The organism is Modestobacter marinus (genome assembly GCF_011758655.1).
In the GTDB taxonomy this organism is placed as follows: Bacteria; Actinomycetota; Actinomycetes; order Mycobacteriales; family Geodermatophilaceae; genus Modestobacter; species Modestobacter marinus.
In genome coordinates, this window is sequence record NZ_JAAMPA010000002.1 from 397,087 (window position 1) to 627,168 (window position 230,082).

A 230,082-nucleotide genomic window follows, 5' to 3' on the forward strand; every position below is an offset into this window, starting at 1 on the left:
CCGCCGTCCGGTGGACGACGCTCACGCGCCGGTCCACTGCCCCCGGGACACCAGCAGGTCGCGCAGCATCCCCGGCCGGTCGGTCATCACGCCGTCGACGCCCAGGTCGAGCATCTCGGTGGCCTCCGCCTCGCTGTCGACCGTCCAGACGTGCACCTGGAGGCTGCGGGCGTGCGCTGCGGCGATGAACCGCTCGTCGACCAGTGGCCGACCGCCCAGGGCCAGCGGCACCTGCGCGCACCCGGCCTGGATCCGCACCAGCCCCGCGGCGCGCGGCGAGTAGGAGGACAGCCGGAGCGCGGCGACGCCCTTGGGGCCCAGGGAGGTGCAGACGTCCGGGCCGAACAGGCGCCGCGCCGCGGCGATGCGGGCGTCGGAGAAGGAACCGAGGCAGATCCGGTCCTCGGCCTTGAGCCGCCGGATGGTGTGCACCAGCGGCGCCAGCACCCCGGCGGCCTTGATGTCGAGGTTGAACCGGACGTCGGGCCAGGACCCCAGCAGGTCCTCCAGTCGCATGATCGGCTCGCGGCCGCCGATCAGCGCCGTGCGCACTTCCCGCCAGGGCAGGCTGTCCACCCGGCCGGTGCGGTCGGTGACCCGGTCCAGCGTGGGGTCGTGGAAGACGACGAGCTCGCCGTCGTAGGTGACCCGGACGTCGGTCTCGAGGTACCGGTAGCCCATGGCCACACACGCCTCGAAGGCCGGCTGCGTGTTCTCCAGGTGCTCGATGGCCCCACCGCGGTGGGGCATCGCCACCGGGGTCGGCCCGTCGAGGAAGGCGTAGCGCGAGCCCGGCACACCCCCAACGCTAGTGCGCTGACCTCAGGGGTGTCGGAGGTGGTCCAGGTGCTGGGACGGGTGATCACCGGGACACGGGCTCGGGCGTGTCCGCGGCGGGCGACCGGACCGGGCGTCTACCGTCCCTGCCGTGGCGGTAGAGCAGGGCGTCGAGGCCCGTCCGGCCTCTCGGACACGGCGCACCGAGGGTGCAGAGCGACGGTGTGGCTGGTGCCGCACCGTCCTGCCGGCGCAGGAGTCGGTGGGACGGCCCCGGCTCTACTGCGGCCAGGCGTGCCGGCAGCGGGCGTACGAGCAGCGGTCGGCGACGGCCAAGGCCGGGCTGTCCGCGGACGTCGTCCTGGTGACCCGGGCGGAGCTGGACGGCCTCCAGGACCGGCTGTACCAACTGCGCTGCGCCATCGAGGACGTCCAGACGCTGCTCACCGAGAAGCCGACCAAGGCCGAGCTCGAGCGCTCCCTGGCCGACCTGGTGCGGTCGACCGGTCGGCTGGACCGGCTCTGGCTGAACGGCAAGTCCGCCGGCTGAGCCGTGCGGCGGCTGACCACGGAGTCGGCCGCCTTTGCGTCACTGTGACGTTAATCACCCGCGCCCAGGTGGTCTCGGGGGGAGTGGTGTCGGGGGCTCGTCTGCGTCACGCCCGACTCGACTCGACCCGACAGGAGGTGTCCGGCCGACGACGGGGGCGCGACCGTGCCGGGTCGGCCGACGACTCCCGTCCGCGGCGTCACGTCGGTGACGACCATGTGCCACGCGCCCCTCAGGGAGCCGCCATTGCGTCAGAGTGACGTTTTGTGGTCTGGCTGGCTGGTCCAGGGGAGTCGGGCATGGAGAGCCGAGGTCGCCGACGGTCGAGGTCGACGACGAACTCGGCACGATCATCAGACTGAGGCCGGTTCGGGTGATCGACCAGTCCAGTGGTCGGATCGTCGACGTCCGCAGACCAACGACGCCGAGGCAGCGCAGCACGCGGCACAAGCCGAACCGAGGACGCCAGACGCCGGATCGCCGGATCGCCGGATCGCCGGATCGCGTCGCGGCCGGCGATCATGGCGAGACGAGACACGCGACGTCCGGACCGGCCGGCGCGCCCCAGCGAACCCCTCTCACCAGCCTGTTCCCGTGCGCCGATAATCAACATTATGTCAAGTAGTGGAGAGACGACCCGCTCCCCGCGGCTGTTCCCACCGTCTGAGTAGCGTTCGAGTTCGTGAGCACAGCGTCTGCCTCGCAGGACCTCGACCACGTCATCGCCGTCGCGACCCGCTACATCGAGCAGCATCTCGGGGAAGATCCGCTGCAGTGGAGCGAGGTCATCGATCACCTCAAGGCTCGCGGCTACACCGATGAGGCCACCTTGGCCGTCACCCGCGCCGTCCTGGACCTCGAACGCACCGACCTGATGTTCTACGCCCGCGAGGGCATGCGCCGCCCCCGCCTCGGCGACGCCGCCCCCGCGCCCCTCCATGAGGTCGCGGCCGCCGTCCTGGCTCTGCCGTGGCCGTGCACCCGCAACGACCGACCGGGCGGCAGCCGGTCCATCTGGGAGTCGTTCGACGAGCTCGGCGGCCGCTACCGGCACTGCGACGTCTACGAGGCCATGCACACCCTGCTGAAGGGTCACGAACTCAAGAGCAGCCGGGTCTACTGGCAGCGGACGGTCCTGCCGTCACGTTTCGACACAGCCGGCCGCTTCGCCCAGCGGGCCGAGGCCGTCGCCGCTCAGCCACCGGCTTCACCCGCCCGCCAGCAGCTCGAAGCGGACCTCGTCGCCGCGTATGTCGCGACACTCCGGCACCGCTACCTGCGAGAACACCCCATCGGTGAGCTGCGAGCCGACGTGTACGAGCCGACGGTCCGGCGCGTCGTAGAGGCCAAGGCCGCCGCCGATGTCGTCACCGTCGCTCACGCGTGGGCTCAGGCAGCCGCCTACCGGTACGCAGCCAACACCCTCGACGACCGGACCACCGTCGACTCCATCGCGGTACTGCTCCCGGTCGCACCCGCCGGGACCGCCCGCAGCTTCCTCGAGCACGTCGCCGCGGACTGCTTCGAGGTCGAGCTCATCTACCCCGACGGCGAGACGTTCCGGCACGAGCAACTCACCTGACCTGAGCGCGGACATCGGTCACATCGGCTACCCGAGCAGGTCACTCCCCCGCAGGCAGTTCAGCCGGTGAACGCCACCTCCTTCGTCTCCACCACGGCGGCCGTACGACCGGGCGCCGACTGGAACTGCCAGTACAAGTTCGTGTGCGCGATGACCTGCTCCGCCGGCGGCGCACCCCAGGCGCTCTTGTCGCCGGCGGTGTGCGCGTCGCCGACGAGCGTCACGTCGTAGCCCCGGGTGAAGGCCCCGTGGATCGTCGACCGGATGCAGGCATCGGACTCCGCCCCGGCCACGACCAGGCGGCCCACCGCGAGGTCGGCCAGCACGTCCTCGAGGTCGGTGCCCTCGAACGAGTCCCCGTAGGACTTGTGCACCAGCGGCTCGGACTGCGCCCGCACCAGCTCGGGGACCAACTGCCACTCGTCACTCCCCTGCACCAGCTCCTCGTCGGAGTGCTGCACCCAGACGACCGGCACCCCGTCAGCCCGCGCCTTCTCGACCAGGGCGTCGATGTTGCCGACGACCTCGTCGCGGCGGGGCGCCTCGGCCACCACCCCCTGCTGGACGTCGATGACGACGAGGGCGGTGTTCGGTCGGTCAGGCAGCGTGCTCATGGCGGTCTCCCTGCTGGTCAGCGGTCCGTGCGACGGGGCCGAGGCTAGAGGTCGCCACCGACGGGAAGCAGCCTCCGGCCATGGGCCCGGCGGCCGGGTGGGATGGGACACCCGGGGATTGATGCACGCAGCAACCAGGTAGGGACACCAGCATGGAGCTCCTGGCGACCTTCGGTGTCGTGCTCGCGCTGGCCGCCCTGCTCTCGGGGCTGGCAGCCCGCACCCCGCTGTCCACGTCCCTGCTGGTGCTCGTCGCCGGCGCCGTGCTGGGACCGGGGGCGCTGGGCGTGGTCGACATCCACGCCGACAACCCGCTCGTCTCCACGCTCGCCTCGATCGCACTGGTCACCGTGCTGTTCACCGACGGTCAGCACCTCTCCGTCGCAGAGGTGCGCAGCACCGCGCGGCTGGCCGGGCGGGCACTGCTGCTGGCCATGCCGCTGACGGCGCTGGGCCTGGCCGCCCTCACCGTGCTCGTCACCGACCTCGGCTGGCTCCCGGCGCTGCTGATCGGGGCGGTCCTCTCCCCCACCGACCCGGTGTTCGCCGCCGCCATCGTGCAGCGCGACGAGATCCCCCAGCGGCTCCGCCGGCTGCTCAACGTGGAGAGCGGCATCAACGACGGCCTGGCCCTGCCGGTGGTGCTGATCCTGCTGGCGCAGAGCGGGACGCCGCAGGGCTCCACCGAGCCGCTCGTCCTCATCGGCGAGCTGGTGGGCGGCGTGGCGCTGGGCATCGCCGTCCCCTTCGCGATCAAGGGCCTGACCAGGCTGCCCGGCTTCAACGCCACAGCAGCGCCGGCGCTGCTCGTGCTGGCCGCCGGCCTGACCCTGTTCGGCGTGGCCGAACTGACCCACACCAACCCCTACCTGGCCGCCTTCGTCGGCGGGGTCACCTTTGCGACGATCCTCCCGGAGGTCCGGAAGGGGTTCGCGGAGCTGGGCGAGCAGCTGTCCGAGGCGGCCAAGCTGCTGGCCCTGCTCGTCTTCGGCGGCCTGCTCACCCCGGCGCTGCTGGGCAGCGTGCCGATCGGCGGCTGGGTGCTGGCCGCACTCTCCCTGGTGCTCGTCCGGCCGGCGGCCCTGCTCGCCTCCCTCACCACGTCGCGACTGCCGATGAACCAGCGGGTGGTGGCGGCGTGGTTCGGACCGAAGGGCTTCGCCTCGGTGGTCTACGGGCTGCTGGTGCTGGAGAGCGGCGCACCCGAGGCGCAGGAGGAGTTCGCCATCATCGCCGCCGTGGTCGCCGTGTCGATCGTCGTGCACAGCTCCACCGACGTGCCGGTCGCCCGGTGGCTGCGCAAGCGCACCAGCGGCCAGGACAACGTCCCCGACGACGACCCGGACGACGGACCGGTCAGCCGGGACCGAGCCACCTCACGAGCCGCCCCGACGCCGACCGACCGCCGCTGAGGTCTGCGGCGGCACCGGGTGTGGACCGCCGCGGCTCCGCGGCGGTCCACAGGTCTCAGCGCCTCCCCCGTTGTTGCTGCTGTTCTCGCTCGTCGAGCGCAATGTCCGGCGGTGAGTTGGGGATAACGGTCATACCAGTGGCTGCGCGGGGTTTGCCGGACGGAGCAGGTCGGTAGGGGGCGCTGGGCGCCTTCTTCGTGCCATGTCCTCGTGTCATGGCCGCGGCGCAGCCCCCGCCGACCCACTCGAGAGGAACTGCCCGTGCCCAGCAGGATCGAAGACTACGGACTGATCGGGGACCTGCAGACCGCCGCGCTGGTCGGCAAGGACGGCTCGATCGACTGGCTGTGCCTGCCGTCCTTCGACTCCGCTGCCTGCTTCGCCGCCCTGCTGGGCGACGAGCGCAACGGCCGGTGGCAGCTCGCACCGGCCGACGGGGGCAGCTGCACCAGCCGGCGTTACCGGGGCGACTCCCTGGTGCTGGAGACCGAGTGGGAGACCCCGACCGGCACCGTCCGGGTGGTCGACTTCATGCCGCCCCGGGGCGAGCGCCCGGACGTCGTCCGGATCGTGGAGGGCGTGTCCGGCCGGGTGTCGATGCGGCTGGACCTGGTCCTCCGGTTCGACTACGGCCACCTGGTGCCCTGGGTGCGTTCGGTGGACGGCGACCTGGTCGCCGTCGCCGGCCCGGACGCGATCTCCCTGGCCACGCCGGTGCAGCTGCACGGGGAGGACCACACCACCTCCGCCGAGTTCGAGGTCACCGCCGGTGAGCGCGTCCCGTTCGTGCTCACCCACCACGCCTCGCACCTGCCGCGACCCGAGCCGGTCGAGGCCGAGGCGGCGCTGAAGAGCGCCGAGGAGTTCTGGGCGGAGTGGATCAGCCGGTGCAGCTACGACGGCGACTGGGGGCCGGCGGTCCGCCGTTCCCTGATCACCCTCAAGGCGCTGACCTACCGCCCCACCGGCGGGATCGTCGCTGCCGCCACCACCTCCCTGCCGGAGGAGCTGGGCGGCAGCCGCAACTGGGACTACCGGTACTGCTGGGTGCGGGACGCGACGTTCACGCTGCAGGCGCTGCTCGGCACCGGCTACCTGGAGGAGGCGGAGGCCTGGCGGGAGTGGCTGCTGCGTGCGGTCGCCGGCGACCCGGCCGACCTGCGGATCATGTACGCGCTGGACGGGTCCCGGCGGATCCCGGAGTACGAGCTCCCCTGGCTGCCGGGCTACGAGGGGTCGCTGCCGGTGCGGGTCGGCAACGCCGCCGCGGGCCAGTTCCAGCTCGACGTCTGGGGCGAGCTGCTCGAGGGGCTGCACCTGGCCCGCGAGGCGGGCCTGTGCCCGACCGAGGACGCGTGGGCGGTGCAGCGGGAGCTGATGGAGTTCCTGGAGACCGCCTGGGACCGCCCCGACGCCAGCCTGTGGGAGGTCCGCGGCGCGGACCGGCACTTCGTGCACTCGAAGGTGCTGGCCTGGGCCGGGGTGAACAGCGCCGTCGAGGCGGTGGAGCGGCACGGGCTCGACGGGCCGGTCGAGCGCTGGCGGGAGCTGCGCCAGCGGATCCACGACGACGTCTGCGCCCGGGGCTACGACGCCGAGCGCCGGACGTTCACCCAGTTCTACGGCTCCGAGGGGCTGGACGCCGCGCTGCTGCTCATCCCCACGGTCGGTTTCCTGCCCTGGGACGACGAGCGGGTGGTGGGCACCGTGGAGGCGGTCCAGCGCGAGCTCACCTCCGACGGCTTCTTGCTCCGGTACGACACCACCGCCGACGGCCGGGTCGACGGGCTGCCGGGTGAGGAGGCGCCCTTCCTGCTGTGCAGCTTCTGGCTCGCCGACGCGCTCAACGGCATCGGCCGCACGGCCGAGGCCCGGGAGCTGTTCGAGCGGCTCCTGGGCCTGGGCAACGACCTCGGCCTGATGAGCGAGGAGTACGACCCCCGGACCGGCCGGCACCTGGGGAACACCCCGCAGGCGTTCAGCCACGTCGGCCTGGTGAACACCGCCCGGCACCTCAGCGGTCAGGTGCGGATGCCCGGCGAGCACGCCTGACCGGTCGGCGGCGGGGCGACCCCCGCCGCCGACCGCCGGCTCAGGCGATCTCCGACCGCTGGATGCGCAGCCAGCCGATCGCCATGGGCAGCAGGACCCACAGCCCGACCGAGGTGCCGAACTGCAGCCAGCCCTGGGCGTCCAGGCCGTCCTGGAACAGCGGCATCGAGGTGGTCGACAGGTCCAGCCAGTCCTGCACCCAGTCCAGTGCGGCCACCAGGCTGACCAGGATGGTGAACACCGTCGGCAGGACGAAGTACAGGACGATCGCCAGGGGCGAGCTGAGCAGCAGCATGCCGAACGCGACACCGGCCAGCACGGTCACCACCTGGACGACGAGCACCTGACCCACCAGGGCCCCGGTGATGCCCCAGTCCTGCTCCGCGTCGGAGAAGACCGGGGTGAGCACCGTCGCGACCACGGACGCCAGGGCCGCGACGACCACGCCGAGCACCGCCAGCAGCGCGGCCGCGAGCACCTTGGCGACGAGCACCCGGGACCGCCGGGGCACCAGGGTGAACGTGGTCATCGCCGTGCGCTGGGACCACTCACTGGTGACCAGCAGGATGCCGAGCACCGGCAGCAGGATGCTGATCGGCAGCTGGGTGAAGCCGAAGTGGTCGGAGAACGTCTTGGGCACGTCCTCGACGAACAGGGAGATCGCGACGACGGCGAGCACGGCCAGGCCGATGACGATCAGCAGCCAGCGCCCGGCGCGCGTGTCGTGGGACTTGCGCAGCTCCACCCGCACCAGCGTGGCCAAGGACGGCGCGATGCGCGCAGCCCCGGTGACAGGCCGGTCGGCGTCCAGGGTCGCGGTGCTCATGCCAGCACCTCCTGGACCTGCTGGCCGCTGCCGGTGAGCGAGCGGAAGAGGTCCTCCAGCCCCGCTCCCCCGGCCGGCCGCAGCTCGGTGAGGACGACGCCCGCCGCCGCCACCGCCTGCCCCACGGCGAGGGGCTCTGCGTCGGCCACCAGGGCGTCGTCCGGGCCGGCCGTGACGCCGATGCCCGCCACCTCCAGGGCTCGGCCCAGCAGCGCCCGGTCCGGCCCGCGCACCAGCGTGCCGCCGGTGCCGGCCAGCAGCTCGGACTTGCTGCCCTGCGCCGCGATCCGGCCGCCGGAGATCACCACCAGCTGGTCGGCGACCGCCTCGACCTCGTGCAGCAGGTGGGAGGAGAGCAGCACCGTGCCGCCGCGGTCGGCGAAGCCGCGCAGCAGGCCACGCATCCAGAAGATGCCCTCGGGGTCCAGCCCGTTGGCCGGCTCGTCGAGCACCAGCACCTGCGGGTCACCGAGCAGCGCCGTCGCCAGGCCCAGCCGCTGCCGCATGCCGAGGGAGTAGTTCCCCAGCCGCTTGCCCGCCGGGCGGCCGGCGAGGCCCACCCGGTCGAGCACCTCGTCGACCCGGTCCCGGCCGACGCCGAGGACCATGGCCGCCAGGGTGAGCGCCTCCCGGCCGGTGCGGCCGGCGTGCTGCGCACCGGCGTCCAGCAGCACCCCGACCTCGCGGCCGGCGTTCGGCAGTTCGCGGTAGTGCCTGCCGGCGATCGTCGCCGTGCCGCTGGTGGGCTCGGCCAGCCCGACCAGGGTGCGCATCGTGGTCGACTTGCCGGCGCCGTTGGGCCCGAGGAAGCCGGTGACGGTGCCCGGCGCGCAGGAGAAGGAGACGTCGGAGACGGCGACCTGCGCGCCGTACCTCTTCGTCAGGTGCTCGATCGTGATCATGGTGCAGAGCCTGCTCCGGCCGGCCGGTCGTGCGCATCAGCCGGAAGTAGGTGATCAAGCGCCGCACCCCGCTCCCGACCGCGCAGGCCTAGACCTTGGTCGGTACCGCGGACCGGCCCCGGGTCCGTAGCCTCCCCCTGTGACCGTGGCGATGGGAGCGGGTCCCGCCCCGGGTGTGGAGCACCCCTCCCTGGTGCCGGCCCAGCTGCTGGCCGACCCCGGTGCCGCCCCCGAGCGGAGCCCGGACAGCACGTCCGGCACCGGCCGGCGCCGCCGGGTCCGGCGTTCGGTCCGCGACTGGGCGGTCGACGTCGCGGCGTTCCTGTTCGCGCTCGCCTTCGGCATGGTCGTCGTGGGCATCACGCTGAGCGAGCCGGGTCCGCACCCGGATGCGCTGATCCTCGCCGACGTCGTGGCCGGGACGGTCGGCTGCCTGCTGCTGTGGTGGCGGCGCCGGTGGCCGGTCGGGGTGGCCGTGGTGCTGGCCCTGATCGGCAGCTTCTCCGACATGAGCGGCGCAGCGGTGCTGATCGCGCTGTTCACGGTCGCCGTGCACCGCCGGCTCCCGCCCGTGCTCGCCCTGGCCGGGCTGAACCTCGCGGCCTTCGTCGCCTACTGCCTGCTGCGCCCCATCGAGGGCATGCCGCTGCCGCTGTTCCTCGGGTTCGGCGTCGTGCTCATCGCGGCCGTCGTGGCCTGGGGCATGTTCGTCCGGGCCCGCCGCCAGCTGGTGGTGTCGCTGCGGGAACGGGCGGTCCGCGCGGAGGACGAGCAGCAGCTGCGGGTCGAGCAGGCCCGCCATCTGGAACGCACCCGGATCGCCCGGGAGATGCACGACGTGCTCGCCCACCGGCTGTCCCTGCTCAGCATGCACGCCGGCGCGCTGGAGTTCCGCCCCGACGCCCCTGCCGCGGAGGTCGCCCAGGCCGCCGGCGTGGTCCGGGCCAGCGCCCGGCAGGCGCTGGAGGACCTCCGGGAGGTGATCGGGGTGCTCCGCGACGGCGGGGACGGCGACCCGAGCACCCGCCCCCAGCCCACCCTGGCCGACCTGCCCGCGCTGATCGAGGAGTGCCGGCGCGCCGGGGTGCGGGTGCGGGCGGAGTACCGGGTGCCCGAGCTCGGCTCGGCCCCGACGGCCACCGGCCGCAACGCCTACCGCGTCGTCCAGGAGGGGCTGACCAACGTGCGCAAGCACGCGCCGGGCACCGTGGCGGCCGTGCTGGTCTCCGGTGGCCCGGGCACGGGCCTGACGGTGGAGGTGCGCAACCCGACGCCGGCCGGCGGTGAGCACGCCGTCCCGCTGCCCAGCGCCGGCACGGGCCTCGTGGGCCTGCTGGAGCGGGTCAGCCTGGGCGGCGGGCACCTGGAGCACGGCTGGACCACCGACGGGGAGTTCCGGCTGCGCGCCGACCTGCCCTGGCCGGAGACGGCGTGAGCGGACCGGTCCGGGTCCTCGTCGTGGACGACGACCCGCTCGTGCGCGCTGCCCTGGCCATGGTGCTCGGCGGGGCGGTGGACCTGGCGCTCGTCGGCGAGGCCACCGACGGCGACGAGGTGCCGGCCGCCGTGGCGGCCAGCTCACCGGACGTCGTCCTGATGGACATCCGGATGCCGCGCACCGACGGGCTGACGGCGACCGAGCTGCTGCAGGCCCGGCCGGACGCCCCCGAGGTCATCGTGCTCACCACCTTCGACGCCGACGACCAGGTGCTCCGCGCGCTGCGGGCGGGAGCCAGCGGGTTCCTGCTCAAGGACACCCCGCCGGTGGCGATCCTGGAGGCCGTGCGCCGGGTGGCGGCCGGCGAGCCGATGCTCTCCCCCACCGTGACCCGGCAGCTGATCGCCCACGTCTCGGCGGTGCGCCCCGCCGGCCCGGTCGAGGACCGGCAGACCCGCGCCCGGACCCGGCTGGACCTGCTCAGCGACCGGGAGCGGGAGGTCGCACTCGCCGTCGGGCGCGGGCTGTCGAACGCCCAGATCGGCGCGGAGCTGTACCTCAGCGTGGCCACCGTGAAGGCGCACGTCTCCCGGCTGCTGGTCAAGCTGGAGGTCGCCAACCGGGTGCAGATCGCGCTGCTCACCCACGACGCCGACCTGGTGTGACCCCGGTCAGCGGTCGCGCCAGCGCCGGCCCTGGAGCCACCACCCCAGCCGCCGGGTCACCCAGGGCAGCAGCAGGTAGGTCATCACCGGGGTGAGGGTCAGCGTCATCGCCGCCACCCGGACGACGACGTGCGCCTCGGCCAGCAGGGCGCCCAGGGTCACCGTGGCCAGCAGGTTGAGCGGGAAGAAGACCAGCCAGATGGTGACCGCCTGCTTCCACCGCGGCGGGGCGGCGGCCACGGGCAGCTCCGTCGACGCGTCGGCCGGCACGTCGAACCAGCCCTCGATGCCGGTCCGCCGTTCGGTGCGGGTGACCTCGGCCAGCCCCTGCGCCGAGCCCAGCCACCAGCGGCGCTCCGGGCTGGCCTCCCACGCCGTCAGCGTGGCCGGTGAGTCGAAGCGGCACAGCATGTGCCACTCCTCCGCACCGTGGCGTGGGCGGACCCAGCCACCGCCGAGGAACCCGGGGAAGGCCTCGGCCATCGTCAGTCCCGCCCGGATCCAGGCGGTCATCTCCACCGCGTGGGCCGGGTCGGCCCGCCGGGTGAAGGAGACGGTCACCGGCAGCTGCGGGGTCTCCGCGGGCGCCGGCACCGGGACAGTGCGCTCCATGGCCCCAGGATCCCTGCCGCGGATGACGCCGGGATGTCGGGTCGGTCACCGGGCCCCCGCGGCGTGGCGCTGACCCCGCGCACAGGTCCGCTGGCGACGATGCCCCGGTGGACGTTCTCAGCTCCCTCTGGGCACAGGTCTCCGCGACCTCTCCCCCGCTGCCGGGCTGGCTGCTCGTCCTGACCGCGGCGCTCGCCGCCGCCGTCGTCCTCTCCCCCACCCTGTGGCGGCGGGCCCGGCACTCGGTGACGATCGCGCACGAGGGGGCGCACGGCCTGGCCGCGCTGGTCACCGGGCGCCGGCTGGCCGGCATCCGGCTGCACTCGGACACCTCCGGGGTCACCGTCTCGGCCGGCCGGCCCCGCGGCCCGGGCATGGTGCTCACCGCAGCCGCCGGCTACACCGGTCCGGGCCTGTTCGGGCTGGGGGCGGCGGCGCTGCTGGCGGCCGGGTACGCCATCGGCCTGCTGTGGGCGCTGTTGCTGCTGCTGGCCCTGCTGCTGGTGCAGATCCGCAACTGGTACGGCCTGTGGTCGGTGTTCGTCACCGGCGCCCTGGTCTTCGCCGCCACCTGGTGGCTGCCCGCGGTGGGACAGGCGGCCTTCGCCTCCGGCGTCACCTGGTTCCTGCTGCTCGCGGCACCGAAGACCGTCCTGGAGCTGCAGGCCAAGCGCCGCTCGGGCACGGCGCGGGACTCCGACGCCGACCAGCTGGCCCGGCTCACCGGGGTGCCGGGGATCGCGTGGGTCGCGGTGTTCCTGCTCGTCGACGGCGGCGCCCTGCTGCTCGGCGGCTGGTGGCTGCTCCGCGACGCCGCCCTCCTCTGACCCGCCCCACCGGGACGCGTGGCTGGTGGCGTGACGGCCCCCTCGCCGGGGCCCGGGCCGAGCGCGCGAGGCCTGAGAGGCGAGGGCCAGGCCCCGTCCCGAGGCCCGGCCCGAGTGTGCGAGGGGTGAGGAGGACGGTCGGGCCCCCTCGCCGGGCGGCGAGGGGGCCCTTCCTCAGTCCGAGGTCGGGCGGTTGCGGCGGCGGGGCGCGGCGTGCGGCGGCTGGCGCACCGGTTCGACGTCCGGGGCCGGCGGGATCTCCCGCTCCACCGTCTCGGCGGTCACCACGATCGGCTCCCCGTGGTGCGCGGTCTCCAGCGGTCCGTCGCCGTAGACCAGCCGGTAGCTGGCCTTCTCCGGGGTCACCGTGACCGACAGGCAGTTGCCCTGGAAGACCACCCGGAAGCGCAGCCGGCGGATCCGGCTGGGCAGCCGCGGCGCGAAGGTCAGGCGGCCGCCGTGGTCCCGCATCCCGCCGAACCCGGCGACCGCCACGGTCCAGCCCCCGGCCAGCGAGGCGATGTGCAGCCCGTGCCCGCTGTTGCCGTGCAGGTTCTGCAGGTCGGTGAGCGCCGCCTCACCCCAGTAGTCGTGCGCCAGGTCCAGGTGCCCGGTCTCGGCGGCCATCACCGCCTGCACCGCAGCCGACAGGGAGGAGTCCCGGACCGTCCGCGCCTCGTAGTAGGCGAAGTCGGCGATCTTCTCCTCGAGCGTGAAGGCGTCCCCCCGCAGGTGCAGGGCCATCACCAGGTCGGCCTGCTTCACGACCTGCTTGCGGTAGATGTCGAAGTAGGGGAAGTGCAGCAGCAGCGGGTACTGGTCGGGCCGGGTGGCCTCGTAGTCCCACTCCTCGTGGTGGGTGAACCCCTCGGACTGCTCGTGCACCCCGAGGTCGGCGTTGAACGGCACCCGCATGGCGTCCGCGGCGCGGGCCCACAGCTCCAGCTCGTCCTCGCCCACCTGCAGCCGGGCCGCGGTGTCGGGCTGGCGGCGGGCGGCCGCGACCGCCTCGCGCAGGTTCCGCTGCGCCATCAGGTTCGTGTAGACGTTGTTGTCCACGACGGCGGTGTACTCGTCGGGCCCGGTGACGCCGTCGATCCGGAAGCCCCGGCCGTCGTCGAAGTGCCCGAGGGAGGCCCACAGCCGGGCCGTCTCGACCAGCAGCTCGGTGCCGTGGTCGCGGTCAAACTCCTCGTCCAGGGTGGCCGCGGTGTAGCGGGCGACGGCGTCGGCGATGTCGGCGTTGATGTGGAACGCCGCCGTCCCGGCCGGCCAGTAGCCCGACGTCTCCTCCCCGCGGATGGTCCGCCACGGGAAGGCCGCGCCGGTGTGGCCGAGCACGCGGGCCCGCTCGCGGGCCAGGTCCAGGGTCGAGTGCCGCCACAGCAGCGCGTCGCGCACCGCGCCAGGCGCGGTGTAGGTGAGCACCGGCAGCACGTAGGTCTCGGTGTCCCAGAAGGTGTGGCCGTCGTAGCCGTCACCGGTCAGCCCCTTGGCCGGGATCGGCTGCCGCTCGGCGCGCAGGCCCGCCTGCAGGACGTGGAACATGCCCACGCGCACCGCCTGCTGGAGCTCGTCGTCGCCCTCGACCTCGACGTCGGCCTCGTCCCAGTGCCGGTCCAGCAGCTCCCGCTGCTCCCGCACCAGGCGGTTCCAGCCGGCGAGCTTCGCCGTGGCCAGCGCCCCCTCCACCTGGTCCCGGACCGCGGCCGACGAGCGGCGGCTGGACCAGCCGTAGGCCAGGTACTTGACCAGCCGCAGCTTCGAGCCGGCCGGCAGCCGGGCGGCCAGCGTGTAGCGGGCGAGGTCCGGGGAGACCTCGAGTTCCTCCGTGGCCGAGTCCGGGGTGTCGACCTCGTGGTCCATCCCGGCGGCCATCCGCAGCCGGCTGCGGGCGGTCTGGTGCACCAGGACGGCGTGCCGGCCACGGCCCACGTGCAGCTCCGACTGCAGCGGCCGGGTCATCGCCGCGGCGGCCCGGGGGTCGCCGGACTGCGTGGTGGTCATGAACTCGTTGGCCAGCAGGTCCGACTGCAGCGCGATGTAGAGGTCGCCCTGGTCGTCGGTGCACTCGACGGTGTACTCGACGGCGGCGATCGACCGCCGGGTCAGCGAGACCAGCCGGGTGCTGGTGACCCGGACCTGGCGCCCGCTGGGCCCGCGCCACTCGGTGGTGCGGCGCAGCAGGCCGTTGCGGAGGTCCAGGGTCCGGCGGTGGTCGATGACGTCGCCGTACTGCAGGTCCAGCGGGGTGTCCCCGACCAGCAGCCGGATCAGCTTGCCATCGGTCACGTTGACCACGGTCTGGCCCTGCTCCGGGAACCCGTAGCCGGCCTCGGCATAGGGCATCGGCCGCTCCTCGAAGAAGCCGTTGAGGTAGGTGCCGGGGACGACGACCGGCTCCCCCTCGTCGAGCGTGCCGCGCATGCCGATGTGCCCGTTGGCCAGGGCGAACACCGACTCGTTGACCGCCAGGGAGGCCAGGTCGACCCCGACCTCGGTCAGCGACCAGGGCTCGACCAGGAAGTGCGCGCGCCCCTCCGTCACGGGGTCTCCCCCAGCAGCTGGTCCAGGTCGGTGACGACGACGTCCGCGCCGCGCTCGCGCAGCCCGTCGGCCTGGCCCACTCGGTCGACCCCCACCACGTAGCCGAACGCACCGGCCCGGCCGGCGGCGACCCCGGACAGGGCGTCCTCGAACACCGCGGCCTGCGCCGGCTCCACGCCGAGGGCCCGGGCAGCGGCCAGGAAGGTGTCCGGTTCCGGCTTGCCGCGCAGCCCCTCGGCGGCGGCGACCACCCCGTCGACCCGGGTGTCGATGAGGTCGGCGAACCCGGCGACCGCGACCACGTGCTCGCCGTTGGCCGATGCGGTGACGACGGCGGTGGCCAGCCCGGCGTCCCGGACCGCCCGCAGGTACCGCATCGATCCGTCGTAGACCTGCACGCCGTGCTCGTCGAGCTCGGCCAGGATCAGCTGGTTCTTCCGGGTCGCGACGCCGGCCACGGTGAGCGCGTCGGCGAGGTCCGTGTCGCTGCCCTCGGGCAGGGTGATCCCCCGGCTGGTGAGGAAGTCCCGGACGCCGTCCTTGCGCGGCTTCCCGTCGACGTACTGGTTGTAGTCCTCGGCGCTGAACTCCGCGGCCCCCGGGTCGCGGTTGCGCAGGAACTCGTCGAAGGTCCGTTTCCAGGCGGCCTGGTGGACCTTGGCCGTCTGCGTCAGGACCCCGTCGAGGTCGAACAGGCAGGCCCGGATGTCGTCAGGGAGTCCCAGCACGCCCGACACGCTACGGCGAGACGTTCGACCCGACCTCCCGGGCGGAGTTCCTGCCGTTGTGGATCCGCGCCCGGAGGGCGCGCCGGCTCGGTCCCCACCGGCGGGATCGGCGCCGGTGTTGGGGATAACGGTCAACTGTGTGGGTCGCCGGGTCCGCCCGGCGGCGGTGGGCGGAGCTGCTTAGGGTCGGCGGCGGGCACCGCGCCCCTGCTCGCCGGCGGGACCGCCGGCGAGCCCGACGACCCGAGGAGGACCCGGCATGGCCGGTCGACCGACCCCGCCCGACCCCTACGAGTTCCTGCCCCCCGTGCCCGCCTTCCAGGTCACCAGCGCCGACCTGACCGACGGCGAGCCGATGCCCCAGCCGCACGTCAGCGGGAAGATGGGCGTGCCCGGGGGTGAGGACCGGTCACCGCAGCTGAGCTGGTCCGGGTTCCCGGCCGAGACCCGCGGCTTCGCGGTCACCGTCTACGACCCGGACGCCCCCACCGCCAGCGGCTTCTGGCACTGGGCGGTCGCCGGCCTCCCGGCCTCGGTGACCGAGCTGCCCAGCGGGGCCGCGGACGGCGGGCTGCCCGACGGCGCGGTGCAGCTGCGCAACGACGCGGGGTTCGCCGGCTACGTCGGGGCCGCCCCGCCGGCCGGGCACGGTCGGCACCGGTACTTCGTCGTGGTCCACGCCCTCGACACCGACGACCTGGGCGTACCGGCCGAGGCGACCCCGGCCTACCTGGGGTTCAACCTGTTCAGCCACACCCTCGCCCGGGCCACCCTGGTCGCCACCTTCGAGGTGGAGTGACCCGTCGTCCGGCCGGGGCGGTGGTCCCCCGGCCGCCCCAGCCGGACGACGGCTCCGCCCAGCCGGACGACGGCTCCGCCCAGCCGGACGACGGCTCCGCCCAGCCGGACGACGGCTCCGCCCAGCCGGACGACGTTTCTGCCCAGCCGGACGACGGCTCCGCCCAGCCGGACGACGGCTCCGCCCAGCCGGACGACGTTTCTGCCCAGCCGGACGACGGTTTCATGCGCCGGCCAGGTCACTGACCCGGCCGGTCCGTGCCTCGGCCGGTCCGTGCCTCGGCCGGGGATCGCCCGGCGTCCTCGGTCCCGACCCGCCCCGCGCCTCAGCTGGACGGTCGCTCCGCGACGCAGCTGGTGGCCACCCGGGCGAAGCCCGCCCGCTCGTAGACCCGGGCGACGTCGTCGTCGCCGGCGGAGAGGAAGACCAGGTCGGCCGTCTGCCGGGCGTGCTCGACGAGGGCCGAGGTCAGCCCGGCCCCCAGGCCGCGACCACGGAAGCGGGGCAGGGTCGCGACGCCGACGACCTCGCTGATCTCGGTGCCGTCGACCTCCACCGGCTGGTGGGAACCGATGGCGACCGGCTCGCCGTCCTCGACGGCCACCATCATCACGGTCGCGCCCGAGGCGACCCGGTCGCGCAGCACCTCGGTCGGCGGCACCGCCGCGGGACCGGGGTCGTCCCGGGCCACCTCCGGGGTGTCCTGGGACGCGTCCTCCCCCGCGCCGTCCTGCCCCGCGCCGCCGGGCGAGGCGAACGCCAGCGCCGCCAGCCGCTGGTACAGGCCCAGGCGGGGGTCGTCGGCGCCCACCAGGTAGAGCCGCACCTCGCTGGGCAGGAGCACCTCGACCGGGTCGTCGGCGACCAGCAGCGGCAGCTCGTCCACCACCAGCCCCGCCGCCCGCGCCACGGTGGCCAGGCCGCGGCAGCGGTCGCCGAGCCACTCCAGCGCCGCCGGCAGGCCGGCCCCCTCCTGCAGGGCGATCGCGGCCCGGACGTCGTCCACCGTGATCTCCCCCTCGGAGCCGGGGAGCGGTCTGGCCGGGTACGGCCACTCCTGCGGGCCGATCGGCACCTGCAGCGCACCGACCGAGTGCACCCGGGCGTCCGCCAGGGCGGCGAGGGCGAAGTAGCGCTCGATCCGGTCGAGCAGCCCGGGCGACGACACGCCCCGGACCCTATCCGGCCGCCGGAGCAGGACGGGCCGGCAGCCGTCCTGGACCCACCCGGTCGGGGGGCGCCCGGCAGGCAGACGGCACCATGGGCGCCGTGACGGCCGGAACGCGTGCGCAGGTCTCCCCCTTCACCGCGTTCGACCGGCAGTCGTGGCGGGCGCTGGCCGCAGGTGGTGAGCTCCCGCTGGACGACGCCGACGTCCGGCAGCTGGCCACCCTCGGCGACCGGATCGACCTCGACGAGGTCTCCACCGTCTACCTGCCGCTGGCCCGGCTGCTGCACCTGCACGTCACCGCCAGCCGCCGGCTGTGGGCCGCGCAGACCCAGTTCCTCGGTGCGCGCACCGAGAAGGTGCCGTTCGTGATCGCCGTGGCCGGCAGCGTCGCCGTCGGCAAGAGCACCACCGCCCGGCTGCTGCAGGCGCTGCTGGCCGCCGCCCCGGACACCCCGCGGGTCGACCTCGTCACCACCGACGGCTTCCTGCTGCCCAACGCCGTCCTGGAGTCCCGCGGCCTGCTCGGCCGCAAGGGCTTCCCGGAGAGCTACGACCGGCGGGCGCTGCTGCGCTTCCTGGCCGACGTGAAGTCCGGCAAGCCGGCGGTCAGCGCGCCGCTGTACTCCCACCAGTCCTACGACGTGCTGCCCGACGAGCGCCAGGTCGTCGACTCCCCCGACGTGCTGGTGCTCGAGGGGCTCAACGTGCTGCAGGCCGGTGCACGCAACGACGGCCGGGTGCCCGAGGTCTTCCTCTCCGACTTCTTCGACTTCTCCGTCTACGTCGACGCCACCGAGCACGACATCTCCCAGTGGTACGTGGAGCGCTTCCTCGCCCTGCGCCGCACCGCCTTCCAGGACTCCGGCGCGTACTTCCACCGTTTCGCCGACCTCACCGACGAGCAGGCCACGACGACGGCCCGCGGCATCTGGGACGCGGTCAACGAGCCGAACCTGCGGCTCAACATCGCCCCCACCCGGTCCCGCGCCCGGCTGGTGCTGCAGAAGGCCGCCGACCACTCCGTGCGACGGGTGCTGCTGCGCAAGCTCTGACCCACCGCGCTGTCAGGAAGTGCCGAGCAGGCCGACCGACCTGGTGAGGTCGCGCCCCGGTCGGGCGTGAGCGACGCGGCGCACACTCGGCTCCCGCGCAGCGTCGCGGCCGCGCCCTCTCGACCTCCCCCTGGAGTGGACCCCGATGTGCTCGCACCCCTCGACCTGTCCCCCGGCCGCCGCGGACGACCGTGTGCTGGCGGTCCCGGTCAGCCGGCGTCCCGAGCAGGGCTGGACGCTGCTGTGCAACGGCGTGGTCGTGTTCGACGACGACGGCGAGCTGCTCCCGGACGGTGCGGTCGTGCTGACCCGCCCCTGGTCCCTGGCCAGCGCCGGCGGCTGACCCGGGGCCCGCTGGGTCGTTGACGTCCCGGCTACACGACCGACATGTGATGCACAGCTGAGTGGTGCACCCTCGATCCCATGGCCCAGGCCCGCCGCACGCCCAGCCGTGTGCTCCGTTGCGGCCTGCCCGGGCTGGTGGCCGCGGTGGCGGTCACCGTCGGCTGCTCGACGGGGGACGACGCCGGCCTCGCCTCCGCGGCGGACACCGCGGCGTCCAGCACCACCGCGCCCACCATGACCACGGAGGCGCCCCCGACGCGGCCGCCCCCCGATCGGACTCGACCGCCGCCTGATGCGGACCCGCCCTCCCCCGACGCGATCGAAACACCCTCGGAGACGGACCCGGCGGCCCCCGGCGCGATGGGGACGCCCCGCACGCCCCCCGGCACGGACCCTGCCTCCCCCGACACGGACCCTGCCTCCCCCAACACGGCCGGCGACCCGACGGAGGACCTCGCGAGGGCCGCACCGCAGACCACGTCGAGCGAGCCGCCGGCGGACCCCACCGCGGACCGCACCGACGCAGCCGCTGCCGACTCCTCGGCACCTCCTCCCGCCGTCGACAGTCCCGCGGTGCTGGCCACCCTGGACGCCGCCGCGTCGCTCGCCGGCGGCACGATCGCGGCCGTCGTGCTGGACGGCGCCGGAGCCGACCTGGTCGTGACCCCGGACGCCGACGAACCCCGGTATACGGCGTCGCTGGTCAAGCTGCTCGTCGTCCAGCAACTGCTCGCCCGGGACGCCGCCGGGGCGATCAGCCTGACCGGGGACGACACAGACCGGATGCGGCGGGCGCTCACCGTCTCCGACGACCGCGCCATGAGCCTGCTGTGGGACCGCTGGGGCGGGGCGGAGCTGGTGACCACCGCCGCCGCCCAGTTCGGGCTGACCGGCACCCGGCTCCCCAGCGAGCGCGGCCAGTGGGGCGAGGTGGTCACGACCGCCCGGGACCAGGCGACCTTCCTCACCGGCCTGCCGGCACAGCTGGACCCGGAGCAGCTGGCCGCGATGACCTCCTGGCTCCAGGGGGCCACCGACCGTGCCGCGGACGGCTTCGCCCAGGACTTCGGGTTTCTGTCCCCCAGCGCCGGGACAGCGGAGCCGGTCGCTGCCAAGCAGGGCTGGATGTGCTGCGTGGACTCCCGGCGCCAGCTGCACTCGGTCGGGGTCCTGGCCGACGGCCGGGTGGCGGTGCTGCTCGGCGACTTCCCGAGCAGCACGAGCTGGGACCGCGCCCGGACGGCGCTGGACACCGCGGCACAGGCGGTCGTCGCCAGCTCCTGACCGGCGGGTCGGCTGGCTCCCGGACCGACGGGTCGAGTGGCTCCCTCAGCCGAGGCCGGCTGCGTCGGCGGCCTGGGTCAGCAGGTCGGCGAAGGCCGCCTGGTCCAGCGCGGCGCCGTCGTCGCCGGTCTGGGACAGCATCACGGCGCGCGGGCCGTCGGTGACGACGCCGACCAGCATCGGGACGGTGCCGGCCGGGTGCGTCATCGTGACCGCCAGCCCGGCCGCGGAGTCACCGCGCTCGGGCACGTCCAGCGCCGACACGTCGAAGCTCATCCCCATGCCCCACGGCGCGTCGACCGAGGCATCGGCGCAGGCCGCGACGAGCTCGTCCACCGGCAGCTGCACGCCTTCCACGGCCGGGCCCTCGGCGACCACCTGGAACGTGCGCAGCTGATCGGTGGCGGCCACCTGGGCCGCGACCGCCGGCATCTCCTCGTCTTCGAGCGCCGGCAGGGCGGCCAGTGCGTCGGCGCACGCGGCCGGCTCGACCGCCGGCTCCGTCGCCGTGCCGTCGTCCTCGGTGCCGTCGTCCTCGGTCGCGTCGTCGTCGGCCCACCAGTGGCCACCCCACCCGTGGTGGCCGCCCCACCCGCGGTGCCCGGCCCAGCTGTCGTGGTCACCCCACGACCACGGTCCCGCCCAGGGGCCCATCCACTCCGACGGCAGCTGGTGGACGGTGGCGTCGGCCCCGAACGCGGACTCCGGCAGCAGTGCTGCGGCCAGCTCCTCCGCTGCGGCCTCGTCCACGGCCGGCTCGGCGCCGTCCGTGGCGGCCGCCTCGCTCACCGCGGTCGGACCGGCCGCGCCCGGCTGGCCCGCGCAGGAGCTCAGCACGGCGGTGCCGACGAGCGCTAGCACACCGACCGACGAACGACGCACCAGGGTCCCCATGGACCGAGGGTGCACCTCCCGGCCTGCGCCGTCGACCCCTGCCCGGCGTGTCAGGACTGCGCGCCCACCACGTCCTTCGTCGTCCCCAGGTCGTCGGGTGCGCCCTGGGCGCGGCTCGGCTCGGTCGCGACCGGCGGGTGCGGCACGGCAGGCTCCTCGAACGCCTCCGGCGACGGGCAGGAGCAGACCAGGTTGCGATCGCCGTAGGCACCGTCGATGCGCCGCACCGGCGCCAGGTAGCCGCGCCCGACCAGCCCGGGGACGGGGTACACGGCCGCCTCACGCGGATAGGGCCGGTCCCACTCCCCCGCCAGCATCTTCAGCGTGTGCGGGGCGTTGCGCAGAGGGTTGTCGTCGCGGTCGTACTCGCCGGTGGCGACCTTCTCGATCTCGCCGCGGATGTGCACCATCGCCTCGACGAACCGGTCCAGCTCGGCCCTGTCCTCGCTCTCGGTCGGCTCGACCATCAGCGTGCCGGCCACCGGGAAGCTCATCGTCGGCGCGTGGAACCCCAGGTCGATCAGCCGCTTGGCGATGTCGTCGTTGGTCACGCCGGTGGCCTTGGTGAGCGGCCGGATGTCCAGGATGCACTCGTGCGCCACCAGGCCCGTCGCACCGGTGTAGAGCACCGGGTAGTGCGGGCGCAGCCGCTCGGCGACGTAGTTGGCCGCCAGGATCGCCTGCTCGGTGGCCTGGAGCAGCCCGTCGGGGCCCATCAGCCGCAGGTAGGCCCAGGAGATCGGCAGGATGCCCGCCGACCCCCACGGCGCACCGGACACCGGCGCACCCGTCCCGCCGGTCTCCACCAGCGGGTGGCCGGGCAGGAAGGGCACCAGGTGCTCCCGGACGCCGATCGGCCCGACGCCGGGCCCACCGCCACCGTGCGGGATGCAGAAGGTCTTGTGCAGGTTGAGGTGGCTGACGTCGGAGCCGAACCGGCCCGGCTTGGCCAGCCCGACCAGCGCGTTGAGGTTCGCGCCGTCCACGTAGACCTGACCGCCGGCGTCGTGCACCGCCGCGCAGATCTCCTGCACCTCCACCTCGAAGACCCCGTGGGTCGAGGGGTAGGTGATCATGATCGCGGCGAGCCGCTCGGCGTGCGTGTCGACCTTGGTCCGCAGGTCGGCGAGGTCGACGTTGCCGGCCTCGTCGCAGGCGACCACGACCACCCGCATCCCGGCCATGACGGCGCTGGCCGCGTTCGTGCCGTGCGCCGAGGACGGGATGAGGCAGACGTCGCGGTGCACGTCGCCCCGGCTGTGGTGGTAGGCGCGGATGGCCATCAGGCCGGCGAACTCGCCCTGCGAGCCGGCGTTGGGCTGCACGCTCACCGCGGCATACCCGGTGATCTCGGCCAGCCCGTCGCAGAGCTCGCCGATCAGCTGGGCGTAGCCGCGGGTCTGCTCGACCGGGGCGAACGGGTGCAGGCCGGCGAACTCCGGCCAGGTGATCGCGGCCATCTCGGTGGCGGCGTTGAGCTTCATCGTGCACGAGCCCAGCGGGATCATCGTGCGGTCCAGTGCCAGGTCCTTGTCCGACAGCCGGCGCAGGTAGCGCAGCATCGCCGTCTCCGAGCGGTGCTCGGAGAAGACCGGGTGCGTGAGGAAGGCGGTGGACCGGCGCAGCCCGGCCGGGAGCGCGTCGGCCCCGGCGTCATCCAACGCAGCGTCGTCCGGGGTCACGCCGAAGGCCTCGGCGACCAGCCGCAGGACGGCGGGCGTCGTCGTCTCGTCGCAGGCGATCGCGACGGCGTCCTCGTCGACCCGGCGCAGGTTCACCCGGCGGGCGGCCGCGGCGGCCACCACCTCGGCGGCCCGGCCGGGCACCGAGACGACCACGGTGTCGAAGAAGTGCTCGTGCACCACGGGGAGGCCACCGGCGCGCAGCCAGCCGGCCAGCACCTGGGCGGTGCGGTGCACCCGGGCGGCGATCGCGGTCAGCCCCTCCGGCCCGTGGTAGACGGCGTAGGCACCGGCCATGACGGCGAGCAGCACCTGGGCGGTGCAGATGTTGCTGGTGGCCTTCTCCCGGCGGATGTGCTGCTCCCGGGTCTGCAGCGCCAGCCGGTAGGCGACGTCGCCGTCGGCGTCGACCGAGACGCCCACCAGCCGGCCGGGGAGCTGGCGAGCCAGCCCCTCGCGCACCGACAGGTAGCCCGCGTGCGGGCCGCCGTACCCCATCGGGACGCCGAAGCGCTGGGTCGTGCCGCAGGCGACGTCGGCGCCCCACTCCCCCGGCGCCTCCAGCAGGGTCAGCGCGAGCAGGTCGGCGGCGACGACGACGGCGGCACCGGCCGTGTGCGCGGCCTCGGTCAGCCGGCGGTGGTCGCGGACCGCCCCGCTGGCGCCCGGGTAGGCCAGCAGCACGCCGAAGGCGCCCGCCTCGGGGAGGTCGGTGGGCCAGCCGGCGGAGAGGTCGGCGACGTGCAGGCCGATGCCCAGCGGCTCGGCGCGGGTGCGCAGCACGGCCAGGGTCTGCGGCAGCGTGTCGGCGTCGACGACGAAGACGGCGTCGGCCTTGGCCCGCCCGGCCCGGCGCACCAGCGTCATCGCCTCCGCCGCGGCGGTGGCCTCGTCCAGCATCGAGGCCCCAGCGACCGGCAGCCCGGTGAGGTCGGCGACCATCGTCTGGAAGTTGATCAGCGCCTCCAGGCGACCCTGGCTGATCTCCGGCTGGTAGGGCGTGTAGGCGGTGTACCAGGCGGGGTTCTCCAGGATGTTCCGCTGGATCACCGCCGGGGTGATCGTGTCGCTGTAGCCCAGCCCGATCATCGAGGTGAAGACCTCGTTGGCCGCGGCCCGCTCCCGCAGCTGGGCCAGCACGGTCGCCTCGTCGGCGGCCGCCGGGAGGTCCAGCGGGGTGCGGTCGCGCACCCCCTCGGGCACGCAGGCGTCGGCCAGCGAGGCGAGCGAGTCGTGGCCGAGGACGGCCAGCATCGCGGCGGTGTCCGCCGGGCGGGGGCCGATGTGCCGGGCCGCGAACGACCCGCCCGTCGACAGCGCGGAGAGCGCGGGGAGCGACCCGGTCAGGGGTGCGGGATCAGAACCAGGAGTCCGGTCGGCCACTGCTGGGACGGTACCAGCGCCGTCCGGGACTCAGCCGTTGATCAGGTGACCTGATCAACGACTGTCCTCCCTCACCAGCGTTGGTGCGGTGGGCCAGACGGTGATCAGGTGACCTGATCACCGTCCAGACGACGGCTCCGTGCTCGCGCGGGCCCGACGGTGGGGCGGAAGGTCCGGCGGTGGTGGAGGGTCAGGCGGAGGCGGCGCGACGGCGGCGGCGGGCGGACAGCTCGTCGTCGGCGACGGAGCCGCCCCCGTCCAGCCGCTCGGCCGGCAGTTCGGCGAGCTCGCCGGAGAGCTCCCGGAGGGCGCCGGAGACCGCGATGCCGAAGACGCCCTGCCCGCCGGCGAGCAGGTCGACGACCTCCTCGGCGGAGGTGCACTCGTACACCGTGGCGCCGTCGGAGAGCAGCGTGATGTTGGCGAGGTCCTTGACCCCGCGGGTGCGCAGGTGGTCGACGGCCTTGCGGATGTTCTGCAGGGACACGCCGGTGTCCAGCAGCCGCTTCACGACCTTGAGCACGAGGATGTCGCGGAAGGAGTAGAGCCGCTGGGTGCCCGACCCGGTGGCGGTCCGCACGGACGGCGCGACCAGCCCGGTGCGCGCCCAGTAGTCCAGCTGCCGGTAGGTGATGCCGGCGGCGGCGCAGGCCGTCGGGCCGCGGTAGCCGACGACGTCGGTGTCGACCTCGTCGTAGGAGGGGACCCCCACCGCCGCGTCGCTGAACAGCTGACCCTGCGAACCGTCGGCCTGGTCGCTCACGGGCACTCCTCGCTGGCGCTCGTCCGCCGCGGTCGCGGCGCTGCCGGGTTCGTGCCGTCGATCGCGGGCCCGCTCACTCCAGCGCCTCCTCGACTCGGCACCCAGCACCTGGGCCGTCCCCCGTGCTGTCGCCGGGGACGGTCACGGGCGCGACCCAGGGGCCTCGACGCACGTGATTGGCTGACCGTAGGCCGGGGCCGGGACAGGGTCAACCGAGGGAGGCGGCGTGTCGCCTCCCTCACCCCTGCGGGTGGCCCCAGGGACGCGGGGGCTGGCGGTTCAGCTGCCGGCGGAGCCCGAGCCGGCGCCGAAGTCCTCGGGGCTGATGTTGTCCAGGAACTCGCGGAACTTCTCGACCTCGTCTTCCTGCTCGTCGGGGATCTCGATCCCGACCTCGTCGAGCAGGGCCTCGGCACCGTAGATGGGAGCGCCGGTGCGGACGGCGAGGGCGACCGCGTCGGACGGGCGCGCGCTCACCGTGCGCTCGTCACCGAACAGGAGCTCGGCGAGGTAGATGCCGTCCCGCATCTCGGTGATGTGCACCGCCTCGAGCGTCGCACCCAGGGCCGTCACGACCTCGCGCAGCAGGTCGTGGGTCATCGGCCGGGCCGGCCGGACGCCCTGCTGCTCGAAGGCGATCGCCGCGGCCTCGGTCGCACCGATCCAGATCGGCAGGTACCGCTCCCCCTGGGTCTCCTTGAGCAGCAGGATGGGCTGGTTGCCGGGCAGCTCCACCCGGACGCCGACGACTCTGAGCTCCTGCACGCCTGCCTCCCCTCCGCTTGCTTCCCCGTGGTCACCCCACCGGTCCCGGACGATCCGCCGCGTGGCAGCCGCCCCGGGGCACCGGGGGTGCCCGCACCCCCGCAACGGTACGCCAGTGATCAGCCGCCGAGGACCTCGCGCAGGCGTGACTCCAGCAGCCCGCTGTGCAGCTGCGAGGACAGCGTGGCCAGCTCCTGGAGCTGCTCCCCGGCCCGGCTCCGGGCCTCCTCGGAGCGGGCCAGCAGCACCGGGGCCACCAGCTGCTCCAGCAGGGCGGCCTCCCGCTCCACCGCCGTCCGGTACACCCGCAGGTGCCGCGGTTCGATCCCGTGCCGGGCGAGGCCGGCGACCGCTCGGCCCACGGGCAGGTCGGCGACGCGATGACGCCCCTGGGAGTCGGCGCTGAGCAGCCCGAACTGGACGCAGTCGGCCAGCTGGTCCGCCGACAGACCGGCGGCCGCGGCGAACTCGGGACCGGGCAGGGGCGCCGTCCCGACCGGCTGCCCCGCCACCCCGCCGGCGGACCCGCTGCCGGAGACCGGCTCGCCCCGGTCGAGGGCGTCCAGGTGCTCCTTGATGACCCGCAACGGCAGGTACTGGTCCCGCTGGGCGGCCAGCACGTACCGCAGCCGGCCGACGTCGGCGACGGAGAACTTCCGGTAGCCCGACGGGGTGCGCTGCGGGTGGACCAGCTCCTCGGACTCGAGGTAGCGGATCTTGCTGATCGTCACGTCCGGGAAGTCGCCGCGCAGGGCCGACAGCACCTCGCCGATGGTGAACCGGGGACGGGTGTCCGGTGTGTCCAGGGCGTCGTCGTCAGCGGCGCCCCGGGCGGCGGCGGTGTCCCGGTCAGCGCTGGGGCTGGGCTGGGGCACCGCCGTCATGACCGGCGTCCGCTCTCGGCCCGCTGCTCGGTGCACGACGGGGCGGTCATGCGCCGGCCGGCTCGCCCGTCCGCGGCCCGGTCAGGTAGACCAGGCGGAACTTGCCGATCTGGACCTCGTCGCCGCCGGCGAGGGAGGCCACGTCGACCGGCTCGCGGTTGACGTAGGTGCCGTTGAGGCTGCCCACGTCGTGGACGGTGAAGCCGCCGCCCTCGCGGTGGAACTCCACGTGCCGGCGGCTGACCGTCACGTCGTCGAGGAAGATGTCGCTGTCCGGGTGCCGGCCGGCGGTGGTGACCTCCTGGTCGAGCAGGAAGCGGCTGCCCGCGTTGGGGCCACGCTTCACCACCAGCAGCGCGGACCCGGCCGGCAGCGACTCGACGGCGCCGGCGTGCGCGTCCGCGGTCGACTCGGAGACCTCGGCCTGCTCGCCGGAGTCCTCCCCGCCGACCTTGGGGATGATGCTGGTCGACTCACCGACCCGCTCGGGGCTCAGCGCCGCCCCGCACTGCGCGCAGAAGCGGCTGCCCTCTGGGTTCTGGTGGCCACATCGAGTGCAGAGCACGTCGGTCTCCTCCGGTGCAGGCGGCACCGCCGCGGGCCTGGTGGTACGGGCCGCGGTCGGCCGGCGGACGACGGACCGGTCGGCCCGTCGTAGGTCGGCCGCCGCAGGTTCACGGTCGGGCCGGGGGTCATGGAACCAGCGGCCGACCCGAGGGTCAACCGCACGTACAGGGTGAGGGTCGGACGCCGTCGTGGAGCTCACGGCCCGACCGTCGCAGTGATGATAGTGATCGCCGACCACCCCGACAGGACGGTGGGGTGGCCGGCGCCGGGACCCGGCGACCGGGCCGGCCCGGTCGGGTCCGGGTCAGGACGACTGGACGACCGCCTGGTACGCCGCGGCGTCCAGCAGGGCCGCGGTGGGGTCGCCGTCCTGCCCGGTCACCTGGACCTCGACCAGCCAGCCGGCACCGTAGGGGTCGCTGTTGACCGTCTCCGGCGCGTCGGCCAGGGCCTCGTTCACCGCCGACACCACGCCGGCCACCGGCGAGTAGACGTCGGAGACGGACTTGGTCGACTCCACCTCGCCGATCGGGTTGCCGGGGGCCACCTCCGCACCCACCTCGGGCAGCTGGACGAACACGATGTCCCCCAGCGCGTCCTGGGCGTGGTCGGTGATCCCGACCCGGACCACCGTCGCGGCACCCTCGGTGCCCTGGACCAGCGCCCACTCGTGCTGGTCGGTGTAACGGCGGTCATCGGGGGTGGTCATGCGGCATCTCCCAGGGGTCGCGGAACAGTTCTCTCGGCCCCCGTGCAGGGCCCCGGGCCGAGCGTGAGCGAGGTGTGGGGGGCACGGGGGTCCTTCTTCAGTCCCCGTCGGCCGGCTCAGCGTATTGAGGCGTGTCCAGTGGCCGCAACGCGTCCACGACGACGTCCTGGGAGGGGCGGATGTCGACGCTGCCGCGGCGCTGGTTGACCATCGCGGAGACCCCGCCCGGGATGCTGAGCGCGGTGGCCATGTCCTCGGGCGAGCCGATGACCCGGATCGTGTACGGCGCCTCCACCGGTTCGCCGTCGATCTCCAGGGCGCCCGGGTCCCCGGTGATGGCACTGCTCACGCCGATCCGGACGCCGTCGATCTGCATCGTCTCCGCACCGGCGCCGCGCAGCTCCTGGATGGCGTTGAGCACCACGCCGGCGGTGACCCGGTCGGCGGGGTCGCTGATGACCACCTCGAGCCCGGGGCCGTGGGCGGCGACGGTGCCGTTGAGGATCCCGAGCGCCTCCGCCCGCTGCTCGGCCTCGGCGAGCGCGGCGGCCGCGGCGCTGTCGGAGCTGCCCAGCTGGGCCAGCGCCGCCCGCTGGTCGCTGATCTCCTGACGCAGCCGGTCCTCCCGGGCGGAGAGGTCGTCGAGGATCCGCACGAGGTCCTCCTCGCGCAGGCCGGCCAGCTGCGCGTCGGTGTCGGTGCTGCGCACCTGCACGGCGAAGGCGAAGCCCAGCAGCAGGGTGAGCACGCCGATGAGGACGGCGGCCAGCGGATCGCGACGCCGTCGTCCGGTGGCCGGCTCGCTCCCGGCGCCGTCCGGTGGCTCGGTCCCGGCGTCGTCCGGCGGCTCGGTCCCGGCGCCGTCCGGCGGCTCGCTCCCGGCGCCGTCCGGCGGCGCGGCCGCCTCCTGCTCCCCCACACCGTCGGCACCGTCGGCGCCTGCCCCCGACGTGTCCGCCGCGGACGAGCCCGTCGCCGGGGCGCCGGCCTCAGGAGGGGCTGCCTCCGGCGCGGCGGGCTCGTGGGGCGCGGGCTCGCGCGGCTCGGCGTCGGACCGACGACCGGGGGTCGGCTCCTCGGTCATGCGCGGAACAGGTGCCGGCGGATCGCTGCGGCGTTGCCGAAGATGCGGATGCCGAGCACGACGACCACGGCGGTCGACAGCTGCGCACCGACCCCGAGCTGGTCACCGAGGAAGACGATCAGCGCCGCGACGACGACGTTGGAGACGAAGGAGACGACGAAGACCTTCGCGTCGAAGATCCGGTCGAAGCGCGCCCGCACCCCACCGAAGACGGCGTCCAGGGCCGCCACCACCGCGATCGGCAGGTAGGGCTGCAGCCAGAGCGGGACGCTGGGGTCGAGCAGCAGCCCCAGCACCACGCCGACTGCGAGTCCGAGGATCGGGATCACGCGTCAGCCTCCGTCGGTGGGCGGGTCGGGGGTGGCGGGCGCGAGCGCCTCGCCCTGTTCCTCGGCTGCGACGAGCGGTTCGGCGAACACCAGCTCCGCGCTGCTGCCGGCCGGCAGCTCGAGGTCGTCGGACCGGGCGAAGTCGAAGACGATCCCGAAGTCCTTGGTCAGCGTGGCCAGTTCGTTGGCCTCGGGGGTGGCCAGGAAAGCGCGCGCCAGGTCGTCGGGCTCGCCGACCGCGGAGATCTCGTAGGGGTCCATCACCGGCCGGAAGTCGACCAGGATGGCGTCGCCGGCCTGGCGGATGGCGGTGGTCGGGCCCACCCGCTGGCCGTTGATGCTGACCGCCTCGGCTCCGGAGGCCCACAGCGCGTTCACCGCCAGCTGCAGGTCGCCGTCCTGGACCCGGCCGGCCAGGGCGATCTGGTCGGACCCGCCGACCGGGTCGCTGTCCGCCGCCGGCGGGGCGTTGCCGACCGTCACCAGGAGCCCGGGCCCGGAGACCGCCACGGCGGCGGCGCCCTGCTGGGCCTCCGCGAGCTCGCTCAGCGCGCGCTGCCCGACCACGCTGGTGTCCAGCGCCTGCTGCCGGGTCTGCGCGACCTCTGCGGTGAGCTGCTGCAGCTGGGCGGCGAGGTCGTCGCCGACCGCGGACTCCTGGACGATGTCCTCCCGCAGCGCCTCACGGGCCGCCTCGCGGCCCTGCGCGCCGGCCGCCGCCTGCCGGTAGGTCACCGCGGCCAGCAGCCCGGCCAGCAGCAGTGCCGCGGCGACGAGCAGCTGCCCCCGGTTGCGCTGCAGCCAGGAGGGGCGGGGGGCCGGGCCGGGGTCCGCCGTCGCCCCGTCCGCCTGCCGGGCGGCCTCGGCCGCGCGGGCCGCGGCGACCTGGGCGTAGGCCGGGTCCAGGGTGTCGGCCAGCACCTGGTCCAGCAGCGAGGCGCCCAGCGAGCGCGGCCGCCCAGGTGCCGGCGCGCTCACGCCTCCACCCCGGCCGGGCTGCGCCCGGACAGCAGCTGGGCGGCCTGGACGACGTAGAAGACGCCCGCGAGCAGGTACAGCGCCGCCCCCCAGACGGTGAGCGCGTACGCGACCGGCTGGACCAGCCCGGCCACCGGGCCCGCACCGTCGGCCAGGAGGAGGAGGGGGAAGGCGTAGAGCAGCAGGAAGGTCGCGGCCTTCCCGAGGTAGTGCACCTGCAGCGGCGGCCAGCCCGCGCGCCGCAGCACCAGCAGGGTCACCGCCAGCACGGCCTCCCGCACCAGCAGCACGACGACCACCCACAGCGGCACGACGTCGCGGATGACGAAGGCGATCAGCGTCGCGACGATGTAGAGGCGGTCGGCGGCCGGGTCCAGCAGTGCGCCGAGCCGGCTGGCCTGTCCCAGCGCGCGGGCGAGCTTCCCGTCCAGCCAGTCGGTGGCGCCGGAGACGGCGAGGACGACGATGGCCCAGCCGTCGGCGTGCGGGCCCAGCAGCAGCCACAGGAACAGCGGCACGCCCAGCAGCCGGACGACGGACAGCAGGTTGGGCAGGGTGAGCACCCGGTCACCCAGTTCGTCCCGGTTCCGCGGCACCACCCGCCGACGGTTCGCCGGACCGTCGGCCGGGACGTCGGCCGCCCGGTCGCCCGCCGTCGTCATCGCAGCTCCACCTCGCCGTCCACCGCAGGTCAGGCTAGTGCCCGACCTCCATGGTGCCCCCGCCGACCGGCCGGTCGCCCGGGCACCCTCGGCGCCCGACCCCGGCGTCCGGATCCCGGCCGGCGGCCCCTTGACGACCGGTGCCCCGGTGCCGTCAGGTTCTCCGGTGACCACCGGACCCCTCGCCGGGCTGCGCGTCGTGGAGCTCACCGGCCTCGGCCCGGCCCCGTTCGCGGCGATGCTGCTGGCCGACCTGGGCGCCGACGTGCTGCGGATCGACCGTCCCGGCGCGCGGCCGCCCACGCCGTCCGCCGCGCACGACCTGCTGGCCCGGGGGCGGCGGTCGGTGGCCGTTGACCTCAAGGACCCGGACGGCGCGGAGCTGGTCCGGCGCCTCGCCGAGCGGGCGGACGTGCTGCTCGAGGGGTTCCGGCCCGGGGTCACCGAGCGGCTGGGCATCGGGCCGGCCGACTGCCTGGCCCGCAACCCGCGCCTGGTCTACGGCCGGATGACCGGCTGGGGTCAGGACGGCCCGCTGGCGACGACGGCCGGGCACGACATCGGCTACATCGCGGTCACCGGCGTCCTGCACGCCATCGGGCGGGCGGGCGGGCCGCCGCAGGTGCCGCTGAACCTGGTCGGCGACTTCGGCGGCGGGGCGATGTACCTGGTGGTGGGGGTGCTCGCCGCGCTGCTGGAGGCCCGCGGCAGCGGCCGGGGCCAGGTGGTGGACGCCGCGATCGTCGACGGCACCGCGCACCTGGCGACGATGGTCCTCGGCATGCTGGCCGGCGGGGTCTGGCAGGACACCCGGGGCGTCAACCTGCTGGACTCCGGCGTGCCCTGGTACGACGTCTACGAGACCGCCGACGGCCGGCACCTCGCGGTCGGGGCGCTGGAGCCGCAGTTCCACGCCGAGCTGCTCGACCGGCTGGGCCTGGCCGACCGGGTGCCCGACCGGGCCGGCGTGGACCGCGAGGCGCTGCGCGGGCTGCTGGCCGAGACGATCCGCATGCGCACCCGCGACGAGTGGGCCGAGGTGTTCGCCGGCAGCGACGCCTGCGTGGCCCCGGTGCTCACCTTCGCCGAGGCCCGCGACCACCCGCAGCTGGCGGCGCGGCAGACCTACGTCGAGCGGGACGGCGTCGTCCAGCCGGCACCCGCCCCGCGGTTCTCCCGCACCCCGGCCGCCCTGGACCGGCCGCCGTCCCGTGCCGGCGAGCACACCCGGACGGCACTGGCGGACTGGGGCATCACCGACGTCGACGCGCTGCTCGCCGCCGGCACGGTGGTCCAGGCCGCGGACCACCGGGCCGGCTGACGGTCAGCGGGCGGCGAGGCTCCCGGCGAGGTCCGCCGCCAGCGCCCGCAACGTCGCCGCCGGGAGCATCGCCGCCCGGGCCATGCCCAGCAGCCCCATGTTCGGCGGGATGGTCAGCAGCTCGGTCTGGGTCAGCTCGGGGGCGTGACGTTCGACCACCGCCCGTGCCCGGTCGTCCTGGAGCAGCCGGAGCAGCGGCTCGGTGAGCAGGTCGACCGCGGGCAGCTCGGCCAGCGGCGGGAGGGGCTCTGCCGTCGCCGCCGCCCGGTCGGCCTGCCGGCGCACCAGCAGGTGCTCGACGCCGGCCTCCTCGTCGAACGGGATGCCCAGCCGCTGGAACTGGCTGGCCGGGGCGTCGTTGTCGTGCATCAGCCGGGCCAGCAGGCGCAGCATCCGGAGCTCGACGTCGTCGTCGGCGAGCGGGTGCTCCTGGCCGGGGTCCGTGGCCAGGTCGAACAGCAGCGTGCCGTGCACCCAGGGGTTGCTCCGGGCCCCGGCGGCCGGCACCCGCATGGTGCGCAGCCCCTTGGTGAAGGAGAACGGCTCGGCGGGCTCCCAGGAGGTGAGCTCGTCGACCCCGAACCGGCTGCGCATGTGGGTGGGCATGAGGGTGTGCTCATCGAGCGGGGCGTTGGCCGCCTCGGCCGGTGCCCGCATGTACACGTGGCGACCGTCGGTGACGTTGACGTGCCCGCCGTGCGCGCCGAACAGCGCGCCCTCGCGCAGCGACCGGGCCGCGGCCTGCACCTCGGCCAGGTCGTGGCCCTGCACGTCCGCGGTCGGCTCGAGGCCGAAGAAGCGGAGCAGCGTCGGCGCGATGTCGATGGTCTGGGCCAGTGCGCCGCAGCGGGTGCCACGCTCGCCCGTGCGGGGGTCCCACATGAAGAACGGCAGCCGCACGAGCTCGTTGAACCAGGGCATCACCGCCTTGGCCCACCAGCCCCGCTCGCCCAGCAGGAACCCGTGGTCGGTGTTGACGATCAGCATCGTGTCGGCCCACATGTCGTGGCCGTCCATGAAGTCCAGCAGCCGGCCCAGTGACGCGTCGCACATCGAGACCAGGGCTGCGTACTCGTAGCGGGCGTGTTCCACCTGCGCCGCGGGCTCGGTCACCTTCTGGTAGCCGGGCCAGTCGAACTCCGGGCCGTCGTATTCGTGCGCGTAGCGCTTCTTGTGCTCCTCGTGGGTGAAGAACGGCTCGTGCGGGTCGAACAGCTCCAGCTGCAGCAGCCAGTTGTCCGCGTCGGCGTTGGTCTCCAGGAAGTGGATCCCGGCGTCGACCGTGCGGGTCTGGTTGTGGTCGGCCTCGGTCGGCATGTAGCTGCGGTTGATCACGTCCTGCCGGCGCATCGCCTGGTAGAACGGCGGTCCGGGGTGGCTGACGACCGGGTCGGTGGGCCGCGGCACGACCCCCTTCCACGGGTCGCCCTCCTGGCCGCGGAAGAACTCCCAGGTGGAGTAGCGGGTGTGGTAGTCGCCGCCGCCGTCCTCGAAGTAGTGCTGGTGGTCGGTGGCCAGGTGGGTGTGCACCCCGGCCTGCTTCAGCTGCTCGGGCATCGAGTCGTCGAAGGGCTCGAGCGGACCCCAGCTGCGGTGCAGGAAGTTGTACCGGCCGGTGTGCATCTCCCGGCGGGCCGGCAGGCAGGGCATGGATCCGGCGTAGAAGTCGTCGAAGGTGACGGTCCGCTCCGCCAGCCGGGCGAAGTTGGGTGCGTCGACGAAGGTGTCCCCGTAGGGCGGCAGCATGTGCCGGTTGAGGCTGTCGAACATCAGGACGATGGCGCGCACGGAGTTCCTCCTGGAGGTGGCGGTCGGTCAGTCGTCGGAGAGCGGGAGGGCGGCGCGCACGTCGCCCAGGCCGCGGGCGAGCAGCAGCTCGCCGGTCACCGGGAGCTGCGCCCAGGCAGCTGTCGCGACGTCCCAGCGCCGCCACATCCGCGGGTCGGTCGGCACCTCGACCGCCCGGCTCTCCCCCGGCGCCAGGGTCACCGCCTGCCAGCCGGCCAGCCGGACGGGCTGCTCCGGATCGGCCGGCCGCAGGTAGACCTGCACCACCTCGCGGCTGGGCCGGAGGCCGGTGTTGGTCACCGTGACCGCCGCACCGGGACGCTCGGGCCCGGTGACCAGGCGGGCGTCGGTGTACTGCCAGCGGCCGTAGCCCAGGCCGTGCCCGAACCAGAAGGCGGGTGCCGGCGCCCGGCCGGCCGCGTGCCCGCGGTGACCGAGGAAGGCGCCCTCGGCGTAGGGCAGGCGGCCGTCGACCGGGGTCACCGACCAGGCGGGGGCCGCGCCGTCGGCGACCGGCCAGGTGGTGACCAGACGGCCGGCGGGCTCCCGGTCCCCCAGCAGCACCGCGGCGACGGCGTGACCGGCCTCCTGCCCGGGGAGCCCGGCGACCAGCACGGCGTCCACCTCCTCGAGCCACGGCATGAGCACCGGGGTCGCTGCGTTGACGACGACCACGGTGCGCCGGGCCGCGGCGGCGACGGTGCGCACCAGGGCGTCCTGGTCACCGGGCAGCGCGAGGGTGGCCTTGTCGACCGACTCGGTCTCCTCCTCCTCGGTGAGCCCGACGACGACGACGGCGACGTCGGCGTCCCGCGCGGCGGCGGCCGCCTCGCCGAGCACCAGCTCCGGGTCCCGCGGTGCCGGGCCGGCGACCAGGCCGAAGAGCCCGGCGCCCGCCATCCGACCCGGACGCCCCAGGCCGCTGGCCGAGCGCAGGTCCACGGTGGCCTCGACCAGCGCCCCGTCGGGCACCTCGGCCAGGACGGTGCCCGACGGCGGCCGGAGGATCGCCTCGCCGGCGTCGTCGGACGACAGTCGCAGCTCGATGCGGCCCACCTCGGCCCCGGCCACGGCGAACCGCCAGCTGCCCACCCCGAGCGCCCCGAGCTGCAGCTCGCCGCCCCGCGGCACCACCGCACGGAACCGGGCCTCGGTCACCGGCGCCGGCAGGTCGTCGTCGACGCCGATCATGCTGCTGGCCGTCCGCTCGTGCCGTTCCTCGATCACCTCGCCGTCGGCGCCGAGCAGCACCACGTGGACGCCGCCCTCCCCCGTCACCGGGTCGAGCACCGTGCCCGCGCGGGCGGCCACGGCCCGGCTGCGCACCTCGACGCCGTCCACCACCCGGACCGCCGAACCGAGCAGCGCGGTCAGCCCCTCCTCGACGCTCACCTGGTGGACCGCGCGCACCTGCGCCGACCCGCCCCCCATGCAGATGGTGTCGATCGCGTGCCGCCCGACCAGGGCCACGGTCGTCCCGCGCTCCAGCGGCAGCGTGGCCCGCTCGTTCCGGACCAGGGTCATGCCCTGGGCCGCCAGCTTGGTCAGCTGCTCCCGGCGCACCCGGCCGTCCGGCCGGGGCAACCCGGCGGGCGCGGGCCGGGGGGCGCCGAGCGCCCCGACCCGCTCGGCGAGCAGCAGGAGCCGGTGCAGGTGGTCGTCGACCACCGCCTCGTCCACCTCACCGGCGGAGACGGCGGCGACCAGGGCGTCGCCCCACGGCCCGACCGGCCCGGGCATGACCAGGTCCAGGCCGCCGTTGGCCGACTGGGCGGTGCTCCGGGTGGCGAACCAGTCCGAGACCACCACCCCGTCGTAGGCCCACTCCCCCTTGACGACGCCGTTCAGCAGCCCGTCGTGCTCGGTCGCGGGCACCCCGTTGACCCGGTTGTAGGCGGCCATGACCGACCACGGCTGCGCGTCGGCGACGGCCATCTCGAACGGGAGCAGGTAGACCTCGCGCAGCGTGGCCTCGTCGACCACGCTGTCCACCGAGTGCCGGTCGGTCTCGGACTCGTTGGCGACGACGTGCTTCAGGCAGGCCCCGACGCCCTGCTCCTGCAGCCCGTGCACGTAGGCGGTGGCCAGCCGGCCGGAGAGGTAGGGGTCCTCGGAGAACGCCTCGAACAGGCGCCCACCCAGCAGGCTGCGGTGCAGGTTGATCGTGGGGCCCAGGACGACGTGGACGTCCTGCGCCTGCGCCTCCTCCGCGAGCAGCCGCCCGGTCTCGTGCAGCACCTCGTCGCTCCAGGTCGAGGCCAGCAAGGAGGCGTTCGGGAACAGCGTCACCGGCGGCCCGCTGGTGAACGTCAGGCCGCGCACCCCGGTCGGTCCGTCGGAGAGGTGGATCTCGGCGAGACCGATGTCCTCCTCGGCGTGCAGGCCGTACATCGTCCCGCCGGTGAGCAGGCGGACCTTGGCCTTGAGGTCCAGGCGGGCGATCAGGGCGGGCAGGTCCGGGCGGGTCTGGTCCGGGCGGTGCATGGGGGTGCCTCTCCCTGCGTTCGGGGCGTGGGTCACGGGATCGCTCAGTCGAGCTCGTCGTCGCGCTGGGCGAACAGCGCGGCCATGCGGGCGCGGCGCTGCGGTGTCCAGGACTGCTCGGAGGCGTGCCAGGAGACCGGGGTGGCGCCGACGGCGGTGGACAGCTGCCGCTCGAGGTCCTCGGCCAGGTGCGCTCGACCGGTCGCGCGGAGGTGCTCGGCGTACATGACCGGGTCGTTGTAGTAGGTCGGCCCCACCTGCAGCGTGGTCTGCATGGGGTCGGGCAGCGCCCCGGGCCGGCCGGCGTAGGTGTGCCACCACTCGGCCAGGTGGGTGCGCATCGTCCCCGCCAGCTCGGGCTGCTCCTCGACCAGGTTCCGGGTCAGGTGCGGGTCGGCGGTGACGTCGTAGAGCTGCTCCCACTCGACCTTCATGACACCCGGGTGGTACGTGCGGATGTACATGTGGTCCCGGGTGCGCACCGCCCGCTGGTAGGTGTGCGCGCCCTGGCTCAGCACCAGGTAGTCACGCGAGCCGATCTCCTCCCCGCGGACGGCGTCGGCGAAGGACGCCCCCTGCCACCCCGACGGGATCGGGACGTCCAGCAGGTCACAGAGGGTGGGTGCGAGGTCGATGTTGTAGAGCAGGCTGTCGCAGTGCCGGGCCGACTCGGGCAGGTCGTCGGTGACGCCGGGCCAGTAGACGACCAGCGGCAGCCGCAGCACCGCCTCGTTGGCGTGCCCGTGCTCGCCGTAGGACCCGTTCTCGCCGAAGGACTCCCCGTGGTCGGCGCTGACGATGATCGCCGTCTCCTCGGCGATGCCGAGCTCGTCCAGCGTCGCCAGCAGCTCACCGAACAGCTGGTCCCAGTACATGATCGTGCCGTCGAAGCCGTTGATCAGGTGCTCGAAGTCCGCCCGGGTGCGGATCTGGTCCGGCGCGTTGTGCGGCGTGGGCGACGTCCGCGGCACGACGCTGTAGTGCAGGTCGACGGCGCTGCGCGGGCCGTACACCTCCTGGTGCCCGTCGATGGCGGCCTGGTCCGGCCAGGCCGGCGGCGGGCCGGACGCGGCGGCCTTCTCCGTCCACCCCGGCTCGGTCAGGTACGGGGTGTGCGGCTCCCAGTAGGTCAGGTGCAGGTACCAGTCGTCCTCCTCGGCGTGCCGGCGGATCCAGTCCAACCCGACCCGGTTGATCGCGCTGCCGTCCTCGTCGTTGATCTCGTTGGTCGCCCGGATCGACTCCCGGAAGTTGCCCAGGAAGTGGTAGGCCCGGTGCCGCTCGGCGAACATCGAGACGGCGGCGGTGTACCAGCCGTGGTCACCCAGCCGCTGGCCCAGCAGCGGGCGCTCCGGATGCGGCTGGTGACCGGAGTCCAACCGGTACCGGGCCGCCTCGCCGAAGTGCCCGATCACCCCGTTGCTGATCCCGAACGCGCCGCTGGTCAGCGCCGTGCGCGAGGGCAGGCACGGGGAGTCCGAGCAGTAGTAGCGGTCGAAGGTGACGCCGCGGTCGGCCAGCGCCTGCAGGTTGGGCGTGGTGGGCCGGGCGTACCCGTACGGGGTGGTGTGGTCGGCGCGCAGCGTGTCGACGTCGATGTAGATGATGCGCATGGCGGTCTCCAGGGGTGGGGAGTCGATGAGGCCGGTCCGGTGGCGGGGAGGCCACGCCACCGGACCCGCGGTCAGGAGGGGTCAGTCGGCGTCGCGGGCGCAGCGGAACCCGGTGTTCCCGCCGGCGCTGCCCATCTCGTTGCGGGTGCGGGCAGCCACCCGGTAGCGGTTGCAGTACGAGTCGTGGCAGAGGTACGAGCCCCCGCGCATGACCTTGCCGGGGCCGGCCGCGGGCCCGGCCGGGTCGCGGACCAGGCCGGTCGGGTGGTCAGTCCCCCACCAGTCGGCGCACCACTCCCACACGTTGCCGGCCATCTGGTGCAGCCCGAAGTCGTTGGGCGGGAAGGCATCGACCGGTGCGGTGCCCGCGAAGCCGTCCTCGCGGGTGTTCTTCACCGGGAAGCGGCCCTGCCAGATGTTGGCCCGGTGCTCGCCGCCCGGGGTGAGCTCGTCGCCCCAGGGGTAGCGCCGCTGGTCGAGCCCACCGCGGGCGGCGTGCTCCCACTCCGCCTCGGTCGGCAGCCGCTTGCCCGCCCAGGTGGCGTAGCTGACGGCGTCGTCCCAGGAGACGTGGACGACCGGGTGGTCGCCCCGGTCCGTGATCGAGCTGCCCGGTCCCTCGGGCCGGCGCCAGTCGGCGCCGGTGACCGCCGCCCACCACGGCGTGACGTCCGGACGCGGGGAGATCCGGCGCAGCTCGCCCGGCAGGAAGCCGGCGAACACGTAGGACCAGGAGAACCGCTCGGCCTCGGTGACGTACCCCGTGGCCGCGACGAAGGCGGCGAACTCGTCGTTGCGGACGGCGTACCGGTCGATCAGGAAGGGCGACAGCTCGACCTCGCGCACCGGGCCCTCGCCGTCGGAGGAGAAGCCGTCGGTGTCGGTCGTCCCCATCCGGAAGGTGCCGCCGGGCAGCTCGACCATGGCGTCCAGGCCCACCACCGGGCCGGCCGGTGGCACCCGGGGCACCGGGCCCGGCGCGCGCCGGCCGGGGGGCGCGGAGTCCGCCCCCCGGGCCGGCGCGCAGCAGGAGCCGGTCACGACTGCGCCCCCGCGGGGGACAGCTCCCCCGCGAAGTGGCACGCGGCCAGCTGACCGGTGGCGGTCGGCTCCAGCGCCGGGGCCTGCTCGATGCAGATCGTGCGGTCCGGGTGCGCGAGCGGACCGATCGGGCAGCGGGTGCGGAACCGGCAGCCCGACGGCGGGTTCTTCGGGCTGGGCAGGTCACCGCCCAGCACGATCCGCTCCCGGTCCTTCTCGGCGGTGTCCGGGACGGGCGAGGAGGCGAGCAGCGCCGCCGTGTAGGGGTGCTGCGGGTTCCCGTAGACCGACTCGACGTCCCCGACCTCGACGAAGGAGCCCAGGTACATCACGACCACCCGGTCGGAGAGGTGGCGGACCACCGACAGGTCGTGGGCGATGAACAGGTACCCGAGGTCGAACTCGTCGCGCAGCGATTCCAGCAGGTTGATGATCTGCGCCTGGATGGAGACGTCGAGGGCGGACACCGGCTCGTCGAGGATGAGCAGCTTCGGCCGCGCCGCCAGGGCCCGGGCGATGCCGACGCGCTGGCGCTGGCCGCCGGAGAACGCGTGCGGGTACCGGTCCAGGTGCCGTGCGTGCAGCCCGACCCGCTCGACCAGGCTGCGGGCCTCGGCGTCCCGCTCGGCGGCGGGCACACCCCGCACCGCGAGCGCCTCCTCCAGCGACTGGCGGATCGTGCGCCGGGGGTTGAGCGAGGCGTAGGGGTCCTGGAAGACGTACTGGACCGTCTCCCGCAGCGCCTTGGACCCGGCGGCCTCCTTCGACCCGACGACGTGGTCCCCGACCGTGATCGACCCGGACGCGGCGGGGTTGATCCCGACGATGGTGCGGGCGAGCGTGGACTTCCCGCAGCCGGACTCGCCGACCAGCCCGAGCGTCTCGCCGCTGGACACGGTGAGGCTGACCCCGGCCACCGCGTAGACCGGCTCGTGCTTGCGGAACAGGCTGCGCTTGTCGCCGGCGACGTCGACCTTGAGGTCCTCGATCTGCAACAGCGGCCGCGACTCGCTGGTGCGGGCCGATCCGGTTGCCTCGTCCGCCCGCAGCGGCGGGATCTCCACCCCGCGCTGGGTGACGTGGCAGGCGGCCAGGTGGTGCGCCCCCTCCCGCGGCAGCAGCTCGGGGACCCGCTCGGCGCACTCGTCCTCGGCCAGCCGGCAGCGCGGCTGGAAGGGACACCCCGGCGGCAGGTGCGCGGGGTCCGGCGGCGAACCGGGGATCGCCGGCAGCCGGCGGCCGGCGGACTGCTCGTCGATGCGGGGCATCGCGGCGAGCAGGTCGGCGGTGTAGGGCAGCTGCGGACGGCGGAAGATCGTCTCGACCGGCCCGCGCTCCATCACCCGGCCGCCGTACATGACCACGACGTCGTCGCACATCTCGGCGACCACGCCCATGTCGTGGGTGATCATGATGACGGCGATGCCGAGCTCGTCGCGCAGCTGCCCGAGCAGCCGCAGGATCTGCGCCTGGATGGTGACGTCCAGCGCGGTGGTCGGCTCGTCGGCGATGAGCAGCGAGGGCTTGCTGGCCAGGGCGACGGCGATGACCACCCGCTGGCGCATGCCGCCGGAGAACTGGTGCGGGTACTCGTCCAGCCGCCGGTCGACGTCGGGGATGCCGACCTGCCCGAGCAGCTCCCGGGCGCGGGCCCGGGCCGCCTTCTTGTCGGTGCCGTGCACGATCAGCGCCTCGGCGATCTGGTCGCCGACCGTCATCACCGGGTTCAGCGCCGACTGCGGGTCCTGGAAGACCATGGCGATCTCCTCGCCGCGCAGCTCCCGCATCGCCTTGTCGTCCAGGGTCAGCAGGTCGGTGCCGCGGTAGTGCACCTGGCCGGCGGTGATCTGCCCCGGCGCCCGGACCATCCGCAGGATCGACCGGGCGGTGACCGACTTCCCGGAGCCGGACTCCCCGACGATGCCGAGGACCTGGCCGGGGCGCACCGTGAAGCTCACGTCGTTGACCGCCCGGACCACCCCCTCGGCGGTGCGGAACTCGGTGCGCAGACCGCGCACGTCGAGCAGGACGTCGGAGCTGGGGGCCTGGACGGCGGTGGCGTCCACCGCGGTCGCACCCGAGTGCTGGGAGGAGAGGGTCATCGCCGGTTCGCCACCTGGTTGAGAGCGTCGGACAGGAGGGTGAAGGCCAGCGCCAGCAGCAGCAGCATGACGCCGGGGCCGATGACGTAGCTCGGCAGCGTCTGCACGTACCGGGCGCCGACGTTGAGCATCGCGCCCAGCGAGGGGTTGGGCGGGTTGATGCCCAGGCCGACGATGGACAGGCCGGCCTCGATGAAGATCGCGACCACCATGAACACCGACGCCTGGACCAGCAGCGGGTCGACCACGTTCGGGAGGATGTGCCGGGTCATGACCGTGGAGCGCTTGACGCCGAGCACCCGGGCGGCCATCACGTACTCCCGCTGCTCCTCGCTGAGCAGCCCGGCGCGGGCCATCCGGCCGAAGCCGGGCAGCCCGGCGACCACGATGGCCAGGAACAGCGCCAGCCACCCGGTGCCGATCACCAGCACGATCATGATCCCGAGGATCAGCCCCGGGAAGCCGAGGATGATGTCCAGGATCCGCTGGGTCACCGACCCGAGCGTCTTGGACAGGTACCCGGACAGGCCCAGCGCGGTGCCGATCACCATGCTCACCGGCACCGCGGTGAGGATCAGCGAGAGGTCGGTCCGGAGGCCGTAGATCGTCCGGGTGAAGATGTCCCGGCCGAACTCGTCGGTGCCCAGCCAGTGGGCGCCCGACGGCCCGGCCAGCGCGCCCCGGCCCTGCTGGTCGTACCCGCCGGGGAAGAGGACCGGCGCCAGCAGCGCCACCCCCACCAGCAGCAGGAGCAGGACGGCGGCGGCGATGCCCTTAGGCGTGCGGAGCGCGCTGGCGTACCGCGACCACGCACCACCACCGGTGCGGCGCCGACGGCGCGCGGCGGGTGCGGCGGGGACCGGTCCGGAGCCGGGGTCCCCGGAGACGTCCCCGGGGCCGTTGTCGGTCGTGTCGATTGCCTTGGTCATGTCGATCAGCCCAATCGGACGCGGGGGTCGAGGGCGGCCAGCACGACTTCGGTGAGCAGCTGGCCGACGACGGCGATGAAGACGGCGAAGACGATGAGCACCTGGACGACGGTGTAGTCGGCGCTCTGCGCTCCCGAGACGGCCAGCTGGCCCAGGCCGTTGCGGGCGAAGATGGCCTCGATGACGACCGCACCGGCGAGCAGGTCGCCGAAGCGGATCCCGATCGCCACCACGGCCGGGCCGAGGCTGTTGCGCAGCACGTGGCGCAGGCTGATCCGCCGCGGCGGCACCCCCTTGCTCACCGCCAGGTCGATGAACTCCTCCTGGCGGATCGCCAGCATCCGGGTCTGCACCAGCCGGGCCACGCCCGCCGACATCGGCAGCGCCAGGGCCAGCGCAGGCAGCACCAGGTACTGGATCCCGATCGAGGGGTCCTCCAGCACCGACACCTCACCGCTGGTGGGCAGCACCCGGAACGCCACCCCGAACAGCAGGATGAACAGCAGCCCGACCAGGAAGGGCGGGGCGGCGAGCAGGCCTGTGTTGGTGCCCTCCACCAGCACCCGGGCCCAGCGGGCACGAGCCGAGCCGGCCAGCACGCCGAGGCCGATGCCGAAGACCACGAGGAACAGGCCCGCCAGCAGCGCGAGTTCCAGCGTGCTCACCACCCGGTCACCGATCAGCTCCGACACCGGGCGGTTGAACCGGAGGGACTGGCCCAGGTCGCCGGTGAACAGCCCACCGATCCAGTCGAAGTACTGGCTGATCAGCGGCCGGTCGAGCCCCAGCTCGGTCCGGATCGCCGCGATCGTCTCGGCCGAGGCGTCCGGGCCGGCCACGACCGCAGCCGGGTCGCCCGGTACCAGCCGGGGCAGCAGGAACGCGATCACGCTGGTGGCGACCAGCACCAGCGCCACCGAGGGGATCCGCCGGATCAGGAAGCGGGTCATGTCAGCGGACCTGACCCGGACCGGAGCGCGGGGCGGCGGCGATGGGGGTCGCCGGCCGTTCGGCCCGGATCGCCCGGTGCCGGCCGGATCCGTCCGCCACCCACACTGGTGACGGCTGCGGGCTTGCTCACGAATGCACTCCTCGGGGGGATCGGCGATGTCCGGCCGCAGCGCGGCTGGTCCTGTCCGGGTGCGTGCCGTCGGTGGGTGTCACCGGCAGCCCGCAGTGGCCGGGAGCGGTCTCGTGGACGACCGCTCCCGGCCGGTGCTCACTCGACGTAGCAGGTGGTGGCGGGGACCCAGCCGCCGAGCACCACGTCGACGTCCTGCAGGTCGGTGCTCTGCACGCTCGTGCCCGGGACGGTGACCAGCGGGTGCAGGAACGCCTGGTCGTTCATGTACTCGGTGAGCTCGTGGACGGCCTCCGCGCTCTCCTCGGCCGTCGTCGCCCCGATCACCGCGGTGGCCAGCTCGGTGTACTCCGGGCTGGTGAACTGCCGGTGCGCCCCCTCCAACCGCAGGTCGGCGTTGGTCTGCAGCAGGAACGACGGCGAGCCGTTCAGACCACGGAGGGAGAGGTAGTTCCCGCCCGTGCCCGCCGACAGCCGCTGCTGGTAGTCCGGCGGCGCCAGCGCGGTGAGCGTCGGGGTGAGCCCGACCTCGGTGAGGTTGTTGGCGATGATCTCGTACTCGGCGGCGATGACCGGCAGGTTGATGATGGTGATCGGCACCTCCGTGCCGGCGGCCCCGGCCTCCTCGATCAGCTGCCGTGCCTGCTCCGGGTCGTACTCGTAGGCACCGGTGAGGTCCTCCGGGTAGTTCGCGGACGCGGCGGCCCAGTAGAGGCCATCGGTCGTCCCCCGCCCACCGAAGACCTGCTCGTTGATCCGGTCCCTGTCGATGGCGTGGCCGATGGCCTGGCGGACCCGCTGGTCCTCGACGGCGTCCAGGATGATCGGGTAGGTCCCGTTGATGGTGCTCAGCAGCTCGAACTGCGGGTTGCCCTCGGTGACCGAGAGGGCGTCCTGGACCGTCAGGCCGTTGGACAGCTGGGCCCGGCCGGACCGCAGCGACGACACCTGCGCGGTGGAGTCGGGGATCGTCGTGCTCTCGATGCGGTCCAGGTACGGGAGCCCGTCCTGCCAGTAGTCGTCGTTCTTGGTCAGCACGATGTCGGCGCCGGGCGAGTAGCTCTCCACGGTGAACGGTCCGGTCCCGATGATCTGCGAACCGTCGGCGAGCCCCGCGTAGGTCTCCGAGTCGACGATCGGGGTGAGCGCCAGCGTGCTGGCCAGCGTGTCGGTCAGCGGGGTCTGCGACGTGATGGTCACCTCGTGCTCACCGGTGGCCTCCACCTCCCAGCCGGCCACGATCGCCTTGACGTCGGAGACGGTGGCCGGGTCGAGAGCCTGCTGCATGGTGAAGACGACGTCGTCCGCGGTGAACGCCCGGCCGGTGTGGAAGGCGACGCCCTCGCGGAGCTGCAGCACGGCGCTGAGGCCGTCGTCGCTGATCTCCCACTCGGTGGCCAGTGCCGGCTGGGGGTCGTCCAGGTCGACGGTCGAGACGTTGATCAGCGGCTCGAAGACGGCGCGCGCCCACATCAGGTTGGTCGCGCTCTGCGCCAGGACCCGGCTGACCTCGGGAGCCGACGAGTTCGCGGCGACCACGGTCCCACCCTGCTGGCACTCCCCGCTGCCGCCCTCGGCCGCGGCCTCGTCGGCCTGGTTGACCGCCGAGCTGCAGCCGGCGGCCAGCAGCGACGTCAGGGCGACGGCGGCGAGACCCGCTCGGCGCCGCCGGATTCCGGTGGACTTCCGCATGGACAGACTCCTCACTGAGTTCTGGGGCCGGGGGCAACCAGCGGAGCCCTCGGTTTGCACGGTCGCGCCGGTTCGCTGTGATGCGGACCACGTGATGCAGCTAACTTACCGAGCATTCGGTAAGGGGCAAGCCCTCTCGCCGGCGAGATGCCGATGTGACCGAACCGTTACCTGCCGAGGCGGGTCGGTCCCGCCGCTCAACGCAGGCGGACGGCGACGTCCTCGCTGGGCTCGTGACCGAGACGCCACGCGCGGAACCAGACCTGCTCGGCGGTCGGGGGGTCCACCGGGCCGCTGTAGAGCCTCCAGTGCCGGCCGTCCTGCTCCGGCGACCCGATGGCGCCGGCGAGGAAGCCCGCAGGGACCGTCTCCCCTGCCGGATCGGTGGTCCAGCCGAGGGAGGCGCCGGGCGTGCTGCAGGTCGCGACCAGCCGGCCGTCCTCGACCGCCACCTGCGGCGCATCGGTGGGGCGCAGGCGCCCGCTGGGCCGCCACTGCTCGATCAGCTCGTCCTCCGGGAGCTGTCCCAGGTCACCGACCTCCTCGATCCAGCCGTCCAGCGCGCGCCGCAGCCGGTCGAGCACCTCCGCGTGCGCCGGGTCGGTGGCGAGATCAGTCGTCTCGTGCGGGTCCGCGTGCAGGTCGTACAGCTCCTCGGCGGGCTTGCTGGCCGCCACCACCGATCGCTGCAACGGGGTGAGCACGTCGCGCACCTGCCCGGCGGCGAGCTGGTTGCCCTCCAGCGAGTGCAGCCGCCGGAGCTCCGCCCACGTGGCGAGGTGGTCGGGGTACTCGCAGTGCTGCATGCCCGAGCGGTCGGGGTGCAGGTTGCGGATGTAGCGGTACCGCTCGTCCCGCACGGTGCGGCAAGTGTCCTCCTGCACGTCCATCCGGTCCCGCCCGCCGAAGGCGTACTCGTTCTGCACCAGGAACTCGCCGTCCCGGTCGAGGAACGGCTTGGCCTGCATGTGCTCGGGCACCGGGATGCCGCAGACCTCGAGCATGGTCGGGGCGAGGTCCATCAGCTGGACGATCTCCGTGCGCCGTTGCCCGGGGGCGAGGACGCCCGGCCAGCGCACGATCAGTGGCTCGCGCAGCCCGCTCTCGTAGGACCACCGCTTGCCCCGCGGCATGCCCAGCCCGTGCTCGCTCCAGAACACGACGATGGTGTCCTCCGCGAGCCCGTCCTCCTCCAGCTGGTCGAGGAACTCCCCCGCCCAGTGGTCCATCTCGGTGATCAGGTCGGCGTACCGCGCCCAGGCCTGCCGGAACACCGGGGTGTCCGGGTGGTACGGCGGCAGCGGCGCCTCCGCCGGGTCGTGCCGTTCCTCCGGCAGCAGCCGTGCGGTGCGCGCCGCGAAGGCCTCGTCGTCCAGGTAGATCTGCGACTCGTGGGTGATCATGCCCTGGAAGGTGGCGAAGAACGGGGTGTCGTCGGTCGGCCGGTTGCGCCAGTGCGCCGTCTCGCTGCAGTCGTCGAACGCGGTGCCGGGCGTCTGCACCTGGAAGTCGGTGAACCAGTTGTTCGTCGTGTACCAGCCGGCCGCCCGGAAGTACTCGGTGAACAGCGTCACCTCCGGCGGGGGCACCGCCTTGGTGCGCATGTGCATGGTCCCGATCGAGATCGGGTGACAGCCGGTGTAGATGGCCGACCGGGACGGCGCGCACACCGGGGCGCTGGCGAAGGCGTTGTCGTAGACGACCCCCTCGGCGGCGAGCTGGTCCAGCCGGGGGGTGACGGCGTACTCGGCACCCGGGTACACGCCCTGGTAGCACCCGAGGTGGGGGTTGATGTCGTGGGTGCTGATCCAGAGCACGTTCGGTCGCCGCACTGCGATCGCCTTCTTCCTGGTCGGGTCGCCCGCCGAGGACGGCTCGGGCGTGGCGGAGGTGACGCAGGTAACTTACCGACCACTCGGTAAGGACACCAGGGGTCTCGGCGGGTCAGTCGCCGAGGACGAAGGCGAGGGCCAGGAGGCCGACCAGCACACCGGAACAGGCGAGCGCCGCGATGGGCACGCCGGCCTGGCGGACACCGGTGAGGTCGCCCCGGGTCGTGAGCGACTGGTGCACGACCCGGTAGCGACGGCGGGCCGCCACGGCGACCAGCGCCGCCTGGGCCAGCCCGGCCACGGCGGCGACCAGCGCGAGGGCGCCGAGGACCGGCACGGCCAGCCGGCCGGCACCGACGGCACCGACCGCCATGGCCAACGCGGTGCGCCGCCAGGCCAGCGCGGTGCGCTCGGCCTGGAGTCCGGTGTCGAACACCCGGCCGGACGGTGGGCTCACCGCAGGAGGAGCCCGATCAGCACGAGCAGGCCTGCCGCGGTGACCCCGACGGCGGTCAGCAGCCCCAGCCGCGGCGAGGGCAGCGGTCGGGACTGCCGCATGGCCCGCTCGGTCGCCACCCAGCCCGCCCACGCCTGCACGGGGGCGAGCAGGCCGAGGACGATGAAGACGAGCGCGCTCGCCAGCCGGACGCCCTCCGCGATGGGGAGGTCGAGCGCCTCCAGCGCCACGCCGGCGGCCAGCAGGGCGAGGGAGGTGCGCATCCAGGCCAGGAAGGTGCGTTCGTTGGCCAGGCTGAACCGGGGGTCCGGCTCCTCCCCCGTCCCGTAGACGCGCTGCGGGAACCGGCGGTCCGCACGTCGACCCGTCGTCGCGCCCTCAGCCATCCCGGCGAGCACCGCCCTGCCGGACCGCCCCCACCGCGCCGTCGGGGCCCGCCGCGAGCCGTTGCAGCGACGCCTCCAGCAGTCGGCACATGTCGACGGGGGGCTGCATGAGCCACTGCAGCTGCAGCCCGTCCATCAGGGCGATCAGCTCCGACGCCAGGCCCTCGGGGTCGACCGTCGGGGCGAAGCGGCCCTTCTCCTGGTCCAGCACGATCCGGCGCGCGATGACCCCCCGGATGCGCTGGTACCTGTTCTGGAAATACTCGTGCGCCGGGTGGGCCGGGTCCAGGCTCTCGGCCGCCGTCACGGTGTACAGGCGCACGAGTTCGGGCTGCTCGACGTTGCGCGCGCACAGCGCCGTCAGCCAGTCGACCACGCTCGGGTCCTGGCCACGGAAGAGCTCGTCGAGGTAGTGGGTCTGCACCTCGTCGCGCTCCTCGAGCACGGCCAGGATCAGCGCCTGCTTGTTCGGGTAGTGGTGCAGCAGGCCGGGCTGGGAGACCCCGACCCGGGTCGCGACGTCGGCCAGGCTGGTGCCGTGGAACCCGGTCTCGGCGAAGGCCTGCGCGGCCGCGGCCAGGATCTGCTGCCGACGCTGCGTCCGGGGCAGGCGCAGCCCCTCGATGCGTTCAGCCACCAGGACAGGTCCCCTTGTCATCGACGGACGGATGCGTGGGCACTGAGCCCCGTGACGAGGATCATGCCACGAGGTATGTCACTTACCGAACGGTTGGTAAGCCACCCGCCCGACCCGGTGGTGATCCGGCTCCCCACCCGCGACCACGGAGCGGCCCACCGGCGAGCCGGGGGCCGCCGCGGGAGACCGCCCGGCTAGCGTTCGGGCGTGCCGAAGGCCGCCGGTGTGCCGCCCTACCGTGTCGAGGCGGTCGACAAGGCCCTGCAACTCCTCCTCCTGCTGCAGCGCCAGGACTCCGTGGGGGTCACCGAGGCCGCCGCGCACCTGGGCGTGGCGCGGTCCACCGCGCACGGTCTCCTCGCGACCCTCCGGCACCGTGACTTCGCCGTGCAGTCCGGGGACCGGCGGTACCGGGCCGGCCCCGCCCTGCGTCGCGCCCGCCCCGGCGGGCAGCACTCCCCCGGGCTGCTGGCCGAGCTCGCCGGGCCGCTGGTCGCCAGGTTGCGCGACGAGCTCGACGAGACCGTGCACCTGATCGTCCTCGCCGGCAGCCAGGCCGTCTTCCTGATCAGCGAGGAGGGCCGGCAACCGCTCCGGATCGGCTCCCGGGCCGGCACCCGGCTCCCGGCGCAGCACACCTCCGGCGGCAAGGTCCTGCTGGCGGCGCTGCCCCCGGAGGAACTGGCCCGGCGGTTCCCCGACGACGAGCTGGCCGAGGTGGAAGCCTCCCTGGCCCGGGTCCGTCGGACGTGGCTGGGCGTGAACCGCGGGGAGACCGAGCCGGGGATCGGCGCGGTCGCGGTCCCGGTGCGGGACGACGCCGGCACGCCGATCGCGGCGCTGGCCGTGTCGCTGCCCCTCATGCGGCTGACCCGGCAGCGGCTCCCTGAGCTCACCGACGCCCTGCACCGGTCGGCTGCCGCGATCAGCGCGCTGGCCGGCTGAGGTCGCCGATCACCGCCGCCTCCGTGCTGGACGGCGCGACCGCGGCGGACCGGCCGGTGACCCGGGAACCGACCGCCGCGAGCGGTCCCCGGGTCAGGGCCGGCCCGCCCCCACCGCCGCCCGTCGGCGTCGACCGGGACGTGCCGGACCGTGCCTCGCCGGCGCGTCAGCGGGCCAGCAGCTCGGCCGGGGCGGTCACGGACGCTGCTCGGCCACGCAGGTGTTCCGGCACTCCCCCAGCCCGGCGATGGCGGTGGTCAGCACCGAACCGGGGGTCAGGTACCGGGGAGGCGTGCGGGCGTGACCGACGCCGCCGGGGGTGCCCAGGGCGAGCACGTCGCCGGGGTGCAGTGTGAGCACCGTGGAGACGTAGGCGATGGTGGCGACCGCGCCGAAGACCAGGTCCGCGGTGTTCGCCGACTGCACGACCTGACCGTCGACCGCGCAGGTCAGGTCCAGCGCGGACCCGGCCTCGTCGGGGGTGACGAGCTCCGGGCCGAACGGGGTGGTCGCCTCGAAGGTCTTCCCCTGCAGCCACTGCAGGGTGCGGTACTGCCAGTCCCGGGCGGTGACGTCGTTGAGCACGCTGTACCCCGCGATGGCCGCGGCCGCGGTCTGCTCGTCGGCGTGCCGGACCGTCGTCCCGATCACGACCGCCAGCTCGGCCTCCCAGTCGACGGCGCCGGAGGCGGCGGGCAGGACCACGTCGTCGCGGGCGCCGACCAGCGCCTCGGGGTACTTGGCGAACAGGGTCGGATGTGCCGGGGTCTCCCGCCCCATCTCGGCGATGTGTGCGCCGTAGTTGACGCCCACGCAGATGATCTTGCCCGGGCGTGGGACGACCGGGGCGTGGTCGAGTCCGGACGGCTCGTGCGCCGGGCCGTCGGCGGCCTCGGCCAGCGACCGCCAGCCCGGCTCGGCCAGCAGCGCGCCGACGTCGGCGTGACCGGTCTCGACGGCTCGGTCGGCGTCGACCCGCACCGCTCGGGTGCCGGCCGGGGTGCGGATGGTCGCGAGCCTCACGCCGACACCGCCGTCCGCAGCAGCGACAGCTTCTCGAAGATCGGCGCGTCGCTGAAGGTGAACAGGTCCAGACCGGCCTCGGACCGCAGGCCGAACTCGGTCCAGGCGGGGACGGCGACCACGTCGCCGTGCTGCAGGTCCTGCTCCTGGCCGTCCAGGACGACGGTGCCGCCGCCGGAGAAGACCTGCCACACCGAGGACGCCGAGGTGCGGGTGCGCCGAGTCGTCGTCCCGGCGGCGAGCCGGTGCATCTCGGTGCGCATCGTGGTGAGCGCGTCCCCGCCGGTCGTCGGGTTGGTGAACCGCACCGCGGCGTGCCCGGGCTCGACCAGCGTGCCGGCCACCCCCTCGGCCGCCAGCTCCAGCTGGGCGGTGAGCGCGGCGTCGGTGTGCACCCAGCGGTAGGCCATCAGCGGCGAGCACGGGCGCGCGCCCAGCGCGCCCACCGGGGTGAGGCCGGGTCCGCCCCACAGCCGCTCGTTGTCCGACCGCTCCGGGGTCCGCCTGTCCCGCACCTCCTCCGGCCCGAACTCGAAGAAGCCCTGGTCGGTCTGTGCGACGAAGGGGATGTCCAGGCCGTCGAGCCAGGCCATCGGGGTGTCGGAGACGTTCTGGTGGCCGTGGAAGTGCCAGCCCGGGGTCAGCAGCAGGTCACCCCGGCGCATGGCGACCGGGTCACCGTCCACGACGGTCCACACGCCCTCGCCCTCCAGCACGAACCGGAAGGCCGACTGCGAGTGCCGGTGCTCGGGAGCGTGCTCGCGCGGGCCGAGGTACTGGATGGCAGCCCACAGCGTCGGGGTGGTGTACGGATCGCCGGGCAGCCCCGGGTTGCCCAGGCTGATCGCCCGCCGCTCCCCGCCCCGTCCGACCGGCACGAGCTCTGCACTGCGCGCCGCCAGCGGGTACAGCTCGGCCCACCGCCAGCGGTGCGGGACCGCCGTCGGCCGCGGGGTGGAGGGCATGAGCCCCTCCCTCGTCGTCCACAGCGGGGTCATCCCCACGGCGTCGAGGTCCCGGTACAGCTCGGCGAGCCGGGCCTGGTGCGCGGGGCTGTCGAAGTCCGGCGGTGCAGCGGCCGGGTGGTCCAGTGCGGTCACAACGGGTCTCCTCCGGGGGTCTGCCCGAGCGAGGGGCGGGCACCGGGCCGCGTGGCCGGGCCCGTCACCAGGGGCGAACGGGACGCTAGGACGACGTTCGGGGCTGCTCAACGAACGGCCGACACCGTTCGGCTCTGCCGAACGCCGCCATCGGGCCGAGGAACGTCCCGCCCGCGGCCGAACTCATACCTACCGAATGCTCGGTAAGGCGCTAGGGTGGGCCAGGTCACTCCCTCCCTCCGCACCAGCGCCCGCGCCGGCGCCGGCTCGACCGAACGGATCCCATGACGCACACCCCGGCCCGCGCCCACCTGGACCTCGCCGACGCGCTGGCGGCGCTGACCCTCGAGGAGAAGGTGCAGCTGCTCACCGGCCGCGACTTCTGGACCACCTGGCCCATCGAGCGGATCGGACTGCGTCGCATCCTGGTCTCCGACGGCCCCTCCGGGGTCCGCGGCGAGGTCTGGGACGAGCGCGACCCGTCGCTGAACCTGCCGTCGGCCACCGCGCTGGCCGCTTCCTGGGACCCCGACATCGCCCGCCGCTACGGCGCCGCCGCCGCGGTCGAGGCCCGGCGCAAGGGCGTCGACGTCGTGCTCGGCCCGACGATCAACCTGCACCGCTCCCCCGTCGGCGGCCGGCACTTCGAGGCCTTCAGCGAGGACCCGGTGCTCACCGGCGAGCTCGCCGCCGCCTACGTCACCGGCGTGCAGGACAACGGGGTCGGCGCGACGCCGAAGCACTACGTGGCCAACGACTTCGAGACCGACCGCTTCACCGCCGACGTCCGGGCCGACGAGCGCACGCTGCGCGAGCTGTACCTGCTGGCGTTCGAGAAGTCGGTCACCGAGGCCCACGCCTGGGTGGTGATGAGCGCCTACAACTCCGTCAACGGCGCCACGGTCACCGAGAACGAGCTGCTGGAGACCCCGCTGAACAGCGAGTGGGGGTTCGACGGCGTGGTGATCAGCGACTGGACGGCGGTCCGCAGCCTGGCGTCCGCGACGGCGTCGCAGGACCTGGTGATGCCCGGCCCGGACGGGCCGTGGGGCGATGCGCTGGTCGCCGCGGTCCGCGCCGGGGAGATCGCCGAGGACGTCGTCGACCGCAAGGTGCTGCGCATCCTGACCCTGGCCCAGCGGGTCGGGGCGCTGGGCGACTCGTCCCCCGCGGAGCCGGTCTGGGTGGAGGACGGCATCGCGTTCACCCGCGAGGCGGCCGTCGAGGGCACCGTGCTGCTGGAGAACCGGGGCGACCTGCCCTGGGACGCCGCTGCGCTGCGCTCGGTCGCGGTCATCGGCAACAACGCGGCGGCCGCCCGCACCCAGGGCGGCGGCAGCGCCACCGTCGTCCCCGAGTCCACGGTCTCCCCGCTGGACGGCCTGCGGGCCGCGCTCCCCGGCGTGGACGTCGGCTACTCCCTCGGCGCGGTCGTGCAGAACGGGGTCGTCGAGCTGCCGCTGGGCCAGCTGACCAACCCGGTCAGCGGCACACCGGGGCTGCGCGCCCGGTTCCTGGCCGCCGACGGCACCGAGCTGTTCGGCGAGGACCGCCGGGCGAGCGACCTCGTGTACTTCGGCGGCGACGCGCCCATCGAGGCAGCCGCCAGCTACGAGCTGACCACCCGCTGGACCCCCACCGAGTCGGGCACGGTGCGGCTCGGGTGCGCCCTGGTGGGCCGGGCGCAGGTCCACGTCGACGGCGAGCTGCTGCTCGACGAGACCCTCATCCCGGTCGGCACCGACCTCGGCGCGGCGTTCCTGAGCCCGCCGACCGCGTCGACAGAGGTGCGGCTGACCGCCGGCACCCCCCTGGACGTCCGGCTGGTCCTCGACCTCGGCGACCGCGTCGGCTTCAACTCCCGCGCGATGTCCCTGCGGCTGGGCACCGAGCCCGCCGACGCCGACCCCGACGCCCTGATCGCCGAGGCCGCCCGCGCCGCGGCCGCCGCCGACGTGGCGCTGGTGGTCGTCGGCACGAACTCGGTGGTGGAGTCCGAGGGCTACGACCGGGAGTCCCTGGCCCTGCCGGGCCGGCAGGACGACCTCGTCCGCGCCGTCGTCGCGGCCAACCCGCGCACCGTCGTGCTGGTCAACGCCGGGGCCCCGGTGCTGATGCCCTGGCGGGAGGAGGTCGCTGCCCTGCTGGTCGGCTGGTTCGGCGGGCAGGAGTTCGGGAACGCGGTCGCCGACGTCCTGCTGGGGCTGGCCGAGCCGGGCGGGCGACTGCCGACCACCTGGCCGGCGTCCGAGGCCGACGTGCCGGTGCTCGACTGCACGCCGGTCGACGGGGTCGTCGAGTACGCCGAGGGGGTCCACATCGGATACCGCGCCTGGCTGCGCGCCGGCGCCGCACCGGCGTACTGGTTCGGCAGCGGGCGGGGCTACACGACCTTCGAGCTGACCGGTGGCGACGCCCCGACCGTGGCCGCGCCCGGCGAGACGGTGACCGTGACGGTCGAGGTGACCAACACCGGCGAGCACGACGGCAAGGAGGTGGTGCAGGTCTACGCCGAGCGGCCGGACTCCGTCGTGGACCGTCCGGTGCGGTGGCTGGTCGGTTCGGCCGCCGTGCGCGTCCCCGCCGGGCAGGCCGCGCGGGTCGACGTCGCGGTGGACACCCGGTACCTGGCGCACTGGGCCGACGGCTGGCAGTACGAGTCCGGGCCCTTCCGCCTCCGCGCCGGCACCTCGGCCGTGATGCTGCCCTGCGAGTGGACCGTGCAGCTGCACGGCTGACCGGGAGGACCCGGCTGCTCCCCTCCGGGAGCAGCCGGGCGCCGCGCCGCCACGTCCCACCTCGGCTCAGGAGCGCACGATCCGCCCGGGGCTGTTCAGTGGGCGCTGGTCGCGTGGCGCCGCACCCGGCGGTCGAAGCGGTCCCGCCGGCCACCCAGCGGCCGGCCGAGGTAGCGGCCCAGCACGACCCCGGCGGCCAGCGCCAGGCCGATCGCCGCCGCCCCCACGAGCGCGTTCACCCCACTCCCCACGTCGCCCTCCACGACCACCGCGAAGAGCCCCCGGTAGATCGCCAGCCCGGGCAGCAGCGGGACGATGCCGCAGACCGCGACGAGCAGCGGCGGGATGCGCAGCCGATCGGTGAGCGTCTCACCACAGAAGCCGACCACGACGGCCGCCGCCGCGCTCGCCACCGCCTCACCGGCACCGGACGCGGCCGCCACCGACGACGTCGTCCACGCCAGCGCGCCGGCCACCGTGGCCACCGCGATCGCGACCGGGCGGGCGTGCGAGGCCAGCGCCCAGGACGCGGCCATCCCGGCCGCCGCGACCAGCGCCACGACGGAGGGCACGGTCGACGTCCCGGGGTCCAGCACCCGCAGCGGCACCTCCGCCCGCTGCGCCAGGTCCAGCACGGCGGCGATGCCGACGACGATGCCGGTGGTCAACGTGAGCACCTCGAAGGCCCGGGCCGCGGCGGTGACCGGGAACCCGCTGATCGCGTCCTCCGCGGCGCCCACGAAGGAGAGGCCGGCCAGGAGGACCACGATCCCGGCGGCGACGACCAGCGAGGTGCGCACCTCGACCTCGCCGACGACGAGGAGGACGGCGGCCCCGGTGGCCACCGCCGCGCCGGCGACCTGCTGGAAGAACATCGGGAGCCCGCGCCGGTCGAGCGCCCGGATGGTCAGCTCGATGGCGGCCGTCGTGACCGCCGCGACCAGGGCCACCAGCCAGCCGCCACCGAGCAGGACGGCGACGCACGCCGCCACACCCGACCAGCCCAGTGCGTGGATCGGCCGACGGTAGGGGTGCGGCGCGGACAGGACGTCGTCCAGCTGGCGGTGCGCCTCCTCCAGGCCCAGGCCTGCCGTCTTGAGCTCCGCCGCCAGGTCGGTGATGCCCTGGAGCCGGGTGTAGTCCAGACCCCGCGGCCGCACGATGCGCATCAGCATGATCGGCGGGACGTCGTCCGGGTCGTAGCTGATCGTCAGCGAGGTGAACGTGATGTCGACCTGGCAGTCGGTGAGCCCGTAGCCCGCCGCCACGCGCAGCACCGTTGCGGTGACGTCGGCGGCCGAGGCACCGACCGCCATCATCGACTCCCCGATGCGCAGGGCCAGGCCGAGCGCCGAGCGCGCGGTGCCCGCGTCGACCCGGCTGGGCTGGGCCCGGAGGGCCAGCGGTGCCGTCGGCGGACCGGACCCGGAGATCGCCTTCCGCGCCCGGTCCGGCAGGCGCGCGAACCGCCGGCTGCGGTCCTGGGTCACGGGGTTCATCACGGTCAGGTTACGGAGCGGCGCGGCAGGCGGGCCGCTCCCCGACCACGGTCGGGCCGTGGCCTTCCCCACAGCGCGCCCGCACCCCGCAGGCGCGGTGCCCCGAGGCGGGGTGCATGGCCCATCGCGTGGCCGGAACCGGTGCCGGACACGCGCTCGGCGCCCCTCGATCCGCCCCGGACGGCGTGCCGTCGGCGGCACGCCGAGGACGTGACGATCGTCACGGAGACAGCCCACCTGCCCGTCCATAACGTTCCGGTCACGCCGACATCGTGGGCGTGGCGCCGGTCCGCTCAACCCTGCCTGCCGGCCGCCATCCAGGACTCTCAGGGCAGGGGTGGGGGACCCACTACACCCGGCGCGCCGACACATCGGTGGGCGCGCCTCGGGGTGAAGCCGGCACCGCCGGCCGGGCACCGATCGCCCGAACCCGACAGCTAACCCCTCCGGCGGTGATCGGAGATCACTCATGCCCAAGCACAGCCCGTCCCGCTTCGTCCGCCTCCCGGTCGTCGCGGGCGCCTCCCTCGTCACGCTCGGCCTCCTCAGCACCCCGGCCCTGGCCCACACCACCCCGGCACCCGAGGCCTCCCCCGCCCAGGTGGACCGGCACACCGCCGAGCAGGGCGACCCGGCCGCGGCGGGGAACCGGCACTCCTGGCGGGAGCTCTACCAGCGCCACATCGCCGCCTTCGGCGGCGGGGACACCGGGGCGCTGACCCCGGGGCAGCTGCGGTTCCTGCTCGGCTCGGAGGACGGTCCTGTCCCGACCGCCCCGGCACCCGAGATCGCCCCGGAGGTCGTCGCGGCACCTGAGGCCACCCCGGCACCGGAGGTCGTCGCGGCACCCGAGGTCGTCGCTCCGGCCCCCGAGGTCATCGCGGTACCCGAGGTCGTCGTCCCGGCACCGGAGGTCGTCGTCCCCGAGGTCGTCGTGCCGGAGGTCGTCGTGCCGGAGGTCGTCGTGCCGGAGGTCGTCGTGCCGGAGGTCGTCGTGGCCCCGGCGCCCGCCCCGGCACCGGTCCCCGCAGTCGTCGTCGCCGCGCCGTCGGGGCAGGCCCAGATCACCAACAGCGCGGGTCCCGTGCAGCCGCGGGCCCAGGCCGCCGCGGACGCCGTCGTGCGCGACGTCCCGGGCGCCGCCGGCATCACCATCGGTGGGACGCGGGCCAGCGCGACCGACCCGAACGGCCACCCCTCCGGCCGGGCACTGGACTACATGGTGATGTCCGACGCCGCGCTCGGGGACGCCATCGTCGCCTACCACATCGCCAACTGGGACACCCTCGGCGTGGAGTACGTCATCTGGCAGCAGCGCATCCTCACCTCGCCGACCGGTTCCTGGAGCCCGATGGCTGACCGCGGGAGCCCGACGGCCAACCACATGGACCACCCGCACGTGAACTACCTGGCGGGCTGAGCCTCCCGGCTCCGCTCCACCGGGAACCCACGGTGCCCCTCTGCCCGCGTGCAGGCAGGGGGGCACCGTGCTGTCCGCCCCCGGAGGGCCGCCGACGGTCTCCGGTCGTCCGCATGGGATGGTCGGGTCAGCGCCCACCGCCACGGAACGGAGCGCCACGGCTCGGCAGCGTCGAGGTCGACGGCGCGGGGCCCGTGGACCCGACGGGGTGGCACGGTGGACGTCGCGGCGATCAGCACCCGGCGCCGGTCGGGGTCGCCCGCCGGTGGGCCCGGCGGAGCTGACGTCACGCCGGTGCCCGGACGACGACGAGGGATCATGTCCACGACCGACTCAGCACCACGCAGCTCCGGGCGTCGCCGCGTGCGGCGGACCGTGGCCCTGACCACCCGGCCGGCGAAGCGGCGGACGAGCGGCTGGCCGCGGCGCCAGCGCAGCGCCCGGGCGGTGGCCCGGGCCTGGCTGGGGCGCATGGTGGAAGGACGGATCCGCCGGAAGGGCATCGACCTCTCCGAGCTGGCCTTCTTCCCGGAGAGCGCCCGGCTCCCCCTGCTGCGGCACGGCGTGGACCCGGTCCCCGAGCTCGCCGCGCTGCGCGCCCGCTGCCCGGTGGAGCGGCTCGACCTGCCGATGGGGCTGACGGCCCACCTGGTGACCGGGTACGAGCAGGCCCGCACCGTCCTGAGCGACCGTGACTCCTACAGCAACGACATCCGGCACCTGTTCGGTGACGCCGGGCCGGGGTCGACGGCCGACGTCGGCGGCCTGGGCTTCACCGACGCGCCGCTGCACACCCGGCTGCGCAAGCTGGTGGCCCCCGAGTTCACACGCCGCCGGCTGGACCGGCTGGAGCCCACGGTCGAGGCGATCGTCACCCGCCGGCTGGACGAGCTCGCCGCCGCCGGGTCACCGGCGGACCTGGCCGAGCACGTCTCCTGGCGGGTCCCCATGGACGTGATCTGCGGGTTGCTGGGGCTGGACGACGCCGACCACGAGGCCTTCGTGCGGCTGGGCACCCAGCGCTTCGACGCGACCGGCGGTGCGGCCGCGGCCCTCGGCGCGGTGTCCGAGCAGAAGCGGATCCTCCTGGACGTGGTGGCCCGGCAGCGGACGGCGCCCGGGGACGGCCTGATCGGGCGCATCCTGCAGGCCGAGGGCGACGGCATCTCCGACGACGACCTCGCCGGTCTGGTCGACGGGATCGTCACCGGCGGCTACGAGACCACCGCCAGCTCCCTCTCCCTGGGCACCATGGTGCTGCTGCGCGACCCCGGGCACGCCGCCCTCCTCCGGAACGGCTCACCGGCCGACGTCGACGGCGTGGTGGAGGAGCTGCTGCGCTACCTGTCGGTGGTCCAGGTGGCCTTCCCGCGGTTCGCGAAGCAGGACCTGGAGCTGTCCGGCTGCCCGGTCCGGCAGGGCGACCTCGTGGCCGTCTCCCTCAGCGGCGCCGACCGCGACCCGGCCTGGGCCGGGCCGGAGCCCGACCGGTTCCAGCCGGGGCGCTCCCCCGCCGGCGGGCACCTGGCCTTCGGTCACGGGGTGCACCGCTGCGTCGGTGCGGAGCTGGCCCGCATGGAGCTGCGCATCGCGCTCCCCGCGCTGTTCCGCCGCTTCCCGGACCTCGCGCTCGCCGTCCCCGAGGAGCAGCTGCGCTGGCGTGGGCTGTCCTTCGTCCACGGCGTGGAGGAGCTCCCGGTCTCCTTCTGACCGGAGCCGCACCTGCGCGGCGGAGGCACGGGACGTCCGGGACGAGGCAGGGGCGGAGCCGGCCGGCGGAGGCGCTCGTCCTCGCGCCGGCCCGGGCCGCTCCCCCGGTGCCGGGCCGACCCGGGCGGGGCGGTCGGGTCAGCGTCCGCGCTGCTGCCGGCGGGCCACGTACACCAGGCCGCCGAGCACCACGGCGAGGGGCAACCAGGGCGGCAGCCCGAACGGGCCGAGGATCAGCCCGGCCACGAACAGCAGCAGCTGGAAGGCCACGAAGAAGCCCACCAGCAGCACGGCGAAGAAGACCACAGGCCGCTCGACCTGCAGACGGCGCAGGTAGTCCATCCCACATCCCCTCGTCGGTGTGCGCCCCGCACGGGCACCGGGTACCTCGACAGGTACATCGGCAGGCAGGGCGCGGGGTCCAGCCGACGCGCACCTGGCCCCGGCTCGAAGTCCCGAAGGTACGGCAGGAGCCGCTGCCCGGGCCGTCGATCCGGGCAGCGTCACGTCCAGGCGCTGAGGGACCGCCGGGGGGTGGACGGTCCCACCCTCGGCGGCCCCGCGCGGGGTGATCGCGGGGTCGGGGTCGGTCAGGCGTTCACGGTGGCCCGCTGCGTGGTCCCGGTCGGCGCCCGGTCCGGCAGCGGGTGCACCACCATGACCGCCCCGGAGGCGTGCATGGCGCAGGCCAGCGCCACCGACCCCAGGAGGAGGCCACGGAGCGCACCGTGCCCGCGGCTGCCCACGACGAGCAGTGCGGCGCCGGCTGCCCACTGGCCGAGGATGTCGGCAGGAGCTCCCTCCGCGACCACGACCCGGGCATCCGGCGACCGACCGCCGGAGCCGGTCCGGTGTTCCTCCAGGACGTCCTCGAGCATCGCCTCGCCGCCCCGTTGCAGGTCCCACCGCACCTCCTCCGCGGTCGGGACGACGACCGTCGACAGGGCCATCCAGTGGTCGGCCATCTGGTACGTGGTCACCGCGACGACGTCGGTCCCCAGCCGGGCCGCCTCGGCCACTCCGGCGAGCAGTGCGGCGCGGGAGGCGGCCGACCCGTCGATGCCGACGATCACCGGGCGCCGGCGCGCGTGGCCGGTCGAGGAGGGGTGGACCACCACGACCGGGCAGCGCGCATGGGTGACGCAGTGCAGCGCGACGGAGCCCAGGACGACGCTGCGCACGGCGCCCCGCCCACGGTTGCCGACCACGACGAGGTCCGCGTCAGCGGATGCGTCGACGAGCTCCTGCGCGGCCGGGCCCACGGAGACCGCCGTGGTCACCCGCACGTCCGCCGCCCCGGGGACCGCGGCGACCGCCGGGTCACCGCGGACCTCGTCGACCATCGCCTGCACGCGCGACTCCATCTCCTCCCGCACGGCGGAGATCGACGGCACGCCCAGGGGGTAGCCACCGACCCACACCGTCTGGACCGACCAGGTCGCCACCACCTCCAGGTCGGCACCCCGTCGCGCGGCGGCCGCCCATGCGTACACCAGCGCTGCTCGCGAGCCCGGGGAGCCGTCGACGCCCACGACGACCCGGGGTGGCCGAGGTGTGTCGGTGGCTCGGTCGTCGGATGTCGGCTCGGACATGGGACCTCCTCGTGCTGACCCGCCCGGTCACGGGGGAACAGGCCTCACGATGGCCGTGTCCCCCTCGGGTGGGCAGGGACCGAGGTCCCTGCCGGCGCCACGCAGGTCCCTGGACCACCGCGGCGAGCACGACCTGACCAACGTCCCCCGGTCCCGGGGCCGCCGGCCCTCGTCACCCCCGACCCGGGGGACGAGGGTCCGCCCATGACCGCTGGACTGCCCGTGCTCGTCGGCTACGCCACCGCAGCCGGTTCCACCCAGGGGGTGGCCGAGCGCATCGCGGGACGTCTGCGCGAGGCCGGCCTGTCCGTGACCTGTGCGCCCGTGGACCCCGGGCTGGACCCCCGGGCCTTCTGTGCCTGGGTGCTCGGCAGCGCCGTCCACGGCATGGCGTGGCTGCCGTCGGCGACCGACTTCCTGAGCCGAGCGGCGGCGACGCCACGGCCGTGCTGGGCCTTCAGCGTGGCCGGGGTGTCGCCGTCCGGCCCGGTGCGGCGCTGGATGACCGACCAGGAGGTCCGGCGAGTCCAACGGGGGTTCCCTCCCGGTCTCGCCCTGGAGGACCACCAGCTCTTCGCCGGCGTCGTGGACACGACCCGGGTCGGCTGGGCCGGCCGCGCGTTCTGGCGGGCCCTCGGCGGCCGGCCCGGTGACCAGCGCGACTGGCCGGCGATCGACCGGTGGGCGGCCCAGGTCGCCGCCCAGCTGTCCGTCGCCGCCACGCCGGCGTCGGGACAGCGCGCACCCCGCAGCGGCTGACGTCCCGGGTCCGGAGGACCTCGTCCCCTGCCCCGTCCCGGCCGCCGACCGCGAGGCTCGGTGGCGTCCGCCCGCCCCCAGCTCCGAGGAGTCCTGGTGCCCACCGTCCCCGTCGATCGTGTCACCGCCCGCGCAGCCATCGCCCTGGCCAACCGCGCGCCGTCGGTGCACAACACCCAGCCGTGGGCGTGGCGGCTGGGAGACCACTCGATCCACCTGTTCGCTGATCCGACGCGCGCGCTGCCGGCCACCGACCCGACCGGCCGGGACCTGCGGATCAGTTGCGGTGCGGCGCTGCACCACCTGCGCGTGGCCCTCCTGGCGGCCGGGTGGTCCACCACCGTCCACCGCCTGCCGGACCCGGGCCGCCCCGATCACCTCGCGGCGATCGAGCTGTGCCCCGGGGAGCCGACCGCCGAGCAGCTGATGCTGGCCGCGGCCATCGAGAAGCGGTGCACCGACCGCCGGGTGATGTCCACCTGGCCGCTCCCCGCGGAGCTCGTGGCGGAACTCGAGCAGGCCGCCGAGCGGGAGGGGGCCGCGTTGCGGGTGGTGTCCCGGGACACCGACCGCCGGCACGTCGCGGCGATGATCGCCCATGCGTCCATCGAGCAGTCGCTCGTCCCCCAGCTGGTGCAGGAGACGGCGGCCTGGTCAGGTCGCGGCCGGGCCGCCCCGGACGGGGTCCCCGCGGCCAACGTGCCGTCGGGTCCCGACGGCACGTTCCCCGTCCGGGCCTTCGCTGCCCGGGGGCAGCAGCAGGAGAGCGTGGGCAGGGACGAGACGGACGGGACCGTCCTCGCCCTGCTGGCGACCCCCGACGGCTCGCCGCGCGCCGAGCTGGCCGCGGGTGAGGCACTGAGCGCGGTGCTGCTCACCGCCACCCGCTGGGGAGCGGCCAGCGACCCGGTCAGCCAGCCACTGGAGGTGCCCTCGACCCGGGCGGACCTGCGTCGGAGACTGCTGGCCGACAGCGGCGAACCGCAGGTGCTGCTCCGGTTGGGCTGGGCGTCCATCAGCACGGAGCCCGTCCCGCGCACCGGGCGACGCCCGGTGGACGAGACGATCCGGCCGCTGGACGCGCCCTGGGGCTGACGGCGCTCCGCTGACCCGCCCGGTCAGCGTCCGAGGTGGTGCTGGCCGAGCACCAGCACGTCGGCGTCCTCCGAGAGTGCGGTGAGCACGGCGGCCACCGGGCCGGTGACGAGCTGCACCTGGGTACGGCCACGGACGCCCGTCTCCTCCACCACGTCCCGTACCCGGGCGACCAGCTCGGCCTCGAGGTCGGCCCGCTCCTGCTCGGGGCCGCCGTCCCAGACGGTCACCGCCAGCACCGTCCCGTCGCGCCGGTCCGCCTCGCGCAGCGCCCAGAGCAACGCACCACGGCTCTCGCTCGTCGGCCCCACCCCGACGACCAGCCAGGGTCGGCGGGCACCGGTCAGGTCCGGAGCGGCTGAGGGAGCGGCGTCGGGGTCCACCGGCCCAGTGCAGCTGCCGGTCCCGGCAGCGACCAGGGCCGCTGGTCCCGCAGATCGGCGACCGGAGCGCCTTGCGTCGGGGTGCCGGCCGGGACACCGTCGCCGGACCCGACCGCGGCGAGCCCGGTGCGGCCGACGACCAGCGGCGGGGACGCGAGCCGCATCCGGCCCCGGCGACCCGGGCGAGAGCGGTAGGGCTCGGCGATCGGGGACCAAAGCCCCCGGACCGGTCACCCTGCCCTCCCGCACGATCGACCTGAGCCGCCGACACCAGGGAGACCCGCCGCATGACCACGATCGAGGCCGGCGCACTGCCGCCGGTCACCGACGCGTACACGCCGGACGAACTGGCGCTCGACCTGCGCTGGTGGGCGGCCGCGAACTACCTCACGGCCGCCCAGATCTACCTGCGGGACAACCCGCTGCTGCGCGAGCCGCTGCGGCCCGAGCACATCAAGCCCCGGCTGCTCGGCCACTGGGGCACCAGCCCGGGGCTGACCATGCTCCACACGCTGCTCAACCGGCTGATCCGCCGCACCGGCAGCCAGGTGCTGATGGTGACCGGCCCGGGTCACGGCGGACCGGCGGTGCTCGCCGGTGCCTACCTGGACGGCACGTACAGCGAGGTCCACCCTGCGGTCTCCCCCGACCTCGCCGGCCTGCACCGTCTCGTCCGGCAGTTCTCCACGCCCGGCGGGGTCAGCAGCCATGCCGGCGTGCACATCCCCGGCAGCATCCACGAGGGCGGTGAGCTCGGCTACGCGCTGCTGCACGCCGCCGGTGCGGCCTTCGACGACCCCGACCTCCTCGTCGCCTGCGTCGTCGGGGACGGCGAGGCCGAGACCGGACCGCTCGCCGCGTCCTGGCGGCTGCCGGCCTTCCTCAGCCCCGAGCGGGACGGCGCCGTGCTGCCGGTCCTGCACCTCAACGGCTACAAGATCTCCGGGCCGACGGTCCTCGGCCGCACCTCCGACGAGGACGTCTGCGCGTTCCTCGCCAGCCAGGGCTGGGCGCCGGTCGTCGTCGCCGGGGACGAGCCGGCCGACGTCTTCCGGCGCCTCGACGCCGCGCTGGCGGAGGCCCAGGCGACCATCTCCGACGTCCAGCGCCGGGCCCGGGCCGGGATGGACGTCCGACCGGTCGCCTGGCCGGCGATCGTGCTGCGCACCCCGAAGGGCTGGACCGGCCCGGAGACCGTGGACGGCGTCCCGGTCGAGGGCACCCAGCGGTCGCACCAGGTGCCGCTGGCCCACGTCCGGGACGACGCCGCGCACCGCGCCCAGTTGTCGGAGTGGCTGCGCTCCTACCGCCCGGACGAGGCGTTCGACGCCGACGGCCGGCTGGTCCCCGAGCTGGCCGCGCTCAGCCCGCGCGGGGACCTGCGGATGTCCGCCTCACCGCGGGCGGGGGGTCCACGCTTCCGGGTGCGGCCGCTCCCACTGCCCGACCTGGCCGACTACGCACTCCCCGTGACCACCCCCGGGGTCCTCCGGCACGAGACCACCCGGCCGCTCGGCGAGCTGCTGCGGGACGTCCTCGTCCGCACCAGCCGGGCCGACGGCGGCGGGGACTTCCGGCTCTTCTCCCCCGACGAGACCGCCAGCAACCGGCTCGGCGCCGTCTTCGAGGCCACCGGCCGGTGCACCCAGCTGCCCGTGCGGCCCGGCGACGACCACCTCGGCCCGCAGGGGCGGGTCCTGGAGGTGCTCAGCGAGCACCTGTGCGAGGGCTGGCTCGAGGGCTACACCCTCACCGGCCGGCACGGGCTCTTCGCCACCTACGAGGCGTTCGCGATGGTCGCCGCGTCGATGGTGGTCCAGCACGCCAAGTGGTTGCAGATGGCCGCCACCGAACCGGGCCGCAGCCCGGTCCCCTCGCTCAACGTGCTGCTGACCAGCACCTGCTGGCGCAACGACCACAACGGCTTCTCCCACCAGGGCCCCGGGCTGATCGACACGGTCGCGCCGCTGGCCCCCGACGTCACCCGCATCTGGTTCCCGCCCGATGCCAACTGCACGCTGGTCGTCGCCGAGCGGTGCCTGTCCGGCCGCGACCAGGTCAACCTGGTCGTCGTCGACAAGCAGCAGCACCTGCAGTACCTGGACCTCGACCAGGCCCGGACCCACGTCGCCGCCGGTGGTTCGGTCTGGGAGTGGGCCGGCACCGAGGACCCCGTCCGGGCCCGGACCGAGGACCCGGACGTCGTGCTGGCCGCGGCCGGCGACGTGCCCACCATGGAGGTGCTCGCCGCGGCGCAGCTGCTCCGGGAGCACGTGCCGCACCTGCGGGTCCGGGTGGTCAACGTCGTCGACCTGATGGGCCTGCTCCCGCCCGGGGAACACCCGGCGGCCTTCACGGCCGAGCGGTTCGCCGACCTGTTCACCGACGACGTCGACGTCGTGTTCGCCTTCCACGGCCACCCGCGGGCGGTCCACCCGCTGCTGCACGGCCGCCCCGACGTCGACCGCTTCCACGTCCGGGGCTTCACCGAGCACGGCAGCACCACCACCCCCTTCGACATGGTGGTGCTCAACCGCATGAGCCGCTACCACCTGGTCCTGGAGGCACTGCGCCGCTCGCGCCGGGTGCCCGAGGGCGGGGACCGGCTCGCCCGGCTCTGCCAGGACCAGCTCGACCGGCACCGGGCCCACGTCGTCGAGGCGCTCGAGGACCTCCCGGAGGTCCGGAGCTGGACCTGGACCGACCGGACCTCCCCCGACCGCCTCCCCTCCCAGGAGAACCGATGACCAGCCACACACCGTCCGTCGTCGCCGGAGTCGACGGTTCCGAACCGGCTGCCGCGGCAGCGCGCGCCGCAGCTCGCGAGGCCGACCGCCGCAGGCTGCCGCTCCGGCTGGTGCGCGCCTTCTCCTGGCCCGCCGGCGAGCTGGCCGGGCTGCCCGACTCCTTCGACGCCTGCGCCGCCTCGCGTCGGTCGGCGAACGCCGACCTGGACCGGCTGCGCCGCAACCTGGCCGGCCTGCTCCCCGAGTGGGCGATCAGTGCCGAGCTGCTCGACGGCCCCGCCGCGACGGTGCTGTGCCGCACCACGCGGGCGGGCGACCTGCTGGTGCTGGGTGCCAGCGGCGCGACCTGGGGCAGCGGCGGCGGCCTGGGCTCGGTCGCCGAGGCGGTCGCCGCCACCGCGTCCTGCCCGGTGCTGGTGCACCGGGACCCCAACCCCCTGCAGCGCTGCCGCGGGGTCGTGGTGGGCCTGGACGGAGCCGCGGGCAGCGCCGAGGTGCTCGCCGCGGCCGCCACCGAGGCGCAGCTGCGGGGCGAGCCGCTCACCGTGGTGCACGCCTGGCGGCAGCTGACCGAGGACGCCGTCCACGCCCTCCACTGGCGGTTGGACGACGCGGCGAGCCGCACGGCCGAGACCGCGGCCGTCGAACCGCTGGTCACCGAACTGCAGAACCGGCGTCCCGACGTGCCGGTCCAGGTGGTGGTGCAGGAGGGCCGTGCCGGACAGGTCCTGGTGCAGGCCGCCCAGAGCGCCGCCCTCGTGGTCGTCGGCCGCCGCGACGTCTCCGCCGGCGGCCCCGGCGCCACGGTCCACTCCGTCCTGCACCGGGTGGGGGTCCCCGTGCTGACGGTGCCGGTCCACACACCGGTCGCGCCGGCCGTGCGCCGGGCCGCGGCGTCGGTCGCGGGGCAACCCGGGAGCTGACCAGGTCCGTCCGCGCCGTGCGCAGGGGGGCGGGTCCGTGCTCCCGGCGGCGTGGTGGGTCCGCGACCGTCACCGGGGCCGCGCCACCGGCGCGGCCCCGTCCGGTCCGGCGGCGTCCCCCCGGAGCACCGCCCGGGCCAGCCGGTCCATCACCGCTTCCTCGTCGACGTGCTCGACCACGACGCGCACACCGCTCGCCGCCAACTGCGCGGCCGGCGGTCCCGGGTGCCCGGCGGCGCCCTGCCGCAGCGACAGCAAACGGGCGCAGACCAGGTCCCGGACGACCGCCGATCCGGCGCCGATGCCGCCGGTGAAGACGACCGCGTCCCAGCGGTCGAGGGCGGTCACCGCAGCGGCGACGGCCATGGCCACGTCCCGGACGAACACCCGCAGCGCCAGGTCGGCGCTCGCATCGGCCGCGCGAAGCAGCTCGCGCACGTCGGTGCGGCCCCCGGACAGCCCGGCCACCCCGGAGCGCTGGTTGAGCGTGCGGCGCACGGCGTCGACGTCCCCACCGGTGGCCTCCAGGAGCTGCAGCACGACCTCGGGGTCCAGGTCCCCGCTGCGGGTGAGCGAGGGGACGCCGCCGGCCGGGCTGATCGCCATCGTGGTGTGCCGGGGACGGCCGTCGGCCACCGCGGTGACGCTGCACCCGCTGCCCAGGTGGACGACGACCGCAGGACCGAGGTCCGGGAGCCGGTCGACGACGCTCTGCACCGCCAGGCCGTGGAAGCCCCACCGCCGGAGACCGGAGGCACGTGCGTCCGGCGGCAGCGGGAGGACCTCGGCCTCGTCCGGCAGCTGCCGGTGGAAGCCGCTGTCCGGGCAGAGCACGATGCGGGCCCCGGGCCAACACCGCCGTGCCCGGTCGACGACGTCGAGCTGGCGGGGCAGGTGCAGCGGCGCCCGGTGGGACTCCGCCCGCAACCGGGCGAGCAGGGCGCCGTCGGCCGGACGCGGGCCCACCAGCAGGTCGCTGCCCAGGACGATCCGGTGGACGACCACGTCCGGCTGCGGTGCCCGGGAGGCCAACGCCCCGGCCAACGCCGGGAGGGCGGAGTCCCAGCCGTCCGGCAGGGCGATCCGCTCCCGCCCCCCACCGGGCCCGTCCAGCGCCAGCTCACCCGCCGCCCGGCTCAGCTCCGCCGCGTGCGCGCGCACCCTCAGCTCCGGGACCCGCAGGGCTGCCCGGAGCGACGACGAGCCCACGTTGAGCGCGAGGACGACCGGCCGGGCGGGTTCCACCACTGCGCTCCTCGCCTGACCACTGGGCACCCCGCGGATCGGCCGCGACGGGGACGACGCGCGCAGTCTGCCCGCGTGCCGGGGCGTGCTGAAGGGTCGAAGGACCCGCCGCCGACGCACGGACCCGTCGGGGCCGGCGCTCGGGCCCTAGGTCCTGCCCGGCGGTGACCCGCGACCCCGGGCGGAGCGGCCGGCGTCGACCGACGCTGGGGGGCACCGAACCGATGGAGGTCCGATGTCGACCCAGACCAGCCGGACGTCGCCCCCCGGAGCGCAGCCCGTCGGGCCGGCTGCTCCCGAGCTCGAGGTGGACGAACGCATGCGGGCCCTCGAGGACGCCGCGGACGCCGCCCTGCTGGCGCCGTCGGTGCACGGCAGCCAGCCCTGGCTGATCGTGCTGCACCGGGACCGGCTGGAGCTGCGCGCGGACCGCACCCGGCAACTGCCGTCGCTGGACCCGAGCGGGCGGGAGCTCCTGCAGAGCCTCGGGGCGGCGCTGTTCAACGTGCGGGTGGCCCTGGCGGCGCGGGGCTGGGCGGTCGAGACCGACCGCCTCCCCCGGCCGGACGACCCTGACGTCGCCGCCGTGGTGCGCCCGGTGCCCGGCGCGCCCGAACCCCGCCTCCCGGTGCTGGCCGACGCTCTCCACCTGCGCCGGACCCACCGTGCGGGCTTCCTCGCCGAGGAGGTGCCCGACGAGCTGCTGCACCACCTCCGCGCGGCCGCCGCCGCGGAGGACGGCGCCCTGGTGACCGTGCGGTCCGAGGAGCGGCGCAGGCTCGTCGCAGAGCTCACCCGGGAGGCCGACGCCGTCCTGGCCGGCGACCCCGGCTGCCGCGCCGACCTGGCGAGGTGGCGGGCACAGGGGCGGGTCCCCCCGCCGGCCGGCCAGGTCGACGGGTCGCGCCGGCGGACGGTCGACAGCGACTCCGGGGAGGACCGGACGTTCGTCCTGCTCACCTCGCGTGCCGACGACCCGATGGCGTGGCTGCGCTCCGGCGAGGCGCTGGAACGGGTGCTCCTGGAGCTCACCCGCCTCGGCTGGGCCGCCAGCCCGCTGACCCAGGCGCTCGAGGTGCCGATGACCCGCGCCCGGCTCCGTTCCGGTGCGACCTGGGAGTCCCACCCGCAGATGCTGCTGCGCATCGGGTTCGCCGAACCACACCCCGACATCAGGCGCAGACACCGGGACGACGTCGTCTCCTCCTGCACGCGGGGCCGGCCGGCCCGGGTCCGCGACCAGGACGGTCGCCTCACGCGGGGGCACGACTCGACGAGGGACCGGGGCGCCCCCGTCCCGGTGTCCGACGGCCGCGGGGGGACGACGTGGACCTGACCGGGCGTTTCCCGCCGGTCGTCGTCGGCGTCGACGGCTCTCCCCTGGCGGAGGTGGCGGCCCGCACCGGGGTCGAGATCGCACGCCGGCGCCTGCTGCCGGTGCGCCTCGTGCGGGCCTTCGACTGGCCGACCCGGACCCCGACCGCACCGGCCGTGTCGCGACCGGCCGGCCGGGAGGCGGCCCGACAGGCGGCATCCGCAGGTCTCGGCCGCCTGCGGGACGTGCTGGCGGGTGAGCACCCCGGAGTGCGGGTCAGCGCGGCCGTCGTCGACGGCCCCGCTGTCACCGTGCTGGTGGCCGAGTCGCTGAGGGCGACCCTGCTGGTGCTCGGTGCCCGCGGGGACGGGCGGCTCGCGGAGGTGCTGGGCCCGGTGCGGGCGGCGGTGTTCCGCCGGTCCGTCAGCCCGGTCCTGTCCGCGGCCGCCACCGTGCGCCGGGACGGCAGCGCCCCCGTGGTCGTGGGCGTTGACAGCGACGATGATGCCGCGACGAGGCACCTGCTCTCCGCGGCGCTGCTGGAGGCGGCCACGCGCAGCAGTGACCTGGTCGTGGCGGACCTGCGTCGGTCCACTCCCGGGGACCGGCCGGCCGGTGTGGACCTGTCGGTGGCCTGCCGCGGACTGCAGAGCACCTGCCCGGCCGTCCGGGTGCGCCTGGAGGAGCGAGCTGCCGACTCCCCCCAGCGGCTGCTCGACGCCGGTCGGGACGCCCAGCTGCTGGTCGTCGGCCGGGGGTCGCGGGACGAGCCGCTGCCCGGGCCGCTGCGCTCCGTGCTGGCCCAGTCCGTCGTCCCGGTGCTGCTGGTGCCGCCGGCCGGCGACGTCCACGAGCGCGGGACCGTTCGCGCCCTCGCGCTGCCCGCCCGGTCCTGACCCGCCACCCGCGGCCGGCGGACCCGCTGCCGCGGGCTGCCGGCGACCAGCCGTCGTCGGCGGTCGGCTCCCGGCCCTGACGACGGGCGCCCGGCACCGGGTGGACCCGGGGACGGGACCCGGGCGGCGCCGCCGGCCCGGGCCGTCGAGGTGGCCCAGATCGCGCGAGTCGGGGGGTGTTCGGCAGCCTGCCCGGCTGGGATCGTGGGTGGCGATGACCACCTCGGACAGGGCATCCGGACTCCCCGGGGGCGACGGCCGCCCCGACGACTCCTCGCCCCTCGCTGCCATGCGGCTCACCGAGCTGCTCGACGAGGTCCAGGAGCGCCTGGCCGCCGTGGCGCGCACCCAGGCGCGGGTGCAGGACCTCCTGGACGCCTTCCTGAGCGTCTCCGCCGGCCTGGACCTCGACACCACGCTGCGCCAGATCGTCGCGGCGGCCGCCCGGCTGGTCGACGCCCGGTACGGAGCGCTGGGCGTCCTGCGGCCCGAGGGAGGTCTCGGCGCCTTCATCACGGTCGGGATCGACGACGAGCTGCGCGCCGCCATGGGCCACCTCCCGGAGGGCAAGGGCCTCCTGGGGCAGCTGATCACCGACCCGAGGCCGCTCCGGCTCGCCGATCTGAGCGAGCACGCTGCCTCCGTCGGCTTCCCGGCCCACCACCCGCCGATGCGGACCTTCCTCGGGGTGCCCGTCCTCGTGCGCGGGACCGTGTTCGGCAACCTGTACATGACGGAGAAGCGGGACGGCGGCCAGTTCACCGCCGAGGACTCGGCGGTGCTCGAGGCCCTGGCCGGGGCCGCCGGCGTCGCCGTGGACAACGCCCGGCTCTACCGGGAGGGCGAGGTCCGCCGCCGCTGGCTCGCGGCCGTGGGAGAGGTCCGGTCCAACGTCCTGAGCGGGATGGCGCCGGCGACGGTCCTCCACCTGGTCGTGGAACGGGTCGCCGAGCTCGTGGACGCCGACGGCGTCTGGCTGATGTCCGGGCCGGACCCGCGGGACGGCACCTACGAGGTGCAGGCGCAGCACGGGGACGGGCTCGTCGACGTCACCGGTCGCCGGCTCGACCCGGTCGACGCCCCGGCGCTGAAGGCGGTGGTCGATGCCGAGACGGCGGTGACCCTCGACATGACCGGCATGGACTACACCGGCCCGAACGCGCACATCGCCTGGGGGCCGGCCATCGGCGTCCCGCTGCGCAGCACCGACGCGCAGGCCGCGGTCATCGTCGCCGCGCGACGGGGTGGCAGCGACGCCTTCGACCGGGCCACGGCCCCGCTGATCAGCGAGTTCGCCGACCAGGTCGCGCTCGCCCTGGACATGGCGGTCCGGCAGCAGGTCGCCCGGCGGCTCGACGTGTACGAGGACCGCGACCGGATCGCCCGGGACATGCACGACCACGTCATCCAGCGCCTGTTCGCCGCCGGCCTGAGCCTGCAGGCGGTCGCCACCCGGGTGCGCGACGAGGCCCTCCAGCAGCGGCTGCGGCTGGTGGTGGACCAGCTCGACGAGACCGTCCGGGACATCCGCACCACGATCTTCGACCTGCACACCACCGACAGCGCCGACCACGCCGGCGGCCTCCGGCGTCAGGTCCTCGACATCGTCACGGCCTCCGCGGGCGACCTGCGCTCCACCGTGCGGATGTCCGGAGCCGTGGACAGCCTGGTCACCGGCGAGCTGGCCGTGGACGTCGCTGCGGTCGTCCGGGAGGGCGTGAGCAACGCCGCGCGGCACTCCGGCGCGCGGCAGGTCACCGTCACCGTCGACGTCACCGACCAGGTCGTCGTCGAGGTCCGGGACGACGGGCGGGGCATCGCGGCCACCGTGGCGCGCAGTGGGCTGCGGAACCTGACCGAGCGCGCGCAGCGGTGGGGTGGCGCCACGACCGTGCGGCCGTTGCCCGAGGGCGGCACGTCGCTGTCCTGGCACGCACCCCTGCCGGTGCACCAGGAGGGCTGACCCGGCGTCCTCCCGGGTCTGTCGTCGTGCTCAGCCGCGGGCCGACGGTGTGCCGGTGCCGCGCAGCTCGGTGGCGAGGATGGCCGCCTGGGTCCGCCGCTCGAGACCGAGCTTGGCGAGCAGGTGGGAGACGTAGTTCTTCACCGTCTTCTCCGCGAGGAACATCCGCTCGCCGATCTGCCGGTTGGTCAGCCCTTCCCCGATCAGCTCGAGGACCGTGCGCTCCTGGTCGCTCAGCTTGGACAGCGGGCCGGCCGGCTCGGTGGGCCGGCGCATCCGCGCCAGCACCGCTGCGGTGGCGGTCGGGTCGAGGAGCGACCCGCCGGCGGCCACCGTCCGGACGGCGCTGACCAGGTCCTGCCCGAGGATCTGCTTGAGCAGGTAGCCGGAGGCGCCGGCCATGATGGCGTCGAAGAGCGCCTCGTCGTCGCTGTAGCTGGTCAGCATCAGGACCTTGAGGTCGGGCATCCTCGAGCGCAGCTCGCGGCAGACGGAGACGCCGTCCCCGTCGGGCAGGCGCACGTCCAGGACGGCGACGTCCGGGCGCAGCGCCGGCACCCGCGCCAGCGCCTCGGCCGCGTTCTTCCCCTCCCCGACGACGCGCACGGCGGGATCGGTCTCCAGGACCTCGGCGACGCCCCGGCGGACGATCTCGTGGTCGTCCAGGAGGAAGACCCGGATCTCCGTCCCTGCGTCCTGGTCGGTGGTGGTCACCGGGGCACCCCGCCTCCCGGCTGCCCCGACGGGCAGCGACGTCGTCGTCCTGCACCGACAGTAGGGGCCGCCCCGCGCCGCCGGATCAGGGTCGAAGGTCCCGATCCCCGCCTGCCCGCGCCGGACCGACGAGGGACGCCGGGCGCGGCCGCGTCCCGGTGGACCGATGACCTAGGGCACCGCCGGCCACGGTCGTCCGACGGGTCGTCCCGGGTCGTTGGGCAGCGGTGCCGGCCGCACCTCCCGGTCAGGGTGGACACGTCGGAACCCGCTCCCCTGTGAGGTGAGACCCATGCGCGCGACCCCCCGCAACATCGCCGCGACCGTGCTCGTCGCGTTGATCGTGGTGCCCTACATCGGCTACCTCGTCGCCGACGAGATGCCGTTCATCCAGGACCCGCGCGGCATGGCCGCCACCGGCCTGGTCCTCGGCCTCGCCGCCGCACTGGTCGCCGGCCGCGACGCGTTCGCGCCCGGACCACGACACCGGGCCGCGCTCGCCGCGGGCGTGGTCGCCCTCGGGCTCGGGATCGCCGCGCTGTGGGCCGAGACCGACGAGACCCTGCTGGCGCTGTTCATGGCAGCCGTCGTGGTGACGTGGGCCCTGGGCGAGCTCGCCGCCCTGCCCACCGGGCACCGCGACCAGCGGCTCGTCGACCGGCACAGCTGACGGGCCGACGATCCCCCTGGGCAGGGCACGTCACCGGACGGCGGACCCGCGTCGCAGGCCACCGGGCTCCGGACGCGGGGCGCCGTCCGCCCCGGTGGCGTGCGGGCCGCCGTCGGGCTCGACGGCCGGCCGTGAAGCCCGGTCGAGCGGGCCCGCCAGGGGCCCGGGACAGGACGGGGACGCCGGGTCGATGGTCCCGGGACCCGCAGCCCTTCGACCGCGTCGGGCGGGCCCACCACGACCGCAGAGTGGACCCCCACCGCCCCGAGCGAGGAGACCGACGTGGACGCCACCAAGACCTGGACCCTCCGGATCGACATCGGGGAACACGACGGGCGCACCCGTGCCGTGGCCCACCTGCGCACCCGGGACACCGACGAGCTGGTCGGCGTGGGCTTCGCCCGGCTGGACCCCGCGGACCCGGACGTCCCGGAGATCGGGGACGAGATCGCCGTCGCGCGTGCCCTCGACGACCTCGGCCGCCGGTTGCTGGCGGTGGCCACCGCGGACCTCGAGCAGGTCACGGGCCAGCCGGCGCACCTGGTGATGTGAGCAGCCGGCGACGGGCACGGTCCGGCACGCCGCACCGTGCCCCCCGGACGACCCCCTGACTGGAGGACGAGCATGACCACGACCTCAGCCGTGGAGCGCAGCGCCTGGCCCGAGCTGACCAACCGGCTCAGCGCCGACCACGCGGGACACGACGTGACCCTCGAGGTGCTGGACGCCGACGGCGGTGACAACCCGGTGGTGGACCGTCTGCCGTTCCACGGCATCACCTACGACCACCGGGACGACGTGCTGGTCATCTCGGTCGGCGGGAGGCCGCCGCACCACCCGGTGGTGATGCGCCATCTGGTCCAGTCGCCGCAGGAGGTGCTCTTCGACCTCCTCCCCCGGGGAGCGGCACTGAAGATCACCGATGCCGCTGGGACGACGACGCTGGTGAGCCTGCTGCGCCGGCCGGAGGGCCAGAGCGGCCGAGGCAGCTGACCGGCGGTGGCGGAGGAGCGCGTGTCCGAGGTGGCCACGTCCCGCCACCGGAACGCGGCGGTGAGCTGGCGCCGGTGGGTCGAACCCGCGCTGCTGGCCCTCACGTCGGGTCTGCTGTCGGCCGGTGGCGTCGCCTGGGTGGCCGGCGGCGGACGCTGGGACGACGTGCTGTGGGCCGCGGCGACCGTGGTCGCCGTCGTGCCGTCGGCGGTGTGGGTGGTGGCCGGCCTCCTGCGCCGCGATCTCGGGGTGGACCTGCTCGCCCTGCTGGCCCTGCTGGGGACGCTGGCGGTCGGCGAGCACCTGGCCGGTGCGTTGATCGCGGTCATGCTGGCGACCGGCCGGGCCCTGGACGCGGCCGCGCAGCGACGGGCCACCCGGGACCTGCGGGCGCTGCTGGAGCGGGCGCCGAGGACGGCGCGCCGCCGGGTCGGCGACGTCCTGTCCGAGGTGCCCGTCGACGAGGTGGTCCGCGGCGACCGCGTGCTGGTGGGGCCGGGTGAGGTCCTCCCGGTCGACGGGACGGTCGAGTCCGGTCACGCGGTGCTGGACGAGTCGGCCCTGACCGGGGAGCCCGAGCTGGCGGAGCGGGCAGCCGGGGACGCCGTCCGCAGCGGCACCGTGAACGCCGGCGGCGCCTTCGAGCTGCGCTGCACGCTGCCGGCGGCCGAGAGCACCTACGCCGGGATCGTGGCCCTGGTCCAGCAGGCCGGCGCCGACAGTGCGCCGGTGGTCCGGCTGGCCGACCGCCTGGCCGCCTGGTTCCTGCCCCTCGCCCTGGCCGTCGCGGGGCTGGCCTGGGCGGTCAGCGGGGCGCCGGAGCGGGCCGTGGCCGTGCTCGTGGTCGCCACCCCGTGCCCGCTGCTGCTCGCTGCCCCCGTGGCGATCGTCTCCGGTCTCTCCCGCACCTCACGGCTGGGCGTCGTGATCCGGAGCGGCGGCGCGCTGGAGGAGCTCGGGCGGGCGAGGACGATCGTGCTGGACAAGACCGGGACGCTGACCGCCGGCCGGCCGGCCGTCACCGAGGTGGTGACCGCGCCGGGCTGGACGGCGCCGGACGTGCTGCGGCTGGCGGCCTCGGCCGACCAGCTCTCCCCGCACGTGCTCGCCGAGGCCGTCGTCGCCGAGGCCGGGGCGCGCGGGCTCGCCCTGACCCTGCCCCGGGACGTGCACGAGGAGCCCGGCCGCGGCGTCACCGCCGCCGTCGGGGGCCGGCGTGTGCGGGTCGGCAAGCGGGAGGACACCCCGGGCGCGGGCTGGGCACGGGCGGCGGTGGGCCGCGCCGCGCTGGACGGCTGCGCCCTCGTCTGGGTCGAGGTCGACGGCGCGCCGGTCGGGGCGGTCCTGCTGTCCGATCCGCTGCGGGCCGACGCCGCCCGGACCATGCGCCGGCTGCGCTCGGCCGGGATCGACCGGCTGGTCATGCTCACCGGGGACCGGCCCGAACCGGCGCAGGAGGTCGGTGCCGTGCTCGGCCTGGACGAGGTGCGTGCCCAGCAGACGCCGCAGAGCAAGGTCGCCGCCGTCCGCGCCGAGCGGGAGCGGGCGGTGACCGTCATGGTCGGCGACGGCCTGAACGACGCCCCGGCGCTGGCCGCGGCCACGGTGGGGGTGGCGATGGGCGCCCGGGGCGCGACGGCGTCCTCGGAGGCCGCCGACGTCGTCCTCACCACCGACCGGATCGACCGGGTCGCCGATGCCATGGAGATCGCCCGGTACGCCCGCCGGGTCGCCGTGCAGAGCGCGGCCGCCGGCATGGGCCTGTCCCTGGTGGCGATGGCGCTGGCCGCCGTGGGCCTGCTGTCGCCTGCCTTCGGGGCCCTGCTGCAGGAGGGGATCGACGTCGCGGTCATCCTCAACGCACTCCGGGCGCTGCGCGGGGGGCAGGTCGGCGGCCGGCCCGTGCCGCCGGCCACCCGCACGCTGCTGCGCCGTTTCGCCACCGAGCAGGACGACCTGCACCAGCTGCTCCCGCTGGTGCGGGAGGCCGCCGACGCGTTGGTCGAGGGCCCGTTCCCCCAGGCCGTCGAGGCGCTGCACCGGGCCCGGACGGGGCTGGTGGAGCGACTGGTGCCCCACGAGGAGGCCGAGGAGACCGAGCTCTACCCGGCCCTGGCCCGCACGCTGGGCTCCGGGGAGGCGGTGGCGCCGATGAGCAGGGCGCACGCCGAGATCGGCCGGCTCACCCGCCGGTTGCAGATCCACCTCGATGCGCTCTCCGGGGCCACCGCCATCGACCCCGAGCGCCGGGAGGACCTCCTGGCCTGCCTCTACGGCCTGCACGCCCTGCTGCAACTGCACTTCCTCCAGGAGGAGGAGAGCTACTTCGCGCTCGCCGCCGAGTAGCCACCCGCCGCCGAGCAGCCACCCGCCCACCGCTGGGGGCCGGGCCGACCGTCGTGGCCGCTCAGCCCGCCGCGCGCGGGGCCAGCACGACGACCGGGCTCCCCACCGGGACGTGCACCCGCGGGAAGGTCCGCTGGTAGGCCACCAGGGCCTCGGGGTACCCGGCATCCGCCGGCGCGAGCCGGCGCGCACTCCGGCGCTGCTCGCCCCCCGCGACGCGCACGAGCACGTCGGTCGGCTCCGGCCCGAAGTTCCGCCACCACGTCTTGCCGTCGGCGCCCGCGGCCACGACGACCAGGTCCTCCCCGGCCGGCGCCGTCATGACCGGGAGCTCGTACCGACGCCCGGTGCGACGACCCGCGTAGGACAGCAGCACCAGGTGCCGGCCGAGCAACCGGTGCGCACGGCCGTGCCCCAGCGCGCGGACGACCGGGTTCACCAGGCGGTTCCTGACCCACATCCTCAGCACTCCCCTGCTCGTCGGGCCGCCGTCCCGGCCGGGTCGGGCCGGCCGTCGGCGGTGACGACCTCGTGCGCGCCGGAGGTGGTCACCGCCGTCCCCCCGCGGACCCGCTGCCGGCGAGCGGGGACCGCCTCCCCCGGCGCGGTCGACGAGGGCACGCAGCGGTGGACGACCTCGACGAGGAGCGCACCGGTCACCCCGACCGCCAGCCCGATGCCCAACGACGGCGCGGTCACCTCGAGCAGGACGAGGGACCGGGCGACGTCCGGGACGGCGACGGAGAGCACCGCCACGGCGGTCATCGCCGTGAGCAGGCCGGCCTTGGCGGTGGTGAGCGGGCGGGCCAGGATGCCCAGCGTCCACAGCGCCACGACCAGGACCACGACGGTCGCCGCCGTCCGTGCACCGGCCGTGCCCGTGTCGGGCACCAGCCAGCGGGTGACCGCGAACCCCGCGTAGGCCGTGCACCCGATGACGGCTCCGGTGGGCAGGGAGAAGGTCAGCACCCGACGGAGGAAGCCCGGCACGTAGCGCCGCCGGTTGGGGGCCAGCGCCAGGACGAAGCCGGGCACACCGATCGTCAGCGTGGAGATCAGGGTGAGCTGGACGGGGGCGAACGGGTAGGCGCCCAGGGTCGCGACGGCGATCAGTGCCAGCACCAGCGAGTACACGTTCTTCACCAGGAACAGGCTGGCCGCGCGCTCGATGTTCGCGATCACCCGCCGTCCCTCGGCGACCGCCTCGGGCAGGTGTGCGAACCGGCCGTCGAGCAGCACCAGCTGCGCCACGGCCCGGGTGGCCGGCGAGCCGTTGCCCATCGCCACCCCGATGTCGGCGTCCTTGAGGGCCAGGGCGTCGTTGACGCCGTCCCCGGTCATCGCCACCACGTGCCCGCGCTCCTGCAGGGCGGCGACCATCGCCCGCTTCTGGTGCGGGGTCACCCGGCCGAACGCGCTGCGGTCCTCCATGACCTGGGCCAGCGCGGCCACGTCCTCGGGCAGGGTGCGGGCATCGACGGCGTCGGCTGCGCCGGTCACCCCCGGGACACCGACCGCGGCGGCCACGGCCCCCACGGTCCGTGGGTTGTCCCCGGAGACCACCTTCAGCGCCACGCCCTGGTCGGTGAAGTACCGGAGGACCTCGGCGGCGTCCTCGCGGAGGTGCTCGACCAGGACCACGAGCGCGACGGGCACCAGGTCCGGCGGCAGCCGGGCCTCCCCGGCGTCCGCGGGCCACGGTGCCGGCGACCGGGCCAGCAGCAGCACCCGGCGTCCCTGGGCCGCCAGGTCGTCGGCCCGGGCCCGCGCTGCCTGCTGGGCGCCCGGGCCCGGGGCGGGCAGCACCATCTCCGGGGCCCCCAGCGCCCAGGTCACCGCATCCGCGGTCCGGACGGCGGACCACTTCCGGGCCGAGGAGAACGGCACGACGTCCAGCGGCCGCGGCCCCGGAGCGGGGAAGGCGGCGGCGAGTGCGGCGGCGGTCGCGTTGGCCGGGTCCGCGGCCACGAGCACGCCCACGGCCGCCGGTGCCTCCTCGGCGGCGGGGTCCAGCGCGATCAGCTCGTCGAAGCGCACGTCACCGTGGGTCAGGGTCCCGGTCTTGTCCAGGCAGACGACGTCCACCCGGGCCAGCCCCTCGACGGCGGGCAGCTCCTGCACCAGCGTCTGGCGGCGGGCCAGGGTCACGGCGCCCACGCCGAAGGCGAGCGTGGTCAGCAGCACCAGGCCCTCGGGGATCATCCCGACCAGCGCCGCGACCGTGCCGGTGACGGCGTCCTGCCAGCTCACGTTGTCCGTCGCACGGAACTGGCTCCACAGCACCGCCGGGCCGACGACCAGCAGGACGAGGGAGATCCAGCGGAGCAACCGGCCGGTCGCGGTGACCAGCTCCGAGTGCGCGGTGGTGAAGCGGCGGGCGTCGGTGGCCAGCCGGGCTGCGTAGGAGTCGTCGCCCACCGCCGTGGCCTGGACGACCCCGTGGCCGGCGACGACGATCGACCCCGACATGGCCGGGTCGCCGACCTGCTTGACCACCGGCTCGGACTCCCCGGTGAGCAGGGACTCGTCGATCGTCAGCCCGGTGCACCGGCGGACGACGCCGTCGGCCGCCAGCTGGTCACCGGCGGTGACGCACAGCAGGTCGTCGAGCACCACGTCGGCCACCGGGACGTCGGACTCGGCCGAGTCGCGCAGCACCCGGGCCCGGGGGGCGTTGAGCACCGCCAGCCGGTCCAGCGTCCGCTTGGCCCGCAGCTCCTGGACGATGCCGATCGCCGCGTTGGCGAGGACCACCCCGCCGAAGAGGCCGTTCTGCCACCGGCCCGTCATGGCGACGAGCACGAAGAGCACGGCGAGCAGCCCGTTGAAGAAGGTGAGGACGTTCGTCCGGACGATCTCGACGACCGTCCGGCTGTTCCGCGCGGTGGTGGCGTTGGTCTGGCCGGCCGCGACCCGGGCGGCGACGTCGGGAGCCGACAGCCCGGCCGGTGGCGTGTCCGGCCGGGTGCACCCGGTCCGCTCCCGCTGCGGTCCCCCGGACGGACGACCGGGGACGTCGCTCACCACCGCCGCCACGGGTCCACGCTCGGGCACCCGCCCGGTGCCGGCCAGGGTCGGACGTCCCGCCCCCGGTCGCGCACTGTCCTTGCCGATACCCCCGGGGGTATCTATGCTGGCATCGCGGGCAGCTCGCCGCCGGTCCCCGGCGCTGAGCGGACCGCGCCGGCCCCGGGACCGGCGTCCGCTGTGGACCGGCCCCCCGACGAACGGTCCCGAGCCGACCCGGCTGTCACCGGCGGGGACCCCCTGCCTCCCGGTGGCAGCCGGCCCGGGCACCGCGACCGGGCGACCTCGCCCGGAGCCCCCCTGACGAAGGAGACCCCATGTGCCGAGCAGTCGCCTGCCGGACCTGCGGCATGACCACCTGGGCAGGCTGCGGCCAGCACGTCGACCAGGTGATGGCCGGTGTGCCGGCCGCCCAGCAGTGCCCCGGGCATCCCCGGCCCGAGCGTCCCGCCGGACGGGTCGGCCGCTGGCTCGGCCGCCGGTGAGCCGGCGCTGACGCTCCCGGCCGTCGGACGGGTGGACCTGCTGGATCAGCGCCTCGCCACCTGCCTCATCCGGAACAGGCTGACCAGGAGGGCGAGGACGCCCAGACAGGCCCCGACCAGCCCGACGACGAAGACCACCCGCAGCACCGTCTCCCAGGTGTCCGAGACGTCGAACGGGAAGACCTGCCAGAGCCGCACCATCGCCGCCAGGCCGACCAGGGTGGTGACCAGCGAGCCGGCCGCGGTCGGCCACGGCGGGTCGCGGAACAGCAGCAGCAGGTTCACCACGATGCCCACGACCAGGGCGGCGTCCACGATGCCGAGCACCGACCGGGTGTCCGCCGTGAGGAAGGTGAACTCCTGCCAGCCCGGCCAGACGTGCAGGACGAGCAGTCCCGCCGCGTTCACCAGCACCACGCCGAGGTAGCCGATCCGGTTCGTCCGTCCCTGCGCCAGCAGTGCCTGTCCTGTCTGGGTCACGGTGCCCTCCCGGGTCGGCTCGTCCGTCGTCGTGCCCCGCCGACGCCAGGAGGCCGGGCCACGCCGCCGACGCTAGGAGGCCGGGCCGCACCGCCGCCCGGGCCGCACGTCCCGCCGCGCGGGGCCGGAGTGCCCGAGCTGTCGCCGACCCGCTGCGCACGTCCGCGCGTCAGCGACCGGCAGCACCGGCTGCCGCCAGCCACCAGCCCAGCTCGGCGTCGACCGCCCCGCTGACGAAGCCGGCATGGCCGTCGGGACGGACCGCGACGACGCCGCGGCCGGGACTGCTGGTCAGCCGGTGCACGTGCAGGAACCGGCCGGTCACCGACGGATCGGGGGCGTCCCGGTCGAGCAGGACGTGCACCCCGGGCCGGGCGAGGAGCTCGTGCAGCCGCACCTCCCGGCCCTGGCAGGTCACCGGCGCGTCGGGCACCCGGTCCCCCGGGTGCGGCCGGCCGGCCCGCGGGGTGCTCCCCTCCCGCGCCAGCGGTCCCCCGGGGTACCCGGTGTCCAGCTGAGCCAGCACCCGGAACCCCCGCGCCACCAGCCGGCGCCGGGCGAGCACCCACGGCAGCAGCGGCGCGGCGAGCGGCGCCAGCGTCCCCCGCAGGGTCGCCGCGACCGGGTCGGTCGCCGACTCGCCCCAGAAGAGCAGCCGGGTGAGCAGCAGCGTCGAGGTCGCGACCGGGCGGCGTTCGGCCGCGTAGGAGGCCAGCAGCTCCTCGGGGGCGCTGCTGGCGGCCGCTGCGGCGAGCCGCCAGCCCAGTGCGGTGGCGTCCTGGACGCCGGTGTTCATCCCCTGCCCACCGGCCGGGGACCAGGCGTGCGCGGCGTCCCCGGCGAGGAACAGCCGGCCGGCGCGGTACGCGGTCGCGAGCCGGTGCTGCAGGGCGATGCGGCTGGACCAGGCCACGTCGGTGACCCGGGCGGGCAGCCCGGCGACGTCGAGCAGCTCCTGCAGCTCGTCCGCGGGGAGCGCGGGCCCGCCGACCCCCGCAGGGAGCCGGTCCGGCGCCGTCCGGGTGGCGACCAACCGCCACGGCGCCCCCTCACCCAGCGCGAAGGCCATCAGCAGACCCCGCCGACCGGCACCGACGTGGGCGGCACCTGCGGTGAGCTCCCCGGCCAGGTCGACGTCCGCCAGCACGACCTCGACGCGGGCCCGGGCACCGGGCCAGCCGATGCCGGCGACCGCCCGCACCGTGCTGCCGACGCCGTCGCACCCGGCGAGCGCAGCGCAGTGCACGACCTCCTCGCCGCCGTTCCGGCGCACCACCGCGGCGACGTCCTCCGGGCCGTCGTCTGCGGCCACGAGCTGCGTCGACCACTCCACCTGCACGCCGCGGTCGGCCAGGGCAGCGGCCAGCACCCGCTCGACGTGCTGCTGGGGCAGGAAGGTCAGGTGCGGGAACGCCGTGTCGGGCACGGCCAGGTCGCCCAGCCGGACCGGCACCGCCGACCGGCCCAGGTGCAGCTCCACGGACGGCGCGGTGTCGGCCTCGGCGAGCAGGTCGGCGGTGACCCCCAGCGGCCGGAGCACCTCCAGGCTGCGGGCGTGCACGATCAGGGCCCGGGACGGCCGGGCGGCCCGGGCGCGGCCGTCCACGACCCGGACCCGGGCGCCGTGCGCCGCCGCCTGCAGCGCGAGGGCCAGCCCGGTCGGCCCGGCACCGACGACCAGCACGTCCAGCGACCGGCTCATCCCGCACCGACGAGCCGCCACCAGTCCGCGCTGCCCCCGCGGTCGGCGGCCACCAGCACCGTCGGGTCGGCCAGCGCCTGTGCCCGGCGCAGCCCCGGGACGACGCGGTGGTGGACCGATCCGGGCACGCTGACCAACGCGAGCACCCGCCGCAGCGACCGGACGTAGGCCTCAGCCCGGTCGGGCCCGTCCCACTCGTACACCCCCCGGTAGACACCGTGCTCGTCCGCGGCGACCCAGAGCTTGGACACCAGTCCGGGGAAGCCGGCGAACAGGGGGGTGTTCAGCAGGCTCTCGGCGCGGAACAGGGCGTGCCCCCGGGCGCCCCGGACCGCCCGCAGGCGGAACTCGACGACCAGCAGGCACGGGTCGGCAGGCGCCAACCGGTCGACCCGGGTCTCCCGGTACACGGTGCCGGTCGTGCCGTCGGCGAACCGCAGCCGCAGGCCGACGTGGCGCCGCGGCAACCGGAGCCGCCGCTGCGCCAGCAGCATGCCGGTGCGGAGCACACAGCGGGCCAGCGCGGCTCCGGCCTCGGCGAACGGTGCGGGTGACTGCTCCTCCACGGGGTGCCTCCTCCGGTGCGTGGGCGTTCCCCCACCGTGGCCGCCGAGCGGGTCCCGGGCCGGTGCCTTGCGGCCCACCCGGCCCGGGGCTTCCGACCCGGACCGCGACACCGGAGCCCGCCGCCCCCGTCGTCCGGGCGCGGTGACCGGCCGCCGGCGGCCGGTCACCGCCGGGGCACCCACCAGTACTGCGACGCCCCGACCGGCGACGTGGGGCTCACGGTGCAGCTGCCCCCGTGCCGTTCCGCCCGGTGGCGGAGCTCCTCGCCCACCGGCCAGAACTCGTCGGGACCCTGGGGGTCGTCGTCCCGGACGTGGACGAGCAACCCGTCGGAGTCCTCCACGACGTCGACCGCAGCGGTCGTCGCCCTCCCCCGCCGGGCGACGTCCAGCAGTGCCGCGCGGACGACGGCTGCGACGTCCTCGGCCAGCTCCTCGACGAGCAGCCCGGTGCGGGTCCCGGAGAAGCGCACGTCCGGCTCGAAACCGAGGACGGCGCCTGCCTCCACGACGGCGTCGAGCACCCGCTCACGCGGATCGGCCGGCGCCCGGGCGGTGGCCAGCGGGAAGACCGTGCGGCGGATGTGCTCGATCGTCCGGTCGACCTCCTCGACGGTCGCCAGCACCCGTCCGGCGGTGCGCCTGTCCGTCAGCCCGGCCAGCACCCCCTGCAGCCCCAGCCCGACGCTGAACAGGCGCTGGACGACGACGTGGTGCAGGTCCGCGGCGATCCGCTCGCGCTCGTCCAGCACGACCGCCCGCTGCTGTTCGGCTCGCGCCTCGGCGAGCTCGATGGCGAGCGCGGCCTGGTTGGCGAAGCCTGCGGCCATCTCCACGTCGGTGTCGGTGAACGTCGGCCGGCCCGGCAGCCGGGCCGCGCACAGCACGCCGAGCACCGCCCCGGAGCCCCGCAGCGGGACCGCCAGCAGGGCGCCGACCTCGGGTTCGCTCCACGGCATCGCGCCGTCCTCGTCGTCGAGGACCCCGTCGGCGACCGAGATCGGCTCGGCTGCGTCCAGCACCCTGCCCAGCAGGGTCCCCTCCCGGGGCACCGAACGCCCCACGGGCGCGACGCCCTCGGCAGCCACGAGCACCTCGACGCAGAGCTGCCGGGGGCCGCGGCCGGCCTGGTGCGGCCGGAGCACCGCCACCACGTCGGCCCCCGCCACGTCCCGGCTGCTCCGGGCGACGAGCTCCAGCGCACCGGTGCCGGCCAGCTCCCCGGCCAGCAGTTCGCGGGTGATCGCGCCGGAGGCCTTCAGCCACTCACCGCGACGGCGGGCCGACTCGTACAGCCGGGCGTTGGCGACCGCCAGCCCGGCGGTCACGGCCAGGGCCTGCGCCAGCTCCAGGTCCTCCGCGGTGAACCCGCCCCGGGTGCTGTCCACCAGGTGGAGCTCCCCGACGAGCTCGTCCCGGACCTGGACGGGCACGTGCAGCTCGCTGCCCCGGGCGGTCGTCCCCGCGGCCGGCGGCCCGGGCCGGTCCGGCCCCCGCGCGGACGGCGGGGCCGGCTCCACCGAGGCGGTGCGGGCACCGATCAGGTCGCGGGCGACGTCGGCGGTGCGTTCCAGCACCCCGGCGGAGGAGAGCTCACTGGACACCGCCTGGTTGGCGCGCAACAGGTCGCGCAGCCTGCCCTGGGTCCCCAGGACCTCCTGCGCCCGCTCCACCAGCTGGCCCAGGAGCTGGTCCAGCTCGAGGCGGGGCTGATCGGGGAAGGAGAGCTCCGCTCCGGCCGCGCCGCTGCGCTGGAGCGGCGGCCCGGCGTCCTCGCGTCCTGCCATCGCGACCTCGTGGACTGGACGTACCGCTGCTCCGGTGCAGCGGCGTCTGCCCGACGGTAGGGGAACGACTCCGTCCGGGCCAGGATGGATCGCGTGCCATCGACCAGGTGGCCGGGCCGGCGGTCAGGTGCGCGCCACCTCGTCCAGCGCAGCCCGGAGACGGTCGCGGGCCTCTGCGGCCATCGGCTGCAGGGCTGCCTGGCCGGTGACCCCGACCATCACGGCCGGCTCCAGCGTCGACACCAGCGTCCCACCCCCCGGCAGCGCCCGGACGACGACGTTGCAGGGCAGCAGCAGACCGAGGTCCGGCTCGATCTGCAGCCCGCGGTGCGCCAGCGCCGGGTTGCAGGCGCCCAGGATCAGCTGCGCGGGCACGGCCACCCCGAGCTTGGCCTGCAGCGTGGCGGCCACGTCGATCTCGGTCAGCACCCCGAACCCCTGGCCGGCGAGGGCCGCGCGCGTGCGCTGCACCGCGTCCTCGAACGGCAGATCCACCCGGACGCCCATCCCGAAGCCGGTCGTGCGCAGCGCGCCGGCGCCCTCCGTCACCACCGGACGTCTGCCGGGCCCGGCTGGGCCGCCGACGGCCGGACCAGCTCGCCGATCTCCAGGCGGTCCACCCGGAGGTCCCGGATGTCGGCACGCCGCATCGTCAGCCGGCCCACGCGCAGCAGCCCCACCGTGCACGCCCCGACCGTCAGCGCGCCGAGTGCGAACGAGCCGACCGCCAGCGCACCCACCGCTGCCGCGCCCGTGGCCACCCGCCGGGCCGCCACCCCCTGCACCGTCACCGACCCGGGGCACGGCACCGGCCGCCGCCCCCTCCGCCGGCCCTCGTGATCGCCCATCGGTCCTCCTCCGTCGCAGTCCGGGCCAGGGAAGCGCGCCCGGCTCGACTGTGCTGCCGATCGGACCGCTCGCACACGGTCCTTGGTCCCTGTCCGCGTGGCCGGCCGGCACGCAGGGTCGGGTGACCGGCCGCTGCGCGCCGGCCGAGCGCCTGGGAGGAACGTTGGCCGACGGGATCGAGCTGGCCGGAAGGCGTTCGGACGTGGCAGCGAGCGGCCTCACCAGCGCCGAGGCGGCCGCGCGTCGGGTGCCCGGCGGCAACCGGCTCCCCGAGCAGGGCGCACCGTCCCCGGTCCGCCTGCTCGCCAGGCAGTTCGTGCACTTCTTCGCGTTGCTGCTCTGGGGCGCCGCGGTGCTCGCGGTGGTCGGGGGGATGCCGCAGCTGGGGGCGGCGATCGTGGTCGTCGTCCTGCTCAACGGTGCGTTCGCCTTCGTCCAGGAGCACCGGGCCGACCGGGCGGCCGAGGTGCTGCGGGACCTCGTCCCGCACCGGGTCACGGTGGTCCGGGACGGCCTGCGGCAGGAGGTGGACGCCGTCGACCTGGTGGTCGGTGACCGGGTGCTGCTCGGGGCCGGCGACCGGCTGGCCGCCGACCTGGTCCTGCACGAGGTGCACGGTCTGCGGCTGGACGAGGCGATGCTCACCGGCGAGAGCGAGCCGGTCGACAAGGCCGCCGGGGACGGCGGGTCCGCGGGCTGCTTCGTCGTGGAGGGCGAGGGCTCGGCCACCGTGACCGCCATCGGCGGCGACACCCGGCTGGCCGGCATCGCCACGATGACGCGGAGCGTCGAACGGGCGAAGACCCCGCTGAGCCGGGAGCTGGACCGGGTGGTCCGGACGATCACCGCGCTCGCCGTCGGCGTGGGGCTGGCCTGCTTCGGCGCCGGGGTCCTGCTGGGCCTCCCGGCCGCCGACGGCTTCCTGTTCGCGGTGGGGGTCACCGTCGCACTGGTGCCGGAGGGCCTCCTGCCCACGGTCACCCTGTCCCTGGCCCGCGGCGCCCAGCTGCTCGCCCGCGAACACGCACTGGTGCGCCGGCTGGAATCGGTGGAGACGCTGGGGTCGACCACCTTCGTATGCACCGACAAGACCGGGACCCTCACCCAGAACCGGATGGCCGTCGTCGTGGTCTGGACGCCCGCCGGGCGCGTCGAGGTGACCGGCGTCGGGTACGAGCCCACCGGCCAGGTGACCGGCCCCGCCCCGGCGGTCGAGGGGGCGCGGCGGCTCGCGCGGGCCGCGGTGCGCTGCTCCACCGGGGGGATCCGGGAGACCGCGGGGGGCTGGGCCGCGTTCGGGGACCCGATGGAGGCCGCGCTGGACGCCCTCGCCCGTCGGGTCGGCGCCCCCGCTCCGGACGGCGAGCCGGCCGCCCGCCGGTTCCCCTTCGACCCGCGGCGACGGCGGATGTCGGTCCTCGTCGGCCGGGAGCTCTCCGTCAAGGGCGCCCCGGACGCGGTGCTGCCGCGCTGCACCGGCGTCGCCGGCGCCGGCGAGGAGGCGTCCCGGCTGGCTGCGGACGGGCTGCGGGTGCTCGCCGTCGCCGTCCGGACGGTGGACCTGCCGGCCGCCGCCGGCGCCGACGAGGCGGAGCAGGAGCTGCAGCTGCTCGGCCTGGTGGGGCTGGAGGACCCGCCGCGCGTGGGGGTCGACGCCGCCCTCGCCGACTGCCGGCGCGCCGGCATCTCGGTCGCCATGGTCACCGGTGACTCCGGGGCGACCGCGAGCGCCATCGCCCGGCAGGTCGGGTTGTGGCAGGACGGTTCCAGCCGGGTCGTCCAGGGGACGGAGCTGCCGGTCGACGCCGCCGCCCTCGGTGCCCTGCTGGACCACGACGGGCTGGTGGTGTGCCGGGTCGCGCCCGAGGACAAGCTGCGCATCGCCCAGGCGCTCCAGGCCCGCGGGCACGTGGTCGCGATGACCGGCGACGGCGTGAACGACGGGCCGGCGCTGCGGGCCGCCGACATCGGCGTGGCCATGGGGCGCAGCGGGACCGACGTCGCCCGCCAGGCGGCGGACCTGGTCCTGCTGGACGACCACTTCGCCACCATCGTCGCCGCGGTGCGCCAGGGGCGGACGACGTTCGCCAACATCCGCCGCTTCCTGACCTACCACCTGACCGACAACGTGGCCGAGCTCGCCCCGTTCCTGGTCTTCAGCGTCACCGGGGGCGCCGTCCCGCTGGCGATCGGGGTGCTGCAGGTGCTCAGCCTGGACATCGCCACCGACCTGCTGCCGGCCCTGGCCCTCGGTGCCGAGCCGCCCACCGCACGGGTGCTGGACGGCCCGCCGCCCCGGCGTCGGCTCGTCGACCGGCACCTGCTCGCCCGGGCGCTGGGGGTCCTCGGCCCGGTGGAGGCGACCGTGGCGATGACCGCCTTCCTCACCGTGCTGGTGTCCGCGGGGTGGCGCTACGGCGGGACGGCGTCCGGCGCGACGCTCGCGACCGCCTCCGGTGCGGCGTTCACCGCGATCGTGCTCGGTCAGTTCGCCAACGCCTTCGCCTGCCGCAGCAGCACCCGGCCGGCCTGGCGGCTGGGCTGGCGCAGCAACCCGCTGCTGACCGGTGCGGTGGCGGTCGAGCTCGTCGTCCTCGTCGGCATGCTCGCGGTCCGGCCGGTGGCCGAGCTGCTGGGCCACCGGCCGCCGTCCCTGCTCGGCCTGGTGGTGGCCGGTTGCGCCATGCCCGCCGTGATCGGGGCCGACACACTGGCCAAGGCCGTGCGGGCACGACGGACCGCCGCCGGCGACCGGCGGCGGTGACCCGGGCTGCGCACCCGCCGTCCCCGGCGCCCGACCGGCGCGCTCAGGCGTGCAGGACGGCAGCGCCGCTGAACCGGCCGTCGGCCAGGTCCGCCAGCGCGACCTGCGCCTGCGCCATCGGGTAGCCGACGGTCGTGGCCCGCACGCCGAGCCGCCCGGCCAGTCCCAGGAACTCCTCGGCGTCCTGCCGGGTGTTCGCGGTGACGCTCCGCAGCCGTCGCTCCTGGAAGAGCTCGGTCGCGTGGTCCAGCGCCGGGATCGCCGACAGCCAGATCCCGGCCACCGCGAGGGTGCCGCCGCGGTCGAGCGCGCGGAGCGCGACCGGGACCAGGCCCCCGGCGGGTGCGAACAGCACGGCACCGTCCAGCGGCTCCGGGGGCGGGTCGGCAGGCCCACCGACCGAGTCGACCCCCAGCCGCTGTGCCAGGTCCTGGTTGCGGGCGCCACGGGTGAGCACGTGCACCCGCATCCCCTGGGCCAGCGCCACCTGGGCGGTGAGGTGCCCACTGCCGCCGAAGCCGTAGATGCCCAGCCGGCCACCCGGGGGCACGTCGGCGGCCCGCAGCGCCCGGTACCCGATGATGCCCGCGCAGAGCAGGGGCGCGGCCTGCTCGTCGGTCAGCCCCTCGGGCAGCCGGTGGGCGAACCGCTCGTCGGCGAGGCAGGCGTCGGCGAAGCCGCCGTCGAGGTCCCAGCCGGTGAACCCCGGGTCCAGGCACAGGTTCTCCGCGCCCCGGCGGCAGAACCGGCAGACCCCGTCCGTCCGCCCCAGCCAGGGCACACCGATCCGGTCACCGACGGCGAAGCGCTCGGCGCCGGGGCCCCGTGCCTCGACGAGACCCACCACCTCGTGCCCCGGCGTGACCTGCGGCCGGCGCGGTGGCAGGTCGCCCTCGGCCAGGTGCAGGTCGGTGCGGCAGACACCGCAGCACCGCACCCGCACCCTGACCTGGCCGGGACCGGGCTCGGGCGGATCCCGCTCGACCCGGCGCAGCGGCCCGGACTCCATCGGCCCGGGACGGTCCACGACCCATGCCTGCACGCCCACTCCTCTCCGCCCGACGGACGGGTCGGGTCGCACCGGGGCCCGGTGGCCGGGCGCCCCGTCGGACGGTCAGTGCGCGACGCCGGCCAGGCTGGACGGGGCGGGTGACTCCCCCGTCTCCGCCGGTGGGTGCACGACCATGACCGGGCAGCGGGCGTGCACCACGCAGTGCAGCGCCGCGGAGCCGAGCAGCATGCCGGGCAGCCCGCTCCGGCTGCGGCTCCCCACCACCAGCAGCTCGGCGCCCGACGCCCGCTGCACGAGGACCTCCCCCGCCGGTCCCTCGACCGTCACCACGCGCACGGTGACCGTCGGCCGGCCCCCCGCCACCTCGGCGACCTCCTCCTCGGCCCGGCGCCGCGCGGCCTCCCGCACCTCCGCCACCGGCTTGGCCAGCACCAGCTGGGCGTCACCCCAGTAGGTCGGCTGCTGGAACGCCGCCACGGCCTCGAGCTCGGCACCGGTGAGCGCGGCAGCCGAGACCGCCTGCGCCAGTGCGGCGCGGGACGCCTCCGACCCGTCGACCCCGACCACCACCCGCGGTCGGCTCGCCGCCACCTCCGACGGGTGCACCACGACCACCGGGCACCGGGCGTGGGTCGAGCAGTGCAGCGCGACCGAACCGAGCAGGGTGCTGCGCACGCCTCCCCGTCCCCGGCTGCCGACCACCAGCTGGGCGGCCCCGGCGGAGGTCTCGACCAGGTGCTCGGCGGCAGCGCCGGGGACGACGACGACCGCGGCGGCGACCGAGGAGGCACCCGGCACCGACGCCACGGCCGGCTCCCGCCGGACCTCGTCGACCAGCTCCCGCGTCCGCGCCTCGGTGTGCGACCGGAGCGCCTCGATCCGCCCCCGGTCCAGCAGGTAGGGGTCGGACCAGTAGAAGTCGACGGGGAACGCCGAGACCACGGCCAGGGCCGCGCCGGTGCGCGCGGCGGACACCAGTGCCCAGGCCAGTGCGGCCCGCGAGCCCGGCGACCCGTCGACGCCGACCACCACCCGGGGGCGCGGCGCAGCCGCCCCGGAGGGGACGGACGGGTCGGTCAGCTCGGTCCGGTCGTCCACGACGGCCTCCTCCTGGTCGGTGCCGGGAGTGCCCGGCGGGTCGGGCCCCAGGGTGTCCGGGGCACCGACCCGCCGAGGACGTCCACAGGTCCCCATCCGTGGTGACGTAGGTCCCCGGACGGCTCAGCGCGGTCCGCCGGCCGGGGTCAGGGTCGGATCGCCTCCGGGGGTGGGCCGGACGCCGACCGGGTCGGGACCCGACCCGACCGGCGGCGCCGGGGGCCCACCGGGTGCCGGGGGCCCCGGCCGCGCCTGCGCCCGGTGCACCGCCACCGCGATCAGCAGGACACCGCCGGCCAGCAGCACGGCCCCGGTCGCCAGCAGCCCGCCGGCCACCCAGGGCAGCGCCGGCACGGTCGCGGCCAGCGCCAGGTCGACCGACGTCCCCGCCGAGCCGTCGGCGGGCATGACGACCACCGTCCAGTCACCGTCCGCCGGTGCCCACTCCAGCACCTGGGTGCCCCCGCCCTGGGCCGATGCCGCCCAGATGTCCACCTCGCCCGGAGCGGTGGCCGGTGGTCCGCCGGGCAGGTCACGCAGCGCGCCCGGGTCCACCCGCCGGCCCGTGCCCGGCTCGTCGTCCCACCCCCAGCCCCAGCTGTCCCGTCCGGCACCGAGGTCCTGCAGCTGCGTGCGTCCGACCCCGCCGAGGTACTCGCCGACCGCAGCACTCGGGGCGATCCCCACGAACACCTGCTCGCCGTCGAGCGACGTCGCCTCCAGCCGGACGCGCCCCAGGACGTCGTCGAGCACCCAGTCGGCGCCCGAGGTGTCCAGCTGGAGGTCCTCGCTGACCAGGGCGTGCTGCCCGGTGGACGCCTCGACCCGCGGGCTGGTCAGCCAGCCGTCGTCCCGCTGGGTGCGGTCGGCCCAGAGCAGGGCGGCACCGGCGGTGAGCGGCCCGGTGGAGGCCAGGACGAGGACCGCGCCGAGGACGAGCGCCACCGCCCTCCCGCCGGTCCACCGATGCTGCGGGGGGGCGTCCCCCGTGCCGTACGCGACCGCTCCCGTGGTGCTCGGCACCGGGCCGGACGGCGCGGCGGACGCCCCGCCGCCCTGACCCGGCCCGGAGGGGGCAGGGGGCGGGCCGAGGACCTGCGACCCCGGGTCGGTGCCGCCCATGTCCAGCCGGAACGGCGGGTACTGGTCGGTCATCAGCGCCGCGTAGGCCGCCACCCGCAGGACCCATCGGTCCATCCCCATGACGAAGTCGTAGACCGGGCGCGGGTAGCGGCCGGTGAACAGCAGCACCACCCCGGCCACGACCACCAGCAGGCCGACCAGACCGCCGAACGCCCAGCCGTCGTCGTTGCCGCCGCCGCTGCTCCAGGAACCGAGCCACAGGCCGCCGCCGGCGAACACCGCGACGACCAGGTAGTGCGGCAGCGCCAGCAGCCACCACTTGACCAGCACCAGCCCACGGGACAGCCGCGCCGGGTGGGGCACGTGCAGCCGGGCCGGGTAGTCCGGGACGTCGGCGAGCGTGAACGGCGGGTACCGGTCGGTGCCCAGCGCCGCGTACCCGTAGTACTGCACCCGCCAGCTCCACCGCAGCACGCCGACGTTGAAGTCGAACAGCGCCCGCGGGTAGCGGCCGGTGACCAGGACGGCGAAGAAGGCCATCACCGAGACGACGAAGAAGGCGGCCCACAGGAAGACCAGGACGACGGCGTGCGGGACGAGCAGCAGCCACTTGACCAACCACAGCCAGCGGCTGACCGGTGCGTCGAGCGCGGCATCGACGCGCACGGGGTACGGCGGGCGCTCTTCGGTCACCGGGACCCTCCTCCGTCGCCCGCCTGTTCCGCGCGATCGCAGCGGCCGTCGGCGGGGTCGCGTCGAGCCTGCCGCCGGCCCCGGGCACCCGACACGGACCTTCGTCGGTGCCCGGCGGGGTCGCAGGTCGACCCGTGGGCGGCGCACGGAGGACGTTCTGCGTCGAGCCCGGGACCTCGGCCTCCACCCCCCGGCGCCGGTCCCGGCCAGGCTGCTGCCCGAGGGACCGCCACCGGGGACAGGGAGCCGGAGAGATGGCCGATCAACCGGAGCTGGCCGATCAGCCGGGCGCCGCCCGGCGGGCGTTGCGGCGTGCCGCGCTCGGGTCCGGGCCGCTGAAGCGACGGTCGGACCGCATCGAGCTGGCCTCCCGGTTGCTGACCGCCGTCGCCCTGGTGCTGGCCGTGCCGGTGGCCCTGGTCGTCGGCATCGCGGTCGGGGCCGACACCGCTGCCCTGGCCCGCGAACGAGCCGCGGCAGCGAGCCAGCAGGAGGCCGTGCTCCTCGCCGACGCAGCCGGGCCGGACGGGAGCGGCATGTTCACCGCTCCGGTCCGGGCGACCTGGCCGGCACCGGACGGCTCCGTCCGGGAGGGCCTGGTGCACGCCCCGAGCGATGCCCGGGCCGGTGACCGCGTCGAGATCTGGGTGGACCGGGACGGGCAGCGGACCCGGCCGCCGATGGACGTCGCCGACGTGGGCGCCGTCGCGGTGGTGTCCGGTCTGGTCACCCTGCTGGTCGTCGCGGCGACCGCCACCGGAGGGCACCTCCTGGTGTGCCGGGTGCTGTGGCTCCGCCGCGCCCGGGAGTGGGAGGAGCAGTGGTGCGCCGTCGAACCGCTGTGGTCCGGGCGGCGGCGACCACCGGCGCCACCGGGCTCGCCCGTCCGGTGAGGTCGCGCCGGTCGCGGCGGTGCCCGCCGCGACCGGCGGGACCTCACGCCCTGGCGTGGGTCACCGGGGCGTGGGCCACCGGGGCGTGGGTCACCGGGGCGTGGGTCACCGGGGCGTGGGTCACCGGGGCCGGTGGAACGGCCACCAGCGCCGCCGGGAGGGCGGTGCGGGGGCCTCTGCCTGGTGAGGAGCCCTCGGCGCCGGGCGCGCCGGCACCTCGGCCGGGGCGGTCGCCACGGGACGCTGCACGTCGCGGGCGCGTGACTCGGCGAGGTAGTGCTGCACCGCACCCGGCGCCCCCCGGTGGCCGCGGGCCGCGACGTCGTGCCGGGCCTCCCACTCCGCGACCAGCTTCTCCGCCGGCGTCATGGCCAGCGGGTCCGGCGGCGGACGGTGACCTGGGCGCTGCTCCCGGGGGTCGGCCGGCTCTGACGGGTCCATGGTGGTGCTCCTCCCTCACGTGCACGGGTACGTGCCTCCCACGGTCGCCGGGCAGGCCCGGCCGCAGGGAGAGCGGGAGGGCTCCGTGCCCGGGGACCAAAGCCCCGGGGACGGGCCGCGGGCCCCGCCCGACCATGGGAGGACGGCGTCGGCGGCACCCGCGGACCGGCGCGGGCGAGGAGGCATGGTGGACACCCCGTACGTGGACCACGAGGTCGAGGTCCTGGACGAGGCAGAGTGCCTGGCGCTGATGGGCACCGTCCTGGTGGGCCGGATCGCCTTCACCGAACGGGCGCTGCCCGCCGTCCAGCCGGTCGCCTTCGCCCTGGCCCACGGGGAGGTCTACATCCCCGTGCACCGCGGCAGCACGGTGGCCGCGGCCAGCCGGGGCGCGGTCGTGGCGTTCGCGGTCGACGAGATCGACGCCCTGGCCCTCACCGGCTGGAACGTGACGGTCGTCGGCGCCTCCCGGCTGATCAGCGACCCCGCGGCGGTGCGCCGCCTGGACGAGCTCGGGCTGCGGCCCTGGGCACCGGCCGACGCGCACTGCTACATCGGCATCCAGACCGGGCTGGTGCACGGACGGCGGGTCAGCCCCCGTACCGGGTCGGTGGACGGCGTCGTCCGCGAGGCGGGGCGGACGGCCTGAGGGACCGCGGGCCCGGCAGCGGTCGCCTGCGCTCCCGCGGACCTCAGTGCCGCGCCGGACGCTCCCGCTCGGACGTGCGCAGGGCCGTGCGCCGGCGGGTCCAGGCACGCCGGACGGCGGCTGCCGTCCCGGCGCGGGAGGGTCGGCCGCCGCCGCGGGCGGCTCCCGCGTCCGCGGGCTCCGGTGCCAGCTCGTACCGGTGCCCGTACGTCTCGATGACCGCCTGCACGGCAGCCACGACGGGGATCGCGACCAGGGCGCCCATCGGACCGAACAGCCCGGCGCCGGCGATGACCGCACCGAGCGCCACGGCGGGGTGGATGTCCACCGTCCGGGCCGTGACGTGCGGCCCGAACAGGTAGTTCTCCACCTGCTGGTACAGCGTGCCGAAGACGACGACCCACAGTGCGTCGACGGGCTGCCCGGACAGGGCGACCAGCGCCGGGACGGCGATGGCGAGGTAGGTCCCCACCGTCGGGATGAACTGGGAGACCACCCCGGTCCACAGCGCCAGGGGCAGCCAGAACGGCACCCCGAGGAGGAACAGGAAGCCGCCGGTGAAGAACGCGCTCAGCGCAGCGAGGACGAGCCGGGAGATCACGTAGCCGCCGGTCTTCTCGACCGCGATCTCCCAGACGGTGCTGATGACGTGCTGGTGCCGGGGCGGGAAGAGCCTGGTGACCGTGGTGCGCAGGGTCGGTCCCTGCGCCGACATGTAGAACGCGAACAGGACGAACGTCAGGAACTGGAACAGCACCCCCAGGAGCTGGGTGAGGACGTCGACGACCCCCGGCGTCAGGTCCTGGGCCAGCTGCTGCAGGCGCGCGGGGGTCAGCTGGAGGGACTCGATGACCTCGTCGGGCTGCAGGGAGGTGCCGAAGGTCGCGTTGGCCCAGAGGACGGCGTCCCGGACCACGTCCGGGGCGGCGGTGAGCAGCTGGGCGAGCTGGTCGACGAGCACCGCGCCGAAGACCCCGGCGAAGGCGACGACCAGGGCGGCGAGCCCGATGAGGACCACCCCGGTCGCGGCACCCCGACGCAGGCCGCGGCGGACGAGGCGCTCCACGACCGGTTCCACGCTGATCGCGAAGAGCCAGGCGAGGAAGACCAGGCCGAGCAGACCACGGATGCTGGCGAACGCCCAGGAGACCACCTGGTAGCCGGCGACGGCAGCGAGGGCGACGACGACGGCCCGCCTGACCCACGACGGCAGTTGCCGGGACCCGTCCCCCTGGTCCGCGGGCGCAGCGGGCAGGGGCGGGGGGACCGCCGCGCTCACGCCGCCCCTGCCCCGGTGAGGGCGGTGGCACCCGCGCCCGTCCTCACAGCAGACCGCCGGCCCGCAGGTTGACCACCACGAGCACGCTCACCACGGCCACCCCGCAGACGGCGGTGACCGCCAGCAGGACCCGGCGCAGGCTCCAGCGCTGCACGCTGATCCGCGGGTGGGGTGGCAGGAGGGCCCGGAACTCCCCGACCAGGTCGCGCCCGGTCCCCTGGACCATCCGCTGGAGCTGTCGTGGCACCGTCACCGAGCCGGTCGTGGCGAAGGCCTCGGCCAGCTCCTCGGCGGAGAAGAACGCCGCGGCCCGGCCGAGCACCCGCTCCGGGCCGGCGACGACGGCGAGGGTGAGAAGCATGTTGGCCAGGTCCACGGACTGCCGCCAGCGCGAGGGCCGCAGTTCCCCGAACGAGACGTCGACGAGGAACACCCGGTCGCCCTGGGCGAGCACGTTGGACGGCTTGACGTCCCGGTGGGCCGCACCTGCCGCCCACAGCCGCCGGACCTGGCGCAGGGCGTCGTCGATGACCGCGTCGCCGAGTCCGGACTCCAGGACCTCGACGGAGTCCGGCACCAGCTCGGACACCAGCAGGTACTCCTGACCGGGGACCACCTCGACGACCCCGACCGGCTCGGGCACCTGCACCCCGCCGTCGCGGAGCAGCCGGAGCATGTAGTCCTCGTGCTCGACGAGCCTGCGCACCGAGCTGAACGGCGCCTCGTCCTCGAGCCGGCCGTAGCGGAGCACCCGGGCGTACTTGTACCAGCGGTCCGAGCGCAGGTGCGTGGTGGCGTACAGCTTCCCGAACAGGTGCGTCGGCGGTCCGTGCGCCAGCCGCAGCCGGCACGGGGTCGACCCGGCCGAGCCGTCCAGCCGGAACGGCTCCAGCTCGGTCGCCTCGATGCCCAGCTGGTCCCGGACGGCCGAGAGCACCCGGTCCCGGCGCTGGGCATCGAGGTCCAGGTGCGCCTTGACCCGGCGGTCGTAGGTGACCGGGAACGCCCGCTCCGGCGCGAACACCGAGGCGACGAGAGCGGCCGCGCTGGAGCCGACCAGCGCGCTGACCACGGCGGCGGACGCGCTGTCCAGGCTCGACCCGACCCGCGCGAGGGCCAGTGCCCCGACCAGCACGGCCACCGCCGTCCACCCCCAGCGCCGGGCCGGGCCGGAGGGGGTGAGTGCGTACAGGCTGCCCGTGGCGACCGCGGCCAGGACGACGACCGGCCACGCCGGCAGCGCGACGTGGTCGGCCGAGCCGGTGAGCCCGGTCCGGAGTGTCCGGGCGACGAGGTGGTCGCCGACGGACACGAGGGCGAGGGTGGCGACGAGGGAGACGGTCGACAGGTAGACCAGCAGGTGCCGCCAGCGGCGGGCCCAGACCAGCACCAGCACCGTGGGCACCCAGACCACGCGGTACCCCAGCCCGGCACCGAGCGCGTCGAGGTCCTGCCAGAAGCCCGGTGGCCCGGCCCCCGACCGGGCGCCGGGGAAGAGCAGGTCGCGGACCGCCCGGTCGACGGCCTGCACCCACGAGGGCCGGCCGGTGAGGAACGCCAGCAGCACCAGTGCGGCGACCCCGAGGACGAGCACCCCGGCCCAGACCCAGACCGACCGGGGGACGCGGCAGCGGTACCAGCGGTCGGCACCGGAGGGTCGTCGCCCGTCGGCGCCCGGCGGCCAGCTCGGACGTCGAGCGTCCACGGCGGGGACCAGGGCCCGTGGGTGCGTGGTCTCCACCATGCCCTCCCGGTCCTGCATCGGAGGTCCCGGAGCTCCGGTGACCCGTCAGCGATCGTCGCGCGGCCCCGGCCCGCCGGGACGTGCCCCCAGCCCCTGCCGGAGGGGACCAAGGTCCCGCCGGGAGCGGCGTCGCGGCGCGCCGGTCCGCGCGAGGGGTGCCGGGGCGACGGGACCGCGGACACCCGCTCGCGGGCCGGAAGACCCTGCTGACCAGCGGTGCCCTCCGGTGGACTGGACCGGTGGACACGCACGGCCCGGCCCCGCGTCCGGGCCGTCCTCGCGCCCACCCGGCCGGGCACCGTCGTGCCGATCACGCCGCGCGCGCTGGGGTGGCCGGGCTCGGCCACGTCGCCGGGCCGACCGCGGTGGGGGTCGGCGCGACCGCGGCGACCGGCGCCGTCCTGCCGTTCCCGTTCCTGCCCATCCCCTCGGGCTCGTCGCCCGGCTGCCCTGCCGGCGCGGCACCGGACCGGGGACCACGGCGGGCGAGCCGGTGCGCACAGCGCGATGACGACAGCCCGATGACGACAGCCCGATGACGACGGCGCGATGACGACGGTGCGCCGGAGGTGGGCCGATGTGGGCACGGCGATCGCCGCCGCCGTCGCCACCGCCCTGTGCGCCTGGTCGGTGGCCTCCGGTGCGGTGCGGCCGGCCGAGGCGGCCGTGTTCCGGTTCGTCAACGGCTGGCCGGACTGGTGGCGTGGTCCGCTCTGGCTGTTCCAGCTGCTGGGTGTGCTCGGCATGCCGCTCCTGGTCGCCGCGGCCGCGGCCGCACACCGACGCTGGCGACTCGTGATGGCCCTGGCGGCCCTGGTGCCGCTCAAGCTGCTGGTCGAGCGGGACGTGCTCAAGGAGCTCGTCGCGCGGGAACGACCCGGGGCCACCGTCCCGGGCGCGGTGCTGCGGGACGTCCCGTCCGCCGGGCTGTCGTTCCCGTCCGGTCACGCGGTCATCGCCTTCGGCATCGTGGTGCTCCTGGCGCCCCACCTCCGCCGCCGCTGGGTGGCCACCGCGCTCGTCCTGGCCCTGCTCAACTCGGTGTCCCGGGTGTACCTCGGCGCCCACGCCCCGCTGGACGTGCTCGGCGGCGCGGCGGCCGGGATCGCGGTCGGGTCGGTGCTGAACCTGGTCGTCGGTGTGCCGGCCGCGGCCGACGGCGGTCCCCACCGCAGCCGGCGGTGGTCGGGACGCCCCCGTCACCCCGGCGTCCCGGCGCGGCCACCTCCACGGCGCGGCGGGCCCTAGGTCCCCGGTGGACGGGACCGCCGACCGCGGTGGGGGACGGCCGACCGGCTCCACGCTGGCGGTGCCCGGTCCACGTCCAGCCCCGGAGGCGCCATGGCCCGCCCGCCCGCCTCGATCCCCCGGTGGCTGGCTCCGGCGACGGCGGCACTGGCGGGTGCCACGGCATCGGTGGCGGCGCTGGGCCCCCTGGGCGCCGGCCTCGTCGACCACCGCGTGCCCCCGCTGCTGCACGACCGGCTGGTGGGGTCGGCTGCCGTGTCCCTGGCCGTGCTGGTCCCCCTCACGCTGGCCGCGGCCCTCCTCCTCCGGCGCCGCTCCCCCGCCGGGCCGCTGCTGGCCCTGTCCGTGGCCCTCGGTCACTGGTACCTCGCCGCCGAGCTGGTCCTGGTGCCCGAACGGACCGGTCGCCCCGGGGACGACGAGGTCTTCCTCCCGCTGTTCGTCGCGGTGCTGCTGCTGGCCACGGCGGTCGCGGTCGGCGCCTGGTCCGCCGCGTCCACGGCGACGACCCGCCTGGACCGCCCGACCGGGACGCTCGTCGGGGTGGGCCTGCTGATGGGGTCGGGGCTGTTCGTCCTCGGGCGTCACGTGCCGGCCTGGCTGGACGTCGTACGTGGCGCCCCGTCGGCCGAGTACCTCGCCGGTCCCGGCGCCTGGTGGGCGGTGGCGTTCCAGGAGCTCGCGTTGCTGCTCCCGGTGTCCGCCGCCGCCGGCATCGCCGTCCTGCGCCGCCTGCCGTGGTCGGGACACGCGGCCTTCGCCGCCTCCGGTCTGCTCGCCGTGGTCGGCGCGGCCGTGGGAGGGGCGGCCTGGTCGAGCACCCGCGGGTACGCCGGTCCGACGGTCGACGGCGCCACCTCGACGTCGGCCATCGGGCTGGTCACGGCGGTGCCCGCCGTCCTCTGCTGGGTGGCCGTCGCGCGCACCGGCCGCCAGAACTGGGCGTCCCCCGTCGACCACCCCGGCGCCGGACCCGCCCCGGACGTCGGGCCCCGGGCGTCGTCGCCCGCGGTGGCCGCGCCCGAGGCCAGGTCGGACCGGCACCCCGGCACCATCCCCCGACCCAGGAGCGCACCGTGACCGGTCCTGCCCGCGCGCAGCCGAAGATCGTCGTCGGCGTCGACGGCTCCCCGTCCTCCCGGCAGGCGCTCCGGTGGGCGGCCGGCCAGGCGCAGCTCACGGGCGCGCAGCTGCACGCCGTCACCAGTTGGCGCCCGCCGGGCACGCACGGGTGGGAGACCCCCCTGGACGCCGTCGACTGGGCGGCTGATGCCCGCCGGACCCTGGACACCGCCGTCGAGGAGGTGCTGTCCCGCGGCGGCCCGTCCCCCGGCGACGCCGACCGGGTGACCCGGCACGTGCTGCCGGGGCACCCGGCGGAGGTCCTCCTCGCCCAGGCTGCCGACGCCGACCTGCTGGTCGTCGGCAGCCGGGGGCACGGCGGCTTCACCGGGATGCTGCTGGGCTCGGTGGGCCTGCACGTCATCGCCCACGCCGCCTGCCCGGTGCTCGTCGTGCGCGGCGACCGGCCGCCCCCGTCGGGGCAGGTCCCGGGCACCGGCGCGGCATGACGGACCGCGACCCGGCGCCGGCGGCCGTCCGGGCTCGCCGGGGCCCGGCGGGTGCCAGGGACCTCCGCCCCTGCCCCCGGACGGCGTCCGTGCGGTGAGCTGCACCCGCCGGCCGGACCCACGACCGGTCCACCCCGGCCGCCGCGCCCCGGCGACCGCAGCGCCACGGCGGAGGGAGCAGCATGCGAGGACGACGGTGGCCGGACCTCACCCCGGCACAGCGGACCACCCTCCTGGTCCTGGGTCCGGTCCAGCTGTCGCCGGCAGCGACGGCCCGGGCCGACCTCGCGGCGCGGCCGGCCGAGGAGGTCGACGGCAGCAGGGCACGCTGGGCGGCGGTCATCGCGGTCAACTGGTCCGGCCCGCTGGCCTGGTCCCGCTGGGGCCGTCGCACGACGCGCCGATGAGCCGGCACGGTCGGGTGCCTGCCGCCGCCCGCAGCGTGCGGGAGGAGTGGGACCGGCTGTCCATCGGGACGACGGAGGCGGGGACCTTCGATCCCGGGATGCTCGCCGGGCTGCCCGAGCCGGCGCGACGGTGGCTGGGGCACGCCCTCGCACCCGGCACACCGCTGTGGCAGACCGTCGAGCTGTCCATGACCGGACGGATCCGGCTGGGCCGCTGGCGCTCGTTCACCGCCCGCCAGGTGCTCGCTCCGCCGTCCGGGTTCATCTGGGCGGCGAGGGCACGGGTCGCCGGCCTCCCGGTGACCGGGTTCGACCGCTACAGCGGGGCCACCGGGGAGATGGGGTGGCGGCTGCTCGGCCTGCTCCCGGTCATGTCCTCGAGCGGTCCGGACGTGTCGCTCAGCGCGGCCGGGCGGCTGGCCGGCGAGGCCGTGCTGGTCCCCACGATGTTCCAGCACGCCCGCTGGGAGGCCTGCGCCGAGCCCGACACCGTGGTGATGGCCTGGCGGCTGGCGAACGGGGTGGAACGCACCCGCCTGCGCGTCGGCGCCGACGGACGCCTCCTCGAGGCCGTGCTGCAGCGGTGGGGCAACCCGGACGGTGCACCGTTTGGGCGGTACCCCTTCGGCGTCTCCATCGACGAGGAGGCCACCTTCGCCGGCGTGAGGGTCCCCTCGGTGCTGCGCGCGGGTTGGTGGTGGGGCACCGACCGGCAGACCGACGGCGAGTTCTTCCGGGCCCGGATCGTGTCGGCCACCTTCGGCTGAACGGTGCGCCGGCCCGTCGCACCGGGACGTCCGCCCCTCGCCGGGCCAGGGCCCCCTACCGGGTCACCCGGCAGGGACCGTCGCGGCCGGGGAGGCCGCCGCACACAGCAGCAGGGGCCGTTCCCGGTCTCCCGGGAACGGCCCCTGCGTCGTGCTCTGTCGGGCTGACAGGATTTGAACCTGCGACCCCTTGACCCCCAGTTTCCTGCGCGGGGTCCGTCACCGTTCACCTTGATCCGGTTTGCGCTGCTCAGCGCCTCGCCACGTCCGTCGACGTCCGCAGTCGTCCGCCGCCGTTCGGGCCGCGTTGCTGTACCGGTTGCTGTACTTCTCCCTGCGCTCAGCAGTCCCTCGCTGCAGCAGCCGGAGGGCAATGCGCTTCCAGACCTGACTGCGAGGCGACCTTCTCAAGCGACGCGAGCTCGTTGACGAGTCAGCTGCCCGCTGCTGACATCGGACGTCTCCCGGCGCTCTTGGCTGCGTCCTCTGGGTGCCTGGGCGTCCATCCCGCAAGCGATCAGGCCTTCAGCCCGGGATGGCAGGACGTGCCGTCCGATGGCGCCTCTTCCGGCGCGAGCACCAACTGCCGGGAGGAGCGCCGTGCCGAGCCACGCCCACGAGACTGTCCCCGATTCTTCCTCCCCTACCGGGTCGAGCGAACGACCACTGTGCGCTGCGTGCTCAACCGACCCTGAGGAAGCCGGCGGACCAGCGGTCCGGCGCCAGGCGTGCGCAGCGTTGGTCACCGCCTACGGCGGTGACACGTATCGGCTGCTGACCGATCTAGCCGACCTGCTCGAGGCCAGCGTGGCCTACGTCGACCGGCCCACGGTTGAAGCACACGTGGAACGGCCGCTGTCGGACACCGACTGGTCGGCCATCGCCTCCACGTTCACCGCGATGGCCTTCGACGAGCACATCGGGGACGCCGGCACGGTCCGCACCGACTGGATCGAGGACATGTTGCTCCGCGCTGATACTCCCGGCCGCGGTCGAGGCGACAACCACCCGTACAGATCGCTCGGTCAGCCACCCCGGCCGTGAGAACGACCCGCACCTGCTCTGACTGCGGCTACAAAGCGGAGTACGCCAGCATCCCCCTGGCCGACGCACACCACCGCAGACACTCCTGCGACAAACACCGGCTGGCCGCCGAGCGGTCCGCCCGGCGCGCGGACCGAGGCTCTACGAGGGTGCCCCGGGGGTGCATCCACCCACGGAGTCGGCACGTGCACGGCACTCGGGCCGCCTACGTCAAGGATCGTTGCCGCTGTCCTGACTGCACCGCCGCCAACACCGCCGCTTCACGCACCGCCGACCGGCAGCGCGCGTACGGCCGTTGGCAGCCGCTCGTCCCTGCCGGTCCGGTCCATGAGCATCTCGTCGCGCTCCGAGCGGCCGGAATCGGCGTCGAGCGCATCGCGATGCTCACCGACATGTCCGTGAGCCACGTCCGGGAGCTGGCCTCTCCTAGACGCGGCGACCGTCGGATCCGCCCTGATAACGCCACCCGGATCCTGCGCATCACCATCGCCGACGCAGACCGAGCTCCGCGCAGTCGAGTCGACGCCGCCGGAACTCGGCGCCGCCTGGAAGCCCTCGTGGCTATCGGCTGGTCGCTCGAACTGCTGGCGGTTGAGCTTGCTCGCCGCCCGGGCAGTCTCCGGCGCAGCTTGACCAGTTCATCCGTCACCGTTCGGACGGCCCGGGACATCGCCACTCTGTACGAGCGGCTGTCAAGCACCCCACCACCGCAGTGCACCGACGAGCAGCGCGTCGCAGCGGACACCGCCCGAGCCCACGCCGTCGCGAACAACTGGCAGCCACCGCTGGCTTGGGACGACATCGACTTCGACCCGTCGCCGCCAGCAGTTGGTGCGGCTTCCCGGCCGGACGATGTCGATGAGGTCGCCATCGAGCGCGCACTGGCCGGCGATGGGGTCGTCTACGACAAGCTCACCCCAACCGAACAGCAAACGGTCGTCGCGTTGCTCAGCGCTCGCGGCCGATCCATCCGTGACATCGCCACTCAACTTCAGACGACCAAGCGCGCAGTCGCCAGTCACCGGCCTGCCGGTCGCAGCGAACCTGCTGCAGCCGTTTCAACCGCTCCGAGAACCCAAGACTGTCGGAGGTCCGCCCTAGCCTCGACCGCGTGATCACAGCGAACCCGTTCGGTGTAGGAGCTAGCGGCGAGCGCCGCGAACGGCGCGCTGGTCGTTGTACATGCTGCGGCTTGATTCACGCGTACGAATGGTGGCCGGGCGCTCCCGCTCAGCCGCCTTGCGAAGCTTGTCTCGAACATGGTCGGAGCTTTGACGAGACCGAGGATTCACGAGCACTGGCCCGGCTCAGGGATCACGAGCCGCGGATCAGGGCCTACGCCGACCACGCGGCCAAGCGGGCGACCGAATATGAGAGCCAGGCCAAGAAGGCGAAAGCATACGGAGCGCGGCAAGCCGCCAGCGCTCTCGGACAGCGTGATCTCTATCGGCGGTTGCTCTCCGAGGTCTACAAGCTTCACAGCGAGACCAAAGGCCAGTGCAAGACCTGCGGAGCCCGGTATCCCTGCGCCACGGTGAAGGTGCTGGAGGGCGGCCCTGGAGGAGCAGGCGACGCCATCATCCGAGCCGCGTCACGGCGAGACAGCTTCCCCGACGCCGACTGGAACTGACGCCGGTCCAACGACGGAGGTCAAGAACTAGCACCGCGGTTGGATCCTGCGATTTGATCTTGACCTAGTTGATCAATACTGCCAATTGACGATTTGTCGCTTTGAGCAGCAGCTATACCGTTGGGCCTCGTTGACTACATGCGCTCGTCGGAGCACGTTTTCGATGAGTAAGCGATGCCTGCGCGACAGGGTCAATTCACTGTCCGGCGTCGGGATGCCCGTGCCCACGCGACCGCCGCACCGGGCGGGCCGACGCACTTCTGCCATGGTCTCGCCGCCCGAGCTCCGGCCGGGCGCACCCCGAGGCAGGAGCCGGGTCCCTTGAATCAGGCGAGCCTCCTCCTGGAGCCCTTTCACTCGGCCGTCGGTCGTCGTCTACACGGCAGACCGACCGCCAACCCGAAAGGCAGCCCGATGACCAGCAGCAAGCTCGACCCCACTAGCACCGGCACGCCCGCCCCGCAGGACAAGCACCCCTTCAAGGTGACCGTGCGGACCCTGGCCGGCCACAGCCGCAAGGAGACGGTCAAGCCCACCGACACGGTTCGTGAGGTCACCGCCGACGCGGTCAAGTACTTCGTCCACCGCGGCCAGCTGCCCGAGGGCGGGTACGCGCTGACCCTGCCGCGGACCGGCCACCAGGCGGAGCTGGACCCCACCGCCACCGTGCGCGACGCCGGCATCGTCGAGGACGACGTGCTGGTGCTGATCAACCGCGCTCCCCAGGTCGACGGCTGATGGCGCTGCACCCCGCGGTGCTGGAGGGCCTCCTCGACCTGGAGGTCCGCCAGGCCCGCGACCACCTCGGGGCCCGCGCGCACGACCTGCGGCGGGACGGCGCCCAGCTGCTGATGACCCTGGTGCGACCGGACGGCAGCTGGATCCTGCGGCTGGACGGCCGCGACTACGACGCCGAGCCGTACGACGCGACGCTCGTCGACCGGCACGGCCGGGTGTTGCCCCTGGAGCAGTGGATTCCCGGCTTCGCGCTGGGCATCCACAGCAGCCTCGACATCCCGTTCGTGTGCGTCAGCGGCACCCGGGCGTTTTACGCCCACGAGTCCCACTACGCCCAGCGCTGGGACACCGACCGGTACCGGCACCGCGCCGACAGCCTGCTGGACCACCTGCTGCGGAAGGCCGGCCTGTGACCCCGCTCCTGCTCCCTCACCAGCTACTCCTTGACGCTGGCGCGTTCTTCGAGGCCTGCGGCACCCGGGGCCTGGAGGGCACCGCCATGATCAAGATCGGGCCCGGCGGACCGGCCCTGATCATTCCCGATCAACAGCCGTGGCGCAGCCCGGCCGGGCACGTCGCGGTCGAGGTGACCCGCGCCGGTCAGCTGGAACTGGCCCGTGCGTTGACCGCCGAAGAGCTGTTCGTCGCCCGCATCCACTCCCACCCGGCAGAGGCGTTCCACTCGGCGGCGGACGACGCCAACCCGGTCCTCACCCACGAGGGGGCGCTGTCGATCGTCGTGCCGTTCTTCGGCCTGGGCCTCCGCCGGGGTCTGGACGCCTGCGCGGTGCTCCGGCGGGACCGCACCGGCTGGTGCGGCCTGCCCCCCGGGGCCGGGCGGGACCGGTGGATCGGCGGCATGCCGGAGAACGGGCGATGACCGAGGACCCGCGGCTGCGTCTGATCGGCGGCCCCGACGGGCGCAGCCCGCACGCCGCCGACGTGCTGGCCCGGCTGGACGGCACGCGGGTGGTGATCCGGACCGGACCGGACATGACCGGCGCGCACACCGTTGCTCTCGCCGCCTTCGTCGGCCTGGTCGCCCGGCTGTTCGGGCACGTCGCCCTCGATCCGCCGGTGCCGCTGAGCCCGAACTGGTGGGGCGCCGTCGACTCCGACGCGCTGCTCACCGCCCTGCTGCCGGTGCGGCCCACTCCGACGGCCCCGCCGGTGAGCGAGGTGACCGTCACCTTCGGCAACCAGGTAGCGCCCGGCCACCTCGCGGTCGGTGGCGACGACTACACCGTCCGGCTGGCCCGGGTGCCGCAGCCGCTCGGCGACCCGGCTGGCCACGCCCTCGGCGTGCACGCCGCGGCCTGCCTAGCGGTCAGCCAGCTCCTGGGCGAGGTGCTCGGCCCGGTCGGCCATCCCGGAGTCCGGCTGGAGGGCCTCTATGTCACCAACCTGATCGACTACCGGCTCACCGCCGCCCCCTCGCTGTCCCCGGTGGCGTTCAGCGCGCCGCTGTCCCTAGCCGTCGCCGGCGTCGGCTCGGTGGGCACCAGCGCCGCCGCCCTGCTCGCCGGCTGCCTGGCTCCCGCGCTGGCTCCGGATGCCCGACCTGCCGGTGGGCAGCTGTTCGAGCTGATCGCCGTGGACTCCGACATCCTTGACCCGAGCCGCAATCCGTTCCGGTATCCCGCCCTGCTCGGGACCGAGAGCGGGCATAAGGCAACCTGGCTGGCCGAACGGCTGAACACGCTGGGACTGACCGCCCACGGCGTGCCGACGCCGGTGGCGGAGTGGACCCGGGCCCGGGACCGGCCGGGCTTCGACGGGCTGCTGCTCTCGTCCGTGGACACCCTGGCTGGGCGTCTCGACGTCACCGACGTCCTGGCGCGGGAGACGCTGTCGCTCGGGGTGGCCGGCCTGGCGCTGCACGCCCAGCGGGAGCGGTTCGCCGACGGCCTGGCCTGCCCCTTCTGCGACTACGTCAGCGCCGCACCCCCGCTCACCCAGGCCGGTGCGCACGCCGAGACCACCGGGCTTCCCGTCACCCGGATCCTCGCGCTGCTACAACCGGACGGGCGCCTCACCCCGCTCGACGTCGACCTTGCGATCCAGGCCGGCCGCCTGCCGGCCGAACGGCGGGAACGGTTGATCGGTGCGCCGCTGACCGACCTCGTGCGCCAGGCCTATGCCGAGATGGAGCTGCGTGGTCCCATCGCCGACGACGGCGTGCTGGCCGTCGCGGCACCGCAGATCTCCTGGTTCGCCGGCGTGCTGGCCGCCGTGGAGGTGATCAAGCAGCTGCGAGGGCTCCCCTTGGTCGACCGACGGGTGGACGCCGACCTGGCCGGGCTGCCACCGGGGCTGGTGCGGCGCTCTCCGGCCGATTCGACCGGCCGCTGCCTGTGCCACTCCGGGGTCCGCCGGCGCTGGTACCGCGGGCTGTACACCGACCAGCCCGCCATCGCGTGATCACCACCCGACGCACCGTGACCTCGGCCATACTGTCCGGGTGAGCGTGGTGCCGGAGCCCGACCAGCAGGGCCGGCACGCGCGCCCGGCTCCGCCCGCGCACACCGACGTCGCCGCGCTGTACGCGCGGCACCACCCGCGGCTGCTCCGGCAGGCGCAGCGCGTCCTGCCCGGCGACCAGCAGCACGCGGCCGGCGACGCGCTGATGACGGTCTTCGGCAGACTGCTGCAGCAGCAGCAGGACGGATCGTTGACCGAGCAACCCAACTGGGAGGCGTACCTCCTGCGCGCGGTCACCAACGCCTGCTTGGACATCCTGAAGAGCAGTGCCCGGACGCAGCCGGTCGAGGACCCCGTCGACGTGGCGGGCCAGGAGCGTGCCCCCGCAGACCCCACCGGTGACACCGCCGCCCAGCGCCTCGACGACGCCACCCGGCGACGTCGCCTCGATGCTGCCCTCCGCACCCTGCCGGATCGGCAGCGCGAGATCGTGCTGCAGAAGGCCGCCCTCGAACGCACCAACCGCGACATCGGCCGGGAGCTCGGGTTGAGCGGACAGCGCGTCGGCCAGCTGTACGACCAGGCCATGCGCCAACTACGAGAGGAGGTGAACCGTCACGGTGACTGAGCACCGAACGTCCGACAACAGCGACCTCGACCGCACGGCGCTCGAACGCGCGCTCATCGCGCGACAGCGCGGTGCGCGCATCGAGCCTTTGACCCCCGACCTGCAAGACCTGGTCGACGACCTCGCCCCGTGGCTGGACGCGCTGCGTCAGATCGCACGCTCCGCGGCCGTCAGCGACGAGAGCAGCAGCGCCTTCCCCGAGTCCGAGGAACTGGCCCGCGCAGACGACGCCGCCCCCTTCGCCTTCACTCCGGTGTCGGACGACGATCCGGTCGCGCTCATGCTCGGACTGGTCGCCGATCCGAGCATCGCTCTCGACGCTCGCAAGCTGGCATCGACACGTAGACGCAACGGCATGACGCTCAACGAATTCGTGGCATCCCTACGGCATCGCGGCTGGCCAATCGACGCACCCGAGACGATGCGCTGGCACAAGGCAGATACGGTCCTTCCGCGCGCGCTCATCGCTGCTATCGCTGGTGTACTCCACGTGCAAGACACCGACCTACTGGCGCGGCCAGCCTCCGTTCGACCAGCCGAGGATCCTTTCGACGACGAACGCGTCGCAGCCCTACTACGAGAGTGGGCCAATGAGATCGGTCTAGCGCCTAACCAACTGCGCACACAGCTGACTGGCCTTCTCGCCGGGGCGAACTTCCGAAATCGGACGGACGCCTCGGTCGACACACTGCTGGCGATCTTGACCGCCCTTCGCGGCGTTTCGAGCCTCCTGGACGGACAGTGAACCCAAGTGAACATGTCCAGCGGCTTCTGCGGACCGTGCCCGAGCACGTCCGTGCCGCCTTCCTCCAAAATCCGAAGCGTGCACTGGCGGAGTGCGGCGTCCGTGTGCAGGAGGTCCCGCAGCTGTCGTCCGCTCGGGGCGCTGGCGGGATGTGCGACGGACTGTCACTCGCGGGCCCACGCACGGTGCTGTACGCCGCGACACCCGACTCCCGTCGGGAACACTTCACGCTCGCCCACGAGTACGCGCACCTGCTCGTGGATGCCGACGACGACGCTCTGGGCTGGCTCGCCGATCAGGCAGAGCCCGGCGCGGAACAGGAGCGCATGTGTGATGAAATCGCGTCCGCCCTACTAATCCCGGACGCGGAACTGGCGGCCGTGATAGGTGCCGGCCCGATCACCGGTCAGCACCTCATTGAGCTCTTCACCCGCACGCAGGCGAGCCAGATCGTGTGTGCCATCGCACTGGCCGGCCGACTCACCTGCGCTGGCGCGGTAGTGCTGACCGCCCGCGCGACGCAGACCGTCGTACATGCGACTCGCGTCGGCCCCCTGCCGATCTACCCGACGCGCGACCAGCCTCTGCCTACGGGACATCCGCTGAGATTCCTGCGGCCTGGCGCCCAGATCTGCCGGGAATCCTTTTGGGCAACGCCGTGGGGCGACCGCGAGACCTTCTACCTCAACGCCGCCGCAACTGCGGTGCGCACCTACAGCGTCATCGCTGTCACCGACTTGTGGGGCGCAGAGCGCCTGCATCTACCCGCCTCGACCGCTGCGCCGGATGCCCGACCCAGCGAGCAGTTCTCCTGCCGGTGCGGGTACGCCGGTCGTGTCACCGGGTGGCCGTGTGACGACTGCGGCCAGCTGTTCTGCCCCAGATGCAAGAACTGTGACTGCACACGTCGAGCAAGTCTCACCGAGCGCTGCACTCAGTGCACCGTGCACGTCGCGCGTACGAACCTAATTGGTGGGGTCTGCAGCAATTGCAGATAATTCAGGGTCTCGCGACGACTACGGGACAATGCGGGATTCAAGGGGCCTCGGAAACGTCAGCCACCTAGGGCAGAGGAGCACGCCGCATCGTCGTGCCACAGGCGGCTGGCAGTGGTCAGCTACTTGCTCAGCGCGGGGACTTGCAGAGGCCGACGTTAGGAGCCGCAGGGCGCCGTCGCTTGGACGATCGACTCGAGCACTCGTCTCAAATCTCGTCGTGCGCGAGCCACAGCAAGGCCGAGTGCAGACCGGGCAGTGTCCGCCAGCCGATACATCCCCCGATGTCCGTAAAAGCGTCGTCCATGCGACTGACAACTGCCTCCGCCATGTCGGCCGTGAGCCAGTCGACCTCAGTGCCCGGGGGAACGAAGGTCGCCAGTCGCTGCCGCGCCGTCGCATCGTTGTGGACCGAATAGTTCCGCCACGCGTTCAACCACCGCAACGTTTCGAGTGTCATTTCGTCGAGCGGAACTGGCCCGAGTTGAGTTGACTCGTTGGGTGTGGTGGTCAGGCCGCGGTAGCGGCGAGGTTGAGTGTCTCGTACTCGACTGGGGTGAGTCGTCCGAGTCGGCGTTGCCGGCGCCGGCGGTGGTAGGTCCGCTCGACCCAGGTGATGATCGCCAGCCATGGTTCTTCTCGAGTCGCCCACCGCTGCCAGGCGCAGGGAGCACGTCCGGCGCCAAGCGGTTGCCGGCGGCCAGCCATGTTGGCATCCCAGGCACCAGTGCAGAGTCGCTGCCAGTCCAGCCACGCCCACGGTCGGGTAGAGCCTCCTGGACGGCCCGTCGCGTCGTAGATCTGCAACAGCTTTAAGGACGATCGGGGGCCGGCCGGGACAGCGGCTGTTTAGTCGCCAGCGCTGTGAGGACGCGGTCAAAGCGGATGAACTCCTGCTCCAGACGGACCCGGTCGCCGATCACGTTGTCGCGCAGCAGCCGGTACAGCTCGGCCTCAGCAGCGGTCAGTCCGGGCAGCTCCTCGCTACGGGTCGGTGTGGTCTCGACGACCCAGTGCTCCTGATGGGCATGCAGCGTCGCCAGGTCCATCAGGATCGGCTCGACGTGCGGCGCGACCTGCCGGACCCGGCCCAGGATCGCCAGCCCGTGCGTGTCTACGTCACCCCAGTAGCGAACGCGGACCTTGTGCAGCCAGGGCAGAGCCGCCAGCACCGAACTGGCCTCGTTCCCTGAGCCCCACAGTACGAGCTGAGCGGGAAGGTGGGGTGCGGTCTCAGCGCTCAGCTTGTTCTCAGTCACCAGCAGCGTGTCGATCCCGACCGCCGGCGGGTCGAGCGCCTGCAGCGCGGTGATCGGCCAGAACGCCACCGCGGTCGACGGGCTCGACTGGTCGGGGTCGGTCGAACGGGGCAGCCCGAGAACCTCCGGCCGGCCGGCGAGCAGCACGTGCCGGTCCGGGGAAGTGAAGCCGAACCGGCCGGTGAACGTGCCCGCGTCCGGGTTAATCGCAGTGTTGGGCAGCCGGGCGTCAAGCAGCCTGGACAGAAGCGCCTCGTGCTGGGCGACGAGCTTGGTGTGCACCCCGCTGACCGGAACCTGGCGGATGTGCACGCCCGGGCGCGGATGCTCGGCCACCCAGTCGACGATCGCCAGCAGCAGCGGCCAGTCGGTGGCGGCTGCGACCACAGCGTGCGGACGGGCCAGCGCGACCTCTGTCGCGGACGGGCTTCCCTCAGCCTGCTGAAGGCAACGGGCGAACGTGTCGGCCTGCGTGGCGGCGGCCCGACCGAGAACGCCGAGCGCTATTGGCGGCGTGTCGAGCCAGGCGTACACCGGGACGGTCTGCCGGCCGAGCGCGCCAGCGCTCATCGTGCGGGTCTCCAGCCGCCACCCCTGCGCCGACGCAGCGGTGCGCAGCCCTCGCGCCCACGTGCTCACTTCGAAGAGGTGCTCGGCAAGGTCAGCGGACTTCGGTCCGCTCAGCCGCACCCGGCGCGGGAAGTGGGCGCGCTCCTGCGGGCTCTGGTGCAGCTCGCGCAGCACATGGCCCGCGTCCCATGCGGTCTGGGCGGCTGCCTTTACCGCCGCAGCGGTCCCCCATCTCGCTGTCGTGGGCTTGCTCATGCCGGGGGCTGCGGCAAGCCAGCGTCGGAGAACGGCTGTTGGACCCGCGGAGTGAGGACCACGTCGACCGCCCGGTCGCGGTCAGGGCGCGCGTCGGAGCTGGGGCTGGCGGCGATGTCGCCGCCCTCGTCAACGGCGGCCGGAAGAGCAGGCGGTCCGTAGGCGTGCGCGGCCCTCCGGGCCCGGTACTCCTCCACCGTCATTGTGATCATCTCTGAGCGGCGGCCGACCGCGTGCGCGAAGCCGACCGCGGACACGTACGGCTCGATCGTCCAAATCTTCTGCAGCGGCGTGATGACGAGCATCTGCAGTCCGAGCCGGGTGAACAGGTCCATGCCGAACCGCCCAGCCTCGTCGGACCCCTTGGTGAACGCCTCGTCGATCATCACGAAGCGAAAGGCGTCCGCGCGACCGTCGGCCAAGCCGTACTGGTAGGCCAGGCTCGCTGCCAGAATGGTGTAGGCAAGCTTCTCCTTCTGCCCGCCAGACTTGCCGTCAGAGTCGGTGTAGTACTCGACTTGAGTGTCGTCCTCGCGGGTCCGCTCGGAGGCAGCGAAGGTGAACCACTGCCGCACGTCGGTGACCCGCGTAGCCCATCCCCTGTCCGCGACTACCGAATCTGGCCGGCCGACGAAGCGGTCGAGGAGGTCACGCACCCGCAGGAAACGAGCCTCGGAGTAGAGGCTCTCCTCATCGTCGTCGACCGCACCTTCGGTAATCGAGCGCAGATCGGCCCGGAAGTCTAGGATTTGCGGGCTGGTGGTCGGCTTAGCTTCGAGGACGATGTAGGTGTCGGCGCCGAAGTTGGTCCGTGCCAGCGCCGCGTTGATCGTCTCGAGACGTCCCGCGATCTTTTTCGACTCATTGACCAGCCCGCGGTGAAACGCGGCGATCTCGTTGATCGCCTGCTTCTCCAGGTGGGTGCGGAAGTCGGCCTCAAAGCGCGGCAGGTCATCGGTCTTTAGCCGGCGCTGCAGTTCCAACAGCTCGTTGCGGACTTCGGTGCTGCGCGTGTCGATCTCCTCGCAGAGCTGGGGCCAACCTGCTGCGAACTTCTGCTGCTCGGCGACCAGGTACTGCCCGGCACGCGCGCGGTTCTGCGTCGCCAGGGCACGTACGCGCTCCAGCCCTGCCAGGATCGCGTTCTGCCAGTGCCCGCAGTCTTCGACCTGCTCGGGCTCGTCGCCGGCCTCGGCGAGCGCGGCGGCGAACAGCTCGGCGGGGGTGCTCTCGAGCTCGACGTCGACCACGTCGATCTTGCCCAGTTGGCGGCGGCACTCTTCCATCCGTCCGGTTACCTGGCCGCTACGCCGGGTCAGCTCGGTGCGCCGATCGTCGGCCTCCCTCAGCCGGGCCAGTACCAGCGTGAGCTCGGCCATGACCTTGGCGATCGTCGGGTCATTGACGAGCGTGTCGTAGTGCTGCTTGGACTGCTTAACCCGCTCGTGCGCGCCGGCGAGGTCGACGCTGGCCGGGTCGGTGCAGGTCTGCCACAGCAGGGTGACCGCGTCTGTGCGGTCCTTGAGCGCGACGCCGGCCTTCTTGACGATGTCCCACTCGGCGACGGCGTCGGTGACCTGCTCACGCAGCTGCTCGACCTGTTGGGCAAGGGCGGCGCGTCGGGCGCGGTTGTCCCAGCCGAGCACGTAGCGGCTGCGGTCGTCGAGCTTGTGCCGGTCGTCCTTCTCGTGCCGGCTGCCGCCCTTGATCTGCCCGGCTCGGGTCACTGCTGTCTCGTGCGTAGCCAGTGCGGTGGCGTCGTCGACGCACACGTGCCGGAACCGGCGGGCGACCTCGGCGGCCAACCAGTCGCTGACGACCGTGCCAGTCTTGATCTCGATCTTGGCAGCCATCGAGTCGCCGCGTGCGATGACCGGCTCGAGTCGGCCGCGGACGGCTTGGTAGACGAGGCGGCTGCGGAGGTGGTGGCTGTCGACCCAAGCTGCGACGGCCCGATAGTGCTGGTCGGGCACCAGCAGCGACAACGCCAGCGGCCGCAGCAGCCGTTCGGCGGCGGGCTCCCAGTCGGCCTTGTGATCGGCGGCGACGCTGAGCAGCTCACCGGCGTACGGCAGCACTCCAGCCGGCAAGCCCAGCTCTGTGCACATCAGGTCGCGTAGCCGCACGGCGTCGGTAGGGATGTTGCTGTCTCGGGTGCCCGCGTCGCGCAGCTCATCCTCGGTCGCCTTGAGCTGGCCGGCTATCTCATTGACCACCGTTCGTGCGGCGAAGAACGCATCGTCCTGCGCGGCCTGCTCCTCTGTAGTGCGCTGGCGGGCGCGGTCTAGCGCGCCGCGGAAGGCGGGGAACTCCTCCGGCCCGGCGGGTGGGCGGACCTCCGCCGCAGCCGCCCACTCGAGCACTTTCGCGTGGCTGGTGGCGACCTGCTCGACCTGCTTGCGGGCCTCGACGAGCCCGAGCCGGGCCGTCTCGACCTTGCCGCCGTCGGCCTCGTTGAGCGCGACGTTGAGCGCGACCTCACGCTCGCGGTCGAGGGCGATGTCCTGCCCGATGCGGTCGATCTGCGAGGCCAGCGCCGGCAGATTGCCCTCGGCCTCGCTGATCGCGGACTGCAGCAGCGTGGCCCGCAGCCGGTCGACGTGTGCCGGGACGGCTCGGGCGGCGTGCTCGGTCGCGCTGATCCGGGCGCCGCTGTCGTCGTAGCGGCGGCTGTACCGCTCGACCTCGTCGAGGACCTCGAGCTGCTTGCGTACGTCGACGACGAGGTCGTGGGCCCGGGTCAGGTCGCCGTAGTGGCTGAGCATCGTGTCGATGACCCGGCCGATGTCGGGAGCGTCGAGCATGTGCGAGCGGACAAAGTCGGTGAGGTTGCCGACCTGCTTCATCGATACGGTGGTGGCGAACAACGCCAGACCGGCGGGGCTGAGCCCTAGCTTGCGGCACAGCGCGCCCTGGTAACGCTCGAAGCTGTCGAACAGCTCGATGCCGCTGGCACGCAGCGACGCCTTGACGCCTTTGATGTCGGCGTGGCCGAGCAGGCCGGTCTCGATATCGACAGATCGGTCGGCGACCAGGTACATGCGCTGCGGCGCGGAGGTGCGGTCATTGAAGGTCAGGACGAGCCCGCCGCTGATTAATCCGGTCAGGCTGGCGAATGTGGCCACGATCGCGGAGAGCGTGCCAGCGCGGGTGCGCAGGTACTGCGCCCGAGAGCTACTGGTGCTTTCATCCTCGATCTTGCCGTACTGGCCTAGGGCGTAGGAGGTCAGCGAGCGCTCGTCACGGTCGGCTCCAGCGGCGGCGTTGAACACGATGCGATTGGCCGGGGCAAGCAACGCCGTCATGGCGTCGACGAGGGTGGACTTGCCGCTGCCGACGTCCCCGGTCAGGAGGCCGTTGCCGCCCTGCAGACCGAGCGTGTAGACCTTGCTGTGGTAAGTGCCCCAGTTGTAGACCTGCAGCGTGTCGAGCCGGACGCCATCGGCGACGCGCGCCTGCAGAGTGGGTGCAGTCTCCGGTGCAACGTCCTGCTCCGACTTCGGCACCGCAGGATGCCGGGGCAGATCGATGTCGCGCGCGGACGTGGTCGGCCCAGCGTTCGGGGCTGCAAGGTCATTCGGGGTGAGCAGCGGCGGCGGCGGCATGTCCTGCCCGTCGGGGCCGACTCCGGTCGTCACGCGCTCTCCTGGGTGATACTGCCCGTGGCAGGGACTTCGAACAGGGTCTGCTCGACGGTGGCCGGACCAGCTTGGTCGGTGCCGGCAGATGGCGGTGCCTGTGCCGACACATCCGGTCGCCCCGTCCGGGCGACCGGTTCGGTGAGCAGGTCAGCAGGCGCCGTTGAGGGGATGTCCGCGGGACCGCCGGCGGGGGTCTCAGCGCGGGGCCCGTCCGCGTCGGGGAGGTCTACGGGCTCGTCCAGGACGGCGTCGGGGTCATCACCAGTCAGTAGCCGGTCGCGGTACTCAGCGAGCCACTCGGCCGTGACAACGGACTTCAGGATCCGCCGGACTTCATAGGTCGGCTGCGGGCCCTTGAGCTTGCGCAGGTACCCGAGGTTCTCGGCCCGGCCGATGTCGGTGACGATCCGGTCCTCGAGCGTGCCGTCCGGGTAGTACAGCCGCAACTGCTCGACCAAATCAGCCTGCGTGACGATCGCTCGCGGGGTGTCGGACGCAGCATCGGCCGCGGCCAGGCGCTCGCGCAGCACGACCAGCAGCACGGTGACGTGGTGGCTGAGCACGTGCTTGCGCATGAGCGGAGGAATGGCCTCATCGGCGTCGTCGCTGCGGCGCAGGAAGGCGTACCGCTCGACGTTATCGAGCACCAGACGAAGGCCGAGCACTGCGACGTAGTCGCGCACGGCCGCCTCGTTGTCCAGCAGCGCCGACCAAACCCGGCTGCTCTCGTCTTCGTATACCGGGCCGAGTAGCAGCTTCGCGGCGGCGGTCGAGACGCCGAGCTCGGCGGCGCGTGTGCTCATGCGGGTCCCCTTGCGCTGCCCGCGGCTGCGGCCGCCGCGGAGGTGAAAATGACCAGCGGGAGTTCGGCGATGCGGTGCACGCCGGCGTCGTCGGCCCAGCCGATCCGCTGCGTGTCGGTGGTGGCAGTGCCGCCCTCGCTGGCGCTGATCTGCAGATAGCCGACCAGCTCGGCCAGTCCGAGAGTCAGAGGGTGCGCGGCAACAATGTCGCCAAGGCTGGTGACACCGCCGTGTTCGACGACGGTCGCGCGGACGCAGTCGCGCAGCCGCTCGGTGTCAACGTGCTGCACCGACATGAGCGCTGTCAGGTCGACCGGGGCTGTCTCGGCGTCGAGCTCTGGCGCGTCCAACGTCGCCGGGGTGTACGGGGTACGGAGCGGCCGTTCGACCGGCATGCGGATATCGGCGCGCAGGTCGGGCAACTCGAACTTGACCTTGCGGTTGTCGTCGTCGCGGAGCTCGAGCGCGGCGGCGAGTGCCTGCCGCAACAAGGTGTGGATGCGCCGCGACTCAGCCCACTCTGCGTCGTCGAGGAAGCGGCGCAGCTGCCCGGAGAGGGCGCGGACGGTGTCCATCGTGACTGTCGCGGCGTCGAACAGGTCCGCGCGCAGGACGCGCTCAACCTGGCCGGTGCGGCCACGCAGGGCATCGAGCTCCTCGACAGCCTTGAGCAGCTGCTCAAGCTCGTCCTGCTGGGAGCTGGACAGCATGAGCTCCCAGAAGGCGGTCCAGCTGCGGCCCTGATCGGAGTCACCGATCTGCGCAGTCGAGCCGAACACCGCTTCGAGGAACTGCCCGCGTGGCCCGTCCCACGTCACCGCCTGCGCGCGGACCTGCCGGTCCAGGGTGCGGAAGTTGTCCTCGACGGCGCGCAGATCAGCCAGCAGCTCCTGGCCGGTCGCGACGATCTGTTGATAGCGCTCGCGGACGGCTGTGGCGTCCATGCGGGTGTCCTCACCAGACAGGACCTTGGCGAGCTGATCGTCGACGTCGGCGCGCTGCCGACGCAGCGCGTCGATGCGCTCCTGCGGGTCCTCGCTGGAGCCGACGGTGATCTGCCGGAGCAGGTCGCGGATCGTCAGCATCCGGCTGCTGGTGCCCACGAACTCGCGGGGTCCGAGTTCGCGACAGAGCCCGACGGCGATCTCCACGGCGGCGGTCGGGGCGTAGTGCAGCTCGTCGGAGCCAGCGGGGTACGAACCGCGCAGCCAGCCGACCGATGGATCAGCCCACTCCTTGAGGTACGCCTCGGCGGAGCGCGGGTACGGGTGTGACTCCTCGCGGACGGCGGTGAGGTAGTCCTCCAGGGCTGCGCTGACCTCGGTGGCCTGCAGCTCGCGGCGGTTTGGCTCGAGGAAGCAGGCGACGAGGAAGCCGAGGACCAGCGGTGCGTGATCGGCCTGCAGCAGGCGCCACGCCGGGTGCCGGCGACGGCTGACGATCTCGTCGTAGGTCAACTCAGTCACCGCCCAGCCTCCATCTCCTCGACGCATCCGGTGCTGCCGCTCTAGCGCGGCCGCCGTCGAACACTCACCGTAAGAAAGCACACCCCTACGACAGGATGCCGACCCTCGAGTCAATTTGGTGACGTGTCGACGGGCATGCTGAGCCGGCGGGGCGGCAGCTGGGTGCGGCACGGGTACACCCTGGACCGTGCTCGGTAACGGTGGCCGACCGGCGGACGAGACCTTTGCCGACCCGCGTCCAGGAGGCCGGGTGCCTTTTGAGTTGAGGACCCGAAAGCCCTCTTCACCGCGTGGCCAGGCGGTCAAAGATCAAACGATGGGCCAATACGGCACCGGCTTAAGGTCGGTCAGTCAGCCAGGCCGTTTTCCGTTTCCCTAGATTGCGGGCAGCCTTCTGCAGATGCGCCCGTCCGGGGCGGGCAGCCTTTGCAGATGCGCCCGTCCGCGGCGGGCAGCCGGCCGCGCTCGGATCCCCGGGACTGGGCGGGCGTCAGGGCGGTAAGCAGTCGCTGCACTGCGGCGAGGGCGACTCGGTCGGCCAGTGGCGCCGGCACTGGCAGCGGCTCGGTGCCTGGGCCCTGCCGGGCGCCATGCTCCCGCGTCCTCAGGCACAGCAGAATCCGTTCCGGCACGCAGCGGCGCCAGTAGCTCGCCGTCGAGGTCGATGACGAGCATGGTCCGCTGCCCTGCCGGGAGGCGTCGCTCCGCCGCCTGGGGTGGCCGGTCGGCTGCTCAGTCACGGACCGACCACCGCTCGGTGGCCGACCGGCCGGTTATGCCGGTAACCCGGCCGATGTCGGCCCACGAGGCCCCGGCCACGAGTGCGCCGCACACCGCCTCGTCCAGCGCACGGGCGGCGGCGGCCTCCCTGGCGGCGGCCTGTTCCACCTCCTCCAGGGCCTTCCATCCGGCGATATGCCCGCACCATTCCTGCATCACCCGGATCTCGTCGGCGGCCTCCAGATCGGCCCATGGGTCTGTGCCGGTGAGCCGCCGCGCCGCCGGGTCTGCCAGCTCCAGTGGTACGCGAGTCCAGGGGGTGCCGCGCCACCCGCACGTGCAGCCAGCGGCCCAGCCGACGACCTCAGCATCGGGGCGCCACTCCTCCACCTGCTCGATCACCTCAAGACGGACCTGGCCGCTGGCGTGGGCAGACATAAATCCGGCGCCGCAGATGACCGCGCCGTCCTCCCAGAGGCCGTCGGCGGCGCAGCCGTCGCGGTAGATCAGCCGCACCTGGTCGCCGTCGGACGGCCCGTCGTCGGGTCGCCGGGCTATCAGCACACCGCGGGCGCTGCTGGTGCCGGCGCCTTGCGCGCCGTCGGCGAACAGCGGCACTACCCAGCCTTCATGCTCCTGGCCGTCCACGACCGGGCCCATCCATCCCATCGCTCCTCCTCTCGACGCATGTGGGCAGCGTCGTTGTCGGGCACTGGCCCGGACGGTCCCGTTCGGGTTCTGTGGACGACCGTCGTTGTCCACAGACGAGGGCGGCCACAGGCCTCACCGTGTGGCCCGAATCGGAAGCTTCTCGGGTGTCGCCAGTACCGGGGGGTGGCGACGGGCGCGCGGAGCAGGCCCGTCGCTTCAGTTATGGGTAAGCAACTCGAACTCGTGGTCGTCGGTGGAATCGGGCATGGCTGGCTCCCGGTCGTCGTCGGGTCGCCAGTGCCTTCACCAATAGGAGGCGCCATTCCCGGCCCGGTGGTGACACCACCACCTCAACCGTCGGTGAAGAAATGGCGAGCCTGCGGTTGCGCTCCGACCGCTGTCCGCGTCGGGACTGAGCCGCGAAGGCCCGAGCCGTTCTGAATCCCAGCGCCATCCCCCGCATGCCGCCTAGCGGCGTCAAGAGGCCCCGTCCAGCCCCCATAGCGTCACAAGATCATGACCGACACACCTCTTGCACTGATGGGATCGGGCTACCGCAGTCGCCCCGTTTCGAGGAGGCTGCGGGCCAAGGGCACCGGGGTCCGGGGCGGTCTGACTCCCACATTTGCTGACGCCTGCGGGCTGTCTGGAAGGTGACCGGTCGGCTGTCACGGCCCCGGTGTCTGCGGCACGACCGGTCGGGCGGGGTGACTTCAGAGGAGCTTGTGCGACCAGGCCCACTCAGTGTCCTGTCCGCCGTCCCGGCCGTGCGTGCCGCACCTCTCATCCGCCCTGCAGCAGAAGAGGAACGGCGATGTCCAGGTTGGCAGAACGCCACGTCCGCGACCACCTCGAGCGCCCCGAATGGCCACCCGGTGCGGTGATCGGCGGAGTCGACACCCACAAGCACATCCACGTCGCCGCGGTCTGCGACCCCCTCGGCCGCGTCCTGGCCAGCGACACCTTCCCCACCACCACGGCCGGGTTCAAGGCACTGCTGCGGTTCCTGCGCTCCCACGGCGAGCTGGCCGCGGTCGGCATCGAAGGCACTGGCTGCTGGGGTGGTGGACTTGCCCGCTGGCTGGCCACCCGCGACGTCCACGTCGTCGAGGTCGACCGACCCAACCGGCAAGCCCGCCGCAGGCGCGGCAAGTCCGACACCATCGACGCCGAGGAAGCCGCCCGCGCCGTCGTGGCCGGACGGGCCCGAACCGTGTTCAAGACCGGCACCGGACCGGTGGAGATGGCCCGCCAGCTACGGGTGGCCCGCCGCTCGGCGATCAAGCAGCGCACCCAAGCCCTGCTCCAGCTCCAGGCCCTGGCCGACACCGCCCCCGACGAGCTGCGCGACACCGTCAAGAGGCTGCGCTACGCCCAGCTCATCGCGACCGCCGCCCGCTTCCGGCCCGGCGAGCTCACCACGACCGGCGCGGCCGCGAAGTACGCCATGAGCGCCTTGGCCCGCCGCATCCAGCACCTCGACGCTGAAATCGAGGGCCTCGACGCCCACCTCAAGGCCATCCTCACCGCCGCCCACCCCGATCTGCTCGCCGCCCACGGAATCGGTCCCGACACCGCCGGCGCCCTCCTGGTCGCCGCCGGGGACAACCCCGAACGACTCGTCAGCGAACAAGCCTTCGCCGCCCTCTGCGGGGCCTCCCCAGTGCAGGCCTCCTCCGGCAACACCCACCGCCACCGGCTCAACCGGGGCGGTGACCGCCAAGCCAACAGCGCCCTCTGGCGCATCGTGTTGGTCCGGATGAGATCGCATCAACCGACCCGGGACTACGTCACCCGCCGCACCGCCGAAGGCCTGGCCAAGCGCGACATCATGCGCTGCCTCAAGCGCTACGTCGCCCGCGAGATCTACCACCACATCAATCCGACGCCACCCGCGGTCGCTCATCTGCGGCTCGTCCCGCCAATACCGGTGGCCACCGGAGAAGCCGCCCTCAGCACCGCTTGACACAAGAGGAGCGTCACCGAGGATGATCTTGGCGCGGGACAGGCGTCCATAGCGTCAGTTCGTGATGACCCTGCACAAGCTCACGGCCGGGGACGGATACACGTATCTGACCCGCCAGGTGGCTGCGCACGACGCCACCGACCAGCAGTTCGGGAGCCTCGGGCAGTACTACAGCGCCAAGGGCGAGGCGCCGGGGATCTGGATGGGCCGCGGCCTTGCCGGTGTGCCGGATTTTCCGGTCGGCAGCACGGTCACCGAAGCGCAGATGCTGGCGCTGTTCGGGCAGGGACGTCACCCCAACGCCGACCAGATCGAGCGGGCCGCTCGGCTGGCGGGCAGGGCTCCGCAGGAGGTCGATGGAGCCAGCCGTCTGGGCAAGCCGTACCTGGTCTTCGAGTTGGCGAACGAGTTCCGCCGTCGCAGCGCCATCGAGTTCCGCGAGTACAACTCCGCCCGGGGGCTGGCGGCTGTCACCCCGGTGCCGGCTGAGGAGCGCGCTCGCATCCGCACCGCCCTGGCCAGGACGATGTTCGGCGAGAGCTATGGCCGTCCTCCGCTCGATGCTCGGGAGCTGTCCGGCCACCTGGCGCGGATCTCCCGGCAGGCCACTACGGCGGTCGCCGGGTACGACCTGACCTTCAGCCCGGTGAAGAGCGTGTCGACGCTCTGGGCGATCGCTCCCCGCGAGGTCGCAGCGGTCATCGAGCAGTCGCACGCCGATGCCGTCGCCGACACCCTGACCTGGTTAGAAGACCACGCGGCCTTCACGCGCACCGGCCATCAAGGGGTGGCCCAGGTGGACGTGCGCGGATTGATCGCGGCGTCGTTCACCCACCGCGATTCCCGCGCCGGCGACCCCGACCTGCACACGCACGTAGCGATCAGCAACAAGGTGCAGACCCTCGACGGCCGGTGGCTGGCGCTGGACGGCCGACCGATCCACAAGAACGTCGTCGCCGCCTCCGAGCGCTACAACACCCGGCTGGAGGCGCTCTTGATCGAACGTCTCGGCGTGCGCTTCGCCGACCGTCCCGGCACCGAGGCCGGCAAGCGCCCGGTACGGGAGATCGTCGGAGTCGACGGGCCACTCCCCCGGTTCTGGTCATCGCGGCGCACCGCCATCGACGCCCGACGGGCAGTGCTGTCCGCACAGTTCCAAGCGGACCACGGCCGGCCACCAACGATGAAGGAGTCCGTGTCACTGGCCCAGCAGGCCAACCTGGAGACACGCCAGGCCAAGCACGAGCCACGCTCGTATGCCCAGCAGCGAGCCAGCTGGCGGACCGAAGCCCTGGCCGTGCTCGGTGGGGACGATCGGCTGAGGCGTTACCTCGACGGCGTCCTCCGCGGGCACTCTCCTCGCAGGGCGCAACGAGCGACGGACGCGTGGGTCACCGAGACTGCCGCGGCACTGGTGTCGGGGGTGGCGAGCGCCCGGGCGACTTGGCAGGAGAGCCATGTCCGCGCCGAAGCTGAGCGGCGGACCCGCGCCGCCGGGATCACGCTCCCCGACGTCGACCGTGCCGTCGACGCGATCGTTGCCGCGGCCTTGTCACCCCGGCTGTCGATCCGGCTGGGCGTGCAGGAAGCGATCAAGGAACCTGTCGCGCTGCGCCGCTCCGACGGCACGTCCGTGTTCACCGTGGCCGGCTCGGCGCGCTACACCTCGAGCGAGGTCGTTACCGCCGAACGAACCGTGCTCGCGGCCGCCGGCCGGCGAGACGGACGTGTCACCCCGGCTGCATCCGTTGATCTGGCGCTGCTCGAGTCGGCCGCCAACGGGGTGGAGCTCAGCCCGGGTCAGGTGCAGCTGGTCCACGAACTGGCAACGTCCGGAGCACGGGTGCAGCTCGCGCTGGCGCCAGCGGGCACCGGCAAGACCACCGCGCTGCGCACGCTCGCCGCAGCATGGCAGTCGGGCGGCGGCACCGTCGTGGGCCTGGCGCCCTCCGCTGCAGCGAGCGCGGTCCTGCGCGAGCAGCTCGGCACCGACACCGACACCCTCGCCAAGCTGGTTCACGCGGTCACCAGTGGAGCCGACGTCCCGACCTGGGTGACGTCGATCGGCCCGAACACGCTCGTCGTCGTCGACGAAGCCGGCATGGCCAGCACCCCCGACCTGGCCCGGATGGTCGACTTCGTCGTCGAGGCCGGTGGATCCGTGCGGCTGGTCGGCGATGACCGACAGCTGGCCGCCATCGGCGCCGGTGGGCTGCTGCGCGACCTCGCCGCCAGCCACGGCGCGGTGAGCCTGACCCAGGTGGTCCGCTTCACCGACCCGGACACCGGCGCACCGAACCACGCCGAGGGCGCCGCCTCGCTGGCCCTGCGCGACGGGGACCTAGCAGCGCTGGCCTACTACGTCGACCACGGCCGGGTGCACGTCGGCGATCTCGCCACCGTCACCGACGGCGCCTACACCGCCTGGGCGACAGACCGGGCCGCCGGCCGCGACGCCATCATGCTGGCGCCCACCCGTGAGCTGGTCGCCGAGCTGAACAACCGGGCCCGCGACGAGCGGCTGGCTCGGACAACCGGCCATACCGGTCCCGACGTCGCACTGGCCGACTCAGCGCGCGCCTCGGCAGGCGATGCGGTGATCACCCGCCGCAACGAGCGGACCATCCCGATCGGTGCCACGGAATGGGTGAAGAACGGCGACCGGTGGACCGTCGCTGAGGTCCATGCCTCCGGCGCCCTCGAGGTGGTCCATCGCCGCACCGGACGGCACGTCACCCTCCCGGCCGACTACGTGCGCGAGCACGTCACCCTCGGCTACGCCACCACCGTGCACGGCGCCCAGGGCGTCACCGCCGACAGCTGCTACGCCATCACCACCGGCACGGAGTCCCGCCAGCTGCTCTACGTGGCCCTCACCCGTGGCCGCCACGCCAACCATGTCTTCCTCCCCATCACCGGTGACGGCGACCCGCACAGCCTGATCACCCGGGATGCGCTGTTGCCGCCCACCGCCGTCGACGTCCTCAGCCGAGTCCTGGCTCGGGACGACGCCCCGACCTCGGCCACCAGCACGGTCCGGGAGCTGGACGATCCGGCGAAGCAGCTCCACGCCAGTGCCGGCCGCTACCACCACGCAGTCACCGTCGCCGCCGAGGAACGACTCGGCTCGGCCGGGCTCGCCGCCATCGACACGGCCGCCGACGCAGCAGTGCCCGGACTGACCACGCGGGACGCCTACCCCGTGCTCCGTGCGCACCTGGCCCTCTACGCCGTCGCCGGCCGCGACCCCGCCGACGTGCTGCGGGAAGCGCTGGCCTCACCACGCGGGCTGGACGACGCACGTGATGTCGCGGCCGTTCTGGACTGGCGCATCGATCCCACCGGCCACCACTCGACTGGCGTCGGCCCACTCCCCTGGCTCCCGACCGTCCCCGATCCGCTGCGCGCCGACCTCGCATGGGGCCCTTACCTCGACGACCGCGCCCGCAAGGTCGCTGCACTCGCTTCAGACGTGGTCACCCACGCCGGCAGCTGGACGCCGGCCAGCGCACCGCTCTGGGCACGCCGGCTGCTCGACCACGACCCTGCCTTGGTTGCCGACCTCGCCGTCTGGCGCGCCGCCCACGGCATCGAGGACGGCGACCGCCGCCCCACCGGTCCGGTCCTCCCCGCAGCCGCTGATGCCCGAGCCCAGCGCAGGCTCGACGCCCGCGTCGCCCGTCTGCTGGGCGATCCCGACACTGTCACCGCGCGGTGGACGCCGTTGGTCGACCCCATCGACGCCCGGATCGCCGCCGACCCCTACTGGCCCGTCCTGGCCGAGCACCTCAGCACCGCCGAGCGCGCCGGCATCGACGTTGCAGCGCTCGTCCGGACGACGACCAGCCGTGCCCTCCCGGACGAACAGCCAGCGGCCGCGCTCTGGTGGCGGCTGACCCGCCACCTCTCCCCCGCTGTGCTGGCCGCCGACGACGCATCCGCGAAGGCGCTGGGCCCGGACTGGACGTTCGACCTCTCCGCCGTCCTCGGGAGCGCAGCCGCCGATCGCGTGGTCGCCGACCCCCACTGGCCTGCCTTGGTCGCTGCCGTCCGCCGGGGCGGGGACGGCGGCTGGCAGGCAGCGCACTTGCTGTCCACCGCGTACGACCTGCTGCGCGCCGGACAGCCGGACGACGAGGCGCTGCTCCCCCACGAACTGGCCACCGCCTTGCTGTGGCGGATCGGCCTGCTCACTGACCCCACCCCCGGCGCGGGTACAGCCGCGCTGGCCAACCTCGCCTATGCCTCGGCCTCGGACGACGCACGTGGTGTGGACTGGATGGTCGGCCTCACCGAGCCAGATGACACTGAGCCCGCACCCGAACTGCTTGACGCCGACCCCGTCGAGCCCCCGGCAACTGAACCCTGCGATGAGGTCGGCCCATCAGGGGTCGCCCGGGAACGGCTCCTCGAGCTCAACCAGCAGGCCGCGGCCTTCTTCACAGCTGAGTATCAGGGCTCCTGGGCACCGGCCTACCTGACCGATCGGCTCGGCACCAACCTCCTCGACGTCGAGCGGTTCACCATCGGCTACGCACCCGCCGGCTGGACCGGCCTGACCGACCATCTCCGCGGCCTGGGTGCCAGCGATGACGAGATCGTGGCCGCTGGCCTCGGGAGCCACGACTCCACCGGTCGCGTCATCGACCGCTTCCGCGACCGGGTCGTTTTCGCCATCCGGGACGGCGACGAGATCCACGGCTGGATCGGCCGCCGCAACCCCGCCCATGACAGTCGTGCCGTGCCGAAGTACCTCAACACCGCCGAGACCGACCTGTTCACCAAGGGCAATGAGCTGTACGGCCTCACCGAGGGCGCGGCGGCCGTGGCACGCGGCGCGACGCCAGTCCTGGTCGAAGGCCCCCTCGACGCGTTGGCCGTTGCCCTTGCCAGCGATGGCGAGTTCGTCGGCATCGCTCCACTGGGGACCGCATTCACCGACGCGCAGGCCGAACGACTGCGCCCTTTGATCGGCGACGGCCGAGCGCAAATCATCGTGGCCACCGACGCCGATCGCGCCGGGCAGCTCGCTGCCCACCGCATCTATTGGCGGCTCACCGCACAAGGTGCCGACCCGCGCCACCTCACCGTCCCGAGCGGTAAGGACCCGGAGCTTGACCCGGTTTCCCGGACACCTGACCTGAGGCGAGAATCGCCTGGGAGAGGAGTCCTGGATGCCTGCAGCCAAGCCGCTGGAGTTCCGTCGCCGTGCCGTGGAGCTGGCCCGCCAGCGGGAGAAGCCGATCGCTGAGATCGCCCATGATCTGGGGATCGCGGAGTCCTGCCTGCGGCGGTGGATGAAGCTCGATGACGTCGACGCCGGCCGGGTCGAGGGCACGACCAGCGATGAGAGGGCCGAGCTGGTGCGCCTGCGCCGGGAGCTGCGGGTCGCGAAGATGGAGATCGAGATCCTCAAGCGGGCCTCTGCCTACTTCGCCCGCGAGGTGCTCCCGGACCCAAAATAGCGTTCCGGCTGGTTCGTGAGCTCGCCGCCGACGGCTTCCCCGTGACGGTGACCTGCCGGATTCTGCGGGTCTCCCGCTCAGGCTTCTACGAGTGGAACGGCCGCCCACCATCGCTCCGGGCAGTCGCCGACGCGTCGCTGACCACGACGATCCGCGAGGTGCACGTCAGCTCTCGCGCCACCTATGGGGCGCCTCGGGTGCACGCCGAACTCCGTCTCGGTCTCGGGCTGGCGTGCGGGCGCAAGCGGGTCGCCCGGCTGATGCGCACCGCTGGGCTGGTCGGGGTCTGCCACCGGCGCAAGCACCGCCGCACCGGACCCCTGCCGGCACCGCACGAGGACCTGGTGCAGCGCCGGTTCGCCGCTGACGCACCGGACCGGCTGTGGGCCACCGACATCACCGAACACCCCACGGCCGAGGGAAAGGTCTACTGCGCCGCCGTGCTCGACGTGTTCAGCCGGACCATCGTCGGCTGGTCGATCGCTGACCACATGCGCTCTGAGCTGGTCGTCGACGCCCTGGAGATGGCCCGCTGGCGCCGCCGGCCAGCACCCGGCGCGATCGTGCACAGCGACCGCGGATCGCAGTACACCAGTTGGATCTTCGGGCACCGGCTCCGCTCGGCCGGGCTGCTGGGCTCGATGGGCCGAGTCGCCTCCAGCGTGGACAACACCATGATGGAGAGCTTCTGGTCGACCATGCAGCGCGAGCTCCTGGACCGCCGCCAGTGGTCGACCAGAGCCGAACTGGGCTCGGCGATCTTCGAGTGGATCGAAGGCTTCTACAACCCCCGACGACGCCACTCCGGCCTCGGCTACCGCAGCCCCGCAGAGTTCGAAGCCCTTCACACCGCCGCACTCACCGCGGCATGATCACCGAACCGAACGTGTCCGGAGAACCGGGTCAAGCTCCCCCAGCCGAGTTGCTGGAGACGGCCGGCGCCGACGTTCTGCGTCGAGCCCTCGCGGACTCACCTAGCCTGGCCAGCGCGCTCATCGACGCACGTGTCGACGCCTACACCGAGCGGCTGGACACCGTCGAGGGTCAGGTGCTCGCGACCCGTCACGCAGCAGAAGTCATCGCCGCAACTCCGACCACCAGCTGGCCGGCACACCTGACGCACCTGGTGGTCCGCACCAACATCGCACCGGACATCGCAATGTCGGAGGTCTTCGACGCGGACCAGCGCCGCGCCGGGGCCGCCAGGGGACGGCAAGAGACGGGTACGGCGAACACGACAGTCGGCCCGGATGGGGCGACCTTGTCAGGTGCTACGCGGCCGTCTACAACGGAAGAGAGCGCCGAGATGCCCGCTACCACCCTTCGAGCAGCGCAACGCGCTGCCCTAGGCACACGGCGCCCGGCTTGGGCTACGCCGGGGCAACGACGGTGATGACGTGGCTAGTGCCGCGGCTGCCACCTTCACCCTGAGCGTCCCACTCAGGGACACCCGCGCGGGTTACGGGGACGTCGCTGCTCATGGCGCAGATGGTCGCTCGGCTGGAAGTGTCCCGCTGGTACGAGTGATCTTGGGTGCAGCGATGGCGAGAGGCCGGATCGATGTGGGTGAGGGTGCGGCCGAAGTGGATGCGCCCCGGTAGTCGCTTCAGCCGGGCCACGTGGCTCGCCAGCCTTCCCGTAGCGGCGGTCCTTATCTGGTTTGGCTGGATGCAAGTGGGCACCGGGTCTACCGGCGAGGGCAAGGTCTTCCTCGTGGTCTGGACCGTGGGCATCGTCGCCATCGAGGCATGGAACTTCCGCACCCTGTATCTCGGGCGAGGAAGGCGCGCCGAGGCCCTCCAGCGGTCAACCGATGAGCAAGGCCCACAGTGAGTTGGTCTGACCGCGCAGTGTGCGCTGTCTCTGAGGCCGCCCTCTGGGAGAGCTGGCGCTGGTGTCCCTGAGCGGCCCACTAAGGGACACCTGGGCGTGGGCCGCGCTTGGCGCCCGCCCCTGGTGGCCTTACGGTCCAACACCATGGTGCTGGGCGGTCGGCAGGAGGGGTATGTGAAGGACAGTTCGGGCAGGCACGTGGCAGGAGCGGGACGCCTGCTCGTGTTCATGGTGGCCGGTGCCGCAATTGGCGTCGCTTCGATCCTGTATGGGTTGGCGAAGGTGCCTAGCGCCGCAGTACCGATCATCTTGGGCGTTCTGTGCTTGCTTTCCGTGGGAGCACTCGGTCTTGCCATTGGCGTGACTCAGTGCCGTCGGAGGACCCTGCAGCCGCCGGACGACGCCGCTGTCGGCCCCCAGGGGGCTGGCGATGAGGGAGCCTGAGCAGACGCCGCGATGGCAGTTGCCGGTGCCCGTTCTGGTCGCTCTTGTTGTCGTGTGGGCGACGTTCCTAATCATCACCGTCGCTCGAGAGCGGTGGCTTGGCGTTGCTGCCAACGGCCTGCTGTTGGCAGCGTCGGGGTACAGCCTCGTGCAGGCGCTTCGCCAACGACGCACGTCGTAACGATCAACGCGCACACCTGATCAGGAGTTTGGTCAGGTGTCCCTGAAGCCGCCTTCAGAGCGCCGGTTTGGCTGTCACGGCACTAGGCGGAGACCGGCAATCGACGGTCGGAGCCGATCGGGTACCTACTGACCCGGGCAGACGCCCTCCGCCCGGGGGGGCCTACGGCCGGATGGCCAGTAGCCCGGGGACGTTGCTGGCAACACGCAGGTGCTGCCCCAGTTGTGGCTCGAGTCGGTCGGCCAGGCCGACCAAGTCGGCAAACCGGCCCACTATGTCGGTGGTCAACAGCGGTTCGTGATGGGCCACGCGATTGCGCAGCGTGTGCAGACGGCCCACCGGCCCGTCGACGTGGATGGCGCGGTCGGTGCCTCGGGGGAAGGCTCGATGGAGGGCGGGCACCCACAGCGCCTTCTCGTGCGCAGCGGAGCTGAGGTAGCGCCAGAAGCCGAACATCAGCTCGGCTACGACCTTCCCTGGCCGCGCCGCCGGACCACCGGCGTTGATGACCGCGTGGCGCAGGTTGTCCCGAGGTTTCTCGTTGACGTCGACGCGGCGTCGACCCCGGGTGCGGTAGACCGGAGCGAAGACCCTCTCGCCGGCCAGCGTCCAGTGCGGCGGCCCGGGCCAGCGAGCAGACAGTGCGCGGTCGTAGGCGTTGCGCAGACCGACCTCCACGTGCGCCAGGTCGTGCAGCAGAGCCGCGCTGATCTGGGCGTTCCACTCGTAGAGCGCCAAGGCGCGACTGCGGTCCGACTCAGCAGCGGCCAAGTAGACCGCGAAGCGCGGCGCACTCAGCCAGGTCTCCACCCAGTCGCCGGCCGGTGGCAGGACAGGCGCTGAGTCCGGCGGAGTCGGCGCTGTCATCGATCTCCATCCTGACGTACATTGATCCTGAAAGCCCCGGTGGACCGCTGGCCTCTGGCCATGTCGCCGGGGCTTCGTCTTTGTCCCGACGCCTGTGCCCGGCGAGCTCGTGCCTCGTCAGCGAGCGAGGACGTCGAGCATGGCGACATAGCGGCTCTCCGCCGGCCAGCTCTGGTGCCGCCCCGTGCGGCACGTGCTTTCGCCGAGGCGTTCGACCATCCGGTCGCAGAACAGCGGAAAGGCGTAGCGGTTCCACTCCTCGACCAGCTCAGGAGCGGCCGCGCTCTCCGCCTGCCAGCGCAGCACCGCCAACACCGGCAGCTCTCGGGCGATGTGCGGATGCTGCCGCCAGCAGGCCGGGATCATGTGCGCTGGCCGCCAGGCGTACTCGTGGTTGATCCAAACGGCGACGTCGTCGCACCAGTTCCACACCGATGCGCTGAGCTCGCTGTTGCACCCGGCCGGTTCCCACGGGCGTTCCATGTCGGCCACGACGCCGACCGGGGCTGGCTGCCCGGACTCTCGGCGGCGCACGTCCTGCAGCAGCTCCAGTGCGACCAGTACGCCAACCGGCGGAGGCGGGAACGGTAGGACGATCACTGCGGCCACTCCCCGCGCAACGCGGTGGACGGCCCAACAGAGACGTCGTCCGGCCGAGCAGTCAGCCGGTGGTCGCGGGCGTAGCTCAGGGCTGCGGCAGTGCGCTCCTGGACGTCCACCACGTCAGCGCGGGCGCGGCTGACGTGCGCGCGGGCGACCTCCAGCTCGGTCTTGAGCCGCTGTCCGTCCTTGCCGTCGAGGCAGCGCCGCAGCCTGGCCAGGATGGGTGGCGCCGTCCCGGCGATGACGAGCGCGTGCCGCTCCGGCACCCGCCTGATGTCCCCGGGCCGCAGCACCCGCACGTTCTCCCCCGAGCGCGACGTGCCGACGCCACCGGGGCCGTCGGTGACGGTCTGCCGACTGATCCGCACGTCGTCCATGAGATCGGACAGCTCCCGGTAGAAGTGCACGTCCTTGCCCCCGCCGAAGACGACCAAGGTGTTGGTGAGCCCGAGCAGAGAGCGGGCCTCGTCCTCCCCGTAGGAGACGACCATCTGCTTCCAGGTCTGCGCGGCGTAGATGAACGACAGGCCGAGGGCGCGTTCGTTGGCCATCCGCACCCGCAAAGTGGGCAACGGCGTGGTCGAGGGCAGCTCGTCGAGGCAGGCCAGGAAGCAGGGCGTCATGCGCCCCTGCGGCGAGGTGTTGGCGACCTGCAGCGCCGTGTCCAGGACGTACTCGGCGACGGCGGTCATCAGCGGCGCCGCCGAGGCGTACGGATCGTCGCGACCGAGCAGATACACGGTTCCCTGACGACTGATCAGGTCGACCAGGTCGGTCGCCGGCCGGCCAGGCGACGGCACGCAGCGGGCGCGGATGTCCGGTTGGAAGAACAGCGCCATCGCCTGCTGGACGGTGGTGACGGTGTTGCCGACGGTGTCCGGGCTGCCGTGCAGCGCGCCGGCGAGCAGCCCGTCCCAGAAGCGGGCGGCGTGCGGGTGCTGCTGCAGGATCTCTGCTGGCTGCTCGGCGGCGACCGGGTTGGCGACCCATTCCAGGACGTGGTCCAGGGTGCGACCGGTGAGGGCCGCGGCGTGCAGGAAGCCCTGCAACACCTTCGCCGTCTCGGCTGCGTAGAACCGTGCAGCGTTGTCCTGCCGGCCGCCGGTGACCGAACCGGTGACCGTGCCGGCGGAGAACGCCTTCGCCCGTCGTTCGGCGATCTGCGGATCGACGCAGCCGGCGATCGGATCCCACACCAGCTCCGGGATCCCCGGCGCAGCACCGAACGGGTCGAGCACCGCGATCGGACGGGGCGGCCCGCCGGGCTGGACGGGGTGCTGACGTCGTCCAGCGGTCAGCAGCAGGTCGTCGATTTTCGTCAGCGTCGCCAGACCTGCGCCGCGGTGAGCCAGCAGCGCCGGGGCCAACAGGTCCAAGGTCTTGCCGGAGCCCTGCTCGCCGTACACGCCGGTGGTGCGGTCGTACCGGCACCACAGCTCGACGCCTCGGGGCAGCGAGGAACGACCCAGCCGCCAGCCGACGTCGGTGGGCTCGAACCGGGACATATGACTCCTCATGATCAGCGAGCCCGGGTGGGGCCGGGCGTCCGTCCACGCGCCAACTGCAGCTGCCGACCGGCCTCACGCCTCGCCACCTCCAGTGCGGCCGCCGTCTGCGGCTGGTCCAGCACCGCCTGATTGGCGGCCAGCGCCCGCCGCGGGAAGTCGGCGCCTGGGCGCCCGCTCTCGGCGGCCCGGGCAGCCACCGCGAGCGAAAGCAGCCGGGCGTTGTGCAGCGACCCAGCCACCGGCTGCAGGTCCACGGCGTCCACCCGGACGAGTCCGCCGAGCTGGTAGCCCCGCAGGTAGGCGGCCACCCGCTCCTCCCGCGGCGGCACGTCACGGGCGTAGGCCACCAGGGCACCGGTGTCCGCCCACGACCGGACCGTGCGGTACATCAGCTGGGTCGCCAAGGTCGGCAGGTGCTGGGCAGCCGCCGCGACGGCCGCACGCAACGGCTCTGCTCGGAGCGCCGGGTCCGAGCCCGGACGGTTGAGCGAGGCGTGCAGACGCAGAGCCGCGTGCACAGCCGGCGGTGCATCGTGGTGCGGCCGCCGGCTGCCGTCGTCGTAGGGGCGCAAGGCGGCTCGAACGGCCCGCCAGGCAAGTGCGGCCGCCTGCCCGGCTCCCGGCTCGGCCGCCGAGTGGAGCCGCTGCGCGGCATCGCTGAGCGTCTCGGCGGCAAGCGTGTACGCGAGCACCTCCGCCACCGACGGGGACTCCGCCGCGCTGCCCGTGGCGCGCAGCAGCACGGCGACCGCGTCGGGGACGACGAGAGCAGGGTCCGAGCTCGCCGGGACCGCGGGCCCAGCCAACGGTCGGTCGAGGATGGCGCTGTCCGCTCGGGAAGGCGGCTGCAGTGCCGCGGTCTGCTGGACCAGCACGGACTGCCGCTCTACCTCGGCGAGCCACTGGGCCGCCGGGCCGGCGGTCAGTGTCCCGGCCAGCACCTGGACCAGCGGCGTGACGGTCTCGGCCACCGCCGTGGCCGCAGCCCATCGTGAGGCGACGGTGCTGTGGTCGTGGAGGACGGCGAGGGTGTCGGCCGCAGCAGCCGCCAGCCCGGCCAGGGTCTGTTCGGTCGCAGGCGCACGAGCGGCCAGCTCGGTGCAGGCGGCGGCCAGCGCGGCGACCTGGTGCTCCCGTCGGTCACCGATGGCTGGGGACACGCCGTCGCGGCGCAGCTGTGCCAGCGCCCGGCCCAGCTCTCCCAACGCGGTACCCGCATCGGCGCGGGCGGCAGCGGTGGGCTCAGTGGACTGCGCGGTGTCGGCCAGGGCGTCGAGGAGCTGCCCGAGCGAAGTGGCCATCAGCGCCGTGCCCGCAGTGCCCGGCGACCGTGCCGCGCTGCGGCGAGGACATCGGGGTGCGCGAAGTCTTCGGGCTCCAGCTCACCGAGGATGTGCAACGCCTGTTCGACGAGCCGGTCCGGGTCGGCCGCGTCGGCCGTCGCGGGAACCGGTCCGCTGGGCGCACGAAGGGCAGTGGCAGCGGCGAGGCAGTGCAGCTGCGCCGTCACCCCCGCCTGGTCGTTGCGGGCAGCGGCGGCGAACAGCGCTGAGGCCTCCGAGCGGGCGGCCAGTAGATCGGCGTCCAAGCCGTCGTCGTTCTTGGTCATCGAGGGATCTCCTTCGGAGCGGGCGTGGGTGATGTCTGGGTCGACGGTGCTCGGGAGAGCGACCGGGAACTGGTGCTCTGGACGGATCTGTGGGCACGACTGCGGATCGCGTCGCCGCCTGTGGACAGGAGATGACCAAGCCGCTCCCAGCCGCTTCTGGACGGGTAGCGATCCGGGCGGATGACCGCTCGCCCAGCGCGAAGCTGGCGCAGCCCGAGGGCTTCCTCGGCCTCCCCGCGAGTGGCCATGCCGCTGCGGGCGTCGCTGGGACGCCGGTAGCGGGCGCCCAAGACCGCGGTAATCACCGCGGCGGTCAGCAGGACGAGCTCGGCGGCGGCAACACACGCGTACACCGGGATGGGCCCGGCGACCTTCCCCAGCTGATCCGGGGACAGGCCACGGCCGGGATCTCCGCTCAGGAGCCCGCCGAGGACGCGGCTGGCCATATCGGTGCCGTCCGGCCAGACCCAGCCACCGCCCCACAACGCCGAAGCAAGCCCGAACCCGGTCATGGCCGCCAGCCCTACCGCGATCAAGCCACCGCCGACCGCAGCGACGGCCAGCTCCCATCCCCGGCCGATCGGCTGTGGTTCGCGGCGTCGGGACGGTGTCGTCACTCGCCGGCCCTCCGTCGGCGGTGCATGTTGACGTTCATTCCTGGTTGCCCTCTCTGCCGGTCAACCGGCGGTGGCGGTGGCTGGCAGGTCGACGCCGCGGTCTGCCAGCCAGGGGACGGGATCGACGGGTGCGCCATGGACGCGGACCTCGAAGTGCAGGTGGACACCGGTGCTGTTGCCAGTGGCGCCCTGGAAACCGAGCAGCGCACCCGCGGGAACCTGCCGCCCCGGAGCGACGGTGTAGCCGGAGAGATGGGCGTAGCGGGTGGTGACCCCAGCGCCGTGGTCGAGCTCGACGAGGTTGCCGTAGCCCTCGAGGTGGAGGCTGCCGTCGCGGTCGCAGTAGGTACTGGTGCAGGCAGCGGTGATCACGGTGCCGGCCGCGGCGGCGTAGACGGGGGTGTCGCGGGGTCCGGCGAAGTCGACGCCGGCGTGCTGGCTGCCCCAGCGGAGCCCGAACCCGGAGGTCAGCTGCCCCGTGGTGGGTCGGGCCCAGCCGCCGGCCGGCACCGGCAGGGCGGGGCAGACGCTGGCTACCGCCCCGGCCGGATCCGCAGCCGCCCCCTGGGCGGCGGGCCACAACATCGCAGTGAGTTGCCGGGCGAGCGTCTCCCCGCGGGCATAGGCATCCCCGTAGGCCGAGACCTGCACGGCCTGCGCGGCCCGGGTCAGCGGGATGGCCTCCCAGTCCGGCACATCGACGAGCCGGGAGTAGAAGGCGTCGGCGGCGTAGACGGGGTCCATCAGCTGGGCGACGGTTCCCCAGCCGGCGATCCAGCGCTGCTGGAACGTGTTGACGCTGTCGTGGTCCGAGCCGAGCCCGTCGTGCGGATGGGTCAGGCTCGTGGCGGTCTCCGCGGCCTGCTCGGGCGTGAGGTCAGGGCTGCTGCCGTCGTTGGCCAGCATCCGCAGCCGGGATTCCTGCCAGGCGGTCGCCAGCGCCACGGTGGCCGCGTACGAGTCCAAGCCGCGGACCGCGCCGACGGTGACGATGGTCTGCGCTTGGCCCATCTGGACGGCGTCCAGCTCGATGCCCGCGACGGTGGCGCCGGTGCCGGCTGACGAGCAGGCTGACGACGCCGATGCCGTCGGTGTGGCCGCGGCGGCGAGGACGGCCAGCGGGATCAGGAGAGTGAGCGCTGCCAGCACTGGCAGCGCGAGCGGGACGGCGGCCTTCCACAGCCAGGCGCCCGCCATGCGTTCCGCCGTCCCGGTCATGCCGGTGTCTCCAGGGCGTCGTTGGTGTCGGTCAGGGCGACGTCCAACGACGTCCGGACGGTCTGCACCTTCGCCACATGGCCGCCGACCAGCCAGAGCGCTCGGCCCCTGGCCGCGGCAGCCCAGTCGGTGACGATCTGCTCGGCCATCGGGCTGAGACCGAGCAGTTCGGAGAGCTCGTCCCCGATCTGCTCGTCCTGGCCGAGCAGCACCTTGGTGGCGCAGAGATGCAGCAGGTCCTTGGCGATGGCCACCGCCTGGCTGCCCTCATCGCCGACGGTCAACAGGGACTGCTGCACGACCAGGTGACAGGTTGGGTCAGGCAGCCTGAGCGGCCAGTGTGGGGACGATGGTCTCGTACTCGATGGGCGTGAGTCGACCGAGGGCGTCCTGACGCCGCCGGCGGTGGTAGGTGCGTTCGATCCAGGTGACGATCGCGATCCGCAGCTCTTGCTGGGTGCGCCAGTGGCGGCGGTCGAGCACGTTCTTCTGGAGCAGGGCGAAGAACGATTCCATGGCCGCGTTGTCGCCGGCCGCGCCGACTCTGCCCATCGAGCCGGACAGCTGATGCCGGTTGAGGGCGCGCACGAATTTCCGGCTGCGGAATTGGGATCCGCGGTCGGAATGCACGATGCAGCCGGCCACGTCAGCGCCGTCGGCATGGCGCCGGGCGACGGCGTTGTCCAGCGCGGTGACCGCGAGCCGGGACTTCATCCGGGAGTCGATGGAGTAGCCGACGATCCGGTTGGAGTGCACGTCCTTGATCGCGCACAGGTAGAGCTTGCCCTCGGCGGTGCGGTGTTCGGTGATGTCGGTCAACCACACGGCGTTGGGCGCCTCGGCGGTGAACACCCGGTTGACCCGGTCGTCGTGCACCGGCGGGCCGGGACGGCCGCCCTTGCCCCGGCGAGGCTTACCGAACGCGCTCCACCAGCCGTTGGTCGAGCAGATCGCCCAGGCGGTCCGGGCAGTCATCGGCTGACCGTTCGCGGCGGCCTCGTCGACGAGCAGGCGGTAGCCGAACTCCGGATCGTCCCGGTGGGCGTCGAACAGCGCATTGGCCCGGTGCGCCTGGGTGAGGTCGCTGGTGGTGACCGGGTCGGCCAGCCACCGGTAGTAGGGCTGGCGGGCGATCTTGAGAACCCGGCACGTCACCGTCACGGCGATCCCGTCGACGGCGAGCTCACGGACGAGCGGGTAGATCATTTTCCCGGCAGATTCGCCTGCGACAGGTAGGCCGCCGCGCGGCGCAGGACCTCGTTCTCCTGCTCGAGCAACCGGATCCGCTTGCGGGCCTCGCGCAGGTCCGCGTTCTCCGCCGCCGTGGTCCCGGGCTTGACGCCGTCTTCGACGTCAGCGGCCTTCATCCAGTTCGTCAGACAGGACTCGCTGATCCCGAAGTCGGCAGCGATCTGCTTCAGGTGCTGGCCCGGCTCACGGTTGCGGGCGACGTTCACGACGTCGTCGCGGAACTCCTTGGGGTAGGGCTTGGGCACGGTGAACATCCTTCCAGCGGCACCTCTCGGCACCACAGATCAGATGTCACCTACTCGTGCAGCAGTCCCACATGTCCGAGGGCTTGTGTGCGATGACGACCTGGATGCACCCGTCGTTGCGGGACAGGCGCAGGTCGGCGTCCAGAGACTTGACCGCATCGGTGCCCAGCCGCATCTGCTTCCAGCACTCGTCACGGATGACGATCCGCAGATCTCCAGGCTCGGCCAGCTGGGTCATCGCCCGGCCCCAGGAGTTCAGGCAGGTGAGCGCCACGCCGACGGCCTCGTCACCCAGTGGGTCCAGCCGGGACAGGGACAGCGACTGGATCGGTGCGCGCCAGTCCACCGAAACGGTGGTCGGCGCGTCGAACAGGCCGGCCAGATGACCAGTGACCAGGGCTCCGAGTGCGTCGCGCAACGGCCGGGTCTCGTCCAGGAAGTGCTGGCGGGTGGCGTAGCGGCACGCGTCGACGAGTTCGTCGCTGGGCGCGCGCAGCGCCTGCCAGAGCTGAGGGATGGTCACCTCGCGCATCCGGTCGGCGCCGTCGGCGTAGCCGGTCAGGTCGCGGAGGACCTGCCCGACAGCGGTCTCTGCGGTCGGGCCGAACGGCACGTGCTGCGAGCCGACGAGGCCTCGGATGAGCAGCAGCCATCGGGAGAAGACCATGGCTGCGCGGCGCCGTGCTTCCGCCCGGGGCAGCCGGGTCCAGTCGTTGCCCAGTGGCCCGAAGTCCAGCGGGTTGATCCGCGCAGGGAGGCCGTGACCGACCGCATGCGGCCGGACCTGCAGGGCCCGGCAGAGCGGCTCGTACTCGTCCTTGACGTCGCCGAGCACCAGCGTGCGGTAGCCGTAGGCCATCTGCCGGAGGGCGAACATCTTGACCGTCCCGGACTTCCCCCGGCCGGGAGCCCCGAAGAAGATCATGTTCGGGTTGGTGACGCCGGCGACGCTGCTGAGCGTCCAGCCGATCGGATCAGCGGAGAAGGCGCCGCCGGAGAGGTAGTCGATGCCCAGGAGTGCGCCGCCCGGCGGCAGCCCGTCACCGGCGATCAGCGGCCAGACCCCGCCCACCTGCTCCGAGGTCATCCGGTAGACGGCCAGCGGTGCAGGCACCGCCGCCCAGCCGGCGGCCTGGCCGGTCCGACCGCGTCGGCCGACCAGCGTGTCGAAGGGGTCGACGTCGGCTGGGCGTGCCGGTGGCGAGAGCAACGGCGGGAGTTCGTGACCGAAGTCGGAGACGAGGTGCGCCACTCCCCTGCCCCGGGTGCTCTGCCGCTGCCGACCGATGCGCCGGCTGCTCACTGGGCACCTCGCCGCCGGGGCAACCCGATCCCCAGCGGGATGCAGGCAGCAGCGAAAGCGGAGTCCTGGGCCAGGTCGAGCCGCAACGGCTTGAACCCGCTACCGGTGACGCTGGCCTCCAGCCGACGGCCGTAGTCGGTGATGGACCACGAGGTCGGGACGGTCACCGACACGGCGACGGCCACGCGGACGAGCGCGTTGCCCTGGGCCAGCCGCACGTCCTGGCCCTCGACCCGGGCCGCGTCCCGACGATGTGCCGCCCGGTCTCTGAACCCACCGCGACGTCGGATCTCGGTCGCCAGCTCGGAGCTCATCGACTCGTTGCCGACCATCCGGTCCGCCCGGGTGGAGCTGATCGGTTCGAAGAACACCGTGGCGCACCGCCGCTCCCCCGCCGTCGTCGGGGTGAGGACCGGCGCGAGGGCACCCATGACCGCACCCTTGTCGGGCAGCAGGACGGTGCAGGTCGCCGAGTGCCAGGCGTCGTGCACGTAGTGACGCCGTTCCGGCGGAGGCGCTGCGGTCGGCCCCGCAGCGGCCATCGGCAGTACCGCAGCGATGCGCGAGTCGGTGCTCACGGCCAGCTCGGCGGTCGCCAACCCGGCGCGGTCACCCGGGGCGAAACCGGTGCGGATGGCCGACGCGAGCCCCGGAGAGTCCAGCCAGGTCACGCTCGTGCAACCGACCGGCCCGACCAGCCGGGCCTCGATCTCGCTCATCACGCCGTAGAGCACGCGAGCACGCCCGTCGACGCCGCCGCCGGCTTCCCTGGCCTGGCGGTGGATCCGCCGTTCCGGCACGACCACCGTCACGAAGGCCTCGTGCCGCACTCCGGCCTGGGTCATCACGGCCGCGAGCTCCGCGGTGACCGCACGCGCCAGCGGCGGAGCCTCAGGTCGCAGATGGGTCTGTTGCCAAGCAGCGCGTTCGGCGCCGTCGTCGGGCAGTGTCCGGACCTGCAGGGCGACGACCGACACCAGCTCGGTGGTGGCCGCGCCCTCCAGCAGCTCGGCCAGTCCGATGCCCATCCGCGTGCGAGCGGTGGTCTCGGACATCCCGATCCCCGGGTGGGCGATCCGAGCCACCACGGCCCAGGTCCGCTCCCGGTGATCGGCGATGACGGCCGGGCGCGCGAGCAGTGGACCGAAGGGCGGACCGTCGTGGGTCCGGATCCCCGACAGGACGCCGGGCAGGTCGGCGTCGTCCAGGTCGGCGGCGGTGCCAGCGGCAGCTCGGGACTGCCAGTCGGTCCACCCCAGCGCGCCCCCGACCCCGCGGAGCAGGGAGTCCAGCGCCCAGCGGAACGTGGACCGGCCCCGGACGGGAACGGCCAGCAGCACGGCCAGGACAGCCCAGGCCGGCGCCCAGGCCAGTGCCAGCAGCCATCGATTCGCACCGGCAGCCAGCAGCATGGGCAGACCGGCCAGCGCCACGCCGATCCAGGCCCGAGCGCTGAGCCCACCGAACCAGCCCGGCTTGTCCTTCGACCACGACCCGTAGCGGACCGGTCCGGCTGACCCGGTCACAGCGCCACCACCGCAGCAGCCTCGGGAGCCGCGGCGCCTACGGCCGGCTCGGCCTTCGCCCAGTTCGCCAGGCCTCCGCTCCGGGCCGGTGGCTCGGCGGGGATCCCAGGCCCCCCACCCGACGGCGATGGTGCTCGCGGAGAATTGGGAAGGGCACCTCCGCCGCCATCGGTCGAGCCCTCGGGAGTTTCAGCACCCCCACCAGAGCCGGTGGTGGAGCCAGGAGTGCCCGCCTGACCGCTCCCGCTCGCGCGTCGGCTGCTGCGCTGACCGGTCGGCGTCAGGCTGTGGCCGGGGTGTCCGACGCCTGTCGAGCCGAGTACGTCCGAGGCGATGTCGACGGCCCGGTGGGCAACCGAAGCCGCCGCGACCGTGCTGGCGCCCACCGCCGAGCCGACCGTCCCGAGCATCGACCCGAGCCGGCTCGCTGACTGCGCTTCGGCGGCCGCCTCCCCCTGCGAACGTCCATCGCCACCGCTCTGCGCAGCGGCACCGCTACCCGACGCCTGCTTGCCGCCGGACAGGACCCCGGACAGTCCGCCGGCATCGCCCCACGACTGCCGTAGGGCCGAGCCCGACGCGGTCCCCGGATCCACGAAGGCCAGCAGCCGGAAGAGCACGAGCGGACACAGCGCACCGATCGCCACCATGATCGCGCCGATCACCGCAGCTCCTGCGGCCTGTGCGGTGGAGTCACCCGCGCCAGCGACGACGCCGGCGGACAGCTGCACGCCGATGCCCAGCACCAGGGCCGCGGTCGGCGCGATGAGCAGGCAGGAGAAGAACCAGCGCAGGCTCTTCCAGAACCACGCCTTCGTGCTGTCGTTGAGCAACCCGGCGGCCGCAATCGGCGCGGTGGCGACCAGGATGATCAGCGCGGCCGCCCGCACCAGCGAGATAACCAGGTAGAAGAACGACGCGGGGATCAGCAGGAGCAGCGACGAGAGGCCGAGCACGGTGGCCGCCGTTGCGTCCACGACCTCGCGCGGCCACGAGCTACCGGGATCGAACGCCGACAGGCTGTCGACCTGCAGCATGGCCTGCAGGATGCCGCGGGACAGTCCCGCAGCGGCCGCGACCAGGCCGGCGGCCACCCCTAGGTAGCCGACCCACACGAGACCGAACTGGCCGATACCGAGCAGTACCCGGCCGAGAGACTGTCCGTCGCGACGGATCAGCGCCATGGTCAGCTGGACGAACATCATGGTCGCTGCGACCGAGGCACCAAGCCACAGCGTCGTCGGCAGCACCGCGCCCATCGGCCCGTCCGCAGAGACGTCCGGCGTGGTGAAGGCATCGATGACCTCGAAAGCCAGGGTGAGCAGCCAGAGCCCCGCCGACCAGATGCTGACCATCGCTGCTGTCCAGACATCCGTGACCGCGGCGGAGGCAGCGTCCCCCAGCCAGTTCAGGGGATTGAGGTCGACGGCCAGGACGTCGTCACCCATGTCGCAGGTCCCGGTAGCCGACGCTGAAGGCGACATCGGTGCCGGGCCACACCGACGGTGGCGTGGCCGGTTCCGCGCCCGGCCCGATCACCCACCGGTCGGTCCGCCAGACCATTCGCTGGCAATCCGCCACCGCCCCCCGGGCAGTGCGCTGCAGCGTGACGGCGAGTTGGAAGTCGATGCAGGGGACGACGAAGTCCGATCCGACACTGCCCTTGATCAGACCCATCAGCGGCGTCAGCACGACGGCGAATTGCGTCGAGCCACCCCCGGACAGGCCTGCGGCATCGAGGAGGCGAACGACCGCGCGCACACCGGACCAGCTCGTGGTCGTCGGACCGCCGGGCATGGCCCAGGCACTGATCACGGCACGAGCGCCGGCCAACGAGGCGGACTGGAGGGCGACCCGGTCGATCGCGGCCAGCTGCGCCAGCGCGCCTTCCGGGGTGTGAGGGAAGCCCGTCGGCACGCCGGCCGGCCCAGTGCTGGTCGCCGACGGAAGCAGGATGGGCGCGCCCGGATCGCGGTCCGAGAGAGGCCCGGGGCGGGAAGCCGACTCTGGGACGACCGGCATCGGCCTGGCGGCCAGTGCGTCCTCGACCGCCACTCGGTCGGTCGGCACTGTGGTCGACGCAGGTCCGGATCCGACCGCGTCGCTTGCAGAAGCGGAGTCAGCAGACCCGGATGCCGGTCGTACTGCATGCACCACGGTCAGGACCGCACCTGCTGCGAGGACTGCAACTGCGATGCCTGCTGCCACCAGCAGGATCAGCATCTTGCGCCGTGACCACGGGGAGGCGTGCGGCTCACGGCCGCTCCGATGGCGGACCATCAGCAGCCGGTCCCGACGATCGACAGGACGATGACGTACCCGACGACGTAGAGGATCGCGCCGACCAGGCAGATCAGGATCCCGTCCATCCCGAGCCGGGCGCCCCGGGGATGGTGGGTGACCCGCCCCCAGATCAGCATTCCGACGCTGGCGAAGAAGCAGATCCCCAGAACGGCCAGGACGCCCCACTTCACCCAGGACTGGATCTGATCGGCGTAGACCTGCATGCCAGGTGGTGCGGCCGGGCAGACGCCGGCGGCCAACAACGAATCTGCAAGTCGGGCGGTCATCGGGATGCTCCTGGGAAAAGTCCCGGACTGGTGGTCGTGACTGACGTCAGCGCGACCCCGGGGCGCCGGGAAGACAGCAGTGCGAGCAGCGCCCGGCCGGCCGCCTGGATCGACGAGGGCAGTGGCTGGCCGGTGAGGCCGGTGACCTCGAGTCGCCGCTCCAGCGGAACGGCGACGACCTGTCCGGCAAGGCGCAGAGCACGCAGCCGAGGCCCCGAGCTGGCAGCGACCTCACCGGGCCATCGACGGGCACCGACGGCAGCGATGACGACGACCTGGTCCCGCAGCTGATCGAGGAGTGCCTCGGTCAGGCGCACGCCGGGAACGGTCGGCCGACAGACGACGACGGTGCATGCGCGGTCGACGGTCCGGCTGGCCCGGCCGTCGGCGTCCAGCCCGACGTCGAGGACTGTCACCCCCGCGTGGTGGCCGGCCGGCACCGGCCAGCGGCTCGGCATCGCGTCCGTTGCACGGCGGCTGATGGTGACGGTGGATCGGAGGCCCCGGCGCCATGTCCCGGTGTCGTCGATCCCCAGCTCCGCCGACGCAGCGGCACCCAGGCCAGAACGGGCGGGGTGGGCGTTGTCGATCAGGTGCGCTGATCGACCGGTTACTGCAGCAGCGTCGCTGATCGCCAACGCCACCGTGGATGCCCCCGCGCCAGCGTGCCCCGCCAACACGGTGATCCAGCCGGTCGGCAGGTCGCTGTCACCCCCGGCCCGGTGCCTCCCCGGTGTCCTGTCACCCCGGCTCTTTCGAGGCTCGGAGGCCGTGTCACCCCCGACGTCGACGAGGCGAACAGCCTGCCTTGATCGCAGTTCCCGCAGGGCTTGCTGGACCTCGGCGACGGCCAGTAGGCGGCGGCCCTCGGCAGGGTGACCCGCGCGGATGCCCTCGCTCGACGCCACGCTCTCGAAGGAAGCCAGTGGGGTGCTCACGCGACCGCCGCCAGGTAGTCCCGGGCGACGGTGCGCAGAGCGGCGATGGTGCGGTTCCGCCGGCGGTAAAGCGTGCGGGTGGAGATGCCGTACTCAGCGGCGACCTTGGAGTCGCCGCCCTGCTGAAGGTCACGGCCGCACTCGGTCGCGACCAGCAGCTCCAGGTCCGCGGCGTCCACCCCGGACCGGACCGCCCACTGCAGCAAGTCGGCGATGTCGAGGTCCTCGGCACCGTCCCATGGGTCGGCGGGGATCAACCGGGTGACGTCACCATCGACGGTGAGGAACTCGCCTCGCTCAGGGTGGCGACGATCCCGCGGTCGAAACTCGGCGAGCACCGCGCGACGGGTGTCGGCCCGCAGGTTCGCAGCCACCGCACGCGGGCGGCGATGCCACGGGTAGCGCCGGATCTGGCAGGTGAGCTCGCCGACCACCACGGCGACGATGTCCGGGCTCAGGTCGCGCAGCTGCCGGACCATCGTCCAGACCAGCCCGCTCAGCAGGTGCAGCAGCAGCGCGAGCGCATCGTCGTCGCGCCCGCCGTCGACTGCAGCCAGCCGGACGAGTGCGGCCAGGACGGCGTTGCTTCGCTTGTGCTCACTCGACTTGGAGCAGACCTCTACGAGGTCGGCGACGGCGGCGAGACCGACGAGTGCGGGTTCGAACTCTGCCCAGCGAGGCAGGGCGGCGTTGGCGTCGAGTCGGGCGGCGAGCGCCGGCCAACTGCCGACGATCGTGGGGTCGTGGAACATCTGTGGCGCCTCCGGCATCAGTGCGATGCCGTCCACGCTCCGAAGAGACGTTCACGGTGACGTCCCCCCGCCGGGGTGACGTACGTGGGACCCGCGTGAGCCCGCGGGGTGACCTGCGCCGAGGTCGGCTCTTGTGACGATTGAGCAGGGAGACGGCGGCCGCGGTCGACGCGAGGCCCCCGCCAGTCCAACGGGTCAATGGCCACGCTGGGCGCGACGCCGCCGCAGTCCCTGCAGTCGGTCGAATGCCTGTTCGCTGGGTAAGGGGCGGCCGTGAATGAGACCGCAGACGCCCACCCCGTGGATCAGCAACGGATCGACGCCGCTCGAGCACGCACTCCCTCAGCTGCCGACGCCGAACGGATGACGGCTTTGTTGAGCCTGCTTGCCGAACCTGTCCGCACCAGGCTCCTGCACGCTCTCGACCGCACCGAGAGTATGTGTGCTGGTGATCTGGCCCTGACGCTGAACGTCACGGAGGAGCAGGCCGGCTACGGACTGCAATTGCTGCACAGCGCCGGGCTCGTCGAGCGGCGACAGTCAGGGCGAGTGGCCCTCTACCGACTCCCGGACGGCTTCCCCGAACCTCTGCGGCACCACTGTCTTCGTCAGCTGGTCGAGCTGTCCCGCGGCACGACCGGTGATGGCGACGACTGACCGCACCGAGACACCTCCACCCCGGTGCCCGGGCCATCTGACGCGGCCGAACACTGTCTCGGCACCCGCCCGCCGATCCGCCTGCCCAGGCGACCGGGGCGGACGGCAGCGCGCCAAGACGGCCGTGTTGCTGCGCCCGCCGTCTGTGCAGTCCCACGGGCCCTCGCCGGTCACCACCGGGTCCCCCGCGCGGCAGCTGTCGTCCCCCGCGCCGGCGTCCGTGAGGCGCCGAGTGAGGGTGCCCCCATCGGCTGGACACCTTGATCCGCCACTTGTCTCGCCGAGTCCGGCTCCGGTGTGACTTCTCGCCACCGGATTGCTTTCGCCAGGGCACAACGCGTGCGCTACGGCTCCAGGAGCGCGTCGAAGGTCCGACCTCCGTCAGAGGACTCGAGCACGGCTGCCGTGGTCACCACGGTGACCCGAAGCCCCCCTGGTGCGGATGAGACCGCCACCGCCTGCGGCTCGGAGCCCAGTGCAGCACCCGCGGTCCAGGAGATGCCGCCGTCACTGCTGGTCCAGACCGCCCCGGACGGATCCACCCCGGCGACGTCCATGCCGTCGTCTGCCCAGTCGACCACCTGGAGCAGCGGGGCGCCGTCCACCGCGGACCAGGTGCTGCCGGCGTCCGCGGAGCGCAACAGGCCCTGCGCGGTCGTCGCGAGGACCAGCTGCCCGTCGGATGAGGTGGTCAGGCTGTGCGGCTCGCTCGGGATGCTGAGCTGCTCCCAGTCCTGACCGTCGCCACTGCGGAGCAGATCGCCGTCGTAGCCGAGCACGCCGACAGAACTCGTGGTGAGGGCGTGGAAGTCCGACTGACCCTGCCGGGACACCGGGCTCCAGGTCCGACCACTGTCCGTCGACTCGATCAGGCCCATCGGCTGGGGGAGGTCGACCTCCAGGCCCGGGTGACCGGAAGCGAGGAAGTGCCCGGGCCCGGCGACCGAGAACCCCATCAGGTCCATGACCGGACTGACCAGCGCGGCCCCTCCCCCATCGGTCAGCTGGAAGAGGCCCTCGTGCGTGGCGAGGAAGAGAGAGCCGTCAGCTGGGTCCACCCCCACTCCGTGCACGTGGCTGATGTCCGCGAGCGCGGACGCGGGCGACGGTGCAGGTGCCGAGGAAGTCGCTCTCTGCTGCGGGGCCTCCGATGCGCACGCCCCCAGCAGGACGGCGGCGGGCAGCAGGGCGACCACCACAGCCCGGCGTCGGCGTGAGCCCGGAACGGCGGGGGCCTGGGCAGGTGGTGTCACGGCTGTGCTCCTCGTGCGTGGTGTGCGGTGCGATGAGTGCGGGAGGGCGATCCGAGGGCAGCCGCCCCCTGGGTCGCCGGGTGGGAGGGGTGAGGCGCGGTGCCTGGCCGGCACCGCGCCCCACCGGGCACGGATCAGTCACCCAGTTCGGTGAGCAACTGCCGCATCTCCTCGATCTCCTGTGTCTGGGTCTCGCTGATCGCTCCCGCCAGTTCGACGGCCTCGGCGTTGCGGCCGTCCTCGATCTCGGCCTGCGCCATCTCGACGGCGCCCTCGTGGTGCTCGATCATGGCGTCGAGCCACATGCGGTCGAAGTCCCGGCCGGCGGCAGGCATCTCCTCCATGCCCATGCCCATGCCGCCGCCCATGCCGCCGTCCATGCCGCCGTCCATGCCGCCGTCCATGCCGCCGTCCATGCCGCCGTCCATGCCGCCGGTGTCCCCGGACCCGTGGTCCATGCCCCCCATGGAGCCGGACTCCTGGAGCGGTTGGCCCCACTCCTCGAGCCAGTCGGTCATGAGGTCGATCTCGGGGTCCTGACCTGCTTCGATCCGCTCGGCCAGGTCCGCGACCCGGGGATCGGAAGCGCGGTCGATGGCGACCGCGGACATCATGAGCGCGCCCTCGTGGTGCGGGATCATCCCCTGGGCGAAAGCGACATCCGTGTCGTTGAACTCCGCGCCCTGTTCAGCGGAGCTGTCATCGGTCACGGTGCTGCTGGTGGCGGAGGTCTGCTCGGTGTCCGAGCAGCCGGCGAGGACGACGACGGCGGCCATCAGCCCACCGGTGAGGCGGACGAGGCGAATGCTGGTGCGGGTCATGCTGGGTCTCCTGTCTGAGGGATGTGGGCATGCGGGCAGAACCCCGGGACAGCGGAAGCTGTCGGGGTGCAGCTGCTTCGGCCTAGATCCGCAGGAGACAGAGAGCGGAGAGAGTGGGTGGTCGGGGCTGCCTGGACCACCCGGTGGGCCAGCGGGACGGTGTGGGCGAGCCGCGGACGGGCGGGACCGCCACGCCTCGGCGGAGCACCACGGCCCTGAGAGCCATCAGCCCCGCGAGCAGGACGGCGAGGCACACCGCCAGGACGTGCGCGTCGTGCCACGGGGCCGGCAGGCCGCTGGACCCGGTGGCACCGTCGGCGTCTGCCATTTGTGTGGCGGCACCGTGCCCGTGGTCGGGCATCGCATCGGCGACAGGGCCCACATGGACGGACGCTACTGGCACGCCGACCGAGGCAGCCTCACCGGGCGATGTGAACCCGTGCTCCGGGGCCGAGCCCGCGGCCACGCACTGCACCCCGTGCATGGCGAAGACAGCGGCCAACAGCAACAGCGCCGCCCAGAGCCGTGCCACCGAGACCACCTCCCCCACACGACGGTACGACGGCCTCGCTGGCGCACCCGTGAAGGCGGTCCTCCCCCTGCCCGGGTGCCGCCTCGCACCAGAGTTCTCGCCCGGTTCCGTCCCCAAGAACCGACCCCAACATACCCCCGGGGGGATGCCTCGCCCACCGCTGCGGTCCAGCTACTCGCACCCCCCGGGTTATGAGATCAGAGAGGGAGCCTGCTCGGCGCCCGGTTCGACGACCGCACCCCGACCGAGGCCCTACGGCGGGCCTCCTCAGCTGGTTCGTCCTGCCATGGCGCGCTCCTGCTGGTCCAAGAGTGCTCGAAGAGCGCGCGACTGCCGACCCTGATCGTGCTCCTCAGCGTGGGCAAGGCGATGAGAACCTGTCCGAGGTTCGTGCCGCGGGGCCCGCTCCGCCTCCCCCGCACCCCGCGCCTCCCGCGCCCGCCGCGACCTGACCTGAACGGCCGCGCGGTGCGCCCAGGAATGACCACGCACCGCGCGGAGCTCTACCCAGCTGTACCCGCAGGGGTATCACGTCGGCGGACGGGAGAGGATGAGGACATGCAGCTGGAGAACGCCCAGGTCGTCGGCGACGTCATCAAGCGGCTCCGGCGCGCTGAGGGCCAGCTCGCGGGGGTGATCCGCATGCTCGAAGCGGGGCGTGACTGCGAGGACGTCGTCACGCAGCTGGCCGCCGTGTCCCGGGCGTTGGACAAAGCCGGGTTCGCCATCATCGCCACCGGCCTCGAGCAGTGCATCACCGCCGGGGCGGACGGCACCGCTGCCCTCGACCGTGCCCGGCTCGAGAAGCTCTTCCTCTCCCTCGCCTGACCCGAGGAGACGCCGGTCGTCCGCGGCTCACCCCGCGTGCTCTTCGTCCTTCTGGCAGCCTGACTCCCAGACGTCGGCGAGGGGACTCCGCTCATGGACCAGCGAGAGATGCGACGGCAGGAACGCACCCGACAGCAACCGCCACGGAGCGTGCCGTGGCCCGTCGACGGCGAGCCCGATGTCGTGGCAGTGGACACCGCCTGGGGCGAGATCCAGGGCCTGGAAGCGGCGCCCGGGGTCCGCACCGTCGGCGAGCTGGAACTGATCGAGCTGGTCGGGCAGGGAGCCGCGCTCATCGACTGTCGCACGGCCGGGTCGTTCGGCGGCCGCACGATCCCCGACTCGGTGCTCCTCCCCCACGACCAGGTACTCGAGCGACGCAGTGAGCTGAACCCCGGACGGCTGTCGATCCTGTTCTGCAACGGACCCCAGTGCCCGCAGTCACCTGATGCCATCCGCCAGCTCCTGGAGGTCGGGTACTCGGCGGATGCCCTGGCCTACTACCGCGGGGGCATGCACGACTGGGTGACGTTGGCGATGCCGACCGGACCCCGCGAGGACTGACGCACCAGCTCGGCGGTCCAGACCGCGAGCACGGAGGGAGCCCTGCGTCGGGTGATCAGCTGCGCTACGCGTGCTCCTCCAGGGTCTGCAGGCGCTCCCGGTACTCGTCGCTGGACAGTTCTCCGCGGGCATAGCGGGCATCCAGCAGTTCACGGGCCCGGCTGCGCGCGGGCGGCCGAGCGGTGGCGTCACCGCTGCCGACCCCACGGGTGATGCCGCCGCCGACCGCTCGGACCGCCAGGACGACCAGGAGGACCACGCCGAGCAACACGAGGAGCCCGACCAGCCACATCCAGCCCATGCCCATGCCCATGCCCATTCCCATTCCAGTCCCCATCTTCAGCTCTCCTTCGTCTCGTGGCTTGCATCGTCGGTTCGGGCGCGCGGCGGTCCGCGACCGTTGGCCGGCCGGCCACCCGGGCGGGTGGGACGGCCGGATCGCGGATGTCCGCGCAGGTCGTACCGCCGCAGCGCCAGTTCTCCTCCTCGACCGCGCCGCCGCCCCCGAGAGGGGCCGGTGATCCACCAGGCGATGAGGGCGAGGACGGCGGCGACGGCACCGACCATCAGCCACGCAGTGGTACTGGTCCATCCACTGCCCACCCCCACCAGACCGCCGACCCCAGCTGTCGCGTCCTGCCAGCTCACATCGATCTCCTGTCTGGAATGGCCTGCCGCGCGCATCTCCGCGTTTCCGCGCTTCCGCCCGGGCCCGTGATGTTTCGACCGGGAGCGTCCCGACGGACGGCGACGACCCATGCCCAGCGATCGGCAGGTAGGAGGACGCCTCCCGGGTGGCCGCTGCAGCTCCGTCAAGCATACCCCCGGGGGCATCCGCTGCAACTGGTTGCGGCTGACTCGGGCGCCCGGCAAGAGCAGCTCTCCGGTCCTCTCGCCGTAGTGCACGGCTGACAGCAGGGCTGGGTGCATCAAGACGCCGATCTCGCCGGGGCAGGCAGCGCCTTCAGCGCATGCCGCCGGGTAGGAGGGATCGCATGACACTCTCCGCGGGCGGCCGGGTCGGCCTGGCCGGGGCGATGGTCGTCGGGGTCGCCTTCGGCATGGCGCGGTACGCCTACGGTCTGACGCTACCCAGCATCCGGCAGGAGCTGGGGCTCTCCGAGTTGGTGCTCGGCCTCGTGGCCAGCGCGACCTTCGCCGGCTACCTGGCGGGCCTGCTCCTCGCGGGACCGCTCGCCGCTCGCCGCGGCTCCCGCGCGCCGACGACCACGGGCGGTGCCTGCGGTGCCCTGGGGGCGGTGACCGTGACGGTCGCGCAGTCCCCCTGGTTGCTCGCCGGCGGTGCCGTCCTGGCCGGCAGCGCGGGCGGCTGGGTCTGGGCGCCCTACTCCGACATCGTCACGCGATCGGTGGCCCAACGGCAGCAGCCGAGAGCGTTGGCGATCATCACGACCGGCACCAGCGGCGGACTGGTCGCGCTGGGCGGCCTGGCCGCCCTGTCCGCACTCGGGTCGTGGCGACTGGTCTGGGGCGGCATCGCCCTCGCCACCGTGGCCGCGGCCGTCGTGAACCTCCGCCTGGTGCCCCGGACCACGCCGGTCCCACGCCCGGACGGACGGCGCGGCGCCTCCTCGCTGGCGAGAGCGCTGAGAGTTCCAGGCGCCTACTCCGTCGCCTACTTCGCGGTCGTCGTCATCTACTTCACCTACGCCGCGGACGTCCTCCAGCAGGGCGACCTCCCGGCGGCAGCCGTCCCGGCCCTCTACGCGGCCATCGGCCTCACCGGCGTGGTAGGCGTGGCGACCGGGGCCGTTGCTCAGCGCCTCGGCAGTGCCAGGGTCGCCGCGCTGTGCCTCGTGACGGTGGCTGCGGCGCTGGTACTCCTCGGGCTGGCCAGCGACTCCCTGCTCGCTACGGCGGCCTCGGCGTGCATCTTCGGCGTGGGGTACATGACCGGGTCGGCGGTGCTCGCGGTCTGGACCGCCGAGCTGGTGCCCGACCGCGCAGGCGCGGCGTTCACGGGCTGCCTGGTCGTGGGGGCCGTCAGCTCGGTCGCAGCGCCCGCCCTCGCCGGTGCGGTGGTCCCCGGCCTCGGACTGGGGACTCTGCTCGTCGTCACCGCTGCGGTCTCCCTGCTCAGCGGAGTGGCGCTGCTGCTGCACCGGTCCGCCACAGGGTCGACCGCTGCCCCGACCGCTGTGTGAGCACGAGCCTCGCCCGCCATCGACGCGCACCCCGAGCTGACGGCGGGTGGCGTGCACGGCACGCGCTCCACTCCAGCCCGGTTGCGCATACCCGGGGGGGTATGTACCGTCTCGGGTATGGACATCCCCCAGGGCGAGCTCGCCGACGTCGTCAAGCGACTGAACCGCGTCCAGGGGCAGATCGGCGGCGTCGTGCGGATGATCGAGGACGGCCGCGACTGTGCCGCCGTCGTCACCCAGCTGGCCGCGGCCTCCAAGGCCTTGAACAAGGCGAGCTTCGCCGTCGTCGGCACCGGCATGCGGTACTGCTCGGCCAACTCCGCCCCGGAGGACCGCGAGGTCGACCTGGAGCAGCTGGAGAAGCTGCTGCTCTCTCTGGCCTGACCCGTCCCCACCACCTCGAGGAGGAGCACATGACCATCCCCCAGCTCACCCCCGTCCAGGTCGCCGCCGGCACGACCGGCGCGCGCATCGTCGACGTCCGCGAGCCCGACGAGGTCGCCACCGGCGCGATCGCCGGCAGCACCGCCATCCCGCTCGGTCAGCTGGCCACCCGCACCGGGGAGCTCGACCCGGCGACCCCGGTCATCACGGTGTGCCAGAGCGGCCGACGCAGCCAGCAGGCTGCCGAGTTCCTCGCCACTGCCGGCTTCCCCGTCAGCAACATGGCCGGCGGCATGAACGCCTGGACCCAGGCCGGCCGCCCCACGGTCTGAGCCCGGCCCGGAACCATTCCAACCAGGACGTCCCAGTACCCCTACCGGGTACCGTATGAAGGAGACAGCCATGCAGATCGACGTCATCGAGACCACCGGCCTGGGCGACCGCAGCTACCTGGTCAGCGAGGCCGGTACCGGCATCGTCATCGACCCGCAGCGCGACATCGACCGGGTCCAGGCCCTCGCCGCCGAGCGCGGCGTCACCGTCACCCACGTGCTCGAGACCCACGTGCACAACGACTACGTGACCGGCGGGCTGGAGCTGGCCCGGGTCACCGGGGCGGCCTACCTCGTCCCGGCCGGGGACGACGTCGCCTACGAGCGCGTCCCGGCCGCGGACGGTGACGTGCACGCGGCCGGGCCGCTGCGGATCACCGTGCTGCACACCCCCGGGCACACCCACCACCACGTCTCCTACGCCCTGGCCGGCGCGGACGGCGAGGTGCAGGCCGTCTTCACCGGTGGCTCCATGCTCTACGGCTCGACCGGGCGCACCGACCTGCTCGGTTCCCAGCACACCGACACGCTCACCCACGCCCAGTTCCACTCGGTGCGCCGGCTGGCCGCTGAGCTCCCGGCGGGCACCGCGGTGTTCCCCAGCCACGGGTTCGGCAGCTTCTGCGCAGCCACCCCGACCAGCGGCACGTCCTCCACGATCGCCGAGCAGCGGTCGGTGAACCCGGCGCTGACCCAGGACGAGCAGACCTTCGTCGACGAGCTGATCGCCGGCCTCGGCGCCTACCCGGCCTACTACGCGCACATGGGGCCCATCAACGCCGCCGGCCCGGCGCCGGTGGACCTCTCGACCCCCCGAGCCGTCGACGCACAGGAGCTGGCCACCCGGCTCGCGGCCGGCGAGTGGGTCGTGGACCTCCGCAGCCGGACGGCGTTCGCGGCGGGCCACCTGCCCGGTGCGCTGAACTTCGAGCTGAGCGCCTCCTTCCTCACCTACCTGGGCTGGCTCTACGACTGGGACGCCCCGCTGACCCTGATCGGCGAGGACGAGCAGCAGGTCGCCGAGGCCCGCCGCGAGCTGGTCCGCATCGGCGTGGACCGGCTCGCCGGCAAGGCGGTCGGTACCCCCGAAGAGCTCGTCACCGACCAGCAGCCCGCCTCCTACCCGGTGACCGACTTCGCCGGCCTCGCCGCCCAGCTGGCCGAGCACCCCGACACCGTCGTGCTCGACGCCCGCCGCGACGATGAGCGAGTCAGCGGCGGGGTGCGCGGGTCGCTTCACCTGCCGATCCACGAGCTGCGCAACCGGATCGACGAACTGCCCGCCGGCGAGGTCTGGGTCTACTGCGGCTCGGGCTACCGCGCCTCGATCGCTGCGTCCCTGCTGGCCCGGGCCGGACGTCGTCCGGTGCTCGTCGACCGCGGCTACGGCGACCCGGACGCCGGGTCGGCCGCCGTCGGGCTGCACGCCCAGCCCGTCACGCGCTGAGGCGCCTGACATGTGTCGAGCCACCACCTGCCGCACCTGCGGAAAACCCACCTGGACCGGCTGCGGTCAGCACGTCGACCAGGTCATGCGTGGGGTGCCCACCGCCCAGCGCTGCCCCGGTCACGCCGCCACCCCCAGTCCCCCGGGCCGCTGGCGGCGGCTGATCACCCGCTCATGACCCACGCCCTCTCCGCACCGACGACGCCACACCCCCGAACCGAGGAAGACGACACCCCATGAGCTCCCCCACCCTGATCGCCCCCGCCGAGGCCGCCGGCACCGACGCGCTGCTGGTCGACGTCCGCACCCCCGCGGAGTACGAGACCGCGCACATCCCGGGCGCGGTCAACGTGCCGCTGCCACTGGTGCAGGAGCACGCCGGCGCCCTGGCCGCCGCGCTGGCGGGCCCGGTCGTGCTGGTCTGCCAGGCCGGCTCCCGAGCCCGCACCGCGCACGACGCGCTGAGCGCAGCCGGCGCCGACCAGCTCTCGGTGCTGGACGGCGGCATGAACGCCCACACCGCCGACGGCCAGACGGTGCGCCGAGGCCGGCAGCGCTGGGCCCTGGAGCGCCAGGTCCGCCTGCTCGCCGGCGCCGTCGTGGCCAGCAGCGTGCTGGCCTCGATCCGGTTCCCCCGGGTGCGCTTCCTGGCCGGTGGCATCGGCGCCGGCCTGACGGTCGCCGCGGTCACCGACACCTGCGCGATGGGCGCGGCGTTGTCCGCGCTGCCCTACAACCGGGGTGAGGCCCCGGCGCGGCTGGACGACGTGCTGCAGGTGCTGGGCAGCGCCACCACCCGGTGATCGCCGCAGCGATCGGCCTCGGCCTGGTCATCGGCGCCCTCGTCGGACTGCTCGGCGGGGGTGGCTCGATCCTGGCCGTGCCCGCCCTGGTCTTCGTCGTCGGTCAGCCGCTGCCCCAGGCCGTGGCCACGTCGCTGCTGGTCGTCGGCATCACCGCCGTCGTCGCACTGCTCCCCAGGCTGCGCGCCGGTCAGATCGCCTGGCGGATCGCGCTCGTCTTCGGGGCGGCCGGGGCTGCGACGGCGTTCGCCGGGGCCGCGGCCAACCGGCTGCTCCCCGAGGACGTCGTCCTCGCGCTGTTCGCCGCCCTGATGATCGCCGCCGGGGTGCGGATGCTGCAGGACAAGCCCACCACCGGCGCCGCCTGCGCGACCGACCACGGCACCGTGAACTGGCGGCGCTGCCTGCCGCGCACGCTCGCCGGCGGCCTGGTCGTCGGGTTCCTCACCGGCCTGCTGGGCGTCGGCGGCGGCTTCCTGATTATCCCGGTCCTCGTGATCGTCCTCGGGCTGCCGATGACCACCGCGATCGGCACCTCACTGGTGATCGTGGCCGTCAACAGCGCCGCGGGCTTCGCCGCCCACGCCGGGGACGCCCCCATCGACGCACCGATCACCCTCGGGTTCACCGCAGCAGCCGTCGTCGCAGCCCTGATCGCCGGGCGGCTCGGGTCCGGGCTGGACGTCGCACGGCTCAAGCGGTGGTTCGCCTGGCTGGTCTTCGTCGTCGCCGCTCTCGTCCTCGTCCAGGTGGCGCTGGGCCTGCTCGTGTGAGTGCCACCAACTCGACGGGCCTCTGAGGACCTGTCGCGGTCACCGGATTTCGGCATCCTGTCGGCGCGTGACCGCGTCCGCTATTAACTGGTCCGCGGGAGCGTGGTCGACCCGATCACCGGCGCTGCGGGGCCGTCGTCACGTAGGTGGCCAGCCCGAACTCCGTCAGCTCTCATGTGTCCAGGCATCGTCCCTCCGGCGCGTGGCCCCCGGCGCCGGTTCGCAGAGCGAAGCCGGCCGTCGCGTCGAGCGCTTTTGGCACGACAAGGTCCGCGGGAGGGCGATGCACAGCTCGGCGTCCGGACCGGCAGGTTCGGTGAACGACGACGCGACCTCAGCCGGCGTCGACGGACTGTCACTTCCGCAAGGGGACAGCGTGAGCGGCGAGGGCGCCGGTGCGGCGAATCTGCATTCCCCTGGGTCGATCTCGGCCACGGAAGTGCGGCAGCACTCAATCGTCCACGCAAGCTCCCAGCCATCCCGCGACCACGATCGAGCTCGCCTCACCCCCATCCAGGGAAAAGTCCGTTTAGCCCTCGCCCCCACACCACCGCACCCGGCGAGGGCGAGGGCGAGCTTGGCGTCGAGCGCCGCAAACGCCTCGAGGAAGCGACAGGTCTGTCGCGGCGAGATCAGTCGTCGACGATGGTGGCACTCGTCCCCGGCCCCGTCTGGGTGAGTTCAACTATGCCCTCAGGGGTTTCGACGACTAGTCCGCGTGACGCGCCGCTTTTATGTGATTTTGTTAGGGCCTGTCGGTAGCCAATGACCTCATGGTTGATTGCCTCCGGCGGAGGTCCGAGGACAAGTCCGGGATGCCGAGGCCTTGCTTCAGCTGGTCCCACAAGTCGTTCCGCTGCCGCCGTGGCGAACACTGAGGACCATACGGTGGAAAGCATCAGTGCTTCAGCAATGAGCGGCGCAGCTCGGAGGTTGAGGGTGGTCACCTCCCAGGACCCGGCGTGCTCCTCTCGCGTTGGAAGACGCTGCAGAAACTCAATTGCCCTTGCATCGATGATGCTCGGACCGGTCCTGATGGCCGACAGCCGAACGCTCCCATCGGGCTCCGGGGCGTCGGTCATGAAGCCGACCCGCAATTCGTCATGCGGGCGTACCGCGAGGCCGTGTTTCAGTTTGTTGTTGGCTACGTTGGTGTCGAGTCCTTCGCTGACGAGCAGTTGCATGGCACGTTGCACCCACCGCCAGTGCATGCGGACAGCGTTTGCCACGTTCGAAGGCGGCTCTGACGGTAGAGCCCGAACCTCTGCGGCGGGCATGAAGAGGCTTGCGGGAATCGCCTCTTGCGCCTGGAAGGCGCGAAGCGCTTCCACGATGTTGTAGCCCTGGGAGGGACTCCCGGTCAGCGACGCCCAGAACCCGGACTTCGACGCCTTCACCTCGACGAGGACGGCGTGAACGATCCGCACGAGCGACTCGGCAAGGTGGTGACGGAGGGCAAAGGCGTCTAGCGCCCTTTGCAACTCTCGTTCATCCTCCGCCGGTTGCGTCGTGGACAGCATGCGCTCGTCAAGGCCGTATCCGGTCACCTGAGCAGCGAGCCCTGCGCGGTAGTCGATCGGCGTTGGCTCGCGAAGAAGGTCATCGATTCGGGCACGCCAGTAGGAGCTGGGATTTGACTTGAAGAAGGTCTCGTCCAGCAGAGCGACCTGCTCCGGCGTCAGGTCCGCCGAATCGCTAGTCGGGTACAGCGGCGTGTCCTTCCGGTTTACGCTCGGAACCTCAGTGCCTCGAGCATCATCATGCCGGCTCTCGGCGGCGTTGCACCTAGTCAGCCCTCGACATCCGCATTATCGCTACGACCGACTCCGTTGGCGCCGAAACAAGAGGTCGGCCGTTCGAGGCGGTAGATCTTCTTCTACCTCGGCGTCGTGGTTGGCCAGGATCCGGGCGACGTAGGCGTCGGCCTCGGCTTGGTTGCCTCGGGCATCGCAGGCAGCGACGAGGTCGAGCAGCGGCACGTCCTCGAAGCTTCCTGCCTTCAGCGCGACTTGTGCCGCTGCAGCAGCGAGCTCTGGCTCGCCGGCGGCGAGGTGGTGGGTGGCGACGATGTGGGCCACGTCGACGATCATCGCGGCGTACTCGTGGTCCAGCCGGGCGTTCTCCTCGACCAACCAGCTGTAACCACCGGCCGCCCCTTGACGCAGTGGAGGCAGATCGAAGGGTCGGCCAGTGACCAGATCGAGCGCCGCGCGCAAGTCAGCAATGCCGTCTGCGCCGCGCGCCACACCGCGAACGCGCAGCCGACGGAAGAGCTCCGCGTCGATCAGGATGCGGTCGATGCGGTAGCGCCCGGCTGCTGCCGCGGTGAGCCCCGAGGGCAGGTAGTCAGCTCCGGTCGCCGGGTCGGTGCCGAGCCACGCCCGGACGACAGAGATCGACTGCCGCACCTTGGTCTTGCCGACGACGTCCGGCTCGTCGGGCCAGACCGCGGTGGCGTACCGCTCGCTTGTTACGCCCCCGGGCCGAGTCGCCAAGTAGGCGACGATCTCCGTGTAGAACTGCCGCCGCGGGTTGCGTTCGGGCAACGAACCCTTAGCGCGCACCTGAACCGGACCGAGCAGCGTCAGCTTGGGTCGTGGTGAGGATGCGTCGGCCCAGTCAGCCAGGTCTCGGTCGAGACCGGGGTCGGCGCTCTCGACCTGATGGCGGACATGGTCATCCGTGGCGGGAGCCAGAGCTCGCACGTCGTGTTCGGTCGTCGCGCCCGCGTCCAGGTAAGCCTGTTCTGGCAGCGGCAGAACCGAGTCGACCGTCGTGGTCAGCGGACCCACCGGGCGCGCCGCTGGCTCGTCTCCCGCGGTCTCGGGTCGCAGGCCGCCGCAGGCGTCGGCCCTCTGATCCCACGCCTCGTTCCCGTGAGCCGGCGGGATGGGACGGTCGTCGGTGACGGCAGCCAGTGCGAGCATCTGGGCCAGCGGGGCAGCCTCCTCGGCCGGCAGTTGCTGGGCGCGCAGCTCGAGCCCCAGCGCGGGGATGCGCAGGAGTCCGGTGTCGTCGATCGTCAACTGCCACCGGACGTCGTCCAACCGGTCGCTACCGGAAGCCATGACCACGGCCACGCCGCTGCGCGACGGCTGCCGCTCCAGCGCAGTCAGCAGGTGTGCCAGCGCGGCTCCGCTCTCGGGCACACCTGGGCCGATGAGCAGCACGTGTGGCGCCCACGAGTCGGCCGAGATGTCGCGCAGCCGCCCGGTCAGGACATCGGTGTCGGCCACGCGCATCGCTTCGGTCACCGACTTCAGCTGGCCGGTCAGTGCCGCGATCGGCTTGTCGACGTCGTCCGTGTAGGTGAACCGGTCGGGGTTGATCTGCCCCAGCTCCTGGCCGAAGCCGACCGCAGTGACCTGGAGCATCTCCGACCAGGTGTTGTGCGCGAGCTCGGCGGCCAGGAAGCGGAGGAGGTCCAGCCCGCGGTCGGCGTCGCCGGTCAAGGACATGGTCGCGACTCGTTCGAGGTCGAGCAGCCAGTGCTCTCCCTCGGCAGTGGAGCCCACTGAGGCCAACGTGGGGAACGGCGCGAAGAAGTGCGCTCGTCGGCGTTCGTCGTAGCTCAGCGGGTCACCTCGCCGGATCGACCAGCGGGTGCCCGCCTCATCGACCGTCCAGGGCTCGGGTGCCCTCGGCGCCGGACCGGTGAGGACGAGAGTCAGGACGTCGTCGGTCATGCAGACCGCGATGACGTCGGGCAGCCTGCCCTCCCCGACCGATGCCAGGTCCTGGACCAGACTGCGCAGCGCCTGATCCAGCCAGGTGACGTCCGCGCTGCCCGCTGACCGCAGTGCTCGTTCGACGTGCGCCAGATTCGGTGGCGTGCTCGCAGTCAAGCGGCCCGGACGCCGGTGCCGGAACTGCCGTCGCCGGTAGCGCAGCAGGGCCATGAGCGACACCCCGGCCAGCAACACCCCGCCGCCGGTGAACGCGACGGCCGGGGCTTCCGACGAGGCCTCCGCCGGAGCCTCGGCGCGGGTCGGCGACGGGTCAGCGCGTGGTGCGGTCGGCTCGGACCGCGGTGGGCCCGCCGTGCCCGGCGCCGCCGGTCCCGCCGGAGACGGTGTAGGCGACGGCGACAGCTCGGACGGCGGTGCTGGCTCGGGCGAAGTTCGTTGAGGCGTCGGGGTCTCGGTTGGTGCCTCTCCCTCCCCGACCGGGACGGTCAGCGTCCATCCCGGTCGGATCAGGTCGGGGTCGCTGAAGACTGCTCCCCCGGGTTCCGTCCTCCCCCGGTTCATCTCCCAGGCCGTCCGCCAGTTCTGTCCGTCGCCGGTGAACTCCTCGGCGATCTCCCAGAGGGTGTCCCCCTGCTCGACCGTCACTTCCTCGGTCGCAGGCGGTGCGAGAGGCTCCGCACCGCTTCCAGCAGGTGTCAGCCCGGTCGCATCTGATGGCAGAACGAGCACCATGCCCGGTGCGATCTCGTTGTCCGGGCCGACGCCGGCCGGGTTCAGCTGGACGATCTCCGGGAAGCGCAGTGGGTCTCCGAGGTAGCGCTCGGCCAGCGCCCACAGGGTGTCCCGTCGTCGCACCTCGTAGGTCTTCGGCGGAGCATGCGCCGGCTGGGGGTGCGCTGACGTGTCGGACGCCGTCTGGATCACCGGCACGCCGACGTCCCGTTCCACCTGCGCAGGCAGGGCGCTGACGGTGGCCGCGACCGGAAGCGGAGGCCGGGTGGCCGCAGTCCCGGAGGCGGACGCGCCCCCGGTGGCCGGGGCGACCGTCAGCCCGACCGCTACTGCAGCGAGCAGGGCGGCCACAGGCTGCTGGAATATGCGCAGCCCGGGCAGTGCGATCGCGGGTCTCGCCAGGGCGATCCCCACGACTTCCGCGACCGTCGAAGCGGTGAACAGGGCCCAGCACACCCACGCCCCAGCAGCGAGAACGACCTGCACCAACTGACCGTCGTCCCGCGCCGTCAGCACGGCGCCCACCTCATCGACCGACGGCAGGCCGCGCGGCACCAGGTCCAACGCTGTGAGCAAGACGGGTACGCCGAAGACGACGGCGACGAGCACCGCCAGGGCACCCACGGCCCTGAGCAGTCGGACGACGTGGAGGCTCACGACACTGCCTCCCCCTGGGTGACCCCGACCCGCAGTTGAGCGGTGTGCGTCCGGGTCTGGCTGACCGGGATCGCGAGCAAGGGGGTGGACGCGGTGACGGTGACGCTGACTTCGACGAGTCCTGGCCCGAGCACGCTGACCACTCCGGTGACCCCGGCTTGCTCCAGGTAGGAGTTGGCGGCCCTCGTCGCCAACTGCACGTCGGTGCCACCACCGGTGGGGACGGGGCCGACCGCGATGCTGGCTGCCCGCGCAGCCTCGGCCGAGTAGGTGTCGGCTCGGTTGGCGGCCTGGATGGCGGTGCCGGCGTCGACGAGGGCGGTCACCAGGATGCCGGCGATGAGCACGATGAAGCAGAACAGCACGGCGACCGATCCGCGGTCGTCCTCGCTGAGCAGCGCTCGGCGGCACCGCCGCCCGTTCACGACAGATCCCGAGCGGGGTCGAGCGGACTGGTGGCAGTGTCACGCAGAGTCCGCGAGCCCGGGAATCCGGGAGCGCCGACGTCGGATAGGTCAACGGTGCACGACACGACCACGGTGACCGATGCGGCGGTGCCCGGAGCACTCCTGAACCCGGCCGTGTCGACCGTCACCTGGACGTCGACGCAGTGCAGGTCACGACTGGACAGCGCCTCTGTGGCGCTTGCGGTGGCGAGCTGCTGGGCGGCAGCGCTGGAGCGGGCCAGCGACGCCTCCCGGGCGGCTATCCCGGCAACGCCGCTGATGCGATCCCCGGCCAGTGCGATCCGGGCTCCGACCACCAGCATGGCCAGGACCAGGATCGCGACCGGCAACAGGATGGCCAGTTCCACCGATTCGGAGCCGCGGTCGTCGCGCGCCCGCTGCCCGAGTCGGCAGCGGGGCGGCGGAGTGCTGCGGCTCATGGCGAGTCCGGCGTGGTGAAGCGTTCCTTGCCACGCACCACCGTGACGTCGACGGTCGGACTGAAGCCGGGAAGCGGGATCACGTTGGGGACCTCCGCGACGATGTGCACCGAGACGGAGGTGGCTGTGGCCTCCTCGCTCACCGAGTAGCGGGTGATGGTCCCGGTGCCGAGCCGGGCCAGGTACGTGTCCGCCGCCTGCTGCCCCGCTCCCCCGGTCGCCTCGCTGAGGCTGGCGGCCCGCGCTCCGGCCTGGGCTGCAGCTTCGGCGGCCTCGCGAGCGAAGTACCACATGCTCAGCTGCGGCCCGGCGAGCAGCAGCGCGACGATGATGGGAAACAAGATCGCGAATTCGACGCTGGACGAGCCGCGCTCGCCGTCGTCGCAGGATCCGGCTGCGTCTGGGCGCGTCACCAGACCAGACGACGGCGCGGCCGCCCGGTTGTGGACGCGTGGCACAGACATGACGCGCTGGACCCCTACTGGAAGAGAGCCGTCTTGCTGGCCACGAATGCCACCGCTGCCGCGGTGACCGCACCGCCCAGCGCGATGGCCAGGATCACCATGAAGGCCTTCTCCGAGGAGTCCGACCCCCGGTCGTCAGCGACGTCCTCGGCGCGCAGCCAGCCGAGGAGGAGGGCGGCCGCGGCGTACAGCGCCCCGATGATCTGGGATCGGCGGTCGCCGATCGTGGTCTGGGACATGGAGGACCTCCGGGTGTGCGGTGTGCTCATGGAGTGACGGCGAACATGCGGAGCAGGAAGGGAACGAGGACGAACAGAGTCAGCCCGGTGACCAGCAGTGCCAGCGGGCGCGACATCCGCTCACTGATTTCGTTCGCCTCGCTCCGGGCGTCGGACAGCTCGGTGTGCCGCAGGGTCCGGGCGGTGGCCAGCAGGGTGTTGTAGACCGACGCACCGTCGGCTGCCACGGCTGCGATGTCGGCGAGGCTGCGAAGCTCGGCCACGTCGAGTTCGTCGCCGAGGTCGCGTAGGTCGGTCCACGGCTTGCGACCGGACAGCGCGGCGCGCCGGAACGCGCGGTGCATGCGGCGGAAGGGCACGCTGCCGGACACCTCGGCGGCCTCCTCCAGGGCCTGCTCCACGGACCCCCTCGCCCGACGCTCACCCGCCACGAGGGTGAGGAAGGACTCGAGGTTGCTGCGGAACTCGGCCCGCGCATGCCTGGCCTCCTCCCGGGTCTCGGCGGAGGGCAGCAGCCAACCGACAGCGGCGAGAGCGAGTCCGAAGGCACCGGGGAACACGAACGGCACGGTCACGTCGATGAGCACCAGCGCCAGCCCGAACAGTGCAGGGGTCAACAGCCCGGCGAAGGCAAGCGTCAGCTTGCGGACGGCGAGCTGGGTGCGGGTCCGTCCGAGGATGTTCAGGTCGGCGTCGGGAACGCCGAGGCGCTCTTCGACGGCACGGGTCACCGAGCGTGGTAGACGGTCCCACCAGTCGCCCGTCCCGGTCAGCGGTGCTGCTGGTGTGGATCGCACGGCCGGGCCGGCCGAGAGCTGATCGAGCGCGGCAGACAGCGCCGGGGGCGCCGGACGCAACGCCCGAGCTCCGAGGACCAGGCCGAGCGCCACGAGCATGCCTGCGAGCGTGGCCGCCTGGAGCCCCGTCACCGGTCCACCATCACCAGGTCGGGATCGACGAGCACTCGCGGACGCGTCGGCGGGTCGGACAAGCGCCGCATCCATCGCAACGCCGTCCCGAAGACGACGACGTCCAGCAGCAGGGCCACCTGCCCGAGGACGGTGGAGTAGCCCGACAGGAACGTCCGAGCGAACAACGTCATCCCGACCACCAAGATCAGCGTGGTCACCACGATCGTGCGCATGTTGGCCCGAGGCTTGGCCCGTTCAGCCTCCACCTCACGCACCATTCGGGAGCGCTCGTCCAGGTCTGCGGCCAGCGCGGTGAGCACCTCGGCGAGTCCGGGACCGCCGTTGCGCTCGCGCAGGATGAGCACCATGGCGATCTTGTCGGCGGCAGGATCGCCGACCTCGCGTGCGAACTGCCGGAGCGCCGACTCGACACCCTGCGGGCCCATCCGGGTCACCAGGTTGCTGACTGCCGGGGCGATCGCGGCCGGCGCGGAGGTCAGCGAGCGGCGCAGCGCCTCCCGGGTCGAGCCGGCAGCGCCGGAGCTGATCAGGTCGGCCAGCCGTCGGGTCCAGTCCGCCAGTGCGTCTGAGGTGACGATCAGCTGCTTGGACGCCTTGCCTCCGCCGAGCACCTTCGGGATGAACACCACGCCACCGACCGCAGCGAGGGCGGCCACCGGCCAACCGGTGATCAGCAGGACCAACACTCCGGCCGCCAGCGCACCCACGAGCAGCGGGGTGACCTGCCGCCGGCGGGGCACGCGCGCCGACGCTGTTCCAGCGGGAAGGAGGCTGACGCCTCGCACCGTCGCGACGAAAGCAACGACGCCGCCGGCGACGAGCACTCCGGCGAGGGTCAACAGCAGGGAGCCAGCCGTCACGACGCAGCTTCCAGCGGGTGCGGATCGACCGGCCAGTCCGAGGCACCGGGATGCAGCCAGTTCAGGTCGAAGCCCACCGCGTTCAGCTTCTCGGCCAAGGGTTCGCTCAGCATCCCCGGCCCGGTGGCCTGCGCCCGGCCATCGCCAGCTCGGGGCGCGAAGACGGGCTTGAGGTCCGGGCGGCCGGAGTCGCCGATCGCCCCGAGCTCGTAGATGCCAGACACGAACCGCGAGTAGCTGCGGTCACGCTGCACGTGGACGACGAGTCCGAGGGCAGCGAGCGAGCGCAACACCAGTTCCGTTGACGGGGTGGGGTGGGCCTTCAGCGCGTTGATGAGCACCTTGTCGAAGACGCCCTCGGCCGAGGGAGAGTGGATGGTGCACATCACCGAGGCAATGCCGCTGGTCGCGGCCTCCAGCAGCGAGGTGACGTAGGCCCCGCGGACCTCACCGACCAGCACCCAGGTCGGCGAGGCCCGCAGTGCGAGGTGGAGCGCATCACCCATGTCGAAGCCACCGCGCCCCTCGGCGTTGGGCAGTCGTGACTCGAACGGCCGGCACACCGCATGCCGCTTGACCAATTGCTGATGGACCGGATCCCACCGCGGCAGGTGCAGGCCGAGCTCGCGCTCGTCCTCCACGGTGATGACGACGTTGTTCCAGGGGATGGCGTTGCCCAGAGCCCGCAGCAAGGTGGTCTTCCCGACGCCGGGCGCTCCGGTGACGAGTGGGGAGACGCCCGCCTCGACCGCGGCCTGCAGGAAGGCGCGGACCGGGGAGTCGACCATGTTCATCCGGTGCAGGTCGTCCAGGCTCGGATCGCCGAACCGGTGCACGCGGATCACCCCGGCCGGCCGGGGCAGCACGTCCATCGCCGCCTGGAGCCGGGCCCCCAGCTCTGTGACGCCCTGCAGCCGCACGTTGAGGATGGGGCTGGCTGAGGAGAACTCCCGGCTGGTCTGCCCGCCGTCCGAGCGTGACCCGATCGACCGCAGCAACTGCTCGAGCTCTTCGTCAGTGGACGCGATCGGGGGTCCGGCCACCAGCTGTCCGTCCAGCGTGCGCAACACCGTGGGGTCGCAGCCCTCGAAGTGGATGTCCTCCACGTCCTGGCGCGCGAGCAGCGGAGCCAGCCGTCCCAACCCGTCGAGCTCGGCCAGGACGGCGGCGAAGATCGTGTCCTCGGTCGTCACGGCCGGAGCCGCCCGACCACGGTGCGCTTCGTGCAGCAGCCACTGCTCGTACTCGTCGCCGATCAGCTTCCTGGTCAGCTCCCGCCGCGGACCAGGCGCGTAGTTCCTGTCCTCCACCGTCAGCCGCGTCGACACCCGGTCGCGGAGCTCGGCCACGATGCGGTACTCGGCGTCGGTGAGCTGGGCGCCTTCTGCCGTTCGGATCGTCGTCCTCGAAGCCCCCGGGATCGGGGTCATCCAGCCACCGCCGCGACATCGGACGACGACTCGGCGGAGGCGGCCAGCTTGCTGGCCAGGGACGTCGCAGCTCGCATCAACGAGGACCGCCGCATCGACTTCACGCTCATCCGGCCCCCGTCGGAGAGGACCGTTGCTGCGGCCCGGTCCTCCGGGAGCACGCCGACCAGCGGCAGCTCCAGTGCCTCTGCCACCTCACCCGCGGAGTAGGGACCGTCCCCGACGACCAACGCAGTCACGGTCGTCAGGTCGCCGAGTTCCTGGCGTAGCCGCCGGACGGCGTCCTGTGCGGCGTGCACCGATCGCACGCTGGGCCGCACCGTCAACAGCACCTGGTCTGCAGCGCGCAGCACCGGCCAGCAACCCCGGTCGCTGACCAGGCGTCCGGCGTCCACCAGGGCGTCCCTCCCGAGGGAGGCCGTGGATCGCTGCAAGGAGCGCGCGAGCCGCTCCCAGGCATCGGGGGTGAACGAGCTGCCCTGCATGGCGGTCGCGAAGCCAGGAACCAGCGTCGTCTGCGGTTGCTCCGGCACCTGGATCCCGTGCTCGGCGAGCAGCGCGGCTGCTCCTGCCACCGGTAGGTCATGGCGGGCGGCGGTTGACCAGGACAGCAAGCCGTGGTCGATGCCGACCCGGCCGGCGAGCATGCCCGGCACCATGTCCCCACCGGCAAGGTCACAGTCGGCGACCAACAGCGGCCCCGGCCAGGACAGCGCCAGTGCCCAGGTGGCTGTGGTCACGCCCGGGGCTGCCTTGCCCGAAGCCAGAACGGTCAGCATCGGATCAGCCATCACCCGGCAACAGGATCAGCGCCAGGTTCCCGGTTGAGGCGAGCTGGGCCACCGTCGGCCCGTCGTCCCCGCGGAGCCGAACGTCGACCACCGTCACCTGCGTGGTCGGGTTCTCCGGCCCCACCTCGGCGACGGTCGCCTCGATGAGTTGCTGGGCACCCCCTCCCCCAGCACCGGCCGCGCTGCTCGCACCAGCGCTGCCCGGCGTCGGGACGACAATGACCCGCTGGCCCGCCGTCAGCCCACGCGCCGGGAACTGGCCCTCCTTCATCGGCAGGGCCACCAACATCTCACCGGCCGCCAGGCCGATGTCGACGCCGACCTGGCTGCGGGTCAGCAGTCCCCCGCGGACGAGCGGGACCTGCGCGACCATCCCGATCACCTGGGACTGCTCCGCCGCTGGGATCGGCGACAGGCGCGGGTCAGACGTGACGCTCGCGACCGCCAGGTCATCAGCTGTGATCGTCGATCCCACCTGCACGTCCCGGGCCACCGCCAGCACTTCAGTGCGGGCAGTCAGCATCTGACCGGCGGCGAAGGCGACGAGCCCGCCGAGCAGCACGACCAGCACGCTGAGGACCAGCGACTTGCGGCTGACGCGTGGTCGCGCCGCGGCGCTCCGCAGTGGTGGCGCCGGCGATGGCGGCGCCACGGTTGGTGCCGGAACTGGGCTGCTCGCGACCTGCTTCGCCGCCGTCTCGGCCCGGGCGGTCATCCGGTCACCACCGCTTGCGCCTCCACGACGGCGAACGTTGCGTTCGTCGTCGTCGTGAGCTGCGGCAACGTGCCACTGCCACCTGTCGACGACGTCCATGCGACGGACCACTCGATGCCGTACGTTGCCGTGACCTGTCGGTCGGGATGGTGGATCGACGAGTGCGGATACCGGTAGTGACAGCCCGCCGGAGAGCGCGACCAGACGCCGTCTGTGGGCTGCCAGACCATGCCCGGACCTGAGCAGGAGACGGCCTCCGCCCCATCGCCGGGTGTGAAGGACAGGGCTGTCGGCGTGACCACCACCTGGGACCACACGCCGCCGGCGTCCGCACGGGCGGTCAGCGGCTGGAACCCAGCTGGGTCGGTCCAGAACCACGTGTAGGCGTTGACGACCGTGAACGGTTGCCCGTTCTGCAGCGCACCGGCCGGGTACCGCCCAGTCGTCGGCGCCGGGACCGTCAGGGTGCGCAACGCCTCTTCGGCCAGCACGGCGGGATCGACGGCTGCAGGCCCGGCCGGTGGGGTCGCGGACCAGAAGGTGAAGCCATTCGTGCCTGGGAACGAGCGACCATCGGTGTAGTAGCTGCACAAGTAGACGGCGCCGTCGGTGCGCCCACCCCAGACGGCTGCGTCCTTCGGGGGCTGCTCAACTGCCTCTTGGGCGTAGCACTGCATGGTCTGCACCCACCACCCGTCAGCGGTCTGGCAGGGAATGACGGTGGTAGTGGCGAGGGCGACCGTGCAATTCGGCTCTACGGCATCACCACGGTCACTGGCCGGAGCTGCAGCGACCGGCAGGGTCGACGGGTCCGCAGGTGCCCCGTCCGAGCTGGCCTCGACGACGCAGATGCCGTGCGAGTTGTACTGCTGGCAAGAGACCCCGTCCGTTCCGGCAGCTGCTGGGGGCGCACACCAGATGCCGACGCCGACCAGTGGGGACTGCTGCACGAGTAGGTGACATCTGATCTGTGGTGCCGAGAGGTGCCGCTGGAAGGATGTTCACCGTGCCCAAGCCCTACCCCAAGGAGTTCCGCGACGACGTCGTGAACGTCGCCCGCAACCGTGAGCCGGGCCAGCACCTGAAGCAGATCGCTGCCGACTTCGGGATCAGCGAGTCCTGTCTGACGAACTGGATGAAGGCCGCTGACGTCGAAGACGGCGTCAAGCCCGGGACCACGGCGGCGGAGAACGCGGACCTGCGCGAGGCCCGCAAGCGGATCCGGTTGCTCGAGCAGGAGAACGAGGTCCTGCGCCGCGCGGCGGCCTACCTGTCGCAGGCGAATCTGCCGGGAAAATGATCTACCCGCTCGTCCGTGAGCTCGCCGTCGACGGGATCGCCGTGACGGTGACGTGCCGGGTTCTCAAGATCGCCCGCCAGCCCTACTACCGGTGGCTGGCCGACCCGGTCACCACCAGCGACCTCACCCAGGCGCACCGGGCCAATGCGCTGTTCGACGCCCACCGGGACGATCCGGAGTTCGGCTACCGCCTGCTCGTCGACGAGGCCGCCGCGAACGGTCAGCCGATGACTGCCCGGACCGCCTGGGCGATCTGCTCGACCAACGGCTGGTGGAGCGCGTTCGGTAAGCCTCGCCGGGGCAAGGGCGGCCGTCCCGGCCCGCCGGTGCACGACGACCGGGTCAACCGGGTGTTCACCGCCGAGGCGCCCAACGCCGTGTGGTTGACCGACATCACCGAACACCGCACCGCCGAGGGCAAGCTCTACCTGTGCGCGATCAAGGACGTGCACTCCAACCGGATCGTCGGCTACTCCATCGACTCCCGGATGAAGTCCCGGCTCGCGGTCACCGCGCTGGACAACGCCGTCGCCCGGCGCCATGCCGACGGCGCTGACGTGGCCGGCTGCATCGTGCATTCCGACCGCGGATCCCAATTCCGCAGCCGGAAATTCGTGCGCGCCCTCAACCGGCATCAGCTGTCCGGCTCGATGGGCAGAGTCGGCGCGGCCGGCGACAACGCGGCCATGGAATCGTTCTTCGCCCTGCTCCAGAAGAACGTGCTCGACCGCCGCCACTGGCGCACCCAGCAAGAGCTGCGGATCGCGATCGTCACCTGGATCGAACGCACCTACCACCGCCGGCGGCGTCAGGACGCCCTCGGTCGACTCACGCCCATCGAGTACGAGACCATCGTCCCCACACTGGCCGCTCAGGCTGCCTGACCCAACCTGTCACCTGGTCGTGCAGCAGTCCCAAAGGAGGGCTGATGAACGGTGGCTGGATGTTCGCGGCGAGCCTCTCTGCTGCCACGATCACTCCCCTGCTGACCTGGTGGGGGCTGACCGAGCTGGCTCGTCGCGACCGAGCAGGCTGGACCTTGTGGTTGGCCAGCAGCCTGGGCGGCGGCCTGGCGGGAGCAGCGGCAATCGCGACGTGGCGGCGAACGGAGATCTGGGAACTGGCGCCGGTCCTGCTCCTCTGGGGATGCGCCATGGTCGCGGCAGCCTCGTGTGACGCGGTCAACCAGCGCATTCCCACTCGGCTCGTCCGGCAGGCCGGCGTCGCGACCGGCCTGCTGCTGATCGTCGGGCTCGCCATGCGCGGCGACTGGGGTGGCCTGCTGCTCAGCGGGGTCAGCACGGTTGCTGCCGGGTTCACCATGCTGCTGTGCTGGCGGTTCGCGGGGGCGGGCTACGGCGACGTCCGGCTGGCAACGCTGGGTGGCCTAGGTCTCGGACACGCGACCAGCGGCGGCCTGCTGTTGGGCCTTGCCGTGTTCGCTGGGGTGTCGTGTGCGCAGGGAGGGATCGCGCTGGCTCGTGGAGGCACCCGACAGACCACAATCCCTTTCGGTCCCGCCCTTGCAGCCGGCTTCCTCTTGGCGGCGACGCTTTGACCTGTAGCACGTCGCGCAGTGCATATGCAGCTGAACTGTCCTGTATCGAGCAGAGCTTCGATCTCGCAGGAAGGCTGAGACCGTGCCCGCACTACGCGAGTTCGACGAGGAGACGCCGCGCCCGCCTGACGCGAGACTCACCTCGACTGAAGCTTCGGCACACAACCGGCGAGCGACTTCCGCATCCCAATTCTCGGCGAGTGGCGTCCACTTCAGGATCCGCAGGTGCAACCGGTCGGGTTCTGAACCTCGGCAGCTCCTACGAAGCCTGAGTCCGCTTCGCTTGGGGCCGGCGAGACAACCGATGGGCGCCCAACAGGACGAGCAGGGCGCCTCCGATGACCGCCGACGTCGTCGCCCCCGTCCAACTGGTGCCGCCGGAGCCATCGGCCACTTCGGGGGTTTCGCCGGTGCGCAGCCCGTCCGCCAGCGATGTCACCGCGCCGCTCCAGTTGCCGTTCAGTACGTCCGGCTGGGCCGCTGCGACGACGAGCTCCTCGATTCGGCTGACGTCCCAGGGGAAGGTGTCCCCCACCCAGTACTGGTAGCCGTTGTCGTCCACGGCCATGGCGAACAGCAGATAAGAGGAGCCCAGGTCGGACTGGGTCGCGACCTGCTCTGCCCAGTCCGCTCCGGCCTCTTCGAAGTTGGACACGACGACCACGTGCAGTGATCCGCCGGTCTTGTCCCGGACGGCCTCCAAGGCGCTCTGGACCTCGGCCGCTTGGGTCTCCAAGACGCCATTCGGGTCGGTCAGCAACTCGTCCACCGCGAAGGGAGGCTCGGCGACCGCCGGGCCGGTCCCGGTCAGTACGAGGACCACGAGGCCGGCGAGGACGGTGATGACCCGGCGTACCCGCTGTCCGCCAAGGAAGTGGCTGGGTCGGGGTGGGCGACGCTGGGAGTTCACGGAGTCGAGGTGTCCGTCGGCGCTCCGGCTCGTCCGTGCACGGCTCGTCGTGCGCGCCGCGCTGCGTCGGCCGCCAGCTGCTCGAGTGGGCCCCGGCCCATCGCCATGCGCCAGGCAACGGCGAACGCGAGCACAGCCACCAGCTGCAACAGGTAGCCCGACGTGGCACTGAACACGTCCAGCGGCGAGTTGATGAACAGGACGTGCGCCGTGTACAGCGTCAGAGTCATGCCCCCGGCCGCGGCGATCGGGAGCAGGAACTTCCCCGCCGGGCGGGCGAGCAGGAGCAGGCCGCCGAGTAGCGCCGCGCTCACGCCGATGGTGTAGGCCAAGTCCAGTGGCGTCGACGTGTGCGGTGCGGTGGTCGCCAGCCACCACCAGGTCCCCGTCGGCGTGGTGCCACCGCTGCCGAAGACGAGTAGATCGCTGACGTCGGTCTCGCTGAGCCCGCTCTGGGCGGCGGTCGCGTAGAGCTGGGACTCACCTCCGAACGCCTTCAGCAGGAGGGTGGACAGGACCCAGGCCCCGACGGCGACGGCCGACCCGACTGCCAGCAGGCGGACGGCGACCCGGTGTTCGGACAGCCGCAGTCGGCCGATCGCAATGCCGATGCAGATGTAGGCCATCCACGGCAGCGCCGGGTAGAGCCCGGTGACGGTCAACTCGAGCAGCAGGCCGACGGGGTCGGTGAACACCTGCCCGAGAGCGATGTTGTCGCCGGATGCTTCCGGCAGCGCCGGACGGACGAGGTGACTGAGCACTGGGACGACGACCGCGATCGCCGTCCCGACGGCGAACAGGACTCGTGTGGACAGAAGGACCACCGGGATCGCCAGGAGGAACAGCACGGCGTAGTAGACGAGGATGACCGTGGCCAGGCTGGCGTCGGTCCAGCCCAGGAACAGGCCGACGGCGGCGATGACCCCGGCGCGGGCGGCCAGCGACGCCGCGGTCGGCTTCCACTCACCAGGCTCCACTCGCCGCCGGCCGGTCATGAAGGCGATGCCGAGCCCAGCCAGTAGCGCGAAGGTGGCGGCCGACTGGCCGGCGGCCAGCGCGTAGTGCCAGGTGACCTCGCCGTTGTCGTCGTAGGCCCACAGGGAGTGCACCGCCATCATCCCGAGCAGGGCCAGTCCCCGCGTGGCGTCCACACCGATCAGCCGGCCCGGGGTCGTCAGGCTGGGCGGCCCGGGATCCTGTCGGGCATCCGCACGCATCCGGTCTGCCCGCGGACCGTGCAGCTCGGGATCCCTGGGCGCACCGGTCGAGGCGGTGTCGGCTGCCGAACATCTGGAGTCCTCGCGGTCCGGCATCAGGACCCCACCCCGGCATGACGCTGCTGGATCACGGACATCGGCGCGGACTGCTGCGGCGCGTGCATGCTCACCACCATGCGTCCGCCGGCTGGGGAGCACATCCCGTCGACCGGCTGCCGGGTATCCGCCGATCGGCGGGTTCCCCGCCTGCCGGTCAGCGGTCGCCGATGGCGCGAGGCGCCGAGTGCCTCAGCGTGCCGGGCGCGCCGACGGCGCCTCCGGGGGGAGACCGGTGCTGCCCACCGACCCGGAGTCAGGTTCTCCGGGGAAGACGGCCTTGACGGTGAAGCCGCCGTCGGCCGTGCGTTCGGCGCGGAACGCACCACCGAGCTGTTCGGCGCGCTCGCGCAGGCCAACGAGGCCGTGTCCTCCGCCTGCCGGGCCGGAGTACGAGCGTGCACCCGGCGGCGGGGCGTTGCGTACGGTCACGCATAGATCAGGGCCGGACGGCGCGACGGTGACCGTGACCTGAGCGCCTCCAGCGTGCTTACCGGCGTTGGTCAATGCTTCCTGCACGGTCCGGTAAGCCGCCCGTTCAACCGCATCGGGCCAGCTGCGACCGGCCGTCCGACGAATGTCTAGCGCGGCGTCCTGGCCGCTGTTCCGGATCAGCCGCGGGATGTCGCTGATGCGGGGTTGGGGGGCGAGTTCCGGCGCCTGCTCGGCCGAGGAACGAAGGACGCCGACCATCTGCCGGAGCTCGGTGAGGGTCTGCACGCTGAGCCGGCGGATGGTGTCGGCGGCCTCACGCACCTGGCCGTCCGACGTCGTGGTGCTCAGCGCTCCCGCCTGCACGGCGATGAGGCTGACCTGGTGGGACACCACGTCGTGCATCTCCCGGGCCAGCCGCGTCCGTTCCTCTGCGAGCACCGTCCGGGACAGCAGCTCCCGCTCCCGCTCCTGACCGGCGGTCAACTCGTCGAACCGGTCGGACAGCTCCCGACGGGTCCGAGCCAGCAGCCCCAGCGCCACCGGCCCTCCGGCGAACACCGTGGCGTAGATGAGGCCAAGCGGGTCGCCGAACAAGCCCACGAGATCGGCGCCGTCGAATGGCCACGGGAGGAGGTACCCCAGTCCGGCGAGAGCGCCGCAGACCGCGGTCGGCCAGCGGTTCCGGGTCGCTGCGGCCACCGTGTAGAGGGCGGTCAACGGCGCGATGAGGACGTAGCCGCTGAACAACGCGGGCACCGTGAGGGCGAAGACCGCGAAGGGATGGCGACGCCGGATCGTGAGCGCCAGGGCGGCGATCACGGACAGGGTCAACGCGCTGCTGGTGGCGTGGGCGTTGCTGAGCCAGGCGTCGAGCAGCGCCAGGCCGACGAGCCCGGCATCCACCAGCACCGCACGCGTCCGCGGAGCTACGGTCACTGGGCTTTGTCTTCAGGTGGCACGATCCCAGCTTCCTGGGCCACCACCGCCGCTTGCACCCGGTTCGCCACGCCGAGGCCGGCGAGGACCGCGCTGACGTAGTCCTTCACCGTGGCGGTGCTCAAGTACAGGCGACGCCCGATCTCCGCGTTGGACAACCCGAGCCCCAGCAGACCGAGCACCTCCCGCTCGCGCGGGCTCATCGCCTCGACCCGCGCCACGCTCGCCGGTGGCCCGGTCCGGCCGCGGTAGCCGTCGATCACCGTGCGCGTGACCGCGGGGGACAACACTCCCTCACCGAGGGCCAGCGCCCGGACGGCGGCGATCAGCTGGGCGGGCTCGGTGTCCTTGAGCAGAAATCCCGCCGCACCGGCGCCGAGGGCCTCGGCGACGAACTCGTCGGAGTGGAAGGTGGTCAGCATCGCGACAACCGGCGCGTCGGGCCAGCCGACCAGCTCACGGAGGACGGCCAGACCGTCGACCTCAGGCATCCGGATGTCCAGCAGCGCGACGTCCGGCCGGTGACGACGGATCTCTTCCACGGCCTCGGCACCAGCACAGGTCGCGATGACGTCGATGTCCGCCGCCGAGCCCAGGATCATCTGCAAACCGGACCGGACCAGTGCCTCGTCGTCCACCACCATGACGCGGTGCATGTGGTCGCCTCCCAGCGCGCCGTCGGGACTCCATCTTCCACACGGCGGCGAGCCGAGCAGAGTTCGCACGACCCGCACCACCGAACAGACCGAGGCCGCCCAGTTGACGGGCACGGCGCCGACTGAGTGGCTGCACTACTCGTGCTCCTCCAGTGCGGTCAGGCGCGCCCGGTACTCCTCGGTGGTCAACTCGCCGCGGGCGTAGCGCTCGTCGAGCACCTCTCGGGCACGACTTCTACGCGGCCTGTCATCGGCGTGCGTGGGGCCCGCCTTGCGGTGGACGCCGCCCCCGATCGCCCGGACCACCACAACGACCACCAGCGTGAGCCCCACGATCAACAGCAGTCCGAAGATCAACATCCAGCCCATGCCCGCTCCCGAACCCATCATGATCTTGCCTTCCTCTCTCTGGACGCTGCTCGGGCGTGGGCGGCCGTCCGTGCGGAGTCGGCAGAGCGCGGGGTCAAGCGACAGCAGCTGATGCGCTTGCTGCGATGAGCCATCGCGTTCGTCCGTTCAGCACCGGTTGCGGCATGCCGGACGTCGCAGCGGCCTCGCGCCCGACCACCGGGGCCCAACGACCTACCGACCGATCGTTCCACGGATGGGCTTTTGGCCTCTCCTGCCCGGTATCAGCGATCCGATCTGGTCTCCGTTGTCTACTATCCGCGTATGCGTGCAGATAGTCGATCAATTCCTAGTCCACTTCCGGGTGATCAGGTCAACCTCGCCGTGGAGGTGTTCCGCATGCTGGCCGACAGCACGCGCATCCACCTCCTCTGGGCACTCATCGACCGGGAGCTGTCGGTCAACGAGCTCGCCGCCGAGGTCGGGAAGCTGCCGGCTTCGGTCTCCCAGCATCTGGCCAAACTCCGCATGAGCCGACTGGTGAGCACCCGCCGGGAGGGCACGCAGATCTACTACCGCCTGGAAAACGATCACATCGCCCGGCTCGTCACCGATGCGCTCTACAACGCCGAGCACGCGAGCACCGGAGTTCCCGAGCACCACCGCACCGACGCAGGCGTCACCGCCCTCACTCAGCCGACCTCCACGACCGGAACGGACACGCCATGACCGCTCCAGGGCAGCCGGACCATCCCCGCGCCGTCAAGCGCGGCCGTTCCTCCGGGCACGACCACGACGACCGGCCGGGCCACGGGCACCAGGGGTCCCACACACACGGCCACGCTCAGGTCCACGGCCACGGCCACGACGAGACGCACGGACACAACCACGGGCGGGGACTGACCGGGTTGCTCCGCGCCGTCTTCCGGCCACACAGCCACGACTCGACCGACTCGGTGGACTCCGCCCTGGAAGCCAGTAAGGAGGGCGTGCGCGCCCTGAAGATCAGCCTTGTCGCGCTGCTGGTTACGGCGCTGGCCCAGGCGGTTGTGGTGTTCTTCACCGGGTCGGTCGCCCTGCTGGCCGACACGATCCACAACTTCTCCGACGCGCTGACCGCCGTCCCGTTGTGGATCGCCTTTGTCCTCGGCCGACGGGCGGCCTCCCGCCGCTACACCTACGGCTACGACCGCGCAGAGGACCTCGCCGGCGTCTTCATCGTCGTCATGATCGCCCTGTCCGCGGTGGTTGCCGGCTACGAGTCCGTCCGCCGGCTGATCGACCCGCAGCCGATCAGCAACGTCGGGGTCGTCATCGCCGCTGGCCTCATCGGCGCGGCCGGCAACGAACTGGTCGCGCTGTACCGCATACGCGTCGGCCGCAAGATCGGCTCCGCGGCGTTGGTCGCGGACGGCCTGCACGCCCGCACCGACGGATTCACCTCACTCGCCGTCGTCCTCGGCGCTCTCGGTGTCCTCGCCGGGTTCCCCCTGGCTGACCCGCTAGTCGGCCTCGGCATCACCGTGGCGATCCTGTTCGTGCTCAAGGGCGCGGCGACCGAGATCTACCGGCGACTGATGGACGCCGTCGAACCCGAACTGGTCGACGCCGCCGAGACCAGCATCACCGCCACCCCCGGGGTGCTGGGCATTGAGCGCCTACGCCTGCGCTGGACCGGGCACCGCATCCGCGCCGAAGCCGCCGTATTCGTCGACCCGGCGATCGGCGTCGTCGCGGGCCACGCGATCGCCGTCGACGTCCACCACCGACTGCTGCACGACGTCCCCCGCCTGATCGACGCCACCGTGCACGTCAGCCCGCTCGACGACGGCGAACAGGATCATCACGCTGCGCTGGCCCACCATCGGGCAAGTACACCGGTCGCCGGCATCACGGGCACCTGAGTGCAAGGAGAGGGATCCCGGCTGGTTGCGACGAAGGCAACAGCCTCGACCGTACGAGCCGATCGACAAAGGGACTGGTGAGCCGCGTGGGCGCCCACTGGTGGTGGACGCTGGCCGGCGTCCTGGGCGGTCTGCTGCTCCTATGAGTGGTGCTCCTGGCTGCGCTCTGGACCGCCAGTCCCGACGAGGTCCAGATTCCCGAGTTGCTGCGCCTACTCCCCGACGTCGTTCGCCTTCCATAGTGCGGACACGCAGCGGCCCCCGGCTTGTCGTGCGCCGGGGGACGCTGCGATCCGTGGATCCGAACGATCAGTCCTGGGTGTTGTTCGGCCCCTCGGGCTGGTCGGCGGCGTCGGCAGGGTCGCCGACGTCCTCAGCCTGCTGAGCCAGGACGTCGCCGTTGCCGGCGTCGATGACCACCTCGGTCACCGTGCCGTCAGCGCCGTTGACCTCCACGATGTAGACCACCCAGCCGTTCTCGTTGTCCAGGTCGGTCTCGGCCACCGTGCCCGGAACCGCCGCCAGCGCAGCCTGCTCGGCCTGCTGCGGGGTCAGCATGGCCAGTGCCTGCAGCGACGCCTGCTCCTGATCCTCGCTGCCCGAGACCTCCTGCCCGTCGGCCTGCTCGGTCTCCGCCGGCGCCGCCACGCTGCCGGTGAAGGCCGGGTCCTGGTCCTCCTGCTCGCTACCCGGGCCGCCGTCGGGACCGTCGTCGGTCTCCCCGTCGGGCTCCTGCTGGCCGACCGCGGAACTGGTCGCCGCCGGTGCGGAGCCGTTGTCCGAGGCGGCCGCGATCGACGCACCGCCACCGACCAGGACGGCGGTGAGCAGACCGGCCGCTGCCAGCTTGCGCTTGTCCATGTTGAGGTTCATGTGTCCTCCTGTGTGACCGGGCGCCGGGGACGGCGCCAATGCACGCATCCGCGGCCCGTACGGCGGGCCACGGCTGGACGAGGGAGCGGACGTTCCTACCGGGTGATGGTGAAGGAGTCGAGGAGGTTGCCGTCCTGGTCGATGGCCCGGCCGACGAGTTGGTCGTCGTAGGCGAGGAGATCCAGGTAGTGCAGCGTTGCGCTGCTGACCGCGGTGAAGTCCTGGTGCCCTACCGGGCGGGTCTTCGCCCCGGCGCCCGAAACGACGTAGATCACGCCGTCCTGCGGCGTCGAGCGCTGGTAATCGTGGTCGTGGCCGGCCAGGACCAGCGGCACCCCGGCGTCCGCGAACAGGGGGCCCCACGCCTCCCGCACTGACAAGTCCGATCCATGGTGGCCGGCGGAGTAGGCGGGATGGTGCATGGCCGCCACGGTCCAGGTTCCGGCCGCCTGTGGAGCGGCAAGCGTCTCGCGCAGCCACTGCGTCTGTTCGGGATCGTCCACGCGATTGGAGTCCAGGACCAGGACCCGTACCGATCCGACCTGTGCCGCATACCAGGGGGCATCAGCTCCCAGGGCGGTCAGGATCTGTTGCTGCTCCCCGCTGCCGTAGTCGTGGTTGCCGAGCACCGGCAGCAGCTGCGCCCCGCTGTCCAGGACCGGCGCGAATGGCTCAGTCACCACGCGGTCGACGAGCGTGGCGTCGCCGACGTCGTAGATCAGGTCCCCGAGCAGCAGCAGCGCGTCGTAGGGCCGCTCCCCACCCTCCGCCGCCATGCGCCCGCCGGTGGCCTCCTCGGCTGGGGTGCCGGTCCCGGTGTCCCCCGCTACCGCGATGCGTACGTCGGGTGCGCCTTCTATCGCCGGGACCTCCTGGCCGGCGCTCGCCGACGGGCGGTCCCCGGTGAGGAGCGGCGTCAACGCCGCCGGGGGCGAGACTGAGAGGTAGCCGACGAAGCCGAGGATGACCAGAAGACCGACGATGCCGCCGGCGCGTCGACGACTCATAGGCCGATCCTCCGCCACTGCCGCTGAGAGCACGCTGAGGACGCCGCCTGTCATGTGGCTCGCTACCCGCCCGGCCCCTGGATGGACACCCAGCCCGGCATGCCGCTGAGTGGAGGGCCAGGCACCGGGAGGTCCAGACGGGGATGAGGGGCCAGCGCCGCAGCGGGCGCGAACTTGACGTCCGGGCCCGGGAGCCGCCGCAGTGTCTCAGCGAGCTCTCAGGTGCACCGCGGCACCGTGAGCATGCATCCAGCCCTCTCCACGGGGGCTCTGGGTGACGGCCGAGAGCCAGACGAGCCCGGCGCACCGTCGGGCTGACAAGGAGACGGGCGCATGACTGTGCTGGCACAGACCACTTCCGGGTCCAGCGGCGACAACCTCACCGGTCTCGCGGGATGGGCCGCCGACACCATGACCAGCCTGGGAGGCCCCGGCGTCGGCGCGATCGTCGCGCTGGAGAACCTCTTCCCGCCCATCCCGAGCGAAGTGGTGCTGCCGTTGGCGGGATTCCTCGCTGGACAAGGCCGGCTCAGCGTCGTGGCCGTGATCGCCTGGGCCACCGCAGGTTCGGTGGCCGGGGCGCTGGTGCTCTACGCGTTGGGCGCGGTCTTCGGCCGGCAGCGACTGCTCCGGATGGCCGATCGCCTGCCGTTAATCTCGATCGACGACGTGCAGCGGGCTGAGCGCTGGTTCGCCCGTCGCGGTGGGCAAGCGGTCCTGCTCGGTCGCTTCGTACCCGTCGTACGCAGCCTGGTCAGCATCCCGGCCGGCGTCGAACGCATGCCACTGCTGAAGTTCACCCTGTACACGACCATTGGTAGCGCGTTGTGGAACTCATTGTTCGTCCTGCTCGGATACGCACTTGGTAGCCGGTGGCAGCAGGTCGGCGCGTACAGCAGTTACATCAACAACGCCGCCATCGGCCTCATCGGCCTGGCCGTGGTCGTCATCGTCATCAGGCGGCTTCGCGCCCGCCGACCAACTCCCGAGTGACAGGCCGGAGGGAATCGGCGGGGACTCGTCCGAGCCTGGTCCAGCGCGGGCGGGGCGACCGGCAGGCACACGCCGCCCGGCTAGACGACGCCCTGTTCGGCCTCGCTCGTCCCGACAGACCGCGCTCCATGGCCATCCCGACGCGTTCATCGGGCTCTCAGCTAGCGCCTGGAACCGTGGCTGGGTAACAACCTCAAGGCAAATCAGGGAGTGACGACCGTGATTCCTAGCGGCTCGGTCACGGCGATCCGTCGAGGTGATGCCGCCCCTTTGGCTCCCCGTGGTTCTCGAGCCCCAGGGGCCTCCTCCTCGCATTCCTGGAGGATGCTGACCACGCTGACCGGGCGGTCGCCGCCCTGCGGAGAGCCGGGTTCAGCGGGCAGGCGTTGAGGGTCTACGCCGGTGAGCAGATCCTCGATGACTACCGGCGCCACATGGCGCAGCGAAGCGTTTTTCAGCGCATCGCAGGCGCCGTGACTGCCGCCCCGGACAGCATCAACCTCTACTTGGGATACGCCCGCGACGGGTGCTCAGCTGTCTGGATCCACGTCCCAGACCACGAGGCGGCCAACCGGACCGTCCGCCACTTGGCGGGATCGCACGCGTTCTGCTTTCGGCATTACGGCCGCTGCCGCCAACGCGACATCATCGTCTGCCGCTCGACCTCCTGAGCGCCTGAGTGCCGCGTTCACGCCCTCCAGCAGCACCTTGGGATCGCTCCCAGGAGGGGCGGTCACTAACTCTCGCTGAACTCAACGCACCGCCAGTCCGTCACAGGGCGCGCCGCTTCGCCAGGGTCTGGTCAGCACCTCCCCGACGCGACGGCGGTGCGCTCCGGGCGCTCGTCCGGCTCGGCGGCAGCACCCACGACCACGGTCGGCCCTTCTCTGCCGCCTCTGCCGTGGTGACATCTGCGACGATCACCGTGATGTTGTCCCTGGCAGGCGCCGTCTGCACGCTCTCCATCAGCCGGACCGCTGCAGCTGAAGCGGTGTACTCCTGGGTGAGAGCCCGGCGGGTCCTCCGCCACGAGGTGTCGCCCCACAGACCGTCGGAGCACAGCAGAACCCGGTCCCCCGGAAGGGCCCGCAATGTGGAAGTTGCCACGTTGACCGTGTCGTCCTCGCGGCCTTGCAGAGCGGCGATGAGCACCGATCGCCACGGATGATTCCGCGCCTGCTCGGTGGAGATGCTGCTGGCGTCGAGCATCGCCTGGACGACCGAGTGGTCTCTGGTCAAGGCGACGAGCTGCCCGCCGCGGAGCAGGTAGGCGCGGGAGTCACCGATGTGCGCTACGACCAAGTGGCCGGCGCCGGAGAGTGCCATCGCCGTCAGCGTCGTAGCCATGCCCGCCAACACGGGCACCTCGGAGCGCAGCCGGCCGAGGCGGCGGTTTGCCCTGGACACGGCCCGGCGGAGCTGCGCCTCCGGATCTCCATCACACGGCAGTGGAAGTTGCTCCACCAGGGAGGTGATGGCCAGCGCTGACGCTGCCGCCCCACCGACATTGCCGCCGACCCCGTCCGCGACCGCCACGAGCTCAGGACTCGCTAGCCCGGAGTCTTGGTTGTCCGGGCGCGGCCCTCGGGACGACAAGGCCGCTCCGGAGAACATGAGCCGAGGAGCCAGTCGTCCTGTCGCCTCAAGCTGGCGACCAGTGGCCGGCGTCGGGCTCCCCGACGAACCTACGGTCCGACCGTCGGCGTTGCTCCGCGGATCACACTGCATGACCGATGCACTCACGACGTCCTCCTCGGGAACGCTGAACGAGCGGTCGCTCGCTGCGGATGACCAATCGTTGCCCGGGAGCACTGAGAGCCGGCTGAGATGTGTGGGGAGTACTCGAACAGCGGAAGTAGTTCGAGCCGTCCGGATCGCGGCAGCCGCGAGATGACAAGTTCGGACGCTCGGCCATCGGAGCCCGCCCCCATCCGTAGGACATCTCAGACCGGGTGGGCGCCAATCCGGAGATCAGGACTTTCACGCCTCGGCCATCCATTCCTCTGGTGCGGCGCCTTGCCAGGACGAGCTCGTGGGCGCCTGCCCAGCGCGCTCGCGCCTCATGGCTGGTTCCACGGTCGTAACTCCAGCTTCTTCAGCCGGGGCGCGCATGGCTGGGTCACCACTCGTCATGGACGATGCAGGTGGCCGCGAGCGACTTGTTCGGTGACGACCCAGATGGCGACGATCTCTACCAGGAGCAGCCCTACGAGGACGAGCAACTGGGCGGCGCCGGCCTGCATCGCGCTTCCTCCGCCAAGGAGGACACCGACGTACGCGCCGGGCAATGTCACCAGCCCGACGGTGCGCGTTTGGTCCAGCGCAGGGACCAATGCGGTGGCAGCGGCCGGACGGACCACCTCGAGGACGGCGTCGCGAGGCAGGAGCCCGAGAGCGAGGGCGGCCTCGACCTCGCCCCGGCGTTGCTGGAGCTCGTCGAACAGCCGACGCCCAGCCAGCGAAGTAGCAGTCATCGCGCCGCCGATGAGGATTCCACCGATGGGGACAACGGCTTCCCCGCTCAGGGGCACGGTTCCGGTGACCATCACCAGTCCGACGACGGGCAGGGCTCCCACGCCGATCGGCAGGACCATCCTCGCAGCACTGGAAGCTCCTCCCGATGACCGCAGCCGGGTCCCGGTCACCCGCCGGGCGGATGTGACAGCGGCAACGGTGAGCATGACGAAGATGAAGACGGTCGACAGCCACAAGGAGCGGACGACGGCGACCAGGACGGCGGACACGGCGGCCAGCTGGAGCACCGCTCGAGCAGCAGCGACCACGATCGGGCGGCTCTGGTGGAAGCCGGAAAGAGCGCCAGCCGTAGCCGCACCCGCAACCAGGAGGAGCAGGACACCCCCGAGCGCCCAGCTCAGCGTGACGATGGTCGACTCCCTGTTCCTGCCACCGGCGGCTCCCCTCGAGCCAGCCGATCAACGGTCGTATCGTTCACCCGACCACAGGCATGGACCAGGCTCCAGCCGGAAACGGAGGTCTCGCGCCCCTACCCGGTTATAGGAGTCTCCTGCCAGGACATGAGGCGGACGCACGGCGACCCCCGAGCGCCGAGCGCTTCGGGGGCCGCCGTGGTCCAGTGGCGAGATCCGATCAGTCCTGGGTGTCGTTCGGCCCCTCGGGCTGGTCGGCGGCGTCGGCAGGGTCGCCGACGTCCTCAGCCTGCTGAGCCAGGACGTCGCCGTTGCCGGCGTCGATGACCACCTCGGTCACCGTGCCGTCAGCGCCGTTGACCTCCACGATGTAGACCACCCAGCCGTTCTCGTTGTCCAGGTCGGTCTCGGCCACCGTGCCCGGAACCGCCGCCAGCGCAGCCTGCTCGGCCTGCTGCGGGGTCAGCATGGCCAGTGCCTGCAGCGACGCCTGCTCCTGATCCTCGCTGCCCGAGACCTCCTGCCCGTCGGCCTGCTCGGTCTCCGCCGGCGCCGCCACGCTGCCGGTGAAGGCCGGGTCCTGGTCCTCCTGCTCGCTACCCGGGCCGCCGTCGGGACCGTCGTCGGTCTCCCCGTCGGGCTCCTGCTGGCCGACCGCGGAACTGGTCGCCGCCGGTGCGGAGCCGTTGTCCGAGGCGGCCGCGATCGACGCACCGCCACCGACCAGGACGGCGGTGAGCAGACCGGCCGCTGCCAGCTTGCGCTTGTCCATGTTGAGGTTCATGTGTCCTCCTGTGTGACCGGGCGCCGGGGGTGGCGCCGATGCACTCACAGTGCAACCCGGCCGCTGTGGAGACCCTGAGAGCAGCTGAGAGCCCTCACAAGGAGCTCATCAGCACAAACGCGGCAGCCGATCTCGTGGGTCGGGCCGGACGGGCCACGTCCTGGAGCTTGACCCGGTTTCCCGGACACCTGACCTGAGGCGAGAATCGCCTGGGAGAGGAGTCCTGGATGCCTGCAGCCAAGCCGCTGGAGTTCCGTCGCCGTGCCGTGGAGCTGGCCCGCCAGCGGGAGAAGCCGATCGCTGAGATCGCCCATGATCTGGGGATCGCGGAGTCCTGCCTGCGGCGGTGGATGAAGCTCGATGACGTCGACGCCGGCCGGGTCGAGGGCACGACCAGCGATGAGAGGGCCGAGCTGGTGCGCCTGCGCCGGGAGCTGCGGGTCGCGAAGATGGAGATCGAGATCCTCAAGCGGGCCTCTGCCTACTTCGCCCGCGAGGTGCTCCCGGACCCAAAATAGCGTTCCGGCTGGTTCGTGAGCTCGCCGCCGACGGCTTCCCCGTGACGGTGACCTGCCGGATTCTGCGGGTCTCCCGCTCAGGCTTCTACGAGTGGAACGGCCGCCCACCATCGCTCCGGGCAGTCGCCGACGCGTCGCTGACCACGACGATCCGCGAGGTGCACGTCAGCTCTCGCGCCACCTATGGGGCGCCTCGGGTGCACGCCGAACTCCGTCTCGGTCTCGGGCTGGCGTGCGGGCGCAAGCGGGTCGCCCGGCTGATGCGCACCGCTGGGCTGGTCGGGGTCTGCCACCGGCGCAAGCACCGCCGCACCGGACCCCTGCCGGCACCGCACGAGGACCTGGTGCAGCGCCGGTTCGCCGCTGACGCACCGGACCGGCTGTGGGCCACCGACATCACCGAACACCCCACGGCCGAGGGAAAGGTCTACTGCGCCGCCGTGCTCGACGTGTTCAGCCGGACCATCGTCGGCTGGTCGATCGCTGACCACATGCGCTCTGAGCTGGTCGTCGACGCCCTGGAGATGGCCCGCTGGCGCCGCCGGCCAGCACCCGGCGCGATCGTGCACAGCGACCGCGGATCGCAGTACACCAGTTGGATCTTCGGGCACCGGCTCCGCTCGGCCGGGCTGCTGGGCTCGATGGGCCGAGTCGCCTCCAGCGTGGACAACACCATGATGGAGAGCTTCTGGTCGACCATGCAGCGCGAGCTCCTGGACCGCCGCCAGTGGTCGACCAGAGCCGAACTGGGCTCGGCGATCTTCGAGTGGATCGAAGGCTTCTACAACCCCCGACGACGCCACTCCGGCCTCGGCTACCGCAGCCCCGCAGAGTTCGAAGCCCTTCACACCGCCGCACTCACCGCGGCATGATCACCGAACCGAACGTGTCCGGAGAACCGGGTCAAGCTCCTAGCTGTTGACCTCGGCGTTGAAGAGGCCATCCGTGCCGTTGTGCACCACATCGACGACGAACCCCTCGGCGCTGAGCCCGCGGCGGACGTTCTCAGCCAACCGGACCTCGTCCTCCACCAACAGCACTCTCATTCCCCACACCTCCTGTCCGGGAGCAGTGTGACCGGCCTTTGCTGAGGGTCGGCTGAGAACCGCGATCCAGCTCGCCGTCGGCGGCACGCACTCGCCCTGCCAGGCTGAGCGCCAAAGCCCTCCTCGTGGCCCATCTCTCTTGCCTTGACGATGGGTCACGTCGGCTGGGCCGTCACGCGCATCTGGCCATGACCCGGCCGGAAGGTCCGACCATCGTGGTGTCATGGGGTGCGGGGGCTGAGAGGAGCGCGGGATGCCGGGCTGGGCATGGGCGTTGATCGGAATCCTGGGCGGCCTGCTGCTGTGCTGGCTGACCCTCGTCGCCGCCCTGTGGTTCACCCGTCCACAGGACCGGCGGCTGCGCGAGCTGATGCGGTTGCTGCCCGACGTCCTGCGACTGCTGCGCCGGTTGGCCGGCGATGCCGGGCTCCCGCGCGGAGTCCGGATACGGCTGTGGCTGCTCCTGGGGTACTTGGCCCTGCCGATAGACCTCATTCCTGACTTCATCCCGGTGCTCGGCTACGCCGATGACGCGATCGTCGTAGCAATGGTGCTCCGCTCCGTCGTCCGGCGAGCGGGGCCGGATGCGCTCATCCGGCACTGGCCCGGCACGCCTGGCGGCCTGGCCGCCCTGCGCCGGGCCACCCGGCTGCCCAGGTGAAACACAACGTCACCTATCGCACCAGGACTTGAGTTCGCCGGTCAATGCCTAGTGGCATCCACCAAGGAAGTTAGTAGTAACGTGCCGACATGCTCAGCCGCGGACCGCGCCGCCCAACGGCACATCGTGCGGTGCTGGAGGTGCATGAGCGCCCACCCGTTCACGCCGCCGTCTGGACCGGCCAGCGGCACCAGACAGCCTGACGACAAACGGCCCAGCCACCACTCCGTGGAATACCCGACTTGTGCCTAGCCGGGGACAGACTTGCGCCTAGCCGGGGAAAGAGTTGACAAGTCCACGGAAGACCTCAGGACTCGCCGGTCGTCCGTGACTTGACTGGAGGCGCTGCCGGGAGCCGGGACACAGGCGCCTCCTCCCCAGAGGTCATTTCCCCAGCAGCAGCTGATCGCCGAGGGAGGGAACCAGCTCGTGTCGGACTTCTTGTTAGTCCTAGGTCTCGCTGCGCTCCCGGCCGCAGGCAACTTCTTCGGCGGCGTGCTCGCCGAGGTCTTCCGCGTCTCCGAGCGCACATTGAGCCTCGCGTTGCACCTCGCCGCCGGGATCGTGCTCGCCGTCGTAGGACTGGAACTCATGCCCGAAGCCTTGTCAGCCAGCCAGCCGTGGATCCCCCTGCTCGCCTTCGTGGGCGGGGGCGCAGCCTTCATCGGACTCGATCGCGCCGTTGGCTACGTCCGAGCCCGGATGGGCGGGGGCGACAAGCAGCGTGGCGCGCTCGCGATCTTCTCGGGGGTGTCGATCGACCTGTTCAGCGACGGCGTGATGATCGGTACGGGCACCGTGCTGAATCCCGCACTGGGTCTTCTGCTGGCCATGGGGCAGGTGCCGGCGGACGTGCCCGAGGGTTTCGCCGCCATCGCCACCCTACGGAGTGCAGGAATCAATCGCAGGAGGCGGATCGCGATGGCGGCGGCCTTCACCATTCCCATCCTGCTCGGCGCCACCATCGGCTTCTGGGCTCTACGTGATGCACCCGAGATCATCACCCTTTCCGTGCTGGCCCTCACCGGAGGGGCACTGTCCGCCGTCGTCGTCGAAGAGATGATCGGCGAGGCTCACGAGGGTGAGACCTCGCAGCTTGGACCGGTGTTCCTCACGGCTGGGTTCGCCCTTTTCGGCGCCATCTCGGTCTACCTGGGCTCGTGACCAGCGGGCACGGCGGAAGCCAGCAGAGCATGCGGCCCCAATCACACTCAAGGCACACCGGGGCCCGAGCGCACGCGCGTCGCACATCGACGCAACACCGGACTTGTAGAAGGCTTCACGACCACCGACACCGTCCACCGCCGTGGCGAAGCACGAACTCTGGCGCCGGGCCCCGGCACGGGCCAGCCGACCAGCGGGCAGACCGGTGTCTGGACGTAAGCGCACGACTCGCTGTTCGGCGCGATTCCCCAACTTGTCCGGTCTGCCGACGGACGACGGAATCAGTCGTCGTCCTCGACCAGTTCTCCTTCCCATGCCTCGCGACCTTGGTGAATGGCGAAGGCCGCGATGATGCAGCCAGCGACCGGGTCGAGCCTCGTCCAGCAAACGAGCGCATGGGGCAGAGACCAATCAGGGTGGCGATGATCGAACAGGACGCACATGCCGGTCTCCGCGGCGTCGGCCAGGTTCAGCGGGTCGCCGCCCTACGCCATCCCGACACGCTTCTTTGCGCCGGCGAGCAGCGGCATGATCACGACCGAGGCGTCCAGCAGGACGCTGCCGACGGTCGAGCAGCCCGGCTCCCCTCCCCCGATCAAACTCGAGCCCCCCTCGACGATCACGTAGGCAGCCAGCACGGAGAAGACGACCGCAACGACCTTGCGCGTGCGCCGCTCCTTGGCCTCGTCCGCCTAGCCACCGCGCAGCCAGGCGGCCAGTAGCAGGCTGACGAGGACCGAGGCTGTGGACTCGATCCCGAGGCCAGGCCGAAGCCGATGAGAGACACCGCCCGGCGAGGAGCCCACCGTGATGGCAATGGCGCCCTCGACGACGTTGTAGACGACGGTGAACTGCGCCAGTCGGAGTCCGCGCTTGGTGAGCCGCTCGGTCTCTGCGGGCATAAGGGGGGTGGCCTGTTCGCGCGTGCCTCTCGACCCCCGTCCGCGGATCGTGACACCGCAGGTCGGGCAGAGGTCGACTGCGTCGCCGGTGCCGGCCAGCAGGCCCTCCGCTGCGCCGAGGAGGCCGATGAGCTCATCCCGATGGCTGAGCGTGGACACGGGGATGCCCTGCCGACGGGACGCGAGTCCACCAGGCCGCACTCCCACAGGCAGGAGAGGTGCTTCCAGACTGTGGACTGAGCCAGCCCCAGATGCCTCGTCAGGTCGATGATGCGGTGCCCCCCCCCCCCCCCCCCCCCCCCAGGCTCACGTGTCGCAGGATCGCCATGCGTGTGGGGTCCGAGAGACTGTGGAACAGCGACGCCGCCGGCGACAGGCCCGGTGCCTCGATGGTGCGGTCACCCGGTGGGCACCCTCACGACGCGTTTGATCGCCGTGCAGCGATGACAGCCCACCTGGGCGTCGGCTTAGGTGGGGGCGTTGGCCGCAGCGGCGAGCGTGGACAGGAAGGCTCAGCGCACCACGAAGTCAGTTGCTGTGGTCGCGGCGGTGAACTCGTCGAGTCGCACCGTGACCGTCAGCGTCCAGGTCCCCGTCATGGGGATGGACATCGCCTCGCTGATCGAGTGCCCAGGACCTCCCGGCTGCAGATCCACCGGCAAGGGGCCGATCTCCTGCGCCGGGGCGGTCAACGACACCTGGATGTCCTGGGCCTGCGCCAGCTGCCCCGCCTCGTCGAAGAGGTACAGGTGCAGCGTGTTGGGTCCCGTGGCCGCCGGGTCGACGGACAGCTGGATCTGCCCGAACCCCGCCGTTCCGTTGGCGTCCTGCAGCGGGAGGGTGACCTCGACGGGCTGCGCGACCGCCGACTTGGCCGGCGGCGTCCCGACGAGCACGGCGGAGAGAGCCAGGACGATTGCGACCACGCTGGCCTCGACGACGACTGACCGGCGCAGGGCGCGCTGATGACGCACGGACGGCGGGACCCGGGCATCTGATGCTGGTGGCGTCAGGTCGGAGCCTGCGGAAGGCCTCGCGCCGACGGTCGCGGCGGCCATGGCGAGTTGCCTGGCCCAGGGACGGACGGGCCCGTGGTGGCGTTGCACCCAGGCGCGCGACGACGCCGCGACAGCCATCAGGAGTACGACCAATACGACCTTCCCGATCAACACCCAGCCGTAGGTCGTGGTCACCAGCGCCAAGGGGGCGCCTACCTCACGGACGGACTGGACGACCCCGGTCACGATGAGCGCGGCCACTGCAGCCGAAGCGAGCTGCGAAAACCTCGCCACGGCGGTCGCCTGGACCCCAGGGTCCACACCCGGACGGATCACGCCGCCGAGGAGTCCGACGAGCCCACCCGTCCAGACCGCCATCGCGGCGACGTGGACCGCCGTCACCGCCACCGCCAACCCCGGGACGGCCCCGGCGACCGGATGGCCGACCGCAGCGAAGGTGCCCACCAGGACAACAGCCACGAACGTGCCACCGGCGACCACCATGCGACGAGGCGCTCGCCCCTGCCGCCAGGCCGACGACAGCGACACAGCCAGGAAGACAGCGAGCGCTGCCCGCACCAGGACGACCGCGCCATAGGAGGACGAGGCAGTCGCCGACAGCAGGGCCGGATCCGTCAAAGAGCCCAACCCGCTGCCTGCTGCGTACGCCCCCTGGAGCACGAAGTTGCCCAGGGCAGCGACGGCGACGACGCCCAGCCCGATGACGGCGAGGCGGCGCATGAAGGGGACACTCCAGCCGCTCCCCCAGCAGACGAGCAGGAAGACGGGGACGCCCACGCCCAGCGCGATACCGGCGAAGCCCGCCCAGCGGGTGACCACCAGCGCGACGGACAGGGCGGAAGTGGAGTCGCCCGCCGCGCTGACGCCGGTCGCTGAGACGAGCTCGGCATCGCCAACGACGAACGCGTACGCACCGGCGATGGGATGTGAGTCGGCCGACATCACTCGGTAGGTCACCACATAGCTCGCCTCAGGAAGGTCGGTCCTGAGGGGGATGCTCACGCGCGCACCGCTCGCGGAGGCGGAACCGGCATCCACACGGCCGCCATCGGCGCCCAGCACCCGGGCGTAGCCCGCACCGAGGGACACCCCTTCCGTGAAGTCGAGTGTCACCTCCGTCGGCGGCTCGTCCAGGCGTGCGCCCTCGCCCGGCGTTGTCGTCACCAGTTCGGCGTGTGCCCGAGCCGGCCGTGCCGTGGCGGCATCGAGGAGCACGGCGACGACGGCCATGACCCCCAGCATCAGGACGAAGGCGATCACCCGTCTCATGCACGCGCCCTTCCGGACGACAGCGGCCGCCACCGCTCCGGAGACCGCCCCTGCCACGCCAGCACGCTGACGGCCGCCACGCCCGCGAGCACCAGCAGGTGGCCGGCGGCACGCTCGATGTGCACCCTCCCGGCGTTGAGGTCGGACAAGGTGAGGGCGGCCAGCAGCAGGGCGAACGCAGCCAGGAACGGGAGAGCTCCAGCCGCGAGCCGCGGCGCGGCGGCCACCGCGACAAAGGAGACCGCAACAGCGACGCTCCAGGCTCCCGTCTCGTGGACCACGTGCGTCGGTGCACCCATGGCGTCGGTGCCGGAGGACAACGACGCCACGGCCAGTGCCGCCTGGTCGACCCCTACGGCCAGCAGCACCCATCGCAGGGGGAGCTCACCGTGTCGGGTCCAGGCCTGCTGGTCAGCGGTCGGGCGACCGCCCGGCAGGCCAGTGAGCACGGCCAGGGTGACGTCAGGGATCGACTCAGCGATCGCCAGCCGGCCCCGGCGCGTCACCTGCTGCGCCAGCTCTTCCCAGTGCCGGCAGTCCGCACAGGACGCCAGGTGGCGCGCCAGGGCGGTATGCGCGAGCTCCGGTGCTTCTGCGTCGAGCCGCGCGGAGATGGCCTCGCGGAAGAGTCCGCACTCGTCGCCGTGCAGCTGACTGTCCATGAAGAGCTCCCGGTTCCCGTGGTGGTGAGACGGCGTGGTTCAGGAGCCGCTGGACTGCCTGCGCCGGAACCACAAGGCCGCGCCGGCCAGCGCAGCGACCACGGCCACCGCGCCGATCACCAGGCCGGTGGACGATGAATCGTCGTCCGTGGCGGCCACCGGTTCGGCGTCGCTCTGCGTCGTGGGCTCAGCCGTCGGACTCACGCTGGGGCTCAGCGGGGTCGTTGTGGGCGCCGAAGGAGCAGCTGCCGGCGCCACGGTGATCGCTGGAGCAGGGTTCGCCGGCTCGGGACTGTCCGCGGTGGGCAGTTCGATCCAGGCGTCTTCGGTGCCGTCGGAGTACCGGACGAGTGTCTTGAAGGGCGTCTCAGGGGCGGCGTCCGCCGGGAGCTTTGCGATCGTGATCCCGAACTCGGCATCCACGCCGGTGGCGATCGCCGGGCCGGCGACTTCGTAGCCGTCGGACGTGGGTGTGAGGACCCAACCGTCCGGCCCGGAGGCCAGCGAGACCGACGACGGAGGAAGCCCGGCCGGCAGTTGCGTCTTGACCCCTACGATCCCGGCAGTCGACGACTCGGCCTCGACTGTGAAGGCGATGACGACGGGTCCCGCACCGGCTCGAGCCCCTTCTGCGGTGGCCTCGACGTGCGCGGCGGCGGACGTGGCGCTCACCGAGACCATCACGGTCGCGGCGGCGGCGGTCAGTGCCGCCCGGTGGCTGGGACGAGGAAGGAGTCGGGTCACGATCTCTCAGTCGTCGGCGGCACCCCACGAGTTCCCCGGCTACGAGACTCCTTCGTAGAGGGCCTCGGTCGGCACCGCTCCCAGCTCGCCGACGACCGCCCGCCGAGGATCAACCCGGTCGAGGTGCGTACATGATCACGGCGACTCCGGCGATGCAGATGAGGGCTCGATCACGTCGGCCCGATCGGGGCGATAGCCGTCCGCGACCATGCCCCAGGCCAGCGAGCCCGCCACGAATACCCCGCCGTAGACAGCGATGATGCGGCCGAACTCGGCATCCGGTTGAAGTGTGGCAACGAAGCCGTAGATGCCCACAGCGATGGTCCGCAGACCGATCCAGAGCCATCCTCGGTGTTCGCGGACTCCCTGCCACACGAGTTAGGCACCCCCGATCTCGAAAAGTGCGGCGATGACGAAGAGGCCGATGGGGCGCGCGACGAGCATGCAGATCCGTTCGGTAGGTGAGACGAGCTCAGGTCAGCGGAGGAAGATCAACTCGACGGACTGCTGCGCCTCGGACGGCGCGCTGACCTCCAGTTGCAGTCCGGAGGTGTTCAGCTCCACTCGGACCGAGAGGAAGGGGCAGTTCTGCTGCTCGTCTAGGACCAGGGCCATGGCCTCCCCTGCGGCCTCGACCGACAGGTCGAGGCCGAAGCCGCCGTCGACGGCTTCACGCGGTGCGTCGCCGAGCAACTGCCGCCACTCGTCGGGCCGGGCGCTGTACTCAGACCCGGTGAGCGAGCAGGCGATCGCCGGTACCGGCCGAGGGACGTCACTGGCGCCGGGGTGCTGCGACTGGCACCTGTCGGGCCGCCGAGGGAGGACCGCCTTCCCACACCTGCAACAGCTGGCGGATCTCGGCCAGCGGCAGGCCGGGGTGCTTGGCGGTTCCGATCAACGCCAGCCGATCAACCGCAGGTGGGCCGTAGTCCCGGTATCCCACCGCTGTCCGGTCCGCGGGGAGCAGGCCCTCCCGTTCGTAGGAGCGCAGCGTCGTCGCAGGCGCGCCGCTCACCGCGGCCAGCTGCGAGCCCGCACCCCGTCCATGGCCGGGCCGGGCCGGGCCGGGCCGGGCCGGGCCGGGCCGTAGACCTTCGACACAGGTCGAAGGTCAAGGCCTGCGGTTCGCGCTGAAGCCGACCCCACCCCCGGGGACGGTGTGCGCACCCGCTGTCATCCCGGTGGGTAGAGCAGGTCCTCGCGTGGCTCGGCATTCTCAGCCTCGTGCGCAGCCAGCAGTGAACGGAGGCCGCGGACCGCGGCCACCGCGCGCTGGCCGTCGGACGCCTGGAGGGCCAGCACAGAGAGTTCGTCGCCATTGCCGAGGAGCAAGGTCGCCCAGGAGGACTTCTCCTCGAACCTGACCGCCTTCACCCGCGACCACGACAGGTGCTGGGTGGAGGCGATGTTGCGCACCCGCACTCCGTGCGCGTCTGCGTCGACCCGGGGCCGGCCCAGGAACAGCATCGCACCGCCCATGGCGAGTCCCAACCCGAAAATCGCCAGCTGATCCACCAGGCCGAAGGCCACCACCCCGACGGAGGAAGACGGGAGCAGGACGGCGATCACCGTCATCGCCCCGACGATGCCGGCGGCGACCACGGTGACCGCGATCCGCAAGAGCCGCGGCACCGCCGTCACCTGATCGGGAATGAGTGCCTTGCCGGCCTGCATCGCGGTCTCCAGTCAGGTGGTCGACGAATCGGGGTCACCGAGCATCTCCGGGCGCTTGCGATGTCGCTCGCCAGCCAGTGGTTGACGTCTGACAACCGACGGCCAACCTGTAGCGTCCCCTACGACGGACAATAGTAGGCCACGGGCGAGGTCATCCCGCCTGCGACCACCCCATCTCCCCGGAGGAGCGCAGTGAGCGCCAATCTGAAGATCTCCGCCGCCCTGGTCGCCGTGTTCGTGGTGGGGCTCGCGATCTTCGGTGTCGTCCGCACTCAAGGGGACGACGATCCCGCGGCAGCGACAGCAGCCGTCGTCCGCGAGGACAGTCACCGCCTGTCCACCGCAGAGGACGGTCGGGTCACCCTGGTGGAGTTCCTGGACTTCGAGTGCGAGAGCTGCCTAGCTGCCTACCCGTTCGTCGAACAGCTCCGCGAGGTCTACGCCGACCGGGTCACCTTCGTGGCGCGGTACTTTCCGATGCCCGGGCACGCGAACGCCGAGAACGCTGCGGTCGCCGTCGAGGCCGCCGCGCAGCAGGGCCGGTTCGAGGACATGTACGACCGGATGTACGAGACGCAGCCCGAGTGGGGCGAGAAGCAGGAGTCCCAGGCTGCCGTCTTCCGTGGCTTCGCGGAGGAGATGGGCCTGGACATGGCGGCATACGACGCCGCGGTCGAGGCACCCGAGACGTTGGCCCGGGTGCTGCGGGACCGCGAGGACGGGATCGCACTCGGCGTGGAGGGGACGCCGACGTTCTTCCTCAACGGCGAGAAGCTGATCGTCGAGACGACCGATGAGTTCATCGCAGAGCTCGATGCAGCCCTCGCTGGCTGAACCGTCGCCAAGGCCGGTGTTCCCCACGGGTCCGGGGTCCCGGGTCGCATCGCCTCAGCCGCCGAACGGGCTGACCGATCGCGGCCTGGCCTGGCTCTTGCTGATCGGCGGTCTCATCGGGCTGACGGCGTCGTTCGTCCTGGCCGTGGAGAAGTACGCCCTGCTCGCCGACCCGACGTACGTGCCCACCTGCAGTCTCAATCCCGTGCTGAGTTGCGGATCCGTGATGGCGAGCGCTCAGGCGGAGGCGTTCGGGTTCCCCAACCCACTCCTCGGCGTCGCTGGCTTCCCCGTGGTCGCCGCCGTGGGTGCCGCGCTGCTGGCCGGCGCTCGAACGGCGCCGTGGTTCTGGGGCGGCCTCCAGGTGGGCGTCACCGGCGGCGTGTTGTTCGTGCACTGGCTGATCTTCAACAGCCTGTACCGGATCGGCGCCCTCTGCCCGTACTGCATGGTCGTCTGGGCAGTGACCATCCCCCTCTTCTGGTACGTGACGCTGCACAACCTCCAGGCGGCGCTGCCGCGGCTGCCCCGACGGCTCACCAACCCGGTGGGCACGGCGCGACGGTTCCACGGAGTCATCCTCACCGGCTGGTTTCTGCTCATCGCCATCGCCGTCCTCGAGGAGTTCTGGCTGTACTGGAGCACCCTCCTTGCCTGACCACAGCCCACCGTCGGCCGCTCCGACGCACGAGGACGGAGGTCGATGAGCGCCCTCGGTGACGCCTTCGCCGGCATCGTCAGCGACGGCTCCCTGCTCCTGGCGGCCGCCGTCGCAGCGCTGGCCGGACTGATCAGCTTCGCCTCGCCGTGCGTCCTGCCGCTTGTCCCCGGCTACCTGGCCTACGTCGCCGGACTGACCGGCGCCCAGTCCGGCGGGGCGAGCGACAGTCCGGCGCCAGAGGACGAGCCCCGTGGAGCGCGCTCCGGTGCGACGGCGACCGCCGCCAGGAGACACATCACCGAGCGTCGGCGCGTGGTCCTGGGCGCCCTGCTCTTCATCCTCGGCTTCACCGTCGTCTTCGTGTCCTTCGGCGCACTCTTCGGCGGACTGGGCAGGCTGCTGCTGGAATGGGCGCCGGTCCTCACCCGGGTGATGGGCGTGGTCACCATCCTGATGGGCCTGGCCTTCCTCGGCGGGGTCCCGTGGCTCCAGCGGGAACGCCGGATCACCCGACGCCCGCCGGCCGGCCTGGCCGGAGCCCCGGTCCTCGGTGTGGTGTTCGGGCTGGGCTGGACCCCTTGCCTCGGGCCGACCCTGTCGGCCGTGAACACCCTGGCGTACACGGAGGCGTCTGCTGGGAGAGGCGCAGCGCTCGGCCTGGCCTATTGCATCGGGCTGGGTGTCCCGTTCCTGCTCGTGGCACTGGGGGCCCGGCGAACGCTGTCACTGTCGGCACTGGCCAGGCGACACGCCCCGACGGTCATGCGCATCGGTGGCGTGCTGCTGCTCGTGCTGGGGCTGCTCCTCGTCACCGGGCTCTGGGACGGGATCATGCTGTGGCTCCGCTCGTGGCTTGCCGCCACCGGGCTGGGGACCTCGTCCATCTGACGACCAACGAGACCAGACGCCTAAGCTACTAACGTGCTTAGGCGAACCTTTTCCAGCAAGATGCTGACTGCTCTCGCGGGTGCCGGGCTGACCGCGACCCTCGCCGGTTGCGGGGCAGACGACGCCCACGTCGCGCACGACGAGAACCCTGCGTCGGTGTCCTCTTCGGTGGACGACAGCCCGTACGCAGGTCGAGAGCTGGCTGAGCCTCAGGCCCGTCCAGCGTTCACCCTGACCGACCAGAGCGGAACCGCATTCGACTTCGCGGCGAAGACCTCCGGTCAGCCGACCCTGTTGTTCTTCGGGTACGCCAACTGCCCCGATGTCTGCCCGACGACCATGGCCGACGTCGCGCTGGCGCTACGTTCGGTACCTGCGGACGTCGCCGCTCGCACCCAGGTCGTCTTCGTGACCACCGACCCGGCCCGTGACACCGCCGACTTCCTCAGCAGCTACCTGGACCGCTTCGATGACGGACTGCCCAACGGCTTCATCGGCCTCACCGGCTCCCAGGCCGAGGTGGAAGCAGCTCAGGAAGCGGCCGGCGTCCCGCTAGCCGAGAACGACGGCACCATGCACGCGACCAGCCTGTATCTGTTCGGCACCGATGACCTGGCGCGCACGGTGTTCTCCGCCGGTGACACCTCCGCGGAGATCGCCCAGGACCTCGAGACCATCGCCGCCGCCTGACAGTTCAGGCTTGCCTGAATTCAGAACGATGTGTACCTTCACTCCGTGATGCCCGTCCTGCACGCCGAGGTCCTCGCACGATTTGGCCACGCCCTGTCCGATCCGACTCGCACTCGCCTGTTGCTGGCGCTGCGCGAGGGGCCGGGCTACCCCTCCGAGCTCGCCGACCTGCTGGACGTGTCGCGGCAGAAGCTGTCCAACCACCTGGCCTGCCTGCGCGGGTGCGGACTGGTCGTGGCCGTACCCGAGGGGCGGCGCTCCCGGTACGAGCTGGCCGATCCGCGGCTGGCACACGCACTCGGCGACCTGCTGGGTGTCGTCCTCGCCGTGGACCCGGCCGCCTGCCCGACCGCTGAGGACGAGGACTGCTGCTGATGGCCGCCGAACCACTCCGACTGTCGACCATCCGTGCGCTGACGACCCCCTCCGCCGAGCGCCGCGAGCTGCTCACCCGCCGCATCCGGCTGTTCGTCGCCGCGACCATCGCCTACAACGTCATCGAGGCCGTGGTCGCCCTCACCGCAGGAGCACAGGCGTCGTCCTCCGCGTTGATCGGCTTCGGTCTCGACTCGGTCATCGAGGTGTCCTCCGCTGCGGCCGTGGCCTGGCAGTTCGCCGGTCACGATCCGGAGGCGCGCGAGCGGGTGGCGCTGAAGGTCATCGGGGCGTCGTTCTTCGCCCTCGCCGCCTTCGTGACCGTGGACGCGGTTCGATCGATGCTCGGTCCCAGCGAGGCCGAGCACTCCTCGGTCGGCCTGGTGCTCGCCGCTCTCAGTCTGGCGATCATGCCGCTGCTCTCCTACGGACAGCGGCGGACCGGGCGAGAGCTCGGCTCCGCGTCCGCGGTCGCCGACTCCAAGCAGACGCTGCTGTGCACCTACCTGTCGGCCGTGCTGCTGGTCGGCCTGGCCCTCAACAGCCTGTTCGGCTGGTCTTGGGCCGACCCGATCGCCGCACTGGTCATCGCCGCCGTGGCCGTCAAGGAGGGCCGGGGGGCGTGGTCCGGCGACGGCTGCTGCTCACCGGCATCGGCACTGCGACTGACGGCGACCGACAGCGCCGACGAGTGCGGCTGCACCCCCGGCTGTTCCTGCTGCACCTCCGCGGACGCGACGTCATGAGCGCGGCGGCCCTCTGGTTCTACATTGGTGGGCTGATCGTGACATTCGGCCTGCGTACCTGGATCCATGCCCGGCGAACGGGTGACACGGGGTTCCGCGGCATCTCCGGGACCCCCGGCTCCCTGCGGTGGTGGGCCGGAGTGCTGTTCGTCTTTGCCCTGCTCCTGGGCCTGACCGCGCCGACGCTCGCAGTCATGGGAGCAACTGCCACGCCGGACGGTCCGCTTGCGGACGTGCTCGGTCGAGCTGGCCTGGTCATCGCGGGCATCGGATTCGTCGGAGTGCTCGCCGCACAGTCCGGCATGGGAACGTCCTGGCGAATCGGAGTGGACGAGACCGAGCGAACGAGCCTGGTGACCGACGGACCGTTCGGGATCGTCCGCAACCCCGTCTTCACGTTCATGCTCACCGCGCAGGCCGGACTGACCCTCGCTGTCCCCACGCTCGTCTCAGGCGCGGCCCTGTTGTGCCTCCTGCTCGCCGTGGAGCTCCAGGTGCGCCTCATCGAAGAACCTCACCTCCTTCACCTGCATGGAGACGCGTACCGCCATTTCGCGGCCCACACCGGCCGGCTCTTCCCCCGAATCGGGTACACGCCCCTGGCTGCCCAGACGACAGGAGAGACGCGATGAGCGGCGGTCATGACCACGGTGCAGGTTCCGGAGCAGGGACTGCGGACCATCGGCGGCGCCTGGCCGTCGTCCTGGCCATCACGACGAGCGTCCTGGTGGTCGAAGTGGTCGGGGCCGTCGTGTCGGGCAGCCTGGCCCTGTTGGCCGATGCCGGACACATGCTCACCGACGCCGCCGGCCTGACCATCGCGCTGATCGCGGCGAACCTGGCCCTGCGCCCCGCAACTGCCGAGCGGACCTGGGGCTACCGCCGCGCAGAGGTGCTAGGCGCAACCCTGCAGGCCGCCGTCCTGCTCGCCGTCGGGGTGTACGTCTTCGTGGAGGGCATCCGCCGGCTCTTCGAGCCGCCGGAGGTCGGCTCCACAGCGATGATCGTGTTCGGGATCATCGGGCTCCTCGGCAACCTCGTTTCCATGTGGGTGCTCATGCGGGGGCGCGGCAGCAACGTCAACATGCGGGCCGCCTTCCTCGAGGTGGTCAACGACGCGCTGGGGTCGGTCGCCGTCCTCCTGGCCGCGCTGATCATCGCGCTGACCGGGTGGCTGCAGGCGGATGCGGTGGTGTCCATGCTGATCGCCCTGCTGATCATCCCGCGCACGCTGAAGTTGCTGCGCGAGACGGTGTCGGTGCTACTCGAGAACACCCCACCCGGCCTGGACCTGGACGATGTGCGGACCCACCTGCTCGGTCAGCCGCACGTCCTCGAGGTCCACGACCTGCACGCTTCGCAGATCACCAGCGAGCTACCGGTGCTCACAGCGCACGTCGTGGTCGACGAATCCTGTTTTCATGATGGGCACGCCCCTCAGATCCTGGACCAGCTGCAGTCGTGCCTGGCTGAGCACTTCCCGGTGAGCGTCGAGCACTCGACGTTCCAACTGGAGCCGCGGATGCACGCAAGCCACGAACACGCAGCTCACGATTGATCCAGCCGCCGAGCCTCATCTGCGGGGCCAGCGGTGGCCACCCCGGCCGTGCTCCCGGGTGCGGGCGTCAGCGACTCGGCTCGAAGAGGGTTCGTCCCCACCAGTCGTCCCCGTCGGTCACCCCGGGCGGGCAGGCGAAGACCGCTGAGGAGCCGTGCTCGACGAAGCCGTTGAGCGCGTCCCCGGCGAGGTTGCGCTGGATCTGCACGAAACCGGTCTGCGGATCACGCTGGTAGGCAATGAAGAAGAGACCGGCATCCAGTCGCCCGTCCCGGCCCGTGCCGTCGACGAAGCTGTAGCCACGGCGCAGGATCGCCGTCCCGGCGTTGGACGGATGTGAGAGGAACAAATGCGAGTCCGGGGGTATCGCGGGTCGCCCGTCCCGCACAGCCGTGAAGTCCGTCGGGTCGAACTCTGCCACCTGGCCCAGTGGCGCTCCCGCCGTCTTCGTGCGGCCCATGACTGCCTCTTGATGTGTCACGGGCAGCACGTCCCAGTCCTCGATCAGCATCCGGATGCGGCGGGTGACGAGGTAGGAGCCGCCACGCAACCAGTCCACGTCGTCTCCCCCGACCCAGACCAAGCGGTCGAGCGCCTGCCCGTTCTCCGCCTTCAGGTTGGCCGTGCCGTCCTTGAACCCGAGGAGGTTGCGCGGCGTGACCTGGGCAGAGCTGGTCGAAGAGGTGCGGCCGAACCCGAGCTGCGTCCACCGCACTCGTACGACACCAGCACCCAGACGCACCAGGTTCCGGATTGCATGGACGGCCACCTGGGGGTCGTTCGCGCAAGCCTGCACACAGATATCGCCGCCACTGACTGCCGGATCCAGCCGGTCCCCCGGGAACGCCGGCAACTCGACGAGCGACCTGGGACGGCGTCGTGCCAGCTCGAACCGGTCCGTCCCGTCCTCAGCCGTGAAGAGCGTCGGTCCGAATCCGATGGTCAACGTGAGCTCGGACGGCGGCAGTCCCTGGGCTTCGCCGGTGTCATCCGGACCCGTCGGTTGCCCGCTCGTCAAGAGGGCAGCGGCCGCAGTCCACGCCTGGAGCAGCGCTGCGACGTCCTCCCGGCTGTCGGTGAGGACGTCGAAGGCAACGAAGTGCAGCCGGTCCTGCGCAGGCGTCACGATGCCTGCCTGGTGATCACCGGTGAACCGGATGATGTCCGCCGGCGAACCGTCGGGGACCGGAGCCGCTTCCGCATCCGCGGTCGTGGCTTCGGCCGTTGTCCGGCCGACGACTCCGCCCGTGACACCGGCGGCGACCATCCCGGCAGCCCCAAGGCCCGCGAAGCGGAAGAGCCTGCGCCTCGACAACCCCGGTGGCGACTCGTCGTCGATGGGCCCCAACGGCCGCGCACCGTCGTCGGACAACAGGACTCCCCCGTCCGAATCTGGGCCGCATCTCGAGGAGCGGCCCTGCGTACTAGCGATGATAGGAGCACCGAGTCGCCGACGGGCTTGGACCGCTGCGACCTGGACGGCACGCCAGCGAGGTCCACCCGGCCCACCTCACACACACCTTCGACGACCGTGCTCGCGCCACCCCACGCCGGAGCAACCGGCAAGCGAGGCGATGTCCTGGCGTGCCGCCGCCCGCTCAGGCTGCGACGGTCATCGTCCCGATCTGGCCCAACGCGATATGGAAGGAGCACTCGTACTGGTAGTCACCGGGCTGTTCGACCGTGAAGTCGAAAGTCTCGCTGCGGCCCGGCGCCAGGATCGGCACTCCCTCGGCGATGTCCACCGGTCCCATCCCCGGCGTGAACACCAGGTTGTGCGTCAGCTGGTCGGCGATGCTGGTGAGGGTCAGCCGGACCTGCCCAGGCGCGACGGTGAAGCTGTTCGGGACGAACAGGTAGTCGTCGCCCACCAGCACGGTGATCTCCTGGACGCCGTCCACACCCACGGTCACCGTCCCGGCTGCGGCCTCGTCGACGGCCGGCTCGGTCGCACCTTCCGGTTCACCACCGCAGGCGGACAGAGCGACACCGGTCAGCCCGACCAGGCCGCCGACCAAGAACGTCCGCCGGGTCAGGTGTGCGTTCACCGCACCAGCTTATCTGAGCTACTAAGCCCGGTCGTACGGCCGTTCGTGGTTGAGACGGTGCCAGTCCCCTCAGATGTTGCAGAGGTCGCTGAGTGCCGCGGACAAGGTGGGCAGTCCGGCGATCAACACGGGGGTGAGCAGTACGGCCCACAGACCACCGGCGAGCAGCCGGTGTCGCCAGGGGTCCATCGGCGTGGCTGGCTCGAGCAGGCGGGAGACCCGGAGGGCAGCCCCCTCCTGTGCCATGGCCATGGCCGCTGCCGGCGCCCGCATCTCCGCCAGGCTGACGATGGCCGAGGCGACGCTGACCCGGTCGACGTGCTCCGCTGCGGCATCGTCGGCGAGCAGTTCGATCAGCTGCCGGGTCTGCGCCGACGCCGTGCGGAACAGCCGTAGGCGCGGGAAGGCCCGCACCAACGCCTGGGACAGCGCCACCGCCAGGTTGTGGCGCGCTCGTAGGTGGGCCGCCTCGTGCGCGAGAACGCCTTGCAACTCGTCGTCGGCCAGAGCAGTCAAGGTCCCGGTTGTCACCACGATGCGTGACGTCCGCCCCGGCACACAGAAGGCGGCCGGCGCGGCCACGTCCACAACCAGTACGCCCAGCTGATGATCCGGTTCGGCGACCAGGTCGATCGAGCGGTGGAGCTCCCGACGACGTCGCCAACCGGAGACGAGTTCGCGCGCGACACAGGACAGCACCCAGAGGGGCAGGATCCCAGCCAGCACAGTCCCCATCAAGGCCCCTGGCAGGAACTCCGCGGACCCGTAGGCACTGGCGATGCTCGCTGCGCAGGCGTGGAACACAGCACCCAAGCCGTCCGCGAGGGTGGTGATCGGGATCAGCTGGGTCACGCCGGCCAGGACGAAGGCGGCCACGGCGGTGAAGGTCAGCGCCTGCCACGCGAGGATGCCCAGCCGGGGTGCCTGGGTGGTCCAGGCTGCGTTCGCCAGCCGGGGCCCCGCGACGAGGATCGCGACACCGGTGGCGGCGAGTGCGAGGCCGGCGATCATGCCGAGCCGCCGCCGGCCGGCCGCGCTCCCTTGCGGGCAGCCTCCACAGCCTCGCGCAGCTGCGCGACCGCGTCCGGTTGCAGCTCGGCGACGAAGTGCATGAGCACCTCCTGCTGGTCGCCTGACTCGGCGAGGACGTTCTGGAGCAGGGCTGCGGCATGCTCAGCGCGGCTTCGGACCGGGCGGTACAGCCAGGCCCGGCCGACCATCTCCCGGGTGACCTGGTCCTTCTTGTGCAGGTTGTCCATGACCGTCATGACGGTCGTGTAGGCGAGGTCCCGGGATGAGTTCAGCGCCCCGAGGACGTCCCGCACCGTCGCCGGCTCACCCCGACGCCACAGCTCGGCCATGATCGCCGCTTCCAGCTCACCGAACGGGCGCACTCCCCCACCTCTCGTGACCGTCTCGTCGACGCCCCTGCGGGACGGCGATGAGCTCGCCGTCCCGTGTCTACTGTCTTGTCTCGCACACAGCCTAGGCATTCGGGGCCGTCATGCTCCGGAAGTGCCGCGGTCGGCTCACCCGCCGGGGAACCGTCACGGCAGCCCCTGGCTCACACCGCGCAGGCACCGCCCAGGGAGATGCCGCGGGCAGCCAGCCATGGGGCCGGGTCGTTGCGGGTGGCATAGAGCCCCCCTGTGTGCAGCTCCACGTGCACGTGCGGCCCGGTGGACTGGCCACGGTTGCCGACCTCGGCGATTTGCTCGCCCGCGGTGACCACCTGTCCGGCCGTGACGAGGGCCTGGTTGATGTGGCCGTAGAGGCTGATCGTTCCGTCCGGGTGCTGGAGGTACACCGCCAGCCCGAAGCCGTTGGCGGCTCCGGCGTGCAGGACCACACCGGAGTCGGGTGCGTAGATGGGCGTGCCGATCGGCGCGGCGATGTCCACGCCGTTGTGGTTGGTCCCCCAGCGACTGCCGAAGCAGGAGGTGACCCGTCCGGCTGCCAGCGACGCGGTCCCTGCCGCCGATGCGGCGGTCACGGCCCGCTGCCGTTCGTCGACGGTGGCCACGGGGTCCGCATCACCCTGGGCAGCCAGGAGCTGGACCTGCGCTGCCTGCAGTTGCTGCTCGAGCACCGCCTTCTCGCCCGCGGCGGCGTCGTAGGCGGTCTGCGCCTGCACCAGCTGGGCCTGGGCGTCGACGGCGACCTGCTGCGCGGTGCGCGCGGCGGCGTCACGGCCGGCGACCGCGTCGCGGGCGGTCTCATCCGCGCGCTGCACCTCTGCCTCGACCGCCCGCAGTGCGTCCAGCCGCTCGGTGCGCTCCTTCCCGATGAGCTCGAGCGTCGCAGCTCGCTCGAGGAGGTCCTCCGGGCTCCGCGCTCCCAGGAGCGTCACCGCGCCGCTCAAGGCGTCGGCACCCATGTAGGTCTCCCGGCCCAGCTCTGCCACGTCCTCCTGGACAACGGCGCCGGCAGCTCGCGCGGCGGCCAGGTCTGCGGCGGTGCTCGCGGCCGCGGCCTGCGCCGTCAGCAGATCCTGCTCCGCCACCCGCGAGGCCTCACCCGTGGCTTCGGCGAGGACGGTGAGTCGCTGCAGTTCCACCTCGGCGCGTCCGAGGAGCTCTTCCACCCGGGCGATCTCGGCTCTGGCGGTCTCGGACGCCGACTGGGGCGAGGTCTGCGCGATGTCGCTGTCACCGGGAGCCGCGACCGCGGAGGTCGTGGTGAGTGCCAGTTGCAGGGTGATGGCCGCGGCGATGGTCAGGGGCGCCCAGCGGGCCAGGGGCCGCCGGAACGTGGACAGGGATGAGATCCGGTGGTGCAGGGTCGCCAAGGCGACGGTTCTCCGTTCTTCCTGACTGCCTACCGGGTTAGCTGACGGGTTCGGACGGGAAGCTGCCCTACCTGCCTTTGCAGGATTCACCCCATGGGACATGGGTCCCCGGTCCACCTCGGGATGCCCGTCGGTGGTTCGGCGTGTCCACCCGAGGTCCTCGAGGCGAGGAGCATGGCCCGGGTGGACCGGAGAGCACGCTACTACGAAGCTGGGTAGTTGTCACGGTCCGGTAACGAACCGCCTCAGGAGACGCCCCCGTAGGAGTGCAGCCCGGTCGACACCAGGTTCACGAACAGCAGGTTGAAGACCAGGGAGGCCAGGGCCACCAGATTGGTCCACGCCGCCGGCCGGCCTCGCCATCCGGCGGTTGTGCGGGCGTGCAGGTACGCGGCGTACAGCGCCCAAGAGATGAAGGCCCACGTCTCCTTCGGGTCCCACCCCCAGAAGCGACCCCAGGCGCTCTCCGCCCAGATCGCCCCGGCGATGACGGCGAACGTCCAGATCGGGAAGCCGAAGATCGCCGTCCGATGTGCCACCTGGTCCATCGTCGCCGCGCTCGGGAGTCTGTCGGCCCAGCCTGCCGATCGGCTCCCGGTCGTCAACGAGGAACGCTCCCGCCGGACGGCGACGAGGTAGAGGGCGCTCGCCACGCCGCTCACGATGAAGACGCCGAAGGACAGGATTGCGGCGGACACGTGCACCACCAGCCAGTTCGACCGCAAAGCTGCCACGAGCGGCCCGGACTCGGCGTACAGGTACAAGCCGATGAGGACCAGCGCGATGACCGTCGGGCCTAGCACGAAGACACCGATCCGCCGCAGAGCCGGCATCCGCATCGCCAGCACCAGATAGGCAACCACTCCCACCAGCACGGCGGCTGTGGCGAACTCGTACATGTTCCCCCACGGCACCCGCCCGGCGGCGACACTGCGGCCGATGAGCACCCCGGCCTGCGCGAGCGCCCCGACGAGGGTCAGCGCGACACCCACCCGGCCGCACCGGGCACTGCGGGGACCTACGGGCACCACTCCGCTCGACGGAGGGGGCAGGGGGCTCGCCCCACCTGCTCGGACCTCGGCCCGCTCGGCCCGGCTGCGGATCGATGGCCGACCGAAGGCGAGCTCGGCGGCAAAGCCGAGCGCCGCGAGCGCGTAGACGGCGACCGCGACGCCGAAGAGCGTGTCGGACAGTTCGGCGAACGTCTCAGTGCCCACGAGGACCTTCCTTGCCGGGGTGACGTACAGGGGTCGAGGGAGCCGGCCGGGTTCGACGGCCGAAGACACGGGGAGCGAGGAGGGCGACGCCGGCCAGGCCTGCGAGAACGGTCTCGGGGAAGGCGCCCAGCCGGGTGGCCACGGTCGTCTGGGTCCGCTGCGCCACGGAGCCGACGAACACGTACGGGCTGAAGAGCTCGGACTGGTCGACGACCGTCCCGTCCGGCGCGATCACCGCCGAGATGCCGCTGGTCGCCGCCACGGCGACGGTGCGGCCGTGCTCGATGGCGCGCATGCGGCTCATGGCCAGCTGCTGCTGACTCTCCGCGGTGTAGCCGAAGGTGGCGTTGTTGGTCTGGACGACCAGGAGACTGGCGCCGCCGTCCACGACGTCGGTGACCAGCCCGTCGTAGGCGATCTCGAAGCAGATGACGTCGCCCAGGCGCACTCCGCCGACATCGAGGACTCCAGGCTCGTCGCCGGGCAGGAAGTCACGCCGTAGCAGGTCGACCTTGTCGCTGAACAGCCGGAAGAAGGAGCGGGCGGGCATGTACTCGCCGAAGGGCACCGGGTGCCTTTTGGCGTAGCTCTCGCCGGGACCGGTCATGGGATCCCAGACGATCCCCGCATTGGTCAGGTAGCGCCCCGGCCCGTCCAGCACGGCACCGATCAGGATCGGTGCGCCGATCGCCCGCGCGGCGCGGTCGATGACCGTCGCCGCGTCCGCGTTCAGGGAGGGGTCGATGTCCGATGAGTTCTCCGGCCAGAGGACGACGTCCGGTTGCGGGCTCCCGCCGCGGTCGACCCGTTCCGCCAGCAGCAGGGTCTGCTGCACGTGGTTGTCCAGCACTGCCCTGCGTTGGGCGTTGAAGTCCAGGCCGGACCGAGGGACATCGCCCTGGATCACTGCGACGGTCGCCAGCTCACCACCCGCCGTCAGCTGCTCCCCCGGCAAGGGGAGCCAGGCCAGCAGGCCGAGACCCGGGACGACGAACGCCGCACCGAGCGCACGAAGTGCTCGTCGTCCCGGCTCTGGCTGGCGGGCGCATCGCCGTCGCCGCCAGTCGGCAGCCCGGACGAGGAGGATTGCGAAGGACGTCCCGGTGAGCGCGACGGTGAAGGTGACCAGCGGGACACCTCCGTAGGCGGCGAAGGAGGCGAACGGGCCGTCCGCCTGGCTGAAGCCCAAACGCCCCCAGGGGAAGCCGCCGAACGGCACGCGCGAGCGCAGCGCTTCCTGCGCCACCCACAGACCGGCCGCCCAGATCGGTGCGGCCGGCAGCCGACCGACCACCGCGACGCCCGCACCCATGGCCGCGTAGAAGGCCGCCTGGACGACCGACAGCGCGACCCAGGGCAGATCGCCGACGAAGATGCCGGTCCAGGTGAGCAGCGGCAGGAAGAACGCGCAACCCATCACCATCCCGAAGCCGGCGCCGGCGCGCGCCGAGCGCCCTCTGACGATCAGCATCAGCGCCATCGGCCCCACCGCCGCCAGCGGCCACAGCCCGAACGGCGGGAAGGCCAGCCACAGTGCGAGCCCGCCGGCCAGGGCGAGGAGCAGAGCGACGAGCAGCTGACCCAGCAGGTGCTCACCCCCGCTGCGGTGGCGTGGTGGCACCGCGGGGACAGCCTGAGCATCGACCGTGGACGTGGAGATGGGCAACGTGATCAGCGCACCGTCGGGCGCTGGCCGGCGGCCAGCCGAGCGAGCTCGGCGTTGTACGCCTCCAGGTCCACCTCGACGCGTCGATCCGTTACTCGCGCCTGCCGCTCGTCCGAGCGCACCCACTGCCAGAACACGATCGCCACAGCGATGATCGTGGGCAGCTCACCGAATCCCCAGACGATGTTCCCCGCGGCCAACTGGTCGGTCATGACATCGACGTCCCAGCTCGCGGGGACCTGCCGAAAGGTCTCGACCAACGGGGTGCTGGCCATCATCACCGCGACGGCGAAGAAGGCGTGCAGAGGGCCCGGCACGACCAGCTCGACCAGGCGCAGGGGTGCCGACACCCGGTGCGGCCAGGGGTCCAGCCCGAATGCCCCACCGAAGGCGAGCAGACCCGTGAACAGGAAGAAGGCCAGCATGAGCAGGCTGCCGGCCCAGTGGCGCATGAGCACGTCGAAGACAGGGGTCAAGTAGAAGCCGTAGAGGCTGCCGATGAAGAGGGTCGTCGTCACCACGGGATGGGTCAGCAGGTTCGCCGTCCGGGACCGCATGACCACGACGAGCAGCGTCCGCCAGACGGCGGCTCGCCCGCGGCGCGGGAGCGTCCGGATCGCCAGGCTGACCGGGGCGCCGAGCATGATGAGCATCGCCGAGACGACGGCCAGGACCATCTTCTGCAGCATGTGTATCGAGAAGAGCATCATCCCGTAGCCCATGACCTGGGTGGCCGTGACCAGCAGGACGGTCACGATGCCGAGGGTGAAGTTGACCGTCCGGCGGCGCGGCCACCGGACACCCCGGCGGCCCAGTGAGCGGACACCGAGCAGGTAGAGGACCAGAGCGAGCAAGGCGAACGCCGGGAAGATCGAAGTGACGTCGACCTGAGGGGTGAAGAGCGTCAACAGGGTCGGCGGGTCGACCGGCATCTGCATGCCCCCCATGTCAGCTGCCACGGGCACGCGTCTCCCACTTCCTTCCGAATCGCTCCACGGACAGCCGGCCCTGGCATCGCCGCAACGCATTAGATCCTAAGACACATAGTAGGTGATCCTGCGAAACGTGCTCCCGCCGTCACACCCGTGGACGACGCAGGTGCGGCGGCCGGCGGCGAGTCGCAGGGACCGAGACAGGAGTGACCTACCGTCGCGTGGTGCCCGGTGCTCGAAGGAGACCGTTGACGGCCCGACGGGTGCTCGTCGTCGCCCTGGCTCTGACGACCCTGTTGCTGGCTGGAGCGCCAGCAGCCCAGGCGCACACGGACCGCGGGGTGGCCGGGAGCAACCGGGCCGGCCGAGTCGCGGAACTGTCCCCACAGATGCCCGGGGTCGACCTCAGCGTCACGCAGTTCGGCGACTGTCACCAGGTTCTCAACGGCTCGTCGTCGACCGTGACCGTGTGCGGGTACTCCAACGAGGAGTACCTCCGCATCGGCCCCGATGGCGTCTGGCGGAACGAGAACAGCCCCGCGACTCGTCTGAAGCTCCGACTGGACGGCCGGACGACCCTGCCGGCCAATGCGGCACCGGACGTGCCGCCCGAATGGCGCCAGGTGTCCACCGGGCCGGAGTGCTCCTGGCACGACCACCGGACGAACTGGATGCTGTCGACCCGGCCTCGGTAGGTGACGGATCCGAGTAGAGACACACGATCATCAACTGGACGGTGCCGCCGACCTACGGCGACACGGCAGTCGCGGTGCACGGCGAGCTGACCTGGTCACCGCCACCCCGGCCGTTGGTGTGGTGGCCGCTGTACCTGCTCATCCCGGTCGCGGGCCGGCTCGCCGGCCTCGTGCCGCGATCAGCGCGACCCCTGACGCTCCTCCTCGCCGCGGCGGTGACCTCTGCTGCCTGGCACGTGACAGCGACGCCGCAGCCGGGGTTGACGGTGACCGATCGAGTGCTGGCGACCGGCGCCGCGTTGCTGCCCACACTGGTGGCGGTGGCTGTGACTGTGACTGGGGTGGCCGTGCGAGCCGCTCGGAGAGACGAGAACCTGCTCGCCGCGATGCTGGCGGCCGTCGTCGGGTTCATGTTGCTGATACAGGGCTTCCGGACATGGACGTGCTGTGGGGCGCGAACGTCATCACCGGGGGACCCGTCTGGCTGGCGCACACGACGGTCGCCTTCTTGATCTTCGGCGGCCTCGGGCTCATGCTGGGAGCAGCTGCTGCGGTCCGACGGTTCCGGCCGCCCCGTCCCCGCACCTGTGCCGGAGGGGACGCAGCTCGCGGCGGTCGGCTGACCGCCCACCGCAGCACGTCCCTAGATGTCGACTCCCCGTTCGGCGAGCCACTTCCTCGGGTCCACCCGGCGTCCGTCGAGTCCACCCTGGAAGACCTCGAAGTGCAGGTGTGGGCCGGTCGACTGGCCCCGGTTGCCCAGCAGCGCGATGGTGTCGCCGGCGGCCACGTAATCGCCTTCCTGGACGAGGATCTTCTCCATGTGCCCGTAGACGGTCACATCTCCGTTGTCGTGGAGGATGTAGACGGCGAGGCCGAAGCCACTGGCCGAGCCCGCCCGGAGGACCACTCCGTCGGCTGCGGCGTACTCGGGAGTGAGCATCGGCGCGGCGATGTCCAAGCCGTAGTGGGTCGTTCCCCAGCGGGCGCCGTATGAGCTGGTCAGTCGTCCTTTCACGGGCAGAACGGCCTTCGGGCGAGCCGCCTCCTCCCGCGCTGCGCGACTGGCGGCCAGCTGATCGAGCCGCTCCGTGACTTCAGCCTGGTTGATCTGCGGGCGAGCGTCGGGTTCGGCCAGGACGTCGACGGCGGCGCCCGCGTATGGGACGACGCCGGGCGATTCGTGAGCGTGCGCAACCGGCGATGTCAGGCCGTATCCGCCCTCCCACAGGCCCGCGACGAGGCCCCCCAATGCAAGTGCACTGAGCAATGTGGGCGCTCGGCGATCCCTCGGCGGACCGAGGTGGCGACGTCGCCGACGCGCCGATGCATCCTGCGACTGCCGACCCATCCGACCCTCCCCTCAACCCGTCACTGTGAGCACTGACGAGATTACGAGAAGTCGGCCTATCGCCTATGGAGGCTAGTAGTCGGCGTGTCTGTTCCCACATCGACGACGCCAGGACGCGGAAGGCAGGAGTGGAAGCCAGCCCATCGGCACCGCATCGCCGTCCCGCGAGGTGAGCGGACCATCAGGCTGATGAGTCGGCGCCCTCGTCCGGCGACCTTTCGGCCTGGTGGACGTGATCGGCCACCTTCGCAAGCTCGGACTCGACCGTTTCCTGGGCGACCTTCCGAACCACCTTGCGTTGCCGACGGCGCTGCAACAGTCCGCCGGTCAGTGGCTCGTGGGTGAGGGTGATCGCAACGTCCGTGCCCTCGTCCGGTGCGTCCGCCAACTCGATGGTCGTCACCCACACCTCGGGAGTCAGCTCCAGACGGGTCGCGACTCGGTGCTCGGGTTCCCATTCGACGATCCGCCCACGGGGTGCTCCGCGAGGTGGTCGCTGACCGTCAAGGCGTCCGGGAACACAGACGAACTCGGTGCCGTGCTTCGTGGACGCGCCATCCACCACGTAGGACACGTCGCAGACGGCGCAGTACGGCTGCAGGACCGCGAGTGCCTGCCAGACGCGCGCACGGGAGAACGGCACTCGACGAGTCCCTCGGACAACGGTGAGCCAGCCCGGCGTGACCCCGGACTGCTGCGCCCGCGGGGTCACCGAGCCACCGCCGGGCGCGGGACCGTTCGGCACGGTCATTGCGGCGCCCCCTCGGCGAGCAGGTGGTCCAGCGCCTCGTACAGATCGTCTTCGGACACGGTGGCGATGTACACCGCCGCCACACGATTGAACCGATCGATCAGGATCGTGGTGGGCACGACATTGGCCGGAAAGCCTCGGAAGGCCAAGGCGACCTCTCCCCGAGGATCGAACAGGGACGGGTAGTCCACGCCGACCGAGTCAACGAAGGCCTGCGCGAGCTGGCGCTGGTCCTTGACGTCGACACCGAGGAACTGGACGCCGTCGTCCTTGACATCGGCGAAGACGGCCTGGAACTCGGGCATCTCCAGCCGACACGGCGCGCACCAGGATCCCCAGAAGTTGAGGACGACGATCTCGCCCCCCAGTGACGTCGAGTCGAACGCCGACTCGTCCAGCAGCTCGCCGGAGAAGCGAGGGGCTGACTGACGTTCCGCCTCTGGGATGACCTTTCCTAGTGGCGTGCTGCCGGTGAAGTCGAAACCGCCCGACTCCCCGCCGGCCGATGAGGCTTCCTCGGATCCCGCACAGCCGGTCAAGCCACCCAAGGCCACTACGCCCAGCACCGCGAGAGCATGCCTGCGCGTCAGGTGGCCGCTCATGAAGAACGGCTCCACGGGGCCCTCGCCCGCGCGCCTCGTCCTTGTGGCGCCTGGACGCATGTCTCGCCCGACCCTCACCCGATCCGCTCCCCCCGTGCAACGACGACCATTCCTCGCTGCCCCGCGCGACAGCCCCTACGAATGAGCTTAGGAGGGGTGTTCCGCGCGAACCCCTCCGGGGCACCACGACCGCCGTTGCCCAGGCCGGCCCAGATCGCATCCAGGTAGCAGCGCTCCCCCGTGCCCGTCCCGATGCACGACTGGGGATCAAGGCCCACTCGAGCTGCTGGACTTCGTTCCCAGACGGCGACCTGGGTCGTGAGTGGCGTCATCGGACCCACTGCCGCGAAGTGCGCCAAGCCGTGACATGTGAGCTGCGGCGTCTGGAGGCATCCCTGAGAGGACGGAGCTCGAATGTCTCCTCCCTCTGGGCGACTCACGGCGAGCCGTCGAGGGCTCGCCGATGAAGTGACCACAGTCACAACGACAGGTCCGGTCCGCGTACATAACGTTTCGGTCGCGCCCACCCCCTGGGCGTGGCGCCGGTCCGCCAAACCCTGCCTGCCGGTCGTCATCCTGAACAGTTCATGGCAGGGGTGGGGGACCCACCGCACACGGCGCGCCGACCCGACCAGGGCGCGCCTCGGGGTGAAGCCGGCATCGCCGGCCGGGCACCGATCGCCCGAACCCGACAGCTAACCCCGGCGGCGGTGATCGGAGATCACCATGCCCAAGCACCGCGCACCTCGCTTCGTCCGCACCCGGCAGATCGTCGTCGGCCTCCCCGTCGCTGCCGGCGTCTCCGCCGTCACGCTCGGCGTCCTGGCCTTCCCGGCGCAGGCCCACACCACCACTGCCGCGCCGCCCGCGCTGGCGGCTGCACCCGCAGCCGCCCCGGTGGCCCAGTACGCCGTCCAGCCGGGCGACACGATCGCCAAGATCGCGGCGGCCCACGGCCAGCCCTGGCAGGACCTCTACCAGCGCAACATCGGGGTCATCGGCGGCAACCCCAACGTCATCACCCCGGGGCAGGTGCTGGCCGTCTCCGGCGTCGGGACTGCCGCGCCGGCACCGGCACCGGCACCGGCACCGATCCAGACGTTGGTCGCGGCCCCGCAGTCCGCGGTCGCCTCTATCACCAACGGTGCCGGCCCCGTGCAGCCAAGGGCAGCGGCCGCCGCCAACGCCGTTGTGAGCAACGTGCCGGGCGCCGCCGGCATCACCATCGGCGGAACCCGCCCCAGCGCAACTGACCCGGGCGGCCATCCCTCCGGGCTGGCGCTGGACTACATGGTCCTGTCCGACACCGCGCTCGGCGACGCGATCGTCCAGTACCACGTCGCGAACTGGGACGCGCTCGGCGTGGACTACATCATCTACCAGCAGCGCATGCTCACCTCGCCGAACGGCTCCTGGAGCCCCATGGCGGACCGCGGGAGCGTCACGGCGAACCACATGGACCACCCGCACGTGAACTACCAGGCAGGCTGAGCCACCCGGCACCGGTCGCCCCGGAGCCGGACCCACAGACAGTGCCCCCACCCGTGCCCATGGGTGGGGGGCACTGGTCTATCCGCCCTGTCGATGTGGGTTGTGGGCCTGCCTCGACTCTCACTGCCCTGGTCGGGCGGCATGACCAGGCCGCGTTGAGTGCGAGGTTGAGTGTCCCGTACTCGACTTCGGCGCGTAGCCGACAGAGACGACATTGCCAGCGTCAGCAATGGATAGAGCCCTCGATCAACGTCTCGAACGCAGACAGGGGCCCATGCAGGTGATCCGGTGTTGCTGGTCCGCGACGTTCTTCCGCAGCAAGGACGGCGCAGGGCATCGCCGATCTCGCGCTTCGGCGGCTGTCATCGATGGGGCTGCCCTGCCGCCTCTTCTGCCAGAAGGGCACGCCAGAGAGGCGGGCCCGCGGACGCTGATGAGGGGCGCGACATGGCCGAGCCGCAGCTGCTCAGGGACGTGCTGGCGGAAGATCCGCTGCTGCTGACCGCTGCACAAGCCGCGAAGGCACTCAGCATCAGCCGCACGACCCTCTACACGCTGATCAACGTCGGCGCTCTGCGTCCTGTGCACATCGGACGAAGCTGCCGGTTGTCCCGAGCTGAGCTCCAGCGCTACGTCGATCGCCTCGAGACTTCCGCTTGACCGGCAGCTGCCGCCGGCGGCACTGGCTCCCACGGGCCACGAACCCCCTCGGCGAGGGCCAGGAGCCAACCCGGCAGGGGCGACTTCGACCGTAGGGGCGAGAAGCAGTGGGCAAGCGAGCGAACGGCGAAGGGTCGGTCTTCAAGCGAGCCGACGGAAGGTGGTCCGCCGAGCTCAGCTACCGCGACGAGCACGGAATCAGCAAGCGCCGCACGGTCTACGGCGCGACGCAGGCCGAAGTGCTGACGAAGCAGAAGGCGTTGCGCGAACGACTCGACGCCGGTGCCCCGGTCAAGGACACGGCGATGACGCTCGCCGCGTGGTTGGACGACTGGATAGCCAGCAGCCTACCGGCGAGTGACCGCAAGCAGGCCACCATCGACCTGTACAGCACCGTCGCGCGCAAACACCTGGCGTCAGCTCTCGGCGGACGACGCCTGAACCGGATCCGACCATCGGACGTGGAAGCTCTCATCGTGGCCAAGCGCGCCGCAGGCCTGGCGCCATCGACCGTCCGCACGATCTACACCGTCCTACGCGCCGCACTCGACATCGCAGTACGCGACGGCCTTCTTCGGCAGAACCCGGTTGCCGCTGTCCGCCGCCCGACCGTTGAGCGGAAGGACGCCGCCTACCTCACCGTGGCCGACGCCCATCGCCTTCTCGAGTCGATGCGAGGTGAACGGCTGGCCCCACTGTTCCGGCTGATGCTGGCGACCGGGCTCCGCCGTGGTGAAGCACTCGGTCTGCACTGGTCCGATGTCGACCTCGACGGTGGCACTCTCCGCGTGCGCTGGACGCTGACCCGAACGTCGAAGGGTCTCCAGCTCGGCGAGCCGAAGACCGAGAAGTCGCGCCGGACGGTCCCGCTCCCCCGCTCGGCGATCGAGCTCCTTCGCGCACACCGTCAGCAGCAGGCCGCAGAACAGCTCGCGGCCAGGGACGTCTGGCACGGCAGCGACTTGGTCTTCACCACCGAGGCCGGAACACCCCTGGAGCCACGCAACGTCCTCAGGCGGTTCGAAACCCTCGCCCAACGCGCCGGTCTCCGCGATGTCCACCTGCACACGCTGCGGCACTCGACCGCGAGCTTCCTGCTGGCGGCCGGCACGCACACGAAGGTCGTGCAGGAGCACCTGGGCCACTCGTCCTACGCCATCACCGCGGACATCTACAGCCACGTGGCACCGGCCCAGCGACGAGAGGCCGCCGACCGCCTCGACGAAGCGCTCGAGTGGTGAGCGTTGCTGTCCCGGTCCGCGTTGTTGTGTCGGCCGCCTCACGCACGCACGAACCAGATTGAAGCGCTCAGCGCACGAACCGCTCCCGAGTCACCTCGTACGACCGACGACTGACGCGAGCAGTCCTGGACCTCCGAGCAGATGGGGACACGCGGGACGCGTCGTTGCTGCCCCCCACTGACTCGACTGCGCCACTCACCGTGATGAGCAAGCACACCAGCCCGCCGTCACCGTGCGAATGGACACGCGCACACCCAGCAGTCAGCCGTCGTCCGGCTGTACGGACCGGGTTCACCGGACGGGTCCGTCCGCTTCACCTCGGCTTGCCAGCGTCGCGGATGCCGCCGGTCACCGGCGGGCAGGCCCACCGTCCACTGGGAGAGTCATGCAGCAGACACATGCCTCCGGATCGCGCCGCTGGCCGCTGGCCATCGCGGTCGGCGCACTGTCAGCGACAGTCGCGTTCACCGTCGGCGGGGTCAGCACTGCGGCCGCCGGCGACGACAACCGCGGCCAGGGAGCACGCGACCAGGACGAGGCACAGAACGCCATCCTGGAAGAGGCGGTCGACGAGCAGGCACACGCCAACAACGCCGAGAAGACCATCGAGGCCGTCGCCCTGATGGACGAGGCCGTGGCGGTCGCCAAGGAGTTCGCCGAGCAGGACGACGACACGCTGCTGGTCACCACCGCCGACCACGAGACCGGCGGCATGGCGGTCGAAGACACCGGCACCGAGGACGAGAGCGGCATCGCGCCGTCGACCGCGGACGGACCGTTCGACGTCGCCGACTCCGAGTACCAGTTCGTGGTGGACTGGACGACGAGCGGCCACACGAACGTCGACGTCCCGCTGACCGCGATGGGACCCGGCGCGGAGCGGCTCACCGGCTACTTCGAGAACACCTTCGTGCACCAGGTCATCCAAGAGTCACTGTTCTCGGGCGAGGCCGACGGCGGGAACAACCCCGGCACGGTCGTCACCCGCAACCAGGTGATGCGCTGGCTCCACCGCGTCGACTTCCCGGTCGCCGGGTCCGACCTGGTGCAGGCGGTACGCGACCGCGGTGCACCCGAGGCCGTCGTCGCCGAGCTTGAGCGACGCCTGGGAGACAAGAACTTCGCGGGGATCGACGACGTGACACGCGCGCTGGATCGCTGACCGAGACCGGTCCTGGTGCGGAGGCACCGGATCCGCACCAGGACTGATCCCTGGTCTCCCCCCGCGCGGGCGACGGTGACGATGCCGTCGCCCGCGCGGGCCGCATCCTGCACGACCGTGGCACCGCATCGATTGCAACGGCCATGGGCGACGACCGAGGCCGTGCTCACGGACTGAGGACACGAGCGAGAGGCGACGGCCGTGAGGAGAAGCCCCGAACAGGGATCGGCGCCCTGGAAGACGTAGCGCAGCTCAGCTCAGCGATCGCGGCACCCCGATCGCCGAGAGCGCGGCCAAGAAGGACAACATCTGCGCCAACCTGCACCGACACCTCCCACCTCGAACGTCTCAGCCGCAGACGGCCGCCGGCGTAGAGCCCGACCGGACCTCCATTCAGCTGCCGGAGCCGGACAGCCCAGCGGCCGGCCCCGCGCCCACGCGGAGTCGGCACTCTCGACCGCCCCCGACGTCGGAATGCTGGCAGGACAGCGCACCGCGGCGCCGAACCGCTCGATGCGCCTGCGTGGCCGGTCGGCTACTCCCCGCCTGCCCGGCATGCGCCCACCCGACCACCGGGCTGGAGGAGCAGTACGCCCGCGCCCACGGGAGCCGCGAACCGATCATCGTGGCCCTCGCCTAACCCTGCGGCTGCCTCGTCGATGAACAGGCCGTTGCCCTGCAGGCCAGCGCGCCGGCCACCTGAATACGAGCAGGACGCTACATGCGGCCGATCCGGGCCACCATCCATGCGGCGCAGCGTCGGCACACGAAGACGCCAGGAGTGGCGCCGAGCTCGTGAACCGACGATCGAGGCAGGTCGTGGGCACAGCAGCCGCACCTGACGCGCGGGCCCGTGTCAGCCGGTCGCCGTCTCACGAGCCTCATCGCCGGACCTCCCTTGTCTGCGGCGCAGCGGCCGACTCCGGTCACGCTAACCGGGCTCGAGGCCGGCAGCAGGCAGTTCGGCGGGGATGACGTGACAGACGGCCATGTCATCGCAGTGGTCGGGGTCCAGGCCGTTGGCGCGGTCGCGGAGCCGCCGGACTTCCTCGCGCAGGGCGCTCAGTTCGGCGATGCGTCGGTCGAGGTCGGCGGCGTGCGTGTCGAGCAGGTCGGTGACGTGGCGGCAGGGCGGGCCGCTGAGGTCGCGGACGGCGATGACCTGGCGGATCTCGGCGAGGGTGAGCCCGGCGGCTTGGGCTGCCTTCACGAACCGCAGCCGAGCCAGCGCGCTGTCGTCGTAGTCCCGGTAACCAGAAGGCTGCCGCTCAGGCTCGGGCAGCACCCCTGCGTGCTCGTAGAAGCGGATGGCCTTGGCCGTGAGACCCGCCTTCGCCGCCAGTTCACCGATGCGCACAAGCCGACCGTATTGGGCTTGACCTTCCACTGCAGGGGAGGCTTTACGGTCCGCTCCGACCGTCTTCTTCGACTGCATGCAGGAGCGACCGTGGACCAACTGGACCTGGTGATCATCGGCACCGGGGGCGCCGCGATGGCGGCGGGCATCCATGCCCGCGCCCAGGGCAAGAACGTCGTCCTCATCGAGCGCGGCGTGGTCGGCGGGACCTGCCTGAACGTCGGCTGCGTGCCGAGCAAGACGCTGCTGGCCGCCAGTGGTCAGCGCGAGCACGCCCTGCATAACCCGTTCCCCGGCGTGCCGACCAGCGCCGGACGAGCCGACCTGCAGTCGCTGGTGGGGCAGAAGGACGACCTGATTGAGCAGATGCGTGCCGCCAAGTACCTCGACGTGGCTGACGCGCACGGGTTCGACATCCGCCGCGGCGAGGCCCGCTTCGCCGACCCGCAGACCCTGCTGGTCGACGGAGAGCCGCTGCCCGCCGCCGCCTACATCGTCGCCACCGGTTCGGAGCCCACCACCCCGGGCCTGCCGGGCCTCGGCGACACGGACTGGCTGACCTCGACCACCGCCATGGAACTGCAGGAGCTGCCGGAGAGCCTGATCGTCATCGGCGGCGGCTACGTCGGCATGGAACAGGCCCAGTTGTTCGCCGGGCTCGGCACCCGCGTCACCCTCATCGGTTGCCTGGCTCCCCACGCCGAACCAGAACTGGCCGAGGTGCTCCGCGAAGCGTTCGACCGGGTGGGCATCACCGTCGCCGAGCAGCGCGCGGTCCAGGTTGCCACGGAGGCGGGCGCAGTCAGCGTGACCACCGACGACAGGCAGACGGTGACTGCCCAGCGGCTTCTGATCGCGACCGGCCGCAAGGCCCGGACCGACGGGCTCGACCTGGCAGCGGCCGGGATCGAAGTCGATGAGCGCGGGTTCATCGCCGTCGATGCACGGCAGCAGACCAACAACCCGAAGGTGTGGGCAGCAGGGGACGTGAGCGGCGCCCCGCAGTACGTCTACGTCGCCGCCGAGACCGGCCGCGCCGCCGCCGTCAACGCCCTCGGCGGCAAGCGCGAGATCGACTACACCGGCCTGCCCGCCGTCATCTTCACCCGCCCGCAACTCGCCAGCGCTGGACTGACCGAAGCCGAGGCATTGGCAGCCGGGCACACCTGCGACTGCCGGGTGCTCGGAGGCGAGGACATCCCCAGGGCACTCACCAACCAGGACACCCTCGGGGCGCTGAAGATCGTCATCGATGCAGACACCGGGAAGGTCCTCGGCGTGCACGCCGCCCTCGACGGCGCCGGAGACGTGATGCTCGCTGCCACCTACGCGATCAAGGCCGGGATGACCGTGGACGACATCGCCGACACCTGGGCGCCCTACCTGACGATGAGCGAAGCCCTGCGCATCGCCGCCGGACTCTTCCGCACCGACAAGCCAACCAGTTGCTGTGCGTGACCAGCTAGATCGAATGCACGTTGGGGCCAGCAACACCTGCTCGCCCCCAACGCTGCGCCCCGCGGGCCGAGCACGACCTCGACGGTCCACCTCCTGCCACTCGTCCTGCGCCATCACCGCTGACGTCTACACCCCACATGCACGGGCCCAGCAACGAAGATCCGCCGACCGCCTCGACCAGGCACTCACATGGCGATCGTTGCTGTCCCGGCCCGCGTTGCTGTACCGGTTGCTGTACGCACGCGAGAGGCGGGCCGGACCGTTCGGCCGACCCGCCTCTGAACTGCGGTTTCACTGTCGGGCTGACAGGATTTGAACCTGCGACCCCTTGACCCCCAGTCAAGTGCGCTACCAAGCTGCGCTACAGCCCGAGCTCCGGGTGCCTTGCGGCCCCGGAAGCTGCCCCGTGAGGTTACCGCACCCGGTCCCGCGCCCTGGTGGCCGGGTCAGCCCTTGCGCTCGCGCGCCTTCGTCTCGCGCACCTTGACCGAGACGTCGATCGGCGTCCCGTGGAAGCCGAACTGCTCGCGCAGCTTGCGCTCCAGGAACCGCCGGTAGCCCGCCTCGAGGAAGCCGGTGGAGAAGACCACGAACCGGGGCGGCCGGACGTCGGCCTGGGTGACGTACTTGATCTTCGGGGCGCGACCGCCGCGGGCCGGCGGCGGGGTCTCCTGCACCAGCGCCCGGACGAACGTGTTGAGCTCGGCGGTGGGCACCCGGGTCTCCCAGCCGGCCAGCGCCGTCTTCAGGTGGTCGGCCAGCTTGTTGACCCCCCGCCCGGTGACCGCGGAGATGTTCACCCGGCTGGCCCACGTGATCCGGGCCAGGTCGCGGTCGATCTCCCGCTCGAGCTGGGCGTGCCGGTCCTCGTCGAGGGTGTCCCACTTGTTGAAGGCGATGACCAGCGCCCGGCCGGCCTCGATCACCTGGGTGATCACCCGCTGGTCCTGCTCGCTGATCACCTCGTCGGCGGCCAGCAGCACCACGGCGACCTCGGCGGCCTCGATCGCGGCCTCGGTGCGCAGGCTGGCGTAGTACTCGGTGCCGCTGGCGGTGTTGACCTTGCGGCGCAGCCCGGCGGTGTCGACGAACCGCCACTGCTCACCGCCCAGGGTCACCAGCGAGTCGACCGGGTCGACGGTGGTGCCGGCCACCGAGTCGACGACGGAGCGCTCCTCCTTGGACAGCCGGTTGATCAGGCTGGACTTGCCGACGTTCGGCCGGCCGACGAGGGCCACCCGGCGGGGGCCGCCCAGGTCGTCCTGCTCCCGGGGCGCCTCGGGCATGGCGTCAAGCACGAGGTCGAGCAGGTCACCGCTCCCCCGGCCGTGCAGCGCGCTGACCGAGAACGGCTCGCCCAAGCCCAGCGACCAGAGCTCGGCGGCGTTCGACTCGCCCCGCTCGTCGTCCACCTTGTTGGCCACCAGGATCACCGGGGTGGTGCTGCGCCGCAGCACCCGGGCGGCGGCCAGGTCGGTCTCGGTCACCCCGACCGAGGCGTCGACGACGAGCACGATGACGTCGGCGGTCTTCATGGCGTGCTCGGCCTGCCGGGCGATGGAGGCGGCCATGCCGGTCGCCTTCGGCTCCCAGCCGCCGGTGTCGACGACGGTGAAGTTCTTCCCGTTCCACAGCGCCTGGTACGGGATGCGGTCCCGGGTGACGCCCGGGACGTCCTGGACGACGGCGGCGCGCCGGCCCAGGAACCGGTTCACCAGCGTCGACTTGCCGACGTTCGGGCGCCCCACGATGGCCACCACCGGGAGCGGCCCGGTGGGCCCGTCCCCGCCGGGGACGTCGGTGTCGGTGTCGGTGCTCATGCTGCTCCCACTGCAGTGCGCGCCAGGTCGAGCACACGCTCGACCACGGCATCGCGGTCCAGCCCGGTGCTGTCGACGACCACGGCGTCGACGGCGGGGCGCAGCGGGCTGTCGGCCCGGCTGCTGTCGTACTCGTCGCGACGCCGCAGGTCCGCGGCGATCTCGGCGATCTTGGTCGGGTCGGTGACCCCCAGCTGATCGGCCCGGCGCTGGGCGCGGGCCTCGGGTGCCGCGGTCAGGTACACCTTCAGGGTGGCGGCGGGCAGCACGACGGTGCCGATGTCGCGGCCCTCGACGACGACCGCGTCGGCCTCGGCGACCAGCGCACGCTGCCGGTCCACCAGCATCCGGCGCACGGCCGGGACGGCGGAGACCGGCGACACCGTGCGGGTCACCTCGGCGCCCCGGATGCGGGCGGCCACGTCGACCCCGTCGACCCGCACCAGCTCGGCATCGGCCGCCGTCCCCACCTGGATGTCGGCGGAGGCGACGGCGCGGGTCACCGCGTCGGTGTCGGTCAGGTCGACCCCGGCGTCCAGCACCGCGACGGTCGCCGCCCGGTACATGGCGCCGGTGTCGAGGTAGGCCGCGCCCAGCCGGGCGGCGACGTCCCGGGCGACGCTGGACTTCCCGGTGCCCGAGGGCCCGTCCAGGGTCACCTGCCCGCGGAACCCGCCCACCGCTGCACTCCCCTGCTCGTCCACTCCACCCACTGCGCTCACTGTGCTGTGCTGCTGCGCGACGACGTTCGCTCCGCTCCTCGCTCGCTGGCGCTCGCTGCGATGCTCACTCACTGTGCGATGTCCCGGCGGAGGGCGACCGCACCGCGCAGGTAGACGTGCTGGACGTCGGCCCGGTCCAGCTCGGTCTCGACGTGCGCCATCAACCGCAGCACCCGCGGCAGGGCGTGCGGCACCGCGATCTCGGTGGCGCACATCAGCGGCACGTCGCCGAGCCCGAGCTCGCGCGCGGCCAGCGCCGGGAACTCCGACACGAGGTCGGGGGTGGCGGTGAACAGGATGCTGATCAGGTCAGCGGGGTCCAGCTCGTTGCGCGCCAGGACGGTGCTCACCAGCTCCCGGGTGGCCCCCAGGACCTCGTCCCGGTCGTCGGCGGCCACCTGGGTCGCACCGCGGATGGCTCGGACGGCCACAACACTCTCCTCGATCGATGCGGTGCACGGGTCGCCGGGCACCTCGATCGAGTCTACGGAGCCCGCGCCACCTCTCCCGCCCCGACGGCGGGAGAGGTGGTCGATCGGTCCGGCCCGGGAGCGTCAGGCCCGTCGGGCGGGGCCGTCAGCCCAGTCGGGCCCCGGAGCCGGCGGAGAACAGGTGCACGTGGTCCGGCCGGGCCGTCACGTGGACGACGTCCCCGGCGCGCGGGGGACGACGGCCGTCGACCCGGGCGATGACCTGCTGCTCCTCGTTCTCGAACCGGGCCCGGCCGTACAGGTACGCGTCCGCTCCCAGCTCCTCGACCACGTCGATCTCCACCGGGAGGCCCTCGGCGGAGAGGTCCAGGTCCTCGGGCCGCACGCCGAGCACGACCCGGGACTCCGAGCCGAGCAGGTCGCGCGCCACCGGCTGCACCGCCGAGCCGAACCGGACACCGCCGTCGACGACCGGCACCTCGAACAGGTTCATCGCCGGCGAGCCGATGAAGCCGGCCACGAAGGAGTTCGCCGGGTGGTCGTAGAGCTCCCGGGGGCTGCCGGCCTGCATGAGGAGACCGTCCTTGAGCACCGCCACCCGGTCGCCCATCGTCATCGCCTCGACCTGGTCGTGGGTGACGTAGACGGTGGTGATGCCCAGCCGGCGCTGCAGCGAGGCGATCTGCGTGCGGGTCTGCACCCGCAGCTTGGCGTCGAGGTTGGACAGCGGCTCGTCCATCAGGAACACCTGCGGCTGGCGCACGATCGCCCGGCCCATCGCCACCCGCTGCCGCTGACCACCCGACAGCGCCTTGGGCTTGCGGTCCAGGTAGGGCTCCAGGTCCAGCAGCTTGGCCGCCTCCTCCACCCGGGTGCGGCGCTCCTCCTTGCCCATCCCGGCGATCTTCAGCGCGAAGCCCATGTTCTCGCCCACGGTCATGTGCGGGTAGAGCGCGTAGTTCTGGAACACCATCGCGATGTCCCGGTCCTTCGGCGGCACGTCGGTGACGTCGCGGTCCCCGATGAGGATGCGCCCCGCGTCGATCTCCTCCAGGCCGGCGAGCATCCGCAGCGAGGTCGACTTCCCGCAGCCCGACGGCCCGACGAGCACGAGGAACTCCCCGTCCTCGACCGCCAGGTCCAGTGCGTCGACCGCAGGTCGCTGACCCCCTGGGTAGATCCGGGTCGCGGAGTCGAAGGTGACGGTGGCCATGGTGTGTCCTCCTACCGGCAGGAACGTGCCGGACGATCCGAGTGGGTGGATTCACGGTGGTGCAGTGGTGATCGTGCACCCTGGCGGGTGCCGGACGTCGCGCGGGTCACACCCGCGCGGCGGTCATGTCCCGGACCTCGGCGTAGCGCTCCCGCACGTGCGGGACCGGGTCGGCCTCGTAGGTCTCGGTGCTCGTGGTGGGCCAGGCCGGCGGGGTGTCCCCGCCGGCCAGCACCCACGCGGCCTGACGGGCGGCGCCGTCGGCGACGTACTCCCCCGGCGGCGGCACCAGCACCGGCACGCCGAGCACCGCGGGAGCCAGCCGGCGCACCGCCTCGGAGCGGGCACCGCCGCCGACCAGGAGCACCCGGCGCACCGGGTTGCCCAGGGCGGCGATCGCCTCCAACCCGTCGGCCAGACCGCACAGCAGCCCCTCCACCGCCGCGCGCGCCAGGTGCGCGGGGTCGGCGGTGGTCAGGGTCAGCCCGTGCAGCGCGCCGGTGGCGTGCGGCTGGTCCGGCGTCCGCTCCCCCTCCAGGTAGGGCACCAGGACCAGGCCGCCGGAGCCGGCCGGCGCGGTCAGCGCCAGCCGGGACAGCTCGTCGTGGCCCACCCCGAGGAGACGGGCCGTCGCGTCCAGCACCCGGGCGGCGTTGAGCGTGACGACCAGGGGCAGGAAGTTGCCGGTGGCGTCGGCGAACCCGGCGACGGTGCCGGTCGGGTCGGCCGACGGGGTGGTGGAGACGGTCGAGACGACCCCGGAGGTGCCGATGGAGAGGACGACGTCCCCCGGCTCGGCGTTGATGCCCAGCGCCGCCGCGGCGTTGTCACCGCTGCCGGGGCCGAGCAGCGCACCGCCGTCGGCGGCCAGCGCACCGGCGGCCACCTGCCCGGCGCGCTCGGCCGGGCCCAGCACGCGGGGCAGCACCGGCGCGTGCCCGAGGGCCCGCTCGAGCAGGTCGGTGCGGTACTCGCCGGTGAACGGCGACCAGTAGCCGGTGCCGCTGGCATCGCCCCGGTCGGTGACCAGCGCGTCCAGGCCCGGCGAACCGGCCAGCCGCCAGGTCAGCCAGTCGTGCGGCAGCGCCACCGCCGCCGTCCGCGCGGCGTTCTCCGGCTCGTGCTGGGCGAGCCAGCGCAGCTTGGTGACGGTGAACGAGGCCACCGGCACCAGGCCGACCGCGTCGGCCCAGGCCCGGCGGCCGGCGCCGTCGTCCCCGTCGCCGAGCTCGGCGATGAGGTCGGTGGCGGCGCCGGCCGACCGGGTGTCGTTCCAGAGCAGGGCCGGGCGCACGACCTGGCCCGCCTCGTCGAGGCAGACCATGCCGTGCTGCTGCCCGCCGACGGCGACCGCGGCGACGTCGCCCAGCCCACCGGCCGAGTCGATCGCCTCCCGCAGCGCCGCCTCCCAGGCGGCGGGGTCGACCTCGGTGCCCTCCGGGTGGCTCGCCCGGCCCTCACGGACCAGACGGCCGGTCTCGGCGTCCCGGACGACGACCTTGCACGACTGGGTCGACGAGTCGACCCCCGCCACCAGCGTCATGACCTGCTCCTGCTGCTCTCTGTCGTCGGGATGTTCAGCGGGCGCCGAGCAGGTGCTCGATCATCAGCTGGTCGACCCGGACGACCCCGGCACCGCGCTTGGCCACGGCGTCGGCGTCGAAGTCCTCGAACGCCGACCGGTCGGCGAGCAGGTCCTCGATCGTCTCGTTCTCGCCGAGGGTGGACCGGCGCAGCTCGGGCACGCGGGCGGCGGCCAGCGCCTCCTGCACCTCCGGGTCGGCGCGGAACGCCGCGGCGCGCTCCTTGAGCAGCAGGTAGGTGCGCATGTTCGCCGCGGCCGAGCGCCACACGCCGTCCATGTCCTCGGTGCGCAGCGGCTTGTAGTCGAAGTGCCGCGGGCCGTCGTAGGCCGGAGCGCCGTCGGCGCCGCCGTTCTCCAGCAGGTCGACGGTGGAGAAGGCCTGCAGCAGGTCGCCGTGGCCGAAGACCAGGTCCTGGTCGAACTTCGGGCCGTGCTGGCCGTTCAGGTCGATGTGGAACAGCTTGCCGGCCCACAGCGCCTCGGCGATGCCGTGGGTGAAGTTCAGGTTGGCCATCTGCTCGTGCCCGGTCTCCGGGTTGAGGCCCACCAGGTGGGAGTGCTCGAGCTTGGCGATGAAGCCCAGCGCGTGCCCGATGGTGGGCAGGAAGATGTCGCCGCGGGGCTCGTTGGGCTTGGGCTCCAGGGCGAAGCGCAGGCCGTAGCCGCGGGCCTCGGAGTAGGCGGCCAGGGTGTCGATCGCCTCGGCGTAGCGGTCGAGGGAGGCGATGAGGTCCTTGGCCATGTCGACCTCGGCGCCCTCACGACCGCCCCAGAGCACGTAGGTCTGCGCGCCCAGCTCGGCGGCCAGGTCCATGTTCCGCATGACCTTGCGCATCGCGTAGCGGCGCACCTCGCGGTCGTTGGCGGTCAGGCCACCCTCCTTGAACACCGGGTGGGTGAACAGGTTGGTGGTCACCATCGGGACGACCAGGCCGGTCTCGTCGATGGCGGCGCGGAAGCGCTTGATGTGCGCGTCCCGGGCGGCGGTGTCGCTGCCGAAGGGGATCACGTCGTCGTCGTGGAAGGTGACGCCGTAGGCGCCCATCTCCGCGAGCCGGTGGACCGACTCGACCACGTCGACCGGCTCGCGGGTGGCCGTGCCGAACGGGTCGGCGGCCGGCCAGCCGACCGTCCAGAGACCGAAGGTGAACTTGTCCTCGCGGGTGGGCGTCAGGTCGGGCATCGGGCAGATCCTCTCGAGGACTCGGGAACAGGAGGGCGTCCCCGCCGGACGGCGGAGGACCGGACCCGGCAGGTGGTGCCACCGGTGTCCTGGTGCTCGACGACGAGGGCGGCACCGACAGTGTCGCCCCCCGGTCGGCGGGGGGCCAACGGCCCTTGCCGACCCGACGAGTCGAAGATGTGGCCCGAAAGTTGCGGGCGGTTTTCGACAACGTAAGACGCGGCAGGGTCAGTGTCAACGGGATCACACCGAGGAACCGATGCCACGGTCAGCGCAGCGCGCGTCCGCCCGGTCCGTCGCCCGACGATCGCCGCTGCCGCCGGGAGTCTGCTCGGGTCGCTCGTGTCGGTGCACGCATCGCCGGAACACTTTCGAGAGGAGAGGCTCGAAGTTACGATCACCGCGCCGACACCCGGCGCCCTCCCGGCTGCCACCTGGGGCCCGTCCGGGCTGCCACCGAGGCCCGTCCGGGCCGGGCATCGCGGCACGACCCCAGGAGGGCTCCGTGACACAGCACGCGAACCGACCCACGCTGGCGGTGATCGCCGCCGCGGCGGGGGTCTCGTTGCCGACGGTCTCCAAGGTGCTCAACGGCAAGCAGGACGTCGCAGCCGCGACCCGCGCGCACGTCCAGCAGGTCCTCGAGCAGTACGCCTACGTCCCCCTGACGCCCCGGGGCCCGACCCGTCCGCTCGTCGACGTCGTCTTCACCGCGCTGGACAGCCCGTGGGGGATGGAGATCCTGCGCGGGGTGACCGAGGCCGACCTCGAGGTCGTGGTCACGACGCTGTCCCGCTCGTCCTCCGGGGACTGGGTCCGTGAGCTGATCACCGGCGGCCGTCAGGGCGCCATCGTGGTGACCTCGCGCCTGACGGCGGCCGACCAGCGGCGACTGGGCGGCTCCCAGCTGCCGGTCGTCGTCATCGACCCGGTCGACATGCCCGGCCAGGAGGTGCCCAGCGTCGGTGCGACCAACTGGTCCGGCGGCCTCGCCGCGACCGAGCACCTCATCGAGCTCGGGCACCGGCGGATCGCCGTGATCGGCGGTCAGGAGGACTACCTCTGCAGCCGGGCCCGCATCGACGGCTACCGGGCGGCCCTCGACCGGGCCGGCATCCCCTTCGACCCGGCGCTGGTGCGGCATGGCACCTTCTCCCACGAGGGCGGCCACCAGCAGGCGCGAGCGGTGCTGGAGCTGGCCGACCGCCCCACCGCCGTCTTCGCCGGCAGTGACGAGCAGGCCTTCGGGGTGCTGGAGGCCGCCCGCCAGGCCCGCCTGTCCGTGCCGGGCGACGTGAGCGTGGTCGGCTTCGACGACCTGCCGATGGCCCGCTGGTCCTCGCCGCCGCTGACCACCGTCCGGCAGCCCCTGGCCGACATGGGGCGGATGGCCGGCCGCATGCTCCACGACCTGATCACCGGTACCCGCCTGGACACCCAGCGGGTCGAGCTGGCCACGCAGCTGGTGGTCCGCGCCTCCACCGCCCGTCCCTCCTGAGCCCCGCCGGGACCGCCCGTCCCGGCAGGTCCCGGCGGGGGTGCTCAGCGGAGGGAGACCGCCGTCCACGAGACCGGCGGCAGGGTCACGCGCAGCGTGCCGTCCACCACCGTCGCCCGCGGGTTCGGCCGCAACCCGACCCGCGCCGGGTCCTCGCTGGTGTTCGCGGCGTGCGGGTCCGGGTCCGAGAGCGTCAGCGCCTCCTCGACGGTGCCCACGCCGAGCGCCGACACGTCCACGGACACCTCTGCCTCCTCGGTCTGCGACCGGTTCACCAGGAACAGCGCCGCGGTGCCCGCGTCGGCGTCGGCGGTGGCCGCGGCGTCGACCAGCGGCACCTCACCGTGCTCGGCGGTGACGTGACTCGGGCCGTCGACGGCCACCTGGAGGGCGACGCCCCGCGCCAGCCGGGAGGTGGTCGCGAAGGGGAAGAACGTCGTCTTGCGCCACGCCGGCCCCTGCGGCTCGGCGGCGATGGGGGCGATCACGTTGACCAGCTGGGCCATCGAGGCGCTGGTCACCCGGTCCGCGTGGCGGATCAGCGACATCAGGACGTTGCCGACGACGACGGCGTCGGCCACGGTGTAGGCCTCCTCGCTGATGGCCGGCGCGACCGGCCAGTCGTCGATGCGCTTCGGCAGGCCCGACTGCACCCGCGAGGCGTACCAGACGTTCCACTCGTCGAAGGAGATGGACATCCGCTTCGGGCTGCGGCGCACCGACTGCACGTGGTCGGCGGTGGCCACGACCGTCTCGATGAAGTGGTCGGTGTCGGTCGCCGACGCCAGGAACGAGTCCAGGTCGCCGTCCTTCTCCTCGTAGTAGGCGTGGCAGGAGATGAAGTCCACGTCGTCGTAGGCGTGGGTGAGCACGACCCGCTCCCACTCCCCGAAGGTGGGCATCCCCGCGCCCGACGAGCCGCAGGCGACGAGCTCCAGGTCCGGGTCGACCTGGCGCATGGCCTTGGCGGTCCGGGAGGCGAGCTTGCCGTAGTCCTCGGCGGAGAGCTGGCCGAGCTGCCAGGGGCCGTCCATCTCGTTGCCCAGGCACCACATCCGCACGTCGAACGGCTCGGTGCGCCCGTTGCGGATCCGCTGCTCGGCGAGCTCCGTGCCGGCGGGCACGTTGGTGTACTCCAGCAGGTCGAGCGCCTCGAGGGTGCCGCGGGTGCCGAGGTTCACGGCGAGCATGAGCTCGGCGCCGACCTCCTCCAGCCACGAGGCGAACTCGTGCAGGCCGACCTCGTTGGTCTCGGTGCTGTGCCAGGCGAGGTTGAGCCGCACCGGGCGCTGGCTGCGCGGTCCGACGCTGTCCTCCCACCGGAAGCCGGAGACGAAGTTGCCCCCGGGGTACCGGACCGTGCTCACCCCCAGCTCCCGGACCAGGTCGAGCACGTCCCGGCGGAAGCCGTTCTCGTCCGCCGTCGGGTGCTCCGGTGAGTGGATGCCGCCGTACACCCCGCGGCCCATGTGCTCGACGAACGCGCCGAAGAGCCGCCGGGACACCGGGCCCACCGGTCGCGCCGGGTCCAGCGTGAGTCGTGCGGTGAGCATCAGGTCCCCTTCAGCGTGGTCGGCTCGGCCACCGCGGGGCCGGAGAGCAGGTCGCGCAGCCAGGTGAGCTGCTCCCGCTGCTGGTGGAACTGGCCGCCCTCGTGGTCGTTGAACGGGTAGACCCGGATGTCCTTCGGGCCGGCGTAGGCGTGGTAGGCCGCGAACACCGTGGACGGCGGGCAGATCTGGTCCATGAGGGCCACGGAGAACAGCGCCGGCGCCGAGGCCCGGCGGGCGAGCACCGCGCCGTCGAAGTAGCTCAACGTCGCGAAGACGCGGTCGACGCGGTCCCGGTGGGCCTTGAGGTAGCGGACCAGCTCCCCGTAGGGATCGCCGGGGGCGATGCGGGTGGCGCGCGGGAAGTCGCAGAGGAACGGCACGTCGGGCAGGACCGCCCGCACCCCGGGCGCGAGCGCCGAGACGGCCAGCGCGATGCCGCCGCCCTGGCTGATGCCGGCCACCGCGACCCGGTCGCCGTCGACGTCCGGATGACCGCGGAGCACCTCCACGGCCCGGACGGCGTCGGTGTAGACCCGCCGGTAGTAGTAGTCCTGCGGCGACAGCACCCCCCGGGTCAGGAAGCCGGGCTGCGCGGCGGCCGAGCCCACCGGGTCACCGGTCTCCCCCACCGTCCAGCCGCTGCCCTGCCCACGGGTGTCGACGACCAGCTGGGCGAACCCGGCCGAGGCCCAGAAGACGTGCTCGTGCGGCAGCCCGCGGCCGCCGTTGTAGCCCTGGAACTGGACCACCCCGGGCAGCGGCCGGTCCCCGCGCAGCGCGCGGGCGGGCAGGTGCAGCCAGGCGCGCACCGGCGAGCCGCCCGCGCCGGCGAACGACACGCCGAGGGTCTCGACGGTCGTCAGCCCGGAGTCGACCGGCGTCCAGGAGGCGTCCAGCGGCCACCGCCCCGCCTCCTGGAGGGTGGCGTCCCAGAACTCCTGCAGGTCCTCGGGCGCGGGCAGGTCCGGGGCGTAGCGCCGGAGCTCCTCCAGGGGCAGGTCGGTGTGCGGCATCAGCCCTCGCGCCCGTGTTCGACGACCGTGTCGGGGTGCAGCTGGCGCTCGAACCCGACGGTGCGCCGGCTGCCGGTGAGGGTGCACCGGAGGACCTGCCGCACGTCGGTGCTGGACGCGCCCACCCGGAGCTCCACCTCGCCCGGTTCGACGATCCGCGTGCCCGCACGCCCGGTGAAGGAGGTGAGGTCGGCGTGCAGCCGGAAGCGCACGGTCGCCGCGCAGCCCGCCGCGAGGTCGACCCGCTGGGCGGCCATCAGCGCCTGCACGGGCCGGACCACCTCGGCCGCGACGTCGTGCAGGTAGACCTGCACCACCTCGGTGACCTCGCGGTCGGTGTCGTTGCGGAGCTCGACCTCGACCTCGGTGGTCCCGGCGGTGTCCCACTCCGCGCCGGTGCCCAGCCGGACCTCGCCCCAGGTGGCCGAGGCGTACCCCAGGCCGTGCCCGAACGGGAACAGCGGCGTCGGGTCGACACTGCTCACGTCGGTCTGCCGGCCGAGGGCCGCGGCGAGGTAGGTCCCGGGCTGGCTGCTGCCGGCGCGGGGGAAGCTCACCGGCAGCCGGCCCGACGGGCCGACCCGGCCACTGAGGACGTCGGCGACCGCGGGGCCACCCTCCTCGCCGGGGAAGAAGCCGCACACCACCGCGGCGAGCCGGTCGACCTGCCGGGACAGCTCGTACGGACGGCCGACCAGCAGGACGAGCACCACCGGGGTGCCGGTCGCGAGCAGGGCCTCCAGCAGCTCCTCCTGGCGCCCCGGCAGCCGCAGGTCCACGGCGTCGCAGCCCTCACCGGAGGTCCCGTTGCCGAACAGGCCCGCCTGGTCACCGAGGACGGCGACGCACACGTCGGCGTCGGCCGCGGCGCGCGCGGCGGCCGCGATCGCCTCGTCGTCGCCGCCCACCACCGGGCAGCCCTCGGCGACGACGACGTCGTAGGCCTCCGGCGCGGCCTTCATGGCCTCGGCGAGCGTCGGGATGTCGACGCCCACCGGCACCTCCGGGTGGTGCACCCCCACGTGCATCGGGAAGGAGTAGCAGCCGAGCATCGCCTGGGCGGTGTCCGCGCGGGGACCCACCACCGCCAGCTTCGCGCCAGGGCGCAGCGGCAGCGTCCCGTCGTTGGCCAGCAGCACGACCGAGCGGCGGGCGAGGTCGCCGGCCACCGCCCGGGACTCCGCGGAGTCGAGCGAGACGGCCCCGTCCAGGACCGCCGGCGAGTCCGGCGACCAGTCGGCGTCGAGCAGGCCGAGCTCGCACTTCTGCAGCAGCACCCGGCGCAGCGCCCGGTCGACCAGCGCCTCGTCCACCGCACCGCCGCGGACGGCCTCGACCAGCGGCTGGCCGTAGCAGGCCACCGTCGGCAGCTCCACGTCGATCCCGGCCTCCAGCGCCAGCGCAGCGGCCTCCGCAGGCGAGCCGGCGACACCGTGCAGGGCCTGGAGGAAGGCGATGGAGAAGTAGTCGGCGACGACCGTGCCGGTGAACCCGTAGGTCTCCCGGAGCAGCGACGTCAGCAGCGCCGGGTCGCCCGCCGAGGGCACCCCGTCGATGTCGGTGTAGGAGTTCATGACCGACCGCGCCCCGGCCTTCAGGGCCATCTCGAAGGGCGGGAGGAACACGTCGGCGATCTCCCGCGGCCCGGCGGAGACCGGGGCGAGGTTGCGGCCGGCCCGCGAGGCGGAGTAGCCGACGAAGTGCTTGAGCGTCGCGACGACGCCGGTGGACTCCAGGCCGCGGACGTAGGCGCTGCCGATCGTGCCGACCAGGTGCGGGTCCTCGCCCATCGTCTCCTCGACCCGGCCCCAGCGCAGGTCACGGGCGACGTCGAACACCGGGGCCAGCCCCTGGTGGACGCCGAGGGAGCGCATGTTCTCCCCGATGAGGGCACCCATGCGCTGCACGAGCTCCGGGTCGAAGCTGGCCGCCCAGCACAGCGGGGAGGGGAAGACGGTCGCCGTCCACGCGGCCAGCCCGGTGAGGCACTCCTCGTGCACCAGCGCGGGGATGCCGAAGCGGCCGGCGGCCATGATCTGCCGCTGGCTCTCCGCCAGGCCCTTGGCCCCGACCAGCGGGTCGACCGGTGCCGTGCCGAACGGCCTGGTCAGCTGGCCCAGCCCGCTGCGGATCAGCTCCTCCCAGGCCACCGGCGCCGCGGCCATCTCGTGCTGGTGCGGCGCGACCTCACCCTCGGTCGCGTCGATGCCCACCCACACGCCGTAGAGCTGCGCGACCTTCTCCTCCAGCGTCATGCGGCCGAGGAGGTCCGCCACCCTGTCCTCGGACCGGGCGCCCGTGTCGCGCCAGAGCGCAGGGCCGTTGTCGACGTTCGTGACCATGCTTGCGAGAGTCCGTCCTGTGTCGTCGTTGCTGGTGCGGCGATCCGAGAGGCCGCGTGTGCCGGGGGGATCCGAGAGGCCGCCTGTGCCGGGGGACGGCCACGGCGGGCGCTGCGCCCGCACCATCCTGCCCCGGCCTCAGGGTGGTGCACCGGTCAGGGCAGGGTGACCACCGCAGTCGGCGCGTCGGCCCGCAGCTGCCAGGAGGCCGTGCCGCCCGCCGCCGAGACCGCGTAGTCGCCGGCCCAGCCGCGCACGGCCACCCGGCCCTCGCCGTCGGTCCGCAGCCGCGTCGGGGCCAGCCACCACTCCTCCTTGACCAGGCCGCGGAGGGCGTCGTACGCCGGCTTCGGCGTGCCGTCGGCGCGCACCAGCCCCGCGGGGGCGCCGAGCCACGCGCCCTGGTCGGTGATCCCCCAGTAGGTCACGGCCTGCACCGCAGGGTGGGCCAGCAGGGTCCGGTAGTGCCGGACGACGTCCTCGGCCTGCCGCTGCTCACCGGCCGGCGTGGACGGCCACTCGTCGACCTGGTGGTCGTTGAGGTCCACGATCTCGGCCGGCATGAGGTCGCCGGCGACCAGGGTGGTCTCGGTCCAGTGCAGCGGCAGCCCGTAGCGGGCGAACCGGTCGCAGACCTCCTGCGTCCGCTCCTCGCCCCAGTAGCCCTGGTGCATGTGGCTCTGCAGGCCGATCGCGTCCACCTG

At 72.8% G+C, this 230,082-nt stretch carries 218 protein-coding genes, 1 tRNA gene, 2 pseudogenes and 3 riboswitches (1 of these 224 only partly in view); of the genes and pseudogenes, 84 read left to right on the forward strand and 137 right to left on the reverse strand.

What is annotated here, in order from left to right; all coding sequences use genetic code 11:
• Positions 1–21: 21 nt before the first annotated feature.
• Positions 22–798, reverse strand: a complete 777-nt coding sequence (locus FB380_RS17880; RefSeq protein WP_188959651.1) for a glycerophosphodiester phosphodiesterase family protein — start codon at positions 796–798, stop codon at positions 22–24.
• 241 nt (positions 799–1,039) lie between these two features.
• Between FB380_RS17880 and FB380_RS17885 the strand changes: the two genes are divergently transcribed.
• Positions 1,040–1,327, forward strand: coding sequence for a hypothetical protein (locus tag FB380_RS17885; protein WP_166756692.1), 288 nt, complete (start codon positions 1,040–1,042; stop codon positions 1,325–1,327).
• A gap of 682 nt (positions 1,328–2,009) precedes the next feature.
• Positions 2,010–2,909, forward strand: coding sequence for a hypothetical protein (locus FB380_RS17890; protein WP_166756693.1), 900 nt, complete (start codon positions 2,010–2,012; stop codon positions 2,907–2,909).
• A gap of 59 nt (positions 2,910–2,968) precedes the next feature.
• On the opposite strand, the gene FB380_RS17895 is transcribed toward FB380_RS17890, so the two are convergent.
• Positions 2,969–3,523 (reverse strand): isochorismatase family protein, encoded by a 555-nt coding sequence (locus tag FB380_RS17895; protein ID WP_166756694.1) that lies wholly within the window; start codon positions 3,521–3,523, stop codon positions 2,969–2,971.
• A 152-nt stretch (positions 3,524–3,675) separates the two neighbouring features.
• On the opposite strand from FB380_RS17895, the gene FB380_RS17900 reads away from it, so the two are divergent.
• Together FB380_RS17900 and FB380_RS17905 are read left to right on the forward strand one after the other, a co-directional pair.
• The gene (locus FB380_RS17900; protein ID WP_166756695.1) at positions 3,676–4,935 is read left to right on the forward strand and encodes a cation:proton antiporter; all 1,260 of its coding nucleotides are present in this window, start codon (positions 3,676–3,678) and stop codon (positions 4,933–4,935) included.
• 261 nt (positions 4,936–5,196) lie between these two features.
• Entirely contained in the window at positions 5,197–6,987 is a 1,791-nt protein-coding gene (locus FB380_RS17905; RefSeq protein WP_166756696.1) for a glycoside hydrolase family 15 protein, read from the forward strand.
• A gap of 40 nt (positions 6,988–7,027) precedes the next feature.
• Here the strand turns inward: FB380_RS17905 and FB380_RS17910 are convergent, their stop codons facing one another.
• Positions 7,028–7,813, reverse strand: a complete 786-nt coding sequence (locus FB380_RS17910; RefSeq protein WP_166756697.1) for an ABC transporter permease — start codon at positions 7,811–7,813, stop codon at positions 7,028–7,030.
• A complete protein-coding gene (locus FB380_RS17915) occupies positions 7,810–8,715 on the reverse strand; it encodes an ABC transporter ATP-binding protein (RefSeq protein WP_166756698.1) in 906 nt (301 codons plus the stop codon). Before FB380_RS17915 ends, FB380_RS17910 begins: the two co-directional genes overlap by 4 nt.
• A gap of 139 nt (positions 8,716–8,854) precedes the next feature.
• On the opposite strand from FB380_RS17915, the gene FB380_RS17920 reads away from it, so the two are divergent.
• On the forward strand, positions 8,855–10,150 hold the full coding sequence (locus FB380_RS17920) for a sensor histidine kinase (protein WP_229682222.1): 1,296 nt from the start codon (positions 8,855–8,857) through the stop codon (positions 10,148–10,150).
• Positions 10,147–10,818, forward strand: coding sequence for a response regulator (locus FB380_RS17925; protein ID WP_166756699.1), 672 nt, complete (start codon positions 10,147–10,149; stop codon positions 10,816–10,818). The genes FB380_RS17920 and FB380_RS17925 overlap by 4 nt, the downstream gene beginning before the upstream one ends.
• A gap of 6 nt (positions 10,819–10,824) precedes the next feature.
• Here FB380_RS17925 and FB380_RS17930 read toward each other — a convergent pair whose 3' ends face one another.
• Positions 10,825–11,430, reverse strand: a complete 606-nt coding sequence (locus tag FB380_RS17930; RefSeq protein WP_166756700.1) for an antibiotic biosynthesis monooxygenase — start codon at positions 11,428–11,430, stop codon at positions 10,825–10,827.
• Positions 11,431–11,537: 107 nt separating this feature from the next.
• On the opposite strand from FB380_RS17930, the gene FB380_RS17935 reads away from it, so the two are divergent.
• Positions 11,538–12,257: a M50 family metallopeptidase gene (locus tag FB380_RS17935; protein ID WP_166756701.1), complete on the forward strand. Its 720-nt coding sequence runs from the start codon at positions 11,538–11,540 to the stop codon at positions 12,255–12,257.
• 174 nt (positions 12,258–12,431) lie between these two features.
• Here the strand turns inward: FB380_RS17935 and FB380_RS17940 are convergent, their stop codons facing one another.
• Positions 12,432–14,804 carry a glycoside hydrolase family 65 protein gene (locus FB380_RS17940; RefSeq protein WP_166756702.1) on the reverse strand — a complete coding sequence of 791 codons (2,373 nt, stop codon included), beginning with the start codon at positions 14,802–14,804 and terminating at the stop codon, positions 12,432–12,434.
• The gene (locus FB380_RS17945) at positions 14,801–15,532 is read right to left on the reverse strand and encodes an HAD family hydrolase (RefSeq protein WP_166756703.1); all 732 of its coding nucleotides are present in this window, start codon (positions 15,530–15,532) and stop codon (positions 14,801–14,803) included. Before FB380_RS17945 ends, FB380_RS17940 begins: the two co-directional genes overlap by 4 nt.
• 259 nt (positions 15,533–15,791) lie before the next feature.
• Between FB380_RS17945 and FB380_RS17950 the strand changes: the two genes are divergently transcribed.
• Together FB380_RS17950 and FB380_RS17955 are read left to right on the forward strand one after the other, a co-directional pair.
• Positions 15,792–16,331 (forward strand): YbhB/YbcL family Raf kinase inhibitor-like protein, encoded by a 540-nt coding sequence (locus FB380_RS17950; RefSeq protein ID WP_166756704.1) that lies wholly within the window; start codon positions 15,792–15,794, stop codon positions 16,329–16,331.
• Positions 16,328–16,576 carry a hypothetical protein gene (locus FB380_RS17955; protein WP_166756705.1) on the forward strand — a complete coding sequence of 83 codons (249 nt, stop codon included), beginning with the start codon at positions 16,328–16,330 and terminating at the stop codon, positions 16,574–16,576. The genes FB380_RS17950 and FB380_RS17955 overlap by 4 nt, the downstream gene beginning before the upstream one ends.
• A gap of 80 nt (positions 16,577–16,656) precedes the next feature.
• Here the strand turns inward: FB380_RS17955 and FB380_RS17960 are convergent, their stop codons facing one another.
• Positions 16,657–17,499: a GNAT family N-acetyltransferase gene (locus FB380_RS17960; RefSeq protein ID WP_166756706.1), complete on the reverse strand. Its 843-nt coding sequence runs from the start codon at positions 17,497–17,499 to the stop codon at positions 16,657–16,659.
• Between the two features lie 92 nt (positions 17,500–17,591).
• Between FB380_RS17960 and coaA the strand changes: the two genes are divergently transcribed.
• From coaA to FB380_RS17975, 3 genes are all read left to right on the forward strand, one after another.
• Complete coding sequence (coaA, locus tag FB380_RS17965) at positions 17,592–18,554, forward strand: type I pantothenate kinase (RefSeq protein WP_166756707.1); 963 nt, start codon at positions 17,592–17,594, stop codon at positions 18,552–18,554.
• Between the two features lie 145 nt (positions 18,555–18,699).
• The gene (locus FB380_RS17970; protein ID WP_166756708.1) at positions 18,700–18,897 is read left to right on the forward strand and encodes a DUF5999 family protein; all 198 of its coding nucleotides are present in this window, start codon (positions 18,700–18,702) and stop codon (positions 18,895–18,897) included.
• Positions 18,898–19,472: 575 nt separating this feature from the next.
• Positions 19,473–20,183: a serine hydrolase gene (locus FB380_RS17975; protein ID WP_166756709.1), complete on the forward strand. Its 711-nt coding sequence runs from the start codon at positions 19,473–19,475 to the stop codon at positions 20,181–20,183.
• A 45-nt stretch (positions 20,184–20,228) separates the two neighbouring features.
• Here the strand turns inward: FB380_RS17975 and FB380_RS17980 are convergent, their stop codons facing one another.
• The 11 genes from FB380_RS17980 to clsA form a co-directional block, all read right to left on the reverse strand.
• Complete coding sequence (locus FB380_RS17980; RefSeq protein WP_166756710.1) at positions 20,229–21,077, reverse strand: hypothetical protein; 849 nt, start codon at positions 21,075–21,077, stop codon at positions 20,229–20,231.
• A 50-nt stretch (positions 21,078–21,127) separates the two neighbouring features.
• Positions 21,128–24,142 (reverse strand): aminomethyl-transferring glycine dehydrogenase, encoded by a 3,015-nt coding sequence (gcvP, locus tag FB380_RS17985; protein WP_229682220.1) that lies wholly within the window; start codon positions 24,140–24,142, stop codon positions 21,128–21,130.
• A gap of 190 nt (positions 24,143–24,332) precedes the next feature.
• Positions 24,333–24,905: a MerR family transcriptional regulator gene (locus tag FB380_RS17990; protein ID WP_166756711.1), complete on the reverse strand. Its 573-nt coding sequence runs from the start codon at positions 24,903–24,905 to the stop codon at positions 24,333–24,335.
• 279 nt (positions 24,906–25,184) lie between these two features.
• On the reverse strand, positions 25,185–25,670 hold the full coding sequence (locus FB380_RS17995) for a bifunctional nuclease family protein (protein WP_166756712.1): 486 nt from the start codon (positions 25,668–25,670) through the stop codon (positions 25,185–25,187).
• A 119-nt stretch (positions 25,671–25,789) separates the two neighbouring features.
• Positions 25,790–26,554, reverse strand: a complete 765-nt coding sequence (ftsR, locus tag FB380_RS18000; protein WP_166756713.1) for a transcriptional regulator FtsR — start codon at positions 26,552–26,554, stop codon at positions 25,790–25,792.
• A 46-nt stretch (positions 26,555–26,600) separates the two neighbouring features.
• Positions 26,601–27,146: an oxoglutarate dehydrogenase inhibitor Odhl gene (gene odhI / locus FB380_RS18005; RefSeq protein ID WP_208383675.1), complete on the reverse strand. Its 546-nt coding sequence runs from the start codon at positions 27,144–27,146 to the stop codon at positions 26,601–26,603.
• 279 nt (positions 27,147–27,425) lie between these two features.
• Positions 27,426–27,830, reverse strand: coding sequence for a glycine cleavage system protein GcvH (gcvH, locus tag FB380_RS18010; RefSeq protein ID WP_166756714.1), 405 nt, complete (start codon positions 27,828–27,830; stop codon positions 27,426–27,428).
• 97 nt (positions 27,831–27,927) lie between these two features.
• On the reverse strand, positions 27,928–28,749 hold the full coding sequence (locus FB380_RS18015) for a DUF881 domain-containing protein (protein WP_229682219.1): 822 nt from the start codon (positions 28,747–28,749) through the stop codon (positions 27,928–27,930).
• A 161-nt stretch (positions 28,750–28,910) separates the two neighbouring features.
• Positions 28,911–29,243 (reverse strand): small basic family protein, encoded by a 333-nt coding sequence (locus tag FB380_RS18020; RefSeq protein WP_036332584.1) that lies wholly within the window; start codon positions 29,241–29,243, stop codon positions 28,911–28,913.
• A 3-nt stretch (positions 29,244–29,246) separates the two neighbouring features.
• Positions 29,247–30,221: a DUF881 domain-containing protein gene (locus FB380_RS18025; protein ID WP_166756716.1), complete on the reverse strand. Its 975-nt coding sequence runs from the start codon at positions 30,219–30,221 to the stop codon at positions 29,247–29,249.
• Positions 30,218–30,883, reverse strand: a complete 666-nt coding sequence (clsA, locus tag FB380_RS18030) for a cardiolipin synthase ClsA (RefSeq protein WP_166756717.1) — start codon at positions 30,881–30,883, stop codon at positions 30,218–30,220. The genes FB380_RS18025 and clsA overlap by 4 nt, the downstream gene beginning before the upstream one ends.
• A gap of 166 nt (positions 30,884–31,049) precedes the next feature.
• Here clsA and FB380_RS18035 point away from each other — a divergent pair, with 166 nt between their 5' ends.
• A complete protein-coding gene (locus FB380_RS18035) occupies positions 31,050–32,204 on the forward strand; it encodes a CaiB/BaiF CoA transferase family protein (protein WP_166756718.1) in 1,155 nt (384 codons plus the stop codon).
• A gap of 3 nt (positions 32,205–32,207) precedes the next feature.
• On the opposite strand, the gene FB380_RS18040 is transcribed toward FB380_RS18035, so the two are convergent.
• The 12 genes from FB380_RS18040 to FB380_RS18095 form a co-directional block, all read right to left on the reverse strand.
• Positions 32,208–33,992: a sulfatase gene (locus FB380_RS18040; protein ID WP_166756719.1), complete on the reverse strand. Its 1,785-nt coding sequence runs from the start codon at positions 33,990–33,992 to the stop codon at positions 32,208–32,210.
• A 27-nt stretch (positions 33,993–34,019) separates the two neighbouring features.
• Positions 34,020–36,476 carry a beta-glucosidase family protein gene (locus FB380_RS18045; protein WP_166756720.1) on the reverse strand — a complete coding sequence of 819 codons (2,457 nt, stop codon included), beginning with the start codon at positions 36,474–36,476 and terminating at the stop codon, positions 34,020–34,022.
• Between the two features lie 44 nt (positions 36,477–36,520).
• Positions 36,521–38,089, reverse strand: coding sequence for a sulfatase family protein (locus tag FB380_RS18050; RefSeq protein WP_166756721.1), 1,569 nt, complete (start codon positions 38,087–38,089; stop codon positions 36,521–36,523).
• 81 nt (positions 38,090–38,170) lie between these two features.
• A complete protein-coding gene (locus tag FB380_RS18055) occupies positions 38,171–39,049 on the reverse strand; it encodes a formylglycine-generating enzyme family protein (RefSeq protein WP_229682218.1) in 879 nt (292 codons plus the stop codon).
• Positions 39,050–39,126: 77 nt separating this feature from the next.
• Positions 39,127–41,232, reverse strand: a complete 2,106-nt coding sequence (locus FB380_RS18060) for a dipeptide ABC transporter ATP-binding protein (protein WP_166756722.1) — start codon at positions 41,230–41,232, stop codon at positions 39,127–39,129.
• Positions 41,229–42,161, reverse strand: coding sequence for an ABC transporter permease (locus FB380_RS18065; protein ID WP_166756723.1), 933 nt, complete (start codon positions 42,159–42,161; stop codon positions 41,229–41,231). The genes FB380_RS18060 and FB380_RS18065 overlap by 4 nt, the downstream gene beginning before the upstream one ends.
• Positions 42,162–42,166: 5 nt before the next feature.
• A complete protein-coding gene (locus FB380_RS18070) occupies positions 42,167–43,111 on the reverse strand; it encodes an ABC transporter permease (protein WP_166756724.1) in 945 nt (314 codons plus the stop codon).
• A gap of 269 nt (positions 43,112–43,380) precedes the next feature.
• Positions 43,381–44,934 (reverse strand): ABC transporter substrate-binding protein, encoded by a 1,554-nt coding sequence (locus FB380_RS18075; protein ID WP_166756725.1) that lies wholly within the window; start codon positions 44,932–44,934, stop codon positions 43,381–43,383.
• Positions 44,935–45,131: 197 nt separating this feature from the next.
• A complete protein-coding gene (locus FB380_RS18080; protein ID WP_166756726.1) occupies positions 45,132–46,766 on the reverse strand; it encodes a sulfatase family protein in 1,635 nt (544 codons plus the stop codon).
• A gap of 112 nt (positions 46,767–46,878) precedes the next feature.
• Entirely contained in the window at positions 46,879–47,202 is a 324-nt protein-coding gene (locus tag FB380_RS25580; RefSeq protein WP_208383676.1) for a DUF202 domain-containing protein, read from the reverse strand.
• A gap of 17 nt (positions 47,203–47,219) precedes the next feature.
• Positions 47,220–47,609 carry a YidH family protein gene (locus FB380_RS25585; RefSeq protein WP_166756728.1) on the reverse strand — a complete coding sequence of 130 codons (390 nt, stop codon included), beginning with the start codon at positions 47,607–47,609 and terminating at the stop codon, positions 47,220–47,222.
• Positions 47,602–48,246 (reverse strand): TetR/AcrR family transcriptional regulator, encoded by a 645-nt coding sequence (locus tag FB380_RS18095; RefSeq protein WP_166756729.1) that lies wholly within the window; start codon positions 48,244–48,246, stop codon positions 47,602–47,604. Before FB380_RS18095 ends, FB380_RS25585 begins: the two co-directional genes overlap by 8 nt.
• Before the next feature lie 207 nt (positions 48,247–48,453).
• Between FB380_RS18095 and FB380_RS26060 the strand changes: the two genes are divergently transcribed.
• Positions 48,454–49,191, forward strand: coding sequence for an IclR family transcriptional regulator (locus FB380_RS26060; protein ID WP_208383677.1), 738 nt, complete (start codon positions 48,454–48,456; stop codon positions 49,189–49,191).
• A gap of 195 nt (positions 49,192–49,386) precedes the next feature.
• Here the strand turns inward: FB380_RS26060 and FB380_RS24880 are convergent, their stop codons facing one another.
• On the reverse strand, positions 49,387–50,214 hold the full coding sequence (locus FB380_RS24880; protein ID WP_166756730.1) for a fumarylacetoacetate hydrolase family protein: 828 nt from the start codon (positions 50,212–50,214) through the stop codon (positions 49,387–49,389).
• The gene (locus FB380_RS18110; protein WP_229682217.1) at positions 50,211–51,314 is read right to left on the reverse strand and encodes a cupin domain-containing protein; all 1,104 of its coding nucleotides are present in this window, start codon (positions 51,312–51,314) and stop codon (positions 50,211–50,213) included. Before FB380_RS18110 ends, FB380_RS24880 begins: the two co-directional genes overlap by 4 nt.
• A 284-nt stretch (positions 51,315–51,598) precedes the next feature.
• Between FB380_RS18110 and FB380_RS18115 the strand changes: the two genes are divergently transcribed.
• Entirely contained in the window at positions 51,599–54,052 is a 2,454-nt protein-coding gene (locus tag FB380_RS18115; protein WP_166756731.1) for a glycoside hydrolase family 3 protein, read from the forward strand.
• Between the two features lie 95 nt (positions 54,053–54,147).
• On the opposite strand, the gene FB380_RS18120 is transcribed toward FB380_RS18115, so the two are convergent.
• The gene (locus tag FB380_RS18120) at positions 54,148–55,551 is read right to left on the reverse strand and encodes a threonine/serine exporter family protein (protein WP_166756732.1); all 1,404 of its coding nucleotides are present in this window, start codon (positions 55,549–55,551) and stop codon (positions 54,148–54,150) included.
• A gap of 351 nt (positions 55,552–55,902) precedes the next feature.
• Positions 55,903–56,018, forward strand: a riboswitch (cyclic di-AMP (ydaO/yuaA leader).
• Between the two features lie 2 nt (positions 56,019–56,020).
• Here FB380_RS18120 and FB380_RS18125 point away from each other — a divergent pair.
• A complete protein-coding gene (locus FB380_RS18125; RefSeq protein WP_166756371.1) occupies positions 56,021–56,971 on the forward strand; it encodes a VldE C-terminal domain-containing protein in 951 nt (316 codons plus the stop codon).
• 318 nt (positions 56,972–57,289) lie between these two features.
• On the forward strand, positions 57,290–58,681 hold the full coding sequence (locus FB380_RS18130) for a cytochrome P450 (protein ID WP_208383679.1): 1,392 nt from the start codon (positions 57,290–57,292) through the stop codon (positions 58,679–58,681).
• Between the two features lie 138 nt (positions 58,682–58,819).
• Here FB380_RS18130 and FB380_RS18135 read toward each other — a convergent pair whose 3' ends face one another.
• Positions 58,820–59,023 carry a hypothetical protein gene (locus FB380_RS18135; protein ID WP_166756733.1) on the reverse strand — a complete coding sequence of 68 codons (204 nt, stop codon included), beginning with the start codon at positions 59,021–59,023 and terminating at the stop codon, positions 58,820–58,822.
• Positions 59,024–59,271: 248 nt separating this feature from the next.
• Positions 59,272–60,273, reverse strand: coding sequence for a universal stress protein (locus FB380_RS18140; protein WP_166756734.1), 1,002 nt, complete (start codon positions 60,271–60,273; stop codon positions 59,272–59,274).
• Between the two features lie 204 nt (positions 60,274–60,477).
• Between FB380_RS18140 and FB380_RS18145 the strand changes: the two genes are divergently transcribed.
• Complete coding sequence (locus FB380_RS18145; protein ID WP_166756735.1) at positions 60,478–61,032, forward strand: flavodoxin domain-containing protein; 555 nt, start codon at positions 60,478–60,480, stop codon at positions 61,030–61,032.
• A 96-nt stretch (positions 61,033–61,128) separates the two neighbouring features.
• Positions 61,129–62,127 carry an Acg family FMN-binding oxidoreductase gene (locus tag FB380_RS18150; RefSeq protein WP_166756736.1) on the forward strand — a complete coding sequence of 333 codons (999 nt, stop codon included), beginning with the start codon at positions 61,129–61,131 and terminating at the stop codon, positions 62,125–62,127.
• Positions 62,128–62,150: 23 nt separating this feature from the next.
• On the opposite strand, the gene FB380_RS26065 is transcribed toward FB380_RS18150, so the two are convergent.
• Positions 62,151–62,510, reverse strand: a complete 360-nt coding sequence (locus FB380_RS26065; protein ID WP_166756737.1) for a universal stress protein — start codon at positions 62,508–62,510, stop codon at positions 62,151–62,153.
• Positions 62,511–62,797: 287 nt separating this feature from the next.
• On the opposite strand from FB380_RS26065, the gene FB380_RS18160 reads away from it, so the two are divergent.
• Together FB380_RS18160 and FB380_RS18165 are read left to right on the forward strand one after the other, a co-directional pair.
• Positions 62,798–65,257: a phosphoketolase family protein gene (locus FB380_RS18160; RefSeq protein WP_166756738.1), complete on the forward strand. Its 2,460-nt coding sequence runs from the start codon at positions 62,798–62,800 to the stop codon at positions 65,255–65,257.
• A complete protein-coding gene (locus FB380_RS18165; protein ID WP_166756739.1) occupies positions 65,254–66,180 on the forward strand; it encodes a universal stress protein in 927 nt (308 codons plus the stop codon). The genes FB380_RS18160 and FB380_RS18165 overlap by 4 nt, the downstream gene beginning before the upstream one ends.
• A gap of 69 nt (positions 66,181–66,249) precedes the next feature.
• Here the strand turns inward: FB380_RS18165 and FB380_RS18170 are convergent, their stop codons facing one another.
• Positions 66,250–67,425, reverse strand: a complete 1,176-nt coding sequence (locus tag FB380_RS18170) for an acetate kinase (protein ID WP_166756740.1) — start codon at positions 67,423–67,425, stop codon at positions 66,250–66,252.
• Between the two features lie 235 nt (positions 67,426–67,660).
• Here FB380_RS18170 and FB380_RS18175 point away from each other — a divergent pair, with 235 nt between their 5' ends.
• From FB380_RS18175 to FB380_RS18185, 3 genes are all read left to right on the forward strand, one after another.
• A complete protein-coding gene (locus FB380_RS18175; RefSeq protein ID WP_166756741.1) occupies positions 67,661–68,761 on the forward strand; it encodes an Acg family FMN-binding oxidoreductase in 1,101 nt (366 codons plus the stop codon).
• Positions 68,752–69,636: a universal stress protein gene (locus tag FB380_RS18180; RefSeq protein ID WP_166756742.1), complete on the forward strand. Its 885-nt coding sequence runs from the start codon at positions 68,752–68,754 to the stop codon at positions 69,634–69,636. The genes FB380_RS18175 and FB380_RS18180 overlap by 10 nt, the downstream gene beginning before the upstream one ends.
• 214 nt (positions 69,637–69,850) lie before the next feature.
• Positions 69,851–71,599 (forward strand): GAF domain-containing sensor histidine kinase, encoded by a 1,749-nt coding sequence (locus FB380_RS18185; RefSeq protein ID WP_166756743.1) that lies wholly within the window; start codon positions 69,851–69,853, stop codon positions 71,597–71,599.
• Between the two features lie 30 nt (positions 71,600–71,629).
• Here the strand turns inward: FB380_RS18185 and FB380_RS18190 are convergent, their stop codons facing one another.
• A complete protein-coding gene (locus tag FB380_RS18190; protein ID WP_308423050.1) occupies positions 71,630–72,313 on the reverse strand; it encodes a response regulator in 684 nt (227 codons plus the stop codon).
• A 292-nt stretch (positions 72,314–72,605) separates the two neighbouring features.
• Between FB380_RS18190 and FB380_RS18195 the strand changes: the two genes are divergently transcribed.
• The 4 genes from FB380_RS18195 to FB380_RS18210 all read left to right on the forward strand — a co-directional run bounded on the left by FB380_RS18195 (position 72,606) and on the right by FB380_RS18210 (position 76,322).
• Positions 72,606–72,983 carry a hypothetical protein gene (locus tag FB380_RS18195; protein WP_166756744.1) on the forward strand — a complete coding sequence of 126 codons (378 nt, stop codon included), beginning with the start codon at positions 72,606–72,608 and terminating at the stop codon, positions 72,981–72,983.
• Between the two features lie 282 nt (positions 72,984–73,265).
• A complete protein-coding gene (locus FB380_RS18200) occupies positions 73,266–73,535 on the forward strand; it encodes a DUF1876 domain-containing protein (protein WP_166756745.1) in 270 nt (89 codons plus the stop codon).
• A 72-nt stretch (positions 73,536–73,607) separates the two neighbouring features.
• Positions 73,608–73,976, forward strand: a complete 369-nt coding sequence (locus tag FB380_RS18205) for a DUF5335 family protein (protein WP_166756746.1) — start codon at positions 73,608–73,610, stop codon at positions 73,974–73,976.
• Between the two features lie 21 nt (positions 73,977–73,997).
• Entirely contained in the window at positions 73,998–76,322 is a 2,325-nt protein-coding gene (locus tag FB380_RS18210; RefSeq protein ID WP_208383680.1) for a heavy metal translocating P-type ATPase, read from the forward strand.
• Positions 76,323–76,383: 61 nt separating this feature from the next.
• Here FB380_RS18210 and FB380_RS18215 read toward each other — a convergent pair whose 3' ends face one another.
• Together FB380_RS18215 and FB380_RS18220 are read right to left on the reverse strand one after the other, a co-directional pair.
• Positions 76,384–76,761, reverse strand: a complete 378-nt coding sequence (locus FB380_RS18215; protein ID WP_166756747.1) for a nitroreductase/quinone reductase family protein — start codon at positions 76,759–76,761, stop codon at positions 76,384–76,386.
• A 23-nt stretch (positions 76,762–76,784) separates the two neighbouring features.
• Positions 76,785–79,358 (reverse strand): HAD-IC family P-type ATPase, encoded by a 2,574-nt coding sequence (locus FB380_RS18220; RefSeq protein ID WP_208383681.1) that lies wholly within the window; start codon positions 79,356–79,358, stop codon positions 76,785–76,787.
• Between the two features lie 341 nt (positions 79,359–79,699).
• On the opposite strand from FB380_RS18220, the gene FB380_RS25600 reads away from it, so the two are divergent.
• On the forward strand, positions 79,700–79,834 hold the full coding sequence (locus tag FB380_RS25600) for a hypothetical protein (protein WP_268237760.1): 135 nt from the start codon (positions 79,700–79,702) through the stop codon (positions 79,832–79,834).
• A gap of 45 nt (positions 79,835–79,879) precedes the next feature.
• On the opposite strand, the gene FB380_RS18225 is transcribed toward FB380_RS25600, so the two are convergent.
• The 6 genes from FB380_RS18225 to FB380_RS18250 form a co-directional block, all read right to left on the reverse strand.
• Entirely contained in the window at positions 79,880–80,314 is a 435-nt protein-coding gene (locus tag FB380_RS18225) for a hypothetical protein (protein WP_166756748.1), read from the reverse strand.
• 169 nt (positions 80,315–80,483) lie between these two features.
• Entirely contained in the window at positions 80,484–82,016 is a 1,533-nt protein-coding gene (locus FB380_RS18230; RefSeq protein WP_166756749.1) for an FAD-dependent monooxygenase, read from the reverse strand.
• Positions 82,013–82,582: a YdhR family protein gene (locus FB380_RS18235; RefSeq protein WP_166756750.1), complete on the reverse strand. Its 570-nt coding sequence runs from the start codon at positions 82,580–82,582 to the stop codon at positions 82,013–82,015. The genes FB380_RS18230 and FB380_RS18235 overlap by 4 nt, the downstream gene beginning before the upstream one ends.
• Positions 82,583–82,746: 164 nt before the next feature.
• Positions 82,747–84,369 carry a GAF domain-containing sensor histidine kinase gene (locus FB380_RS18240; protein WP_166756751.1) on the reverse strand — a complete coding sequence of 541 codons (1,623 nt, stop codon included), beginning with the start codon at positions 84,367–84,369 and terminating at the stop codon, positions 82,747–82,749.
• Between the two features lie 123 nt (positions 84,370–84,492).
• A complete protein-coding gene (locus tag FB380_RS18245; RefSeq protein WP_208383682.1) occupies positions 84,493–84,918 on the reverse strand; it encodes a DUF302 domain-containing protein in 426 nt (141 codons plus the stop codon).
• Complete coding sequence (locus FB380_RS18250) at positions 84,915–85,217, reverse strand: hypothetical protein (RefSeq protein WP_208383683.1); 303 nt, start codon at positions 85,215–85,217, stop codon at positions 84,915–84,917. The genes FB380_RS18245 and FB380_RS18250 overlap by 4 nt, the downstream gene beginning before the upstream one ends.
• A 203-nt stretch (positions 85,218–85,420) precedes the next feature.
• On the opposite strand from FB380_RS18250, the gene FB380_RS18255 reads away from it, so the two are divergent.
• Positions 85,421–87,982 carry a cation-translocating P-type ATPase gene (locus tag FB380_RS18255; protein WP_208383684.1) on the forward strand — a complete coding sequence of 854 codons (2,562 nt, stop codon included), beginning with the start codon at positions 85,421–85,423 and terminating at the stop codon, positions 87,980–87,982.
• 43 nt (positions 87,983–88,025) lie between these two features.
• On the opposite strand, the gene FB380_RS18260 is transcribed toward FB380_RS18255, so the two are convergent.
• The 3 genes from FB380_RS18260 to FB380_RS25605 form a co-directional block, all read right to left on the reverse strand.
• Positions 88,026–89,024, reverse strand: a complete 999-nt coding sequence (locus FB380_RS18260; protein ID WP_166756752.1) for a zinc-dependent alcohol dehydrogenase family protein — start codon at positions 89,022–89,024, stop codon at positions 88,026–88,028.
• A gap of 72 nt (positions 89,025–89,096) precedes the next feature.
• On the reverse strand, positions 89,097–90,092 hold the full coding sequence (locus tag FB380_RS18265) for a universal stress protein (RefSeq protein ID WP_166756753.1): 996 nt from the start codon (positions 90,090–90,092) through the stop codon (positions 89,097–89,099).
• Between the two features lie 123 nt (positions 90,093–90,215).
• Positions 90,216–91,868: a DUF4389 domain-containing protein gene (locus FB380_RS25605; RefSeq protein WP_188959648.1), complete on the reverse strand. Its 1,653-nt coding sequence runs from the start codon at positions 91,866–91,868 to the stop codon at positions 90,216–90,218.
• A 254-nt stretch (positions 91,869–92,122) separates the two neighbouring features.
• Here FB380_RS25605 and FB380_RS24170 point away from each other — a divergent pair, with 254 nt between their 5' ends.
• A complete protein-coding gene (locus tag FB380_RS24170) occupies positions 92,123–92,761 on the forward strand; it encodes an Rv1733c family protein (RefSeq protein WP_188959647.1) in 639 nt (212 codons plus the stop codon).
• Positions 92,762–92,881: 120 nt separating this feature from the next.
• Here the strand turns inward: FB380_RS24170 and FB380_RS18275 are convergent, their stop codons facing one another.
• A complete protein-coding gene (locus tag FB380_RS18275) occupies positions 92,882–93,202 on the reverse strand; it encodes a hypothetical protein (RefSeq protein ID WP_166756754.1) in 321 nt (106 codons plus the stop codon).
• A gap of 184 nt (positions 93,203–93,386) precedes the next feature.
• On the opposite strand from FB380_RS18275, the gene FB380_RS18280 reads away from it, so the two are divergent.
• Positions 93,387–93,851, forward strand: a complete 465-nt coding sequence (locus FB380_RS18280; protein WP_166756755.1) for a pyridoxamine 5'-phosphate oxidase family protein — start codon at positions 93,387–93,389, stop codon at positions 93,849–93,851.
• A 43-nt stretch (positions 93,852–93,894) separates the two neighbouring features.
• Here the strand turns inward: FB380_RS18280 and FB380_RS18285 are convergent, their stop codons facing one another.
• Together FB380_RS18285 and FB380_RS18290 are read right to left on the reverse strand one after the other, a co-directional pair.
• Positions 93,895–95,130, reverse strand: coding sequence for an AI-2E family transporter (locus tag FB380_RS18285; RefSeq protein ID WP_166756756.1), 1,236 nt, complete (start codon positions 95,128–95,130; stop codon positions 93,895–93,897).
• 43 nt (positions 95,131–95,173) lie between these two features.
• Complete coding sequence (locus FB380_RS18290) at positions 95,174–96,892, reverse strand: RIO1 family regulatory kinase/ATPase domain-containing protein (RefSeq protein WP_166756757.1); 1,719 nt, start codon at positions 96,890–96,892, stop codon at positions 95,174–95,176.
• Between the two features lie 561 nt (positions 96,893–97,453).
• Here FB380_RS18290 and FB380_RS18295 point away from each other — a divergent pair.
• From FB380_RS18295 to FB380_RS18365, 15 genes are all read left to right on the forward strand, one after another.
• Entirely contained in the window at positions 97,454–98,122 is a 669-nt protein-coding gene (locus FB380_RS18295; protein WP_208383685.1) for a phosphatase PAP2 family protein, read from the forward strand.
• A 93-nt stretch (positions 98,123–98,215) separates the two neighbouring features.
• On the forward strand, positions 98,216–99,202 hold the full coding sequence (locus tag FB380_RS24890; protein ID WP_166756759.1) for a hypothetical protein: 987 nt from the start codon (positions 98,216–98,218) through the stop codon (positions 99,200–99,202).
• Positions 99,199–99,693, forward strand: coding sequence for a universal stress protein (locus FB380_RS24895; protein ID WP_229682216.1), 495 nt, complete (start codon positions 99,199–99,201; stop codon positions 99,691–99,693). The genes FB380_RS24890 and FB380_RS24895 overlap by 4 nt, the downstream gene beginning before the upstream one ends.
• Before the next feature lie 182 nt (positions 99,694–99,875).
• Positions 99,876–100,100, forward strand: a complete 225-nt coding sequence (locus FB380_RS18310) for a hypothetical protein (protein WP_166756760.1) — start codon at positions 99,876–99,878, stop codon at positions 100,098–100,100.
• A complete protein-coding gene (locus FB380_RS18315) occupies positions 100,097–100,867 on the forward strand; it encodes a DUF6544 family protein (protein WP_208383686.1) in 771 nt (256 codons plus the stop codon). Before FB380_RS18310 ends, FB380_RS18315 begins: the two co-directional genes overlap by 4 nt.
• A 738-nt stretch (positions 100,868–101,605) precedes the next feature.
• Positions 101,606–101,911 (forward strand): hypothetical protein, encoded by a 306-nt coding sequence (locus tag FB380_RS18320; RefSeq protein WP_166756761.1) that lies wholly within the window; start codon positions 101,606–101,608, stop codon positions 101,909–101,911.
• 185 nt (positions 101,912–102,096) lie between these two features.
• Complete coding sequence (locus FB380_RS18325) at positions 102,097–103,026, forward strand: response regulator transcription factor (protein WP_188959646.1); 930 nt, start codon at positions 102,097–102,099, stop codon at positions 103,024–103,026.
• Positions 103,023–103,541, forward strand: coding sequence for a hypothetical protein (locus FB380_RS18330; RefSeq protein ID WP_166756762.1), 519 nt, complete (start codon positions 103,023–103,025; stop codon positions 103,539–103,541). Before FB380_RS18325 ends, FB380_RS18330 begins: the two co-directional genes overlap by 4 nt.
• Positions 103,542–103,955: 414 nt before the next feature.
• Positions 103,956–104,279, forward strand: coding sequence for a hypothetical protein (locus FB380_RS18335; RefSeq protein WP_166756763.1), 324 nt, complete (start codon positions 103,956–103,958; stop codon positions 104,277–104,279).
• Positions 104,279–104,692 carry a hypothetical protein gene (locus FB380_RS18340; RefSeq protein ID WP_166756764.1) on the forward strand — a complete coding sequence of 138 codons (414 nt, stop codon included), beginning with the start codon at positions 104,279–104,281 and terminating at the stop codon, positions 104,690–104,692. Before FB380_RS18335 ends, FB380_RS18340 begins: the two co-directional genes overlap by 1 nt.
• A gap of 86 nt (positions 104,693–104,778) precedes the next feature.
• On the forward strand, positions 104,779–105,159 hold the full coding sequence (locus FB380_RS18345) for a Mov34/MPN/PAD-1 family protein (RefSeq protein ID WP_166756765.1): 381 nt from the start codon (positions 104,779–104,781) through the stop codon (positions 105,157–105,159).
• Positions 105,156–106,700: a hypothetical protein gene (locus FB380_RS18350; RefSeq protein WP_166756766.1), complete on the forward strand. Its 1,545-nt coding sequence runs from the start codon at positions 105,156–105,158 to the stop codon at positions 106,698–106,700. Before FB380_RS18345 ends, FB380_RS18350 begins: the two co-directional genes overlap by 4 nt.
• A 40-nt stretch (positions 106,701–106,740) precedes the next feature.
• Complete coding sequence (locus FB380_RS18355; protein ID WP_166756767.1) at positions 106,741–107,328, forward strand: RNA polymerase sigma factor; 588 nt, start codon at positions 106,741–106,743, stop codon at positions 107,326–107,328.
• The gene (locus tag FB380_RS18360) at positions 107,321–108,073 is read left to right on the forward strand and encodes a hypothetical protein (RefSeq protein WP_166756768.1); all 753 of its coding nucleotides are present in this window, start codon (positions 107,321–107,323) and stop codon (positions 108,071–108,073) included. Before FB380_RS18355 ends, FB380_RS18360 begins: the two co-directional genes overlap by 8 nt.
• 35 nt (positions 108,074–108,108) lie before the next feature.
• Positions 108,109–109,071: an ImmA/IrrE family metallo-endopeptidase gene (locus FB380_RS18365; protein ID WP_166756769.1), complete on the forward strand. Its 963-nt coding sequence runs from the start codon at positions 108,109–108,111 to the stop codon at positions 109,069–109,071.
• A 205-nt stretch (positions 109,072–109,276) separates the two neighbouring features.
• Here the strand turns inward: FB380_RS18365 and FB380_RS18370 are convergent, their stop codons facing one another.
• From FB380_RS18370 to FB380_RS18395, 7 genes and pseudogenes are all read right to left on the reverse strand, one after another.
• Complete coding sequence (locus tag FB380_RS18370; RefSeq protein WP_166756770.1) at positions 109,277–109,528, reverse strand: hypothetical protein; 252 nt, start codon at positions 109,526–109,528, stop codon at positions 109,277–109,279.
• 50 nt (positions 109,529–109,578) lie between these two features.
• Positions 109,579–109,725: pseudogene (locus FB380_RS24175) on the reverse strand (IS3 family transposase); the annotation flags it as partial.
• Between the two features lie 155 nt (positions 109,726–109,880).
• Positions 109,881–111,152: a Wadjet anti-phage system protein JetD domain-containing protein gene (locus FB380_RS18375; RefSeq protein ID WP_166756771.1), complete on the reverse strand. Its 1,272-nt coding sequence runs from the start codon at positions 111,150–111,152 to the stop codon at positions 109,881–109,883.
• Positions 111,149–114,790 (reverse strand): ATP-binding protein, encoded by a 3,642-nt coding sequence (locus tag FB380_RS18380; RefSeq protein ID WP_166756772.1) that lies wholly within the window; start codon positions 114,788–114,790, stop codon positions 111,149–111,151. Before FB380_RS18380 ends, FB380_RS18375 begins: the two co-directional genes overlap by 4 nt.
• A complete protein-coding gene (locus FB380_RS18385; protein ID WP_166756773.1) occupies positions 114,787–115,596 on the reverse strand; it encodes a DUF4194 domain-containing protein in 810 nt (269 codons plus the stop codon). The genes FB380_RS18380 and FB380_RS18385 overlap by 4 nt, the downstream gene beginning before the upstream one ends.
• Positions 115,593–117,062 (reverse strand): DUF3375 domain-containing protein, encoded by a 1,470-nt coding sequence (locus tag FB380_RS18390; RefSeq protein ID WP_166756774.1) that lies wholly within the window; start codon positions 117,060–117,062, stop codon positions 115,593–115,595. Before FB380_RS18390 ends, FB380_RS18385 begins: the two co-directional genes overlap by 4 nt.
• A gap of 732 nt (positions 117,063–117,794) precedes the next feature.
• A complete protein-coding gene (locus FB380_RS18395; RefSeq protein ID WP_166756372.1) occupies positions 117,795–118,442 on the reverse strand; it encodes a hypothetical protein in 648 nt (215 codons plus the stop codon).
• Positions 118,443–119,247: 805 nt separating this feature from the next.
• Here FB380_RS18395 and FB380_RS18400 point away from each other — a divergent pair.
• From FB380_RS18400 to FB380_RS18415, 4 genes are all read left to right on the forward strand, one after another.
• Positions 119,248–120,399 (forward strand): IS110 family RNA-guided transposase, encoded by a 1,152-nt coding sequence (locus tag FB380_RS18400; RefSeq protein WP_166756775.1) that lies wholly within the window; start codon positions 119,248–119,250, stop codon positions 120,397–120,399.
• Between the two features lie 64 nt (positions 120,400–120,463).
• Positions 120,464–125,650: a MobF family relaxase gene (gene mobF / locus FB380_RS18405; protein WP_243851257.1), complete on the forward strand. Its 5,187-nt coding sequence runs from the start codon at positions 120,464–120,466 to the stop codon at positions 125,648–125,650.
• Entirely contained in the window at positions 125,574–125,864 is a 291-nt protein-coding gene (locus tag FB380_RS18410) for a transposase (protein WP_166756776.1), read from the forward strand. Before mobF ends, FB380_RS18410 begins: the two co-directional genes overlap by 77 nt.
• 47 nt (positions 125,865–125,911) lie before the next feature.
• Positions 125,912–126,736 carry an IS3 family transposase gene (locus FB380_RS18415; RefSeq protein WP_249523878.1) on the forward strand — a complete coding sequence of 275 codons (825 nt, stop codon included), beginning with the start codon at positions 125,912–125,914 and terminating at the stop codon, positions 126,734–126,736.
• 1,748 nt (positions 126,737–128,484) lie between these two features.
• Here the strand turns inward: FB380_RS18415 and FB380_RS18420 are convergent.
• The 16 genes from FB380_RS18420 to FB380_RS18495 form a co-directional block, all read right to left on the reverse strand.
• Positions 128,485–129,132, reverse strand: a complete 648-nt coding sequence (locus tag FB380_RS18420) for a hypothetical protein (protein ID WP_166756777.1) — start codon at positions 129,130–129,132, stop codon at positions 128,485–128,487.
• Positions 129,133–129,306: 174 nt separating this feature from the next.
• Positions 129,307–129,789: a hypothetical protein gene (locus FB380_RS18425; protein ID WP_166756778.1), complete on the reverse strand. Its 483-nt coding sequence runs from the start codon at positions 129,787–129,789 to the stop codon at positions 129,307–129,309.
• Entirely contained in the window at positions 129,786–131,297 is a 1,512-nt protein-coding gene (locus tag FB380_RS18430) for a type IV secretory system conjugative DNA transfer family protein (RefSeq protein ID WP_166756779.1), read from the reverse strand. Before FB380_RS18430 ends, FB380_RS18425 begins: the two co-directional genes overlap by 4 nt.
• 14 nt (positions 131,298–131,311) lie before the next feature.
• Positions 131,312–132,601 carry a hypothetical protein gene (locus FB380_RS18435; protein WP_166756780.1) on the reverse strand — a complete coding sequence of 430 codons (1,290 nt, stop codon included), beginning with the start codon at positions 132,599–132,601 and terminating at the stop codon, positions 131,312–131,314.
• Positions 132,601–132,909, reverse strand: coding sequence for a hypothetical protein (locus FB380_RS18440; RefSeq protein WP_166756781.1), 309 nt, complete (start codon positions 132,907–132,909; stop codon positions 132,601–132,603). Before FB380_RS18440 ends, FB380_RS18435 begins: the two co-directional genes overlap by 1 nt.
• The gene (locus FB380_RS18445; protein WP_229682374.1) at positions 132,906–133,526 is read right to left on the reverse strand and encodes a conjugal transfer protein; all 621 of its coding nucleotides are present in this window, start codon (positions 133,524–133,526) and stop codon (positions 132,906–132,908) included. The genes FB380_RS18440 and FB380_RS18445 overlap by 4 nt, the downstream gene beginning before the upstream one ends.
• A gap of 60 nt (positions 133,527–133,586) precedes the next feature.
• On the reverse strand, positions 133,587–134,744 hold the full coding sequence (locus FB380_RS18450; protein WP_166756782.1) for a M23 family metallopeptidase: 1,158 nt from the start codon (positions 134,742–134,744) through the stop codon (positions 133,587–133,589).
• On the reverse strand, positions 134,741–135,028 hold the full coding sequence (locus FB380_RS18455) for a hypothetical protein (protein ID WP_243851259.1): 288 nt from the start codon (positions 135,026–135,028) through the stop codon (positions 134,741–134,743). The genes FB380_RS18450 and FB380_RS18455 overlap by 4 nt, the downstream gene beginning before the upstream one ends.
• Before the next feature lie 34 nt (positions 135,029–135,062).
• A protein-coding gene (locus FB380_RS18460) for an IS3 family transposase (protein WP_249523877.1) occupies positions 135,063–136,240 on the reverse strand; the annotation gives its coding sequence in 2 pieces (ribosomal slippage) (positions 135,063–135,953 and positions 135,956–136,240; 1,176 coding nt in all).
• A gap of 46 nt (positions 136,241–136,286) precedes the next feature.
• Complete coding sequence (locus FB380_RS18465) at positions 136,287–137,543, reverse strand: ATP-binding protein (RefSeq protein ID WP_229682360.1); 1,257 nt, start codon at positions 137,541–137,543, stop codon at positions 136,287–136,289.
• Entirely contained in the window at positions 137,540–139,069 is a 1,530-nt protein-coding gene (locus FB380_RS18470) for an SCO6880 family protein (protein WP_166756783.1), read from the reverse strand. Before FB380_RS18470 ends, FB380_RS18465 begins: the two co-directional genes overlap by 4 nt.
• Positions 139,066–140,517 carry a type IV secretion system protein gene (locus FB380_RS18475; RefSeq protein ID WP_166756784.1) on the reverse strand — a complete coding sequence of 484 codons (1,452 nt, stop codon included), beginning with the start codon at positions 140,515–140,517 and terminating at the stop codon, positions 139,066–139,068. Before FB380_RS18475 ends, FB380_RS18470 begins: the two co-directional genes overlap by 4 nt.
• On the reverse strand, positions 140,510–141,292 hold the full coding sequence (locus FB380_RS18480) for a hypothetical protein (protein ID WP_229682359.1): 783 nt from the start codon (positions 141,290–141,292) through the stop codon (positions 140,510–140,512). Before FB380_RS18480 ends, FB380_RS18475 begins: the two co-directional genes overlap by 8 nt.
• Before the next feature lie 56 nt (positions 141,293–141,348).
• On the reverse strand, positions 141,349–141,639 hold the full coding sequence (locus FB380_RS18485; protein ID WP_166756786.1) for a hypothetical protein: 291 nt from the start codon (positions 141,637–141,639) through the stop codon (positions 141,349–141,351).
• Positions 141,636–142,577, reverse strand: coding sequence for a hypothetical protein (locus tag FB380_RS18490; RefSeq protein ID WP_166756787.1), 942 nt, complete (start codon positions 142,575–142,577; stop codon positions 141,636–141,638). The genes FB380_RS18485 and FB380_RS18490 overlap by 4 nt, the downstream gene beginning before the upstream one ends.
• Positions 142,574–143,365, reverse strand: a complete 792-nt coding sequence (locus FB380_RS18495; RefSeq protein ID WP_229682358.1) for a hypothetical protein — start codon at positions 143,363–143,365, stop codon at positions 142,574–142,576. Before FB380_RS18495 ends, FB380_RS18490 begins: the two co-directional genes overlap by 4 nt.
• Positions 143,366–143,602: 237 nt before the next feature.
• Between FB380_RS18495 and FB380_RS18500 the strand changes: the two genes are divergently transcribed.
• Positions 143,603–143,986, forward strand: a complete 384-nt coding sequence (locus FB380_RS18500) for an ArsR/SmtB family transcription factor (RefSeq protein ID WP_166756788.1) — start codon at positions 143,603–143,605, stop codon at positions 143,984–143,986.
• A gap of 344 nt (positions 143,987–144,330) precedes the next feature.
• On the opposite strand, the gene FB380_RS18505 is transcribed toward FB380_RS18500, so the two are convergent.
• The 3 genes from FB380_RS18505 to FB380_RS26240 form a co-directional block, all read right to left on the reverse strand.
• Entirely contained in the window at positions 144,331–145,353 is a 1,023-nt protein-coding gene (locus FB380_RS18505) for a F510_1955 family glycosylhydrolase (protein ID WP_341800230.1), read from the reverse strand.
• Positions 145,354–145,373: 20 nt separating this feature from the next.
• A complete protein-coding gene (locus FB380_RS18510; RefSeq protein ID WP_166756789.1) occupies positions 145,374–146,060 on the reverse strand; it encodes a DUF305 domain-containing protein in 687 nt (228 codons plus the stop codon).
• Between the two features lie 82 nt (positions 146,061–146,142).
• Positions 146,143–146,610 carry a DUF6153 family protein gene (locus FB380_RS26240; protein WP_424991934.1) on the reverse strand — a complete coding sequence of 156 codons (468 nt, stop codon included), beginning with the start codon at positions 146,608–146,610 and terminating at the stop codon, positions 146,143–146,145.
• Between the two features lie 540 nt (positions 146,611–147,150).
• Between FB380_RS26240 and FB380_RS18515 the strand changes: the two genes are divergently transcribed.
• Both FB380_RS18515 and FB380_RS18520 read left to right on the forward strand, forming a co-directional pair.
• A complete protein-coding gene (locus tag FB380_RS18515) occupies positions 147,151–147,420 on the forward strand; it encodes a metal-sensitive transcriptional regulator (RefSeq protein ID WP_166756790.1) in 270 nt (89 codons plus the stop codon).
• Between the two features lie 183 nt (positions 147,421–147,603).
• Positions 147,604–147,984, forward strand: a complete 381-nt coding sequence (locus FB380_RS18520) for a rhodanese-like domain-containing protein (protein WP_208383688.1) — start codon at positions 147,604–147,606, stop codon at positions 147,982–147,984.
• Between the two features lie 64 nt (positions 147,985–148,048).
• Here the strand turns inward: FB380_RS18520 and FB380_RS18525 are convergent, their stop codons facing one another.
• Positions 148,049–148,321 carry an SHOCT domain-containing protein gene (locus FB380_RS18525; protein WP_229682356.1) on the reverse strand — a complete coding sequence of 91 codons (273 nt, stop codon included), beginning with the start codon at positions 148,319–148,321 and terminating at the stop codon, positions 148,049–148,051.
• Positions 148,322–148,979: 658 nt separating this feature from the next.
• Between FB380_RS18525 and FB380_RS18530 the strand changes: the two genes are divergently transcribed.
• The 6 genes from FB380_RS18530 to FB380_RS18555 all read left to right on the forward strand — a co-directional run bounded on the left by FB380_RS18530 (position 148,980) and on the right by FB380_RS18555 (position 153,888).
• Positions 148,980–150,149 carry an MFS transporter gene (locus FB380_RS18530; RefSeq protein ID WP_166756792.1) on the forward strand — a complete coding sequence of 390 codons (1,170 nt, stop codon included), beginning with the start codon at positions 148,980–148,982 and terminating at the stop codon, positions 150,147–150,149.
• Between the two features lie 117 nt (positions 150,150–150,266).
• Positions 150,267–150,533 (forward strand): metal-sensitive transcriptional regulator, encoded by a 267-nt coding sequence (locus FB380_RS18535; protein ID WP_166756793.1) that lies wholly within the window; start codon positions 150,267–150,269, stop codon positions 150,531–150,533.
• Between the two features lie 29 nt (positions 150,534–150,562).
• Positions 150,563–150,865 (forward strand): rhodanese-like domain-containing protein, encoded by a 303-nt coding sequence (locus tag FB380_RS18540; protein ID WP_166756794.1) that lies wholly within the window; start codon positions 150,563–150,565, stop codon positions 150,863–150,865.
• A 70-nt stretch (positions 150,866–150,935) separates the two neighbouring features.
• Positions 150,936–152,312, forward strand: a complete 1,377-nt coding sequence (locus FB380_RS18545) for an MBL fold metallo-hydrolase (RefSeq protein ID WP_166756795.1) — start codon at positions 150,936–150,938, stop codon at positions 152,310–152,312.
• A 236-nt stretch (positions 152,313–152,548) separates the two neighbouring features.
• The gene (locus tag FB380_RS18550) at positions 152,549–153,115 is read left to right on the forward strand and encodes a rhodanese-like domain-containing protein (protein ID WP_166756796.1); all 567 of its coding nucleotides are present in this window, start codon (positions 152,549–152,551) and stop codon (positions 153,113–153,115) included.
• A complete protein-coding gene (locus FB380_RS18555; RefSeq protein ID WP_229682355.1) occupies positions 153,112–153,888 on the forward strand; it encodes a sulfite exporter TauE/SafE family protein in 777 nt (258 codons plus the stop codon). The genes FB380_RS18550 and FB380_RS18555 overlap by 4 nt, the downstream gene beginning before the upstream one ends.
• Before the next feature lie 632 nt (positions 153,889–154,520).
• On the opposite strand, the gene FB380_RS18560 is transcribed toward FB380_RS18555, so the two are convergent.
• From FB380_RS18560 to FB380_RS18615, 12 genes are all read right to left on the reverse strand, one after another.
• Positions 154,521–155,435: a hypothetical protein gene (locus FB380_RS18560; protein WP_166756797.1), complete on the reverse strand. Its 915-nt coding sequence runs from the start codon at positions 155,433–155,435 to the stop codon at positions 154,521–154,523.
• 267 nt (positions 155,436–155,702) lie between these two features.
• Positions 155,703–158,966: a LysM peptidoglycan-binding domain-containing protein gene (locus FB380_RS18565; RefSeq protein WP_166756798.1), complete on the reverse strand. Its 3,264-nt coding sequence runs from the start codon at positions 158,964–158,966 to the stop codon at positions 155,703–155,705.
• The gene (locus FB380_RS18570) at positions 158,963–159,391 is read right to left on the reverse strand and encodes a hypothetical protein (RefSeq protein ID WP_166756799.1); all 429 of its coding nucleotides are present in this window, start codon (positions 159,389–159,391) and stop codon (positions 158,963–158,965) included. The genes FB380_RS18565 and FB380_RS18570 overlap by 4 nt, the downstream gene beginning before the upstream one ends.
• On the reverse strand, positions 159,388–159,852 hold the full coding sequence (locus FB380_RS18575; protein WP_166756800.1) for a TadE/TadG family type IV pilus assembly protein: 465 nt from the start codon (positions 159,850–159,852) through the stop codon (positions 159,388–159,390). The genes FB380_RS18570 and FB380_RS18575 overlap by 4 nt, the downstream gene beginning before the upstream one ends.
• The gene (locus FB380_RS18580) at positions 159,849–160,265 is read right to left on the reverse strand and encodes a TadE family protein (RefSeq protein WP_229682354.1); all 417 of its coding nucleotides are present in this window, start codon (positions 160,263–160,265) and stop codon (positions 159,849–159,851) included. Before FB380_RS18580 ends, FB380_RS18575 begins: the two co-directional genes overlap by 4 nt.
• A gap of 65 nt (positions 160,266–160,330) precedes the next feature.
• Positions 160,331–160,555 carry a hypothetical protein gene (locus FB380_RS18585; RefSeq protein WP_166756802.1) on the reverse strand — a complete coding sequence of 75 codons (225 nt, stop codon included), beginning with the start codon at positions 160,553–160,555 and terminating at the stop codon, positions 160,331–160,333.
• Positions 160,556–160,581: 26 nt separating this feature from the next.
• On the reverse strand, positions 160,582–161,451 hold the full coding sequence (locus tag FB380_RS18590) for a type II secretion system F family protein (protein ID WP_229682353.1): 870 nt from the start codon (positions 161,449–161,451) through the stop codon (positions 160,582–160,584).
• Between the two features lie 29 nt (positions 161,452–161,480).
• Positions 161,481–162,227, reverse strand: a complete 747-nt coding sequence (locus FB380_RS18595) for a type II secretion system F family protein (protein ID WP_229682352.1) — start codon at positions 162,225–162,227, stop codon at positions 161,481–161,483.
• 116 nt (positions 162,228–162,343) lie between these two features.
• Positions 162,344–163,777 (reverse strand): TadA family conjugal transfer-associated ATPase, encoded by a 1,434-nt coding sequence (locus FB380_RS18600; RefSeq protein ID WP_229682351.1) that lies wholly within the window; start codon positions 163,775–163,777, stop codon positions 162,344–162,346.
• Entirely contained in the window at positions 163,774–164,517 is a 744-nt protein-coding gene (locus FB380_RS18605; RefSeq protein ID WP_229682350.1) for a CpaE/TadZ family protein, read from the reverse strand. Before FB380_RS18605 ends, FB380_RS18600 begins: the two co-directional genes overlap by 4 nt.
• A 43-nt stretch (positions 164,518–164,560) precedes the next feature.
• Positions 164,561–165,283 (reverse strand): SAF domain-containing protein, encoded by a 723-nt coding sequence (locus FB380_RS18610; protein WP_166756806.1) that lies wholly within the window; start codon positions 165,281–165,283, stop codon positions 164,561–164,563.
• A complete protein-coding gene (locus FB380_RS18615; RefSeq protein ID WP_229682349.1) occupies positions 165,280–165,969 on the reverse strand; it encodes a hypothetical protein in 690 nt (229 codons plus the stop codon). Before FB380_RS18615 ends, FB380_RS18610 begins: the two co-directional genes overlap by 4 nt.
• A gap of 320 nt (positions 165,970–166,289) precedes the next feature.
• On the opposite strand from FB380_RS18615, the gene FB380_RS18620 reads away from it, so the two are divergent.
• Together FB380_RS18620 and FB380_RS18625 are read left to right on the forward strand one after the other, a co-directional pair.
• A protein-coding gene (locus FB380_RS18620) for an IS3 family transposase (RefSeq protein WP_249523877.1) occupies positions 166,290–167,467 on the forward strand; the annotation gives its coding sequence in 2 pieces (ribosomal slippage) (positions 166,290–166,574 and positions 166,577–167,467; 1,176 coding nt in all).
• A 44-nt stretch (positions 167,468–167,511) separates the two neighbouring features.
• The gene (locus FB380_RS18625) at positions 167,512–168,141 is read left to right on the forward strand and encodes a peptidase (RefSeq protein WP_166756807.1); all 630 of its coding nucleotides are present in this window, start codon (positions 167,512–167,514) and stop codon (positions 168,139–168,141) included.
• Positions 168,142–168,400: 259 nt separating this feature from the next.
• Here the strand turns inward: FB380_RS18625 and FB380_RS18630 are convergent, their stop codons facing one another.
• The 5 genes from FB380_RS18630 to FB380_RS18650 all read right to left on the reverse strand — a co-directional run bounded on the left by FB380_RS18630 (position 168,401) and on the right by FB380_RS18650 (position 172,760).
• Positions 168,401–169,051: a TPM domain-containing protein gene (locus FB380_RS18630; RefSeq protein WP_166756808.1), complete on the reverse strand. Its 651-nt coding sequence runs from the start codon at positions 169,049–169,051 to the stop codon at positions 168,401–168,403.
• The gene (locus tag FB380_RS18635; RefSeq protein ID WP_208383690.1) at positions 169,048–170,202 is read right to left on the reverse strand and encodes a heparan-alpha-glucosaminide N-acetyltransferase domain-containing protein; all 1,155 of its coding nucleotides are present in this window, start codon (positions 170,200–170,202) and stop codon (positions 169,048–169,050) included. The genes FB380_RS18630 and FB380_RS18635 overlap by 4 nt, the downstream gene beginning before the upstream one ends.
• 354 nt (positions 170,203–170,556) lie before the next feature.
• On the reverse strand, positions 170,557–171,708 hold the full coding sequence (locus tag FB380_RS18640) for a sensor histidine kinase (protein WP_208383691.1): 1,152 nt from the start codon (positions 171,706–171,708) through the stop codon (positions 170,557–170,559).
• A 23-nt stretch (positions 171,709–171,731) separates the two neighbouring features.
• Positions 171,732–172,472 (reverse strand): response regulator transcription factor, encoded by a 741-nt coding sequence (locus tag FB380_RS18645; protein WP_308423062.1) that lies wholly within the window; start codon positions 172,470–172,472, stop codon positions 171,732–171,734.
• A 54-nt stretch (positions 172,473–172,526) separates the two neighbouring features.
• Positions 172,527–172,760: an SHOCT domain-containing protein gene (locus FB380_RS18650; RefSeq protein ID WP_229682377.1), complete on the reverse strand. Its 234-nt coding sequence runs from the start codon at positions 172,758–172,760 to the stop codon at positions 172,527–172,529.
• 303 nt (positions 172,761–173,063) lie between these two features.
• Between FB380_RS18650 and FB380_RS18655 the strand changes: the two genes are divergently transcribed.
• Complete coding sequence (locus FB380_RS18655; RefSeq protein ID WP_166756812.1) at positions 173,064–173,468, forward strand: ArsR/SmtB family transcription factor; 405 nt, start codon at positions 173,064–173,066, stop codon at positions 173,466–173,468.
• Positions 173,469–173,695: 227 nt separating this feature from the next.
• A complete protein-coding gene (locus tag FB380_RS18660) occupies positions 173,696–174,643 on the forward strand; it encodes a cation diffusion facilitator family transporter (RefSeq protein WP_229682376.1) in 948 nt (315 codons plus the stop codon).
• A 309-nt stretch (positions 174,644–174,952) separates the two neighbouring features.
• On the opposite strand, the gene FB380_RS18665 is transcribed toward FB380_RS18660, so the two are convergent.
• Positions 174,953–175,516, reverse strand: a complete 564-nt coding sequence (locus tag FB380_RS18665; protein ID WP_166756814.1) for a PepSY domain-containing protein — start codon at positions 175,514–175,516, stop codon at positions 174,953–174,955.
• Positions 175,517–175,611: 95 nt separating this feature from the next.
• A complete protein-coding gene (locus FB380_RS18670) occupies positions 175,612–176,523 on the reverse strand; it encodes a metallophosphoesterase family protein (RefSeq protein WP_166756815.1) in 912 nt (303 codons plus the stop codon).
• Positions 176,524–176,856: 333 nt separating this feature from the next.
• Between FB380_RS18670 and FB380_RS18675 the strand changes: the two genes are divergently transcribed.
• The gene (locus FB380_RS18675; RefSeq protein ID WP_166756816.1) at positions 176,857–177,516 is read left to right on the forward strand and encodes a DedA family protein; all 660 of its coding nucleotides are present in this window, start codon (positions 176,857–176,859) and stop codon (positions 177,514–177,516) included.
• A 771-nt stretch (positions 177,517–178,287) separates the two neighbouring features.
• Here FB380_RS18675 and FB380_RS18680 read toward each other — a convergent pair.
• From FB380_RS18680 to FB380_RS18690, 3 genes are all read right to left on the reverse strand, one after another.
• Complete coding sequence (locus FB380_RS18680) at positions 178,288–179,244, reverse strand: PP2C family protein-serine/threonine phosphatase (protein WP_341800247.1); 957 nt, start codon at positions 179,242–179,244, stop codon at positions 178,288–178,290.
• Positions 179,245–179,645: 401 nt separating this feature from the next.
• Positions 179,646–180,401, reverse strand: coding sequence for an ABC transporter permease (locus FB380_RS18685; protein ID WP_341800248.1), 756 nt, complete (start codon positions 180,399–180,401; stop codon positions 179,646–179,648).
• A gap of 223 nt (positions 180,402–180,624) precedes the next feature.
• A complete protein-coding gene (locus FB380_RS18690; RefSeq protein ID WP_166756818.1) occupies positions 180,625–181,188 on the reverse strand; it encodes a PepSY domain-containing protein in 564 nt (187 codons plus the stop codon).
• Positions 181,189–181,415: 227 nt separating this feature from the next.
• Here FB380_RS18690 and FB380_RS18695 point away from each other — a divergent pair, with 227 nt between their 5' ends.
• Positions 181,416–181,706 carry a transposase gene (locus FB380_RS18695; protein WP_166756776.1) on the forward strand — a complete coding sequence of 97 codons (291 nt, stop codon included), beginning with the start codon at positions 181,416–181,418 and terminating at the stop codon, positions 181,704–181,706.
• Positions 181,707–181,753: 47 nt separating this feature from the next.
• Positions 181,754–182,578, forward strand: a complete 825-nt coding sequence (locus FB380_RS18700; protein WP_249523878.1) for an IS3 family transposase — start codon at positions 181,754–181,756, stop codon at positions 182,576–182,578.
• 39 nt (positions 182,579–182,617) lie between these two features.
• Here the strand turns inward: FB380_RS18700 and FB380_RS24900 are convergent, their stop codons facing one another.
• Positions 182,618–182,752: a response regulator gene (locus FB380_RS24900; protein WP_279591117.1), complete on the reverse strand. Its 135-nt coding sequence runs from the start codon at positions 182,750–182,752 to the stop codon at positions 182,618–182,620.
• A 253-nt stretch (positions 182,753–183,005) separates the two neighbouring features.
• On the opposite strand from FB380_RS24900, the gene FB380_RS18710 reads away from it, so the two are divergent.
• Both FB380_RS18710 and FB380_RS18715 read left to right on the forward strand, forming a co-directional pair.
• Complete coding sequence (locus FB380_RS18710) at positions 183,006–183,413, forward strand: YkvA family protein (RefSeq protein ID WP_166756819.1); 408 nt, start codon at positions 183,006–183,008, stop codon at positions 183,411–183,413.
• A gap of 429 nt (positions 183,414–183,842) precedes the next feature.
• Positions 183,843–184,577, forward strand: a complete 735-nt coding sequence (locus FB380_RS18715) for a ZIP family metal transporter (protein ID WP_166756820.1) — start codon at positions 183,843–183,845, stop codon at positions 184,575–184,577.
• A 281-nt stretch (positions 184,578–184,858) separates the two neighbouring features.
• Here the strand turns inward: FB380_RS18715 and FB380_RS24180 are convergent, their stop codons facing one another.
• The 11 genes and pseudogenes from FB380_RS24180 to FB380_RS18755 form a co-directional block, all read right to left on the reverse strand.
• The gene (locus FB380_RS24180) at positions 184,859–185,020 is read right to left on the reverse strand and encodes a hypothetical protein (RefSeq protein WP_208383692.1); all 162 of its coding nucleotides are present in this window, start codon (positions 185,018–185,020) and stop codon (positions 184,859–184,861) included.
• A gap of 42 nt (positions 185,021–185,062) precedes the next feature.
• Positions 185,063–185,215, reverse strand: a complete 153-nt coding sequence (locus FB380_RS24185; RefSeq protein WP_208383693.1) for a hypothetical protein — start codon at positions 185,213–185,215, stop codon at positions 185,063–185,065.
• Positions 185,216–185,269: 54 nt separating this feature from the next.
• Entirely contained in the window at positions 185,270–185,638 is a 369-nt protein-coding gene (locus FB380_RS24190; RefSeq protein WP_229682324.1) for a hypothetical protein, read from the reverse strand.
• A gap of 62 nt (positions 185,639–185,700) precedes the next feature.
• Positions 185,701–185,751, reverse strand: a pseudogene (locus tag FB380_RS26070) (hypothetical protein); the annotation flags it as partial.
• Between the two features lie 240 nt (positions 185,752–185,991).
• Positions 185,992–187,767: a copper resistance CopC/CopD family protein gene (locus FB380_RS18730; RefSeq protein ID WP_166756821.1), complete on the reverse strand. Its 1,776-nt coding sequence runs from the start codon at positions 187,765–187,767 to the stop codon at positions 185,992–185,994.
• The gene (locus FB380_RS18735; RefSeq protein ID WP_166756822.1) at positions 187,764–188,429 is read right to left on the reverse strand and encodes a zf-HC2 domain-containing protein; all 666 of its coding nucleotides are present in this window, start codon (positions 188,427–188,429) and stop codon (positions 187,764–187,766) included. Before FB380_RS18735 ends, FB380_RS18730 begins: the two co-directional genes overlap by 4 nt.
• Before the next feature lie 39 nt (positions 188,430–188,468).
• A complete protein-coding gene (locus FB380_RS18740) occupies positions 188,469–189,173 on the reverse strand; it encodes a DUF1775 domain-containing protein (RefSeq protein WP_166756823.1) in 705 nt (234 codons plus the stop codon).
• A gap of 135 nt (positions 189,174–189,308) precedes the next feature.
• Entirely contained in the window at positions 189,309–189,548 is a 240-nt protein-coding gene (locus FB380_RS24905) for a YnfA family protein (protein ID WP_308423055.1), read from the reverse strand.
• Positions 189,549–189,650: 102 nt separating this feature from the next.
• The gene (locus FB380_RS24195) at positions 189,651–189,866 is read right to left on the reverse strand and encodes a hypothetical protein (RefSeq protein WP_208383694.1); all 216 of its coding nucleotides are present in this window, start codon (positions 189,864–189,866) and stop codon (positions 189,651–189,653) included.
• 79 nt (positions 189,867–189,945) lie between these two features.
• Entirely contained in the window at positions 189,946–190,188 is a 243-nt protein-coding gene (locus FB380_RS26245) for a MerR family transcriptional regulator (protein WP_208383695.1), read from the reverse strand.
• Positions 190,189–190,346: 158 nt separating this feature from the next.
• Positions 190,347–190,847, reverse strand: a complete 501-nt coding sequence (locus tag FB380_RS18755) for a PH domain-containing protein (protein ID WP_166756824.1) — start codon at positions 190,845–190,847, stop codon at positions 190,347–190,349.
• Positions 190,848–191,039: 192 nt separating this feature from the next.
• Here FB380_RS18755 and FB380_RS18760 point away from each other — a divergent pair, with 192 nt between their 5' ends.
• Genes FB380_RS18760 through FB380_RS18795 form a run of 8 tightly spaced genes read left to right on the forward strand, consistent with a single transcriptional unit; the run spans position 191,040 to position 196,599 of the window.
• A complete protein-coding gene (locus tag FB380_RS18760) occupies positions 191,040–191,681 on the forward strand; it encodes a DsbA family protein (protein ID WP_166756825.1) in 642 nt (213 codons plus the stop codon).
• The gene (locus tag FB380_RS18765) at positions 191,662–192,339 is read left to right on the forward strand and encodes a vitamin K epoxide reductase family protein (protein ID WP_166756826.1); all 678 of its coding nucleotides are present in this window, start codon (positions 191,662–191,664) and stop codon (positions 192,337–192,339) included. Before FB380_RS18760 ends, FB380_RS18765 begins: the two co-directional genes overlap by 20 nt.
• Before the next feature lie 45 nt (positions 192,340–192,384).
• The gene (locus FB380_RS18770) at positions 192,385–193,230 is read left to right on the forward strand and encodes a cytochrome c biogenesis CcdA family protein (RefSeq protein WP_166756827.1); all 846 of its coding nucleotides are present in this window, start codon (positions 192,385–192,387) and stop codon (positions 193,228–193,230) included.
• A gap of 33 nt (positions 193,231–193,263) precedes the next feature.
• The gene (locus tag FB380_RS18775) at positions 193,264–193,920 is read left to right on the forward strand and encodes an SCO family protein (RefSeq protein ID WP_166756828.1); all 657 of its coding nucleotides are present in this window, start codon (positions 193,264–193,266) and stop codon (positions 193,918–193,920) included.
• A gap of 48 nt (positions 193,921–193,968) precedes the next feature.
• A complete protein-coding gene (locus FB380_RS18780) occupies positions 193,969–194,295 on the forward strand; it encodes an ArsR/SmtB family transcription factor (RefSeq protein WP_166757233.1) in 327 nt (108 codons plus the stop codon).
• Positions 194,295–195,041 (forward strand): cation efflux transmembrane domain-containing protein, encoded by a 747-nt coding sequence (locus FB380_RS18785; RefSeq protein ID WP_166756829.1) that lies wholly within the window; start codon positions 194,295–194,297, stop codon positions 195,039–195,041. The genes FB380_RS18780 and FB380_RS18785 overlap by 1 nt, the downstream gene beginning before the upstream one ends.
• Positions 195,038–195,673, forward strand: a complete 636-nt coding sequence (locus tag FB380_RS18790; RefSeq protein WP_166756830.1) for a methyltransferase family protein — start codon at positions 195,038–195,040, stop codon at positions 195,671–195,673. Before FB380_RS18785 ends, FB380_RS18790 begins: the two co-directional genes overlap by 4 nt.
• Positions 195,670–196,599, forward strand: a complete 930-nt coding sequence (locus FB380_RS18795) for a cation diffusion facilitator family transporter (RefSeq protein ID WP_166756831.1) — start codon at positions 195,670–195,672, stop codon at positions 196,597–196,599. The genes FB380_RS18790 and FB380_RS18795 overlap by 4 nt, the downstream gene beginning before the upstream one ends.
• A 67-nt stretch (positions 196,600–196,666) precedes the next feature.
• On the opposite strand, the gene efeB is transcribed toward FB380_RS18795, so the two are convergent.
• From efeB to FB380_RS18835, 8 genes are all read right to left on the reverse strand, one after another.
• The gene (gene efeB / locus FB380_RS18800; RefSeq protein ID WP_229682322.1) at positions 196,667–197,971 is read right to left on the reverse strand and encodes an iron uptake transporter deferrochelatase/peroxidase subunit; all 1,305 of its coding nucleotides are present in this window, start codon (positions 197,969–197,971) and stop codon (positions 196,667–196,669) included.
• Positions 197,972–198,197: 226 nt separating this feature from the next.
• A complete protein-coding gene (locus FB380_RS18805; protein WP_166756832.1) occupies positions 198,198–198,647 on the reverse strand; it encodes a plastocyanin/azurin family copper-binding protein in 450 nt (149 codons plus the stop codon).
• 69 nt (positions 198,648–198,716) lie between these two features.
• Positions 198,717–199,658 (reverse strand): M56 family metallopeptidase, encoded by a 942-nt coding sequence (locus tag FB380_RS18810; protein ID WP_166756833.1) that lies wholly within the window; start codon positions 199,656–199,658, stop codon positions 198,717–198,719.
• The gene (locus tag FB380_RS18815; protein WP_166756834.1) at positions 199,655–200,041 is read right to left on the reverse strand and encodes a BlaI/MecI/CopY family transcriptional regulator; all 387 of its coding nucleotides are present in this window, start codon (positions 200,039–200,041) and stop codon (positions 199,655–199,657) included. The genes FB380_RS18810 and FB380_RS18815 overlap by 4 nt, the downstream gene beginning before the upstream one ends.
• A gap of 170 nt (positions 200,042–200,211) precedes the next feature.
• Positions 200,212–201,435 (reverse strand): M23 family metallopeptidase, encoded by a 1,224-nt coding sequence (locus FB380_RS18820; protein WP_243851262.1) that lies wholly within the window; start codon positions 201,433–201,435, stop codon positions 200,212–200,214.
• Positions 201,436–201,447: 12 nt separating this feature from the next.
• Positions 201,448–201,589: riboswitch (cyclic di-AMP (ydaO/yuaA leader) on the reverse strand.
• A gap of 91 nt (positions 201,590–201,680) precedes the next feature.
• Complete coding sequence (gene ccsB / locus FB380_RS18825; RefSeq protein WP_166756836.1) at positions 201,681–202,652, reverse strand: c-type cytochrome biogenesis protein CcsB; 972 nt, start codon at positions 202,650–202,652, stop codon at positions 201,681–201,683.
• Positions 202,642–204,273: an apolipoprotein N-acyltransferase gene (lnt, locus tag FB380_RS18830; protein ID WP_229682321.1), complete on the reverse strand. Its 1,632-nt coding sequence runs from the start codon at positions 204,271–204,273 to the stop codon at positions 202,642–202,644. The genes ccsB and lnt overlap by 11 nt, the downstream gene beginning before the upstream one ends.
• A gap of 50 nt (positions 204,274–204,323) precedes the next feature.
• Positions 204,324–205,283, reverse strand: a complete 960-nt coding sequence (locus FB380_RS18835; RefSeq protein WP_166756837.1) for a cytochrome c oxidase assembly protein — start codon at positions 205,281–205,283, stop codon at positions 204,324–204,326.
• A gap of 230 nt (positions 205,284–205,513) precedes the next feature.
• On the opposite strand from FB380_RS18835, the gene FB380_RS18840 reads away from it, so the two are divergent.
• A complete protein-coding gene (locus FB380_RS18840; protein WP_166756838.1) occupies positions 205,514–205,945 on the forward strand; it encodes a hypothetical protein in 432 nt (143 codons plus the stop codon).
• Positions 205,946–206,588: 643 nt separating this feature from the next.
• Here the strand turns inward: FB380_RS18840 and FB380_RS18845 are convergent.
• The 3 genes from FB380_RS18845 to FB380_RS18855 form a co-directional block, all read right to left on the reverse strand.
• Complete coding sequence (locus FB380_RS18845) at positions 206,589–207,197, reverse strand: M23 family metallopeptidase (RefSeq protein WP_229682320.1); 609 nt, start codon at positions 207,195–207,197, stop codon at positions 206,589–206,591.
• A 280-nt stretch (positions 207,198–207,477) separates the two neighbouring features.
• Positions 207,478–207,939: an SRPBCC family protein gene (locus FB380_RS18850; RefSeq protein ID WP_229682319.1), complete on the reverse strand. Its 462-nt coding sequence runs from the start codon at positions 207,937–207,939 to the stop codon at positions 207,478–207,480.
• A 104-nt stretch (positions 207,940–208,043) separates the two neighbouring features.
• Complete coding sequence (locus FB380_RS18855; protein WP_229682318.1) at positions 208,044–208,664, reverse strand: TlpA family protein disulfide reductase; 621 nt, start codon at positions 208,662–208,664, stop codon at positions 208,044–208,046.
• A 595-nt stretch (positions 208,665–209,259) separates the two neighbouring features.
• Positions 209,260–209,374, forward strand: a riboswitch (cyclic di-AMP (ydaO/yuaA leader).
• Position 209,375: 1 nt separating this feature from the next.
• On the opposite strand from FB380_RS18855, the gene FB380_RS18860 reads away from it, so the two are divergent.
• The 4 genes from FB380_RS18860 to FB380_RS18875 all read left to right on the forward strand — a co-directional run bounded on the left by FB380_RS18860 (position 209,376) and on the right by FB380_RS18875 (position 213,203).
• Complete coding sequence (locus FB380_RS18860) at positions 209,376–210,140, forward strand: LysM peptidoglycan-binding domain-containing protein (RefSeq protein WP_166756841.1); 765 nt, start codon at positions 209,376–209,378, stop codon at positions 210,138–210,140.
• Positions 210,141–210,587: 447 nt separating this feature from the next.
• Positions 210,588–210,800 carry a helix-turn-helix domain-containing protein gene (locus FB380_RS18865; protein WP_166756842.1) on the forward strand — a complete coding sequence of 71 codons (213 nt, stop codon included), beginning with the start codon at positions 210,588–210,590 and terminating at the stop codon, positions 210,798–210,800.
• 107 nt (positions 210,801–210,907) lie between these two features.
• Complete coding sequence (locus FB380_RS25610; RefSeq protein ID WP_166756843.1) at positions 210,908–212,041, forward strand: tyrosine-type recombinase/integrase; 1,134 nt, start codon at positions 210,908–210,910, stop codon at positions 212,039–212,041.
• A 385-nt stretch (positions 212,042–212,426) separates the two neighbouring features.
• Positions 212,427–213,203 carry an alkaline phosphatase gene (locus FB380_RS18875; RefSeq protein ID WP_166756844.1) on the forward strand — a complete coding sequence of 259 codons (777 nt, stop codon included), beginning with the start codon at positions 212,427–212,429 and terminating at the stop codon, positions 213,201–213,203.
• Positions 213,204–214,134: 931 nt separating this feature from the next.
• Here the strand turns inward: FB380_RS18875 and FB380_RS18880 are convergent.
• Complete coding sequence (locus FB380_RS18880; RefSeq protein WP_208383696.1) at positions 214,135–214,638, reverse strand: heavy metal-responsive transcriptional regulator; 504 nt, start codon at positions 214,636–214,638, stop codon at positions 214,135–214,137.
• 12 nt (positions 214,639–214,650) lie between these two features.
• Between FB380_RS18880 and merA the strand changes: the two genes are divergently transcribed.
• On the forward strand, positions 214,651–216,018 hold the full coding sequence (merA, locus tag FB380_RS18885; RefSeq protein ID WP_166756845.1) for a mercury(II) reductase: 1,368 nt from the start codon (positions 214,651–214,653) through the stop codon (positions 216,016–216,018).
• 297 nt (positions 216,019–216,315) lie between these two features.
• On the opposite strand, the gene FB380_RS18890 is transcribed toward merA, so the two are convergent.
• The 7 genes from FB380_RS18890 to xylA all read right to left on the reverse strand — a co-directional run bounded on the left by FB380_RS18890 (position 216,316) and on the right by xylA (position 222,972).
• Positions 216,316–216,389, reverse strand: a tRNA-Pro gene (locus FB380_RS18890).
• 75 nt (positions 216,390–216,464) lie between these two features.
• Complete coding sequence (gene der / locus FB380_RS18895; RefSeq protein WP_166756846.1) at positions 216,465–217,838, reverse strand: ribosome biogenesis GTPase Der; 1,374 nt, start codon at positions 217,836–217,838, stop codon at positions 216,465–216,467.
• The gene (cmk, locus tag FB380_RS18900) at positions 217,835–218,551 is read right to left on the reverse strand and encodes a (d)CMP kinase (RefSeq protein ID WP_229682317.1); all 717 of its coding nucleotides are present in this window, start codon (positions 218,549–218,551) and stop codon (positions 217,835–217,837) included. Before cmk ends, der begins: the two co-directional genes overlap by 4 nt.
• Positions 218,552–218,628: 77 nt before the next feature.
• Positions 218,629–218,991 (reverse strand): chorismate mutase, encoded by a 363-nt coding sequence (aroH, locus tag FB380_RS18905; protein ID WP_166756847.1) that lies wholly within the window; start codon positions 218,989–218,991, stop codon positions 218,629–218,631.
• A gap of 145 nt (positions 218,992–219,136) precedes the next feature.
• Positions 219,137–220,204 carry an ABC transporter ATP-binding protein gene (locus FB380_RS18910; protein WP_166756848.1) on the reverse strand — a complete coding sequence of 356 codons (1,068 nt, stop codon included), beginning with the start codon at positions 220,202–220,204 and terminating at the stop codon, positions 219,137–219,139.
• 106 nt (positions 220,205–220,310) lie between these two features.
• On the reverse strand, positions 220,311–221,747 hold the full coding sequence (gene xylB / locus FB380_RS18915) for a xylulokinase (RefSeq protein WP_166756849.1): 1,437 nt from the start codon (positions 221,745–221,747) through the stop codon (positions 220,311–220,313).
• A gap of 34 nt (positions 221,748–221,781) precedes the next feature.
• Positions 221,782–222,972, reverse strand: coding sequence for a xylose isomerase (gene xylA / locus FB380_RS18920; protein WP_166756850.1), 1,191 nt, complete (start codon positions 222,970–222,972; stop codon positions 221,782–221,784).
• A gap of 505 nt (positions 222,973–223,477) precedes the next feature.
• Here xylA and FB380_RS18925 point away from each other — a divergent pair.
• Positions 223,478–224,470 carry a LacI family DNA-binding transcriptional regulator gene (locus tag FB380_RS18925; RefSeq protein ID WP_188959690.1) on the forward strand — a complete coding sequence of 331 codons (993 nt, stop codon included), beginning with the start codon at positions 223,478–223,480 and terminating at the stop codon, positions 224,468–224,470.
• Positions 224,471–224,514: 44 nt separating this feature from the next.
• Here FB380_RS18925 and arfA read toward each other — a convergent pair whose 3' ends face one another.
• The 4 genes from arfA to FB380_RS18945 form a co-directional block, all read right to left on the reverse strand.
• Positions 224,515–226,023, reverse strand: coding sequence for an arabinosylfuranosidase ArfA (arfA, locus tag FB380_RS18930; protein ID WP_166756851.1), 1,509 nt, complete (start codon positions 226,021–226,023; stop codon positions 224,515–224,517).
• Positions 226,023–227,036: an acetylxylan esterase gene (locus tag FB380_RS18935; protein ID WP_166756852.1), complete on the reverse strand. Its 1,014-nt coding sequence runs from the start codon at positions 227,034–227,036 to the stop codon at positions 226,023–226,025. Before FB380_RS18935 ends, arfA begins: the two co-directional genes overlap by 1 nt.
• The gene (locus tag FB380_RS18940) at positions 227,036–229,378 is read right to left on the reverse strand and encodes a beta-xylosidase/alpha-l-arabinosidase (RefSeq protein ID WP_166756853.1); all 2,343 of its coding nucleotides are present in this window, start codon (positions 229,376–229,378) and stop codon (positions 227,036–227,038) included. The genes FB380_RS18935 and FB380_RS18940 overlap by 1 nt, the downstream gene beginning before the upstream one ends.
• A 155-nt stretch (positions 229,379–229,533) precedes the next feature.
• On the reverse strand, positions 229,534–230,082 hold the 3' end of the coding sequence (locus FB380_RS18945) for an endo-1,4-beta-xylanase (protein WP_166756854.1). The gene runs 723 nt beyond the window's last position; 549 of the gene's 1,272 nt are visible here — the last part of the coding sequence; the start codon falls outside the window, past its right edge; it ends in the stop codon at positions 229,534–229,536.

Coding starts and splice junctions, on each gene's coding strand:
- FB380_RS18650 (WP_229682377.1), bottom strand. CDS start 172,760: ATGGGCTGGATGTTGATCTTCGGACTGCTGTTGATCGTGGGGCTCACG.
- FB380_RS18940 (WP_166756853.1), bottom strand. CDS start 229,378: ATGGTCACGAACGTCGACAACGGCCCTGCGCTCTGGCGCGACACGGGC.
- FB380_RS18120 (WP_166756732.1), bottom strand. CDS start 55,551: ATGAACCCCGTGACCCAGGACCGCAGCCGGCGGTTCGCGCGCCTGCCG.
- FB380_RS18590 (WP_229682353.1), bottom strand. CDS start 161,451: ATGCTCGTGGCGCTCGGCCTGGTCCTCGGAGCTCGGGCGTTGCGTCCG.
- FB380_RS18395 (WP_166756372.1), bottom strand. CDS start 118,442: ATGGGCCCGGTCGTGGACGGCCAGGAGCATGAAGGCTGGGTAGTGCCG.
- FB380_RS18875 (WP_166756844.1), top strand. CDS start 212,427: ATGCAGCAGACACATGCCTCCGGATCGCGCCGCTGGCCGCTGGCCATC.
- FB380_RS18530 (WP_166756792.1), top strand. CDS start 148,980: ATGACACTCTCCGCGGGCGGCCGGGTCGGCCTGGCCGGGGCGATGGTC.
- FB380_RS18065 (WP_166756723.1), bottom strand. CDS start 42,161: ATGACCAAGGCAATCGACACGACCGACAACGGCCCCGGGGACGTCTCC.
- FB380_RS18665 (WP_166756814.1), bottom strand. CDS start 175,516: ATGAACCTCAACATGGACAAGCGCAAGCTGGCAGCGGCCGGTCTGCTC.
- mobF (WP_243851257.1), top strand. CDS start 120,464: ATGACCCTGCACAAGCTCACGGCCGGGGACGGATACACGTATCTGACC.
- FB380_RS18140 (WP_166756734.1), bottom strand. CDS start 60,273: ATGTCCGAGCCGACATCCGACGACCGAGCCACCGACACACCTCGGCCA.
- FB380_RS18125 (WP_166756371.1), top strand. CDS start 56,021: ATGCCCAAGCACAGCCCGTCCCGCTTCGTCCGCCTCCCGGTCGTCGCG.
- FB380_RS18735 (WP_166756822.1), bottom strand. CDS start 188,429: ATGGACAGTCAGCTGCACGGCGACGAGTGCGGACTCTTCCGCGAGGCC.
- FB380_RS24180 (WP_208383692.1), bottom strand. CDS start 185,020: ATGTGCGTCCTGTTCGATCATCGCCACCCTGATTGGTCTCTGCCCCAT.
- FB380_RS18070 (WP_166756724.1), bottom strand. CDS start 43,111: ATGACCCGCTTCCTGATCCGGCGGATCCCCTCGGTGGCGCTGGTGCTG.
- FB380_RS17900 (WP_166756695.1), top strand. CDS start 3,676: ATGGAGCTCCTGGCGACCTTCGGTGTCGTGCTCGCGCTGGCCGCCCTG.
- FB380_RS18690 (WP_166756818.1), bottom strand. CDS start 181,188: ATGAACCTCAACATGGACAAGCGCAAGCTGGCAGCGGCCGGTCTGCTC.
- ftsR (WP_166756713.1), bottom strand. CDS start 26,554: ATGACGGCGGTGCCCCAGCCCAGCCCCAGCGCTGACCGGGACACCGCC.
- xylB (WP_166756849.1), bottom strand. CDS start 221,747: ATGACGCTGGTGGCGGGGGTCGACTCGTCGACCCAGTCGTGCAAGGTC.
- FB380_RS18290 (WP_166756757.1), bottom strand. CDS start 96,892: ATGCAGGACCGGGAGGGCATGGTGGAGACCACGCACCCACGGGCCCTG.
- FB380_RS18510 (WP_166756789.1), bottom strand. CDS start 146,060: ATGACCCGCACCAGCATTCGCCTCGTCCGCCTCACCGGTGGGCTGATG.
- FB380_RS17930 (WP_166756700.1), bottom strand. CDS start 11,430: ATGGAGCGCACTGTCCCGGTGCCGGCGCCCGCGGAGACCCCGCAGCTG.
- FB380_RS18115 (WP_166756731.1), top strand. CDS start 51,599: ATGACGCACACCCCGGCCCGCGCCCACCTGGACCTCGCCGACGCGCTG.
- FB380_RS18375 (WP_166756771.1), bottom strand. CDS start 111,152: ATGAGCAAGCCCACGACAGCGAGATGGGGGACCGCTGCGGCGGTAAAG.
- FB380_RS18205 (WP_166756746.1), top strand. CDS start 73,608: ATGACCACGACCTCAGCCGTGGAGCGCAGCGCCTGGCCCGAGCTGACC.
- FB380_RS17915 (WP_166756698.1), bottom strand. CDS start 8,715: ATGATCACGATCGAGCACCTGACGAAGAGGTACGGCGCGCAGGTCGCC.
- FB380_RS18075 (WP_166756725.1), bottom strand. CDS start 44,934: ATGCGGAAGTCCACCGGAATCCGGCGGCGCCGAGCGGGTCTCGCCGCC.
- FB380_RS25600 (WP_268237760.1), top strand. CDS start 79,700: ATGACCACCTGGGCAGGCTGCGGCCAGCACGTCGACCAGGTGATGGCC.
- FB380_RS18770 (WP_166756827.1), top strand. CDS start 192,385: ATGAGCGCCCTCGGTGACGCCTTCGCCGGCATCGTCAGCGACGGCTCC.
- FB380_RS18910 (WP_166756848.1), bottom strand. CDS start 220,204: ATGGCCACCGTCACCTTCGACTCCGCGACCCGGATCTACCCAGGGGGT.
- FB380_RS18345 (WP_166756765.1), top strand. CDS start 104,779: ATGATCAAGATCGGGCCCGGCGGACCGGCCCTGATCATTCCCGATCAA.
- FB380_RS18730 (WP_166756821.1), bottom strand. CDS start 187,767: ATGAGACGGGTGATCGCCTTCGTCCTGATGCTGGGGGTCATGGCCGTC.
- FB380_RS18545 (WP_166756795.1), top strand. CDS start 150,936: ATGCAGATCGACGTCATCGAGACCACCGGCCTGGGCGACCGCAGCTAC.
- FB380_RS18310 (WP_166756760.1), top strand. CDS start 99,876: ATGCGAGGACGACGGTGGCCGGACCTCACCCCGGCACAGCGGACCACC.
- FB380_RS18440 (WP_166756781.1), bottom strand. CDS start 132,909: ATGACCAAGAACGACGACGGCTTGGACGCCGATCTACTGGCCGCCCGC.
- FB380_RS18625 (WP_166756807.1), top strand. CDS start 167,512: ATGAACGGTGGCTGGATGTTCGCGGCGAGCCTCTCTGCTGCCACGATC.
- FB380_RS18585 (WP_166756802.1), bottom strand. CDS start 160,555: ATGTCCCAGACCACGATCGGCGACCGCCGATCCCAGATCATCGGGGCG.
- FB380_RS18480 (WP_229682359.1), bottom strand. CDS start 141,292: ATGCTGATCCTGCTGGTGGCAGCAGGCATCGCAGTTGCAGTCCTCGCA.
- FB380_RS18385 (WP_166756773.1), bottom strand. CDS start 115,596: ATGAGCACACGCGCCGCCGAGCTCGGCGTCTCGACCGCCGCCGCGAAG.
- FB380_RS18130 (WP_208383679.1), top strand. CDS start 57,290: ATGTCCACGACCGACTCAGCACCACGCAGCTCCGGGCGTCGCCGCGTG.
- FB380_RS18195 (WP_166756744.1), top strand. CDS start 72,606: ATGCGCGCGACCCCCCGCAACATCGCCGCGACCGTGCTCGTCGCGTTG.
- FB380_RS18435 (WP_166756780.1), bottom strand. CDS start 132,601: ATGGCCACTTCGCTCGGGCAGCTCCTCGACGCCCTGGCCGACACCGCG.
- FB380_RS18280 (WP_166756755.1), top strand. CDS start 93,387: ATGGTGGACACCCCGTACGTGGACCACGAGGTCGAGGTCCTGGACGAG.
- FB380_RS18670 (WP_166756815.1), bottom strand. CDS start 176,523: ATGAGTCGTCGACGCGCCGGCGGCATCGTCGGTCTTCTGGTCATCCTC.
- FB380_RS18160 (WP_166756738.1), top strand. CDS start 62,798: ATGACCACGATCGAGGCCGGCGCACTGCCGCCGGTCACCGACGCGTAC.
- FB380_RS18475 (WP_166756784.1), bottom strand. CDS start 140,517: ATGGGTGACGACGTCCTGGCCGTCGACCTCAATCCCCTGAACTGGCTG.
- FB380_RS17970 (WP_166756708.1), top strand. CDS start 18,700: ATGTGCTCGCACCCCTCGACCTGTCCCCCGGCCGCCGCGGACGACCGT.
- arfA (WP_166756851.1), bottom strand. CDS start 226,023: ATGCTCACCGCACGACTCACGCTGGACCCGGCGCGACCGGTGGGCCCG.
- FB380_RS18765 (WP_166756826.1), top strand. CDS start 191,662: ATGCAGCCCTCGCTGGCTGAACCGTCGCCAAGGCCGGTGTTCCCCACG.
- FB380_RS18060 (WP_166756722.1), bottom strand. CDS start 41,232: ATGACCCTCTCCTCCCAGCACTCGGGTGCGACCGCGGTGGACGCCACC.
- FB380_RS18335 (WP_166756763.1), top strand. CDS start 103,956: ATGACCAGCAGCAAGCTCGACCCCACTAGCACCGGCACGCCCGCCCCG.
- FB380_RS18340 (WP_166756764.1), top strand. CDS start 104,279: ATGGCGCTGCACCCCGCGGTGCTGGAGGGCCTCCTCGACCTGGAGGTC.
- FB380_RS18610 (WP_166756806.1), bottom strand. CDS start 165,283: ATGACCGCCCGGGCCGAGACGGCGGCGAAGCAGGTCGCGAGCAGCCCA.
- FB380_RS18540 (WP_166756794.1), top strand. CDS start 150,563: ATGACCATCCCCCAGCTCACCCCCGTCCAGGTCGCCGCCGGCACGACC.
- FB380_RS18350 (WP_166756766.1), top strand. CDS start 105,156: ATGACCGAGGACCCGCGGCTGCGTCTGATCGGCGGCCCCGACGGGCGC.
- FB380_RS24170 (WP_188959647.1), top strand. CDS start 92,123: ATGGCCGATCAACCGGAGCTGGCCGATCAGCCGGGCGCCGCCCGGCGG.
- FB380_RS18785 (WP_166756829.1), top strand. CDS start 194,295: ATGGCCGCCGAACCACTCCGACTGTCGACCATCCGTGCGCTGACGACC.
- FB380_RS18935 (WP_166756852.1), bottom strand. CDS start 227,036: ATGCCGCACACCGACCTGCCCCTGGAGGAGCTCCGGCGCTACGCCCCG.
- FB380_RS18370 (WP_166756770.1), bottom strand. CDS start 109,528: ATGACACTCGAAACGTTGCGGTGGTTGAACGCGTGGCGGAACTATTCG.
- FB380_RS18680 (WP_341800247.1), bottom strand. CDS start 179,244: ATGCAGTGTGATCCGCGGAGCAACGCCGACGGTCGGACCGTAGGTTCG.
- FB380_RS18315 (WP_208383686.1), top strand. CDS start 100,097: ATGAGCCGGCACGGTCGGGTGCCTGCCGCCGCCCGCAGCGTGCGGGAG.
- FB380_RS17895 (WP_166756694.1), bottom strand. CDS start 3,523: ATGAGCACGCTGCCTGACCGACCGAACACCGCCCTCGTCGTCATCGAC.
- FB380_RS18810 (WP_166756833.1), bottom strand. CDS start 199,658: ATGATCGCCGGCCTCGCACTCGCCGCCACCGGTGTCGCGATCCTCGTC.
- FB380_RS18550 (WP_166756796.1), top strand. CDS start 152,549: ATGAGCTCCCCCACCCTGATCGCCCCCGCCGAGGCCGCCGGCACCGAC.
- der (WP_166756846.1), bottom strand. CDS start 217,838: ATGAGCACCGACACCGACACCGACGTCCCCGGCGGGGACGGGCCCACC.
- FB380_RS18400 (WP_166756775.1), top strand. CDS start 119,248: ATGTCCAGGTTGGCAGAACGCCACGTCCGCGACCACCTCGAGCGCCCC.
- FB380_RS18175 (WP_166756741.1), top strand. CDS start 67,661: ATGTCGACCCAGACCAGCCGGACGTCGCCCCCCGGAGCGCAGCCCGTC.
- FB380_RS18230 (WP_166756749.1), bottom strand. CDS start 82,016: ATGAGCCGGTCGCTGGACGTGCTGGTCGTCGGTGCCGGGCCGACCGGG.
- FB380_RS24890 (WP_166756759.1), top strand. CDS start 98,216: ATGGCCCGCCCGCCCGCCTCGATCCCCCGGTGGCTGGCTCCGGCGACG.
- coaA (WP_166756707.1), top strand. CDS start 17,592: ATGGGCGCCGTGACGGCCGGAACGCGTGCGCAGGTCTCCCCCTTCACC.
- FB380_RS24900 (WP_279591117.1), bottom strand. CDS start 182,752: ATGAGAGTGCTGTTGGTGGAGGACGAGGTCCGGTTGGCTGAGAACGTC.
- FB380_RS18575 (WP_166756800.1), bottom strand. CDS start 159,852: ATGAGCCGCAGCACTCCGCCGCCCCGCTGCCGACTCGGGCAGCGGGCG.
- FB380_RS18790 (WP_166756830.1), top strand. CDS start 195,038: ATGAGCGCGGCGGCCCTCTGGTTCTACATTGGTGGGCTGATCGTGACA.
- FB380_RS18860 (WP_166756841.1), top strand. CDS start 209,376: ATGCCCAAGCACCGCGCACCTCGCTTCGTCCGCACCCGGCAGATCGTC.
- FB380_RS18600 (WP_229682351.1), bottom strand. CDS start 163,777: ATGACCCCGATCCCGGGGGCTTCGAGGACGACGATCCGAACGGCAGAA.
- FB380_RS17980 (WP_166756710.1), bottom strand. CDS start 21,077: ATGGGGACCCTGGTGCGTCGTTCGTCGGTCGGTGTGCTAGCGCTCGTC.
- FB380_RS17910 (WP_166756697.1), bottom strand. CDS start 7,813: ATGAGCACCGCGACCCTGGACGCCGACCGGCCTGTCACCGGGGCTGCG.
- FB380_RS18135 (WP_166756733.1), bottom strand. CDS start 59,023: ATGGACTACCTGCGCCGTCTGCAGGTCGAGCGGCCTGTGGTCTTCTTC.
- FB380_RS17950 (WP_166756704.1), top strand. CDS start 15,792: ATGGCCGGTCGACCGACCCCGCCCGACCCCTACGAGTTCCTGCCCCCC.
- FB380_RS18695 (WP_166756776.1), top strand. CDS start 181,416: ATGCCTGCAGCCAAGCCGCTGGAGTTCCGTCGCCGTGCCGTGGAGCTG.
- FB380_RS25585 (WP_166756728.1), bottom strand. CDS start 47,609: ATGGCTGAGGGCGCGACGACGGGTCGACGTGCGGACCGCCGGTTCCCG.
- FB380_RS18145 (WP_166756735.1), top strand. CDS start 60,478: ATGACCGCTGGACTGCCCGTGCTCGTCGGCTACGCCACCGCAGCCGGT.
- FB380_RS18880 (WP_208383696.1), bottom strand. CDS start 214,638: ATGCAGTCGAAGAAGACGGTCGGAGCGGACCGTAAAGCCTCCCCTGCA.
- FB380_RS18795 (WP_166756831.1), top strand. CDS start 195,670: ATGAGCGGCGGTCATGACCACGGTGCAGGTTCCGGAGCAGGGACTGCG.
- FB380_RS18535 (WP_166756793.1), top strand. CDS start 150,267: ATGGACATCCCCCAGGGCGAGCTCGCCGACGTCGTCAAGCGACTGAAC.
- FB380_RS18780 (WP_166757233.1), top strand. CDS start 193,969: ATGCCCGTCCTGCACGCCGAGGTCCTCGCACGATTTGGCCACGCCCTG.
- FB380_RS18675 (WP_166756816.1), top strand. CDS start 176,857: ATGACTGTGCTGGCACAGACCACTTCCGGGTCCAGCGGCGACAACCTC.
- FB380_RS18485 (WP_166756786.1), bottom strand. CDS start 141,639: ATGACCGCCCGACTTGCAGATTCGTTGTTGGCCGCCGGCGTCTGCCCG.
- FB380_RS18250 (WP_208383683.1), bottom strand. CDS start 85,217: ATGGGCGATCACGAGGGCCGGCGGAGGGGGCGGCGGCCGGTGCCGTGC.
- FB380_RS18045 (WP_166756720.1), bottom strand. CDS start 36,476: ATGCACCGCCCGGACCAGACCCGCCCGGACCTGCCCGCCCTGATCGCC.
- FB380_RS18185 (WP_166756743.1), top strand. CDS start 69,851: ATGACCACCTCGGACAGGGCATCCGGACTCCCCGGGGGCGACGGCCGC.
- FB380_RS18410 (WP_166756776.1), top strand. CDS start 125,574: ATGCCTGCAGCCAAGCCGCTGGAGTTCCGTCGCCGTGCCGTGGAGCTG.
- FB380_RS18865 (WP_166756842.1), top strand. CDS start 210,588: ATGGCCGAGCCGCAGCTGCTCAGGGACGTGCTGGCGGAAGATCCGCTG.
- xylA (WP_166756850.1), bottom strand. CDS start 222,972: ATGCCCGACCTGACGCCCACCCGCGAGGACAAGTTCACCTTCGGTCTC.
- FB380_RS18755 (WP_166756824.1), bottom strand. CDS start 190,847: ATGCAGGCCGGCAAGGCACTCATTCCCGATCAGGTGACGGCGGTGCCG.
- FB380_RS18515 (WP_166756790.1), top strand. CDS start 147,151: ATGCAGCTGGAGAACGCCCAGGTCGTCGGCGACGTCATCAAGCGGCTC.
- FB380_RS18450 (WP_166756782.1), bottom strand. CDS start 134,744: ATGACCGGGACGGCGGAACGCATGGCGGGCGCCTGGCTGTGGAAGGCC.
- FB380_RS18430 (WP_166756779.1), bottom strand. CDS start 131,297: ATGTCCCGGTTCGAGCCCACCGACGTCGGCTGGCGGCTGGGTCGTTCC.
- FB380_RS18525 (WP_229682356.1), bottom strand. CDS start 148,321: ATGGGGACTGGAATGGGAATGGGCATGGGCATGGGCATGGGCTGGATG.
- FB380_RS18275 (WP_166756754.1), bottom strand. CDS start 93,202: ATGGACCCGTCAGAGCCGGCCGACCCCCGGGAGCAGCGCCCAGGTCAC.
- clsA (WP_166756717.1), bottom strand. CDS start 30,883: ATGACGACGGCGGGCGACCGGGCGGCCGACGTCCCGGCCGACGGTCCG.
- FB380_RS18240 (WP_166756751.1), bottom strand. CDS start 84,369: ATGGCAGGACGCGAGGACGCCGGGCCGCCGCTCCAGCGCAGCGGCGCG.
- gcvH (WP_166756714.1), bottom strand. CDS start 27,830: ATGACCACCCCCGATGACCGCCGTTACACCGACCAGCACGAGTGGGCG.
- FB380_RS18050 (WP_166756721.1), bottom strand. CDS start 38,089: ATGCGCATCATCTACATCGACGTCGACACGCTGCGCGCCGACCACACC.
- FB380_RS18165 (WP_166756739.1), top strand. CDS start 65,254: ATGACCAGCCACACACCGTCCGTCGTCGCCGGAGTCGACGGTTCCGAA.
- FB380_RS18710 (WP_166756819.1), top strand. CDS start 183,006: ATGCCGGGCTGGGCATGGGCGTTGATCGGAATCCTGGGCGGCCTGCTG.
- FB380_RS18655 (WP_166756812.1), top strand. CDS start 173,064: ATGCGTGCAGATAGTCGATCAATTCCTAGTCCACTTCCGGGTGATCAG.